This window comes from Nocardioides sp. (assembly GCF_035503875.1).
Classification (GTDB): domain Bacteria; phylum Actinomycetota; class Actinomycetes; order Propionibacteriales; family Nocardioidaceae; genus Nocardioides.
This window is the reverse complement of the sequence record NZ_DATJTA010000008.1, coordinates 1-228,907: the sequence shown is the minus strand read 5'-3', so window position 1 is coordinate 228,907 and position 228,907 is coordinate 1. Positions and strand designations below refer to the sequence as shown.

210 protein-coding genes, 1 tRNA gene, 1 rRNA gene and 4 riboswitches (1 of these 216 cut by a window edge) are annotated in these 228,907 nt (G+C 71.9%); of the genes, 83 read left to right on the top strand and 129 right to left on the bottom strand.

The window, feature by feature from the left end:
• Positions 1-70, top strand: the 3' end of a protein-coding gene (locus VMF51_RS02760; protein WP_325472856.1) for a glutamate decarboxylase. It extends 1,307 nt beyond the left edge of the window; 70 of the gene's 1,377 nt are visible here — the last part of the coding sequence; its start codon lies beyond the left edge, outside the window; the stop codon is at positions 68-70.
• 6 nt (positions 71-76) lie between these two features.
• Here the strand turns inward: VMF51_RS02760 and VMF51_RS02755 are convergent, their stop codons facing one another.
• From VMF51_RS02755 to VMF51_RS02735, 5 genes are all read right to left on the bottom strand, one after another.
• Complete coding sequence (locus VMF51_RS02755) at positions 77-886, bottom strand: SMP-30/gluconolactonase/LRE family protein (protein WP_325472855.1); 810 nt, start codon at positions 884-886, stop codon at positions 77-79.
• A 596-nt stretch (positions 887-1,482) separates the two neighbouring features.
• Positions 1,483-2,778 (bottom strand): HNH endonuclease, encoded by a 1,296-nt coding sequence (locus VMF51_RS02750; RefSeq protein ID WP_325472854.1) that lies wholly within the window; start codon positions 2,776-2,778, stop codon positions 1,483-1,485.
• 383 nt (positions 2,779-3,161) lie between these two features.
• On the bottom strand, positions 3,162-5,438 hold the full coding sequence (locus VMF51_RS02745; protein ID WP_325472853.1) for an acyl-CoA dehydrogenase: 2,277 nt from the start codon (positions 5,436-5,438) through the stop codon (positions 3,162-3,164).
• Positions 5,435-6,586: a steroid 3-ketoacyl-CoA thiolase gene (locus tag VMF51_RS02740; RefSeq protein ID WP_325472852.1), complete on the bottom strand. Its 1,152-nt coding sequence runs from the start codon at positions 6,584-6,586 to the stop codon at positions 5,435-5,437. Before VMF51_RS02740 ends, VMF51_RS02745 begins: the two co-directional genes overlap by 4 nt.
• Positions 6,583-7,467 (bottom strand): SDR family NAD(P)-dependent oxidoreductase, encoded by an 885-nt coding sequence (locus tag VMF51_RS02735; RefSeq protein ID WP_325472851.1) that lies wholly within the window; start codon positions 7,465-7,467, stop codon positions 6,583-6,585. Before VMF51_RS02735 ends, VMF51_RS02740 begins: the two co-directional genes overlap by 4 nt.
• 288 nt (positions 7,468-7,755) lie before the next feature.
• On the opposite strand from VMF51_RS02735, the gene VMF51_RS02730 reads away from it, so the two are divergent.
• Positions 7,756-8,934, top strand: a complete 1,179-nt coding sequence (locus VMF51_RS02730) for an oxygenase MpaB family protein (protein WP_325472850.1) — start codon at positions 7,756-7,758, stop codon at positions 8,932-8,934.
• Between the two features lie 334 nt (positions 8,935-9,268).
• Here VMF51_RS02730 and VMF51_RS02725 read toward each other — a convergent pair whose 3' ends face one another.
• On the bottom strand, positions 9,269-10,468 hold the full coding sequence (locus tag VMF51_RS02725) for a TetR/AcrR family transcriptional regulator (RefSeq protein WP_325472849.1): 1,200 nt from the start codon (positions 10,466-10,468) through the stop codon (positions 9,269-9,271).
• 79 nt (positions 10,469-10,547) lie between these two features.
• Entirely contained in the window at positions 10,548-11,348 is an 801-nt protein-coding gene (locus VMF51_RS02720; RefSeq protein ID WP_325472848.1) for a class I SAM-dependent methyltransferase, read from the bottom strand.
• A 152-nt stretch (positions 11,349-11,500) separates the two neighbouring features.
• On the opposite strand from VMF51_RS02720, the gene VMF51_RS02715 reads away from it, so the two are divergent.
• The 8 genes from VMF51_RS02715 to VMF51_RS02680 all read left to right on the top strand — a co-directional run bounded on the left by VMF51_RS02715 (position 11,501) and on the right by VMF51_RS02680 (position 20,417).
• Complete coding sequence (locus VMF51_RS02715; protein WP_325472847.1) at positions 11,501-11,731, top strand: DUF7218 family protein; 231 nt, start codon at positions 11,501-11,503, stop codon at positions 11,729-11,731.
• 6 nt (positions 11,732-11,737) lie between these two features.
• Entirely contained in the window at positions 11,738-11,947 is a 210-nt protein-coding gene (locus VMF51_RS02710) for a hypothetical protein (protein WP_325472846.1), read from the top strand.
• Complete coding sequence (locus VMF51_RS02705) at positions 11,948-12,346, top strand: flavodoxin family protein (protein WP_325473001.1); 399 nt, start codon at positions 11,948-11,950, stop codon at positions 12,344-12,346.
• Between the two features lie 109 nt (positions 12,347-12,455).
• Entirely contained in the window at positions 12,456-13,706 is a 1,251-nt protein-coding gene (locus tag VMF51_RS02700) for an MFS transporter (RefSeq protein WP_325472845.1), read from the top strand.
• A riboswitch (cobalamin riboswitch) is annotated at positions 13,700-13,819 on the top strand. (Overlaps the previous gene by 7 nt.)
• 37 nt (positions 13,820-13,856) lie before the next feature.
• Positions 13,857-17,468 (top strand): cobaltochelatase subunit CobN, encoded by a 3,612-nt coding sequence (cobN, locus tag VMF51_RS02695; RefSeq protein WP_325472844.1) that lies wholly within the window; start codon positions 13,857-13,859, stop codon positions 17,466-17,468.
• Entirely contained in the window at positions 17,465-18,214 is a 750-nt protein-coding gene (gene cobF, locus VMF51_RS02690) for a precorrin-6A synthase (deacetylating) (RefSeq protein ID WP_325472843.1), read from the top strand. The genes cobN and cobF overlap by 4 nt, the downstream gene beginning before the upstream one ends.
• The gene (locus VMF51_RS02685; RefSeq protein WP_325472842.1) at positions 18,211-19,695 is read left to right on the top strand and encodes a cobyric acid synthase; all 1,485 of its coding nucleotides are present in this window, start codon (positions 18,211-18,213) and stop codon (positions 19,693-19,695) included. The genes cobF and VMF51_RS02685 overlap by 4 nt, the downstream gene beginning before the upstream one ends.
• The gene (locus tag VMF51_RS02680) at positions 19,692-20,417 is read left to right on the top strand and encodes a cobalt-precorrin-6A reductase (RefSeq protein WP_325472841.1); all 726 of its coding nucleotides are present in this window, start codon (positions 19,692-19,694) and stop codon (positions 20,415-20,417) included. Before VMF51_RS02685 ends, VMF51_RS02680 begins: the two co-directional genes overlap by 4 nt.
• A gap of 4 nt (positions 20,418-20,421) precedes the next feature.
• Here VMF51_RS02680 and VMF51_RS02675 read toward each other — a convergent pair whose 3' ends face one another.
• From VMF51_RS02675 to VMF51_RS02645, 7 genes are all read right to left on the bottom strand, one after another.
• On the bottom strand, positions 20,422-21,234 hold the full coding sequence (locus tag VMF51_RS02675) for a CbtA family protein (RefSeq protein WP_325472840.1): 813 nt from the start codon (positions 21,232-21,234) through the stop codon (positions 20,422-20,424).
• 80 nt (positions 21,235-21,314) lie between these two features.
• The gene (locus tag VMF51_RS02670; protein ID WP_325472839.1) at positions 21,315-21,548 is read right to left on the bottom strand and encodes a CbtB domain-containing protein; all 234 of its coding nucleotides are present in this window, start codon (positions 21,546-21,548) and stop codon (positions 21,315-21,317) included.
• A 142-nt stretch (positions 21,549-21,690) separates the two neighbouring features.
• Positions 21,691-22,641: a cobalamin biosynthesis protein gene (locus tag VMF51_RS02665; RefSeq protein WP_325472838.1), complete on the bottom strand. Its 951-nt coding sequence runs from the start codon at positions 22,639-22,641 to the stop codon at positions 21,691-21,693.
• Positions 22,638-25,061: a cobyrinate a,c-diamide synthase gene (locus VMF51_RS02660; RefSeq protein WP_414689430.1), complete on the bottom strand. Its 2,424-nt coding sequence runs from the start codon at positions 25,059-25,061 to the stop codon at positions 22,638-22,640. The genes VMF51_RS02665 and VMF51_RS02660 overlap by 4 nt, the downstream gene beginning before the upstream one ends.
• 7 nt (positions 25,062-25,068) lie before the next feature.
• The gene (gene cobO, locus VMF51_RS02655) at positions 25,069-25,683 is read right to left on the bottom strand and encodes a cob(I)yrinic acid a,c-diamide adenosyltransferase (RefSeq protein ID WP_325472836.1); all 615 of its coding nucleotides are present in this window, start codon (positions 25,681-25,683) and stop codon (positions 25,069-25,071) included.
• Positions 25,683-26,441, bottom strand: coding sequence for a uroporphyrinogen-III C-methyltransferase (gene cobA / locus VMF51_RS02650; protein WP_414689434.1), 759 nt, complete (start codon positions 26,439-26,441; stop codon positions 25,683-25,685). Before cobA ends, cobO begins: the two co-directional genes overlap by 1 nt.
• Before the next feature lie 5 nt (positions 26,442-26,446).
• On the bottom strand, positions 26,447-28,495 hold the full coding sequence (locus VMF51_RS02645) for a VWA domain-containing protein (RefSeq protein WP_325472834.1): 2,049 nt from the start codon (positions 28,493-28,495) through the stop codon (positions 26,447-26,449).
• A gap of 36 nt (positions 28,496-28,531) precedes the next feature.
• A riboswitch (cobalamin riboswitch) is annotated at positions 28,532-28,687 on the bottom strand.
• Positions 28,688-28,713: 26 nt separating this feature from the next.
• Between VMF51_RS02645 and cbiE the strand changes: the two genes are divergently transcribed.
• Together cbiE and VMF51_RS02635 are read left to right on the top strand one after the other, a co-directional pair.
• Positions 28,714-29,949, top strand: coding sequence for a precorrin-6y C5,15-methyltransferase (decarboxylating) subunit CbiE (gene cbiE / locus VMF51_RS02640; RefSeq protein ID WP_325472833.1), 1,236 nt, complete (start codon positions 28,714-28,716; stop codon positions 29,947-29,949).
• A 58-nt stretch (positions 29,950-30,007) separates the two neighbouring features.
• Complete coding sequence (locus tag VMF51_RS02635; protein ID WP_325472832.1) at positions 30,008-30,898, top strand: alpha/beta hydrolase; 891 nt, start codon at positions 30,008-30,010, stop codon at positions 30,896-30,898.
• Here the strand turns inward: VMF51_RS02635 and VMF51_RS02630 are convergent.
• Positions 30,864-32,072: a threonine/serine ThrE exporter family protein gene (locus VMF51_RS02630; RefSeq protein WP_325472831.1), complete on the bottom strand. Its 1,209-nt coding sequence runs from the start codon at positions 32,070-32,072 to the stop codon at positions 30,864-30,866. The genes VMF51_RS02635 and VMF51_RS02630 overlap by 35 nt on opposite strands.
• A 521-nt stretch (positions 32,073-32,593) precedes the next feature.
• Here VMF51_RS02630 and VMF51_RS02625 point away from each other — a divergent pair.
• On the top strand, positions 32,594-32,782 hold the full coding sequence (locus VMF51_RS02625; RefSeq protein WP_325472830.1) for a hypothetical protein: 189 nt from the start codon (positions 32,594-32,596) through the stop codon (positions 32,780-32,782).
• Positions 32,783-32,965: 183 nt separating this feature from the next.
• Entirely contained in the window at positions 32,966-33,265 is a 300-nt protein-coding gene (locus VMF51_RS02620; RefSeq protein ID WP_325472829.1) for a hypothetical protein, read from the top strand.
• Positions 33,266-33,306: 41 nt separating this feature from the next.
• On the opposite strand, the gene VMF51_RS02615 is transcribed toward VMF51_RS02620, so the two are convergent.
• The 7 genes from VMF51_RS02615 to VMF51_RS02585 all read right to left on the bottom strand — a co-directional run bounded on the left by VMF51_RS02615 (position 33,307) and on the right by VMF51_RS02585 (position 39,327).
• Positions 33,307-33,906, bottom strand: a complete 600-nt coding sequence (locus tag VMF51_RS02615; protein WP_325472828.1) for a hypothetical protein — start codon at positions 33,904-33,906, stop codon at positions 33,307-33,309.
• A 126-nt stretch (positions 33,907-34,032) separates the two neighbouring features.
• Positions 34,033-34,938 (bottom strand): DUF1838 family protein, encoded by a 906-nt coding sequence (locus tag VMF51_RS02610; RefSeq protein WP_325472827.1) that lies wholly within the window; start codon positions 34,936-34,938, stop codon positions 34,033-34,035.
• Between the two features lie 52 nt (positions 34,939-34,990).
• Positions 34,991-35,629, bottom strand: a complete 639-nt coding sequence (gene bluB / locus VMF51_RS02605; RefSeq protein ID WP_325472826.1) for a 5,6-dimethylbenzimidazole synthase — start codon at positions 35,627-35,629, stop codon at positions 34,991-34,993.
• Positions 35,630-35,631: 2 nt separating this feature from the next.
• Positions 35,632-36,375 carry a cobalt-precorrin-4/precorrin-4 C(11)-methyltransferase gene (locus VMF51_RS02600; protein ID WP_325472825.1) on the bottom strand — a complete coding sequence of 248 codons (744 nt, stop codon included), beginning with the start codon at positions 36,373-36,375 and terminating at the stop codon, positions 35,632-35,634.
• On the bottom strand, positions 36,372-37,889 hold the full coding sequence (locus VMF51_RS02595) for a precorrin-2 C(20)-methyltransferase (RefSeq protein ID WP_325472824.1): 1,518 nt from the start codon (positions 37,887-37,889) through the stop codon (positions 36,372-36,374). Before VMF51_RS02595 ends, VMF51_RS02600 begins: the two co-directional genes overlap by 4 nt.
• Positions 37,886-38,563 carry a precorrin-8X methylmutase gene (locus VMF51_RS02590; RefSeq protein ID WP_325472823.1) on the bottom strand — a complete coding sequence of 226 codons (678 nt, stop codon included), beginning with the start codon at positions 38,561-38,563 and terminating at the stop codon, positions 37,886-37,888. Before VMF51_RS02590 ends, VMF51_RS02595 begins: the two co-directional genes overlap by 4 nt.
• Positions 38,560-39,327: a nitrite reductase gene (locus VMF51_RS02585; RefSeq protein ID WP_325472822.1), complete on the bottom strand. Its 768-nt coding sequence runs from the start codon at positions 39,325-39,327 to the stop codon at positions 38,560-38,562. Before VMF51_RS02585 ends, VMF51_RS02590 begins: the two co-directional genes overlap by 4 nt.
• 129 nt (positions 39,328-39,456) lie before the next feature.
• Positions 39,457-39,651, bottom strand: a riboswitch (cobalamin riboswitch).
• A gap of 111 nt (positions 39,652-39,762) precedes the next feature.
• Here VMF51_RS02585 and VMF51_RS02580 point away from each other — a divergent pair.
• Genes VMF51_RS02580 through VMF51_RS02565 form a run of 4 tightly spaced genes read left to right on the top strand, consistent with a single transcriptional unit; the run spans position 39,763 to position 43,421 of the window.
• Positions 39,763-40,857: an iron ABC transporter permease gene (locus VMF51_RS02580; RefSeq protein ID WP_325472821.1), complete on the top strand. Its 1,095-nt coding sequence runs from the start codon at positions 39,763-39,765 to the stop codon at positions 40,855-40,857.
• A gap of 49 nt (positions 40,858-40,906) precedes the next feature.
• Complete coding sequence (locus VMF51_RS02575; protein WP_325472820.1) at positions 40,907-41,905, top strand: ABC transporter substrate-binding protein; 999 nt, start codon at positions 40,907-40,909, stop codon at positions 41,903-41,905.
• Positions 41,902-42,705, top strand: coding sequence for an ABC transporter ATP-binding protein (locus tag VMF51_RS02570; RefSeq protein ID WP_325472819.1), 804 nt, complete (start codon positions 41,902-41,904; stop codon positions 42,703-42,705). Before VMF51_RS02575 ends, VMF51_RS02570 begins: the two co-directional genes overlap by 4 nt.
• Positions 42,705-43,421 (top strand): class I SAM-dependent methyltransferase, encoded by a 717-nt coding sequence (locus VMF51_RS02565; RefSeq protein ID WP_325472818.1) that lies wholly within the window; start codon positions 42,705-42,707, stop codon positions 43,419-43,421. Before VMF51_RS02570 ends, VMF51_RS02565 begins: the two co-directional genes overlap by 1 nt.
• A gap of 77 nt (positions 43,422-43,498) precedes the next feature.
• On the opposite strand, the gene VMF51_RS02560 is transcribed toward VMF51_RS02565, so the two are convergent.
• Complete coding sequence (locus VMF51_RS02560) at positions 43,499-43,801, bottom strand: helix-turn-helix domain-containing protein (RefSeq protein WP_325472817.1); 303 nt, start codon at positions 43,799-43,801, stop codon at positions 43,499-43,501.
• A gap of 64 nt (positions 43,802-43,865) precedes the next feature.
• On the opposite strand from VMF51_RS02560, the gene VMF51_RS02555 reads away from it, so the two are divergent.
• Positions 43,866-46,112, top strand: a complete 2,247-nt coding sequence (locus tag VMF51_RS02555) for an LLM class flavin-dependent oxidoreductase (RefSeq protein ID WP_325472816.1) — start codon at positions 43,866-43,868, stop codon at positions 46,110-46,112.
• 13 nt (positions 46,113-46,125) lie between these two features.
• Here the strand turns inward: VMF51_RS02555 and VMF51_RS02550 are convergent, their stop codons facing one another.
• The gene (locus VMF51_RS02550) at positions 46,126-46,917 is read right to left on the bottom strand and encodes an SDR family NAD(P)-dependent oxidoreductase (protein ID WP_325472815.1); all 792 of its coding nucleotides are present in this window, start codon (positions 46,915-46,917) and stop codon (positions 46,126-46,128) included.
• Positions 46,918-47,003: 86 nt separating this feature from the next.
• Positions 47,004-47,420: a nuclear transport factor 2 family protein gene (locus tag VMF51_RS02545; protein WP_325472814.1), complete on the bottom strand. Its 417-nt coding sequence runs from the start codon at positions 47,418-47,420 to the stop codon at positions 47,004-47,006.
• Between the two features lie 208 nt (positions 47,421-47,628).
• Between VMF51_RS02545 and dctP the strand changes: the two genes are divergently transcribed.
• Genes dctP through VMF51_RS02525 form a run of 4 tightly spaced genes read left to right on the top strand, consistent with a single transcriptional unit; the run spans position 47,629 to position 51,632 of the window.
• Complete coding sequence (dctP, locus tag VMF51_RS02540) at positions 47,629-48,798, top strand: TRAP transporter substrate-binding protein DctP (RefSeq protein ID WP_325472813.1); 1,170 nt, start codon at positions 47,629-47,631, stop codon at positions 48,796-48,798.
• A gap of 19 nt (positions 48,799-48,817) precedes the next feature.
• The gene (locus VMF51_RS02535) at positions 48,818-49,450 is read left to right on the top strand and encodes a TRAP transporter small permease (protein WP_325472812.1); all 633 of its coding nucleotides are present in this window, start codon (positions 48,818-48,820) and stop codon (positions 49,448-49,450) included.
• Positions 49,450-50,919 (top strand): TRAP transporter large permease, encoded by a 1,470-nt coding sequence (locus tag VMF51_RS02530; RefSeq protein WP_325472811.1) that lies wholly within the window; start codon positions 49,450-49,452, stop codon positions 50,917-50,919. The genes VMF51_RS02535 and VMF51_RS02530 overlap by 1 nt, the downstream gene beginning before the upstream one ends.
• The gene (locus tag VMF51_RS02525; protein ID WP_325472810.1) at positions 50,916-51,632 is read left to right on the top strand and encodes an SDR family NAD(P)-dependent oxidoreductase; all 717 of its coding nucleotides are present in this window, start codon (positions 50,916-50,918) and stop codon (positions 51,630-51,632) included. The genes VMF51_RS02530 and VMF51_RS02525 overlap by 4 nt, the downstream gene beginning before the upstream one ends.
• Before the next feature lie 27 nt (positions 51,633-51,659).
• Here VMF51_RS02525 and VMF51_RS02520 read toward each other — a convergent pair whose 3' ends face one another.
• From VMF51_RS02520 to VMF51_RS02495, 6 genes are all read right to left on the bottom strand, one after another.
• Positions 51,660-51,980 carry a hypothetical protein gene (locus tag VMF51_RS02520; RefSeq protein ID WP_325472809.1) on the bottom strand — a complete coding sequence of 107 codons (321 nt, stop codon included), beginning with the start codon at positions 51,978-51,980 and terminating at the stop codon, positions 51,660-51,662.
• Positions 51,981-52,021: 41 nt separating this feature from the next.
• Positions 52,022-53,131 (bottom strand): hypothetical protein, encoded by a 1,110-nt coding sequence (locus VMF51_RS02515; RefSeq protein WP_325472808.1) that lies wholly within the window; start codon positions 53,129-53,131, stop codon positions 52,022-52,024.
• A 10-nt stretch (positions 53,132-53,141) separates the two neighbouring features.
• A complete protein-coding gene (locus tag VMF51_RS02510) occupies positions 53,142-54,074 on the bottom strand; it encodes a site-specific DNA-methyltransferase (protein ID WP_325472807.1) in 933 nt (310 codons plus the stop codon).
• Positions 54,075-54,222: 148 nt separating this feature from the next.
• Complete coding sequence (locus VMF51_RS02505; RefSeq protein ID WP_325472806.1) at positions 54,223-54,876, bottom strand: GerMN domain-containing protein; 654 nt, start codon at positions 54,874-54,876, stop codon at positions 54,223-54,225.
• Complete coding sequence (locus VMF51_RS02500) at positions 54,873-56,273, bottom strand: HAMP domain-containing sensor histidine kinase (protein ID WP_325472805.1); 1,401 nt, start codon at positions 56,271-56,273, stop codon at positions 54,873-54,875. Before VMF51_RS02500 ends, VMF51_RS02505 begins: the two co-directional genes overlap by 4 nt.
• Positions 56,270-56,974, bottom strand: a complete 705-nt coding sequence (locus VMF51_RS02495; RefSeq protein ID WP_325472804.1) for a response regulator transcription factor — start codon at positions 56,972-56,974, stop codon at positions 56,270-56,272. The genes VMF51_RS02500 and VMF51_RS02495 overlap by 4 nt, the downstream gene beginning before the upstream one ends.
• A gap of 194 nt (positions 56,975-57,168) precedes the next feature.
• Here VMF51_RS02495 and VMF51_RS02490 point away from each other — a divergent pair, with 194 nt between their 5' ends.
• Together VMF51_RS02490 and VMF51_RS02485 are read left to right on the top strand one after the other, a co-directional pair.
• On the top strand, positions 57,169-58,323 hold the full coding sequence (locus VMF51_RS02490; RefSeq protein ID WP_325472803.1) for a sulfotransferase: 1,155 nt from the start codon (positions 57,169-57,171) through the stop codon (positions 58,321-58,323).
• Positions 58,324-58,327: 4 nt separating this feature from the next.
• Positions 58,328-58,963: a sulfotransferase family 2 domain-containing protein gene (locus VMF51_RS02485; protein WP_325472802.1), complete on the top strand. Its 636-nt coding sequence runs from the start codon at positions 58,328-58,330 to the stop codon at positions 58,961-58,963.
• Positions 58,964-58,999: 36 nt separating this feature from the next.
• On the opposite strand, the gene VMF51_RS02480 is transcribed toward VMF51_RS02485, so the two are convergent.
• Positions 59,000-60,370 carry a phospholipase D-like domain-containing protein gene (locus VMF51_RS02480; protein ID WP_325472801.1) on the bottom strand — a complete coding sequence of 457 codons (1,371 nt, stop codon included), beginning with the start codon at positions 60,368-60,370 and terminating at the stop codon, positions 59,000-59,002.
• A 275-nt stretch (positions 60,371-60,645) separates the two neighbouring features.
• Between VMF51_RS02480 and VMF51_RS02475 the strand changes: the two genes are divergently transcribed.
• Complete coding sequence (locus VMF51_RS02475) at positions 60,646-61,191, top strand: DUF6461 domain-containing protein (RefSeq protein ID WP_325472800.1); 546 nt, start codon at positions 60,646-60,648, stop codon at positions 61,189-61,191.
• A 27-nt stretch (positions 61,192-61,218) separates the two neighbouring features.
• Here VMF51_RS02475 and VMF51_RS02470 read toward each other — a convergent pair whose 3' ends face one another.
• Genes VMF51_RS02470 through VMF51_RS02460 form a run of 3 tightly spaced genes read right to left on the bottom strand, consistent with a single transcriptional unit; the run spans position 61,219 to position 62,920 of the window.
• Positions 61,219-61,671 (bottom strand): isoprenylcysteine carboxylmethyltransferase family protein, encoded by a 453-nt coding sequence (locus VMF51_RS02470; RefSeq protein WP_325472799.1) that lies wholly within the window; start codon positions 61,669-61,671, stop codon positions 61,219-61,221.
• The gene (locus tag VMF51_RS02465) at positions 61,668-62,573 is read right to left on the bottom strand and encodes a cation diffusion facilitator family transporter (RefSeq protein ID WP_325472798.1); all 906 of its coding nucleotides are present in this window, start codon (positions 62,571-62,573) and stop codon (positions 61,668-61,670) included. The genes VMF51_RS02470 and VMF51_RS02465 overlap by 4 nt, the downstream gene beginning before the upstream one ends.
• Complete coding sequence (locus VMF51_RS02460; protein ID WP_414689429.1) at positions 62,573-62,920, bottom strand: ArsR/SmtB family transcription factor; 348 nt, start codon at positions 62,918-62,920, stop codon at positions 62,573-62,575. The genes VMF51_RS02465 and VMF51_RS02460 overlap by 1 nt, the downstream gene beginning before the upstream one ends.
• A 94-nt stretch (positions 62,921-63,014) precedes the next feature.
• Here VMF51_RS02460 and VMF51_RS02455 point away from each other — a divergent pair, with 94 nt between their 5' ends.
• Genes VMF51_RS02455 through VMF51_RS02445 form a run of 3 tightly spaced genes read left to right on the top strand, consistent with a single transcriptional unit; the run spans position 63,015 to position 65,034 of the window.
• Complete coding sequence (locus VMF51_RS02455; RefSeq protein WP_325472797.1) at positions 63,015-63,671, top strand: DsbA family protein; 657 nt, start codon at positions 63,015-63,017, stop codon at positions 63,669-63,671.
• A gap of 7 nt (positions 63,672-63,678) precedes the next feature.
• On the top strand, positions 63,679-64,266 hold the full coding sequence (locus VMF51_RS02450; RefSeq protein WP_325472796.1) for a vitamin K epoxide reductase family protein: 588 nt from the start codon (positions 63,679-63,681) through the stop codon (positions 64,264-64,266).
• 3 nt (positions 64,267-64,269) lie between these two features.
• On the top strand, positions 64,270-65,034 hold the full coding sequence (locus tag VMF51_RS02445; RefSeq protein ID WP_325472795.1) for a DUF3152 domain-containing protein: 765 nt from the start codon (positions 64,270-64,272) through the stop codon (positions 65,032-65,034).
• Between the two features lie 21 nt (positions 65,035-65,055).
• Here the strand turns inward: VMF51_RS02445 and VMF51_RS02440 are convergent, their stop codons facing one another.
• The 4 genes from VMF51_RS02440 to VMF51_RS02425 form a co-directional block, all read right to left on the bottom strand.
• A complete protein-coding gene (locus VMF51_RS02440) occupies positions 65,056-66,015 on the bottom strand; it encodes a M56 family metallopeptidase (RefSeq protein WP_325472794.1) in 960 nt (319 codons plus the stop codon).
• Positions 66,012-66,371, bottom strand: a complete 360-nt coding sequence (locus VMF51_RS02435; RefSeq protein ID WP_325472793.1) for a BlaI/MecI/CopY family transcriptional regulator — start codon at positions 66,369-66,371, stop codon at positions 66,012-66,014. The genes VMF51_RS02440 and VMF51_RS02435 overlap by 4 nt, the downstream gene beginning before the upstream one ends.
• A 66-nt stretch (positions 66,372-66,437) precedes the next feature.
• Complete coding sequence (locus VMF51_RS02430) at positions 66,438-67,064, bottom strand: response regulator transcription factor (RefSeq protein ID WP_325472792.1); 627 nt, start codon at positions 67,062-67,064, stop codon at positions 66,438-66,440.
• Positions 67,061-68,284 carry a sensor histidine kinase gene (locus VMF51_RS02425; protein WP_325472791.1) on the bottom strand — a complete coding sequence of 408 codons (1,224 nt, stop codon included), beginning with the start codon at positions 68,282-68,284 and terminating at the stop codon, positions 67,061-67,063. The genes VMF51_RS02430 and VMF51_RS02425 overlap by 4 nt, the downstream gene beginning before the upstream one ends.
• Positions 68,285-68,395: 111 nt before the next feature.
• Here VMF51_RS02425 and VMF51_RS02420 point away from each other — a divergent pair, with 111 nt between their 5' ends.
• From VMF51_RS02420 to VMF51_RS02410, 3 genes are read left to right on the top strand one after another with little or no spacing between them, the layout of a single operon-like run.
• On the top strand, positions 68,396-69,382 hold the full coding sequence (locus VMF51_RS02420; protein ID WP_325472790.1) for a gluconolaconase: 987 nt from the start codon (positions 68,396-68,398) through the stop codon (positions 69,380-69,382).
• Positions 69,379-70,686: an ankyrin repeat domain-containing protein gene (locus tag VMF51_RS02415; RefSeq protein ID WP_325472789.1), complete on the top strand. Its 1,308-nt coding sequence runs from the start codon at positions 69,379-69,381 to the stop codon at positions 70,684-70,686. The genes VMF51_RS02420 and VMF51_RS02415 overlap by 4 nt, the downstream gene beginning before the upstream one ends.
• A gap of 36 nt (positions 70,687-70,722) precedes the next feature.
• Positions 70,723-71,388, top strand: a complete 666-nt coding sequence (locus tag VMF51_RS02410) for an AIM24 family protein (protein WP_325472788.1) — start codon at positions 70,723-70,725, stop codon at positions 71,386-71,388.
• Positions 71,389-71,406: 18 nt separating this feature from the next.
• Here the strand turns inward: VMF51_RS02410 and VMF51_RS02405 are convergent, their stop codons facing one another.
• From VMF51_RS02405 to VMF51_RS02360, 10 genes are all read right to left on the bottom strand, one after another.
• Positions 71,407-75,327: a DUF7507 domain-containing protein gene (locus VMF51_RS02405; protein WP_325472787.1), complete on the bottom strand. Its 3,921-nt coding sequence runs from the start codon at positions 75,325-75,327 to the stop codon at positions 71,407-71,409.
• A 155-nt stretch (positions 75,328-75,482) separates the two neighbouring features.
• On the bottom strand, positions 75,483-77,804 hold the full coding sequence (locus VMF51_RS02400; RefSeq protein WP_325472786.1) for an arylsulfatase: 2,322 nt from the start codon (positions 77,802-77,804) through the stop codon (positions 75,483-75,485).
• Between the two features lie 83 nt (positions 77,805-77,887).
• The gene (locus VMF51_RS02395) at positions 77,888-79,900 is read right to left on the bottom strand and encodes a cytochrome c oxidase assembly protein (protein ID WP_325472785.1); all 2,013 of its coding nucleotides are present in this window, start codon (positions 79,898-79,900) and stop codon (positions 77,888-77,890) included.
• Positions 79,897-80,442, bottom strand: coding sequence for a copper resistance CopC family protein (locus VMF51_RS02390; protein ID WP_325472784.1), 546 nt, complete (start codon positions 80,440-80,442; stop codon positions 79,897-79,899). Before VMF51_RS02390 ends, VMF51_RS02395 begins: the two co-directional genes overlap by 4 nt.
• The gene (locus VMF51_RS02385) at positions 80,439-81,038 is read right to left on the bottom strand and encodes a vitamin K epoxide reductase family protein (RefSeq protein ID WP_325472783.1); all 600 of its coding nucleotides are present in this window, start codon (positions 81,036-81,038) and stop codon (positions 80,439-80,441) included. The genes VMF51_RS02390 and VMF51_RS02385 overlap by 4 nt, the downstream gene beginning before the upstream one ends.
• The gene (locus tag VMF51_RS02380) at positions 81,035-81,805 is read right to left on the bottom strand and encodes a DsbA family protein (RefSeq protein ID WP_325472782.1); all 771 of its coding nucleotides are present in this window, start codon (positions 81,803-81,805) and stop codon (positions 81,035-81,037) included. The genes VMF51_RS02385 and VMF51_RS02380 overlap by 4 nt, the downstream gene beginning before the upstream one ends.
• 27 nt (positions 81,806-81,832) lie before the next feature.
• Positions 81,833-83,047 (bottom strand): Dyp-type peroxidase, encoded by a 1,215-nt coding sequence (locus VMF51_RS02375; RefSeq protein WP_325472781.1) that lies wholly within the window; start codon positions 83,045-83,047, stop codon positions 81,833-81,835.
• The gene (locus VMF51_RS02370) at positions 83,047-83,613 is read right to left on the bottom strand and encodes a copper chaperone PCu(A)C (protein ID WP_325472780.1); all 567 of its coding nucleotides are present in this window, start codon (positions 83,611-83,613) and stop codon (positions 83,047-83,049) included. The genes VMF51_RS02375 and VMF51_RS02370 overlap by 1 nt, the downstream gene beginning before the upstream one ends.
• A 176-nt stretch (positions 83,614-83,789) precedes the next feature.
• Positions 83,790-84,485: a hypothetical protein gene (locus VMF51_RS02365; protein WP_325472779.1), complete on the bottom strand. Its 696-nt coding sequence runs from the start codon at positions 84,483-84,485 to the stop codon at positions 83,790-83,792.
• A gap of 129 nt (positions 84,486-84,614) precedes the next feature.
• Complete coding sequence (locus tag VMF51_RS02360; RefSeq protein WP_325472778.1) at positions 84,615-85,457, bottom strand: hypothetical protein; 843 nt, start codon at positions 85,455-85,457, stop codon at positions 84,615-84,617.
• A gap of 139 nt (positions 85,458-85,596) precedes the next feature.
• Between VMF51_RS02360 and VMF51_RS02355 the strand changes: the two genes are divergently transcribed.
• Positions 85,597-87,723 (top strand): Ig-like domain-containing protein, encoded by a 2,127-nt coding sequence (locus VMF51_RS02355; RefSeq protein ID WP_325472777.1) that lies wholly within the window; start codon positions 85,597-85,599, stop codon positions 87,721-87,723.
• Positions 87,724-87,745: 22 nt separating this feature from the next.
• Here VMF51_RS02355 and VMF51_RS02350 read toward each other — a convergent pair whose 3' ends face one another.
• From VMF51_RS02350 to VMF51_RS02325, 6 genes are read right to left on the bottom strand one after another with little or no spacing between them, the layout of a single operon-like run.
• Positions 87,746-88,789, bottom strand: coding sequence for an LLM class flavin-dependent oxidoreductase (locus VMF51_RS02350; RefSeq protein WP_325472776.1), 1,044 nt, complete (start codon positions 88,787-88,789; stop codon positions 87,746-87,748).
• The gene (locus tag VMF51_RS02345) at positions 88,786-89,004 is read right to left on the bottom strand and encodes a tautomerase family protein (RefSeq protein WP_325472775.1); all 219 of its coding nucleotides are present in this window, start codon (positions 89,002-89,004) and stop codon (positions 88,786-88,788) included. The genes VMF51_RS02350 and VMF51_RS02345 overlap by 4 nt, the downstream gene beginning before the upstream one ends.
• A 2-nt stretch (positions 89,005-89,006) precedes the next feature.
• The gene (locus VMF51_RS02340) at positions 89,007-90,512 is read right to left on the bottom strand and encodes an aldehyde dehydrogenase (protein ID WP_325472774.1); all 1,506 of its coding nucleotides are present in this window, start codon (positions 90,510-90,512) and stop codon (positions 89,007-89,009) included.
• Entirely contained in the window at positions 90,505-91,236 is a 732-nt protein-coding gene (locus VMF51_RS02335) for an alpha/beta hydrolase (RefSeq protein WP_325472773.1), read from the bottom strand. The genes VMF51_RS02340 and VMF51_RS02335 overlap by 8 nt, the downstream gene beginning before the upstream one ends.
• Before the next feature lie 33 nt (positions 91,237-91,269).
• Positions 91,270-91,821, bottom strand: a complete 552-nt coding sequence (locus VMF51_RS02330) for an amino acid synthesis family protein (RefSeq protein ID WP_325472772.1) — start codon at positions 91,819-91,821, stop codon at positions 91,270-91,272.
• 28 nt (positions 91,822-91,849) lie between these two features.
• Positions 91,850-92,488, bottom strand: a complete 639-nt coding sequence (locus VMF51_RS02325; RefSeq protein WP_325472771.1) for an amino acid synthesis family protein — start codon at positions 92,486-92,488, stop codon at positions 91,850-91,852.
• A gap of 310 nt (positions 92,489-92,798) precedes the next feature.
• On the opposite strand from VMF51_RS02325, the gene VMF51_RS02320 reads away from it, so the two are divergent.
• The 5 genes from VMF51_RS02320 (at position 92,799) to VMF51_RS02300 (ending at position 97,660) form a co-directional block, all read left to right on the top strand.
• Positions 92,799-94,463: a BCCT family transporter gene (locus VMF51_RS02320; protein ID WP_325472770.1), complete on the top strand. Its 1,665-nt coding sequence runs from the start codon at positions 92,799-92,801 to the stop codon at positions 94,461-94,463.
• A complete protein-coding gene (locus VMF51_RS02315) occupies positions 94,460-94,903 on the top strand; it encodes an ester cyclase (RefSeq protein WP_325472769.1) in 444 nt (147 codons plus the stop codon). Before VMF51_RS02320 ends, VMF51_RS02315 begins: the two co-directional genes overlap by 4 nt.
• 29 nt (positions 94,904-94,932) lie before the next feature.
• Entirely contained in the window at positions 94,933-95,448 is a 516-nt protein-coding gene (locus VMF51_RS02310; protein ID WP_325472768.1) for a flavin reductase family protein, read from the top strand.
• 27 nt (positions 95,449-95,475) lie between these two features.
• Positions 95,476-96,144: a GntR family transcriptional regulator gene (locus VMF51_RS02305; RefSeq protein WP_325472767.1), complete on the top strand. Its 669-nt coding sequence runs from the start codon at positions 95,476-95,478 to the stop codon at positions 96,142-96,144.
• Positions 96,145-96,211: 67 nt separating this feature from the next.
• Positions 96,212-97,660, top strand: a complete 1,449-nt coding sequence (locus tag VMF51_RS02300) for an NAD-dependent succinate-semialdehyde dehydrogenase (protein WP_325472766.1) — start codon at positions 96,212-96,214, stop codon at positions 97,658-97,660.
• Positions 97,661-97,714: 54 nt separating this feature from the next.
• On the opposite strand, the gene VMF51_RS02295 is transcribed toward VMF51_RS02300, so the two are convergent.
• Entirely contained in the window at positions 97,715-98,359 is a 645-nt protein-coding gene (locus tag VMF51_RS02295) for a hypothetical protein (RefSeq protein WP_325472765.1), read from the bottom strand.
• 198 nt (positions 98,360-98,557) lie between these two features.
• On the opposite strand from VMF51_RS02295, the gene VMF51_RS02290 reads away from it, so the two are divergent.
• On the top strand, positions 98,558-99,841 hold the full coding sequence (locus tag VMF51_RS02290) for a hypothetical protein (protein WP_325472764.1): 1,284 nt from the start codon (positions 98,558-98,560) through the stop codon (positions 99,839-99,841).
• On the top strand, positions 99,838-100,332 hold the full coding sequence (locus tag VMF51_RS02285) for a hypothetical protein (RefSeq protein ID WP_325472763.1): 495 nt from the start codon (positions 99,838-99,840) through the stop codon (positions 100,330-100,332). Before VMF51_RS02290 ends, VMF51_RS02285 begins: the two co-directional genes overlap by 4 nt.
• A gap of 54 nt (positions 100,333-100,386) precedes the next feature.
• On the opposite strand, the gene VMF51_RS02280 is transcribed toward VMF51_RS02285, so the two are convergent.
• Both VMF51_RS02280 and VMF51_RS02275 read right to left on the bottom strand, forming a co-directional pair.
• Positions 100,387-100,770, bottom strand: a complete 384-nt coding sequence (locus VMF51_RS02280) for an SHOCT domain-containing protein (RefSeq protein WP_325472762.1) — start codon at positions 100,768-100,770, stop codon at positions 100,387-100,389.
• A gap of 94 nt (positions 100,771-100,864) precedes the next feature.
• A complete protein-coding gene (locus tag VMF51_RS02275) occupies positions 100,865-101,296 on the bottom strand; it encodes a DUF6389 family protein (RefSeq protein ID WP_325472761.1) in 432 nt (143 codons plus the stop codon).
• Positions 101,297-101,378: 82 nt separating this feature from the next.
• Here VMF51_RS02275 and VMF51_RS02270 point away from each other — a divergent pair, with 82 nt between their 5' ends.
• From VMF51_RS02270 to VMF51_RS02250, 5 genes are all read left to right on the top strand, one after another.
• The gene (locus VMF51_RS02270; protein ID WP_325472760.1) at positions 101,379-101,534 is read left to right on the top strand and encodes a hypothetical protein; all 156 of its coding nucleotides are present in this window, start codon (positions 101,379-101,381) and stop codon (positions 101,532-101,534) included.
• A gap of 88 nt (positions 101,535-101,622) precedes the next feature.
• Complete coding sequence (locus tag VMF51_RS02265; RefSeq protein ID WP_325472759.1) at positions 101,623-101,946, top strand: hypothetical protein; 324 nt, start codon at positions 101,623-101,625, stop codon at positions 101,944-101,946.
• Between the two features lie 38 nt (positions 101,947-101,984).
• A complete protein-coding gene (locus VMF51_RS02260; protein ID WP_325472758.1) occupies positions 101,985-102,386 on the top strand; it encodes a TraR/DksA C4-type zinc finger protein in 402 nt (133 codons plus the stop codon).
• An 87-nt stretch (positions 102,387-102,473) separates the two neighbouring features.
• Positions 102,474-102,671 (top strand): hypothetical protein, encoded by a 198-nt coding sequence (locus tag VMF51_RS02255; RefSeq protein ID WP_325472757.1) that lies wholly within the window; start codon positions 102,474-102,476, stop codon positions 102,669-102,671.
• A 247-nt stretch (positions 102,672-102,918) separates the two neighbouring features.
• Complete coding sequence (locus VMF51_RS02250; RefSeq protein WP_325472756.1) at positions 102,919-103,296, top strand: DUF1801 domain-containing protein; 378 nt, start codon at positions 102,919-102,921, stop codon at positions 103,294-103,296.
• Positions 103,297-103,449: 153 nt separating this feature from the next.
• On the opposite strand, the gene VMF51_RS02245 is transcribed toward VMF51_RS02250, so the two are convergent.
• Positions 103,450-104,739 (bottom strand): calcium-binding protein, encoded by a 1,290-nt coding sequence (locus VMF51_RS02245; RefSeq protein WP_325472755.1) that lies wholly within the window; start codon positions 104,737-104,739, stop codon positions 103,450-103,452.
• Between the two features lie 205 nt (positions 104,740-104,944).
• On the opposite strand from VMF51_RS02245, the gene VMF51_RS02240 reads away from it, so the two are divergent.
• Positions 104,945-105,553 carry an MSMEG_1061 family FMN-dependent PPOX-type flavoprotein gene (locus tag VMF51_RS02240; RefSeq protein WP_325472754.1) on the top strand — a complete coding sequence of 203 codons (609 nt, stop codon included), beginning with the start codon at positions 104,945-104,947 and terminating at the stop codon, positions 105,551-105,553.
• Between the two features lie 109 nt (positions 105,554-105,662).
• Here the strand turns inward: VMF51_RS02240 and VMF51_RS02235 are convergent, their stop codons facing one another.
• From VMF51_RS02235 to VMF51_RS02215, 5 genes are all read right to left on the bottom strand, one after another.
• On the bottom strand, positions 105,663-106,184 hold the full coding sequence (locus VMF51_RS02235) for a TIGR03086 family protein (protein WP_325472753.1): 522 nt from the start codon (positions 106,182-106,184) through the stop codon (positions 105,663-105,665).
• 307 nt (positions 106,185-106,491) lie between these two features.
• Positions 106,492-114,036 carry an SdrD B-like domain-containing protein gene (locus VMF51_RS02230; RefSeq protein WP_325472752.1) on the bottom strand — a complete coding sequence of 2,515 codons (7,545 nt, stop codon included), beginning with the start codon at positions 114,034-114,036 and terminating at the stop codon, positions 106,492-106,494.
• A gap of 40 nt (positions 114,037-114,076) precedes the next feature.
• Positions 114,077-114,352, bottom strand: a complete 276-nt coding sequence (locus VMF51_RS02225) for a sulfatase-like hydrolase/transferase (protein ID WP_325472751.1) — start codon at positions 114,350-114,352, stop codon at positions 114,077-114,079.
• Positions 114,353-114,492: 140 nt separating this feature from the next.
• Positions 114,493-119,496 (bottom strand): beta strand repeat-containing protein, encoded by a 5,004-nt coding sequence (locus VMF51_RS02220; protein ID WP_325472750.1) that lies wholly within the window; start codon positions 119,494-119,496, stop codon positions 114,493-114,495.
• A gap of 188 nt (positions 119,497-119,684) precedes the next feature.
• Complete coding sequence (locus VMF51_RS02215; protein WP_325472749.1) at positions 119,685-120,617, bottom strand: thermonuclease family protein; 933 nt, start codon at positions 120,615-120,617, stop codon at positions 119,685-119,687.
• Between the two features lie 112 nt (positions 120,618-120,729).
• Positions 120,730-120,963, top strand: a riboswitch (cobalamin riboswitch).
• 173 nt (positions 120,964-121,136) lie between these two features.
• Between VMF51_RS02215 and VMF51_RS02210 the strand changes: the two genes are divergently transcribed.
• The 3 genes from VMF51_RS02210 (at position 121,137) to VMF51_RS02200 (ending at position 126,671) form a co-directional block, all read left to right on the top strand.
• Complete coding sequence (locus VMF51_RS02210; protein ID WP_325472748.1) at positions 121,137-122,135, top strand: ribonucleotide-diphosphate reductase subunit beta; 999 nt, start codon at positions 121,137-121,139, stop codon at positions 122,133-122,135.
• A complete protein-coding gene (locus tag VMF51_RS02205) occupies positions 122,135-123,823 on the top strand; it encodes a ribonucleotide reductase N-terminal alpha domain-containing protein (protein ID WP_325472747.1) in 1,689 nt (562 codons plus the stop codon). The genes VMF51_RS02210 and VMF51_RS02205 overlap by 1 nt, the downstream gene beginning before the upstream one ends.
• Before the next feature lie 652 nt (positions 123,824-124,475).
• Positions 124,476-126,671: a DUF5979 domain-containing protein gene (locus VMF51_RS02200; protein WP_325472746.1), complete on the top strand. Its 2,196-nt coding sequence runs from the start codon at positions 124,476-124,478 to the stop codon at positions 126,669-126,671.
• Between the two features lie 304 nt (positions 126,672-126,975).
• On the opposite strand, the gene VMF51_RS02195 is transcribed toward VMF51_RS02200, so the two are convergent.
• The 4 genes from VMF51_RS02195 to VMF51_RS02180 form a co-directional block, all read right to left on the bottom strand.
• A complete protein-coding gene (locus VMF51_RS02195; RefSeq protein ID WP_325472745.1) occupies positions 126,976-127,623 on the bottom strand; it encodes a nucleotidyl transferase AbiEii/AbiGii toxin family protein in 648 nt (215 codons plus the stop codon).
• The gene (locus VMF51_RS02190) at positions 127,623-128,144 is read right to left on the bottom strand and encodes a helix-turn-helix domain-containing protein (protein ID WP_325472744.1); all 522 of its coding nucleotides are present in this window, start codon (positions 128,142-128,144) and stop codon (positions 127,623-127,625) included. Before VMF51_RS02190 ends, VMF51_RS02195 begins: the two co-directional genes overlap by 1 nt.
• Positions 128,145-128,305: 161 nt before the next feature.
• A complete protein-coding gene (locus tag VMF51_RS02185) occupies positions 128,306-128,662 on the bottom strand; it encodes a VOC family protein (RefSeq protein WP_325472743.1) in 357 nt (118 codons plus the stop codon).
• A 15-nt stretch (positions 128,663-128,677) separates the two neighbouring features.
• Complete coding sequence (locus tag VMF51_RS02180; RefSeq protein WP_325472742.1) at positions 128,678-129,721, bottom strand: aldo/keto reductase; 1,044 nt, start codon at positions 129,719-129,721, stop codon at positions 128,678-128,680.
• A gap of 71 nt (positions 129,722-129,792) precedes the next feature.
• Here VMF51_RS02180 and VMF51_RS02175 point away from each other — a divergent pair, with 71 nt between their 5' ends.
• A complete protein-coding gene (locus tag VMF51_RS02175; RefSeq protein WP_325472741.1) occupies positions 129,793-130,332 on the top strand; it encodes a TetR/AcrR family transcriptional regulator in 540 nt (179 codons plus the stop codon).
• A 180-nt stretch (positions 130,333-130,512) separates the two neighbouring features.
• On the opposite strand, the gene VMF51_RS02170 is transcribed toward VMF51_RS02175, so the two are convergent.
• Entirely contained in the window at positions 130,513-132,063 is a 1,551-nt protein-coding gene (locus tag VMF51_RS02170; protein WP_325472740.1) for an MFS transporter, read from the bottom strand.
• A 511-nt stretch (positions 132,064-132,574) separates the two neighbouring features.
• Here VMF51_RS02170 and VMF51_RS02165 point away from each other — a divergent pair.
• Both VMF51_RS02165 and adhP read left to right on the top strand, forming a co-directional pair.
• Positions 132,575-132,835, top strand: a complete 261-nt coding sequence (locus tag VMF51_RS02165; RefSeq protein WP_325472999.1) for an alcohol dehydrogenase catalytic domain-containing protein — start codon at positions 132,575-132,577, stop codon at positions 132,833-132,835.
• Positions 132,836-133,619: 784 nt separating this feature from the next.
• Complete coding sequence (adhP, locus tag VMF51_RS02160) at positions 133,620-134,636, top strand: alcohol dehydrogenase AdhP (protein ID WP_325472739.1); 1,017 nt, start codon at positions 133,620-133,622, stop codon at positions 134,634-134,636.
• Positions 134,637-134,681: 45 nt separating this feature from the next.
• Here adhP and VMF51_RS02155 read toward each other — a convergent pair whose 3' ends face one another.
• The 9 genes from VMF51_RS02155 to VMF51_RS02115 all read right to left on the bottom strand — a co-directional run bounded on the left by VMF51_RS02155 (position 134,682) and on the right by VMF51_RS02115 (position 142,865).
• Complete coding sequence (locus VMF51_RS02155) at positions 134,682-135,524, bottom strand: universal stress protein (protein WP_325472738.1); 843 nt, start codon at positions 135,522-135,524, stop codon at positions 134,682-134,684.
• Positions 135,525-135,607: 83 nt separating this feature from the next.
• Entirely contained in the window at positions 135,608-136,603 is a 996-nt protein-coding gene (locus VMF51_RS02150; protein WP_325472737.1) for a universal stress protein, read from the bottom strand.
• Positions 136,585-137,169: a hypothetical protein gene (locus tag VMF51_RS02145; RefSeq protein ID WP_325472736.1), complete on the bottom strand. Its 585-nt coding sequence runs from the start codon at positions 137,167-137,169 to the stop codon at positions 136,585-136,587. Before VMF51_RS02145 ends, VMF51_RS02150 begins: the two co-directional genes overlap by 19 nt.
• Positions 137,123-137,812: a GyrI-like domain-containing protein gene (locus VMF51_RS02140; protein ID WP_325472735.1), complete on the bottom strand. Its 690-nt coding sequence runs from the start codon at positions 137,810-137,812 to the stop codon at positions 137,123-137,125. Before VMF51_RS02140 ends, VMF51_RS02145 begins: the two co-directional genes overlap by 47 nt.
• Before the next feature lie 162 nt (positions 137,813-137,974).
• Complete coding sequence (locus VMF51_RS02135; RefSeq protein WP_325472734.1) at positions 137,975-138,877, bottom strand: universal stress protein; 903 nt, start codon at positions 138,875-138,877, stop codon at positions 137,975-137,977.
• Between the two features lie 182 nt (positions 138,878-139,059).
• Positions 139,060-139,962, bottom strand: coding sequence for a universal stress protein (locus tag VMF51_RS02130; protein ID WP_325472733.1), 903 nt, complete (start codon positions 139,960-139,962; stop codon positions 139,060-139,062).
• A gap of 126 nt (positions 139,963-140,088) precedes the next feature.
• Entirely contained in the window at positions 140,089-141,660 is a 1,572-nt protein-coding gene (locus tag VMF51_RS02125) for a hypothetical protein (RefSeq protein WP_325472732.1), read from the bottom strand.
• The gene (locus VMF51_RS02120; protein ID WP_325472731.1) at positions 141,657-142,562 is read right to left on the bottom strand and encodes an ABC transporter ATP-binding protein; all 906 of its coding nucleotides are present in this window, start codon (positions 142,560-142,562) and stop codon (positions 141,657-141,659) included. The genes VMF51_RS02125 and VMF51_RS02120 overlap by 4 nt, the downstream gene beginning before the upstream one ends.
• 126 nt (positions 142,563-142,688) lie before the next feature.
• A complete protein-coding gene (locus tag VMF51_RS02115) occupies positions 142,689-142,865 on the bottom strand; it encodes a hypothetical protein (protein ID WP_325472730.1) in 177 nt (58 codons plus the stop codon).
• 161 nt (positions 142,866-143,026) lie between these two features.
• Here VMF51_RS02115 and VMF51_RS02110 point away from each other — a divergent pair, with 161 nt between their 5' ends.
• Positions 143,027-143,299, top strand: coding sequence for a DUF1876 domain-containing protein (locus tag VMF51_RS02110; RefSeq protein WP_325472729.1), 273 nt, complete (start codon positions 143,027-143,029; stop codon positions 143,297-143,299).
• A gap of 67 nt (positions 143,300-143,366) precedes the next feature.
• Entirely contained in the window at positions 143,367-144,377 is a 1,011-nt protein-coding gene (locus VMF51_RS02105; RefSeq protein ID WP_325472728.1) for a zinc-dependent alcohol dehydrogenase family protein, read from the top strand.
• A gap of 40 nt (positions 144,378-144,417) precedes the next feature.
• Here VMF51_RS02105 and VMF51_RS02100 read toward each other — a convergent pair whose 3' ends face one another.
• The 5 genes from VMF51_RS02100 to VMF51_RS02080 form a co-directional block, all read right to left on the bottom strand.
• Entirely contained in the window at positions 144,418-146,265 is a 1,848-nt protein-coding gene (locus VMF51_RS02100) for a GAF domain-containing sensor histidine kinase (RefSeq protein WP_325472727.1), read from the bottom strand.
• On the bottom strand, positions 146,262-146,945 hold the full coding sequence (locus tag VMF51_RS02095) for a response regulator transcription factor (RefSeq protein ID WP_325472726.1): 684 nt from the start codon (positions 146,943-146,945) through the stop codon (positions 146,262-146,264). The genes VMF51_RS02100 and VMF51_RS02095 overlap by 4 nt, the downstream gene beginning before the upstream one ends.
• Before the next feature lie 82 nt (positions 146,946-147,027).
• Complete coding sequence (locus tag VMF51_RS02090) at positions 147,028-147,933, bottom strand: universal stress protein (RefSeq protein ID WP_325472725.1); 906 nt, start codon at positions 147,931-147,933, stop codon at positions 147,028-147,030.
• A 50-nt stretch (positions 147,934-147,983) separates the two neighbouring features.
• The gene (locus tag VMF51_RS02085) at positions 147,984-149,447 is read right to left on the bottom strand and encodes a DUF4389 domain-containing protein (RefSeq protein WP_325472724.1); all 1,464 of its coding nucleotides are present in this window, start codon (positions 149,445-149,447) and stop codon (positions 147,984-147,986) included.
• 463 nt (positions 149,448-149,910) lie between these two features.
• Positions 149,911-150,900, bottom strand: coding sequence for a universal stress protein (locus VMF51_RS02080; RefSeq protein ID WP_325472723.1), 990 nt, complete (start codon positions 150,898-150,900; stop codon positions 149,911-149,913).
• Between the two features lie 179 nt (positions 150,901-151,079).
• Between VMF51_RS02080 and VMF51_RS02075 the strand changes: the two genes are divergently transcribed.
• Genes VMF51_RS02075 through VMF51_RS02065 form a run of 3 tightly spaced genes read left to right on the top strand, consistent with a single transcriptional unit; the run spans position 151,080 to position 155,735 of the window.
• A complete protein-coding gene (locus VMF51_RS02075) occupies positions 151,080-152,408 on the top strand; it encodes an acyltransferase (protein WP_325472722.1) in 1,329 nt (442 codons plus the stop codon).
• Positions 152,409-152,425: 17 nt separating this feature from the next.
• Positions 152,426-153,199 carry an ABC transporter ATP-binding protein gene (locus VMF51_RS02070; RefSeq protein WP_325472998.1) on the top strand — a complete coding sequence of 258 codons (774 nt, stop codon included), beginning with the start codon at positions 152,426-152,428 and terminating at the stop codon, positions 153,197-153,199.
• A gap of 1 nt (position 153,200) precedes the next feature.
• Positions 153,201-155,735 carry an ABC transporter permease gene (locus tag VMF51_RS02065; RefSeq protein ID WP_325472721.1) on the top strand — a complete coding sequence of 845 codons (2,535 nt, stop codon included), beginning with the start codon at positions 153,201-153,203 and terminating at the stop codon, positions 155,733-155,735.
• Between the two features lie 601 nt (positions 155,736-156,336).
• On the opposite strand, the gene VMF51_RS02060 is transcribed toward VMF51_RS02065, so the two are convergent.
• Both VMF51_RS02060 and VMF51_RS02055 read right to left on the bottom strand, forming a co-directional pair.
• Positions 156,337-158,007: an AAA family ATPase gene (locus VMF51_RS02060; RefSeq protein ID WP_325472720.1), complete on the bottom strand. Its 1,671-nt coding sequence runs from the start codon at positions 158,005-158,007 to the stop codon at positions 156,337-156,339.
• A 27-nt stretch (positions 158,008-158,034) separates the two neighbouring features.
• The gene (locus VMF51_RS02055; protein ID WP_325472719.1) at positions 158,035-158,847 is read right to left on the bottom strand and encodes an SDR family NAD(P)-dependent oxidoreductase; all 813 of its coding nucleotides are present in this window, start codon (positions 158,845-158,847) and stop codon (positions 158,035-158,037) included.
• A 257-nt stretch (positions 158,848-159,104) separates the two neighbouring features.
• Here VMF51_RS02055 and gap point away from each other — a divergent pair, with 257 nt between their 5' ends.
• Positions 159,105-160,109 (top strand): type I glyceraldehyde-3-phosphate dehydrogenase, encoded by a 1,005-nt coding sequence (gene gap, locus VMF51_RS02050; protein WP_325472718.1) that lies wholly within the window; start codon positions 159,105-159,107, stop codon positions 160,107-160,109.
• 28 nt (positions 160,110-160,137) lie between these two features.
• On the opposite strand, the gene VMF51_RS02045 is transcribed toward gap, so the two are convergent.
• Positions 160,138-161,007 carry an SPFH domain-containing protein gene (locus tag VMF51_RS02045; RefSeq protein ID WP_325472997.1) on the bottom strand — a complete coding sequence of 290 codons (870 nt, stop codon included), beginning with the start codon at positions 161,005-161,007 and terminating at the stop codon, positions 160,138-160,140.
• A 184-nt stretch (positions 161,008-161,191) separates the two neighbouring features.
• Positions 161,192-161,401 carry a DUF1918 domain-containing protein gene (locus VMF51_RS02040; protein ID WP_325472717.1) on the bottom strand — a complete coding sequence of 70 codons (210 nt, stop codon included), beginning with the start codon at positions 161,399-161,401 and terminating at the stop codon, positions 161,192-161,194.
• A gap of 337 nt (positions 161,402-161,738) precedes the next feature.
• Here VMF51_RS02040 and VMF51_RS02035 point away from each other — a divergent pair, with 337 nt between their 5' ends.
• Genes VMF51_RS02035 through VMF51_RS02005 form a run of 7 tightly spaced genes read left to right on the top strand, consistent with a single transcriptional unit; the run spans position 161,739 to position 168,375 of the window.
• The gene (locus VMF51_RS02035) at positions 161,739-162,221 is read left to right on the top strand and encodes an Hsp20/alpha crystallin family protein (protein ID WP_325472716.1); all 483 of its coding nucleotides are present in this window, start codon (positions 161,739-161,741) and stop codon (positions 162,219-162,221) included.
• Positions 162,222-162,240: 19 nt separating this feature from the next.
• Positions 162,241-163,980, top strand: coding sequence for an acetate--CoA ligase (gene acsA, locus VMF51_RS02030; RefSeq protein WP_325472715.1), 1,740 nt, complete (start codon positions 162,241-162,243; stop codon positions 163,978-163,980).
• Positions 163,977-164,957, top strand: a complete 981-nt coding sequence (pdhA, locus tag VMF51_RS02025) for a pyruvate dehydrogenase (acetyl-transferring) E1 component subunit alpha (RefSeq protein ID WP_325472714.1) — start codon at positions 163,977-163,979, stop codon at positions 164,955-164,957. Before acsA ends, pdhA begins: the two co-directional genes overlap by 4 nt.
• Positions 164,954-165,949, top strand: coding sequence for an alpha-ketoacid dehydrogenase subunit beta (locus tag VMF51_RS02020; RefSeq protein WP_325472713.1), 996 nt, complete (start codon positions 164,954-164,956; stop codon positions 165,947-165,949). The genes pdhA and VMF51_RS02020 overlap by 4 nt, the downstream gene beginning before the upstream one ends.
• A complete protein-coding gene (locus VMF51_RS02015; RefSeq protein ID WP_325472712.1) occupies positions 165,942-167,261 on the top strand; it encodes a 2-oxo acid dehydrogenase subunit E2 in 1,320 nt (439 codons plus the stop codon). The genes VMF51_RS02020 and VMF51_RS02015 overlap by 8 nt, the downstream gene beginning before the upstream one ends.
• The gene (locus tag VMF51_RS02010; RefSeq protein ID WP_325472711.1) at positions 167,261-167,536 is read left to right on the top strand and encodes a phosphopantetheine-binding protein; all 276 of its coding nucleotides are present in this window, start codon (positions 167,261-167,263) and stop codon (positions 167,534-167,536) included. Before VMF51_RS02015 ends, VMF51_RS02010 begins: the two co-directional genes overlap by 1 nt.
• Positions 167,533-168,375, top strand: a complete 843-nt coding sequence (locus tag VMF51_RS02005) for a universal stress protein (RefSeq protein ID WP_325472710.1) — start codon at positions 167,533-167,535, stop codon at positions 168,373-168,375. The genes VMF51_RS02010 and VMF51_RS02005 overlap by 4 nt, the downstream gene beginning before the upstream one ends.
• Here the strand turns inward: VMF51_RS02005 and VMF51_RS02000 are convergent.
• Positions 168,372-171,296 (bottom strand): cation-transporting P-type ATPase, encoded by a 2,925-nt coding sequence (locus tag VMF51_RS02000; RefSeq protein ID WP_325472709.1) that lies wholly within the window; start codon positions 171,294-171,296, stop codon positions 168,372-168,374. The two genes, VMF51_RS02005 and VMF51_RS02000, sit on opposite strands and share 4 nt — an antisense overlap.
• A gap of 134 nt (positions 171,297-171,430) precedes the next feature.
• Between VMF51_RS02000 and VMF51_RS01995 the strand changes: the two genes are divergently transcribed.
• A complete protein-coding gene (locus tag VMF51_RS01995) occupies positions 171,431-172,204 on the top strand; it encodes a universal stress protein (RefSeq protein ID WP_325472708.1) in 774 nt (257 codons plus the stop codon).
• On the opposite strand, the gene VMF51_RS01990 is transcribed toward VMF51_RS01995, so the two are convergent.
• The gene (locus VMF51_RS01990) at positions 172,197-172,967 is read right to left on the bottom strand and encodes an SDR family NAD(P)-dependent oxidoreductase (RefSeq protein ID WP_325472707.1); all 771 of its coding nucleotides are present in this window, start codon (positions 172,965-172,967) and stop codon (positions 172,197-172,199) included. The two genes, VMF51_RS01995 and VMF51_RS01990, sit on opposite strands and share 8 nt — an antisense overlap.
• 173 nt (positions 172,968-173,140) lie before the next feature.
• On the opposite strand from VMF51_RS01990, the gene ppsA reads away from it, so the two are divergent.
• A complete protein-coding gene (gene ppsA / locus VMF51_RS01985) occupies positions 173,141-175,558 on the top strand; it encodes a phosphoenolpyruvate synthase (protein WP_325472706.1) in 2,418 nt (805 codons plus the stop codon).
• Positions 175,559-175,621: 63 nt separating this feature from the next.
• On the opposite strand, the gene VMF51_RS01980 is transcribed toward ppsA, so the two are convergent.
• A complete protein-coding gene (locus VMF51_RS01980; RefSeq protein ID WP_325472705.1) occupies positions 175,622-176,494 on the bottom strand; it encodes a universal stress protein in 873 nt (290 codons plus the stop codon).
• A gap of 336 nt (positions 176,495-176,830) precedes the next feature.
• Here VMF51_RS01980 and VMF51_RS01975 point away from each other — a divergent pair, with 336 nt between their 5' ends.
• Both VMF51_RS01975 and VMF51_RS01970 read left to right on the top strand, forming a co-directional pair.
• On the top strand, positions 176,831-177,901 hold the full coding sequence (locus tag VMF51_RS01975; RefSeq protein ID WP_325472704.1) for a class I fructose-bisphosphate aldolase: 1,071 nt from the start codon (positions 176,831-176,833) through the stop codon (positions 177,899-177,901).
• Positions 177,898-178,815 carry a hypothetical protein gene (locus tag VMF51_RS01970; RefSeq protein ID WP_325472703.1) on the top strand — a complete coding sequence of 306 codons (918 nt, stop codon included), beginning with the start codon at positions 177,898-177,900 and terminating at the stop codon, positions 178,813-178,815. Before VMF51_RS01975 ends, VMF51_RS01970 begins: the two co-directional genes overlap by 4 nt.
• A 25-nt stretch (positions 178,816-178,840) precedes the next feature.
• On the opposite strand, the gene VMF51_RS01965 is transcribed toward VMF51_RS01970, so the two are convergent.
• The 6 genes from VMF51_RS01965 to VMF51_RS01940 form a co-directional block, all read right to left on the bottom strand.
• Positions 178,841-179,506 carry a glycerophosphodiester phosphodiesterase gene (locus tag VMF51_RS01965; protein ID WP_325472702.1) on the bottom strand — a complete coding sequence of 222 codons (666 nt, stop codon included), beginning with the start codon at positions 179,504-179,506 and terminating at the stop codon, positions 178,841-178,843.
• Positions 179,503-180,192, bottom strand: a complete 690-nt coding sequence (locus VMF51_RS01960) for a phosphatase PAP2 family protein (RefSeq protein WP_325472701.1) — start codon at positions 180,190-180,192, stop codon at positions 179,503-179,505. The genes VMF51_RS01965 and VMF51_RS01960 overlap by 4 nt, the downstream gene beginning before the upstream one ends.
• Before the next feature lie 182 nt (positions 180,193-180,374).
• Entirely contained in the window at positions 180,375-181,247 is an 873-nt protein-coding gene (locus tag VMF51_RS01955; RefSeq protein WP_325472700.1) for a lysylphosphatidylglycerol synthase domain-containing protein, read from the bottom strand.
• A 64-nt stretch (positions 181,248-181,311) separates the two neighbouring features.
• On the bottom strand, positions 181,312-182,403 hold the full coding sequence (locus VMF51_RS01950; RefSeq protein WP_325472699.1) for a carboxylate-amine ligase: 1,092 nt from the start codon (positions 182,401-182,403) through the stop codon (positions 181,312-181,314).
• A complete protein-coding gene (locus VMF51_RS01945) occupies positions 182,400-182,921 on the bottom strand; it encodes a DUF4118 domain-containing protein (RefSeq protein WP_325472698.1) in 522 nt (173 codons plus the stop codon). The genes VMF51_RS01950 and VMF51_RS01945 overlap by 4 nt, the downstream gene beginning before the upstream one ends.
• Before the next feature lie 256 nt (positions 182,922-183,177).
• Positions 183,178-184,008 carry a universal stress protein gene (locus tag VMF51_RS01940; RefSeq protein ID WP_325472697.1) on the bottom strand — a complete coding sequence of 277 codons (831 nt, stop codon included), beginning with the start codon at positions 184,006-184,008 and terminating at the stop codon, positions 183,178-183,180.
• A gap of 251 nt (positions 184,009-184,259) precedes the next feature.
• Between VMF51_RS01940 and VMF51_RS01935 the strand changes: the two genes are divergently transcribed.
• From VMF51_RS01935 to VMF51_RS01925, 3 genes are all read left to right on the top strand, one after another.
• Positions 184,260-185,651, top strand: a complete 1,392-nt coding sequence (locus VMF51_RS01935; protein ID WP_325472696.1) for an MBL fold metallo-hydrolase — start codon at positions 184,260-184,262, stop codon at positions 185,649-185,651.
• Between the two features lie 116 nt (positions 185,652-185,767).
• A complete protein-coding gene (locus tag VMF51_RS01930) occupies positions 185,768-186,451 on the top strand; it encodes a DUF305 domain-containing protein (protein ID WP_325472695.1) in 684 nt (227 codons plus the stop codon).
• 57 nt (positions 186,452-186,508) lie between these two features.
• Positions 186,509-187,219 (top strand): hypothetical protein, encoded by a 711-nt coding sequence (locus tag VMF51_RS01925; protein WP_325472694.1) that lies wholly within the window; start codon positions 186,509-186,511, stop codon positions 187,217-187,219.
• 83 nt (positions 187,220-187,302) lie between these two features.
• Here the strand turns inward: VMF51_RS01925 and VMF51_RS01920 are convergent, their stop codons facing one another.
• Positions 187,303-188,295, bottom strand: coding sequence for a lysylphosphatidylglycerol synthase transmembrane domain-containing protein (locus tag VMF51_RS01920; RefSeq protein ID WP_325472693.1), 993 nt, complete (start codon positions 188,293-188,295; stop codon positions 187,303-187,305).
• Between the two features lie 383 nt (positions 188,296-188,678).
• Here VMF51_RS01920 and VMF51_RS01915 point away from each other — a divergent pair, with 383 nt between their 5' ends.
• The 3 genes from VMF51_RS01915 to VMF51_RS01905 all read left to right on the top strand — a co-directional run bounded on the left by VMF51_RS01915 (position 188,679) and on the right by VMF51_RS01905 (position 192,261).
• On the top strand, positions 188,679-189,689 hold the full coding sequence (locus VMF51_RS01915) for an ATP-binding cassette domain-containing protein (RefSeq protein WP_325472692.1): 1,011 nt from the start codon (positions 188,679-188,681) through the stop codon (positions 189,687-189,689).
• Positions 189,686-190,504 carry an ABC transporter permease gene (locus VMF51_RS01910; protein WP_325472691.1) on the top strand — a complete coding sequence of 273 codons (819 nt, stop codon included), beginning with the start codon at positions 189,686-189,688 and terminating at the stop codon, positions 190,502-190,504. The genes VMF51_RS01915 and VMF51_RS01910 overlap by 4 nt, the downstream gene beginning before the upstream one ends.
• 740 nt (positions 190,505-191,244) lie before the next feature.
• On the top strand, positions 191,245-192,261 hold the full coding sequence (locus VMF51_RS01905; RefSeq protein ID WP_325472690.1) for a DUF2157 domain-containing protein: 1,017 nt from the start codon (positions 191,245-191,247) through the stop codon (positions 192,259-192,261).
• On the opposite strand, the gene VMF51_RS01900 is transcribed toward VMF51_RS01905, so the two are convergent.
• From VMF51_RS01900 to VMF51_RS01890, 3 genes are read right to left on the bottom strand one after another with little or no spacing between them, the layout of a single operon-like run.
• The gene (locus VMF51_RS01900) at positions 192,218-193,492 is read right to left on the bottom strand and encodes a sugar ABC transporter permease (RefSeq protein WP_325472689.1); all 1,275 of its coding nucleotides are present in this window, start codon (positions 193,490-193,492) and stop codon (positions 192,218-192,220) included. The genes VMF51_RS01905 and VMF51_RS01900 overlap by 44 nt on opposite strands.
• Positions 193,489-194,307, bottom strand: coding sequence for an ATP-binding cassette domain-containing protein (locus VMF51_RS01895; protein WP_325472688.1), 819 nt, complete (start codon positions 194,305-194,307; stop codon positions 193,489-193,491). The genes VMF51_RS01900 and VMF51_RS01895 overlap by 4 nt, the downstream gene beginning before the upstream one ends.
• A 30-nt stretch (positions 194,308-194,337) precedes the next feature.
• Complete coding sequence (locus VMF51_RS01890; RefSeq protein WP_325472687.1) at positions 194,338-195,552, bottom strand: sugar ABC transporter substrate-binding protein; 1,215 nt, start codon at positions 195,550-195,552, stop codon at positions 194,338-194,340.
• Positions 195,553-195,834: 282 nt separating this feature from the next.
• Here VMF51_RS01890 and VMF51_RS01885 point away from each other — a divergent pair, with 282 nt between their 5' ends.
• From VMF51_RS01885 to VMF51_RS01865, 5 genes are all read left to right on the top strand, one after another.
• Positions 195,835-196,488, top strand: coding sequence for a PAS domain-containing protein (locus VMF51_RS01885; RefSeq protein WP_325472686.1), 654 nt, complete (start codon positions 195,835-195,837; stop codon positions 196,486-196,488).
• A gap of 109 nt (positions 196,489-196,597) precedes the next feature.
• On the top strand, positions 196,598-197,014 hold the full coding sequence (locus VMF51_RS01880) for a pyridoxamine 5'-phosphate oxidase family protein (protein WP_325472685.1): 417 nt from the start codon (positions 196,598-196,600) through the stop codon (positions 197,012-197,014).
• Positions 197,015-197,052: 38 nt separating this feature from the next.
• Complete coding sequence (locus tag VMF51_RS01875) at positions 197,053-197,454, top strand: hypothetical protein (RefSeq protein WP_325472684.1); 402 nt, start codon at positions 197,053-197,055, stop codon at positions 197,452-197,454.
• Positions 197,451-198,068: a hypothetical protein gene (locus VMF51_RS01870; protein WP_325472683.1), complete on the top strand. Its 618-nt coding sequence runs from the start codon at positions 197,451-197,453 to the stop codon at positions 198,066-198,068. Before VMF51_RS01875 ends, VMF51_RS01870 begins: the two co-directional genes overlap by 4 nt.
• A gap of 240 nt (positions 198,069-198,308) precedes the next feature.
• On the top strand, positions 198,309-198,650 hold the full coding sequence (locus VMF51_RS01865) for a hypothetical protein (protein WP_325472682.1): 342 nt from the start codon (positions 198,309-198,311) through the stop codon (positions 198,648-198,650).
• 147 nt (positions 198,651-198,797) lie between these two features.
• Here the strand turns inward: VMF51_RS01865 and VMF51_RS01860 are convergent.
• The 15 genes from VMF51_RS01860 to VMF51_RS01790 form a co-directional block, all read right to left on the bottom strand.
• A tRNA-Pro gene (locus VMF51_RS01860) sits at positions 198,798-198,871 on the bottom strand.
• 93 nt (positions 198,872-198,964) lie between these two features.
• Entirely contained in the window at positions 198,965-199,507 is a 543-nt protein-coding gene (locus tag VMF51_RS01855) for a DinB family protein (protein WP_325472681.1), read from the bottom strand.
• 59 nt (positions 199,508-199,566) lie between these two features.
• A complete protein-coding gene (gene der / locus VMF51_RS01850; RefSeq protein ID WP_325472680.1) occupies positions 199,567-200,940 on the bottom strand; it encodes a ribosome biogenesis GTPase Der in 1,374 nt (457 codons plus the stop codon).
• Positions 200,937-201,689, bottom strand: coding sequence for a lysophospholipid acyltransferase family protein (locus VMF51_RS01845; RefSeq protein ID WP_325472679.1), 753 nt, complete (start codon positions 201,687-201,689; stop codon positions 200,937-200,939). The genes der and VMF51_RS01845 overlap by 4 nt, the downstream gene beginning before the upstream one ends.
• Positions 201,686-202,378 (bottom strand): (d)CMP kinase, encoded by a 693-nt coding sequence (gene cmk / locus VMF51_RS01840; protein WP_325472678.1) that lies wholly within the window; start codon positions 202,376-202,378, stop codon positions 201,686-201,688. The genes VMF51_RS01845 and cmk overlap by 4 nt, the downstream gene beginning before the upstream one ends.
• Before the next feature lie 11 nt (positions 202,379-202,389).
• Positions 202,390-203,451, bottom strand: coding sequence for a prephenate dehydrogenase (locus tag VMF51_RS01835; RefSeq protein WP_325472677.1), 1,062 nt, complete (start codon positions 203,449-203,451; stop codon positions 202,390-202,392).
• A complete protein-coding gene (gene aroH / locus VMF51_RS01830) occupies positions 203,444-203,836 on the bottom strand; it encodes a chorismate mutase (RefSeq protein WP_325472676.1) in 393 nt (130 codons plus the stop codon). Before aroH ends, VMF51_RS01835 begins: the two co-directional genes overlap by 8 nt.
• 52 nt (positions 203,837-203,888) lie before the next feature.
• Positions 203,889-204,281, bottom strand: coding sequence for a VOC family protein (locus VMF51_RS01825; protein WP_325472675.1), 393 nt, complete (start codon positions 204,279-204,281; stop codon positions 203,889-203,891).
• Positions 204,282-204,285: 4 nt separating this feature from the next.
• Entirely contained in the window at positions 204,286-205,089 is an 804-nt protein-coding gene (locus VMF51_RS01820) for an AraC family transcriptional regulator (RefSeq protein ID WP_325472674.1), read from the bottom strand.
• Between the two features lie 9 nt (positions 205,090-205,098).
• A complete protein-coding gene (locus tag VMF51_RS01815) occupies positions 205,099-205,860 on the bottom strand; it encodes a pseudouridine synthase (RefSeq protein WP_325472673.1) in 762 nt (253 codons plus the stop codon).
• Entirely contained in the window at positions 205,857-206,495 is a 639-nt protein-coding gene (gene scpB, locus VMF51_RS01810; protein ID WP_414689433.1) for an SMC-Scp complex subunit ScpB, read from the bottom strand. The genes VMF51_RS01815 and scpB overlap by 4 nt, the downstream gene beginning before the upstream one ends.
• Positions 206,496-206,569: 74 nt before the next feature.
• Entirely contained in the window at positions 206,570-207,439 is an 870-nt protein-coding gene (locus VMF51_RS01805; RefSeq protein ID WP_325472671.1) for a segregation and condensation protein A, read from the bottom strand.
• A complete protein-coding gene (locus VMF51_RS01800; protein ID WP_325472670.1) occupies positions 207,436-207,795 on the bottom strand; it encodes a hypothetical protein in 360 nt (119 codons plus the stop codon). Before VMF51_RS01800 ends, VMF51_RS01805 begins: the two co-directional genes overlap by 4 nt.
• On the bottom strand, positions 207,780-208,775 hold the full coding sequence (locus VMF51_RS01795; protein ID WP_414689428.1) for a ParA family protein: 996 nt from the start codon (positions 208,773-208,775) through the stop codon (positions 207,780-207,782). Before VMF51_RS01795 ends, VMF51_RS01800 begins: the two co-directional genes overlap by 16 nt.
• Positions 208,776-209,026: 251 nt before the next feature.
• The gene (locus VMF51_RS01790) at positions 209,027-209,317 is read right to left on the bottom strand and encodes a GNAT family N-acetyltransferase (protein ID WP_325472669.1); all 291 of its coding nucleotides are present in this window, start codon (positions 209,315-209,317) and stop codon (positions 209,027-209,029) included.
• Positions 209,318-209,410: 93 nt separating this feature from the next.
• On the opposite strand from VMF51_RS01790, the gene VMF51_RS01785 reads away from it, so the two are divergent.
• Positions 209,411-210,484 carry an acyltransferase gene (locus VMF51_RS01785; protein WP_325472668.1) on the top strand — a complete coding sequence of 358 codons (1,074 nt, stop codon included), beginning with the start codon at positions 209,411-209,413 and terminating at the stop codon, positions 210,482-210,484.
• A gap of 21 nt (positions 210,485-210,505) precedes the next feature.
• Here the strand turns inward: VMF51_RS01785 and VMF51_RS01780 are convergent, their stop codons facing one another.
• The 4 genes from VMF51_RS01780 to VMF51_RS01765 form a co-directional block, all read right to left on the bottom strand.
• A complete protein-coding gene (locus VMF51_RS01780) occupies positions 210,506-213,085 on the bottom strand; it encodes a DEAD/DEAH box helicase (protein ID WP_325472667.1) in 2,580 nt (859 codons plus the stop codon).
• 220 nt (positions 213,086-213,305) lie between these two features.
• Positions 213,306-214,223, bottom strand: a complete 918-nt coding sequence (gene xerD / locus VMF51_RS01775; protein ID WP_325472995.1) for a site-specific tyrosine recombinase XerD — start codon at positions 214,221-214,223, stop codon at positions 213,306-213,308.
• Between the two features lie 13 nt (positions 214,224-214,236).
• Positions 214,237-215,364 (bottom strand): alanine dehydrogenase, encoded by a 1,128-nt coding sequence (ald, locus tag VMF51_RS01770; protein ID WP_325472666.1) that lies wholly within the window; start codon positions 215,362-215,364, stop codon positions 214,237-214,239.
• Positions 215,361-215,987: an NUDIX hydrolase gene (locus tag VMF51_RS01765; RefSeq protein WP_325472665.1), complete on the bottom strand. Its 627-nt coding sequence runs from the start codon at positions 215,985-215,987 to the stop codon at positions 215,361-215,363. The genes ald and VMF51_RS01765 overlap by 4 nt, the downstream gene beginning before the upstream one ends.
• Positions 215,988-216,010: 23 nt before the next feature.
• Between VMF51_RS01765 and pepN the strand changes: the two genes are divergently transcribed.
• Positions 216,011-218,446 (top strand): aminopeptidase N, encoded by a 2,436-nt coding sequence (pepN, locus tag VMF51_RS01760; protein ID WP_325472664.1) that lies wholly within the window; start codon positions 216,011-216,013, stop codon positions 218,444-218,446.
• A 2-nt stretch (positions 218,447-218,448) separates the two neighbouring features.
• Here the strand turns inward: pepN and VMF51_RS01755 are convergent, their stop codons facing one another.
• The 8 genes from VMF51_RS01755 to VMF51_RS01720 all read right to left on the bottom strand — a co-directional run bounded on the left by VMF51_RS01755 (position 218,449) and on the right by VMF51_RS01720 (position 227,106).
• Positions 218,449-220,149: a CTP synthase gene (locus VMF51_RS01755; RefSeq protein WP_325472663.1), complete on the bottom strand. Its 1,701-nt coding sequence runs from the start codon at positions 220,147-220,149 to the stop codon at positions 218,449-218,451.
• Between the two features lie 11 nt (positions 220,150-220,160).
• Positions 220,161-221,048 (bottom strand): copper transporter, encoded by an 888-nt coding sequence (locus tag VMF51_RS01750; protein WP_325472662.1) that lies wholly within the window; start codon positions 221,046-221,048, stop codon positions 220,161-220,163.
• A gap of 11 nt (positions 221,049-221,059) precedes the next feature.
• Complete coding sequence (steA, locus tag VMF51_RS01745; RefSeq protein ID WP_325472661.1) at positions 221,060-222,220, bottom strand: putative cytokinetic ring protein SteA; 1,161 nt, start codon at positions 222,218-222,220, stop codon at positions 221,060-221,062.
• A gap of 105 nt (positions 222,221-222,325) precedes the next feature.
• The gene (gene recN / locus VMF51_RS01740) at positions 222,326-224,080 is read right to left on the bottom strand and encodes a DNA repair protein RecN (protein ID WP_325472660.1); all 1,755 of its coding nucleotides are present in this window, start codon (positions 224,078-224,080) and stop codon (positions 222,326-222,328) included.
• A complete protein-coding gene (locus tag VMF51_RS01735; protein WP_325472659.1) occupies positions 224,073-225,026 on the bottom strand; it encodes an NAD kinase in 954 nt (317 codons plus the stop codon). Before VMF51_RS01735 ends, recN begins: the two co-directional genes overlap by 8 nt.
• Complete coding sequence (locus tag VMF51_RS01730) at positions 225,023-225,862, bottom strand: TlyA family RNA methyltransferase (protein ID WP_325472658.1); 840 nt, start codon at positions 225,860-225,862, stop codon at positions 225,023-225,025. Before VMF51_RS01730 ends, VMF51_RS01735 begins: the two co-directional genes overlap by 4 nt.
• Positions 225,863-225,872: 10 nt before the next feature.
• Complete coding sequence (locus tag VMF51_RS01725) at positions 225,873-226,076, bottom strand: hypothetical protein (protein ID WP_325472657.1); 204 nt, start codon at positions 226,074-226,076, stop codon at positions 225,873-225,875.
• A gap of 10 nt (positions 226,077-226,086) precedes the next feature.
• On the bottom strand, positions 226,087-227,106 hold the full coding sequence (locus VMF51_RS01720) for an HAD-IIA family hydrolase (RefSeq protein WP_325472656.1): 1,020 nt from the start codon (positions 227,104-227,106) through the stop codon (positions 226,087-226,089).
• Between the two features lie 47 nt (positions 227,107-227,153).
• Here VMF51_RS01720 and VMF51_RS01715 point away from each other — a divergent pair, with 47 nt between their 5' ends.
• A complete protein-coding gene (locus VMF51_RS01715; RefSeq protein ID WP_325472655.1) occupies positions 227,154-228,281 on the top strand; it encodes a DUF1015 domain-containing protein in 1,128 nt (375 codons plus the stop codon).
• Here VMF51_RS01715 and VMF51_RS01710 read toward each other — a convergent pair.
• Together VMF51_RS01710 and rrf are read right to left on the bottom strand one after the other, a co-directional pair.
• Entirely contained in the window at positions 228,256-228,609 is a 354-nt protein-coding gene (locus tag VMF51_RS01710; RefSeq protein ID WP_325472654.1) for a single-stranded DNA-binding protein, read from the bottom strand. The genes VMF51_RS01715 and VMF51_RS01710 overlap by 26 nt on opposite strands.
• A 172-nt stretch (positions 228,610-228,781) precedes the next feature.
• Positions 228,782-228,898, bottom strand: a 5S ribosomal RNA gene (rrf, locus tag VMF51_RS01705).
• Positions 228,899-228,907: the final 9 nt, after the last annotated feature.

Sequence of the window (228,907 nt, the reverse complement as noted above, 5' to 3'; positions counted from 1 at the left end):
GACGCTCGACCAGAAGGGTGGCGCGCATCCGTCGGAGCGGGAGCAGGTCAAGATCGGCACCGGCTACTGAGGCCGGTCACGGAGTGACGTGCAGGAGGGCCTGGGCGAAGCCCGCGGTCACGTAGAGCCCGGTTCCGTCGTGGTCGAGGCACACGTTGGTCGGCAGCGAGCCGGCGGGCAGAGCGACGCTGTCGCGCACGTCTCCGTCGAGATCGACCAGGTCGAGGCGGTCGGCGGCCAGGAGCGCCACCCAGAAGTGCTGACCGGAGCGGACCATCCCGTCGGGGTTGGCCCCGCTGCCGAAAGTGTGGACCGTCCGGGCCTCCCCGAGGCCGGAGGCCGTGACGGAGTACGCCACCAGCTGCATGGCGAGCGTGACGGTGACCAGCAGCTCCGAGCCGTCCTCGGAGAACGCCAGACCGTTGACGAAGACCGGCCCCTCGTCGAGCTCCAGCAGCGCGGAACCGCTGGCGACGTCGACGGAATACACCCGGCCCGGCCGAGCGTCCTGGGGTCGCTGCCCGCTGAACTCAGCGACCGGGTCGGTCACCCAGAGCCGCCCGTCGGGGCCGAGCACGAGGTCGTTCGGCGCGCCGAGGTCGTCCACGACGTACTCCACCCGGCCGTCGCGGATGACCTGGACGCCCGCCGGAGCCGGGCCGGAACCGCCCCAGATGCCGCCGTTCTGGGCGACGTACAGCTCGCCCTCGGCCCCGACCGCAAGCCCGTTCGGCCCACCACCCGTGACGATCCGCTCCCGGCTGCCATCGGGAGCGACGACGTACACGCACCCGTGGCTGATCGAGACCAGCGCCACCCGACCGTCCGACAGCGCGACCGGCCCCTCGGTGAACCCCATCCCGTCCGCCACGACCTCGACCCTCATTCCGCCAATCTCGGGTCTCCCCCGATGGCTGTCAACGACGTTGACCGCAGGGCGGGAGCGCCTAGCTGGTCGAGGCGCGAAGCACGAAGTCCGGGCCGCCCCGCTGGTTGAGGTGCGAAGGACGAAGTCCAGGCCGCCCTCGCTGGTTGAGGTGCGAAGGACGAAGTCTGGGCCGCCCTCGCTGGTTGAGGTGCGAAGGACGAAGTCCGGGCCGCCCCACGCTGGTTGAGGTGCGAAGGACGAAGTCCTGAGCCTCGAAACCCGGCGAGCCGAGAAGCAGCCCCGTGGTCGAAGCCGCCGGTCGACTCACCCGATTTCGAGGCTCGCTCCGCTCGCACCTCAACCAGCGTCCGGGAAAGCGTGCCTGGAGCACTGACGGGTGTCGATGGGATGGGTGGTGTCGCGAGGCAGGCGCCCGTGACGGCGCGCTGGTTGAGGTGTGAAGGACGAAGTCCTGAGCCTCGAAACCCGGTGAGCCAAGAGGCAGCCTGCAGTCGACGCCGCCGGTCGGCTCACCGGGTTTCGAGGCTCGCTGCGCTCGCACCTCAACCAGCGTGGGGCAGGGCGTGCCTGTAGCCCTGACGGGCGGGTGCTGGTCAGGGCTGCAGGGTGTCGAGCGGGATGGTGCCGTGGTGGTCGCGTCCGAAGATGAGTCCGTTCGGACTTCGCCAGACGAAACTCGTGTCGTCGACCTTGTCGTAGCGCCATCGCGTGTGGGTCTTCGCCCGGTGATGTCGCCGGCACAGTGGGGCGATGTTGCAGTCGCAGGTGGTTCCGCCGCGGGCGGCGGGGTCGATGTGGTCGCAGTCCGCACGGCGAGCCCGGCGTTGGCACCAGGGGAACACGCACGTGTGTTGGAGCAAGGCCTGCCGTTCGCGGAGCCGGTCGGGTGTCTCGTAGGCGTCGACATGCACGTGATCGGCGAGGTCGATGACCGGCTTCACGATCACCTGCGTGTCGGGGTTCGCACACCAGGTCTTGACCTGCTCGGCGGAGACGAACGAGCGGGTCTCCTCTACCCGGGCGAGATCCAGATCGCTTCCTGACCCGGCGAGGGCGGCTTCGGAAAGGTGGACGTGCAGCAGGACCTGGCGCGGCTTCGTCGCAGGTCTGTCGGCGTACTCGTCGGCGTTCAGGTCGAGCGAGAGCTGGCGTCGGGCGAGGTCGCCGACGGCGATCGATCGGCGGACGTCGAGCGGCGCGTCCAGTCCGAGCGCGCCGAGATCGCGCGCACGCCGAGCGACGGCGTCCTCGAGGTCGAGGGCGTCGGCGAGGTCGAGGGTGCCGTGGACGTCGACGCAGCCGTCGAAGGAGACCTGGCGGGTCTCGATGTCGAAGTGCCGTCCCTCCTGGGCCGCGATCTGGCGGGCGACGGCTTCGTCAGGGTCGAACCGGACCCGGGCCTCCTCCACCGTCCGGTCGAGCTGCGCGATCGACACCTTGTGCGCCACCGCCGCGAGGTGGGCGTCGACGTAGGAGGCACCAGACATCGGGAGGTCGAGGGTGGTCTTGGCGATCCGCCGGGCCTTCCACACCGGCAGCTCCAACGACTGGACCCGGGCGTAGAGGCGCGGGAGGCGGTGGGCCAGCTCGACCGCCTCACCGAGGTACATCCGACCCGCATCGGTGGAGAGCCCAAGCGCCGCGGCGAACTCCAACACGCTGAACTCCGCGACCAGCGGGGCGCCTTCGCCGGCGATCGTCAGCGACTCCTCGGCGCCCGGGATCAGGGTCGCGGCGTCATCCAACGAGTTGGTCGAGTGCATGCCGGCCCACGCGACGGCGGCCGCCAATTGACGCGCGCTCGCCCGGGCTTCGGCCTGGCGCTCGGCGCCCACGTAGGCGAGCAACGCGGATGCGTTGTCGCAGTCGTGGAGTTCCCGAGTGGCCATACAAAGATGGTAGATGCGGGCACCGACAGTCCGGGGTCGTCGTCCACAGCCGCCGGGAGTGCCCGCTCGCCGCTGCTTCTTGGCTCACTGGGTTTCGAGGCTCAGGACTTCGTCCGTCGCACCTCAACCAGCGTCGGTGGGCGGCCGTCGTGCCCGGCGCTGCTTCTCGGGTCACCGGGTTTCGGGGCTCAGGACTTCGTCCGTCGCACCTCAACCGGCGTCGGGGGTGGCCGTCGTACTTGGCGCTGGTTCTCGGGTCACCGGGTTTCGGGGCTCAGGACTTCGTCCTTCGCACCTCAACCGGCGTCGGGGGGTGTCCGTCGTACCCGGCGCTGGTTCTCGGGTCACCGGGTTTCGAGGCCCAGGACTTCGTCCTTCGCACCTCAACCAGCGTTACGTTCGGCGGCCGTGGTGCCTGGCGCTGATTCTCGGGTGGCGGGGTTTCGAGGCTCGCCGGGGAGGCCGAGGACGCGGCGGGCGATGACGTTGAGCTGGATCTCGATGGTGCCGCCGCCGAAGAGTACGGCGGGCACGCCCAGGTGGTCGACGGCGTACGGCGTCGACGCGTCGTCGACGGCGCCGAGCGGTCCGAGCAGCCCGATCAGCGCGCGGGACCCGTCGCGTTGGGCGAGGGCGTTGAACACCTTCTGCACGCTGGCCGTGGCTCGCTGGTCCGCGCCGGCGAGGCGGGCGACGGTGCCGCGGAGGGCGAGCGCGGCGAGCGTCATCTCGCGCGAGACGCAGGTGCCGAGGACCCGGAGCGCCTCGTCGGGGTCGGCGGCGCACGTTCCGTCCGCGACGGCGCGGCGTACCTGGTCCGAGGACCCGTGCCCGAGGACCGCGCCCATGTTGAGCCGCTCGTTGGCCAGGGTCGTCGTGGCCAGCGTCCAGCCCTGACCGGGGCCGCCCACCAGGCAGTCGTCAGGCACGAAGACCTCGTCGAGGAAGACCTCGTTGAACTCCGACCGGCCCGTCGCCTGCCGGATCGGGCGTACGTCGACCCCTGCCGAGCGCATGTCGACGAGGAAGTACGAGATGCCGGCGTGCCGCGCCGTATCGACGTCGGTCCGCGCGAGGCAGACGCCCCAGTCGGCCTCGTGCGCGTAGGAGTTCCACACCTTCTGCCCGGAGAGGACCCAGCCTCCGTCGACCCGGCGCGCCCGGGTCGACAGTCCTGCGAGGTCGGAGCCCGCGCCGGGCTCGCTGAACAGCTGGCACCACACGATCTCGCCGCGCAGCGTCGCCGGGACGAAGCGCTCGCGCTGGGCGTCGTCGCCGTGCTCGAGGAGGGTGGGCAGCACCCACTCGCCGATCACCGTCGTGGGCTGCGGCAGGCCCCGCCGCTCGAACTCCTGCGCGATCACGGCCTGCTGCTCGGCCCCCGCACCACGCCCGTACGGCGCCGGGTAGTGCGGCGCCACGAGCCCGGCCGCGGCGAGGACGGCGCGGCGGCGACCACCACGCACCGGTCCCCAGCCGGTCAGGACGCCGTCGTCGTCGGGCTCCTGCAACGCCCGGTCCAGGACGACCCCGACCTCGGCGCGCAGGTCCGGGAGGGCGTCGTCGGCCACGAGCGCGAAGTCGCGCCGGTGATCGTTCGACAGTTCGCCGAGTCGCTTCGCCCAGCGGGACTCCGGCCCGACCAGCGCGGCGTCCTCGACGGCACGCCGCCAGTACAGGTGGGCGTCGTGCTCCCAGGTGAACCCGATCGCCCCGAGCAGGCTCACGCACTCCACCGCGACGTCGACCGCCGCCGGCGCAGCCACGAGAGCGGCCTGGTGAGCCGCGAGCGCCTGCTGCTCGCGCGCGCCGCCGGCCGCACGTGCGGCGTCCCACGCGGCGGCCGTGGCGCACTCGGAGCGCACCAGCATCATCGCGAGCTTGTGCTGGACGGCCTGGAACGACCCGATCGGCCGGCCGAACTGGTGCCGGCCGCGGGCGTGCTCGACCGCGGTGCCCACCAGCCAGCGACAGACCCCACTCGCCTCGGCGGCGTACAGCGTCTGCGCGACGAGCTCACGCTCCACGGGCGGCGGCACCGGGAGGAGGTCGTCGGCTCCGACCACGTGGTCCTGGAGCCGGAGCACTCCGAGCGAGCGGGTCACGTCGGTGCCCGTCCGGACCACGATCTCGACGGATGGCGCCTCGTGCAGCCGGAACCACACCTCCCGACCGTCGGCCGTCCGAGCCGCCACCAGCACGACCTCGGCGCCCGGCAGTCCCGAGACCGGATGACTGATCCCGGAGACCCGCCAGCCCGCGCCGTCGGCGACGGCCACCAGCGCGTGTCCCCCGACGACCGCTCCCGTGGCGCCGTCGGCGAACTCCCGCAATGCCTGCTCGCGCGCGCCGGCGGGAGGGGCGACAGCCACCGTCGCGCTCGCGATCACCGTCGACAGGAACGGACCGGGGAACAGGGCGTGGGCGAGCTCCTCGGTGACGACCGCCAGCTCGGTGAGGCCCGCGCCCCCGCCGTGCGGCTCGGGCAGATGGACCGCATGCAGCTCCTGGGCGACCAACCGCTCCCACGAGTCGGTACGCCGCCCCGCCGTGAGCTCGGCGAGGGAGTCGCGCGTCGCCGCGATGTCGGCGGCCCGGCTCGCGAAGCCGCGCACGGCGTCCGCCAGGTCGCGCTGGTCCTGCGTGGTCGCGAGGCTCACAGGCGCTCCAGAACGAGACAGGTGGTGGATGCCGACGCGCAGATGGCCACCATGGCCAAGGTCCCGTCACGGCGGACGAGCTCACCGAGCGCCGTCGCGACGAGCCGGATGCCGGTGGCCCCGGCGGGATGCCCGAGCGCGATCGCGCCGCCCTGCGGGTTGAGGCGGTCCTCGTCGACGCCGTGGACGCGGGCGAACGACATCGGCACCGAGGCGAACGCCTCGTTGACCTCCACGACGTCCAGATCGCCGATCTTCATGCCCAACCGGTCGAGCAGGATCTGCCCACCCCGCACCGGCCCGTCGAGCATCAGCTCCAGGTCGCCCCCGATCACGCACTGGGCGAGGATCCGCGCCCGCGGTGTCAGCCCCCATGCCTGTGCGGCCGCCGCGGAGGCGAGCACGGCAGCGCTGGCACCGTCGCTGATCTGGGAGGAGGTCCCGGCCGTGTGCAGCCCGCCGTCCTTCACCGGGCGGAGCCCGGCGAGCGCCTCGAGGCTGGTCTCGCGCAGCCCCTGGTCGCGGCGTACGACGTCCGTCGTACCGTCGGCGCGCGTGACCTCGACCGGCAGGATCTGGTCGTCGAAACGCCCCGCGTCCCAGGCCGCCCGGGCGCGCTGCTGGGAGCGCAGCCCGAAGGCATCGAGGTCGGACCGGCTGAAGCCGCGACGGAGCGCGATCCGGTCGGCGGCGGTGTACTGGTCGGGCGTGTCCAGCGCCCAGTCCGCGGGCCGCGGCGTACCGAGCCCGGTGCCGGACTTCGGGGTGAGCGGCACCCGGGACATCAGCTCCACCCCGCAGGCGACCCCGAGGTCGACAGCGCCCATGGCGATCTGACCCGCGAGCAGCAGCGTCGCCTGGGCCGCCGTCCCGCACTGGGCGTCGATGGTCGTCGCCCCGGTCCCGGCGGGCAGCCCCGCGTGCAGCCAGGCGGTCCGGGTGACGTGCCCGTACTGCTCCCCCACGGGCGTCACGCAGCCGCCGATGACCTGGTCGACCGAGTCTGCGTCGATGCCGAGGCGCTCGATGACGCCGGTCTGCGCGCGTCCGAGCAGCTCGGCGGCATGGACGGGCGCGAGCCAGCCCTCCCGTCTGCCGAACGGGGTGCGCGCGGCATCGAGGATGACGGGCGTGGTCGCCAGGGTCATGCGAGCTCCTCGGTGGAGGTGGATGCGGGACGGCCGTCGAGCGCGCGGACCGGGACCTGCCACTGCTCGAGGAGGTCGAGGCTGACGGTGACGTTGCCGGTGACGTCGGCCGGGCAGCGGCACAGGATGAGCGCGCCCTCGACCATCTCCTCGATCGACTCCATGATCGAGGTGTCGACCTGGTCGCCGACCAGGACGTCGGCCCCCTCGGTGAGGACGCCGAAGCGTGGCTCGACGGTGTTCACCCGTACGCCGGTGCCGTACAGCTCGGTGCCGAGACCGTTCGTGAGCCGGTTCAGCGCAGCCTTCGAGCTCCCGTAGACCGCCATCGCGGTGCCGGGTGGCACGAGTGCGAACGGCGGACCGGTACGGATCTTGGCCGTCGCGCTCGACAGGTTGACGATCCAGCCCTCGCGCCGCTCGACCATGCCGGGGAGCACCGCCTGGGCGAGGTCCAGCGGCGCGTGCACGTTCGCCTCGAAGACCAGCCGGCGCCGATGCAGGGGGAAGTCGGCCAGCGGCTGGTAGATCGCCGCCGCCGCGTTGTTCACCAGGATGTCGATCGGACCACCGAGCAGGCGCTCGGCCTCCGGCACCAGCTCCTGGCGCGCGTCCGCGTCGGTCAGGTCCGCCGCCACCGTCGCGACCCGGCCGCCGTACGACGACAGCCGCCGCGCGACGGACTCCAGCGAGCCCGGGAGCCGCGAGTCGTCGTCGCTGCGCGTGCGGCCGGTCAGGACGACGTCGGCGCCCTCAGCGGCGAGCCGCTCGGCCAACGCCGCCCCGATGCCGCGGGTGGAGCCCGTGACCAGTGCCCGCCGGCCGCGCAGGGTGGAGGCCGGGGGAAGCCCACCCGGTTCCGTCGGAACGCCGGTCCTCATCGTGGCCTCCTGCAACTCGTCGGGCCTCGCACGCTAGGGAGCGGACCCGCCGCCGTCCGGCCGCAGTCCCGCTGGACGAAACATCAGGTCCCTCGACGTCGTCGCGAACACGCTCCGCGGATGCTCTTGCCAGCACGCGCGAGGCTCCGTAAGTTAATGGTGAATCACATCACACGAGGATGTCGCGAGGGAGCCAGGACCGCCGCAGGAACGCGGTCCGCGCCGCCACCGAGGCGTCCGGTCTCTCGGAAAGCGGGCAGTCAGATGAGCACAGTCAGCAGGCGCAACGTGTTGTCCCTCGGAGCCGCCCTCGGGCTCACCGGGGCGCTGGCCCCGTCCGCCGCCTGGTCGTGGGCTCCCTCGGGGTCCATCGCGGGCACCGGCACGGGGATCGACCCCCAGTGGGTGTGGGACGACGAGATCGACCGGATCATGGCGGGCGTCATCGACGCGGGACAGGTCCCCGCGGTGAACGCGGCGTACGGCTCCTGGGTGAACAACGACGACGCCGTACCTGCCGGGCTGCCGCCGGAGCTGCGCGCCTACCTCCAGCGGACCACGCGGCTCCCGGACTGGGCGGACGTCGGCAAGCTCCGCCGGGCGGCCGACTACAACCGCCGCAAGGACACGTACTTCTTCGTGATCTACGGCATCGGCGGCGGGATCATGAGCACCGTCATCCCGCGTGAGGCGAAGTCCGTCTACTGGTCCAAGGGCGGCGCCGACATGCAGGACCGGGCGGCCAAGACGTTCACCTTCGGCTACGACATGGCCGAGCTCGGCGGCTACGAGCCGCGCGGACAGTTCCTGGTCACGGCCAACAAGACCCGCACGGTGCATGCCGCCGTACGCCACCTCCTCCCCCAGTCCCCGCACTGGCGCGCGGTCGCCGACGAGCGCATCCCGATCAGCAACCACGACATCCTGGTCACGTTCCACTCCACGGGCACGTTCGCCCACAAGAAGCTGAAGGAGTGGGGCGCTGCCGGCTCCGCCGCCGACCAGGAGGCGTTCCTGCATTCGTGGCAGGTCGCCCTGCACCTGCTCGGAGTGCACGACGAGTACATCCCCGCCACCTGGAACGACGCGCACGCCCAGTCCGCCCAGATCCTGACCCCGATCCTCAACCCCACCCTCGAGGGACGCGAGCTCGCCGAGGTGCTGCTCGGTCTCACCGCCCAGGTCGACCTCGGGGTCACCCGCGGCTTCCTCAACGAGTTCGTGCGCTACCAGCTGGGCGACCAGGTCGGCGACTGGCTCAACCTCCGACGCGACTACGCCGCCAAGGCCCTCATCCGCACGGCCTGGCCGGCGTACGTCGGGTTCCGCGAGGGGACGGTGCGGATCATGCCGGTGACCTACTACATGTTCGACCAGTTCATCCGCGCCCTGGCCATGGCGTTCCTCAACAAGGGCCAGGACGGCAAGACGACGCCGATCACGGTCCCCGACACGAACCGGCCCTGACGCTGGTCGAGGTGCCGTACGCCGGTCTCGAGGCCGCCGTACGACTCACCGGGTTTCGAGGCTCAGGACTTCGTCCTTCACACCTCAACCAGCGACGCTGGCTGAGGTGCGAGGCGCGCCAGCGCCGAGCCTCGAAACCCGTCTTGCCGAGAAGCGGCGCCGAGCGAGGCCGCCGTACGACTCACCGGGCTTCGAGGCTCAGGACTTCGTCCTTCACACCTCAACCAGCGACGCTGGCTGAGGTGCGAGGCGCGCCAGCGCCGAGCCTCGAAACCCGTCTTGCCGAGAAGCGGCGCCGAGCGAGGCCGCCGTACGGCTTGCGGGGTTTCGAGGCTCAGGACTTCGTCCGTCGCACCTCAACCGGCGTGGGGGTGCCGAGGGCGCCGAGGAGGAGGGCGGTGACGGCGTCGCGGTTGGTGTCGGTGTCCTGCCAGCGCAGGAGGCGGCCGGCCTCGACGACCGCGCCGAAGCCGGCGTGGACGAGGGTGCGGACCTGGCGGGCGTCGAGCTGGGGGCGAGCGGCGGCGAGGCGCTCCTCCCAGCGGGACATGTGGGTGTGCTGGGCCTCGATGACCGGTGCGCGCAGCGCGGGCGGCAGGCCGACGATCTCCGCCTCGGCGACGCTGATCAGCGCGGTGTTCTCGAAACGGTAGGCGACGTACGCCGCCGCGAGTGCCGACAGCTCGTCGGCCGGGTCGTGCACCTCGTTCAGGGCCTGGGTCACGGCCTGCTCCAGCGTGGCCGCCGTCCGCAGGCAGGCCGCGGCCAGGATGTCGGCCTTCGCCGGGTAGTGCCGGTAGATCCCGGACGGACCGAGACCGACGGCGCCGGCGATCTGCTCCATGCTCACGTGGTGGTAGCCGTGCCGGGCGAAGAGCGGGATGGCCGCCCACAGGATCTGTGCCCGCCGGCCGACGGGCTCCGCCTGGGCCGGCAGGCGTACGCCGGAGGCGGTGGGCGCGGCGGCGCCCGGGTCCACCGCGGCCACGCCGAGCGCGGACTCCACCAGGGTGGTCACCGCACGCTGGCGGGCGATCGGCGTGTGGTGCAGGGTGATCGACCCGATCGCGCCGAGCGCCGCCGCCGCGCGCAGCCGTACGTCGCTGCCGCCCAGGTCGCGCTCGAGGGCGACGGCCGTCGAGTCGACCACGGAGGCGAACTTGGCCCGCAGGTCGCGTCGCTCACCGGCCTCCAGGAACCGGGCCTCCCAGCGGTAGACCCCGCCCGAGGCCCGGTGCTCGAACGTCACCTGGGCCAGCGCGCGCAGCAGGTCCGAGAGCGTGGCCGAGCCGGGCAGGTCGTCCAGGACGTCACGCAGCCGGTCCACCATCAGGTTGGTGCACTCGGCGAACAACGCGTACTTGTTCGGGAAGTGCCGGTAGAGAGCCGTCGCGGTGATGCCGACCTTCGCGGCCATCTCCTCCATCGAGGCGCCGTGGTAGCCGCGCTCGCTGAAGATCGGTCCGGCCGCGTCCAGGATCAGCTGGCGGCGGTTGCCCGGGCGCCGGCGTACCGGACTCTCCTCGACCGTCATCCCCGCCTCCGTCCGCCCCGGCGACCTGCGGGCCTTGCTGTGCAGGTCCAGTCAATCACGCTGGACGTAGGCCGCCGCGTCAGGCGATGCCGCAGACCAGCCCCTCGGTCAGGTCGTGCCAGATCAGGTCCACGTCGGCGAAGCCGGCCTCGCGGAGCGCCTCGAGGTGGAACTCGCGGCTCGGCGCCTGGTTCTCGGCGCGCTCCCCGAAGGTCGCGTCGTGGGCGGCGACCTCGGTCGCGAACTCCGGCACCGCCCGGACCCGGTCCCACCAGGTCTCCCAGTCCTGCGCACCCTCGGCGACGGCACGCTCCTCGCGCACCCGCCCGACCGCGCGGACGACGTCGGCGATGGTGTCCCAGGGGCGCTGCGCAGGGAGGTAGTCGCCGTTGAGGAAGACCCCGCCGGGGGTGAGCAGGCGGTGCACCTGGCCGTACAGGTCGCTGAGCTGACCTCCCGTCAGCCAGTGCAGCGCGGTCGTCGAGATCACCGCGTCGAACGTGTCGCGCGGGAGAAGCCGGGTCCAGGCCGGGTCGCGCAGGTCTCCGGTCAGCCAGGTCGGGGGGCGTACGGCGTCTGCCTGGTCGAGACGGCCGAGCTCGACGAGGAGCGGGTCGAGGTCGATCGCCACCACGTCGGCCTGCGGGTGGCGCTTCAGCACCCGCTTGGTGGCCGATCCGGGTCCGCAGGCCAGGTCCAGGACCCGCAACGGTCGCTGGTCACGCGCCACGTGGTCGATCACGTCGAGCATCAGCTCGAAGCGGGTCTCCCGGTGCGCGATGTAGACCTCCTGCTGGCGCTCCCAGGAGGCGACGAGCTCGCGGGCGAGCGTCGTACGGCTGCGCGGGTCGGCCGTGGCGGGCCGGGTGCTGCTGCTCATGGCGGGGGCTGCTCCGTTCGATGACGCGCCGGCGTCGGTTGTTGCGACTAGTTCGCAACAAGAACCCTAGGAGGCGCCCGGGACAGGTCGGCACCCGGGCCGGTGGGTTCGGCGTCGTCGGGTACCGGGGCAGCCGACGAGAGGAGATCGCCATGCCGAGCAAGTCCGCGAACGTCAAGAACGAGAAGCAGTACGAGGCCCTCAAGGACAAGGGCATGTCCAAGGAGCGCGCCGCGAAGATCGCCAACACCGAGGACGCGTCGAAGCACGGCGGGCAGCAGAGCGGCAAGGGCGGCGACAGCTCCCAGGGCGGCACGACCGCGCAGAAGAAGGAGGCCGGCCGCAAGGGCGGCCAGGCCACCGCCAAGAAGAAGAAGGGCTGAGGCGGGGTGGGCGCGCTGAGCGCCGTCGTCCTCGCCTGCACCCTCAAACCCTCCCCCGCCCCGTCGAGTTCGGTGCTCCTGGGCGAGCAGGTGCTGGACGCCCTCGGGTCGTTCGGTGTCGGCGGCGAGCTGGTCCGCGTGGTCGACCACGACGTCCGCTTCGGCGTCACCACCGACGAGGGCGACGGCGATGCCTGGCCGCAGCTCCGGGCTTAGATCCTGGCTGCCGACATCGTCGTCCTGGCCACCCCGATCTGGCTGGGCCAGCCGGCCTCGGTGTGCAAGATGGTGCTCGAGCGCCTGGACGCGGAACTCGGCGAGACCGACGACGAGGGGCGGATGCTCACCTTCGGCACGGTCGCCGGGGTCGCGGTCGTCGGCAACGAGGACGGCGCGCACCACGTCATCGCGGAGTGCCTGCAGGCGCTCAACGACACGGGCTTCACCATCCCCGCGGCGGGGTCGACGTACTGGGTGGGCGAGGCGATGCAGGCCGTGGACTACGCGGACCTGGACGAGACCCCGGAGAAGACCGCCACCACGACGCGGACCCTGGCCGCCAACGCCACGCACCTGGCCCGGCTGTTGCAGGGCGACTCGTACCCGAGCGCCTGAATCGCCGAGGAGCGGTCACGCGCCGTAGGATGGCCTGAGCTCAGGGTTTCACGCGTCTTGGAGGTGGGTTCGGCGCGTCGTTCCGACGCACCCGAAAGGCACCACCCCCGTGTCACCCCTCGCCTCCTACCGACGGCTCTTCGAGCTCGCCGGCCCGACGTACGTCGTCGTCGCCTTCCTCGCCCGGCTGCCCCTGGCCATGAGCCAGCTGGGTGCCCTGCTCCTCGTCTCCGACGCCACCGGCAGCTACGGGCTCGGCGGACTCTCGGCCGGCGCGCTCGCCGTCGCCAACGCCGTCGGCGCACCGTTCGCCGGTGCGCTCGCCGACCGGATCGGTCAGCGCCACGTCGTCCTCGTGCAGTCCCTGGCAGGCGCCGCTGCCCTGACGCTCCTCGTCGCCCTGGTCCACGCGGACGCCGCCGACGTCGCCGTCGTCGGGGCGGCCGCTCTCGCCGGTCTCGCCATGCCGCAGGTTGGCCCCCTCGCGCGCGTGCGCTGGCGACCGATCACAGCGCGGACGGGCGAGCACCAACGCCGCCTGGTCGACGTCGCGTTCTCCTACGAGGGCGCGGCCGACGAGGCGTCCTTCGCCCTCGGCCCTGCCCTGGTCGGCGCCGGCGTCGTCCTGGTGTCGCCGGGTGGCGCGCTGCTCCTGGCGGCCGCGATGCTCGCGGGGTTCGGTACGGCGTTCGCGCTGCACCGCACCGCCCGCTCGACCCGGCGCGACGGAATCGCGCTGCCGACCGGCCGGCTCGTGACCCCGGTGCTGCTCGTCCTGGTCGCTGCCCAGCTGCTGATCGGGACCCTGTTCGGCGCGACCCAGACGGGGACCACCGTGCTGGCGACCCAGGCCGGCATGCCCGGCGTCGCCGGCCTGGTGCACGCGACGCTCGGGGTCGGCAGCGCCGTCGCCGGGGTCGCCACCGCGTTCCTCCCGGAGCGGATCGGGCCGGAGCGACGGATGCTCGGCGCCTCCGCCGCCCTCCTCGTCCTGTCGCTGCCGCTGCTCGTCGTCGACGGGCTCCCCGCACTCGTCGTCACGGTCGCCCTGCTCGGCTGCGCGGTCGCACCCCTGATGATCGCGGTCTTCACCCTCGCCGAGCGCGTCGTCGTCCCGGCCCGGGTCGCGACGGCCATGACCGTGCTCGCCAGTGCCACCGGCCTCGGGTACGCCCTCGGGTCGAGCACCGCCGGCCGGCTCGCCGACGCGCACGGCCACACCGCGGCGTTCGCCGTCACCGTCACCGCGATGTGCCTCGAGGTCCTCCTCGTCCTCGGCGCCCAGCGGCGCCTGCGCGCCGCGCTCGCCGCCGCGCCCCAGCCGGCGCCCGAGCACGTCGCCGTGCCGACCCTCCCGTAGGCTGCGGCTCACGCCCGCTGCGCAGGAACCCGGTGAGACTCCGGGGCGGTTCCGCCACTGTGACGCGACCTCCGGGTCGCCAGCCAGACACTCGCGCGGGTGGAATCCGACCATTTGACGGGGCGAGAACCCCGGAGGAGGAACCCGGCCATGGCCGCGTCCACGCGCATCTGCCTGCTGTCCACGTCCGACACCGACCTGCTCTCCGCACGCGCGAGCGGCGCCGGCTACACCGTGGCCAACCCGGCCCGGACGTCCGATGCCGACCTGGTCGCCGCATCCGACGGGGCGGACCTGGTGCTGGTGCGGCTCCTCGGCTCCCCGCACGACCTGTGGCCCGGCCTCGCGGAGGTACGGCGCGCCGGCACGCCGGTCGTCGTACTCGGGGGTGAGCAGCAGCCCAGCGCCGAGCTGATGGAGCTCTCCACGGTGCCGATCGGAGTGGCCGCCGAGGCGCACCGCTACCTCGCCGAGGGCGGCCCGGCGAACCTGACCCAGCTGCACGCGTTCCTCTCCGACACCGTGCTGCTGACCGGCGAGGGCTTCGAGCCGCCGGCCGCGGTCCCCGCCTGGGGGTACGCCGAGCGGCCCGCCGGGCCGACGGACCTGCCGCGCGTCGGCCTCCTCTACTACCGGGCGCACGAGAGCAGCGGGAACACCGCGTTCGTGCACGCCCTCGCCGACGCCGTCGACGCGACGGGGCAGGCGGTCGGCGTCCCGGTCTTCGCCAGTTCGCTGCGCAGCGCCCCGGACGACCTGTTCGAGGCCCTGGGGACCTTCGACGCGCTCGTCGTCACGGTGCTCGCCGCCGGCGGCAGCGTGCCGGCGTCGGCCAGCGCCGGCGGGGACGACGAGGCCTGGGACGTCGAGCGGATCGCCGCCCTCGACGTACCGGTCCTGCAGGGGCTGTGCCTGACCAGCAGCCGCGCCGAGTGGGAGGCCAACGACGACGGCGTCACCCCGCTCGACTCCGCCAACCAGATCGCGATCCCGGAGTTCGACGGCCGCGTCATCACGGTGCCGTTCTCCTTCAAGGAGATCGACCCCGACGGTCTCCCCCGCTACGTCGCCGATCCCGAGCGCTGCGCCCGGGTGGCGGGCCTGGCGGTCAACCACGCCCGGCTCCGGCACGTGCCGAACGCCGAGAAGAAGGTCGCGCTGGTGCTCTCGGCGTACCCCACCAAGCACTCGCGGATCGGCAACGCCGTCGGGCTCGACACCCCGGTCTCGGCCGTCCGGCTGCTGCGCCGGCTCCGCGACGCCGGGTACGACCTCGGCGCGCCCGGCGCGGTGCCCGGGCTGGACCTGGACGACGACACCGCCGCCGGCGACGCGCTGATCCACGCGCTGATCGCCGCCGGCGGGCAGGATCAGGAGTGGCTGACCGCCGGTCAGCTCACCGACGCCCATGTCCGCATCACCGGCGAGCAGTACGCCCGCTGGACCGCCGACGTGCCCGCCGCGCTGCGCGAGCAGATGACCGAGGCGTGGGGGGCCGCACCCGGTGAGCTGTTCGTCAACGAGGCCGGCGAGATCGTGCTGGCGACGCTGGTCGCGGGCAACGTGGTGCTGCTGATCCAGCCGCCCCGGGGCTTCGGGGAGAATCCGGTGGCGATCTACCACGACCCCGATCTGGCCCCCACCCACCACTACCTGGCGGCGTACCGCTGGCTGGAGGCGGCCGTCCCGGACGGCGGCTTCGGCGCCCACGCCGTCGTGCACCTGGGCAAGCACGGCTCCCTCGAGTGGCTGCCCGGCAAGAACGCCGCCCTCTCCGCCGAGTGCGGCACCGACGCGGTCCTCGGCAACCTCCCGCTGCTCTACCCGTTCCTGGTCAACGACCCGGGCGAGGGCGCGCAGGCCAAGCGCCGCGCCCACGCCACGATCGTCGACCACCTGGTGCCGCCGATGGCGCGGGCGGAGAGCTACGGCGATATCGCGCGGCTGGAGCAGCTGCTCGACGAGTACGGCAACATCGCGGCGATGGACCCGGCGAAGCTGCCGGCGATCCGGGGCGAGATCTGGCAGCTGATGCAGGCCGCCCAACTGCACCGCGACCTCGGCCTGGACGAGCGGCCCGAGGACGACGACTTCGACGACTTCCTGCTGCACGTCGACGGCTGGCTGTGCGAGATCAAGGACGTGCAGATCCGCGACGGGCTGCACGTCCTCGGCCAGGCGCCCACCGGCGAGGCCCGGGTCAACCTGGTGCTCGCGATCCTGCGCGCGGCGCAGGTGTGGGGCGGGGTCGGGCACGCCGTACCCGGCCTGCGCGCCGCGCTGGGCCTGAGCGACGACGCCCCGACCGCGACCGTGGACACCGTCGAGGCAGAGGCCCGGGCGCTGGTCCTGGCGCTCGAGGAGGCGGGCTGGGACCCGACCGCGATCGACGGTCTGCACGACGACCCGACGGTGCGGCAGGTGCTCCGGTTCGCCGCCACCGAGGTGGTTCCCCGGCTCGCCGACACCACCGACGAGCTGGACCGGCTGCTGCACGCGCTCGAGGGCGGGTACGTCCCGGCCGGACCCTCGGGCTCGCCGCTGCGCGGCCTGGTGAACGTGCTGCCGACGGGTCGCAACTTCTACACCGTCGACCCGCGTGCGGTGCCCTCCCGGCTGGCCTGGCAGACCGGGCAGGCGATGGCCGAGTCGCTGGTCCAGCGCTACCTGGACGAGACCGGCGAGCACCCGACGTCGGTCGGCCTGTCGGTGTGGGGCACGAGCGCGATGCGCACGTCCGGCGACGACATCGCGGAGGTTCTCGCCCTGCTCGGCGTCCGGCCCGTCTGGGACGAGATGTCGCGCCGGGTTCGCGACCTGGAGGTGGTCGACCTCGCCGAGCTGGGCCGACCCCGGATCGACGTGACGGTGCGGATCAGCGGGTTCTTCCGCGACGCGTTCCCGCACGTGGTCGCCATGCTCGACGACGCCGTCCAGCTGGTCGCCGGTCTGGACGAGCCCGACGAGCTCAACTACGTGCGGTCGCACGCCCGCGCCGACCTCGCCGAGCACGGTGACGAGCGCCGGGCCACCACCCGGATCTTCGGCTCCAAGCCGGGCTCGTACGGCGCCGGCATCCTGCAGGTGGTCGAGTCCGGCACCTGGCGCGACGACCAGGACCTCGCCGAGGTCTACACCGCGTGGGGCGGGTTCGCCTACGGCCGCGGCCTCGACGGCGCTCCCGCCGCGGACGACATGCGGACGGCGTACCGGCGGATCAAGGTGGCGGCGAAGAACGTCGACAGCACCGAGCACGACATCGCCGACTCCGACGACTACTTCCAGTACCACGGCGGGATGGTGGCCACCGTGCGGGCGCTGACCGGCGCCGATCCGAAGGCGTACGTCGGCGACTCGACCAGCCCGGACCGGGTCCGGACCCGCACCCTGCAGGAGGAGACCAACCGGGTCTTCCGCGCCCGGGTCGTCAACCCGCGGTGGATCGCGGCCATGCAGCGGCACGGCTACAAGGGCGCCTTCGAGCTCGCCGCGACCGTCGACTACCTCTTCGGCTTCGACGCCACCGCCGGCGTGGTGCACGACTGGATGTACGAGCAGCTCGCCGGCTCCTACGTCCTCGACCCGACCAACCAGGACTTCCTGCGGACCTCCAACCCGTGGGCGCTGCGGAGCATCGTCGAGCGCCTGCACGAGGCGGCCGAGCGAGGCCTGTGGGCCGACCCCGACGCGGAGACCCTGGCCGCGCTGCAGAAGGTCTACCTCGAGGTCGAGGGCGACCTGGAGGAGGACGAGCCGCAGTGAGGCGGGTGCGGGTCGTCGGCGTCGGGATGGGGCCGCACCACCTCACCCGCGAGGCCTCGGAGGCCCTCGCCGGGGCCGACTTCGTGCTGGCGGCGCGCAAGGGTCCCGACGACGAGCTGCTCGGGGTGCGCCGCCGGATCTGCGCCGAGCACGACCTCGAGCTGGTCGAGGTGCCCGACCCGCCCCGTGACCGGGACGACCCCGCCGACTACCTCGGAGCGGTCCGCACCTGGCACCAGGCCCGGACGTCGGCGTACGCCGACGCGCTGGGCGCCCGGCGCGGCACGGCCGCGTTCCTGGTGTGGGGCGACCCCTCGCTCTACGACTCCACGCTCCGCGTCGTCGAGGGGCTCGCCGAGCGGATGCCGCTCGACTGGGACGTCGTGCCCGGGATCAGCGCGCCGCAGCTCCTCGCCGCCCGGCACCGGGTCGTCCTGCACGAGGTCGGCCGGCCGGTCCATCTGACGCCGGCCCGCCGGCTCCCCGACGCGCTGGCCGCGGGGCAGCGCAACGTGCTGGTGATGCTCGGCTCCGAGGACTCACTCACCGCCATCGGCGCGACGGCCGGGCTCGAGGACTGGCAGATCTGGTGGGGCGCCAACCTCGGCGCTGCCGGGGAGCGCCTGGTCGCGGGTGCGCTCGCCGACGTACTGCCCGACCTGGTCGACGCGCGGGCGGCCGCGCGGGCCGAGGCGGGCTGGGTAATGGACGCCTTCCTGCTGCGTGCCCCGGACGACGTCTCGTGAGCGGGTTGCTCGTCGCGGGGACCACCTCCGACGCCGGGAAGTCGATCGTCACGACCGGCCTGTGCCGCGCGTTCGCGCGCCGTGGCGTCTCGGTGGCGCCGTACAAGGCGCAGAACATGTCGAACAACTCGATGGTCTGCCACGGCGCGGACGGCAGCACCGCCGAGATCGGCCGGGCGCAGTGGATCCAGGCCCGCGCCGCCCGGGTCGAGCCGGAGCCCGCGATGAACCCGGTGCTGCTCAAGCCCGGCTCGGACCGGCGCAGCCACGTCGTGGTGATGGGGCGGCCGGCGGGCGAGGTCTCGGCCAGCGACTTCGTCGACGGTCGTCGGCACCTGGCCGCGGCCGCGCACGCGGCGTACGACGACCTGGCGAGCCGCTTCGACGTGGTCGTCGCCGAGGGCGCGGGGAGCCCGGCGGAGATCAACCTGCGCTCCAGCGACTACGTGAACCTGGGGCTCGCCCGGCATGCCGACCTCCCCGTCGTGGTCGTCGGCGACATCGACCGGGGCGGCCTGTTCGCCGCGATGTTCGGGACCCTCGCGCTCCTCGAGCCCGACGACCAGCGTCTGGTCGCGGGGTTCGTGGTCAACAAGTTCCGCGGCGACCTGGGCCTGCTCCGACCGGGCCTCGACGAGCTGACCGCGCGCACGGGGCGTGCGGTGCACGGCGTACTCCCCTGGCATCCCGACCTGTGGCTGGACTCCGAGGACGCCCTCGACCTCGAGGGGCGCCGCGGTCGCGGCGACGCCCGCGCGCGGGTCGCCGTGGTCCGGCTCCCCCGGGTCAGCAACTTCACCGATGTCGACGCGCTGGGGCTCGAACCCGATCTGGACGTCGTCTTCGTCAGCGACCCGCGCGACCTGGCCGACGCCGACCTGGTGGTGCTGCCCGGCACCCGCGCGACGATCGCGGACCTCGCCTGGCTGCGCGGGCGCGGACTCGATCGCGCGCTCACCGCCCACGTCGCCGCCGGGAAGCCGGTGCTCGGCCTGTGCGGCGGGTTCCAGATGCTCGGCGAACGCATCGAGGACCCCGACGGCGTGGAGGGGGCGGTCGGTGCCGGAGTCGAGGGGCTCGGCCTGCTGCCGGTGCACACCCGCTTCCAGCCGGAGAAGGTGCTCCGACTGCCCGAGGCGTTGGTCTGGGACGTCCCCGTGGCCGGGTACGAGATCCACCACGGCCGCGTCACCCGGCCGTCCGGCGCCGAGGAGTTCCTGGGCGGCGCGTACGACGGACAGGTGTACGGCACGCTCTGGCACGGCAGCCTGGAGTCCGACGCGTTCCGGGCGGCCTTCCTCGCGCGCACCCTGGGCCTGACCCCGTCGGGGGTCTCCTTCAGCGCTGCCCGCGAGCGGCGCCTGGACCTGCTGGCCGACCTGGTCGAGGAGCACCTCGACGTGCCCGCGCTGCTGGCGCTCGCGCGCGGCGGCGTTCCCGACGATCTGCCCTTGCTGCACACGCAGGTGCGTCCCGGATGAGGGTGCTGCTGCTCGGTGGGACCGCGGAGGCGCGTGAGCTCGCCGCTCTCCTCGTCGCCGATGGCGTCGACGTCGTCTCGTCGTTGGCGGGCCGGGTCGCGCGTCCCCGGCTGCCGGTCGGCCCGGTCCGGATCGGCGGCTTCGGCGGCGTCCCCGGCCTCCGCTCCGCGCTCGCGGAGTACGACGTGGTCGTCGACGCCACCCATCCGTTCGCGCGAGGCATGTCCGCGAACGCGGTCCGCGCCTGTGCTGCCGAGAACATGCCGTTGCTGCGGCTCGAGCGGCCCGGGTGGCCGCTCGACCCCGACTGGCACCGGGCGGCCGACCACGACGAGGCCGCACGCCTGGCCGCCGCGCTGGGCCGACGACCGTTCCTCACCGTCGGTCGCCAGGAGCTGGCCCGCTTCGTCCCGGCACTCGGCGACCGGGCAGTGCTGGCGCGCGTGGTCGACGCCCCGGACCTGGTGCTCCCGCCCGCCTGGGAGCTGGTCACCAGCCGGGGTCCGTACACGCACGAGGGCGACCTGGCGCTGATGGCCGGCCACCGGGCCGACGTACTCGTGACCAAGAACTCGGGCGGGACCTACACCTGGCCGAAGCTGACGGCCGCCGCCGAGCTGGGACTGCCGGTCGTGGTCGTCGACCGACCCGCCCCCGAGCCGGGGGTGGAGGTCGTCAGCGACGCGACGGCGGCGCGGGCCTGGGTGCAGGCCCGCGCCTGACCCGTCAGGCCGGCTGCGCGACCGGTACCGCCGCAGCGACCTGCGGGCTCGGTAGCGCGAGCGGGCGGAGCAGCGCGGTGAGCACGACCCCGAGGCTCACCCACATCGTCGCCAGCGTCAGCAGCGAGCCCACGCGGAACTCCCACAGCACGTCGGCCGGGAAGTCGCCCAGCTCGTTGACCGCGGGCAGCAGCGCAGCTGCGACGGCGACCACGACGACGTACCCGGCCCCAGCGGCGACGGTGGCCCAGTAGCCACCGATGCGTGCGGTGAGCACGCGGGCTGCCGCGACCGTGAGGACGACCGCGATCACCGAGACGAGGACGAAGGCGAAGTAGTAGCCGGTCCGCTCGCCGATGGTGTCGCCGCTGCCGACGGCAGGCGGGGCGGCGGGGTACTTCAGGAACGGCACCAGCGAGAAGGCCAGGAAGCCGAGCGCGGTCACCAGCGCCGTGGAGCCGACGACGGACAGCCGGCCGAGGCGGCCGGCGACGCCTGCCGCCGCCAGGGCGACGATCCCGCCGAGGGCGACGCCGACGGCGACGGTGGCGGTGGCGAGACCCCAGGTCTTCTGGGTGGTGCGGGAGATGCCGCCCTCCTCGTCGCCGTGGGAGTGCCCGCCGGCTTCCTGATGGGCGTGGTCGTGCTCGTGGTCGGGAGCCGTGGCGGGAGGTGCCGGCTCCGCGGAGCCGGCCTCCTCCAGGGCGATGGCGGCGTCCACCGGCGGCTCGCCGACGGCGTACGCGACGAAGAAGGTCAGGAGTCCGGCGACGAGGCCTGCGAGCAGGCCCCGCACCAGGAAGGTACGAGCGGTCATGGATGTGGTCCTCGGGTTCGAAGGGTCGTCACGGTGCCCCCGGGTCGCCCGGGGGTGTGGGAAGCGGCTCGGCTGGGGCCCTAGTGGCAGGGGTAGCCGAGCAGGTGACGCCCGTCGTGGACCCACTCGTGGATCGCGGTTCCGGCGGGGATCGAGACAGCGCCCTGGTCGGCGCTGACGAAGAAGATGACCAGCAGGCCTAGCAGACCGGCGAAGAGCGCCCAGGGGGCGAGCTCACGCAGGTCGACGGTCGGAAGGTCGACGGTGGGCAGGTCGGGTGCGCCGGCGTACGGCGCCGCAGCAGACTGCGACATGGAGGGTCCTCCTCAGGGTGATGCGCCCTGGTCGATGGGGATCTGACGAGCACCTGGGTCTGACTTCACCGCCCGAGGCGGTGTCACAGCAGCGCGACTGTGCCGGATTCCCACCGGCTTCCATGGTGCTCGCGCTCGGATCCTATGCCCTCCGCGCCCGCTGCGGGCGGGTGTCTCGTCGTACGACGGCGACGATCGCGCCGGCTACCGCCACCACGCCCACCCGCCGGGCGAGGGCCGTCGCGGCGGGGACGTGGTGGGGTCGCACCGGGACGCCGTCGCCGAGGACGGCGCGCTCCTCGACGCGGGTGCCGTAGCGGTTGGTGCCGCCGAGTCGTACGCCGAGGGCTCCGGCGAAGGCGGCCTCGACCACGCCGGCGTTCGGGCTGGGGTGGCGGCGGGCGTCGCGTCGCCAGGTCCGCCACGCCTGCCCGGCGGTCGACGGGGACGCGAGCAGGACCGCGAGCCCGCCGTACCGCGCACCGGGCAGCCCGAGCACGTCGTCCAGCCGGGCGGAGGCCCAGCCGAAGCGGAGGTAGCGGGGGATGCGGTGACCGACCATCGCGTCGAGCGTGTTGGCCGCGCGGTGTCCCACCAGGCCGGGGATCCCGGCGACCGCTCCCCACCACAGCGGCGTCGTGACGGCGTCCGAGGTGTTCTCCGCGACCGACTCGACCACGGCGCGCGCGACCTCGTCGGCCGAGAGTTCCGAGGTGTCGCGGCCGACCAGGTGGGTCAACCGCTGCCGGGCGCCCGGGAGGTCGTCCCGCTCCAGCAGGTCGTGGACGGCCAGGGCCTCGCGCTCCAGGCTGCGACCGCCGAGCACCGCCCAGGTCGCGACGGCGGTCGCGGCGGTGTGGGCCACCGGGTGCGCCCGGGTGACCCGCTCCGCGGCCACGCCGAGGCCCGCGCAGCCGCCCACCAGCGCCGCGCAGTACGCCGTGCCGCGCGCGCGCGAGTCGGCGTACGCCGCGCGCTCGACGCGGGTGGCGAGCATCCCGAACCCGGCGACCGGGTGACGGCGGACGGGGTCGCCCCAGCGCCGGTCGGCCCAGTATCCGAGCGCGAGTCCGAGCCCGCGGGAGAACCTCATCCGGCGCCGATCCGGTCGAGCGCCTCGAACAGCAGGGCCGCCGTCTCGGGCGGGCGAACCGCGATCCGGACCCAGTCGCCGTCGAGGCCCGGGAACGTGTCGGCCCGGCGTACGGCGACGCCCTCCGCGCGCAGCGCCTCGCGGGTGCCGGACCCGAGCCGGGCCAGCACGAACGACGTACGCGACGCGAGCACCTCGGTCCCGCGGTCCGCCAACCCCGCGACCATCGCCTGCCGCCATCGGGCGATCCGGGCGGCGCGGGCGACCGACTCGGCGGCGGCCTCGGGCGTCGTGCAGGCCAGCACCGCGTGCACCGTCGGGGTCGACACCGACCACGGCACCTGCTTGGCCGCGAGGCCGGCGATGCTGCGGTCGTTGCCGAGCAGGTAGCCGGCGCGGATGCCGGGGATCGACCAGTGCTTGGTGAGGCTCCGCACGACCAGCAGACCACGCCGACGGTCGCCGGCCAGCGACTCCGGCTCCCCGGCCACGGTGTCCATGAACGCCTCGTCGACCACCACGACCCGCTTGGGCCGACGGAGTCGCAGCAGGTCCTCCGCCGGGTGCAGCACGCCCGTCGGGTTGGTGGGGTTGCCCACCACGACGAGGTCGGCGTCCTCGGGGACGAGCGACGGGTCGAGGCGGTAGCCGTCGGCGGCCCGGCACTCCACCACCGTCACCTCGTGCCCGGCGCGCTCGAGCGCGGCGTGCGGCTCGGTGAACTGGGGGTGCACGACGACGGGTCGGCGCCACTGCTTGAGCCGGGCGACCAGCTCGAAGGCCTCGGCGGCGCCCGCGGTCACGAGGACCTCCTCCGGACGGCGACCGTGCCGTCGGGCCAGCGCCTCCCGTGCGGGGGTGGGATCGGGATAGCCGATGGCGGTCCGCACGCCCTCGACGAGCGCCTCCTCCAGCCAGTCCGGCCGGGGCTCCGGGTGGACGTTGACGGCGAAGTCCACCAGTCCGGCGCCCAGCTCCCGGTCGCCGTGGTGCAGCAGCGGCTGGGGCGCCGGCTCGTCCAGGACCCGCACGCGCGGCGCGGTCGGGACGGCGGGAGGGGGCGTGTCGACGGGCTCAGCCGCGGCCGCCGCGGCGGCAAACCGCTGGGCGAGCTGCGGGTGCCCGGTCCAGTGCAGATGGAGGTACGACGCGTGCAGGGTCGCCGACGCGACGCCGACCTGCTCCCCCTCGACCTCCCACGCCGGATCCCAGCCCCGCGGCGGCCGGGTGAGCGCGGTCCGGTGGAACTCGTGCGCGCGGACCCGCTCGCCGGTCCGGGTCAGCAGGCTGTCGCCGACCGACCGCGCGACCGGGTAGCGCAGCGTCAGCCGGGGGTGCATCGCCGCGGACGCGTCCACCACGCCGGTCATGGCGACACCGTCGAGCGACTCCAGGAGGTAGAGCAGACCGGCACACTCCGCGACCGTCGGCAGCCCGGCACCGACGGCCTCCCGGACCTGCCGCATCAGGGGCCGGTTGGCGGCCAGCCGGGCGGCGTACACCTCGGGGAACCCGCCGCCGAGGTAGAGGGCTCGCGTGCCGGCCGGGAGCTCGGGATCGCGCATCGGGTCGAACGGGACGACCCGACAACCGGCCGCGGCCAGCAGCTCGGCGGTCTCGGCGTAGCCGAAGGTGAAGGCCGGTCCCGCCGCGAGCGCGACCACCGGCGCCTCGTCGCCGGGGCGCACCACCGGCAGGACCTCACTGCCGGGGTCCCACGGCTCCGCCTGGAGGTCCGGGGCGGTCGCCGCGACCTCGAGGACGGCCGCCAGGTCGACGTGGCGGGCGACGTGCTCGCCGAGCCGGGCGACGAGTCCCGCGGCACCGTCCCGCTCACCCGCGGGCACCAGGCCGAGATGGCGCGACGGCGTGCTGAGGCCGTCGTCCGCGGGCACCACCCCGAGCACCGGGATCCGCACGGCGCGCTCGATCTCCGCGATGTTGCGGGCCGATCCGGCGCGGTTCAGCACCACGCCGACGACCTCGATCGTGGGGTCGTAGCCGGCCATCCCGGCGACCACCGCGCCGATCGAGCGCGAGCTGCGGGCGACGTCGACCACGAGGACGACCGGGGTGCGGGTCAGCCGGGCGACGTGGGCGGTCGAGGCGAAGCCGTCGGTGCCGAGGCGGCCGTCGTACAGGCCCATGACGCCCTCGACGACGGCGACGTCCGCGCCCCGCGCACCGTGCAGCAGGAGCGGCGCGACGCGCTCCTCCCCGACGAGGTGGGGGTCCAGGTTGCGGCCGGACCGGCCGGTGGCGACGGCGTGGTAGCCCGGATCGATGTAGTCGGGACCGACCTTGTGGCCGGAGACCGCGAGTCCGCGGTCGCGCAGGGCCGCCATCAGGCCCGTGGCGATCGTGGTCTTGCCCTGGCCGGTCGACGGCGCGGCCACGACGAGCCGCGGCAGCCTCACCACGGGCGGCCTACCACTCGATCCCCCGCTGGCCCTTCTGACCGGTGTCCATCGGGTGCTTCACCTTGGTCATGTCCGTGACCAGGTCGGCGACGTCCAGGAGCGCCGGCGCGGCGCGGCGCCCGGTCACCACGACGTGCTGGCGACCGGGCCGGTTGCTCAGCGTCTCGGCCACGTCGTCGGCGTCCACCCAGCCCCACGCGATCGGGTAGGTGAACTCGTCGAGGACGTAGAGGTCGTGGGTCTCCGCGGCCAGCCGGCGCTTGATCTCCTTCCACCCCTCGGCGGCCGCACGGGCGTGGTCCTCCTCGTCGCCCTGCTTCTTCGACCAGGACCAGCCCGAGCCCATCTTGTGCCACTCGACGGGACCGCCCTCGCCGGTCTGCTCGTGCAGCTCGCCGAGGCGCTCGAGGACGGTCTGCTCGCCGATGCGCCACTTGGCCGACTTCACGAACTGGAACACCCCGATGCTCCAGCCCTGGTTCCAGCTCCGCAGGGCGAGGCCGAAGGCGGCGGTGGACTTCCCTTTGCCGTCGCCGGTGTGGACCATCAGCAGCGGACGGTTGCGGCGCTGGCGGGTGGTGAGCCCGTCCTCGGGTACGGCGAGCGGCTGGCCCTGGGGCATCAGTGGACCTCCTGGAGCAGGGTGGGGACGGCGTACCGGGCGACCTCGCCGATGACCGTGACCGCGGGCGGGGCGATCCCGACCGCGGCGGAGGCGATGCCCGCCAGGTCGGCGACGCGGACCTCCTGGTCGGGATGTCCGCCGCGCGCGATGACGGCGGCCGGAGTGTCCGCGGACAGTCCGTGCCGGATCAGCTCGTCGGTGACGGCGCGCAGGTTGGCGACGCCCATGAGGACGACGAGGCTGGTGCCGGCGCGCGCGAGAGCGGCGTAGTCGAGCGTGCAGGTGGGGTGGCCGGGTGGGACGTGCCCGGAGATGACGCTGAAGCCGTGGACGACCCCTCGGTGGGTGACCGGGATGCCCGCCAGGGCCGGGACCGCGACGGCCGAGCTCACCCCGGGCAGCACCCGGGTCGGTACGCCGGCCTCGGCGCAGGCCAGGACCTCCTCCATGCCGCGGCCGAACACGAAGCCGTCCCCGCCCTTGAGCCGGACGACGCGCCGTCCGGCCCGGGCGTGCTCGACCAGCAGCGCGTTGATCCGCTCCTGGGAGGTGCTGGCGCCGCGGGGCAGCTTGGCGACGTCGACGACCTCGGCGTCGATCCGCGCCCAGGCCAGTGCACCCGCGGGTGCGAGGTGGTCGACGAGCAGGACGTCGGCCTGCTCGACGGCGGCGCGGCCGGCCACCGTCATCAGGCCGGGGTCGCCGGGACCGCCGCTGACGAGGGTCACGGTGCCGGGACACAGCGGGGCGAGCAGCGAGCTCACGCGACGTGTCCCGTGACGACGTCGACCAGTCCGTCGGCGCTGACCTGCGCCATCGGCACGTGCTCGGCACGCAGGTGCGCGGCGAGGGTCGCGGCGAGGCCGAGCCGCAGCGGCCCCTGCTCGCAGTCGACGACCACCCCCGGTACGCCGAGCGATCCGAGGCGTCCGGCCACGCGCTGGGAGCGGGCCACGGCGTCGGGGCCGGCGGTGGCCCGCCCGTCGGTGACCACGATCAGCAGTGGGCGGATCCGCGGGTCGCGCAGCCGCTCGCGCCGCACCAGGTCGTGGGCGGACTCCAGGCCCTCGGCCAGCGGGGTGCGCCCGCCGGTCGCGAGGTCGTCCAAGCGGGTCGCCGCGACCTCGACCGAGCCGGTCGGGGGCAGGACCACCTTGGCGCCGGCACCGCGGAAGGCGATCATCGCCACCCGGTCCCGGCGGCGGTACGCATCGGTCAGCAGGGAGAGGACCGCGGTCTTGACCTGGCCCATCCGCCGCCGAGCGGCCATCGACCCGGAGGCGTCGACGCAGAACAGCAGCAGGTTGGCCTCGCGGCCCTCGCGGACAGCGGTGCGCAGGTCGGCCGGGTCCAGCCGGAGCCGATCGCCCCGGAGGCCGGTGCCCCGGGCGGCGTGCCGCTCGGCGGCGGCCCGCAGCGTCTCGACGAGGTGCAGGGCGCCCCGGCCGGTGCCGCTGCCGATCCGGCGGCCGGTCGTCCCGAGCGCCCGGCTGCGACGTCCAGGAGCGCCCTCCCCCAGCCCGTCCACGGCGAAGAGCCGCGGTCGGTACGCCGCGCCCGCGCGGGCCGGCTCGGCGCTGGGCGCGCCGGGGGCACCGGGCGGCGGCGCCGGTGTCTCGGTGTCGGAGTCGTCGGCGGCCTGGGGTGCCTCGTCCGAGGTCGGTCCCTGGGCGGGTTCCGTCGACTCGGGAGCGTCGTTCGGTGAGCCTGGCTCAGGCTGCCCGTCGGACGTGCCATCGGACGGCTCGGTGGGGTCCTGCGGCGGGTCGGTCGGCTCCGGCGGGTCCGGGAGCTCCTCGTCGCCGAGGATCCGGTCGAGCAGGTCCTCGTCGAGCCCGGGGGCGTCGAACGGGTTGCGCCGGCGCCGGTGCGGCAGGGCGAGCAGCGCGGCGACGCGGATGTCGGCGCGGGTGATCCGGTCGCGACCGACCCAGGCGGCGTGGGCGACCGCGGTCCGGGTGGTGACGATGTCGGCACGCAGGCCGTCGACCTCGAAGGCCGCGCAGACCTCGGCCACCTTGAGCAGGGCCGCGTCGCTCACCTCGACGTCGTCGATCCGGTCCCGGGCCGCGGCGATCCGCCGCGACAGGTCGGCCTGCTCGCCGGCGTACCCGGCGGCGAAGGACTCGGGATCGCGGTCGAACGCGAGCCTGCGCCGTACGACCTCCACGCGCAGGGCGGGGTCGCGGGGCGCGGCCACCTCGACCGTCAGGCCGAACCGGTCGAGCAGCTGCGGGCGCAGCTCGCCCTCCTCGGGGTTCATGGTGCCGATCAGCACGAAGCGCGCGGCGTGGCTGAGCGAGATGCCGTCGCGCTCGACGGTCACGCCGCCGGTGGCCGCCGCGTCGAGCAGCAGGTCGACCAGGTGGTCGTGCAGCAGGTTGACCTCGTCGACGTACAGGACGCCGCGGTGCGCGCGGGCGAGCAGACCGGGCTCGAACTCGACCGCGCCCGCGGTCAGCGCCTTCTCCAGGTGCAGCGAGCCGAGCAGCCGGTCCTCGGTCGCACCGACCGGCAGCTCGACGAGCCGGACGGGACGGCTGACGGTCGTCGCCGTCGTTGCGACAGTGCCGTCGGGCGAGGTCGCGGAGGGGTCGCGGGGATCGATCGAGTACCGATCGCCGTCGTACACCTCGATCCACGGGAGGACCTCGGCGAGACCGCGCACGGTGGTCGACTTGGCGGTGCCCTTCTCGCCGCGCACGAGGACGCCGCCGATCTGGGGGCTGATCGCCGTCAGCACCAGCGCGAGACCGAGGTGGTCGTCACCGGAGGCGACGACGGCAGAGAAGGGGTAGGTCGTTGGCACGTGAGGCTCCCGCTCGCAAGGCCGTTGGATGTGGCGACGCGAGGCCGGTCTTCGGACTTGGCCGGGTCACTCCTGGCGGAGTGCTCGGTTCACCGCAGCGGGCCTGTGCCGGAATCTCACCGGCTTCCCAGATTCTCCCCGTTGTCCTTCCCCACCGCCGGGCGATGGTTGGGCCGCAGGGGCACCTCACGTAGGCCAGGACGATAGCCTCCCGTCCCGTGCCCGTCCCGACAGACCCCCCTCCCGGCGTGTGGATGACCGTCGTCGGAGTCGGCGCCGACGGCCTCCTCGACGATGCTGCCCTCGCGCTGGTGCAGGATGCCGAGGTGCTGCTCGGCGGTCGCCGACATCTCGCGGCGGCCCCCGAGGCGGATGGGCAGGAGCGGTTGACCTGGCCCTCGCCGCTCGCCGACGGACTGCCCGCGCTGCTCGATCGGCTGCGCGGCCGTCGTACCGTCGCGCTGGCGTCCGGCGACCCGATGGTCTCCGGCATCGGCAGCACGCTGGTGCGGGAGCTCGGGGCGGACGCCGTACGGGTGCTGCCCGCGGTGTCCTCCGTCGCGCTCGCCCGGGCGCGGCTGGGCTGGCCGGCCGAGGAGTCCGCGGTCGTCACGCTCGTCGGGCGTCACGAGGAGCGCCTGCTGCGGGAGGTCGCGCCCGGCCGGCGACTGCTGCTGCTCACCTCCGGCCCGGGCACGCCGGCCGTCGTGGGCCGGCTGCTCACCGACGCCGGGTGCGGCGCCGCCGTACTCACCCTGCTGGCCGACCTCGGCTCCGGGCAGGAGTCCCGGATCCGCCGTACGGCGCTCGACTGGGTCGTCGACCCGCTCAACGAGGTGCCCGCCCTGCACGTGCTCGCCGTCGAGATCCCGTCCGACGTCGCCGGCTGGCGCTCCTCGTGGGTGGCGGGGCTGCCCGACGACGCCTTCGAGCACGACGGTCAGCTGACCCGGCGCGACCTGCGCGCCTCCGCCCTCGCGCGGCTCGCGCCCTCCCCAGGCCAGCACCTGTGGGACGTCGGTGCCGGTGCGGGCTCGATCGGCGTCGAGTGGATGCGCGCGCACCCCACCTGCCGCACCACCTCGGTCGAGTCGCACCCCGATCGCGCGGCCCGGATCGCCCGCAACGCCCGGCGACTCGGCGTACCCGACCTCACGGTCGTCGAGGGTCGCGCTCCCGACGCCCTGGCCGGCCTGGCTCCTCCGGACGCCGTCTTCATCGGTGGCGGGGCCACCCGGCCCGGCGTCCTCGACGCCTGCCTGAAGGCCCTGTCCCCCGGCGGCCGGCTGGTGGTGCACGGCGTGACCCTCGAGACCGAGGGCCTCCTGGCCGATGCCCACCGCACCCGCGGCGGCGAGCTGACCCGGATCGCCGTCGAGACCACCGCGCCGGTCGGCACGTTCACGGGCTGGACGCCGGCCCGCACCGTCACCCAGTGGTCCTGGACCCGCTGAGCAGCCCAGCGCCCGAACGTCGTTCGCACCTCGTCGTCCGCACCCGCAGAATGCCCGCGTGGAGTGCTACGTGGACGTGTCCGGCGATGTCCGCCTGTGGGTCGAGCAGTCCGGCCGCCGTGAGGGGTCGCCACTGCTGCTGGTGATGGGCGCCAACTCCTCCGGCGTCGCGTGGCCCGACGAGCTCGTGGCCCGGCTCGGTGAGCACCATCGCGTGGTCCGCTACGACCATCGGGACACCGGCCGGTCGACGTGGGCCTTCGACCAGCAGCCGTACGCCGTCGCCGACCTGGCGCGCGACGCCGTCGCCGTCCTCGACGGGCTCGGCATCGACCGCGCCCACGTCGTCGGCATGTCGATGGGCGGCACCCTCGCGCAGCTCCTCCTCCTCGACCATCCGGACCGACTGCTCTCGGCCACGATCCTCGCGACCGCCGTGCTCGAGGGCGCCGGCCCCGACGGCGCCCCGGCACCGTTCGGAGACATCGACCCCCGCCTGCTCGCCCTGTGGGAGCGACTCGCCGACCCGCGCAGCCGCGAGGAGGAGATCGCCTTCCGCGTCGAGCACTGGCGCCTGCTCAACGGCGACGAGGTGCCCTTCGACGCCGACGAGTTCCACCGGCTCGAGGAGCACGTCGTCGACCACACCGGGCGGCACGACAACCCCGCGGCGCACGCCCGCGCGGACCAGAGCGGCCTGGACCGGGGAGCGGAGCTGGCGTCGGTCGCCGTACCCACCCTCGTGGTCGAGGCGCCGGCCGACCCGATCAACCCGCCGCCGTCGGCCGCGCGGATCGCCGACGCCATCCCGGGCGCCGACCTGGTGACCATCCCCGGGATGGGGCACGCACTCGGCTCCCCGGTCGTCGTACCGCTCGCCGAGGCGATCCTCGAGCACACCCGGCGCGTCGACGTCACGGACGGAAGCGCGGACGCCACCGGTCGCTGAGCAGCACGCCGAGCGCGATCGCGAGAGCGACGGTCGGGACCTGGAGGCCGAAGTCGACCAGATCCGTGAGGCCGTCGACCGGGTCCTCTCCCAACACGGCGGTGACGCCGCGAACGCCCAGCCCGCCGACGGTCAGGACGAAGAAGCCCCCGAGCACGAGGACCAGCCGCGGCGGGCGATGGGGGTGCGCGTCGAGGAGGTTCGCGAAGGCCCCGAGGACGGCTCCCGCCACGAGCGTGCCGAGCACGGCGCCGGCGACCCGGGTCACGCCCTGCTGGAGCAGGAACGTGGCGATCACGCTCGGGACCAACCACCAGAACACCGTGGGCGGCGCGTTGAAGGCGAGGACCAGTCCGGCGGAGAAGACGACCCACCCGGCGAGGACCACCAGCAGGGGGAGGTCCGGCGCCGGCAGGGTTTCGGAGAGTGCGTCGACGTCGCCGGTCAGGTTCGCCCCCGCCACGATCCCGATCACGATCAGGCCGAGGACGAAGAGGCCGAGAGCGAGACGGATCGCGCCGGCCGTGAACCGCCCGCTGAGGAGCTCCCCCGCTGCCGCCGAGAGCGTGTCGCCCGGGACGGTGATGAAGAGCGCCGGCAGCACCATCAGCGTCACCCCGGTCGTGGACGCGAGGTCGGAGAGCAGCGTCAGGCCGAGGACCGTGACGACGAACGCGCCGAGGAACGGGACGATCCCCTCCAGCCGCGTGCCACCGGCCGCGACGACCAGCACGCCCATGAGCAGTCCGAGCATCGCCGCCGCCGCCACCTCGCCCCAGGACGCCACGACGCTGGGGGCGAAGCCGGCCGCGAAGAGCGCGACGCCGACGACCCGAGCCCACCACGGCCACGGAGCCGTGCGTCCGGCGATCGCGTCGAGCCGCCGGCACGCCTCGTCGGGAGGCGCACCGGCCTCGATGTCGACCAGGCTTCGCTTGAGGTCGGCCACCTGGTCGAGCCGGAAGATGCCCGGAGCGGCGCGGACGAGCGCCGTACGCGGCTGGTCGGTCCCCAGCTCCTGGACCAGGATCTGCTCCGGCAGGACCACCAGCCCGACCTCCAGCCCGTACGACGCACCCGCGCGCCGTACGTAGTCCTCCAGCAGCCCGACACCCTCCGCGCTCGACTCCAGCGCCAGCCGCGCCACCCGGACCACCACGTCGAAGCCGTCCACGAGCGCGATGCTCGGTCATCCCGGACCCCGCCACCTCACCCGAATCGGGTCGGGGCACCTCGACCTGTGAGGGCTGGCACTCCGCTACCCGCCGGCACATCGCCGAGTCGGCAGAAGTTGCGCCTCGAGTCGGCACAAGTTGTCGCCTTCACCAAGCACTCTCCGAGGCGGCCCTCCCTGTGAGACCCGTTTCGGGAGCGCTGGTCGCTTTGGCGCTGATGTCGGTCCTCGGCGTCGGCTCCGCGGGAGCGCTCGTCGTCCCTGACGTCCGCCCGCTCGAGCGCCCATGACCGCTGGATGGTCCACAGGCGTTGACCACACAACAGACGACGAGCACGGCGACCGAGACGGGAAGGTACGACTTCACGCGCGGCCTTGCTCGTGGGACGCCACAACGCGCGGTTTCGTTGCTCGGCTCACCTCTCACGTGCCGGACCTGGTCGCCCAATCACTCGAAGTCCCGGCGAACCTAGGGTGGCGCAACCTACCCTGAGCCCACATCCCGCCGACGAAGGGTCACCGTGGAACTGGCTCGCACGCTGCTCGGTGCCTACGTCGCACTCGCGCTCGGGATCGCTGTCGTCTTCGTCGCGGGACGGATCACCGGGCTCGGGCTGGAGATCCGGACCGCTGCACTGCTCTTCGGGGCGGGCGCGATCGGCGCGACCTACGGCAACGTCCGCCGGCACCGCGCCGCGAAGGTCGACTGACCCGCTCGCCGCGCCCTCGCGCGCACCGAACACTCAGCCGCGCAGAGCGCGACGGCCGATGGGTCGTGTGCCCGAAGACGCGCGCCGGCGCGGCCGGCCGCACACAACCTGAGGAAAGGCGACCGCGCATCCCTGCTCTCGACCCGCCAGGACCAGAAACGCGCCTCTTGCTTGAATGCGCCCATGGACCGAGACGCCGACGCCCCATCTGCGGACAACCTCCACGTGACCGTGGACGGCTTCGACTTCGCCATCACCTATGACGCTTCGCAGCCGGGCACCTACCACTACACCCGCCTCCCAGGCGGGTGTAGTGGTTGTAGTGGTCCTGCGGTCGGCTACGGGTTCTCGGGCGGCCGCTCCGACGGCCAGAGGTTGCCTCGCGCCGCACACGTCGACTCCATCCGCGACTTCCTCGCGATGGTCGATCCCGTGAGCGGCTACATCGAGGACACCAACGAGGAGGACGATTCCGGCGAGTAGTCACCGAACGGTCTCGATGTCGCGTCCGGGACCAGCCGTCGCTACGCACCGGAGCGGCCCAGGAGTTCGACGAGGAGGTTCGCGTACCCCAGGGTGTCGTCGATCGCCCGGTGCGAGTGCGCGATCTCGCCGAACCACGCGCTCGGCAATGTGTCGGGCTGCACGTCCGCGACCGGCATCCCGCTGATGGCTGCGGCATAGCTCTTGATGCACAGGCCGCCGCCGGCGAACACCGTGTCCTGCTCGTGGTGACCCTGCCGGACGCCGTACCGGGTGAACCGGCGCAGGTAGTAGTCGATCCACAACCCGTCCAGTGACATCGGGAAGGCGGCGAACGTCCGCGGCCAGGGCAGAGTCCGCAGCCAATCGACGTACCTCACCATCACGTCGACGACCGGCTCCGGGTCTGTGGTGGCCGCCTCCCAGGCACCGGGCTGCGTCCCGAACCATGCCAGGGTCTTTTCGTCGGGCGCCGTCCCGGGCAGCGGCTCCAGCACCGCCTCGAAGCGTCCGTGCTCGGTCCCGTCGCGCGAGACCGCGACCGAGGCGAACGATCGCATCGAGTTCACCCCGGGCCACGGTCCGTCGAGCTCGACGTCGGTGACGACGTAGATCCACTCATCCGTCGGCTTCTCTCCCACGCGCGACATCGTGCCGGGTCGGCAGCGGCTTCTGCCGACTCGGCGCGCAAGTTCTGCCGACTCGGCGCGCAAGTTCTGCCGACTCGGCGCGCAAGTTCTGCCGACTCGGCGGGGTGACGGGGTGGGTCAGGCCTCGGGCGGGGTGGCGCGGGCGAAGGCCTCCCAGGAGGACAGGATGGGGCCGGAGACGTCCCAGTCGGCCGGGGGCTCGAAGTACTGCGGGTGGTGCTTCTCGGTGTACGCCCGGATCTTCGGAGGTACGTCGTCGAGGCCGCGGATCGTCTTGCGGCTGTGCAGCCGGCCGGTCATCACGCCGCCCTCGAGTCCCGAGCCGCCCATCCGCATCCACGGCCAGAACGGCGAGACGCGGGAGAAGCCGGCGCGGAAGTGGGCGGAGGCGAGGTCGCGGTCCTCGAGCTCGCGCTTCGAGGTGTAGATGACGAAGTGCTCCGAGGGGTTGATCGTCGCGCCGGTCGAGGCCTTCGGCCAGCCGGTCGGGGTGACCGGGTTGGGGTACTCGTGCGCGTAGTCCCACTCGAGCAGCACCTCGTCGCCGTAGACCGCCCACGGCAGGATGAACGGCAGCGAGCCGTCCTCGGTGGCGTCGACGTTCTCGTTCATCGCGACGCCGTGCTCCTCGGCGTCGCCGACGTACAGCCTCGGCATCTCGAGGGTGAGTTCGCCGCCGATCTTGTCGTTGAGGAAGGGGAAGACCTCCACGGTCTCCGCGGTGAACGGGTTGTCCCAGGTCTCGATGACGTCGCCGGTGCGCAGGTCGTAGAAGAACCCCGTCTCCTTGCCGCGCATCTGGAGGCGCTCGGCGGGACCGTCGCCGACGAAGCGGACCTTGGTGATGCCGGTGCCGGCGTACCCGAACAGCGGCTGCAGCCGCGAGGTCCCGACGGAGGCGTACATCGCGCCGTGGAACGTCGAGACCAGGGGGTCCTCGCCGAACGTCCCCCACGTCTTCCCGAAGGCGTAGAGGTTGTCGCGCGGCGACGCGGCGAGGTCCAGTGGAACGGAACGGGTCACGGAGGCTTCCTTCTCACCCGGGCGGCAGGTGGACGGAGGCTAGCAGCGGCGCTCAGTCGACGGAGACGGTTCGCGCGACTCCGTCGTACGACTCCTCGCGCACGACCAGCGGCCGCCGTCCGCGCCAGCCGAACCGCTCGAGATCGGGCACGGTCGGCAGCTCGGCGACCTCGCCGACGCACAGCCAGGCCACCGGCCGGACGTGCGCGGGGAAGCCGACCAGGTCGGCGAGGAACGCCTCGCGGTAGAAGCTCACCCACCCCACTCCGACGCCCTCGGCCGTCGCGACCAGCCAGAGGTTCTGGATCGCCAGGCAGACCGAGTACAGACCGGCATCGGCGATGGCATGCCGCCCGAGCACCTGCGCACCCGCGGTCGTCGAGTCGTAGCCGACCACGATGCCGAGGCCGGACTCGACGATCCCCTCGACCTTGATGCCGGAGAAGGTCGCGGCCCGCTCCCCGTCGAGCGAGGAGGCGAAGACCTCCGGCTCCGTGTGGACGTGCTCGCGGAAGACCCGACGCGTCGCGAGGTCGCGCACCGTCACGAACACCCACGGCTGGGACATCCCGACGCTGGGCGCCCGGTGCGCCGCGGCGAGCATCCGCTGCAGCGCCTCGTCGGACGGCGGTACGCCGGTGAACTCGGCCCGGGTGTCCCGCCGGAGGGCGAGCGCGTCGTACAGGTCCACGGTCAGCTCCGCCGCTCGCGGTCCGCGCTGTAGAGGTACGACTCCCCGCCGTCCCCGGCGAGCGCCGGCCCGACGAGGATCACCGCGGCCTGCCGCAGGCCGATCGCCTCGACCTCGTCGGCGATCCCTCCGACGGTGCCGCGCAGGACCTGCTCCCCCGGCTGGCTAGCGCGGTGTACGACGACCACCGGGCAGTCGTCTCCGAGGACCGGGGACAGCTCCGCCATCAGCTCGCGAGTCCGGGTGATCGCGAGGTGGAGCACCAGGGTGGCGCCGGTGGCGGCGAAGTCCGCCAGCCGCTCGCCCTCGCCCATCGGCGTCGACCGGGCGCGGGTGCGCGTGAGCACCACCGACTGCGCGACCCGCGGGACGGTCAGCTCCCGGCCGACCAGGGCCGCCGCGGCGGCGTACGCCGGGACGCCGGGGGTGACCTCCCAGGGAACGCCGGCCGCGTCGAGGCGCCGGGTCTGCTCGTGCAGCGCGGAGTACAGCGACGGGTCGCCAGAGGTCAGCCGGACGACAGGCAGACCGGCGCGGACCGCGTCGACCAGATGCTCGGTGATCCGGTCCAGGTCGAGGTCCTGGGTGTCGACCAGCCGCGCGTCCGGCCCGCAGTGCGCCAGCACCTCGGGATCGAGGTAGGTGCCCGGGTAGAGCACGACCCGGGCCGCGGCGAGCAGCCGGGTGGCGCGCACGGTCAGCAGGTCGGCCGCTCCCGGACCGGCGCCCACGAAGTGCACGGTCACCGCACGTACCTCGGCGTCCAGACCCCGGCCGGTGACACCCGGGTCGAGGACGCGCCCACGATCAGCAGGCACTTCATGTCAATGCTCCCGGGGTCGAGCTCGCCCAGCGTGGTGACCGTCAGCGACTCCTCGGCTCGGCCCACGTCGCGGCCGACGACGACCACAGTGGCGGGGTCGCGGTGCTCGAGCAGTACGGCGCGCGTGGTCGCGATCTGCTCGGTGCGCGAGCGCGACGCGGGGTTGTAGACGGCCAGCACCAGGTCCGCTTCGGCCACGGCGCGCAGCCGCCGCTCGACCACGGCCCAGGGCTTGAGCCGGTCGGAGAGGCTGAGCACCGCGAAGTCGGCGCCGATCGGCGCCCCGGCGCGGGCGGCCACGGCCTGCACGGCACTGACGCCGGGCAGCACCCGCACCCGCACGTCGGCGTACGCCGGGTCCTCGGCGGCCTCGAACACCGCGGCCGCCATCCCGAAGACCCCCGCGTCCCCGCCGGAGACCACGGCGACCCGTTCCCCGCCGCGCGCGAGGTCGAGCGCGGCGCGCGCCCGGTCGACCTCCACGGTGTTGCCCGAGGCGTGCCGGGTCAGCCCCTCGCGCTGCGGGACCCGGGCGACGTACGGCGCGTAGCCGACCACGTGGTCGACCTCCGCGAGGGCGGACGCGACCTCCGGGGTCAACCAACCGTCCGGGCCCGGTCCGAGCCCGACGACCAGCAGCTCGGCGGGGCTCGCGTCCGCCGGAGGGGCGGCGGGCTCCGCGCCCCCGGCGTCCCGGGACCGCGCGCCGTTCAGGCTGTCCCCCGGCACCACGATGAGCGAGAAGTACGGCACGTCGCGCTCGTCCACCTCGGCCACGTGCCGCCAGTGCTCCTCCGGCATCGACGCGCGCTCGACGTACAGCGCGTGCTCCAGGCGGCCAGCAGCGGCGAGCGCCCGTCGTACGGCGGGGAAGGTCCGTCCGAGCTTCATGATCACGGCACCGTCGGTGTCGGCCAGCCGCCGGGCCAGCTCCGGCTCGGGCAGCGTCCCAGGCAGCACGGTCAGCACGTCGGTCTGGCGCACCAGCGGGCTGGCGGTCGTCGCCGCGGCCGCGAGGAACGCGGGGACGCCCGCCACGATCTCGGTGGAGTACGACGCCGAGAGCCGGTCGTGCATGTACATGTACGAGCCGTAGAACAGCGGGTCGCCCTCGGCCAGCAGCACGACGTCCCGGCCGGCGTCGAGGTGGGCGGCGAGCCGGGCGGCCGCCTCCTCGTAGAACTCGGCGAGCGCGCCGGTGTAGCCGCCGGGGTGGTCGGTGCTGCCGGTCGTGACGGGGTAGGTCAGCTCCTCCTCGACGACACCGGGCGGCAGCAGGCCGGCGGCGATCCGGCGGGCGTTGGACTGCTTGCCGGCGGCAGCGTGGTACGCGACCACGCCGGCCGCGCCGATCAGCCGGGCGGCCTTGAGCGTGATCAGCTCGGGATCGCCGGGGCCGACCCCGACGCCGAAGAACCGACCCGGTCCGCTGCTCATTCGACCTCCTGGGCGATCGCGTTGAGAGCCGACGACGTCATGGCGGACCCGCCGCGCCGGCCACGGACGGTGACGAACGGGATGTCGATGCCGTGGTCGCGCGCCAGGTCGGCCAGGGCCTGCTTCGACTCGGCCGCACCGATGAAGCCGACCGGGCAGCCGACGATCGCGGCGGGCCGGGGAGCACCGTCGATCAGCATCTCGAGCAGGTGGAACAGCGCGGTCGGGGCGTTGCCGATGGCGACCACCGCGCCCTCCAGCCGCGGCTCCCACAGGGAGACCGCGGCCGCCGTGCGCGTGGTCCCCCACTCCTCCGCCAGGCCGGGCACGCGCGGGTCCTCGAGCAGGCAGACGACGTCGTTGTCGGCGGGCAGCCGGCTCCGGGTCACGCCCCGGACCACCATGGTGGCGTCGCAGAGCATCGGCGCGCCGGCCTCCAGCGCGGCGCGGGCCGCCGGGACCAGGCGCGGGTCGACGACCAGGTCCTCGGCCAGGTCGACCTGCCCACTGCCGTGGATCATCCGTACGGCGAGCTGCTCGGCGCTCGCCGGCACCCCGGACAGGTCCGCCTCCCGGCGGATCGTCGCGAACGAGTCGTGGTAGATCGCGGGCCCGCGGTCGACGTACGGGTAGTGCCGGCGGGGGCGGCGCGGGCCGGTGTCCGGCGTGTTCATCGGTTCTCCTCGGGGATCAGGACGCCACGCCACGGCGTGACGACGAGCTCGGGGGCGGCGGCGCAGAGCCGCTCGACGGCGGACCGGTCGAGCCCGTCGCTCGGCACGGGCACGTGCCGGCCGCCGGGGACGGCGCCGTACGGCAGCGGTGGCGCCGGAGACGGCACCCGCGGGTCCGGGGACCGGGCGGGCACCAACGGGGACGGGAGCTCGCGCACGTGCCAGGCGGCCGACGGTCCGCCTCCGCGCGCGCGGAGGAAGGCGCGGGCCAGGACGACCAGCTCCTCGTGCGCACTCGACACCGGTACGACGTCCCCCCACCCGTCCCCGACCCGCAGCTGGCCGTGCGCGTCGTCGAGCGCGACGAGCCCGAGGTCGCAGGTCGCGCCGAGCAGGTCGCCGGTGCCGTCGTCGAGGACGAACAGGAACCGACCGGGGAGCCCGCCCAGCACGGGGTCGCCGCAGATCGCGGCGTCCAGGGCACGCAGCACCGGCCGCAGGTCGGCGGGCGCGGAGGCGAGTCCGGTCCGCGGCGAGGCCATCACGTTGCGGGCCAGGTCGTGGGTCCGGCTGGGCAGCAGCCCGGTGGCCTCCAGCTCGGCCAGGACGTCCGCGGGGAGGTCGGAGGCTCCCGGAAGTCCCCGCACCTGGAGGTTGCTGCGCGACGTCACGTGCACGTGGCCGTCGCCGTACCGCTCGGCGAAGCGCCCGAGGGCGTCGAGCGCCGTGGCCCCCACCCGGCCGCCGGGCAGACGCAGGCGCACCAGCAAGCCGTCGTCGGCGGGCCAGGGGCGCAGCGCACCAGGACAGCGATCTGGTCGGTACCGGTCCACCGGGGCGTTCACCTTGCTCGGAGTCGGGGTCCGTTCGCGAGACCCACCATGACCCGACGACGGGTGTCGTCAGGGCCAGCAGGTCTTCGGACTCGGATCACCCGGGAGAGGACGCCTTCCCAGGGCGTGTGCCCCAGTGGCTGCCGTTGCCGGCGTGTCCCACCCGTCCCCTCACCGCTGCGCGTCAGTTCCGGAGTCACACCGGATTCCCTGACTCCTGGCATCAGGAGCACGACTGGCTGCCAGGAGCGTACCGCCCGGTGATCGTGGCCCGACACGCAGTCGTCGGCACCCGGTCGCCGCGTCGTCACCCGACGCCGCTACGCTTACCTCGCTATTGCATATCGGTCGCAACAAGGAGCCCGGGTGCCGCACGCCATCACGCTGTCCGTCCCACCAGAGGTCGGGTCGGACCCCCTCGGGCGGGGACGTCGGCGGCGACGCAACACCGTGGTCGTGACGGCACTGGTCGTCGCCCTGCTGGTCTCCGCCGTCCTCGGCATCGGGATCGGCCCGATCGTGATCGCGCCGACCGAGGTGCTCGAGGTGCTGCGGGCCAGGCTGCTGTCCACGGTCCCCGACGGCGTCAACGCGACCTCGGAGGTCATCGTCTGGGACGTCCGCTTCCCCCGGGTCGTCATGGCGATCGCCGTCGGCGCCGGTCTCGCCGTGTGCGGCGCGGCGCTGCAGGCGATGGTGCGCAACATGCTCGCGGACCCCTACCTGCTCGGCATCAACTCCGGGGCGTCCAGCGGAGCCGCGGCCACGATCCTCTTCGGCGTGACGCTCGGCGTCGGCGAGCACGCCCTGTCGGTCAGCGCTTTCCTCGGCGCTCTGGCGGCCTCGCTGCTGGTCTTCGTCGTCGCCCGGGCGGCCGGGCGCATCACCTCGGTCCGACTGCTGCTCGCCGGGGTCGCCGTCGGCTACGCGCTCTCGGCACTCACCAGCTTCCTGATCTTCGCGTCGGGATCCGCCGAGGGCGCCCGCTCGGTGATGTTCTGGCTGCTCGGCTCGCTGGCGCTGGCCCAGTGGGGAGCGCCCCTCCTGGCGCTCACCCTCGTCGTCCTCGGTACGGCGATCGTGCTGGCCCTGTGGGGGCGCAAGCTGGACGCATTGGCGATCGGCGACGACACCGCGCTGGTGCTGGGCGTCTCGCCGACCCGCTTCCGGACGCAGCTGCTGATCCTGGTCTCGCTGTGCATCGGCTTCGTCGTCGCCGCCTCCGGCTCGATCGGGTTCGTCGGGCTGGTCGTCCCCCACCTGGCACGGCGCCTCGTGGGGGCGGCGCACGCGTGGTCGATCCCCACCGCCGCCCTGCTCGGCGCGATCTTCCTGCTCTGGGCCGACCTGCTCTCCCGGATGCTCCTCCAGCCGCGCGAGCTGCCCATCGGCATCGTCACCGCCATGGTCGGAGCCCCGTTCCTGCTCTACCTGATCCGCAGGCTGCACTCACCTGCCTGAGAAGCCCGTGCCGCCTGAAGTGCCCATCACCCCTCCACGAAGGAACCACGTGTCCGTCTCCCGCCCCATCGCCCTCGTCTCCGGCGTCGTCCTGATCGCCTCGCTCTCCGCCTGCGGCTCCGACTCCGAGTCCGGCGAGGAGAGCACCGCCGGGTCCACCGGGGGCGCCTTCCCCGTCACCGTCGAGAACTGCGGCACCGACGTCGTCTTCGACCAGGCGCCCGAGAAGGGCGTGCTGCTGAAGTCGGCCGCTGTCCCGTACCTGCACGAGCTCGGCGTCCTCGGCGACGTGGTGACGGCGCGCGCCGGCGCCTACGCCCGCGACTACTACGACGACGAGACCTGGGCGGAGCTGGAGTCGATCCCGACGCTCTCGGACGAGATCGACTCCTCCGGCCACCTGCAGATCTCGAAGGAGGTCGTGCTCGCCGAGCAGCCCGACATCGTCTTCGGCGAGGCGGACAATCTCAACCGCGAGACCCTCGGCGCCGCCGGCATCCCGCTGATGGAGGAGCCGGGCCTGTGTCCCGAGCCGCCGGCGGACCCGTCGTTCGACGACATCTACGAGCAGATGCGCACCTACGGCTCGATCTTCGACAAGGCCGAGGAGGCCGAGGCGGCCGTCGGCCGGCTGGAGACCCGCCTGGCCGAGGTCCTGGACCGGGTCGACCCGGACGAGCAGCGCACCGCCGCGGTCCTCTACCCCACGGTGGGCGGCGGTACGCCGTACGCGTACGGCACCTCGTCGATGGCGCAGCCGCAGCTGGAGGCCGCCGGCTTCACCAACGTCTTCGACGACACCAGCGAGCGCGTCTTCGAGGTGACCCTGGAGGAGCTCGTCGGGCGCGACCCCGACGTCCTGATCCTGCTGCACTCCGACGGCGACCCCGCGGACGTCGAGGCGGCCATCACCGAGATGAACGGCGCCGAGGCGCTGACGGCGGTGCAGGACGACGCGATCCTGACCCAGCTGTTCAACTTCTCCGAGCCGCCCTCGCCGCTGGCGATCGACGGCCTGGAGAACATCGTGGAGCACTTCCAGCGATGATCTCCGCCAGCGGGATCAGGTTCTCCTACGGCCAGCGCGAGGTCCTCGACGCGGTCGACCTCGACGCGCCGCACGGTCAGGTGCTGGGCCTCGTCGGACCGAACGGGTCGGGCAAGACCACGCTGCTGCGCACCCTGTACGCATCGCTGCGCCCCCGGACGGGCGCCGTGCTCATCGACGGCGAGCAGCTCGGCGGGCTCTCGGCCCGCGAGGTCGCCCGCCGGGTGGCGGTCGTCGTCCAGGAGACCTCGGGAGACCTGCCCCTGCTGGTGTCCGACATGGTGCTGCTGGGCCGTACGCCGCACCGCTCCGGGTTCGCCCGGCGCGGGGCCGACGACGAGCGCGTCGCCGCCGCGGCCCTGGCCCAGGTGGGGGCGCTGCACCTGGCCGACAAACCGTTCGACGGCCTCTCGGGCGGCGAGCGCCAGCGGGTGCTCATCGCCCGGGCGCTGGCCCAGGAGACCAGCCACCTGTTGCTCGACGAGCCGACCAACCACCTCGACGTGCGCTACCAGCACGAGGTCCTGGACCTGGCCCGCCAGCTCGCCGTCGACGGCGGGCACACCGTGATCGTCATCCTGCACGACCTCAACCTGGCCGCGTCCTACTGCGACCGGGTGCTGCTGCTGCACCACGGCTCGGTGGTGGCCAGCGGCACCCCCGACCACGTCCTCACCGCCGAGCACCTCGAGCCGGTCTACGAGGTGGCGGTCCGCCGCCTCGACCTCGACGACGGCTTCCAGCTCGCCTTCCGTCCCCGGCGCCTCGCCACGCACCGCACCTTCGAGAGGATCCACTGATGACCCAGACCTCCCCCGACGTCCAGTCGGCCATGAACGACTACTGGACCGAGCGCTCGGCGCCGTACGACGAGTACCAGCAGCGTCCGGAGCGCAAGGAGCTCGACCTCGCGGCCTGGCGGGAGGTCTTCACCGACGCGCTCGGCGGCGGCCCCCTCGACGTCCTCGACGTGGGCACCGGGTCGGGGTACGTCGCGTGCACCCTCGCCGGCCTGGGTCACCGCGTCACGGGGGTCGACCTGGCCGACGGGATGCTGGAGCGGGCACAGCTGCACGCCGACGCCATGACGAACGCCCCCACCTTCCTGCGTGGCGACGCGGTGGCCCCCGACTTCCCGCCCGCGTCCTTCGACGCCCTCGTCAACCGCTACGTGACCTGGACGCTGCGCGAGCCCGACACCGCGCTGGCGAACTGGTTCGAGCTGCTGCGCCCCGGCGGCACCCTCGCCGTCGTCGACGCCACCTGGTTCGCCCGGGGCCTGTACGACGGGGCCAGCGACCAGTTCCGGACGTCGTACGGCGAGGACGTGCGGCAGGCCATCCCGCTCGCGGAGTCGACCTCCATCGAGCCGTTCGTCGAGCGCATCCGCGCCGCCGGGTTCGTCGACGTCGAGGCGGTCGAGCTGACCCGCCTGCACGAGCTCGACGTCGAGTACGGCGTCGCCCCCAACCACGAGGTGCTCATGCAGTACCTCATCCGCGGCACCCGCCCCTGAGACCGACGCCTGTCACCTGCGCCGGGGTCGTCAGTCGCCCCAGCGCAGGTGGTAGGCCACCAGCGGCTGCATCGCGGTCAGCAGGTCGCGACCCCGGTCTCGGTGAGCCGGTACCTCACCGAGACCGGGGTCGTCGGGATCACCTCGCGCTCGACGACGTCGTGGGCCTCCAGCTCCCGCAGCCGAGCGGTGAGCAGGCGCGCGGACAGCCCGTCGACGGCGGCCTCGATCTCGCCGAACCGGGTGGCGCCGCGGCCGAGCGCGAGCATGATCGCGCCGGTCCAGCGGCGGCCGACGAACTCCAGGCCCGCGGTGGCCTCGCGGCAGGTGGCGTCGTCGATCAGGTCCTGCCCGGCGCGTGTGCTGCTCCTCGTGGTCACTTACCCAGAGTAACCCGGTTACGTGCAGTTGGACCGACCCCGTCGTACGACGGATGCTGGAGGCATGCCCGACTACGGCCACCCCCTCCGCTTCGGATCCTTCATCACCCCCGCGGCCGCCTCGCCCGGACGGCCGGTCGAGCTCGCGGTCCTCAGCGAAGAGCTCGGCTACGACCTCGCGACGTTCCAGGACCATCCCTACCAGGGCTCGTTCCTCGACACCTGGACGCTGATCTCGTACGCCGCCGCCCGCACCGAGCGCATCCACCTCGCCGGCAACGTGCTCAACCTGCCCCTGCGTCCGCCCGCCGTGCTCGCGAAGTCGGTCGCCAGCCTCGACCTACTCTCCGGCGGCCGCGTCGCGCTGGGGCTGGGTGCCGGAGGCTTCTGGGACGCGATCGAGGCGTACGGCGGCACCCGCCTCAACCCCGGCGAGTCGGTCGACGCCCTGGCCGAGGCGATCACGATCATCCGCGGGATCTGGGACACCGCCGACCGGTCGGTCCTCGCCGTCGACGGCGCCCACCACCGGGTCCGCGGCGCCAAGCGCGGCCCGGCGCCCGCGCACGACGTCCCGATCTGGCTCGGGGCGCTCAAGCCCCGCATGCAGCGCCTGATCGGCCGCGCGGCCGACGGCTGGCTGCCCTCGCTGCCCTACCTGCAGCCCGGCGACCTCCAGCGCGGCATGCAGGTCATCGACGAGGCGGCCCGCGGCGCCGGCCGCGACCCCGCGGAGGTCGTCCGGCTCCTCAACGTCACGCCCGACACCACCGCCGACGACCTGGTGCGCCTGGCCGTCGAGGACGGCGTCAGCACCTTCATCGTGATGGGCGACGACGAGGGCGGGCTGCGTCGCTTCGCCGCGATGACCGGCGAGGTGCGCGACCGGGTCGCCGAGGCGCGCGAGGGCTCCGGGGTGCGGGAGCGCGGCCGGGTCCGCGGCACCTCGGCGCTGGCGAAACGCCTCCCCGGCATCGGGTACGACGACCTGCCGCCCGAGCTCGCCGAGCGCGCGGTCGAGCCGGGCGACCCGGCGTACGCGCGCTACACGTCGAGCTACCTGCGCGGCGGTGCCCCCGGCCTCGTCCTCCGGCCGCGGAGCGTCGCCGAGGTGCGGGCCGCGGTCGCCGTGGCGCGCGAGCACCGCGAGCTTCCGCTCGGCATCCTCAGCGCCGGACACGGCATCTCCGGCCGGTCCCTCAACCGCGGCGGTCTCGTCATCGACGTCAGCGCCCTCGACGGCGTCGAGGTGCTCGACCCGGAGACCGGCCGCGTCCGGCTCGGCCCGGGCGCCCGGTGGGCGGACGTGGCGCGCACGCTGGCGCCGTACGGGCTCGCGGTCAGCAGCGGCGACTACGGCGGTGTGGGCGTCGGCGGGCTCGCGACGGCCGGCGGGATCGGCTGGTTCGCGCGCAGCCACGGCCTGACCATCGACCACCTGACCGCGGTCGAGATGGTGCTGGCCGACGGGCGGGCCGTACGCACCAGCGCCGACGAGGAGCCGGACCTGTTCTGGGGCATCCGCGGCGCCGGGGCCAACTTCGGCATCGCCACCTCCTTCGAGCTCACCGCCTCGCGCGTCGGCACGATCGCCTTCGCCCAGCTCGCCTTCGACGCCAGCGACACCGCGACCTTCCTCGAGCGGTGGGGCCGGGAGATCGAGTCCGCCGACCGCAGCGTCACCGGCCAGGTGATCCTCGGCGCGCGGCGGGGCGGGCAGCGGATCGCCCAGGCGATGCTGGTCGTCGACGCCGACGACCCCGACACCGTCGTCGCGCGCCTGCAGCCGATCGCGGAGATCGCGCCGCTGGTGCAGCAGCAGGTCGTGCTCACGACCTACGACCAGGTGATCGGCCTGTTCAGCAGCGACGAGCCGCAGCAGGGCCGCGGCGAGCCGCACACCCACTCCGGGCTGGCCGACCACCTCTCCCCCGCGCTCGCGGCCGAGGTCGCAGAGCTGCTCGACGCAGGGACGTCGTACTTCTTCTCGATCCGGGCGGTCGGCGGCGCCGTCGCCGACGTACCGAGCGGCGCCACGGCGTACGCCGGCCGCAGCGCGGCGTTCTCGCTCTCCGGCTTCGGCACCGGCCCGTCGTTCGACTCCGCCTGGGAGCGGCTCGTGCCCCACCTGTCCGGCAGCTACCTCAGCTTCGAGACCGGCACCGGCCCGCTCTGGCTCGAGCGCGCCTTCCCGCCGGCCCACCTCGCCCGGCTGCGCGACCTGAAGCGTCGCTACGACCCCACGGGCCTGTTCCGCGACAACTTCTTCATCGACCCGGCGACCGACGCCGTCGAGGGCCCGGCCGCCTGAGCAGCGGACTTCGTCAGGCGGTGGCGGGCATGCCGCCTCCGGCCCAGCCCCCGTCCACCGGCAGGACCACGCCGGTGACGTAGTCGGCCAGCGGCGAGACGAGGAAGCGGACCGCGTTGCCGATGTCGTGCGCGCGGCCGATCCGGCCGAGCGGCACGCGCTCGAGCGCCGCATCGGTCGATAGCCGGCCCGCCTCGACCATCCGCCGCTGCATCTCGGTCTCGATGGTGCCGGGGGCGACCGCGTTGACCCGGATGCCGGCCGGTCCCCACTCCATGGCCAACGAGCGGACGAGCCCCTCGACCCCGGCCTTCGAGGCGCAGTACGACGCCCGCGCCGCGAAGCCCTGGGCCGCGGCGATCGACGAGATCATGACCATGCTGCCGCCGGGAACGAGATGGGGCCGGGCGGCCTGCGCGCCGAGGAACACGCCGCGGAGGTTGACGCCCACGACCCGGTCCCAGTCGGCGACCGGGTAGTCGACGGTGTCGCCGGGCGCGGTCACACCGGCGTTGAAGACGACGGCACCCAGCCCGTCGCCGAGCTGAGCGGCACGCTCGCACGCCGCCCCGATGACGACCCCGTCGGTCACGTCGCCGACGACGGCGCGGTGGCCGGACCCGAGCCCGTCCATCGCCGCCTCGACCTCCGGGAGCAGGTCCACCCCGACGACCGCGTGTCCCGCAGCGGCGAGGCACTCCGCGATCCCGAGCCCGAGCCCGCGGGCGGCGCCGGTCACGACCACCCCGCGTGCCCCGGTCCCTCGGTCGATGGTCTGCGCGTCGGTGTGCTGCGCGATGGTCACCGGGCCTCCTCGAGAGCGACGTCCTCGGCCTGCGGTCGAGGTGCGGGGACGCTAGCACCGATCCGCAGTTCCTGACAATGATGCGCCTAGATGCTGGATGCCGGGAGCGCGACGACCCTCTCGACGAGGTTCCGCTTGTGCGCGAACCGCAGGTGGCCGTCGACCTCCACGAGGTCGTCGTCGTACCGACCGACGACGAGGCGGGTCCCGGTCGCGTCGAAGAAGAGGGCGCGGAAGTAGGCCCGCACCCGGAGCCCGCCGCCGGGAGTGGCGTCGACCAGCAGGCCGGTGACGGCGTGCTGGCACGGGACACCCGCGTCGACCACGCCCTGGTAGACCGCCATGAACTCCTCGACCCCCGGGAACGTCTCGCCTCCCCGGGTGATCACCACGTCGTCGGCGACCATCGCCCGCAGGGCGACCAGGTCCCCGTCGTCCACGGCGCGCGCGTACTCCGCATAGAGGCGCGCCACCCGCCGCTCGATCTCCGCCTGCTGACCCATGTCGTCACGCTCCTCAGCTCGTTCGTCCGCGTCTTGCGGACAGCCCCTACCGAAACTAGGGCAATCATGCATATGGTTACCAGTGACCGCCATCACGAGGGATGGGTTCACGCAGAGAGGCACCACGATGAGGCGCGACACGACGACCATTCTCCCGAGCACCCGACGCCGGCGGCGCGCGAGCGTCCTCGGCGCCACCCTGGCCTCGATGGCTCTCGTCACCGCCTGCGCTGGCGGCGGCGGGACCGCGAGCGACGGCGGCACCACCACGCTGAAGTTCCAGGACATCTACGCGCCCGGCAACGCCTTCGCCGACGCGAGCCAGGCCTACGCCGACGCCGTGACCGAGGCGACCGACGGGGACGTCAAGTTCGAGATGTTCTGGTCCAACAGCGTCGCTGCGACCGACGAGCTCGCCGCGGCGATGAACGACGGGCTCCTGGACATGGGCCGGGTGCAGCCGCCGGCCACCCCCGCCGACTTCCCGACCGTCGACTGGCTCAGCTCGGCCTCCTTCCTCAACACGGGCGCCTTCCCGGCCGGCCTGCTGCAGAAGATCGGGGCGCACCTGGAGTTCGCGAAGGACACCGGCGCGCTCGACGGGGACCTGGAGAAGCTCGGCATCCGCTACATCGCCCCGATGGCGCTCGTCCAGCAGTACGACCTGCTGTGCAAGAAGCCCATCACGTCGGTCGACGACTTCAAGGGGCGCAAGATCCGCATCGCCGGCGAGGCATGGGCGGACGAGGTCGAGAATCTCGGCGCCAACCCGGTCACGCTGCTGCCCGAGGAGATCTACGAGGGCTACCAGCGCGGCATCGTCGACTGCGTCATGACCTACCCCGCCCACTACGTCCTCTCCGGCCTGTGGGAACTCGGCGGCCACTACGTGCCGCTGCAGTTCAACGGCTGGAACCAGGACGGCGTCACCATCAGCAACTCCGCCTGGGACGACCTCGACGAGGCCAGCCAGGACGAGATGTACGCCGGCGTCCGCGCCTGGCTGAAGTCCTTCGTCGAGGCCCAGATCCAGGTCTACTGGGAGTTCGCGACGCAGGCGGGCGAGCACGGCGTGACCTTCGACAAGCCCGACGCGGCCGTGCAGGAGAAGATCTCCGGCTTCCACGACACGGTGCTCGACGACATGGCCGCGAACGCCCCGGAGGGCGTCGAGGACCCGGAGGCTCTGCTCGACGACTACGAGGCCGCCCACGAGAAGTGGCTCGGCATCGTCGAGGACCTCGGGTTCGCGACGGACTACACCACCCTGGACGACTTCGTCGCGAGCCTCGACGACCCGACCCAGGCACCCGAGATCGACCTCGACCCGTGGCTGGACACGGTGATGTCCGAGGTCTTCGACATCGACCCGTCCTGACCCGACAGGAGAGCAAGCTGTGAGCACCGTCAGCCCGCCGGAGTCACCGGCACCCACGCGCAGCGAGGCCGCCGACGAACCGCGCAGCGGCGTACGCCGCGTGGCGGACGCCCTGTGGACCCTCTACGCCGTCCTCGGCGGGTTGGCGGTGCTCGCCCTCCTCGGGGTCGTCCTCGTCGACGTGGCCCTGCGCTACATCGCCAGCTCGGGCGTCAAGGGCGCCAACGACATGGTCGCGTCGTGGTTCATGACCGCCATCGCCTTCACGGGCATCGCCCTCGCCCAGCGGTACGACGGCCGCATCCAGGTCGACTTCCTGATGGACACCGTGCCCGGTCGCCTGCGCCAGGTCGTCGACGTGGTCGTCGTCCTCGCGGTCGCGGTCGTCGGCGCCCTGTTCGCCTGGTACGGCTGGCAGGAGGCGCTCGAGCAGATGGAGGCCGGCGAGTACGCCCCCATCGGGCACCTGCCGATCTGGCCGTTCCGGTTCCTGGTCCCCCTCGGCTTCGCCGGCTTCACGATCGCCTGCGTGCTGACCGCCGTCGACCTGGTCCGCGGCGGGCCCACGGAGGTCTCGGCCGCCGACCTCGAGCACGAGCGCGCGCACCGCGAGCACACCCCCGATCCCCAGACCGACCTGAGGAGCATGTGATGACCCTCGTGGCCGAGCCCACCACCGACGCGACCGAGGAGCCCCGCCGGCCCCGCCGCGGATCCCGACGTCTCGCGTCGATCTTCGTCCTGACCAGTCCCCTGGTCATGGCCTACTGCGTCTTCGTCCTCTTCAGCGGCGCGACCCCGATGAACATCGCCGGCGCCGCCATGATCCTGCTGCTGTGGCTGATGTTCCTGCGCGTGGCGGTCGGCATCGCGCTGGCCGTCGTGGGGCTCCTGGGCCTGTGGGCGATGACGGGCGAGACGGCGGGCGCGATCAACAGCCTGCACGACGTCGCCTGGTCGAGCACGAGCAGCTGGACGCTGAGCGTCATCCCGATGTTCGTGCTCATGGGCATCCTGCTGGAGAAGAGCGGCATCGGCGCGGACATCTTCACCGCGGTCCGCGCCATCGTCGGCCGCGCTCCGGCCGGTCTCGCGATCAGCACGAACTTCGCGGGCGCGGCGATGGGTGCCGCCAGCGGCTCCACGACCGGCATCGTCTACTCGCTCGGCCGCACCGGCATCCCCGAGATGGTCAAGGCGGGCTACGACCGACGCTTCGCGGCCGGCGCCGTGCTGATGGCCGGCACCGGTGGCCAGCTCATCCCGCCCAGCATCCTGCTCGTCGTGTACGCCGGGATGGCGGAGGTGCCGGTCGGCCAGCAGCTGATGGCCGGCATGCTCCCCGGCGTCCTGCTGCACGTGGCGTACGCCGTCATGATGGTCGCGCTCGTGCTCATGGTCCCGCGCCTGGCTCCCCGCACCGACGGCGACCGGCTCCCGATCGGGCAGCGGGCGCGGGCCGCCGCGGGCCTGTGGCCGGTCGTGGTGCTGGTCGGCGTCGTGCTGGGCGGTCTCTACCTGGGGATCTTCACGCCGACCGAGGCGGGCGCCTTCGGTGCCTTCGCCGCCGCGATCATGGTGGTGTTCGTGAAGGGACCCGCGACCCTCGTCAGCTCCATCGGTCCGGCGCTGCGCACCACGGTGATCGCGTCCGGCAGCATCTTCCTGATCATCATCGGCGGCAACATCTTCGCCCGCTTCATGGCGGTCAGCGGAGTGCCGAGCGCCTTCACCGACTTCCTCGAGGGCGCCGACACCGGCCCCGTCGGCTTCATGCTGATGGTGCTGGTCATCTACCTGCTGCTGGGCACGTTCATGGACCCGGTGCCGATGATGCTGGTGACCGTGCCGGTGCTGCTGCCGATCGGCATGTCGCTCGGCGTCGACCCGATCGTCTTCGGCGTCTTCGCCGTGCTGATGGGCGAGCTCGCCGTGCTCACGCCTCCGGTCGGCATCCTGATGTACATCGTCCACCGCATCGCCCGGGACGCCGGAGTGAAGATGACGCTCGGCGAGGTGATCCAGGGGATCTCGTGGTTCTACCCGATCACCATCGCCTTCGCGCTGACGCTGGTCTTCTTCCCGGACTACGTGCTCTGGCTCCCCGGGTTGATGAAGTGACGGAGGCCGGGCTCGGCCTGGCCCTCGTGACCGGCGGGGCAAGCGGCATCGGGGCCGCCTGCGCCCGCCGGCTCGCGGAGGACGGGTTCGAGGTGCTCAGCCTGGACCTCCGTGACCCGGACCCGGGTACGACGGCCGCCGGGGTCGGCTCGAGGCACCTCGACGTGACCGACGAGGACGACTGGACCTCGCTCGTCGCCGACCTCCGCGCCGACGGTGCCCCGGTCACCGCCCTGGTCACGTCGGCCGGCATCGTCCGCTTCGGCGGGATCGAGGACTGCACCCTGGAGGACTTCCGCGTCGTCCAGGACGTCAACCTGGTGGGCACCTTCCTCGCCTTCCGGCACGTGCTCCCGCTGATGCGGGAGCACGGTGCCGGATCGGCCGTGGCGGTCTCGTCGGTCGCCGGACTGATCCCCAAGCCGAACCAGGTCGCGTACGTCGTGAGCAAGTGGGGCGTGCGCGGCATGGTCAAGGCCGCCGCCCAGGACCTGGCCGGCACCGGAGTCCGGGTGAACTCCGTGCATCCCGGACCGGTGCGGACGCCGATGACCGACGGGCTCTCGGACGCCGTCTTCGCCCGCCAGCCGATGGCGCGCCGGGCCGAGCCCGAGGAGGTCGCGAGCGCGGTGTCGTTCCTGACCGGACCCGGGTCGTCGTACTGCACCGGGTCGGAGCTCGCCGTCGACGGGGGTCACGTCCTGCAGGGGTGAGCGCTCGAGCGCGCCCCTACGGCGTGCTCAGAGCCGGTCGATCCAGGTGTCCTCGTCGCGGTCGTCCCAGCTCGAGCCCGTGCTGCGTGGGGCGGGCCGGCGAGCCGCCAGCGCCTCGACCAGCGCACGGGCCTCGGCCGAGGTGAGAGCACGCAAGGACGCGACGGGGCGGCCGGTGACCTCCTCGACGAGGCGCTGACGATCCTCCATGGACTCCAGCCCCTGACGGTCGAGCGCCTCGCGCAGCTGTCTCACCTGCCAGTCGGGCACGCCGGGCTGCTCCGTCGGAGCGGCCGCCGGAACTTCGGTCGGGTCGTCGTCACCGAAGAGCGAGCTGTCCACCGTCACCGCCGCATCGTAGGACGGAGGTGGTGCGCCCCCGCGGGCGGTCAGGGGGTCGCCAGGCCCCGGAGCTGGGGGAACGGCGCCACGTCGAGCATCTCCTCGAGGTTGCCCAGGGTGAAGACCCGGCCCTCGGTGTCGCGCACGACCGGTCCGAGGGTGTCGTTGACGCGCGCCCAGCCGATGCCGCCGAGCACGGCGATCAGCGGAATGCCGCCCAGACGCTGGGCCTCGTCGCGGAGCGTCTTGAAGCGCAGCGCCTTGTCGCGGGCGGTGCCGCCGTCGTTGGCCCCCTTGCACTCCATCATCGCGCGCACCGTGCCGGTGTCGTCGAAGAAGACGAAGTCGGGAGCCGGGGTCACGACGATGCCGAACCGGTCACGCGGCTCGTACTGGTTGTGCGAGCCGGTGCGGATGTGGGGAATGCCCTCGCGCACCGCCAGCTCCTCGACGGCGTCCTCGATGAGGTTGCCACGCTCGCTGCTCGTCGCGTCCAGGACCTGCCGGAACGACCCGCCGTAGTGGCGCTGGTGCAGGAACGTGGCGTACGGCACGCCCTGGGACGCGAACCCGGCGGCGGACGCCCAGCCTCCTGCGGAGTCGGGCTTCTGCTGCTTCAGCTTCACCTCGGGCACGGGCGGTGCCCCGAACAGGGTGCCGTCCATCAGCGCGCCCAGCGTCCGGGCGATCAGGCGGGCCTGCTGCTGGGAGGTCGTCGAGCCGGACTTCTCCATCGAGTCGACCTTGGCGCTCGAGACGGCCCCGCCGGCGCCGTCGCGCTCGGCGACGATCTTGGTGGCGTGCGCGAGCTCGTTCTTCAGCAGGCCGGTGATCGACCTGAACACGAGGAGCGTCTGCGGGTGGTCCGCGATGACGGACGTGAGGTGGTCCTCGTCGACCTGGGTGAATCTGCCGGTCGCCCTCTCGGCCACGTCGTACACCCGCTGGAAGTGGTCGTGGGTGTAGAAGTCCGGCTCGAAGTAGTACGCGAAGTCCGGCGCCAGGTGCGGGAGGTAGAGCTCGCGCGCGATGCTGGCGTAGACCTCCTGGTGCTCCCCCGTGCCGTGGTGCTGAGGCACGAGACGGATGGCGGCCACCCGCGCGTCCCACGTCGTCCTGTCCGTGACGGCGGCGACGGTCTGGTCCGGTGTGGGCATGCGCGGGACCCTAGCCGAGGACGACGGCCTCGCCCGGCAGGTCGTCGGCGACGTCCGCGGCGATGCGGCGCCGGGCCTCCCGGGCGTACTCGTCGTGGAGCTCGAAGCCGGCGGCGCGGCGCCCGAGACGTCGCCCGACCGTCACCGTGGTGCCCGAGCCGGCGAACGGGTCGATGACGAGGCCGTTCTCGGGGCTCATGCAGCGGATGAAGAACTCCGCCAGACCTTCGGGCATGGCGGCGGTGTGCGCGACGCCCTTGTGCTGGTTGTAGGTCTGCGGGACGGAGACGACGTTGCCGGGGTCGGCGCCGCCCTTCAGGTACGTCTTGGTGCGGTCGCGGCCGAACCCTGCCTCGGTCGAGCGTCGGCCGAGCGAGTCCTTCTTGCGCCGGTCGATCTCGGCCTGGTCGGCCTTGTAGGGGACGCGCACGGCGTCGAGGTCGAAGTGCGGGGTGCCCTTCGCGAAGTGGTAGACGTACTCGAACGCATCCTTCGTGCGCGTGCCGAACCTGCCGGGCATGGCGTTCGGCTTGGCCCAGATGTAGGTCTCGATCCAGCGCCAGCCCAGGTGCTGGAGGGCCAGGACGAGCTCGTAGACGTAGGGGTGGCGCTGGCCCCGGAGGCTGCCGGATGCCGCGACCCGGTTCTTGATGTTGATGACCATCGAGCCGGTCTCGGTGGACGCCTCGAGCATCGCGCGAGCGTGCGGGAGGAACCAGTCGACGTAGCGGTCGGGGTTGATGCGCGAGTAGGCGCGCTGGTCGGCGTACGGCGGCGACGTGAAGAAGAGGTCCACCGAGTCGGGCCGGAGCCGCGGGAGGAGGTTGGCCGCGTCGCCCTGCATGACCCCCTGCGCGAGCAGCTCGTCGAGGTCCAACGGCGGGTGCGCCTTGCCGACCGGCGTCCGCGGCTCGGCTGTCGGCAGTGGCCGGACGTTGCTCACTCCTGGTCCTCCTTCTTCCCGCACGAGACATGTCTACCGTCGTACGACGCGCTGACGGTGACACCGTGCCGTACGGCACCGACAGTGACCTTCGTCCCGTCGGTGCACGCAGCCGGATCCTGCCGATATCCGACGTACGGGGACCCCGTCACCGCTCGGAGCAGCCCGGCTCCCGGAAGTGCTGGAACCAGGCCGGCAGGAGCTCCTTGTAGTCGGCGGCGGTGACCGGTCGGTCGACCAGAGCGCCGCCCGGCAACGGCACCCGGACGGGTGTGCCGCCGTTGACGAAGAGCACGGCCCGGACGCCGCTGGTCGAGATCGCCGTCAGGACGACCTGGCCCACGGCCGCAGGGAGTCGGTCCGCGCTGATCGCCGTCTCCGGGTCGACCTCGACCTCGGCGACGCCGTCCCGGACCCGGCGCAGCACGAGCGTCGACTCCGGCGGCAGGGCGGTCGAGCGACCCGCGGCGCGCGCGTCGTCCCGCGGGCCGGCGGCCAGCTCGCGCAGGAGACGCGTGACCACGGCGGACGGCCGCTCCTCGCACGTGGCCGGGACGACGGCCGGCACGAGGCGGCTGTCCGGGAGCAGCCAGAAGATCAGCGGCTGCCGCCGTGGTCGCCCGCGGCGGTCACCCACTCCTGGTTGCGACGACGCCGGCTCCAGGAGCCGGTACGGGACGACGTCGTCGTCCACGCGGCGCACGTTCCCCTCCCCCGGCAATCCGCACGAGGACAGGAGCACGGCGGCGATCACTCCCAGGACGCCGGCCGCGCGGCGCCGCCTCCGCGGGGTCCCGGTCATCGGGGCTCCTCCCCGGTGCTGTCGGAGGGCACGCCCCTGACGGCCGGCAGCCGCAGCACGAAGACCGCGCCGCCGCCCGGGCGGTCGGTGCACCAGACGTCCCCGTGGTGGTTGCGCATCGTCTCCTCGACGATGCTGAGGCCGAGTCCGCTCCCGGTTCCCGCCTTCTGTCCTCCGGCCCGGGCGAAGCGCTCGAAGATCCGTCGTCGCTCCGCCGTCGGCACACCGGGGCCGCGGTCCTCCACCTGTACCTCGACGTACGCCGCCGTCTCGACCACCCGGACGCCGGTCAGGCCGCCGCCGTGGAGGTCGGCGTTCTGGAAGAGGTTCGCGAGGGCGCGCAGCACCTGCGGGCGATCGACGAGGACCACCGCGCCCGGCGCCGGCGGCTCATCGGACAGCAGGTCGACCGACCGGCCCGTGGCGCGCAGCGCCTGGCCCACGAGGTCGCGGGCGTCGATCGCGGACGGCGGGGCGTCGTGGGCACCCGCGTTCAGCCTCCCGAGCGCGAGGAGGTCCTCCAGCGCGCGGCGGAACCGGGTCAGCTCGTCGGCCATCAGCTGGACGGCGCTCGCGGACCGGGGCGAGAGGTCCGGTGCGTGCTGGAGCAGGCTGAGGCTCGTCGTCAACGTCGTCACCGGCGTCCGGAGCTCGTGACTGACGTCGGCCGCGAACCGGGCATCCCGCTCGATCCGGTCCTGCACGGCGTCGACCATGTTGTTGAACGCCCCGACGAGGGCCGCGAGATCCGGGTCGTCGGTGTCGCGCAGCCGCGTGGTCACGTCGCCGTCCGAGACGCGGACCGCCGCGGTGGTCACCTCGTGGAGCGGTGCCAGCACCCGGCGACTCGCGGCACGTCCGAGCAGCGCCCCGCCCACCGTCGTGAGCGCGGCGCCGATGCCCAGCGCGAGCCTCAGCGCCCACAGGGTCCGCTCGAGCTCCTCCGCCGCTGCGACCTCGTAGTACTCCGCGTCGACGGCCGGCAGCGGGATCCCGACCACCACGGCGTGGGGGCTCGTCGCCTCGGTCCACGCGACGCCCACTCCCCCGTCGGACACGATGTCCTGCACCTCGGCCGTCGTCTCCGGTCCGCCGCTGTCCAGCGACGACGAGTACCAGGTGCCGTGGCGGCGTACGTAGATGGAGGCACCCGCCGGTGGCGAGATCGACCCGAGGACGTCGCTGACGCGCGCACCCGAGGTCAGCAGGCTGTCGCGGACCAGCGCGGCGTCGGCGAACGCCTGGCGCGTGGCCGTCCGCTCGCGGTACTCGACGAGCTGGTGACGGGCGGCGAAGTACGTGCCCAGCGCCAGCGCGACGGAGAGGACGAGCGCGCCGAGGGCGAACGCCAGGGTGACCGTGGACCGCAGCCCGCGGGCTCGTTCGAGGCGTCTCACCGCACGACGAGGCGATAGCCGAGTCCACGGACCGTGACGAGGGTCGCCGGCCTGCTCGGTTCGGACTCGAGCTTCTTGCGGAGCCGCCGTACGTGCACGTCGACGATGCGCTCGTCCCCGAAGAAGCCCCCTTCCCACACGTGCTCGAGCAGCGAGCTCCGACTGAGGACCCGGCCGGCGTTCTCGGCGAGCACGCTCAACAGCCGGTACTCGGTGTGCGTCAGGTGGATCTCCGAGTCCCCGCGCGTCAGGACGGCGGCACCACGATCGAAGACCAGCGGCCCGTCCACGCTGTCGAGGACGAACGCGTCCTCCGTGCCTCGTCCGTCGGTCCCGCCCAGGGACGGCCTCCTCAGCAGGGCCTTGAGCCGCGCCTTGACCTCCTCCACCAGGAAGGGCTTGGTGACGTAGTCGTCCGCGCCCGCCTCCAGGGCGGCGACGATGTCGGCGACGCCGTCCCTGGCGCTGATGACGACGATCGGGGCCTCGGTCCGCGGGCGGGCCCGCTGGATGAACGAGAACCCGTCCATCCCGCCGAGCATGAGGTCGACCAGCATCAGATCGACACCGGGCGCCTCGATCAGGGTCAGCGCGGTCTCGGCCTTCGCGGCCTCGACGACGTCGTAGCCCTCGTCCTCCAGCACCAGACGAAGGGACGAACGGAGACCGTCGTCGTCCTCCAGGACCAGGAGCCTCGTCATCCCGATCGACGATAGCCGACCCCCGCACGAGGCCACCCCGCGCGCCGTCGGCCGACCGGGATTGTCATGCAACTGCAAAGTTCTCGACGGGCCGACCGTCACGCGTCGCCGCCAGAATCGACCGCCGAGCGTTCCCCGGCCCGCCGGCACGTGAGCGCTCGTGTACAGCCCGCGAGACGTCCCACGAGAGACCGATGCCCTCCAGCACCCCGACCGCTCTGCCCGACGGATCGAGGATCGTCCATATCGGCATGCCCAAGACCGGCACCACCGCACTGCAGGCGGCGTTGCACGAGGCCCGCCCACGGCTGGCGGACCACGGGGTCCGGATGATGGGCCGGGGACGACACGAGATGCGCACCGCCCTCGCGGCGGCGGGCACGCTCCCGCCCTTCTGGCCCGACCGCCGCGAGGAGCGGTGGCAACAGTTGGCCGAGGCATTCCGGACCTCCGAGGCCCGCGCGACGCTCTGGTCGAGCGAGACGCTCTCCCAGGCCCGGCCCGAACGGATCGAGCTGCTCGCCGAGCGACTCGGCGCGGACACCTACGTCGTCCTGACGCTGCGCCCACTCGCACCGCTGCTGTCGTCCCAGTGGCAGGAGACCCTGCGTCGCCGCGGCACCGAGTCCCTGGACACGTGGCTGAACCGGCAGTTCGGTGCCGTCTCCGCGGACGGGGTCGTGCAGGTCAGGCGGAAGCGCCGCATGCCCGACCTCCACCGGTTCAGCCTGCGCCGGGTCGTCGAGGAGTGGGGCTCGGTCTTCGGCGAGGACCGCCTCATCTTCGTCGTACCCCGGCCCGGCGACCGGTCCTTCCACCTCCGCGCCTTCGAACGCCTGCTCGGCGTACCCGACCGCACGTTGGTCGAGCAGGAGGAGCTCACGAACGCCTCGACGCCGTACCCGGAGGCGGAGATGCTGCGCGCCTTCAACCTGGCCTACACCCGGGCCGGCGGCGACCACGCGACCTGGATGTTCACCGCCGGCTCCAGCGGCAAGCACGCCCTGCGCGAGCTCAGGGGCCTGAGCCCACATCCCATCCGCACCCCCCGGTGGGCGGCCGAGCGAGCCGACGAGTACACCCGGGACTGGATCGCCGCCGTCGAGGACTCCGCGGCGAGCGTCGTCGGAGATCTTCGCGACCTCTACTCCGACCCCGCCCACCACCCCGAGGACGTCGCCCCGCCCCACCAGGTCAGCGTCGACTCGGCGGGGCGGATCGCCGATGCCCTGTTCCGCTCGGCCCTGACGCACGGACCCGCACAGCCGCCGGCGGGACTCGACTCCTACACCGCCCGCCAGCTGATCGACGAGCTCGCCCGACGACTCCGCCGCCGACCCAGAGAGTGACCCTGTGCCGATCTTCCTTCGTGAGGGACGCGCCGTCCTGTTCGCCCACGTCCCCAAGACCGGTGGCACCAGCATCGAGCGGCTCTTCCGCCGGGCCGGCTGGGAGACGCACTTCCGGGCGACGCGCCGCAGCGACCCCACGCTGTTCCCGGTGCTGCGCTGCTCACCGCAGCACTACCACGCCACGATCCTGCAGGAGCTCGTGGCCGTCGAGCGCCTCGACGTGGCGTTCCTGGTCACCCGCCACCCTCTCGACCGGTTCCGGTCCGAGTACGTCATGCGGAACATCGGCGACCCCCGGACGGATGCGACCTCGGTCGAGCGCTGGGCCTTCCAGGCCTTCGGCGCGTATCGCGCCAACCCCTTCGTGTACGACAACCACCTGCGGCCGCAGTGGGAGTTCGAGCTCCCGGGTGCCCGGATCTATCGGTTGGAGGAGGGGCTGGGCGCCGTCGTGGCCGACCTGAACGAGCGGTACGGCCTCGGCCTCGACACCGCCATCCCGCACTCCTCGCACAGCAAGAAGCGATCGGGGCCGCCGAGCTCCTCGGTGGAGATCTCCCCCGCCGTCGCCGAGCTCGTCGCCGACCTCTACGAGGAGGACTTCACGCGGTTCGGGTACTCGCTGCCCGAGGCCTGAACCGCGCGAAGCGTCTCCCGACGAGACCGGCCCCGGTCACTCGTCGCGCCACTCCTCGCTGTCGATGCCCAGGTCGTCGGCGTACAGGCGCGGCATCATCCACCGGCCGGCGATCGCACTGCGCGACGTCATCCCGGAGCCGCCCCACGAGAAGCCGTGCGTGTGCGAGCGCCACACCATGCCCCAGTTGTCGGCGTACTTGCGGTAGAGCTTGTTGTCGAAGACCCGCAGGATCAGCTCGTCGCCGTACTGGCCGCCGTTCTGGAAGTTGCTGGACCCCGTCACGACCACCTTCCGGCCGCGCCGGCCGTCGTAGTTGCCGTTGATCAGCAGGATCTTGGTGTGGCTGTAGAGGTCGATCTCGCCGTCGTCGTCGGTGTCGAAGCCGGTGCTGCGCGTGGGCATCAGGCCGCGCTTGGTGGGTTTGGCGAAGACGTCGCGGACCCGGCCGCCGGCGTACCCCACCATGATCTTGACGTCGCAGCCCTTCGCGTAGAGGTTGCGCAGCCGGTTGGCGATCATCACCCCCCGGTCCTTGTCCCAGGCATGCATGTTGACCCGGATGATCGTGCGCCCGGTGTTCGTCCTCGCACCGGTGCACTTCACCCGGCCGAGCAGCCGCGAGATCGGGTCGCGCGACGGGGTCCACCGGGTGCGCTTGGTCGCCGCCTTGTCCCGCGGGAACGGCAGGACGATCAGCTTGTACTTGCCCATCACCTTGACGACGTAGGGGCGCTTCGCGAGCCGGTCGCGCTTCATCTCGCGGAAGATCTTGTCGAGCGTCGCGTGCATCCGGCGCTTGTTGTTCAGGGTCAGCAGGTCGTTCCACTGGTTGAGCGCGCCGTTGAGCTTCATGTTCAGCGAGCCGAGCATGACGACGTTCTTGGCCGTGCCAGTGTGCGAGAACAGCACGAACTTGCTGTGCTGGACGTCGCCCTGACCCCGACAGCTGGCCTTGCACTGGTAGAAGAAGCTCCTCTTGCTCCGCTTGCTGCCGAGGGCCTTGCGGAGCTTCCGCTGCGCCGCCGGGAACTCGTGCCCGTTGACGATCACCTGCACGTGCACCTTGCGCTTGCGCTTGGCATAGATCAGGGCGTCCGCGACCGGCATCCGGTCGAAGGAGAACATCACCATCTTGATCGTCGAGCCCGGCTTGGCCCGCCGGACCGCCGCGATCACCTGCCGCTCCAGCCGGAACTGGCGCTCTCCCCCGACCCGCGGGACGTTGAACTTCACTCCCGGCGTCGGACGCCACCCACCCTTGCGCGCGGCCTCGGCGGGCGGGGCGACGGGAACCAGGACGACGGCGGCGACGGCCGCCGCGACGACGAGCACGAGACGGCTTCGGAAGGTCGCCGCACGCGGGGAGCGCGGGCGCGAGAGCAGGGGGGAGATCGGCTGTGGCACCCGCTCGAAACTACCCGGCGGGACCGGAGATCCTGCGGCCACACCGCCAATGTCACGGAAATGACACACGGCCCGATGCCCGGTCGCGAGCGTTCCGGACTGGGAGCGGTGGTCTGGGAGGTGATGGTGACGCGAGCGGAGTACGACGACCCCGACGTCGGGTCGGCACTCTTCGAAGCAGTTGCGGCGCAGCCTCCACGGCGGTCTGGACATGGAGCCGGTATCTTCTGGCCCTCGCCCGCCCACCGGCACCGCCGACGAGGAGTCCCCACCAGATGCCTGATCCCACCGCCTACCAGTGGATCGACGACGCGCTTTCGGATGCCGCGTGTGTCACCGCAGTCGCGGGAGCGACGGGTCAGGAGGTCCTCGCCGCCTTCGGCGCGGACACGTCGATCAGCCTGGGCCGGGACGACGCCTACGGGTACGACAAGTACACCGCGACGGTCGCCGTGCACGACGTACCCGGCGGAGTCGTCGCCCTCGAGCTCAACGGCTTCCAGGGCTCGCTCGAGCCCGTGCTGGGACGGTTGTCCCGATTGGGACCGGCTGCCAGCATCTTCTGGAACGTGAACGACGACAATGCGTTCACCTGCGCCCGCGACGGAGCGCTCGTCGCCACCGTCGACATGTACGACGCGGAAGACCCCGACGACGTCGACCTTCCCGACGACCTGATGTCGCTGTTCGTGCAGGCCGACGACGAGGACGCCAGCATGTGGGCCGTGGGCATGGCGATGGTCGAGGCCTTCACTGCCGTCCGCATCGGCGAGAAGGCAGTGGCGGCGGCCGGCCCGTTCCATCCCATCCCCGGCGTCTAGAGCGTTCGGCCATTCCCACTGCCGCCTTCACCGACGACCGAGCCAGCGCGGCACGCTTCGGCGATAGGAGTCGTACGACGGCCCGAAGGTCGCGGCGAGCTCGCGCTCCTCGGCCTCGATCTGGACGCGGTCGATCCAGCCGACGAACGCGACGACGGGCAGAAGGGCAGCGACCCGGCCGCGCGCCACGGCCTGCGCGGTCAGCAGCCCGGCCATCCCGACGTACATGGGGTTGCGCGTGATCGCGTTGACGCCACCGGTGACGAGCGCGGCGGGCCGAGCGCCGGCACGCGGGTCGACGGTGGTGCCGTGCCGGCGGAAGGCGACCACTGGAGCGACGAGGACGCCGGCCGACGCTGCAGCCAGAGCGGAGGCCGCGATCGGGTGCGGCCGACCGCCGCGGCCGAAAGCGCGCTGGGCCACCCCGGCGGCCACGCACACCGCGACCGGCGGAACCCGGACGGGTCGACGCGGCGTCACCAGGTCGCCTCGTGGCACTCGCGGGCGGGGTTGGCCTCGACCTGGAGCGTGGCGTGGTCCATGCCGTGCCGCCCCCGCAGCGTGGCCTGGGCCTGGTTGAGCACGACCTGCGAGTCGGCTCCGACGCGCAGCACGAGGTGGGCGGTGGCGACGTTCATGCCCGAGGTCAGCGTCCAGGCGTGCAGGTCGTGGACCTCCGCGACGCCCGGCACGGCCTCCAGGTCGCGGACGACGGCGTCGAGGTCGACGTCCTGCGGGACGTGCTGGCCCAGTACGGCGAGGACCTCGCGGCCCAGCAGCACCGCCCGGACCGCGACGAAGGCGCCGATCGCGACCGCGACGACGGTGTCCCACGCACCCGCGCCGGTGACCGCGACGAGCACGCCGGCCACGATCACCCCCACGCTGCCGGCCGCATCGGCGACGACCTCGAGGTAGGCGCCCTTGACGTTGATCGACTCGCGGGCGCCGGCCCGGAGCAACACCAGGCAGAGCACGTTGACCAGCAGTCCGAGCGCACCCACGACGAGCATCGGCCCGACGTGCACCTCGACGGACTCCCCGATCCGCCCGATCGCCTCGACCACGACGTAGACCGCGACCCCGAGCATCAGCAGCACCGTGAACCCGGAGGCGAACACCTCCGCCCGGTAGGAGCCATAGGTACGCCGACCCGAGCGGTCGGGCCGCGTCGCCACCTTCGTCGCCACCAGGGCGGCGCCGAGCGCCACCACGTCGGCGGCCATGTGCCCCGCGTCGGAGAGCAGGGCCAGCGAACCCGCGAGCAGACCGGCGACCAGCTCGATGACGAAGAACGAGCCCACCAGGACGAAGGCGAGGAGCAGCCGCCACCGGTGGCGCCCGCCGGCGCCGGGGTGCCCGTGGCCGTGACCCGCGCCCATCAGTGCCCCTCGGTCCGGTCGGCCACCGCGGTGACGGCACCCGCGGCGACGAGCAGCGCGTCGATGGGGACGCCGGGCACCAGCGAGTGGAACGATGCCCGCCCCTGCGGACGCGACTCCACCAGCCCGCAGTCGCGCAGGCAGGCGAGATGCTGCGACACCGTCGACTGCGCCAGACCGAGGTGTGCCACCAGGTCGGTCACCCGGTGCGGGCCGAGGTGGAGGTGCACGAGGATCTGCAGTCGTGCGGGCTCGCCGAGCGCCCGGAAGAGCGCCGAGGACACCTCGAGGTCGTCAGCATGGACCGGCTCCGGCGACTCATCGGCACGGAGCGTCTTCATCGTCATGCACCGATACTAGGTGCCGACGGGACGACTGGTCCAGCGAGGCACGGCCCGTTGCTACTATTCGTCGTAGTACATCAGTGGCGAAGGAGCGAGGGTGCGGACGCAGACGAAGGCCGCGTTGGCGGTGCTGGTCGTGATCGTGGTGGCGCTGGGATCGGTGCTCCTGACCAGCCAACTGCGCGACGACGAGGGTCCGGTCGTGGTCGACACCCCCGAGGCGTCGAGCCTGGTCCGGGACGACAGCCGCATCCTCGGCGAGGAGGGCGACAGCGGCGTCACCCTCGTGGAGTTCCTCGACTTCGAGTGCGAGGGCTGCCGCGCGGCGTACCCCGTCGTCGAGGACCTGCGCGAGAAGTACGCCGGCCGCGTGACGTTCGTGATCCGCTACTTCCCGATGCCCGGCCATCACAACTCCGAGCGCGCCGCCCGCGCGGTGGAGTCGGCGGCGCGGCAGGGACAGCTGGAGGCGATGTACGCGCGGATGTACGAGACCCAGGCCGAGTGGGGCGAGGGTCGCGAGCCGCTCGACGACCTGTTCCGCTCGTTCGCCGACGACCTCGGTCTCGACCTGGCGCAGTACGACGCGGACTACGGGTCCGCGGAGGTGGCCGCCCGAGTACAGCGCGACCTCGAGGACGGGATCGACCTGGGCGTGTCCGGCACCCCGACCTTCTTCCTCGACGGTCGGCCGTTCCACCCGCAGACGGTGGGCGACTTCGACACCGCCCTCGACGAAGCGCTGGGGAGGTGACCGTGCGATGACCACCGAGCGTCCACTGGCCTGGGGCCTCGTCGTCGGCGGCGCGGTGGGCCTGCTCGCGTCCGCCGTCCTGCTCGTCGAGCGGATCCGCCTCGCGCAGGACGCGGCGTACGTGCCGACGTGCAGCCTGAACCCGGTGCTCAGCTGCGGCTCGGTGATGGAGTCGGCCCAGGCCTCCATCTTCGGGTTCCCGAACCCGCTCCTCGGCGTCGCCGCGTTCCCGGTCGTCCTGGCCACGGGCGCCGGACTGCTGGCCGGCGCCCGCTACGCCCGCTGGTACTGGCTCGGGCTGCAGGCGGGCGTCAGCCTGGCCCTGGTGCTGATCGGCTGGCTGGTCTTCCAGAGCCTGTACCGGATCGGCGCGCTGTGCCCGTACTGCATGGTCGTCTGGGCGGTCGTCGTCCCCCTGTTCCTCTACGTCACCCTCCGCAACCTGGAGCACGGCGCCTTCGGTACTCGCGCCGCGGCCGGTCCGGTCACGCGGGTGCTGCGCGACTGGCACGCGTCGGTCGTCCTGGTCGTCCTCCTCGTCGTGCTCGCGCTGATCGGCGAGCGCTTCTGGTCCTACTGGTCGACCCTGGTGTGACCGGTGGCCGCCGGTAGACACCGGGCCGGCCCCGGCCGGCGCCGCCGTACGACGCGGCGCGGGTCGGCGGTCCTCGCCGCTGCCGCGCTGGCAGCGGCCGTGACGGTCCTGGGCGTCGGTGCCCACCAGCCCTCCCCCGGACCTGCGGACGTCGGAGACCCGCCGACGCCCGGCCCGCCGGGCGCTCAGCGGATCCTGGGCGGCGCGGTCCTCGACCGGCTTCCTCCGCCGCGCCGACCGGTCGCGACCCGCGGACCCGGGACGTTCGCCGTCGCGCCGGCCCCGCCCGGCGCGGACCCCGGCGCCGCGGTGCGCTTCACCGTCGAGGTCGAACACGGCCTGCCCTTCCGGCCCGCCGAGGCGGCCCGGGTCGTCGAGGCGACCCTCGCGGACGACCGCGGCTGGACGGGACGGCTCGGGACGACGTTCGCCCGCGTCGGGGCGGACGCCGAGCGCGACCTCCGGGTCCTGCTCACCACCCCGGCCACCACCGACGGGCTGTGCGCCCCTCTCGAGACGCGAGGACGTGTGTCGTGCCGCAACGGCGACCTGGTGGTGCTCAACGCCGTGCGGTGGGCCGAGGGCATCCCGGACTACGCCGGCGCGGTGGCCGACTATCGCCGCTACGTCGTCAACCACGAGGTGGGGCACGCCCTGGGCCAGGCCCATGTCGAGTGCCCCGAACCCGGTGCCCCGGCCCCCGTCATGCAGCAGCAGACCTACGGCCTCGACGGCTGCCGTCGCAACGTGTGGCCGACCGTGGCGTGACCCGCCACGTCGGAGACTCGCTCAGTGGCGGGCCACGAACACCCGGCTGCAGCAGTCGCGGGCGGCGGCCTCGATCGCCGGCGCGAGCGCGACGCTGACCGGCACCGAGAGGGCGACCGCGCCCACCAGCGCCACCAGCCCGGTGTGCCCCCACCGCGGTCCGCCGGCCGGACCGGTCAGCCGGCGTACCCGCTCGGCGGCGGCGGTGTCGCCGGCGCCGAGCGCGACCTCCGGGCGCGACCCGGTGCCGAGCGCCACCAGCGCGGTCGCCAGGGTCCGGCGGTCGGTGCGGCCGTGGGCCGCGTCGTCGGCCGTCATCTCGACCAGCGTCACCACCTCGCGGTGCGCGTGCGCGAACAGCCGCACCCGTCCGAACGAGCGGGCGAGCGCGTCGGACCAGGCCAGCGCGAGATGGTGCCGGCCGCGCAGGTGGCGCAGCTCGTGCCCGAGGACCAGCCGGCGCTCGCGGGCCGTGAGCAGGGCGAGCGCCCCGGAGGTGACCACGACGGTGCGCTCGCGGCCGGGCAGGCAGTACACGGCCGGCTCGTCGTGGTCGACGACCGTGAAGCCCTCGGGATGGGGACGGCCGACCAGACGAAGGAGATCGCGCTGCTCGGCACGGGTACGGCGGACACGGCGCAGGCTGCCGACCAGGGTGGCGACGAGCACCGTGGTCGCGCCCGCGGCGGCGGCCAGTGCCGCGATGCCGGGCCACACCCCCAGCGGCGTCTCGTAGTGCGCGACGACGGCCGGCGGGTGCGAGCCGAGCAGGTCGGCTAGCGGGAACCGCAGCGGCAGGAACGGCAGGGCGAGCGCCACCGCCGACAGCAGGGACGCGAGCAGCACCGACGCCGTGAGTGCCTGCCAGGCCAGGACGCCGGCGCGCGGCGAGCGGCGTACCCACGGGGCGGCGGTCAGGACCCGGGCGCCGAGGGTGGCCGCCAGGACGGCGTACCCGGCCAGGACCAGCGGGGCGATCATGCGTCGTCGCGGCCGGTGAGGGCGGCACGCAGCTCGGCCACCTCCTCCGGCGCCATCCTGCCCACGAAGTGCATCAGCGCCGCGCCCCGGTCGCCGCTGCTCGCCAGCGCCTGTCCGAGGAGATCGGCGGCGTGCTCGTCGCGGGAGGTCGCCGACGAGTACCGGTACGCCTTGCCCTGCTTCTCCCGGGTGACGTAGCCCTTGCGGTGCAGGTGGTCGAGGACCGTCATCACCGTGGTGTAGGCGAGCGGACGGTCGGGCGCCAGGACGGCCTGAACCTCGCGGACCGACAGCGGGCCGTCAGCGGCCCAGAGACGCTCCATGACCACGGCCTCCAGCTCGCCCAGCGGCTTCACGATGCGTCCTCCTCGATGGCGCGACTCCCACTACGCGACATCGTAGGTCGTCCCGGAAGCCGTGCCTCAGGGGCGGATGATGCGCCGCTCGATCGCGACGGCGACCGCGCCCGCCCGGGTGTCGACACCGAGCTTGGTGTAGATGTGCGACAGGTGGGACTTCACCGTCGCCTCGGAGACGAACAGCTCACGCGCCATCTCCTTGTTGCCGAGCCCGCGCGAGAGCAGCTCGAGGACCTCGACCTCACGGTCGGTGACGGTGCTCGCGCCCGGCGTCGTACGGCGCACCAGCGTCGCGGCCACCGACGGCGCGAGCACGGTCTCGCCGCGGGCGGTCGCCCGGATGCCGCCGAAGAGGTCGTCGGGCGGCGCGTCCTTGAGCAGGTAGCCGCGTGCTCCCGCCTCGAGCGCCCGCAGGATGTCGGACTCGGTGTCGTAGGTCGTCAGCACCAGCACCTCGGGCGGTACGTCGAGGGCCCGGAGTGCAGCCGTCGCCTCGGCTCCTCCGGGGCGTCCCGCTCCGAGGCTGAGGTCCATCAGCACGACGTCCGGCGGATCTCCGGCCACCACCTCCAGGGCCTGCTCCAGCCCGTCGGCCTCGCCGACGACGACCAGGTCGTCCTGGCCCTCGACCAGGGCGCGGAGCCCGGCGCGCACGACGGGATGGTCGTCGACCAGCACGATCCGGATCACGACGTGCCCGCCTCGGTCCCGAGCGGGAAGCGCACCGAGACCGTGGTGCCCTCCCCCGGCGCGCTCTCGACGTCGGCGCGCCCACCGAGCGCCTCCGCGCGGTCGCGGATACCCGCGAGGCCGCGACCCCGCGCGCCTCGCGGCCGGACCTCGCCGGGCTCGAACCCGCACCCGTCGTCACGCACGTCCAGCACCACCTCGTCGTCCTGGTAGGTCAGCGTCATCACCACCCGTCGCGCGCCCGCGTGCTCGACCACGTTGGCCAGCGCCCCGCGCGCGGTCCGGACCAGGGCGGCGGCGACCACCTCCGGCACCGCGACGGTGTCGCCGTCGACGCGCACCTCGACCCGGATGCCCGGCGCCGCCTGCTCGGCCACCCGGCGCAGGGCGACGGGGAGCGCGGATCCCGAGTTGTCGGACGCCAGGTCGGCGGGCGCCAGGTCGCGCACCACGCGGCGTACCTCGTCGAGGCCGTCGCGGGCGGTCGCCGCCGCGGTGCGGACGTGCGCGCGGGCCGCGTCCGGCTGGGTCTCCCACCCCTGCTCGGCGGCCTGGAGGAGCAGGTTGATGCTCGAGAGCCCCTGCCCGACGGAGTCGTGGATCTCGCGCGACAGCCGCGTCCGCTCGGCGAGGGCGCCCGTGCGTCGCTGCTCCTCGGCCAGGTCGGCCTGCGCCTCGACCAGCCGGTCGAGGAGGTCCTGGCGCGCCCGCGACTCCAGGTCGAGCGCGCGGTAGGCGAGCACCGTCACCAGCGCGACCGCGATCGGACCGGCCACCTGAGCCGGGTCGACCCCGTCGGAGATCCGGAGCCACGCCGCGGTCACCACGGCGGTCATCGCGGTCACCGTCGCCACCGCCCACCCGAACGGGAGCACCCGCAGCACGGCGAAGGCGACGGGTACGGCGCACCACGCGAACGACGGGGCGACCAGGGTGAGCGACGCCCACAGCACGACCATCACCGTCACCCAGACCGTGGGCCACCAGGACCGGCCGGTCAGGAGCCCCCGGGTCGCGAAGGCGAGTCCGAGCACCAGGGCTCCGGTGAGGACGGCGACGCCCGTCGCGTGGATGCCGTGGCGGTCGACGTACCGAGCCGCGCAAGTGACGAGCAGTACGACGAGGACGGCGAGCAGCCACCGGTCGAGACGAGCCGCGGGGGCGAGGATCCCGTGGACGCCGGCGCGCTCCCCGTCGGGCTGCGTCGCGAGTGTGGTCATGGTCGGTCCAGCGTAGGGACACGGCGGTTCGACGGCATCAGCCGATCGGCTATCCAGACGTGGCCGAACGCCCGACGTGCGGAGACCCTCCGCGCACGAAGGATGGCTCCCATGAACCGCATCGCACCGATCACCAGCACCCTGCTCACCGCGGCCGTCCTCGGCTCGACGCTCGGCGCCGGGGCCGCCCACGGCCACGGGCATGGGCACGGCCGTCCGCACGCGTACCAGCTCACCGGCGACCCGGTCAGCGCCACGAACCCGGCCGGGTCGAAGTTCGAGGGCATCGGCGCCGACGAGCGCCGCGGGGTGTTCTATGTCAGCGAGGTCACCGGCGGCGAGATCCACCGCGGACGGGTCGGCTCGGCCGCCACCACCGAGTGGCTCGCGGGCGACGGCACCGACGGACGCTTCACCGCGCGCGGCATCACCGTCGACCGCGCGGGCCGCGTCTACGTCGCGGGCGGCCCCAACGGCATCGGGAACGACCGCCCCGACCTGTGGGTCTACCGCGCGGACGGCACCCTGCTCGCCGCGCTGCGGGCTCCCGGCACCGACGTCTTCCTCAACGACGTCGCGATCGGGCCGGACGGCGCGGCGTACTTCACGAACTCCAACGACGCCCAGGTGTTCCGGGTCGCCCCGGGCCGGGCCGGCTGGCGGGCGACGCTGTGGGCGGACGCGACCGGGACCATCGAGCGCGAGGAGGGCTTCAACCTCGGCGGCATCGTGCTCACCGCCGACCGGCGCTCCTTCGTCGTCGCGCAGGGCAACACCGGTCGCCTCTGGCGCTTCTCGACGCGCACCGGTGCGGCCAGTGCGGTCGACACCGGGGACGCCGACCTGGTGAACGCGGACGGCCTGGTCCGCCAGGGCCAGCGGCTCACGGTGGTGCGCAACTTCAGCCGGATGGTGGCGACGCTGCGCCTGAGCCACGACGGCCGCCGGGCCGTGCTCGTCCGTCAGGAGGCGACCTCGCCCGATCGCGTCCTCACCACCGCCAAGGTCCTGCGCGGCCGGATCCTGTACGTCGACAGCAAGTTCGACGAGGCGGTCGCGACCGGTCCCTACGAGGTCGTCACCGACCCGACCCGATGAGACGCCTGACTCTCGCGGCGCTCCCGCTCGTGCTCGTCCTGTCGGCGTGCACGGGCGGGAGCGACCAGCCCGTCGACCAGCCCCCCGAACACAGCACGGAGCCGCCCGCGGCGACCGAAGCGGCCCCCTCCCCGTCGAGCGCGCCGCCGCGGCCGACGAGGACCCGGCCGCCGGTCGACCAGGCGACGCTCGACCGGCGGCTGCGGGACGCCGCGTGGGCGAACGACGTCGACCGCGCGCGGCGGCTCGTCCGGCACGGAGCCGACGTCAACGCCAAGGACGAGACCGAGCAGTCAGCGTACCTCATCGCCACGAGCGAGGGCTACCTGGATCTGCTGCGGCTCACCCTGCGAGCCGGCGCCAGGATCGACGACAAGGACAGCTGGAACGGCACCGGCCTGATCCGAGCCGCCGAGCGGGGTCACGGGACCGTCGTGGGCGAGCTCCTTCGGACGGGCATCGACCGCGACCACGTCAACCGGATCGGCTACCAGGCGATCCACGAGGCGGTGTGGCTCGGCGAGGACACGGCGTCGTACGCCACCACCGTCCGGGTGCTCGCCGCCGGCGGCGTCCGGTTGCGGGACCGGTCGCCCTCGACGGGCCTGACCCCGCTGGAGATGGCCCGCCAGCGCGGGTATGAACGACTGGAGAGGATCCTGACCCACATGACGACCACCGACCGGCCCGCGGACCCCGACGCCGCCCTGTTGCGGGCGGCCTCCGACGGCGACGCCGACGCGGTCGCCGCCGCGATCCGTGCGGGTGCCGACCTCGAGGCCCGCGACGAGCACGACCGGACGGCGCTGCTGCTGGCCGCGACGTACGACCACGTCCCGGCCGCCGAGGTGCTGGTCGCGATGGGCGCGGACCCCGATGCCCTCGACGACCGTCACGACACCCCGTGGCTGGTCACCGGCGTCACCGGCAGCGTCGCGATGCTCGAGGCCCTGCTCCCCGCGCGCCCGGACCTGACCATCCGCAACCGGTTCGGCGGCCTCTCCCCCATCCCCGCCAGCGAGCGCGGCCACGTCGCGTACGTCCGCCGGGTCGTGAAGACCGACGTCGATATCGACCACGTCAACGACCTCGGCTGGACGGCGCTGCTCGAAGCGATCATCCTCGGCGACGGCGGACCGGACCACCAGGAGATCGTCCGGATCCTCCTCGCCGCCGGCGCCGATCGGCGCATCGCCGACCACGACGGCGTCACCCCGGTGAGGCACGCCGAGCAGCGCGGGTACGACGAGATCGCGGGTCTGCTTCGTCAGCAGGGTGAGCCGCTCGGCTCACCCCCCGCGTAGCCTTCGAGCGACCGCACGAAGCCCCGGAGGAGACCCATGCGCAGCGAGCTGTTCGGCACCAACCTCGAGTCGACGAGCGGGGACCGGTTCACGTTGCAGAACTCCCGGATGCTGCGGGTCGCACTCGACGGGGAGGTGATGGCGCGACAGGGCGCGATGATCGCGTACCAGGGTCAGGTCGACTTCGCCTACCAGGGCTCCGGCGGCATGGGGAAGTTCCTGAAGAAGGCCTTCACCGGCGAGGGCATGCCCCTGATGAAGGTCACCGGCCGCGGGGACGTCTTCTTCGCCGACGACGCGATGGAGATCCACCTGGTCAACCTCGACAACGACGCCCTCACGGTCAACGGCAGCAACGTCCTGGCCTTCGACACCTCGCTCGCCTGGGACATCAAGCGGGTCGAGGGCGCGTCGATGATGGCCGGCGGCGTCTTCAACACGACCTTCACCGGGACCGGGACCGTCGCGATCACCACGCACGGCGCTCCCGTCGTCCTTAACGTCGACGCCCCGACGTACGCCGACATCCAGGCGGCGGTGGCCTGGTCCTCCTCCCTCACCACGGCGGTCCGGCGCACCGCGGGCGCCGGCGCCCTCATCGGCCGCGGCTCCGGCGAGGCGTTCCAGCTGGCCTTCAGCGGTCAGGGCTTCGTGGTCGTCCAGGCCAGTGAGGGCCGGACCGTGCCGACCCACAGCCACTGAGGTGCGTGGGGTGCGCCGTTATCGCAGTGCCCGGGCGACGACGACCTGGTAGCGCGTGTAGTGGAACCGGCCGTTCGGGTGGACGACCCGATCGGTGCAGCTGATCAGCACCAGGCGGGGTCGGCCCGTCGTGGCGAAGTAGCGCTGCGGGAGCCTGCCGGTGCGGGGGTAGCTCGCGGTGTCGGTGATGCGGTACCTGTGCAGGCGCTTGCCGACCTTGACGCTGACGATCTGGCCGCGTTCAGCGCGCTGGAGATTCCACAACGCCCCCGGGTTGTCGTGCCGGTCCGAGACGTGTCCGCCGACGACGACCGTTCCGATCCTCTCGCCGAAGTCGGCCGACCTGCCCAGCCGGGCGACGGTGGCGACCGAGGACGGTAGGACCATCCGGCCTCCCCTCACCACCGTCGAGACGACCGGTGCCCGCAGGCCGATCCCCGGCGCGGTGATGAACGGGACGACCGTTCGAGCCCACCGGCCGGTCGGGTCCTGCGGGAGGAACCCGGAGTACCCGCCGTTCACGACCGGAGCCGAGTACGCCGCGCGCGCGACGGTGGTCGCGTTCACCCTCAGCCCGCAGCGCTGACCGGCAGACGCCTGCGACGCGGTGGCCCTGGTCGAGACCCGCCAGACGTAGACGCCGGGGGCCGGGACGCGCACCGCGGGCGACCTGCTGGCGCCGTTGCGCACCCGCCAGCTCACCTGACGGGCCAGCGTCCCGGCGCGGCAGCCGGCGTCGGCCATCGACGTGAACGGCCCGTAGAGCCGCGCGACGGCCGTGGTCCGCGCGCCGGCGTCGAGGCGGGAGACGCGCACGCGGACCCGGAACGACTCGCCGGGCTCGACCCGGCGATCGGAGGTCCGCGTCCTGAGCCGAGGCGGGTCGGGTGCGGGTCGGTTGGCGCTCACCGTCGCGCTGTCCGGTGCCGACACCACCGCCGCTCCGCCGGGTCCGGTGGCCGTCACGACCGCCGTGTTCGAGATGGACCTCCCGAGGTCCCCGGCGTCGACCCGGTAGGTCGCCGTACAGGTCAGCGCGGCGCCCGGTGCGACCGAGGCCCCCGCCGGGCACGTCGGGACGGGCGGTCGGCCGACCCCGTTGAACGACCGCTCGACGATCGTGAGGCCCGTGGCCGTGCCTGTGCCTACGTTCCGCACCCGGAACGAGTAGGTGACGACCTCGCCCGCGGCGTCGACCGTCGTGGGACTCGCCGACTTGTCGAGCACGAGCGTCGCCGGGGGCGGGAGCACGGCGACGCTCGCCGCCGACTCGTCCGACGTCACGATGCTGCCGCCGGGTCCGTTCCCCACGGCCCGCGCCGTGTTGTCGATGGTGGCGAGGCCGAAGTCCTCGACGCCGACGACGTACGTGCTGGTGCACGTGGTCGAGTCCGTCGGGGCGAGCGTCGTCTCGTCGCACGACGCGTCGGGGAGGGTGCCGGTGCCCGTGAAGTCGACCTCGTCGATGGCGAGGTTCGCGATGGTCGCGGTGCCGTTGTTGGTCACGGCATAGGTGTAGGTGACCGCGTCACCCGCGTCGCCGACCGACGTCGGGGCGGCACTCTTGCCGAGCACCAGGTCATGGCGGGGCACAACCGCGACGATCGCGCTGTCGGTCGTCGACTCGACCGCGCTCCCGTCCGGGTCGGTGGCCCGGGCGTGCGCCACGTTGGTGATCGCGCCGGAGTCGATGTCGGCCAGGTCGACGGTGTACGCCGCCGTACAGGTCGCCGTGTCGGAGGGGGCGAGCGTCGTGGGAGCGCAGCTGGGCGTCGGGAGCGTTCCGCTTCCCGAGAACGAGTCCTCGAGGATCGACGGGGCGCTGACCGTGACGTTGCCACTGTTGGTCACCGTGTACTCGTAGCTCACCGAGTCACCTGCCGCCTGGACGACGGCCGGGGTGACCTCCTTGTCCAGGGACACCTCCGGCGTGCCGACGATGAGGACGACGGCGTCGTCCGACGCCGAGTCCACGACGCCGCCGCCGGGGGCCGTGCCCGTGGCGTGGGCGACGTTGGCGACCGGGTCTCCGGCGTCCATGTCGGCCTGGGTGGTCGTGTACGTCGCCGTGCAGGTGGCCTCCTCGCCGGGGAGCAGCGTGGTGGGCGCGCACGCCGCCGCACCCAGCGTCCCGGAGCCGCTGAAGGTCTCCTCGACGACGCCCACGTCGGTGATCGCCACGTTGCCGGAGTTCGTGACGGTGTACGTGAAGTCGATCTCACTTCCGGTCGCGAGGGCGTACTGGGGTGATGCCTCCTTGACGAGAGCGAGCGCAGGTTGCGGATCGTCCGGCACCTCGGCGTCGTCGGATTCCGAGGTCACGGCCCCTCCACCAGGTGCGGTGCCCGTGGCCTCCGCGACGTTGGTGATTCGCCCCGCGCTCACGTCGGCCGGGAGGAGGGTGTAGGCGCTGGTGCAGGTCGTCTCCTCGCCCGGTGGCAGCGTGGTCCGACCGCAGGCCGGCGTCGGCAGAGCGCCTGCGCCGGAGAACGCCAGCTCCTCGACGCCCACGCCGTCGATCGCGACGTTGCCGGTGTTCGTCACGACGAAGGAGTAGGTGAGCGTGTTCCCGACGGTGAAGTCGGCCGCGCCGGAGGGCGACACGGACTTGACCAGGGACAGCTCGGGGTTCGCCGCGTCGGCGGTGTTCTCGACCGTGCACACGTAGCTGTTCGCGGTGCCGATCGTGAGCTCCCAGACCCCGATGGGTGGTCGCGGCGGCGAGGCGATGAACCCGGAGTCGGTGAGGCAGGCGAGGGTGCCGGTGTAGTCCGAGGGCCTGGAGGGTGACGCGTCGGTGAGCCGGTCGGTGATGAGGTAGGTCCTCCCCCGCACGACCGGCAGGGCGGCCGTCGACGCGGTCGTCTGAGAACCGGTGGTCGTGACGCTCCCGGTCGTCGTACCGGAGGAGTCCGTGAGGGTGACGGTGAACTGGTCGTCCGGCACGAGCCGTCCGTTGACCCGTTTGACGAGGGTGACCGTGGCCTGCTGCTCCCACGAGAGGGTCACCTGTCCGTGACCGGCACGGGTGCCGGAGGCCGAGCTCGCGAGTGTGCCGGTGGCGATCAGGTACCCGCGGCCACCACCACCGGCTCCCTCGTACTTCGGGAAGGTGGTTCCTCCGTCGGTTCCGCCGCCGCCACCACCGCGGTAGCCCCCACCACCGGCGCCGGACCACTCGGCGGCGCCGCCGTTGCCACCCCTGCCCAGCGCGGCGGGCGCCGTGGCCGGGCCGGTGCCGGCGGCGCCGGCGTTCCCGTTCGTGCCTGCCCCTCCGCCGGCGCCGACCGCGGTGAGGGTCGCGGCACCACCACCCCGTGCGTTGCGGGTGCCGTTGGCACCGGCCGTGGCCGCGGTCGTCGCGCCGCCGCCCACGCCACCTGCGGTTCCGGAGCCCGCGCCGCCGCCACCGCCGGCGGCGATGAGCAGGTTGCCCGTCCCCGGACCGAACACGAAGGAGCCTCCGCCGCCCGACCCTCCCGAGCCGGACACCGGCGTCGTCGTCTGACCGGGTACGCCGCCACCGCCGAACGTCCCCACCGTCGTCTTGTCGGCGGCCTGCCCGCCGCTGCCCTGCTGGCCCACCACGATCCGCAGCGTCTGTCCCGGGGTGACCGGCACGTCGGCCGTCGTACGTCCACCCAGGCCTCCGAGGCTCGGGTCGACCCCCGAGTCGACGCCCTTGCTCTTGCCGCCCTGGGCACCGAGCACGACCGCGCGGATCGTGGTCACCCCGACCGGCACGACGAAGTTCTCCACGGCTCCGGTGTAGCTGAACGTCGCCGTGCACCGGGTCGGCGAGGTCGTGCAGTCGGTGGTGACGGCGGCGGCCGGCGCCGTCGTCGACCCGACCAGCGTGGCGACCGTCAGGCTCGCGCCGACGAGCACCAGGACCGTCTGCGTCGCGATCCTGCGCCGTGCCGTGGTGTGCGTGCTCACGTGTGCCTCTCGGTGATCCTCGGATCTCCCGCGCCCCGGGAAGAGCACCACGAGTCCAGCCACCTGCCGACCGTCGCGAACCACCCGAAGCGGGTGAAAGGGTGCGATGGACCCCCGCTCCCGTCGGCGCGCCGGGAGGGAGCGCGTTGCCCGCGTCAGCTCAGGTAGCGGACGCTGACGGTGTCGATGGAGCCGTTGAACGGGAACGGCGCGCGATCGTAGTAGTCCAGCGAGACCGGGCTGCCCAGGCAGGTGCCGATGTCGAGGCAGTCGTTCGCGGTGAACAGCAGCGGTGCGCTGACCGGGACCTGTCCCGACGCGACCTGCTCGTCACCCACGCTGAGCGTGATGTCCAGCGGACCGCCCGGGCGCGCCTCGGCGTACGTCGTCGTGATCTCGATCCGCGCGCGACCGGGCGCCAGCGGTCGCGCGGACCGGATCTTGGTGCGCATCAGGATGAAGCAGTTGTACTCGTAGCAGAGGTGTCCCTGGTCCAGGTAGCAGGTCAGTCCCCCGCCGGACCCGCCCAGCGCGTACAGCACCCCGCTGGCGTCCTCGGGGAGGTCGGCGTCGATGACGACCGTGTTGGCCCGGTTGCCGAGGCCCGGCGCGCAGAACTCCGGCATGCGGGTGATGTCGCCGGTGAACGTCCATTCGCGGTACGGCGTCGAGATGCGGAGCTCGGGGTGGTAGACGGGCACCCAGAGGCCCCCGCCGACGGGGTAGACGCTGTTGCGGGCCGCCTCGATCGCGAAGACCTCCTTCAGCTGGGCGAGCTTCTCCGGATGGTCGTCGGCGAGGTCGCGCGCCTGGGTCCAGTCCTCGTCCAGGTGGTAGAGCTCCCACACGTCCTGGTCGGGCGACCACTCCAGGATGCCCTCCGGGATGCCCGGCACCCACGGGGCCCGCGGCCCGAAAGCCGACGCCATCCACCCGTCGTGGTAGATCGACCGGCTGCCCATGATCTCGAAGTACTGGGTCCGCAGCCGACCCTCAGCGTGGGCGTCGTCGAAGGTGTAGGCGAGGCTCACCCCGTCCAGCGGTTGCTGCTCGACGCCCCGGACCACCCGCGGCGGAGTGATCCCGATGACCTCGTAGATGGTCGGCGCGAGGTCGTTGCAGTGGTGGAACTGGCTGCGTGGCTCGGGGTCGGGAGCGATGTGCCGCGGCCAGCGGACGACCATCGGGTTCCGCGTCCCGCCCAGGTGCGAGGCGAGGAGCTTCATGCCCCGGTACGGCGTGCTCCCGGCCCAGGCCCACCCGGCGTGGTACTGGTTGTCCGTCTTCGGCGAGCCGAGCACGTCGAGGCCGCCGAGCTCCTCCAGCGCCCGGATGTGCATGTCCACGGTCGTCGGGATGCCGTTCTGGGCGAGCAGCTCGCTGATCGTGCCGTTCTGCCCCTCCCCCGAGGATCCGTTGTCGCCCCAGATGTAGAACACGAGGGTGTTGTCGGCGTAGCCGAGCCGCTCGACCTCGTCGACGAGGCGCCCGACCTGGACGTCGACGTGCTCGGCGAACCCGGCGGCGACCTCCATCAGGCGCCGCTGGAACGGGCGCTCGTCCTCGGGAAGGTCGTCCCAGGCGGGGAGGCGCGGATCCCGCGGGGTCAGGGCGGCGTCCTCGGGGATCCAGCCGGACTCCTTGGCCCGCGCGAAGACGCGCTCGCGGTAGGCGTCCCACCCGTCGTCGAACGCGCCGGCGTACTTGTCGGCCCAGTCCTTCATGATGTGGTGCGGGCCGTGCAGGCAGCCGCTGGCCCAGTACATGAAGAACGGCTTGTCCGGTTCGAACGACCGGTGCCGGCGCAGCCACCCGATCGCGTCGTCGGCGAGGTCCTCGCTCAGGTGGTAGCCCTCCTCCGGCCGTCGGGGTGGCAGGACGCTGGTGGTGTTGCGGACGAGGTTCGGCTCGTACTGCGATGCCTCTCCGGCCAGGAACCCGTAGAAGTACTCGAACCCCTTGCCCGTCGGCCAGTTGTGGAACGGACCCGCCGGCGTGGTCTCCTCCGCCGGGGTGTTGTGCCACTTGCCGAAGGCCGCCGTCGAGTAGCCGTAGTCGGTCAGCACCTCCGCGACCAGGGCAGTGCTCGACGGGATGTGTCCCGAGTAGCCGTCCCAGTCGTTCGCGAGCTCGGCGATCTGGCCGTTGCCGATGCGGTGGTGGTTGCGACCGGTGAGCAGGGACGCCCGCGTCGGCGAGCACATGGCCGTCGTGTGGAAGCGGTTGTAGCCGATGCCCTCCTCGCGCAGGCGCGTCAACGTGTCGGTGCGTACGTCGCCGCCGAAGGTGCTCGGCAGTCCCGGACCGGCGTCGTCGATCAGCACCACGAGGATGTTCGGCGCATCGGGCGAGAGCCGCGGCTCGTCGACCCGGCGCTCGTACGTCGACTCCTGCATGGTGCGGCCGGCCGTCGACGCCGAGGGCGTCGGCGGGAACGGCAACACGTCCTGTCGGGGAAGAACCGGGAAGCCGGCCATCGATGCCTCGTCTCTCTGCGCGCCGGCTCCGGCCGCCGACGTCGGGCCTGGCACGCGCGCCCGTGCCAGGCGATGCCGGGACGCTAGTGACGGCGACGGGGAACGCCCTCACCCGTCGCGGGTGAACGCGGTGTCCGGTCGGCGTGAGCGAGACCGGCGAGCATGGCGTTGTAGGCGTCGAGCTGGTCGTCGTCCCCGCGCGCCGCGTCGCGGTCCAGCCGCGCGGCGGCCCGCCGGTCGCTGCGCACCCACTGGGCGAGGAGCACCACGAGGACGAGCACCATGGGCAGCTCGCCGAGCGCCCACGTCATCGACCCGCCCAGGTACTGGTCGCCGAGCAGGTCGGTGGCGAAGCCGCGGTCCAGGAGCGCGTAGTACTCGCCGCCGAGCACGGTGCTCGAGCTCATCACGGAGATCGCGAAGAACGCGTGGAACGGCATCACCACGAGCAGCAGCCCCAACCGCGCCAGGTGCGAGAGCCGACGGGGAACCGGCGCGTCGCCGACCAGCACCTCGAAGAACAGGCACCCCGCGACCAGGAAGTGCAGCTCCATCGCCGCGTGGCCGAGGTGGCTGCCCATCAGCGCGTCGAAGAGCCCGGAGAAGTAGACGACGTACAGGCTCGCGACGGACACCACGGCTGCCGAGACGGGGTGCGCGACGAGCCGGGCGGGTCTCGAGCGCAGGGCGGCCGCGAGCCACTGGCGCGGCCCGTGACCGCCGGGGACGTCGGCCCCGGGAAGGGCTCGCAGGGCGAGGGTGATCGGCGCACCGAGCACGAGGAAGATCGGCGCGATCATCGACAGGACCATGTGGGCCGCCATGTGGGCGCTGAACATCACGTGGGAGTACGTCCCGAGGCCACCCGCGGTCGCGTACCCGACCAGCAGCAGCCCGACGAACCAGGAGACGGACCGGAGCACCGGCCAGCTCTGGCCGCGCCGCCGCAGCGCCAGGATGCCGACGAGGTAGGCGGCCGAACCGAGCCCGACGACGAGCAGCGCGACGCCCGAGAGTTGGAACGAGGTCAGCAGCCGGCCCAGGGTCGGTGCCGGCGGCACGGGGCCTCCGAGCAGGTTCTCGGCGACACTCGTGTAGGGCTCGCCGGCGGGCGGTGGGGTGCGCCCCAGACCGACGCCGAGCGCGATCGCGAGGCTCATCAGCGTGAGCTCGGTCGTCACCAGGGCGGTCAGGACGCGGCCCGTCGGCGGACGCTCCGCCAGTGCCCGACGCAGGCGGACGGCGACGAGGCCGAGTGCGACGACGACCACCAGCTTGGCCAGGACGCCGCGCCCGTACCCGGTCGTGAGCAACGGCGACGGGGAGCCCAGCCGGACCAGCGCGTTGAGTGCACCGGAGACGACCACGACGCCCAGGCACCAGGCGGCCACTCCCGAGAAGCGTCGGGTCGCCCGGGCGTGGCCGGGCGTCGGTCCCGAGCCCCGAAACAGGTGCCAGACGAGGGCGATCACGCCACCGACCCACACCGAGGCCGCCGCGACGTGCAGCAGCAGGCTGATGATGGCCGTGTCGTGGCTGCCCGCGGCCGCCGAGTGCCCGGTGAGGACGGGCGGGAGCTGGGCCGTGATCCCGAGCGCGAGCAGCGCCGCGGTCTCGCGGGCGGTGAGGAGCCACCGCGACAGGAGGGCCACGGCGAGCACGAGGAGTGCCTGGACGAGGAGCGAGCGCCCCTGGTCCGTCTGACGGGCGAACCCGGTCAGCTCGGACCATCGGATCTGGGTGAGCGGCTGGGCGAACTGGTCCGAGAACGTCAGGACCAGCTCGCCGAGGACCGTCAGCAGCCAGGCCAGCGCCAGGGGACGCACGGTCCTGACGGCCGCTACGCCCCGACCGCCGATCTCCTCGCTCATCCGTTCGCTGGTCAGGAGGGGCACCAGGAGCCCCGCCACGACCAGCACCCCGAGGACGCGACCCGCATAGCCCAAGACGGGCAGGCCCCAGCCGGTGAGTGCTCCGGGATCGGGCAGCCCGGCGGGCACCGGCTGCGGCGCCCCGCCGGCGAGCTGGAGCAGGAGCACCAGGCCGGCGAGTCCGACCAGGACGACTGCCGCGACGGCGTACCGACGCCGCGTCATCGGGGTGACCGCCGGGCCAGCACGAGGAGGAGTCCAGCAAGCAGGAAGAGACCCGCCCCGACCGCGACGTCGGTCCGGGTTCGCGACCACCCGCCCGCGTCGCGGCCGGTGGCCGGGCCATCGGCTCGGGCCGGTTCCGCCGTTGTGGCGGGCCCGTCACCGTCCGCACCCACGCTGAACGTGATCTGGGACGTCACCGGGTGACCGTCCTGGGAGACGGCCCGGACGGCGGTCGTCCAGGTGCCTTCCGACCCTCCCGTTCGGACCTGCTGGCGTACGACGTTGCCGTCGACCTCGGGCTCGCCGACCAGGAGGTCCTCGTCGTCGGGCGGCGTGACCACGACGTACGCCGGAGCGCTCATCTCCTCGCTGAACTCGAACGAGACGGTCGTGGGCGCGATGGCGAGCCGCTCACCCTCGCTCGGCGACGACGAGACCAGGGACGCGTGCGCGTACGCCGGCATCGGGTGCCAGGCCAGCACCAGCACGACCAGGACACCGACGACGGCGCCACCGCGTGCCCGATCGATCCCGCGGATCACAGGAGGGTCCTCCAGTAGTCCCAGAACCGGACCAGCGCCAGCACGACGACCACCAGGTACCAGCCCAGCACGACCAGGTAGCGGACGGACCACACGGCCTCGACCACCCGTCGGGCGGTGCCCTCCGGCAGGGCGGCGCGCAGCGCAACCAGGACGGACCAGACCGCGATGGGGATCGTCACCGACCACACCACGAGGCACCACGGGCAGAGCGCGTTGATCCGGTAGAGGCTCTGGAAGGCCAGCCAGTGCACGAACGCCAGCCCGAGGCCGGCGCCGGTCGCGAGACCGGTCAGCACCCAGGTCGGGACCCGGACGCCGCCGGCCAGCAGGACACCGACGGTCAGGACGACGCTGAAGCCCACGAGTCCCAGGAGCGGGTTCGGGAAGCCGAAGGCCGAGGCCTGGTCGGTCCGCATGATCGAGCCGCAGGACAGCACCGGGTTGACGTTGCACATCGGCGTGTACGACGGATCCTCGAGGATCCGGAACTTGTCGACGGTCAGGGCGAACGCGGCCAGCAGCCCGAGGCCTGCCAGCACGACCAGACCGCGCCCGAACGGACGGAGCGGGACCTCCTGCTCGGTGGCGGTCACGACCGGGCCGCGTCCACCGCGGCGACGAGATCACCGGGCTGGGTCGGCTCGTCGTTGACGAACACCGTCGGGGTGCTCCCGACGCCGGACGACATGACCTCGTCGGTGTGCTCCTGGACCCAGTCGTCGTAGCGCCGCTCCGTGATGCACGGCCCGACGGCGTCGATGTCCGCCCCCGCGTCGACCGCCATCGAGGCCAGCGTCCGGTCGTCGAGGCCGGCACCGCCCTCGGAGGGCTGCTGGGCGTAGAGGGACTCGTGCATCGCCATCCAGGCATCCGCGCCGGCGTCGGCCAGGACGCACATCGAGGCGTTCAGTGCCCGGCTCGCGTACTCCGTGGTCGACGCCCGGTCGAGGAACGCGATCGGGACGTACTCGACGGCGACGTCGTCGCTGGCGCGGTACTCGGCGAGAGTGGCGCCCAACGCGGATTCGAACTGCCGGCAGGCGGGGCACTGGAAGTCCTCGACGGCACGCACCGTGACCGCGGCGTCGTCCGGGCCGAAGCGGACCGCGCCCGACTCCGTCAGGCCGGCGGGTACGGCGGCCGGCTCGTCCTCGCCACCGGTCGAAAGCACGCCGACGGTGATCCCGACGACGAGGGCGACGACGAGAGCGCCGATCCCGGCCTGGATCCGGATCGCACGGCGCCGCTCGTCGCGCTTGCGGTCGACGAGCAGCTGGGCCATCTCCTCCCGGCGGGTGCGCTGAGACTGCTTGCCCTCCGGGGTGACGGCGGGCAGGCGGGGGGTCTTCTTCTTGGACATGGGGTTCTCCTGGTTCGGGGTTGCTCGTCAGGCGAGCAGGGACTGGGCGACGTGCTCGCCGTCGGCGGTTCCCGGCGGGATCGCGTAGACGGCGGAGCCGATGGTCGTGACCCACTCGTTGAGCCGGTCGAGATCGGCGAGTCGCCGCTGGACGGGGACGAACTGACGCTCCAGGTCGGCCGCGAAGGCGATGAAGACCAGGCCTGAGTCCTCACCGGACGCCTGGGTCGCATCGGGGACGGTGTAGTTGTAGGCCCGGCGGTGGAACCGCTCGACCGGGTCGGCGCTGCGGGCTCGGGCGACGTGGCTGGCCGGGTCGATGACGGGCAGTCCGAACCGGTCCGTGGCCTCGAAGTCGGGCTCGTCGTGCTCGCGGACGCCCGTGATCGGCGCACCGTTGTCGAGCCGTCGGCCGACGCTGGCCTCGCGCCCGGCGCGGTCGACCCGGTCCCAGGACTCCATGCGCGCGCGGATGCGTCGTACGACCATGAAGGTGCCGCCGACGAACCCCTCCTCCCCCGACCAGACGAGGTCGGCGAAGTCGGGGTCGGCCTCGACGGGGTTGACCGTCCCGTCGACCTGCCCCATGACGTTGCGCATCGTGGTGCCGTCGGGCTCAGTACCCCGGGCGCGCCGGTAGCCGTCCTGGATCCAGCGCAGCTCGGCGAGTCCGCGCACGTCCTTGACCAGCATCCGGCGCGTGTGCGCCAGGGTGAGCGGGTCGTCGGCGCACAGCTGGATCGCCAGGTCGGTCTGGCCCCAGGCGTCGTCGAGCCGGTCGGTCGAGAAGTCCGGCAGCGGCGCCACCCGAGCACCGCGAGGAAGACCGCCGGTGAGTGCCGGGCCGAGCCCGAAGGTCACCGTCAGGCGGGCCGGCGCGGCTGACAGCTCGGGCTCGGTGTCCGCCAGCGCGGCCCGACCCGCGGTCAGCCGGCTCGCGTCGTCGCTGAGCAGGACCAGGAGCCGACGCAACGCGTCCCGGTCGTCGCGGTCCAGCAGGTCGAGTCCGAGCAGGCTGAGATGCGCCTGGGGAGGGGTCGCGACTCCTGCCTGGTGGGCACCGTGGAAGCCCACCAGCTGGTTGCCCGTCACTGCCGCCTCGACCGTGGGAGGTCCAGGGGCGACCGGGGCGGCCTGGGCGCGACCGAGCGCCGAGGCGGACCAGCCGGCGCCGGCGCCCCCGAGGGCGACGGCACCGGTCTGCAGGAGCTGTCGACGCCCCCACCGGGGCGCCGACGTCATCACTCGCTCCCGTCGGACTCGCTCGTGTCCGTCGCGCCGCCCTGGTACTCCTCCTCGGCACCGGTGAACGTCTTGACGGTGGCGTCGAGCTCCTTGGTGGAGTCGTCGGCGAAGGTCAGCGTGATCCGGACCGTCTCCCCCGGCTTCAGCGCCCGGTTGAGGTCCATGACCATCAGGTGGTCGCCCCCCGGGGTGAGCTCGTGGGTGCCGCCGGCCGGTACGACGAATCCGCCGTCCTTGGCCTGCATGCCCATGCCGCCGTCGTCGTTCTGGACGGTCTCGTGCAGCTCCATCTCCGCGGTGATGTCGCTGGTCGCGGAGACGACGGTGACGTCCTGGGGGCTGTCGTTCACCAGGGTGCCGAAGACCGCGGTCATGCCCTCGTCGGCCGCCCTGACCCAGGGGTCGGTGACCGTGAAGAAGTCGGCCTGCGCGGTGGCGGCGGAGGAGTCGCCGGACACCACGGCGTTGCCGCCGGTGCCGGACGCGGAGTCGTCGCCGCACGCGGCGAGGGACAGGGTGAGCGCGGCAGCGCCGAGGGCGGCCGCGAAGGTGCGGTGGTGCATGGGTTCCTCTTCGTTCGACAGGGAGCCCGGTCAGCGCGCGTCGACGGGTCTCGCCACGGACGGCAGGACGAGGAGCGCAGGTGCTGCGGGCAGGTTCAGGAGCCGGAGCGGGACTCCGGAGAGACGGTGCGACGACCGTGCGCCCCTGATCTCGTCGAGGAGGCGTGCGCGGTCGGTCAGGCGGGGACCGGTGGCCCGCGGCGGGAGAGCGGCTGGGACAGCCAGCGCGAGCGCAGCAGCGGGAGGTCGGCCTCGGCGGCCGGGACACGCCGCGACCGGGTCAGGACGGGCGGGGCGAGGACGGTCGTGAGGACGAGGACCAGCCGTCGCCCGGTCAGGGCCAGGACGGTCCACAGGCACCGCTCGCCGCGGGCCAGCCACAGTCCGACGACGGCGGCGACGACCAGGTGCGCGAGCATCATCGGCGCGTGCGCGGTCAGATCGTTCAGGACGTGCCCGACGGGCAGGGCCGGGGCGGGCGCGGACGACGTCCCGGCGCCGGCGGCGTACGCGTCCAGCAGCGAGCCGTGCCGCTGACCGTTGACGACCGGCAGATCGGAGAGGGTCGTCGTCCGAGGCGCGACCACTGCTCCCCCGCTCCGCTCACCCACGTGGCCACCCGAGACCGAGAGCGCGAGGTGCAGCAGCGCCTGCCCGCCGACGGTCATCACCACGAGCCGCAGCCGGGACGCCGGCCTGTTCAACAAGGGTGCGCTGAGCAGCACCGCGAAGACGAAGAAGAAGAGCAGGGCCACCGGTCCGGGGAGCAGGCCCTCGGCCGTCACGTGGCCGGCGATGCCGATGAAGAAGGCGACACCGGCGACCAGGAGGGCGCGCAGCCACAAGACGTAGCTGTCGATGCGGCCCTCCATCCCCTCATTCTCTCATCGGGTGGGAGCTGCGGTCGGGGACCCCGCGGGGAGGACGGCCCGGTGGTGACGGCCCCCACAGGGCGAGGAGTCTCGTCGTCACCGCTGGTGGCGGCGCTCACCCGAACGGCGTCAGCGCACCCAGGCGGGAACGATCGCGAGCCCTTGCACCGGTGCGGTCGGCGGGTCCCACCGGGCGTGGACGCGGACCGGTCCGTGCCGGCCCTGCCGCTTACTGCACCTGTCGCGGCGGCGGTAGTCGGGATTCTTCTCCGACCAACCGCCGAAGGGGCCACTGCACAGGCGACGTGGGCCACGATCGCCGACGCCGGTCACCGTACCGGTCCCACTCGTCGCCCAGTCGCGTTCTTCGGCCCAGAGGACGACGACCCGACTGCCCTGCGGCACCGACCGAAGGACGAGCGAGCCGCCCCCTCCGATCCGCGCACCCGCACCACCCCAGTACCGGTCGTCCCTCACCCGCCGCACGTCACCGTGATGGATGAGCCGACGTTCGTGGAGGAATCGAGTGACGCACGAGTCGTTGGACCACGCTCCGACGTTGCCGAGCGTGTCGGTCGCACGTGCGGAGACGCACAGCACGCGCCCACGGGCGACACCGAGCCGTAGCTGCCTGCGTTCTCCGTCGCCCCCGCCCGCTCGGACCTCGTGTATCTGCAGTCGGGCGGGATAGCGCCATGCAGCCCGCCGCGAGGAGCTCATCGGGGTTCGAGCGACCCGCACGTCGTACGACGCGATCTCGGCCTCGGGCGTCTCGGGACCGGTCGTAGCATCGAGGGTGAACCTGACAGTCCGCTCCACGGTCGTGTCGAACTCCGCCCTGGCGGACACCCAGACCGCCGGCCCAGCGACCGCCACCGGATCGGCCGCGACCGGAGCGGCAACTGCGACCAGCGTCGTGGTTGCCGCGAACGACGAGACGGTGACGCACAGCCGCTGCCAGAAACGAGTCACCGACGGACCGTACCGGCTGAGGTCGCCACCGGCACTCGAATCCCGGAGACGGCGGGCACCGGACCCGCGCCTCCTCCATTGTGGGGTGCAGGGCGAGCAGGCCGGCGACGTACCCGGCGTGCTCGCCTAGGCTCGTCAGATGGGCAGGAGCGCCCTGCTTGTCGCGGTGGTGGCTGCCGCGGTGGTCACCGCGGGGGTGGCCGTGTGGAAAGTCGCGGGGACCGATCCACGGCCCGACCCGATCGAGTGGTTCCCCGCCGCGGGGGCCACCGACGTACCCGCCGGGGTGACCGTCGACGTGGCCTTCGACGGCGGGGTGGACGTCGATCCCGCGGCGCTGGAGTTCACTCTGCGCGACCGGACCGGGGCTCTGGTTCCCGCGCGGGTCCGGTGGGAGGACGACCGGAGCTCGGCGTCCCTCGATCCCGCGGCGGGGCTCGCACCGGGGCGCTACCAGGCGCGGATCGAGATCCGCCAGATGGACGCGCCGTACACCTGGACCTTCGTGGTGTCGCCCACCCCGAGGCTCTCCCGTGGTCCCGGGGGGCCGGTGCTCCTGGTCACCGACGACCGCAACCCGTATGACGACTTCCTCGCCGAGATCCTCCGGGCCGAGGGCATGCCGGCGTTCGAGACCATCGCGCTGCGCGACCTGGCGACCGCGACGCTCGCCGACCATGCGGTGGCCGTGGTCTCCGGTACGCCGCGGCCCACGGCCCGCCTGCAGCTGGGTCGATGGCTCGACGCGGGAGGCCGGCTCGTGCTCAACGACGCGGGCGACGAGCTGGCCGGACTGGCGGGGCTCCGCCGGGTGCCCGGTGCCGTCGCGGAGGGCGAGCTCCGGGTCGACACCGGCAGCGAGGCGGGACGAGGTCTGCCCGCCGCGCCGCTGCGTCTCCACGCCGACGCGGGAGGCGTCGAGGCCACCGACGGGACCGACGTCGTCGCGACCGTCCAGGGCGACGGCCGCTCGTTCCCCGCGGTCACCCTGCGGGAGGTCGGACCGGCCGGTGGCAGCGTCGCCGCGTTCACCTTCGACCTGGCCGAGTCCGTCGTCCTCACCCGCCAGGGCAATCCGCGGTGGGCCGGCCAGGAGCGCGACGGCACACCGCCGGTGCGGCCCAACGACCTGTTCTTCGGCGACTCCGCCGACGACCCCGCCGACGACTGGGTGGACCTCGAGCAGGTGCAGGTCCCGCAGGCCGACGAGCAGATGCGCCTGCTGTCGCGGCTGCTCCAGGAGATGACCGCGACGGCCACGCCGCTGCCGCGGTTCTGGTACTTCCCGGACGACGAGGACGCCGTCCTGGTGATGGCCGCGGACGACCACGGGACCGAGGACGGGACGGCAGACCTGTTCGCCGCGATGCAGGCCTCGGACCCGCCCGGCTGCGACGTCGACCGCTGGGAGTGCGCGCGGGCGACGGCATGGCTGGATCCTGGGAGCGGCCTGAGGTCCGAGGACGCCACGGACCTCCACGACGCCGGGTTCGACCTCGGCGCCCATGTCACGACCGGCTGCCAGGACTGGACGGAGACCTCGCTGCGCCTGGCCTACCTCCGGGGCCTGCGCGCGTTCCGGGTGAGGTATCCCGACCTGCCCGCCCAGACCGGGCACCGGCTGCACTGCATCGCGTGGACCGAGCTGGTGACCCAGCCGGAGGTCGAGCGGGACTGGGGCATCCGGATCGACATGAACTACTACTACTGGCCCGTCGACTGGGTGGCGTCGCGGGCCGGGTTCATGACCGGCTCCGGCCTACCGCTGCGGTTCAGCGACCTGGACGGCGGACTCATCGACGTCTACCAGCAGGAGACCCACCTCGTCGACGAGGTCTTCGCCGGCGACCCGGACGCACTGCGCGGGCTGGTCGAGCGGGCACGCGGCCCCGAGGGGTACGTCGCGGCGTTCGGCACCCACCACGACTTCAGCACGGACTTCGGGGCGGAGGTGATGGAGGTCGCCCGCGACCTCGACGTACCGATCATCTCCGCGCAGCAGCTGCTGGACTGGACCGACGGCCGCTCCGCCTCCACCGTCGACCGCCTGCGCTGGTCGTCCGACAGCGTCACCTTCACCGTCACGGTCGACGAGCGGGCCGAGGGCAGGCTGCGCGCCCTGCTGCCGACCGAGGCGCTGGGCGGGCGCCTCGCGACCGTCGAGCGCGACGGCGAGCCGCTCGAGCTCACCTCCCGGGAGATCAGAGGGGTCCAGTACGCCTTCTTCGACGCCCGCAGCGGGGCGTACGCCGCGTCGTACCGGTAGCCGTCGCGCCGAGTACGTTCGGTCAGCGGAACGACGGGACAACGTCCGCGATGAACCGCGCGAGGGAGGCCTTCTTCTCGGCGTGGGACATGCTGTTGTCGATCCAGAAGCTGTACTCGTCGACGCCGAGCGACTCGTAGTGCTTCAGTCGCTCGACGACCTCCTCGGGCGTGCCGATCATGGCGGTGCGGTGCAGGGAGTCGAGCTCGAACTCGGGGCGCTCGGCGAACTTCTCCTCGGGGCTGGGCTCGAGGAAGCCGTCGACGGGGGTCGTCTTGTTGCCGAACCAGGCGTCGAAGGTGCGGTAGAACCGAGCGATCGCCGCGGCGGCGGGACGCCAGCCCTCGGGGTCGTTCTCGTCGTGGACGTGGGTGTGCCGCAGGACCATCAGCCGCGGGCGCTCGACCTCCGGGTGGTTGCCGACGGCCGTCTCGAACTTGTCGACCAGCGCCTGCACCTCCTCGTCACCCTTCATGAGCGGCGTGACCATGACGTTGCATCCCGAGCGGACGGCGAAGTCGTGGGAGTCGGGGTCGCGGGCCGCGATCCACATCGGCGGAGTGGGCTGCTGGATCGGCTTGGGCACCGAGGTGGAGGTCGGGAACTGCCAGATCTCGCCGTCGTGGGCGTAGTCGCCCTGCCAGAGCGCCCGTACGGCGGGGACGAGCTCGCGCAGGTGCTTGCCCCCGTCGGTGGCCGGGAGACCGCCGGCCATCCGGTCGAACTCGAACTGGTAGGCCCCCCGAGCGAGGCCCACCTCCATCCGGCCGTTGCTGATGACGTCGAGCAGGGCGCACTCGCCCGCCGCGCGGATCGGGTTCCAGAACGGCGCGATGATGGTCCCGGCGCCGAGCCGGATGGTCTCCGTGCGTGCCGCCACGTAGGCCAGGATCGGCATCGGGCTGGGTGAGATGGTGTACTCCATCGAGTGGTGCTCGCCGACCCAGACGGTGCTGAACCCGCCTGCTTCGGCCATGAGCGTCAGCTCGGTCAGGTTCTCGAAGAGCTCTCGGTGCGACACCTCCTCGTCCCAGCGCTCCATGTGCACGAACAGCGAGAACTTCACGACGGCTCCTCCGGGGATGGTGCGGACAGGTTCATCTCGGCGACGGTGACGTCGCCGCTGGCGTAGTGGGTGCGAGGTACCTCGCGCACGACCACACGGACGTGCTCGGGGCGGGCGGCCGCCGCGGTGACGACGGCCTGGTGCACGGCGTGGATCAGGGCGCGTACCTGGTCGGGGTCGCGGCCCTCGGTCAGGGTGACGTCGACGAACGGCACGCTCAGCTCCTCATCACGAACGGGTCGCCGAGGGGCTCCGGGCTCGTGTTGATCCAGACGCTCTTGAGCTGGGTGTACTCCTTGATCGTCTCCTGGCCGTGCTCGACGCCGACGCCGCTGTTCTTGTAGCCCTGGCGTGGGGACATCGGGGACATCGCCCGGTAGGTGTTGACCCAGATGGTGCCGGCCTGGAGCCGGCCGGCCATCCGGTGCGCGCGGCCGAGGTCGTTGGTCCAGACGCCGGCCGCCAGGCCGTACTCGGTGTCGTTGGCGAGGCCGACGACCTCGTCCTCGGTGTCGAAGGGCATCACGGCGGCGACCGGGCCGAAGATCTCCTCCTGGACGACCCGCATGTCGTTGTCGACGTCGACCAGGACGGTCGGCTCGTAGAAGTAGCCGCCCAGTCCCCCGCCGTCGGTGGGCGTGCCGCCGGTGAGGACGCGGGCGCCCTCGCTGCGGCCGATGTCGACGTATCCCGCGACCTTGTCGCGCTGGTCGGCGAAGGCGAGCGGGCCGAGCTCGGTGTCGTCGCGGAGAGGGTCGCCGATGCGGATGGTCGCGGCGCGCTCGGCGACTCGTTCGAGGAGCTCGTCGTAGACGCTGCGGTGGGCGAAGACCCGGCTGCCCGCGATGCAGGTCTGGCCGGCGGCGGCGAAGACCCCGGCGACCACCCCCATCGCGGCGTTCGCGACGTCGGCGTCCTCGAAGACGATGTTCGGCGACTTGCCGCCGAGCTCGAGGGTGGAGCCGAGGAAGCGGGCGGCGACCGACGACGCGATCCGCGAGCCGGTGCCGGTGCTGCCGGTGAAGGAGATCTTGGCGATGTCGGGGTGGTCGACGAGCGCCTGGCCGGCCTCTGCCCCGAAGCCCGTCACGACGTTGACGACCCCGGGCGGGAAGCCGGCCTCCTCGACGAGCTCGGCGAGGCGGAGCACGGACGCCGAGGTGTACTCCGACGGCTTGATGACCATGGTGTTGCCCGAGCACAGCGCGGGAGCGAGCTTGCTCGTGGTCAGGGTGAGCGGGGAGTTCCACGGCGTGATCGCGCCGACGACGCCGAGCGGCTCGCGCATCGTGTAGTTGAGGACGGAGCGGTCCGACGTGGGGATGACGTCGCCCTGGATCTTGTCGGCGAGGCCGGCGTAGTAGTGGTAGTACTCCGGCAGTGTCGCCAGCTGCCCGCGCATCTCGCGCAACAGCTTGCCGTTGTCGAGGCTCTCGGTGTGGGCCAGCTCCTCGGCGTTCTCCGCGACCAGGTCGGCGAGCCGGCGGAGCAGGCGGCCACGTCGGGTCTGGCTGAGATCGCGCCAGCGGGGGTCCTCGAAGGCGCGCCGGGCCGAGGTCACGGCGCGGTCGACGTCGGTCGCGTCGCCGCGCGCCGCGGCGTACAGGGTGCCGCGGGTCGCGGGGTTGTGGCTGTCGAACCACGCGCCCGAGTGGGGCTCCACCTGCTCGCCCCCGATGTGGTGCCGTCGACGCTCGACGGTGGATGCGGTGGTCTCAGACATGGACGGCTCCTCGGATGAGCTGGTCGACGAGGTCCGCCAGGACGGACGGAGCCTCGAGGGGAAGCATGTGGCGGACGCCGGGCACCACGACGGCGCGGCACTCGGGTACGGCGGCCGCGAGGCGCTCGGTCATCTCGGGCGTGGAGCCGGGGTCCTCGCCTCCGGTCACGGCCAGGCTCGGGACCTGGATCCGGCCGAGGTCGGGGCCGACCACGGCGTCGCCGGTGGCGAACACGCGGTAGCAGGCGAGGAACTGACCGGGGTCGTTCGCGGCCAGCACCCTGCGGGTTCGCTCGACCGCGTCGGCGCCGACGTCGGACCCGTCGAACCAGCGGCGCAGCGAGGCCTCGTTGCTCGCGGCCGGGTCGGTCGTCGCGCGGTCGAGCCGCTCGAGGACGGCGGCGCGCTCGTCCGTCGTCCGGCGGCACACGGAGCTGACACTGGTCAGGGACGACACGAGGTCGGGCCGGTGGACGGCGAGGTGCTGCGCGACGAGCGCGCCGAGAGAGAAGCCGACGAGGTGGGACGCCGGCGGGACCTGGTCGGCGACGAGCGCGGCCAGGCCGGCGAGGTCGACGTCGGCAGGCACGCGGGGACCGTCGCCGTGCCCGGGCAGGTCGGGAGTGCGGACGTCGTACCGCTCCGCCAGCCGGGTGCGCACCTCGTCCCAGACCGAGTGGTCCAGGCCGACGCCGTGGAGGAGCACGGCCACCGGTCGCGTCATCGTCCGCTCCTCCTCACCCTCGCCACGCTGTGCTCACTGCTCCGTGGACAGGGCGGCCAGCCGCTGCTGGGGACGTCCCTGCGCGGCGGCCGCGAGTGCCACGACGATCTCGCCGGGATGGGGAGCGTCGGGGACGCGCACCTCGAAGGACTGGTGGTGCGACCGGATGGTGGCGTCCGTGACGTGCTTGAGCGGGATGTCGAAGACGACCCCGGCCGGTCCGCGCTTCTCGACGGCGGGCAGGAGGGTGGTCGCGGACGCGGCCGAGCGGAAGTGATCGCCGAACTGCAGGGTGTGGATCAGGCCGGAACCGTGCTCGATCTCGCCGTCGAGTCCGACGATCGCAGCCTTGCCGTACGCCTCGACCGGCTCGCCGAGGGCCGCGATCACGCGTGGCGCCAGGAGGGCGCCCAGGTCGGACGCGTGCGCGGCGATGCCGGGCGCGAGGTCCTCGACGAACCCCTCCCCCGACCACGGGTTCTCGATGACGGCCGCCACGACCGCGACGCGCGCGGCCGGCTCGACCGGGCGACCGCCCTCGGTACGGATCTCGTCGACGACGGTGACGATCTTGCGGACGTTCATGGGGTTCCTTCCGGAGGTTCTCAACAAGTCAGTGGGTCGTGGCCGACACGGCCGGGTCGGTGCTGCGGTCGCCGATGCGCGCGTGCGGGCGGGGGCCGGTCGAGGCGGCGGCGACGACGACGATCTCGTCGGCGCGCGGTGCATCGGCGACGCGCGCGCTGACGGTCTGGTAGTGGCTGCGGGTCGCGGCGTGCGTCTTGTGCCACATCGGGACGACCAGCGCCTCCCCCGCGTCGGCCCGGGTGTCGGCGAAGCAGATGATCGACTCGCCGGCCAGGAAGTCGCGCATGAGGTTGCCGAAGTACGGCGTGTGGATGAGCGCGCCCGCGTGCTCGACCTCGCCGCCGGTGCCGACGATCGCGGCCTTCCCGAACGCCTCCACCGCGTCGACGCCGCCGAGCGCGGCCAGGAGCCGGTCGGTCAGCTCGCGAGCGAGCACCGGGGCCATCGCGGCCACCTCCGGCGCCAGGTCGCGGACCGCCGACGTGCCGACCCACGGGTTGCGGATCACGGCGGCGACGCTGGCGCGGACGGCCGGGACGGCGGGGGCGCTGCCGTTCTCCAACAGCGTCTCCTCCCGGAACAGGCAGATCCTCCGCAGCCACGGATGCGCGGCGCCGCCGGTCGGGTCCGCTGCGGCGGGTCGGGCCTCGAGGTCGAGCGTCATGACATCTCCTAGCGCTGTTGTATGCAACAGAACGTACGTCGGAGGCGATTCGCTGTCAACAGCCGACCGCGACCTCCCGGCTCGCGGCGTGGGCCGCGATCGACGTCACCACGGCGGTAGATACCGCATAACCGCACGTCTTAGGCTGTCTTTCGGCCTCCTGGGACGCGTGCCGGCCCGCATGTCTGGACTAGGCGCGCGGCCTCTGCTGCGGGATCGATGGTGACCGTTGACACAGCTGCACGGCGTACGTATCGTCCTGATGTATGCAAGACCGCCAGCCAGGCGGCTCAGGGGCCAGGGAGGCCGCATGTCCCAGAAGTTCAGCGAGAAGCTCGACCTCGACGCACTCGAAGCCGCGGTGACCGGCACGCCGGCCGGTCCCCAGCCCAGTCAGCACCGCGACGACGGCGACGCGCCGGGGCGCCTGGGCAGCGTGTTCGTCGCGTCGGTGACCGTCTGCACGCTGTTCGTGGCGTGGGGCGTCCTGTTCACCGACAACCTCAACGAGGTGACGACCGACTCCCTGAACTGGCTGACCGCCAGCTTCGGGTGGAGCTACCTCGTCGTGACGATGGCGATCCTCATCTTCCTCGTCTTCCTGGCGTTCAGCCCGTACGGCGAGATCCGCCTCGGAGCGGACGACGACCGTCCCGAGTTCTCGACCGTGTCCTGGTTCGCGATGATCCTCTGCGCGGTCATGGGCATCGGCCTGGTGTCCTACGGCGTCGCCGAGCCGATCTCGCACTTCGCGTCGCCGCCCCACGGGCTGGCCGAACCGGGCACGCCCGACGCCGCCGTACGAGCGCTGCAGTACAGCTACTTCGACTGGGGCCTGCACGCGTGGGCGATCTTCGCCGTCTTCGGACTGGCGATCGCCTACTCGACCCATCGCAAGGGACGGCCCACGCTCGTCAGCCAGCTGTTCCGTCCACTGCTCGGCGACCGGGTCAACGGCCCGATCGGCAAGGCGATCGACGTGCTGGCGGTGTTCGCGACGCTGTTCGGCACGACCACGTCGCTCGGCCTCGGCGCGCTCCAGGTCAACAACGGCCTGGGCTCCCTCTTCGGGATCCCCGTGAACTCCGTCAGCCAGGTGCTCATCATCGCGGCGGTCACCGCCGTGTTCACGCTCTCGGCCGTGACCGGCGTGAGCAAGGGCATCAAGTACCTCAGCCAGGGCAGCGCCGGCCTGGCCGCCGCCCTGTTCGTCTTCATGCTGGTGGTCGGCCCCACGGTGTTCATCGCCAACCTCTACATTGAGTCCCTCGGCACGTGGGCGAGCGACTTCTTCCGCATGAGCCTCCAGGGCACCGCCTTCGGTGACCTGCAGTGGATGCAATGGTGGACCTACTTCATGATGGCCTGGTGGGTCGCCTGGGGCGCCTTCGTCGGCGTCTTCCTGGCCCGCATCTCGAAGGGCCGCACGATCCGCGGCTTCATCATGGGGGTCCTCGCCGTCCCCACCCTCGTCTTCTTCACCTGGTTCACCGTCTTCGGCGGCACCGCGATCCACGTCGACATGTTCCAGGGCGGAACCATCGCCGACCAGACCGCGGCCGACATCAACAACGCCTTCTTCGCGACCCTGGACGCCTTCCCGCTCGCGAACGTGACGTCGTTCGTGGCCATCATCCTGGTCGTCATGTTCTTCGTCTCGGGTGCCGACGCCAACACCTACGTCCTGGCCATGATGACCTCCGGCGGCTCGCTCAACCCGCGCCGCTCGATCCTGGTCCTGTGGGGCGTGCTCACCGGAGTCACCGCGATCGTGCTGATGCTCGCCGGCGGCCTGACCGCCCTCCAGAACACGGTGATCGTCACCTCGGCGCCCTTCCTGCTCATCATCGCCGGGCTGGCGGTGTCGTTCTGGCGCGAGCTGCTCCAGGACCGCCGGGCCGCCGCCCTCACCCCGCCTGCCGTCCCTGCCGCCCACGCTGCGCCCGCCCAGCCCGACGAGGAGGAGCTCGCATGACCGATCCGCAGACCACCGACGAACGACGCCGCCTGGTGACCGAGTCCTGGGCAGCCGCCTGGGACGGCGGCGAGGTCGACGCGCTCGACGCGCTGCTCGCGCCCGACTACCGGCGGCGTACCTCCCAGGACGACGACGGCCTGGACCGCGAGGCGTTCAAAGCCACGATCGTCACCACCCGGGCCTCGTTCCCGGACCTGCGCACCGTCATCGACGACATCGTCGTCGAGGGCGACCAGGTCGCGGTGCGCTGGCACAGCACCGGCACCCACACCCACCCGTTCCTCGGCGTACCTGCCACCCGGAGCGCCGTGCAGGTGTCGGGCGCGACGTTCGCCACCTTCGGCACCGACGGCCTCGTCCACGAGGAGCACGTGACCTGGGACCCCCGCGGCCTGCTGACCGCCCTGGGCATCATCACCGTCGGCCAAGACCAGTGACATCCCATCCCACTCCCGAGGAGGACCCCATGACCGTCTCCGCCGGCGTCGACCGGACCGCTCCCGACGTCGACCTGCTCAAGCAGGTCAACCGCCGCTTCGTCACCGGCGTCACGATCGTGACGACGATGGACGAGGACACGCCGCGCGGCCTCGCGGTCAACGCGTTCGCCAACATCTCGCTCGACCCGCCCACCGTGATGGTGTGCGTCCAGCGCACGTCGTCCACGCACGACTGCCTGTTCCGCGCCACGCACCTGGCCATCAACATCGCGTCGACCGAGCAGATGGACGTCCTGGGCACCTTCGCCTCGAAGGCACCGGACAAGTTCGCCGACGTCGCGTGGAGCCGCGGCCGCTTCGGCAGCCCCGTCCTCGCCGGCAGCAGTGCCCACCTCGAGGTGGAGATCCGCGAGCGTCTCCAGGCCAGCACGCACACGGTGTTCATCTGCCGCGTCGTCGACGCCGACGTCACCGACCTCCCCCCGGTCGTCTACAGCGCCGGTAGGTTCTACGACTCCGAGGGCCTCACTCCCCTCGGTTGACCGACGAGCGAGAAGCGCAGGGACCACATGGAGAGCATCGCCACCGGCAGCCGGCAGGCACGCGTCATCGCGGAGATGCGGCGACGGATCATCACCGGCGAGGCCGCGTCCGGTGCGTTGCTCTCCGAGATCGCCCTGGCCGAGGAGTTCGGCGTCAGCCGTACGCCCGTGCGCGAGGCTCTCAAGCAGCTCCAGACCGAGGGCCTGGTCGAGATCAGGCCGCGGGTCGGCACCTTCGTCGCGGCGCCGTCCCGCCGGGACATCACCGAGCTGTTCGAGATGAAGGAGCTGCTGGAGGGCGCGGCCGCTCGTCTTCTCGCGCAACGCGGCCGGGTGCCCGAGGTCGAGCTGCTGGAGGAGAACGTCCGGCAGGCCGACCTGGCCGTCCACGCCGACGACCGCGCCCGCTACGCCGAGCTCGTCGAGGAGTTCCACGGCCTGCTGATCACGGGTGCCGACAACTCCAAGCTCGAGGCGCACTACCGCACGCTGATGAACCAGCTCGCCTACTCCCGTCTCGTCGTCACGTCCCTCGGGCAGCCCGGGCGCGCGCTCCAGTCCGAGCGCGAGCACCACGTCGTCCTCGACCTCATCGTCGCCAAGGACGGCGACAGCGCCGAGCGCGTGATGCGCGAGCACGTACGCGCCAGCCGGCGCGCCCTGCTCGCCGGGCTCGACGTCCCGGCCCAGCCGTAGCCCCGACCTCCCCCACCGCGCACCGGCCACGCCCGGGCGCGGCCGCACCCATGCCCGAAGGACTCCCATGACCGTCACTGCTCCCCCTCCCCTGGCCGACCTCGATCTCGTCGGCGGCGCGACCCACACGTTCGAGGTCGAGGACCCGGCCACCACCGAGGTCCTCGCCCACGTCGGCGACGGCGGGGTCGACGAGGCTCGAGCAGCCGTCGCCGCGGCGTACGGCGCCGGCCCGGACTGGCGCGCCGCTGCCCCGCGGGTGCGCTCCGAGGTGCTGCGCCGGGCCTACGAGCTCGTGCTGCGCGACGCGGACCGACTCGCGCTGCTCCTGATGGCCGAGAACGGCAAGCCCGAGGCCGACGCCCGCGCCGAGGTGGGGTACGCCGCCGAGTTCTTCCGGTGGTACGCCGAGGAGGCGGTCCGTCCGGGTGGCAGCTGGGGCGAGGCGCCCGCGGGCGGGAGCCGCGCGATCGTCACCCAGCAGCCGGTCGGCGTCGCCGCGCTCGTCACGCCGTGGAACTTCCCGGCGGCGATGATCACCCGCAAGGTCGCACCCGCCCTCGCCGCCGGCTGCACGGTCGTGGTCAAGCCGGCGGCCGAGACTCCCCTGACCGCACTGGCGCTCGGGGCGCTCCTGCGCGAGGCGGGCGTCCCCGACGGCGTGGTCAACCTGGTGCCGACCACGGATCCCGGGACGGTGGTCTCGACCTGGCTCGACGACCCGCGGGTGCGCAAGATCTCGTTCACCGGATCGACCCGGGTCGGCCAGGTGCTGCTGCGCCAGGCCGCCGACCGGGTCGTGGTCTCGTCGATGGAGCTCGGCGGCAACGCGCCGTTCGTGGTGACCGAGGACGCCGACATCGAGGCGGCGGTCGCCGGCGCCCTGGTCGCGAAGTTCCGCAACGGCGGCCAGGCCTGCACGGCCGCCAACCGCTTCCTCGTCCACGAGGCCGTGGCGCCGGCGTTCACCGCCGCGCTGGGCGCCGCGGTCACGCGCTTCCGGGTGGGTCCCGCCGGCACGACCGGTGGCGTCGACATCGGCCCCATGATCACCGCCGCCCAGGCCGAGCGCCTCGAACGCACCGTCCAGCGCGCCCTCGACGACGGCGCCCGCCTCGCCCATCGCGCCACGGTCCCCGACGGCCTCCGCGGCCACTTCGTCGCCCCCGTCGTACTCGACCGTGTCGCACCCGACGCCGCCGTCGTCTCCGACGAGATCTTCGGGCCGGTCGCCCCGATCGTCACCTGGACCGACACCGACGACGTCGTCGCCCTGGCCAACGCCAGCGAGTACGGCCTCGCCGCCTACGTGTACGCCGGCGACCTCCGTCGGGCACTGCGGATCGGCGAGGCGCTCGAAGCGGGCATGGTCGGCGTCAACCGGGGCAGCGTCTCCGATCCCTCGGCACCGTTCGGCGGCGTCAAGCAGAGCGGGCTCGGACGCGAGGGTGCGCGTCAGGGGCTCGAGGAGTTCACCGAGACCAAGCTGTTGAGCCTCGATTGGCCCGAGGCCTGACCTGCCCCAACCTCGCCAGGACGCCCGGATGGCACGCGTTGCTCGGGTCGCGCCTCACAACTGCTTCGGGAACAGGACCAGGAGGACGACCGAGGTGAGGAAGCCGAGCCACCCGAGGACCAGGAACGCCCACTGCGCGCGGGGACTGCGCATCCGGCCCGAGAGCGCACCGAAGAAGAGCACGGTCGCGAACGCGACGGTCAGGATCGTGTAGTTGTCGCCCCGCTGGTTGTCGCGGAGCGCCTCGTCGTACTTGTCGTCGGCGCGCGCGTCCGCCGCGCGTGCCTCGGTCAGCTCGGGGATGACGTACTCGGGCAGGTCGAAGGGCGTCGCCGCGGCGTCCGGGTTCGTCAGCGGCCTCGACGCCAACCAGTCGGGGAAGGCCGAGGCTAGCGGCTCCGGGAAGCGAGCGGAGAGGAACTCGGTGAGCTCCTGGTCGCCGTCCTGGTAGGCCTGCAGCCACTGCGTGAACAGGGAGGTTTGGACGGTCAGCTTGCGGTTCGCGACACCTTCGAGACGCGTCGCCTCGATCCTGGCGGTCGAGGCCTGCGAGAACGAGATCGACATGGCTCCGCCCCACTTGCTCGCCTGGAACCCCGTCCACGCCGTCACGATCGCCGTGACCGCCAGCAGCACCACCGCCACGAGCTCACGCCAGTCCACCGCCGTGCTCTCGTCCACGTCCTCCCGGGCGTTCACGACTCCCCCTCTGACCGCATCTGTCGAGGCTCGCCTCCAGCGCCCGGCGAAGCGTTCACCCGTAGCGGGTGACGCCGCCTCTCACCCGGCCACGCAGGCAGTCGGCGTCCGAGGCGGCCGCCCGCTCGGATGCTCGTCCCGGGAAGTCGGGACGCCCGTCTCTGGAACCCAGGTCGTCGGGCCGATGAGGGTCGGCGCATGCGAGTCTCCCGATCCCCCCGCCTCCTCGTCTCGGCCGTGCTCGCGCTCGTGGCCGGCGTCCTCGGCCCGCCCGTCGTGGCCGCGACGGGCGCCGCGGCGGCTCCGTCGAACGCGGGCACGATCGTCTACCTCAAGGGCCACGACGTCTACGTCGCGCGCCCCGACGGCACCGGCGAACGCCGCCTGACCCGCAACGGGACCGCGGCCAGCCCGTGGCGCTCGCCGAGCGGTGCCGACGACGGCACGGTGGTCGCCGCCCGCGGCACGGTGGTGGTCCGGATGGACCAGTGGGGCACGATCCTGAACAGCTTCGATCCGCCGGATCTGTGGGACTCGGCCGGCCAGACCATCGGCGGCCAGGTCGTGCACGCCGTCGTGTCTCCGGACGCCTCGAAGATCGCCTACACGTACCAGCACTACTCATGCCCTCGGGGGGTGTGCCGAACGAGATGGACGACGGCCGTCAGCGCCTCCACCAGGCTCACGCCGCCCCAGCAGTACGGCTTCGCCTTCTACCCGGACCCGTCCTGGGTCACCGGGTCGCGATTGATCCTCGGCGGCGACACCGACGACCTCAACGTCTTCGATCTGGCGACCAGCACGAGGATGTGGTTCTACGACGCCCAGCCCAACGTGACCGACCCGCACGACCTCTTCGAGCCGGCCGTCTCCCGCGACGGCTCGACGCTGGCGACCGTCCGCGGAGTGGGGGCCGAGCAGCACCTCATGGCGTGGACCGTCAGCGGGAACATCCTCAGCGGTCCCATGCCCGGCTGGCCGACCTGGACGTGCAGGTTCACCGGAGCCGAGAGCTTCTCGAGCCCGACGTTCGCACCCGACAGCACCTCCCTCGCGTGGACCGAGCCCGACGGCGTGTGGGTGATGGAGGACCCGCTCGCCTGCGAGACGGACCCCGCACTCGCCATCCCCGGCGGCCGCGCCCCCCAGTGGACCGGAGCCGCCCTGCAATCGGTCCGGCCGACGTATCCGGACCCGCCGGCCTCCGCCTTCGCGCTGACCTCGGCGCCGACCCTGAAGTCGAAGGGGGCGGTTCGCCCCGGCAAGCGGGTGCGAGCCACGGCGGGCTCGTGGACTCCGGCGCCCACGGCGGTGCGGTTCCAGTGGCTGCGCGACGGCAAGCCCATCAAGAAGGCCACCCAGGCCGCCTACAGGATCAAGAGAGCCGACCGGAGACATCGGTTGAGCGTGCGGGTCACCGTACGCCGCGCCGGCTACGTCGACGCGGTCGCAGTGAGCAAGAAGGTGAAGGTGAAGCGATGAAGACGACACGCAGGTCCCACTACCTCCGCGCAGCGGTGGCGGCACCCCTCGTGGTGGCCGCCCTGGCCGGTTGCGGCGGTGATGCCGGGGAGACCGAGGACGGCTCGGGTGGCACCGTGGCGGAGGACGCCGCTGCCGGAGACGGGGCACCCGGTGTGCCCGACGCCTGCCGCGATGCCTTCCCGCAGGCGCTCGGACCGGCCGACCTCAGCGAGCTGGCACTCCTCCCGGAGGGGTTCCCCTCGCCTCCGGTCGACGCCACCCTGTGCATCACCGCCGAGACGATCGGCGGCGCTCAGGAGACCGCGTCCTACGCCAGCCAGGCCACCGAGGACGAGATCCTCGCGGGCTACGAGTCGGCGCTGGCGGCGTACGGCGCGGCACGCGAGCAGGACGGCATCGGCCGGCCCATCGTCACCGCCACGAGCGGCGACGTCGTCATCCAGGTGACGCCACAGGACGGGGGCTTCGCCCTGGCGTTCGCGCGCTGAGCGTGCGCAGCGGATCACGCGACGATCCCGGGCAGACCGGGATCGTCGTACCGATCACGCGAGCGCCTTGGCCTTCAGGCCTTCGTACTCGCGCTGGTCGATGACACCGCCGTCGTAGAGCTCCTTGGCTCGCGCGATCTCCTCCGCGGGCGACCGGGACCCGGCAGCCACCGTGCGGATGTAGCTGTCGGTCTCGGCCTGAGCCGTACGGGCCGCGTTCATGCTGCGCTCGGCCATCCCGCGTCCGCGGGCGATCAGGTAGATCAGCGACGTCAGCAGCGGCAGCACGATCAGGAAGAACACCCACACCGCCTTGACGATCCCGCTGGTCTCCCGGTCACGGAACAGGTCGCCGATGATCTGGAAGAGCACGACCAGATAGGCCATCAGGAGGAAGAAGGAGAGGCTGAACCAGAAGAAGTCCCAGAACGAGTCCATGGCCGGAAACTACGGCCTCGTCAGGCGTGGTGGACCCACCCGAACCGGGTGAACGACGGCCCTCGCCGGGCCGGACGTCCACCCGCTCACGTGGTCAGGCCGCGCCCGGCGCCAGTCGCCGCGGGCCGCGCGTGCCGCCAGGGTCGCCGAGTTCCCAGCACAACATGGGATGGGAGGGGATCACGCCCGACAGCCAGATCGCCACGAGCTCGACGAGCTCCGTCTCGAGGTCATCGCGCGACCACTCACGCGGTCGGGCGGGCACGTCCGGATCCCATCCCTCCTCACCCCACTCCACGCCGAAGAGACGCCGTTCGTCGTCGAAGCGGCGGTCGAGCACGAACCCGTCGGATCCGTCGAAGCGCGCCCAGACGTCGAACGGCCCCTCCCCGTCCTGGTCGACGAACACGTCGATGACGATGCCGTCGGTCGCCACGTCCGCGAAGCGGCGAAGTCGTTCCGCGACCTCCGCGGAGGCGGCATCGAGGATCCGTGTGAGGTCCGAGCGGTACCGGGCGGCGTTCACGCGGCCAGCCTAGGCAGAGCGCGCCTCCGGGCCGGCCACCGGGAGGTTTGAGAAAGCCTGCGCGGTCGCCTATGGTCCGGCCATGGCACCCGACCTGGAGGTACGACGCACGACGGCCGAGCCGTCGCACGTGCCGACCGGTGCTGCCCTCCTCGCCATCGAGCTGAGCGAGATCGCCCGCGGAATCCGCGGGCTCGACGTGCTGCGACGCAGCGTCGACAGAGCCCCGCCCGCCTGACCTGCCTTCGCCTTCACCCCCTCGTGGGCCGGCGGCCTCGTCCCGGACGAGCCCGCCGCTTCGGCCTACCCGGAGACAGGACATCCTCATGCGGGTACACCCCCGGACCGAGACCCTGGCCGCCAGGAGCGGCCCCTTCCCGAGCCACGTGCTCGAACGTGCCGCGGCCGATCTCGAAGCCGCCGCCACCGCACGCGAGAGCCAGCTGAACAACCTCCCGAACGCCACCACACCGGTCGCCGTCGCCCACCGCGACAGCGTCCGACGGATCCTCGACGCGATCCGCCGCGCCCAGGCCCAGCTGGCAGCCGGGACCTACGGGTCCTGCATCCGCTGCGGGAGGCGAGCCGACCCCGCGACCGCCCTGGCGCGGCCCTGGGCGCCCCAGTGCGCCACGTGCAGCCTCGGCTAGCTCGCTCCTCTCCACCCACCTTCCCGAGGAGGAAAGACATGACGTCCGAACTCGCTAACGAGACGGCCCGGAGCGCACCCGGCGACGACCGGGGCGACCTTGTCGGGCTCGAGCTGTTCCCGCCGACGACGACCCGCGCCGGGTCACGCTTCGACGACACCGTCGCCCACCCCGTCGACACACCCAGGCGCCTCGACGCCATCATCCGCACCGCCGGACGGAGGCTCCGCGCACTGCCCGACCCGAGGGACCTCGACCTCCGTCCCGTCGCCCAGCGAGCGCGTCTCCGACAGATCATGCGCGAGGCAGCGCAGGCACGATCACGACTGGCCGCCGGCACGTACGGCGCCTGCCTCACGTGCTCTGGACCGATCTCGCTCGCCCGCCTCACCGAACGGCCCAGTGCCCGCCGGTGCGTCTACTGCGAGCTCGACATCTGACCGCCACGCATCGATCTCGCGGCGACCGTCCGACCCGGACGACGTCCACGCCGCCCTGCATCCATCCACCGACACCGAGGAGCCATCATGTCGAACGCCACCCACATCATCGCGCTGATCGCAGCCGCCGTCGTCATCACCACGATCCTGACCCTGGGGACACTGGCCGCGGCCGACCTGCTCCCGACCCGATCTCGCAAGAAGCCCGTCACCCGGACGCAGGGCCGTCGGGCAGGAGCATCGAGCTCCGACGTCGAACCGGCCGACGCCACGCGTCCCAGGTGATGCCGAACCAGATGCTCGCGGTTCGCCGATGCGCGCTGTCGGTTCACCGGTCAGGGACCTCGGTCAACGAGCCTTCCTCCTCCTTCCGGTCGCCACTGCAACGCGGCGTCCCCCTCAGATGAAGGAGTCCTGATCGGGCCGCGACCTCGGCGTCACCAGATGGGCCTAGTGTCGTGGTCGCGCAGCGAGGACCTTCGCTCGTCGGGCGCGTTCGACCTGGAACACATCGAGATCAACGGAGGGGCCAGTGGCAGCCAAGGCGACGACCGGCGACGAGTACGTCGACCAGTTCGAGGATCCCGCGGCGCGGGAGCGGCTGGCAGCTCTGAGGGAGCTCGTCACGTCGACCGCGCCTGAGCTGCTCGAGCAGATCAAGTGGAGCTCGCTGGCCTACGTGCACCCTGACGGCGTGATCATGCTGATGGTGTCCGGCCACAAGGCGCACGCCAATGTCGCGTTCACCCCCAGCACGCGGGAGCACTTCGATGGCGAGCTCGGTGACTTCCACACCGGAAAGGGCTCGGTGAAACTCCCCTACGACGCTGCTGTCCCTACGGCGACGCTCGCGCGCATGATCGAGCACCGGGTCCGCGAGTACGAGCGTGACGGCGTGAAGTGGATGTGAGCCAGGGTCGGTCGTCGGGCACGGGACAGACCGGCTGATCTCGCGTCCGCCAGCAGCGACGGTCTCCGGCACAGGCTGGTGCCACCTTCAGCGCCGAACGAGATGTCAGTCCGTGATGCCTGCCTGGTCTCATGACGGCCCAGGTACGGCGAGTCAGCACGACCTGCGGATCTCGACCTGCCGGCACCGATCCCGGCCGGCGCCGCCGTCGGCGCGGTCACGGCTGCTCTTGCCCCCGATCAGGATGTCGTCGCCACCGCGACCGATCAGGACGTCGCGACCTCCGCCGCCGCCGAGCACGTCGTCGCGCTCGCTGCCGCGCACGATGTCGGCGTAGTTGCTGCCGATCACGCGCTCCAGGGACCGCAACTGCCCCCGGCCGCTGCGGCTCCTGCCGGTGCCGGCCGCCAGGTCGACGACCGACTGTGACGTCGTCAGGCGGAGCCTGTCGATACCGGAGCCGCCGTTGACCGAGCCCCGTCCGCAGACCTTCGGGCACGAGGGGTCGCCCTCGGCGACGACGCCGGGCAGGACCATGAGATCGGCCCCCGGCCCGCCGTACATGCGCACCCAGGTGCGCTTCGGCCGGTAGTTCTCCTCGTAGTCGGAGTTGCCCCGGACGGTGTCGTTCTCGCCGCCGCCTCGGGCGAAGCCCTTGATGCTGATGTTGAGGACGTCGTCGCCTGCCTCGCCCCAGATCCGGGAGAAGTCCAGATCGGCCTCGTCGTCACCCGCGCCAAGGCGCACCGATCCCCGGATACCTTCGACGACGTCGTCGCCGGCTCCGGTTCTCACGTCGTCCAGCAGGATCGTCGCGTCGTCAGGGTCGTTGCCGGTGTCGTAGTAGTCGTCGCCGGGCGACCCGATGAACGTGTCCGCGTAGGTGCTGCCGCTGGCGGCCGTGGTGCTCACCAGCTCATCGCGCCCCACGCCGCTGCCGGTCGCGGTGCCGGTGTCGAGGCGAATGGTGACCGCAGCGGTGGCATCGCCGAAGTCGACGATCGTCGCGTCGACACCGACGTAGCCGGGGATGCCCGGGATGCCGACGATCCGATCGTCTCCTGCACCGCCTGAGAGGTAGGTGGAGTCGCCGGACAGGTTCGGGTTCAGCGGACCCCGGGAGTCGGCCAAGGTGTCCTCCCCCGCACCCCCGTGCGCCTCGGCACTGGTGCCGGCCCGCGTGCAGACCAGGTCATCGCCGCCCCGCGCGTCGACGCGGACCTGATAGAAGCCCGCGGTGCTGATGACGTCCGGCCCCTCGGTACCTCTGATCTCCTGGTCGTGCTCGGTGGCGACGATCGTGGCGACCTGCCCCTCGCACGTCTCGACGGCCGCCGCCGCAGGGACCGCCGTCACGACGAGTCCCGCGGCGACGACGACGCCGGCCACCGCGAGAGCCGTCGGTCCACCGGATCGGGCGCTGCGAGGGATGGATCTGGTCACTGGGAATGTCCTCATGACAGGTCCGATGCGCCGGAGCGCCACGTGGTTCGCGGCTTCTTTTGCAGGGCAAGCACCGCTCACCTGCTGGCGGCCCCGACGGGCTCTCCTCGCGGGAGGGCTGGGCCGTGACCCGGGCCGCAACCCTGATCATAAATTGGGATGTAGTGCACAGGCGGCACCGCATACCGGGCGGTAGGTTCGCGCCATGGCCACGATCACCTCGCTCGACGAACTGCGCACGCTCGTCGGCGACCCGCACCCGCAGGTCGCGACCAAGGAGCGCAACCGGCTCGACGAGGTCGACCGCGAGTGGCTCGCCGCCTCGCCGCTGTGCTTCATCGCGACCTCGAACCTGGAGGGAGACTCCGACGTCTCACCCCGAGGTGACCCTCCCGGGTTCGTGCGAGTGCTCGACGACCGGACCATCGTCGTACCGGACCGACCAGGCAACCGGCGTGTCGACAGCTTCCGGAACATCCTGGAGAACCCGCGGGTCGCGCTGATCCACGTGATCCCCGGCCGCGGCGACACCCTGCGGGTCGCCGGAGCCGCGCGGCTGGTCACGGAGCCGGCGTACGGCGGCGAGTTCGTGGTCAAGGGACGCTCCCCCAGCGTCTTCGTCGAGGTCGCTGTCGAGCGGGTGTTCTACCACTGCTCGAGGGCGTTCCTGCGCGGTCGACTGTGGAAACCCGACAGCTGGCCGCTCCCGGACGAGCTGCGTTCGCGCGAGGCCATCGCGCAGGCGGTGCACCAGCCGTACCTCCCTCTCTCGACCGACGAAGGGCGCACCGACGAGGACGCTGCGCTCTACTGACGTGTCGTCCGGTTGTCGCGACCGACAGCCATCGCTGCGTGGCGACCTCGGGACGCCCACCTGATGAACGGCCCCGGCGGTCGAGGGCGCCCGCTCGGGATCGAGATGGTCAGACCTGGCGGCCGGCGAAGGCCGCGAGACGCTCGTAGGAGCCGGCATCGGAAGGTGCCTCGACCTCCGGGCCGAACGCCGGCGCGCGGTTGTCGTCGGTGAGGTTCGCGCGCAGGAACGCCAGCGCGCGCTCCGCGATCTCGGGGTCCAGCCGGTCGAGCGGGTAGCCGATCGTCGACGCGACGTCCCAGGTGTGCAGCGCGAGCTCGGCGACCTGGAACTCCGCAGGCACCGGCGCCTCGCCCTCGAGCTGGTGCCAGGCGTGCATGAGGTCGTCGCCCGCGATCCGAAAGGTCGGCCCCCAGCCCTCTGCGACATGCGGGTCCGAGGACCAGTCCGCCTGGCCGCCCTGCAGGTTCGTGAGGAACCGGACGGGCGCCGCGACCAGATGGTCCACCAGCTCGGCCAGCGTCCAGTCACCGCACGGCGTACGCATGCCGGTCCAGTCGACGTGCACGTGGTCGAGTACGTCGCCCGCCTGGTCGACCGCACGAGAGAGGACCCGAACCTCATCGCCCATGCCGCCACCGTAGGCGGGCTCCACGACTGAGTCGAGGTCTGGCGGGCTAGTGCCGGGTGTCGACGTGGCCGGACTACTTCTTGGAGCACTGGCGGCTGACTCTCGCGAGGCAGTGCACGACGTCTGGGCGAACTTCGCGGTCGGGATGAACGACGAGTTCGGAGGGCTCTTCGGCCGCCAGTCGATGGGCAGTGGGTACTACGGCGGCGCGTTCCTCTGCCCGGACGAGAAGCACCACCACGGCATCGGCACGCCCCGACAGGCGTCGCCCCCGGGTCATCCCGATCCAGGCCCTCTTCGTGCCCGTTCAGCTCCGTCGGCGTACCGCCGTGAGGGTCAGTGCCGAACCGACGAGGACGAGACCGAGGCCGAGCCACAGCAGCCAGGGCGGGATCTCGGCTCCGGTCGCGGGCAGCGGGATGCCTCCGTCGTCGTCGCACGACGTGCTCACCGAGACGGGCAGCTCGACCTGCACCTCGCCACCGCGGCCGTCCGCGACCCGGTAGCGCACGGTGAAGTCGTCGTCGGTCTCGGCGGTGATCCGCAGCCTGCCGTCGTCGGTGCGCTCGACGACGACATCGTCGGGCACCTCGATCGACCCGGGGACGATCTGCAACCGGTCGCCGTTGGCGTCGTCGACGGACGCGAACGGGTCGACGGTGATGCTGTCGCCACACCCGGTCGTGAGGTCCGAGTCGCCGCCGTCGAACTCCGGGTCGTCGTTCCGGAATACCGCGAAGTCCGCGTCCAGCCGCGGCGAGGCGGTGAGCGTCAGCCGCGTGATCGTGGGGTCGCCGCCGTCGAGGTCGGAGGACGGTGCGTCGGGCGCCGTGATGCTCGTCCCGTCCAGGGTCACGACGTACGACCCGGGCGCCAGGCCGCCGACCAGGTACGACGGCTCGCCCGCCGCCGGCGCGCCACCGCGAGCAGCGGCGCGGCGCTCGGTCCGCGGCGGGCTGCCGGTGCGCTGGGTGATGACGACGTCGTCCCCGCCGCCCTCGACGCCGTCCGGCCCGAGGTAGCGGACGCTCACCCGAGCGCCGGAGATCGCGGGCTCGTCGGCCTGGCGGGTGCCGTCGTCGTTCATGTCGCGCCAGACCAGGTCGCCGATCGCGGCGTCGCCGACGTAGCCGAAGTCCTGGTCGAGGTCGCTGGCACCGCCCGCCAGGGTCAGCTCGGACGTCGAGTCCGCGCCGCCGTCGGGGTCGGCGGTCGCACGCAAGCCCCGGGGCAGGTCGGCCCGGGTGATCGTGTCGCGGTAGGCACCCGCCGGCAGACCCGGGAACAGGTAGCCGCCCTCGGCGTCGGTCCTCGTCGTCAGCCGGCGGTCGTCGGCGTTGCCGAACGTCCCGTCGAAGCCTGCCCAGTCCAGCGTCACCCCGACGTCGGGCAGTCCGGGCTCGGTGGGGTCCTGGACGGCGTCACCGTCGAGGTCCCACCACACGTAGTCGCCGATCGTCCCGGTGCCGGCGTACCCGAAGTCGACGTCCCGAGCGTTCTCGGCCTGGGTGAGGTCGCGCCGGGCGGTGTTGTCGTCGCCTCCGTCGAGGTCGTAGACCGGCCGGACCCCAGACGGCAGGGACGCCGCGACGACGTCGACGCGGTACCGCCCCGGAGCCAGACCGTCGACGAGGTACTCCCCCTGGGCGTCGGTCACCACGGTGCCGAGGTCCAGGTCGTCGGCGGTCCCGAAGCTGCCGTCGAAGCCCGCCCAGAAGATGCTCACCTCGACGTTCGGGATGCGCGGCTCACCGGCGTCGACCTGGCCGTTCTCGTCGACGTCGAGCCAGACGGTGTCGCCCAGGGAGCCCTCGCCCGCGAGACCGAAGTCGTAGTCCACGTCGTCGTCCCCGCTGGTGACGAGCGCGGTGCCGACCCCGTCCCGGGCACCCTCGCGGTCGTAGCTGACCCGCATCGTCGTGTACGGCGCACCCTCCAGCGTCGCGCGGACGTTGCCGGTCGGTACGCCGTCGACCGTCCACCGCCCGGTGTCGTCGGTCGTCACGGCCGCCGCGATCACGACGTTGTCGGCGGACGTGGCGAAGTCGCCGTCCCGGCCGGCCCACACGACGAGGATCGCCTGGCCCTCGATGCCGGGCTCGCTCGGGTCGGCGTCCGGTCCCGGAGTGTCCGGTCCGTTGCCGTCACCGTCGACGTCGTGCCAGACGAGGTCGCCGATGCTCTGGGCGCCGCGGTAGCCGAAGTCGACGTCGCGGGCGTCCTCGCCGGCCGCGAGCTGGCGCTCCGCGACGTGGGGCGTGCCGATGCCGTCGAGGTCGAAGGTCGGTACGACGTCGCCGGGCAGCGTCGCGTCGTCGACGGTGACCCGGACCCGGCCGGCCGGGAGTCCGTCGACGAGGTAGCCGCCGGCGGCATCCGTCGTCCGGGTCACGGTGACCTCGTTGCCGTCGCCGAAGGTGTCGTCGCCGAACCCCGACCAGGTGACCTCGACCTCGACCTGGGAGATGCCCTTCTCGCTCGCGTCCCGGACACCGTCGCCGTCGGTGTCGAACCACACGTCGTCGCCGACGCTGCCGGTGCCGGTGTAGCCGAAGTCGACATCGGTGGCGTCCTCCCCCGCCGTCAGCGTCCGCTGCGCGACGCCGTCGGCCGGCGGGGTGAGGTCGTACGTCGGCTCCAGACCACTGGGCAGGCCCGCGGTCACCGTCGCCCGGAACGGCCCGGCCGGGAGGTCGGTGAAGGTGTAGGTGCCGTCGGCAGCGGTGACCTCGGTGCCGTAGTCGACGTTGTCGGCGATGGTCGCGAGGTCACCGTCGAAGCCGGCCCACACCAGCGCGACCGTGACACCGGCGATGCCGATCTCGCCGGCGTCCTGGTTGCCGTCGCCGTCCAGGTCGAACCAGACCCGGTCGCCGAGCGAGCCGGTGCCGGCGTACCCGAAGTCCTGGTCGAGGTTCGACGCGTTCTCCGCCAGCGACACGCGGGAGGTGTCGTCGTTGCCCCCGTCGGGGTCGCCGGTGTTCGTCAGGCCCGGCGGCAGGGTCGAGGTGTCGACGTCGACGCGGTACTCGCCCGCGGGGAGCAGCGTCGGTGGGGGTGCGGTCGCGTCGTCGGTCAACCAGATCCCGTTCGCGTCGGTCGTCCGGTCGTAGGCGACGTCGTCGCCACCGCCCGGGACGCCGTCGGGGCCGAACCAGGTGGCGGTGACGTCGACCCCGGGGATCCCCGGCTCGCCCGGGTCCTGCACCCCGTCGGCGTCGAGGTCGAGCCACACCGTGTCACCGAGCTCGCCGCCGTCGAGGTCGACGTGGGCGAGGACCGTCGGGATCGTGTCGGGGTAGGTGCGGACGTAGTCGGGGTCGTCGCGGTCGGGGCCGGGGATCGTGAAGTACTCCTGCACCGACGCCTCGTTGACGATCTCCGGTCCCGTCACGAGCTCGGCGACCGGGAAGTCGTCGGGGACGGCGAGGGTGTAGGTGATGAGGACCGCGCCACCGGGCAGGATCGACGGCACCGTGAAGCCGAGGCAGTTGTCGCCGTCCCCGACGACCGCGTCGGTGACGTCGTACGACGGGCCGTCGCTGACATCGTCGACCTCGAGGCGGGCGTCGTCCGTGCACGTGGACGGGGCGGACCGGGTGTCCACGAGGTCCTGGACCGCGACGTCGTAGGCGACCCAGTCGCCGGTGTTGCGCACGGTGAGCTGGTAGGTGACGGTGTCGCCGATGGCGCCGCGCTTGGGGTCGCCGGACGTCGTGGTCGCCAGGCCCGGGTCGGTGTCGGTCGCCACGCGCTTCTCGATCGTCACGACGGGCTCGGCGATGTCGATGGCAGCCGTGTCGGTCAGGCTGCCGGTGTCGTAGGTGAGGGTCGCGGTGTTGGTCAGCGTGTCGCCCGCACCCGTCGCAGGCAGGTCCAGGATCCGCACGGTGTAGGTGATCGTGTAGGTCCGGGTGGTGGTGGTCGACGGGAGTGCCCCGAGCTCCCACGTGGGGTCGCCGGCCGTGCCGGGCGGCGGCGCGGTGAAGGCGCTCTGCTCCCCGACGCTGCAACCCGTGCAGTCCCAGTTGACGGTCTCGACGTAGGACGTCGTGCCGTTGGAGAGGTCGTCGGTGACGGTGACGTCGCTGCCGAAGTCGAGGCCGGAGGGGAACACCGCCTGCACGGTGTACTGCGCCTCGCCGCCGACGGGGTGCAGGCGCGTCGCGCGGTCCTTGGTGAGCAGCGGGCCGGCGACGCGCAGGGTGACGGCGTCCTCGTCGGCGTACCCGGGGCACTGGGGTGGGCCGGTGGTCGCACACGGCGAGGTGCTGGTGCGCTCGTCGGGGTCGGCACCGTCGAGGGAGGTGGTCGTCACGGACGCGTCGTTGGTGAAGGTCGAGTTGGCGACCAGGTTCTCCTGGAGCCGCACGGTGTAGCGCAGCGTCACCGACGCGCCGGGAGCGAGCTCGTCGATCGTCCAGCTGATCCGGTCGGTCACGCTCGTGTCACCCCCGTCGGGGTTGGCGACGACCGAGGCGACCGGCACGCCCGAGAAGTCGTCGACGACCACGACGTCGTGCGCGGTCGTGACGGCATCGGCCGAGGCGTTGGTGACGACCAGCGAGTAGGCGATGTCGTCGCCCGGCAGGACGGTCGCGGTGGCGTCGGCCGACTTGCTGATCGTGATGTTCGGCTCGACCACCTGGGTCGAGATCGTCGCCGTCGCGCGACGGTCGTCGGTGCCGCCGTTGATGTGGTAGACGAGATCGGCTCGGTTGGTCACGTTGTTGGGGCGCCGGTTCAGGCTGTCGCCGCCAGCGGGGACGTCACGTACGACCGCGTCGAACCGGAGCACGAAGCAGGCGGTCTCTCCCACCGCCGGGGTGATCGGACCGTCCAGCCGGGCGCGCACCTGGTTGGTCGTCGGGTAGTCGATCGTCGCGTTCTGGCCGGTCGTCTCGTCGCACCCTCCCCCGGCGTCCACCAGGCCCGAGGAGGCGGTGGCCGACAGCGGGACCAGCAGCTGACCGCGGTCGGCGAGGTCGTCGGTCAGCTCGTAACTCTCCGCGGAGGTGCCACCGGACTGGCGGCTCTCGATCTCGTAGTGGATGACCTCGCCGATGGTCGCCTGGTTCGCGAGCGCGTTCCCGGGCTCCTCGATGGCGGTGGTGCGTCGCTTCGCGAGCGTGATGCCCGGGCTGTAGACGTTCGCGGTGTCGTCGGCCCGGTCGGTGTTCGCGTCGGGCTCGCGGGTCGGGTCGATGTTGTCGCGCGGGACGTAGGTGAAGGTCGTGCCCGAGTTGGTCTCCGAGCGGTACTCCACCACGCCGGCGTGGTTGGTCCACTGGGAGCCCACCGGGATCGTCCCCGGCGGCTCCCACGTGTAGCTGAGCAGGACGGTCTCCCCCGCCGGGATGTCGACGCCGGTCCAGGTGATTCGATCGTCGCCGGCGGAGCAGGCGCCGGCCGGGTCGATGGCGGTGATGTCGGCGCACACCGCGTCGTCCACGTCCGGTCCGACCCCGCGGGGCAGCAGGTCCCAGATGACGGCGTCGACCGCGTCGCGAGTGCCGTCGTTGGTGACCGCGATCCGGTAGGTGATCGTGTCCCCGGCGACGACGTCGCGCAGCGGGTCGATCGCGGGGTCGAAGGTGTCGGCGTTGTGGCCGCTGATCGCCTTGGTCAGGCCGAGGTGCGCCTCGGCGAACGTCACGCTCGCATCGTCCGGGACGACGAACACCTCGCCGTTGCTGTTGCGGAACGAGAAGCGGGCGGTGTTCGTGAACCTGTCGCCGCTCGCACCGAGATCGGGCGTCACGCCGCCGTCGAGGACGGTCGAGACGACGGCCTGGACGGTCTGCGCCGGCTCGACGGTCGAGTTCGGCGTCAACGTCCAGTCCAGGCGCACGCCGGTGGCCGGCGACCCGGACGGCGTGGCGCCGAGGACGATGTCGGGGTCGATCTCGCTGTCGGGTCCCGGGATCGAGGGCGCCTCGTAGCGGAAGCCGGGCGGCAGGAAGTCCACCAGGTTGTCGTCGCTGGAGTCGAGGTAGTCGGGCGCGCGTGCGGTGAGCCGCCAGCAGACCCGGTCACCGGGTCCGACCGCGTCGACCACGTCCGGGTTCCAGGTGACGCCGACCCCGTCGCCGCACTCCCCGCCGGGGCCGGGCAGTCCGACGTCCTTGGCGAAGACGACCGAGCTGCCGGACTGCTCGCGGCTCGTGTCGTCGGTGATCGCGTTCTCCTCGCGCCCGTCGGGGTCGTCGGGGCCGAGCTCGTCGTACGTCTCCACATCGGCGGCGAGGGTCGCCGTGTTGGTCCACGAGTCGTTGGCGGAGACCGGTGCGCCGGAGGAGACGTAGTTCTGCAGGGCGACGGTGCTGAACGTGATCTCGTCGACCACGTTCGGCCCGAACGTCTCGGCGAGGTCCCACGTCAACGTGGTCTCGCCGCTGCCCCCGTCGAAGGACGTGCCGGAGTACGCCGGGCTCGGTGGCGGCGCCGTCGTCGAGGCGCACCTCGGGTGCACGCTGCCGATGGGGCAGGTGCCGTCGGGCGTCGTGTCGACGACGGTGACGCCCGAGATGCCTCCGTCGGTGACGTACTCCGAGCTGCGCAGGTGCAGGGTCCAGGTCGAGACCGCGCCCTGCTCGATCGTCGGGGTGTCGACGGTCTTGTACACGGCGAGGTCGACGGCCTGGACCGTCTCCCTCGCGGTCACGACCGTGTCCGTGCCGCCGAAGGAGGTGTTGACCTGGGCCTGGTTGGTCCAGGTCGTCCCGTCGCCGACCTGCGTCGTCAGCGGACCGGTGTTGTTGTCGAGGTTGGACGCCTGGAGACCCGAGCCGGCGGGCGGGGTGGGGCCGGCCCAGTCCATCGTGTTCTCGCGCTGCGGGATGCCGGCGACGTACTGCAGCACGGAGGTCTGCGACGCCGGCAGGCCGGCGCCGATGTTCCAGACGACGTGGGTGTACACGCCCGGAGCGAGACCGGCGGGCAGGCCGCTGTCGACGGTCTCGACGACGTCCGGCGCGATGCATTCGGGCGCGGCCGGCGCGTTGCCGGGGTTGAGCGGCCCCGAGCCGGGATACTCCTCCGCGCTCGAGTTGTCGGCCGTACCGCAGCCGAGGAACTCGATGCCGGCGGGCAGCCAGTCCTCGACCGCCCCGAGGCCGACGCCGCCGGCCTCCCCGGTCTCCAACGTGAGCGTGTAGACGGTCTGGTGGTCGTGTACGCCACGCAGCAGCTCGGCCTCGGGCGAGGGCTCGGACTTGGTGAGGAGGACCGGAACGAGCGTGGTCGCTCCGGCCGCGCTGCCGGTGTCGGTGAAGTCGGCCGCCTCGGCGGTGACGGGATCGCCCCCGGTGCTGGGCTCGATGACCGGCCGCTCGGAGGCGAGATCGTTCACGTACGCGTTCACCGGGACGGAGGCCTGGTCACCGACCTCCCACTGGTCGGTGCCCGAGCCGACGTCGTACTGCAGGGAGTAGTGGAAGCGGTACGTCCCGCCCGGCACGATGTCGACCAGGTTCTCCCACACCACGACCGTCCGCACGGGGTTGCCCGACGCGTCCGTCTCGACGATCGTCCGGGTCGGCGGCTGGTCCGAGGAGGAGACCGAGACACCGAGCGGCAGCGTCACCGTGAAGGCCAGGTTGTACGCCGTCGTGTCGCCCGGGTTGGTGAAGGTGACCTCCACCGGCGTCTCGCGGCCGATGAGGGTGTTGCCCGGGATGCTCTGCGACACCTCGACCTCCGCGACCGCGTTGGCCGCGGGCGTGAGCGCCACCGGCAGCGGCACGATCGCGAGGAACGCCGCCAGGACGGCGAGTCCCGCCCAGGCGGCGATCCGAGATCGACGCGAGGTGTTCCGAGATCGACGGTGGGGCCGGGGGTCGTCGCCCGTCATGAACCGACCCTAGGGTGGCTGGCCGTTCCAGTCACCCCTCTCACAGGTGAGCGGTCCATGAACCCGGGACGCCGGCTCCCCCACCGAACTGACCGGTCGCATCGCCGAGGTCCGTGCGGGCGGTCGCGATCGTCGGGTCCTCGGCGCGCAGGCCGATGTCGGCGCCCGGGAATCCGACCCTGGTCAGACCGGTGCGGTAGGGGTTCTGGCCCGTGATGAACGCCGCGCGCCCCGCCGTACAGCTCTGCTCGCCGTAGTAGTCGGTGGACCGCACACCCTCGGCAGCGACCCGGTCGATGTTCGGCCGGTCCGACACGCGTGCCTCCACTCGTCGCGGGTTGGCGTCCGCGCACGACGTACGCGGCTACACCCGATCACCGTCGCGGCGGTCGCCCGGCGGCGGCTCCCCCGAGTCGGGTGATCCGCGGCCGGGCGAACCCCGTGGCGAGAGTGAGGTCACCGGACCACGACGACCGCGCTCCCCTTCCTGCTGTCGGTCCGGCCGAAGGCGACGATCCGAAGACGGTCCCGACGGGACGCTCGTGCGGGCACGACGAGCCGGCGGACGACGACCCCGTCGCGCGTGGCTCGTCCGGTGATCGTGGGCGAGCCGGTCAGGCGGATCATGAACTGCTCGCCGCGCCCCAACCCTTGGACCCTGACGCGGATCCGAGCGCCCGGCTCGGCGTTCCTCGGCGCCTGGACCTTCAGCCGGGCCGGCGGGCGGACGACCGTGACCGCCGCAGTCGTCCGGGTGGTGCCGGAGGCGCCGGTGGCGTGCAGCCGGAAGCGGTGCAGCCCGAAGCGGGTGAGCCGGACCGCGATCCGTCCGCGCGCCGGGACGGGCGACTTCCCGAACCGCTTCCGGAGAAGCTCACCCATCACACCGGTGCCGCGCAGGTCGAGATCGTCGCCGTGACCGCTGGCGCTCCAGACGACGGTGAACCGCGTCCCGGACAGGACGGTGGGCGTGCCGTCCGGGACCTTCCCCGCCGACCGCGGAACGCTCACGCGCAGGCTCAGCCGGGGTGCCGCGTACGAGGCCACGGCGACCGTGGCCCCCGACCGCGCGACCGCATCGACGAAGCCAGCCCTGGACGCGGTCACCTCGACGCTCACCCGCCGGCCGACCTGAGCCGCGGTGAGGGTCAGTCGCTGCCCGACGGCGCCGGCGATGACGGCGTCGCCGGCGTACCAGCGGTAGCTGAGCGAGTCCGGCGCCGGGTCGGGCGTGCCCGCCGACGCGGTCAGGACCTGACCGACGCGGGCGGTGCCGACGATGCTCGCGACCGGCTCGGTCGCGAAGGTGGCGCGCTCGACCGGTGCGGTGGGGTCCGACTCGTCGGTGACGTCGACGTATCCGTCTCGCCGGGCGGTCACGGTGACGGTGACCGTCCTGCCGACCATCGCCGGGGTCACGGTGAGGCTGTCGGTGCCGTCGCCGACCGGGTCGCCGCCGGCCTGCCAGGCGTAGCCGAACGACGTCGCCGCCGGGCTGGTCGTCCCTGTGGTCGCGGTCAGCGTGGCGCCCACGACCGGGGTCCCGGTGATGCCTGGGGTGGGTCCGGTGACGAACACGGCGCGGGCGACCTCGTCGGTGGGATCGGACTCGTCGGAGGCGTCGACGTAGCCGTCGAGCTCGGCGGTCACGGTGACGGTGATGGTCTTCCCGACCATGCCGGGGGTCACGACGAGAGTGTCGGTGTCGGTGCCGACCGGGTCGCCGTCGGCCCGCCAGGCGTAGCCGAAGGACGTCGCCACCGGGTCGGTGGCTCCGGTGGTGGCCGTGAGGGTCTCGCCGACCCGCGCGGTGCCGGTGATCGACGCGGCCGGGCCGGTGGAGAACGTCGCGCGGTCGACCTCGGCGGTCGGGGCCGACTCGTCGGCGGCGTCGACGTACCCGTCACGCACGGCGGTCACGGTCACGGTCACGGTCCTGCCGACCATGCCGGGGGTCACGACGAGGGTGTCGGCGTTGGTGCCGACGGGGTCCTCGCCCGCCTTCCAGGCGAAGTCGTACGACGTGGCCGTGGGGCTGGTGGTCCCCGTGGTCGCGGTCAGCGTGGCGCCCACGACCGGGGTGCCGGTGATGCCCGCGGTGGGACCGGTGACGAACGCCGCGCGCGCGACCTCGGCAGTGGCGTCCGACTCGTCGGCGGCGTCGACGTACCCGTCACGCTGCGCGGTCACGGTCACGGTGATCGTCTTGCCCACCATCGCCGGCGTGACGGCCAACATGCCGGCGTTGGTGCCGACGGTCGCTCCGTCGGCCTCCCACGCGTAGCCGAACGACGTGGCCGCGGGGCTGGTGATGCCCGTGCTCGCAGTCAGCGTGGCGCCCACGACCGGGGTTCCGGTGATCGACGCGGTCGGACCCGTGCCGAACGTGCCGCGCGCGACCTCGGCAGTGGCGTCCGACTCGTCGGAGGCGTCGACGTACCCGTCACGCTGCGCTGTCACGGTCACGGTCACCGACTTGCCCACCATCGCCGGCGTGACAGCCAGCGTGGCGGCGTTGGTGCCGACCGCGTCGCCATCGGCCTCCCACGCGTAGCCGAACGACGTCGCCGCGGGACTGGTCGTCCCAGTAGCCGCCGTCAGCGTCTCGCCCACCCGGGCGGTACCCGTGATCGACGCGACCGGGCCGGTGGAGAACGTGCCGCGCGCGACCTCAGCGGTCGGGTCGGACTCGTCGGTCGCGTCGACGTACCCGTCACGCACGGCGGTCACGGTGACCGTCACCGTCTTGCCGACCATCGCCGGCGTGACGGCCAGCGTGGAGGTGTCGCCGCCGACGGCCTCGCCGTCGGCCTCCCACGCGTAGCCGAAGGAGTTCGCTGCCGGAACGGTCGTCCCGGTAGCGGCCGTCAGGGTCTCGCCGACGCGGGCGGTGCCGGTGATCGACGCGGTCGGGCCGGTGGAGAACGTGCCGCGCGCGACCTCGGCAGTCGGGTCCGACTCGTCGATCGCGTCGACGTACCCGTCACGCTGCGCGGTCACGGTCACGGTGATCGCCTTGCCGACCATCGCCGGAGTGACGGCGAGGGTGGCGGCGTCGGTGCCGACGGCGTCTCCGTCAGCGGCCCAGGCGTAGCTGAACGACGTCGCCGCAGGACTGGTCGTCCCGGTCGCAGCGGTCAGGGTCTCACCGACCCGGGCGGTACCGGTGATCGACGCGACCGGCCCGGTGCTGAACGTGCCGCGCGCGACCTCAGCCGTGGGGTCGGACTCGTCGCTGGCGTCGACGTAGCCGTCACGCTCGGCGGTGACGGTCACGGTGATGGTCTTGCCGACCATCGCCGAAGTGACGTCCAGGGTGGAGGTGTCGCCGCCGACCGCGTCACCGTCGGCTCGCCAGGCGTAGCCGTACGAGGTCGCCGCGGGACTGGTATTCCCGGTCACGGCGGTCAGCGTCTCACCGACCCGGGCGGTGCCGGTGATCGACGCGGCCGGGCCGGTGGAGAACGTGCCGCGCGCGACCTCGGCGGTCGGGTCGGACTCGTCGGTCGCGTCGACATGCCCGTCACGCTGCGCGGTCACCGTGACGGTGATCGACTTGCCCACCATGCCCGGGGTCACGGCCAGCGAGGCGGCGTTGGTGCCGACCGCGTCGCCATCGGCCGCCCACGCATAGCCGAACGACGTCGCCGCGGGACTGGTCGTCCCGGTCGTGGCAGTCAGCGTGGCGCCCACGGCCGGCGTGCCGACGATGGCGGCCGTGGGGCCGGTGAGGAAGGTCCCGGCGACCACGGGGCCGCGAGCGGGCGAGATCTCGCTCCCGTCGGCGTACTCCGCGTTGGAGGCAGTCACGGTGACCGAGATGTCGGCGTCGAGGTCGTCGGCGACGAGGACGTACGTCGCGGCGGTCGCGCCGTCGATCGGTGCGCCGTCACGGCGCCACTGGTAGGAGAGCTCCTCGGCGACCGGCACCGTGGTGCCGGGGTCGGCGGTCAGGGTCTGCCCGACGGCGAGGGTGCCACCGATGGACGGCGCCGTCGTGAAGGCGACCGGGCTCGCGACGACGGCGGCCGTGTCCGCCGAGTCGACCGACGTGGTCTGGTACTCCGCCCGGCTGCCGGTGACCCGGACCGCGAGGACCGCATCGACCAGGTCAGGGGTGACGGTGAGGGTCGCGTCGGTCGCACCGTCGATCACGGTGCCGTCGGCCAGCCACTGGTAGGCCAGCTGCACCGGCGCCGGGCCCCAGGCACCGGCCGAGGCGGTCAGCACGTCGCCGACCGCCGGCGTGGTGTCGTCGATGGTGGGGATCGCCGTGGTCAGGGTGCCGCGGGCGGCCTGGACCGAGAACGTCGTCGAGTCGCTGTCGGCCGCGGAGTCGATCACTGTCACGGTGACGTCGGCGGCGGCACGCGCGGCGGACGGCGTGCCGCTGATCAGACCGCTCGGGCTGAGCGACACGCCTCCCGGCAGTTGCCCGCCGGTGACCGAGAAGGTGTACGGCGCCACGCCGCCGCTCGCCGTCAGGGCAAACGGGGTGATCGGCGACCCGACGGTGAAGCCGAGCGCCGACACGTCGACGAGCGTGAGCGGGCTGGCCCCGCCGGTGACCTCGACCGAGAAGGTCGAGTAGACCGGGTCGCCGTTGCCGTCGGTGGCGCGGACGGTGACGTCCTCGGCGGCCCGCGCGACGGTCGGCGTACCGCTGATCTGGCCGCTCGACGCCCCGAGCGTGAGGCCGTCCGGGAGCGAGCCGGAGCTGACCGCGTAGGTGTACGGCGCCAGGCCGCCCGCGGCGGTCAGCGTGAAGGGCGCGATGGCGGTGTCGACCGGGAACGACTTCGCGCCCGGCTCGGTCAGGGTGATCGCGCCGTTGGTGCTGGACCCGCGGGGCGAGCGGGTGCCCACCACGAAGTCGAGGCTGTTGTTGTCGGTGTCGATGCCGTTGGTGCGGCGCAGCGATCCACCGGCCGCCGGGTGGTACGGCGCGGCCGCCGTCTCGGGCTTGTTGCCGGTGCCCCACGCGACCAGGTCGACCTTCAGCGGGTCGAGGTACGGATCGGTCACCGTCCCGGTCGTGCCGGTGAGGAGGACGTGGCCGCCGGCCGTCGTGGAGGCCGAGATGTCGAAGCTGTAGGAGGAGTCGCGCGGCGCGGTGCCGCTGTAGTTCTGACCGGCGGCGAGCCAGTAGCCGTGCGGCTCGACCACGAAGGTCGTGATCGGCCCCTGCCCGCTGAACTGGGTGCCCGTGGCCGACTTGTACAAGATCCGGCCGGTGAACTCGATCCGCTCCGACGTGGGGTTGTAGAGCTCGACGTACTCGTCGGTGGCAGCGACGCCCGTGCCGTTGCCGCCCGAGACCTCGTTGATGACCAGGTGCGTCCCCTCGTCGGCGGCGAGCGCCGGCGCGGGAGCGGCGGCGAACTGCAGACCGGTGACGACCAGCGTGAGGCCGAGGACGGCCAGCACGTGGACGCGCACGATGACGAGGGCGCGAGACATCAAGGTGACTCCTGGTGGTCGGGAACGAGCGACGGAGTTAAAGAGGGCATCCGAACGCTGGTGTTATCGGCCTTCGCCTGCGGCACCTTGGCGAAATCTGTGAACGGGACGCCCGCCCATCCGGGCTCGGACCCAGGCGCTGCGACGTCACGGAGGTCCGAAACGTCACAACTGAGCGTTGGCGCGCATCAGCACGGATGCCAGACCTTGCCGCCCGGTTCGTAGCATCGCGGTCCGTTGTACCCGCCCCCCGAGCCACTCGAGCCGGACGACGAGCTGGACGAAGGGCCGGAGCGCGACGAGTGGTACCCACTCCAGAACTCCGCAGCCTCCTCTCGCAGTCGGACGCGCTCCGCCCGCTCCTTGCGGCGCATCTTGCCCTTCAGCTCGCGCATTCGGCGTGACTCGGTGACGGCCGATCTGGTGCTCGTCGCGAGGCGACTCATCATCGCGGACAGCGTCTGCGAGGAGTACGCCAGCAGCCGGAGGTCCTGGTGCGCCTGCTGAGCGAACCTCTCGGTCGCCCTCGCGGTCTGGACGGCCGCGACGAGAGCGGCGAGAAGATACCCGGCTCCCTCGGACGTGGTGGGTTCGCCGTGATCGGTTGCCTCTGCCAGTTCTTCCGCAGCCTTGGCGTACATGGCCGCGAACGTGCAGTCCTCAGAGTCCTCGAACAGTCCCCGCCCACGCTCCATCGCGTCGTTCCGCGCCGCGAGCATCTCGGGCGGGATGTCCGAATCTTCGGCGTCGGGAACCGCGAGGCCCTCGGCGACGAGGTCGGTCGCGAGGTCCTTCTCGTACATCCAGTCGACGGCGACGACGTCCCCGTGGCTGTCGTCGCGGCCCACGACGGCGAACGTCATACGTTGGCCTCCGGCGCGGGCCTCGGTCGCCTCCTGTGCGTCCTGAGCAAGACACTCGTCTCCGGTGGGGACGACGACCCCACCGAGCCGTACGGTTCTCTCTTCGCCATCGACGTCCAGCACGAGCGTGTCGGCCGCCACGACATCCAGGACGGTGGCGTCGAATTCCCCTCGACCGCCGTCACCGTCCGCGGTGGAGCAGCCACTCAAGAGCAGGGCGACTGTCAGAACGGGGACCAGGCGACGAGCAGCAGACACGGTGCGCATGGTGCCCGATCCCGACGACGGCACCTCTACCGGGCTGTGCCGCGCTGCGCCGCCCCCTGATCGAGCACTACATCTGGGTAGTTACATCCACGTCATTCCCGTATATAGTGGTACCTGCAACTGGTTCGGCGGCTCATCCAGGGTCGTCGTCGCAAGAGGGAACCCGGTGAGATTCCGGGACTGCCCCGCAGCGGTAAGTGGGAACGACCTCCGTCTCCTGGATCGACAGGAAGCACTGGGACCACCGATCAAGGTCCTGGGAAGCGACGGACAGTAGGACCGGAGCAGCGCTCCACCGCCCACGAGTCCGAAGACCTGCCAGTGCTCACCTTGACGGGTGGGTTCCGCGACCTCGAGGGAAGGTCAGGGGATCAGGTGCTCTGCCGACCGCACACAGGTCCAGGCAGCGTCAGCGTCCTCACCGTTCCTCGTCCGCGGAAGCGTCCGCTTCCCAGATCGACACCTCCGAACGGACGGGCCGGGTCGGCCCGCAGACGAAGGACTGACGCCATGATCGACACCACGGGTCTGCCGATCCGAACAGAGAAGTCCGCCTACGTCTTCGACTACCCGATGGCCGAGGACCTGGCGAAGAAGCAGCGCAGCATCTTCTGGACCGCCGAGGAGATCCCGGTCGAGAACGACAAGCAGGACTTCCTCGTCAACATGACCACCGCCGAGCAGTCGGCGGTGAAGACCACCTTGAAGCTGTTCACGATCTACGAGCTGATCCTCGGCGGCGAGGTCTGGGGCGACCGCCTCTTCCATGCCTTCCCCCGCCCCGAGATCCAGATGATGACCAACGCGTTCTCGTTCGCCGAGCTCAACATGCACGCGCCGTTCTACGCCAAGCTCAACCAGGCGCTGATGATCGACACCGAGGAGTTCTACGACTCCTACAAGAACGACCCCGTGCTGGCCGAGCGCATCCAGTTCGTGTGGGACGCCATCGCCGAGGACGACCTGCTGTACGCGCTGAGCGTGTTCACGCTCATGGAGAACTGCGTCCTCTACTCCAGCTTCGCCTTCCTCAAGCACTTCCAGTCCGGGGGGAAGAACCTGCTGCAGAACGTCATCAGCGGGATCAACTTCTCCGCACGCGACGAGAACCTGCACGCGACCGGCGGCGCGTGGTTGTTCAACACCTCCTTGGAGGAGTACCGGGCGACCGTTCCCGCGGACAAGTACGAGGCCGAGCGCGACGACCTGTTCGCGCGGGTCCGGGCGGTGGCCGAGTACGTCTATACCCACGAGGAACGCATCGTGGAGTTGCTGTTCGCCGACGGGCCGATCCCGGGCATCGCGCAGGGCGACCTCGAGACGTTCGTGAAGTCCCGGGTCGACATGACGCTCGACAACATGGGGATCGAGCCCCTCTTCGAGGTCGGTGACAACCCGATCGCCGAGTGGTTCTACAGCGGCATCAACGGCACCCAGTTCCACGACTTCTTCCAGGTCACCGGCAACGAGTACAACCGCACCATCGGCGAGACGGAGTTCGAGTTCTGATGACGAACAGCAACTGGGAGGCACTCTCCGCCGAGCGCAAGACCCTCCAGGCCGAGGGCACCGTCCCGGGCTTCATGACCACCGCCGGCTACGCGATGTTCAAGGCGAAGTACACCGTCGCCGAGCAGAGCGTCCGCGAGCGCTACGCGACCATCGCCTCCACCGCTGGAGTGCTGGCCGACGAGATGTACCCCCGCGAGGACGGGGTCGGATGGTCCGCCCACTTCTTCGACGCCATCTGGAACGGCTGGCTGTCGCCGTCCACCCCGGTCCTGGCCAACCTCGGCACCGATCGCGGTCTCCCGGTCTCCTGCGAAGGGTCCTACGTCGAGGACTCGGTCTGGGGCTTCTACGAGACGCTGAAGGAAGCCGCGATCCTGTCCCAGAACGGCTTCGGCACCTCCGCCTACCTCGGCGACATCCGCCCGCGGGGCTCGCGGTTCTCCGACAACGGCAAGGCCAACGGCGTCGTCCCGGTCTTCGGCAACTTCGTCGAGATGACCAACCAGATCAGCCAGGGCGCCACCCGCCGCGGCTCGTGGGCCGGTTACCTCCCGGTGGATCACCCGGACTTCTTCGAGCTCGCCGACCTGATCTACCGCGAACCTGCCAACAAGAACGTCGGCTGGATCTTCACCCAGGCCTTCATCGACCGGATGCTCGCGGGCGACAAGGACGCCCTCGAGCGCTACCAACGAGTGCTGAAGATCCGCGTCGTCCTGGGCAAGGGCTACATCTGGAAGGTGGACACGGTCAACGAGGCCCAGACCGAGTCGTACCGGGCCAACGGCCTGCGGAACAAGGCATCCAACCTGTGCTCCGAGATCACGCTGTTCAGCGACGAGGAGCACTCCTACACCTGCGTGCTGTCCTCGCTGAACCTGTCGACCTACGACGACTGGAAGGACCAGGACGTCCCCTACGTCGCCACGGTCTTCCTCGACTCGGTCGCCGAGGCGTTCCTCCGGAAGGCCCGCTCGATCCGCGGTCTCGAACGCACCGTCCGCTACACCGAGAAGGCCCGCAGCCTCGGGCTCGGCGTCATGGGCTACCACGATTACCTGCAGAAGCAGCGGGTGCCGTTCGAGTCCGACAAGGCCGCCGCGCTCAACAAGGACATCTTCGAGCACATCTCCACCCGCGCCGACGCAGCCTCCCGCTGGATGGCGGAGCAGGCCGGGACTCCGGAGTGGTGCGTCGGACGCCGCAACTCCCACCTGATGGCGATCGCTCCCACGATGAGCACGGCCGTAATCGTCGGCGGTACGAGCCAGGGCATCGAGCCGTACGTCGCGAACGTGTGGAACCAGACCACCTCGGCCGGCGAGATGCCCCGCGCCAACCAGAATCTCGTCGAGCTCATGAAGGAGCGCGGCGTCTACGACCAGGCCCACATCGACGACATCGTCGACCACGGCGGCTCGGTGCAGCATGTCGCCTGGCTCGACGACCACGAGAAGGACGTCTTCAAGACCGGCTACGAGATCGACCAGGAGATCCTGCTCGACCGAGCGGCGGACCGACAGGTCTTCATCGACCAGTCGCAGTCGTTGAACCTGTTCTTCCCCGCAGATGCTTCCCCGCAGTACATCAGCAAGATCCACAAGAAGGCTCTGCTCGATCCGAACATCAAGAGCCTCTACTACCTCCGCTCGCGCGCCGGCATCCAGGCAAGCAAGCAGAAGTAGCGGATCGTCACGTCCACATCACGGCAAGGAGAAACGACAGTGCACGAGTCCACCATCACCGCCGACATCGACAACCTCACCTGGGACGACTGGAGTCCCGCAGACGTCTGCGCCATCGAGAACGGCCCCGACTGCGCAGCCTGCGAGGGCTAGCTCGCTACCAGCCCGCACGGGAGCCCCGTGGCCACAACGCCACGGGGCTCCTGCCGTCACCACCGTGTAGCCGCGAAGAATCAGACGGTCAATGACCTGCTGGCGCTCAGGCCACCGTGGACCGAGTCTTCCTCCCGAAAGGCCCCGAGACGAGGAGGACGCACTATCTGTCTCTCATCGCTAGCGACAGTGACGAGTGGAGCGTGCGTCTCAGGTTCAAGAACGCGCTTCGAGCGAACCCGGCTGCCGTTATCTCGTCGTCCGTCAGCCCGGCATCGCGCCGCGATTCCCGCGTCTTGGGCACTTCGCCGGAGTGGCCGATGTCTGCCGCCAGCAGGCGAGCCCAGGACATGCAGAGAGAACGCCACCAGAACTGAAGCAGCGATATCGGCGCGATTGTCCAACGACCCACAGCGAGCCAAACATCACCTGCTTCGGGGGAAGTCGTCTCATCGCCCGCGTCCGACCGTGAAGGCATCCGTGTACTCGGGGAGGCGGTATGCGCAAGGGTGACTCGGGCCGGCGTGCCAGTCGCGTCAGCGGTGGCATCGTGCTCGCGATGGTGCTGCTGGCATCGCTGATCGGCCCTGCGGGGGCGATCTACATCCCGGGACCCGGACCCGGCGGGCCGGGAGACATCCTGACCGATGTGGTGATCAGCGGCGGGACGAACGTCTCGACGGTCTCCGGTGCGCTCGGCCCCGTCGGCAACCCGCCCGGCCCCTATCCGGCAACCGGTGCGTCGGTCGAGACGGTGTCCCCGCAGCTGATCACCATCGTCGACACCGCCACCGGGACGTCCGGCCAGGCCTACTGCATCGACTTCAGCACCGAGACCAGCAATGGGGTGGGGTATCGCAGCGGCGCGTGGGATGAGGCGAACGTCCCGAACATCGCCTACATCAACTACATCCTGACCAACTACTTCCCGTTCGACACCAGCAACCCGATCAGTGGGCTCACGACGACCCAGCAGGTCGCAGCGGTGCAGACGGCGATCTGGTACTTCAGCGACGGCTTCGTCCTGGCGACAGCCACGAATGCGGTGGTCCGCAACGCCACGACCGCGGTGGTCGCGGATGCCTTGGCGAACAGCGGCATCCCCGAGCCGGACGCTCCGACCCTCACCGTGACACCGGACACCCTCGAAGCGCCCGCCACCGGAGAGCTCGTGGGGCCGTTCACCGTCGGCGGCAACGTCACCGGTCGCATCGACCTCACTCCGGGGACCGATGTCTTCTTCGACCCGGCAGGAACGCAGCCCGTGACGGTCACCGACCCGATTCCACCCGGGACCCGGCTCTGGGCACGACATGTGAGCTCGCCCCTCCCTGTTCTCGGGTTCCGGGTCACCGCCATCGCGACGGTCCCGCACGGAACGGTCTACCTGTTCGACCCACGAAGCGACCCGACCCGTACGGCGGCGCAGAAGCTCGTCCTCGCCCAGAACGCGAGCCTCCCGATCCGTGCCGGCGCCTACATCACGCCGTACCCGGCTGGTGAGATCCAGCTGACGAAGACCATCGCCGGGCCGGGCGCCGGGCGCCAGGGCGTCGTCACGCTCTCGGTCGCCTGCGACCCTGCGCCCGCACCGGGCATCGCAACCACCCTGACCCTGCCCGCCGGCAGCCCTCCGGGCGACCACGTGCTCACTCTGGCCGGGCTACGCGCCGGCTCCGTCTGCAACGTCACCGAGACCACCGACGGCGCCAACGGCGCCGTGGACCTCACCTCGACCGCGATCACCCCCGCCTCGGTCACCGTCGCCGAGAACCAGGTGGCGCAGGTACGGGCCACCAACTCCTATGACCTGGCCGACACCGCCGCGCCCCTCGGTACGCCGCGCCTGCGCAGCATCGTCTCGGACCGCCGCGTGACGCCGGGCCGGGCGTTCCATGACCGGATCCGCGTCCGCGGGCTCCGAGGTCCCGGCGGCACCACCGCCGTCGCACGGCTCTATGGGCCGTTCCGCTCCAGAGCAGCCGCGACCTGCGACCGCGCCTCGCAGGCGCGTCGCGTGACGATGCGGGTCCGCAACGGCTGGAGCCGGACCCCCTCGGTCGAGGTCCATGCACCGGGCGTGTACACGTGGCGCGTCACGCTGCGCGCCAACGCCGCCAACCACGCGGCGACCCATCCCTGCGGCCAGGCCAGCGAGACCGTCGTGGTCGCCAAGCAGCCCTACCTCGCACCGATCATCAGCGGCGGGTTCTCGGGGGTGCTCGGATCGCTCGAGCGAGAGCGCCGCGCCACGGTCAACGTCACGATGCCCGCGATCGGCCTGGACGCGCAGGTCCGCGAGGAAGGCATCCGGCACGGCAGGATGACCCTCCCCAGCGACGTGGGTGAGGTCGGCTGGTTGCGGAGATCAGCCGCGCCGGGCGACAAGATCGGCACGGCTGTCATCGGTGGGCACGTCTCGGACTGGCACGACAACCCTGGCGCACTCCATCGCCTGAACCGCGCTCGCGTCGGGCAGATCCTCTCCGTCACCAGAGGCGGAGCGCGCTACCGCTTCAAGGTCGTCGACACCCAGACCTACGACCGCGAGCGCCGCCTGCCCCAGCGCCACTTCGCCACGACCGGCAAGCACCGGCTGGTGCTGATCAGCTGCACCGACCGGGTCGTCTACCCCAACGGACGCTTCCACTACACGCGCTACCTCGTGGTCACGGCCACGCGGGTACGTCGATGACGACACCCCCGCCGGCGCTGCCGCACTCACCAGGGTGACCGCCCAGGTGACTTGAGCGATCAAGGCCGGTCTCCGTGAACGGAGACCGGCCTCTGAACTGCTGCTTCTCGGTCGGGCTGACAGGATTTGAACCTGCGACCCCTTGGAGGAACTTGGGGGGTTATCAGCGACTACCGAAAAGCACGGTGAAGAACGGATCTTCCTTATTTAGAGCGGGTCTGACGTTCACCCGCTCTGCGAGTGTATCCGACTGGATCGGAGAGATCACGATCGTTTGTGGACACTAAATGGACGCATTCTGAAGCTACGCCTGTCGCTGGCGGAGCTCGTCGGACCACTCGGCGAAGAACGTCCTGGCGAGCGGCCGCCGGTGTTGGTCGAGCGGGATCTCGTCGTCGTCGAACCTGCCGAGCGTGCCGATCATCTGGGCGAGCACCTCCAGGTCGAACCCGGCATCCAGGGTCTGCGCCTCCTCGATGAGTGCCTGCCTGCCGAAGCGGTCGGCCAGGACGTAGACGTCGGCGAAGTCGCGCGCCTCGGCGCGACCGAAGAGCGCCAGCAGCTTGCGCCCCGCCAGTTCGAGGGGCGCCATGGTGGGTCCGAGCACCGTCATTGTCGGTCGTTCGTGGGGTGGCGAGTCCACGGCCAGGTCCACCAACGTCTCCTCCCCCTCCCGGGAGACGACCAGCCGACAGAACGTCGGCGCCTCCTGGACGACGAGCACCTCGTGGCCCTGCTCCCCCAGCGCGGCTTGCAGTGCCCGCGAAGCAGCCGAGACCGATGTCGTCGGCGCCGCTGCGAACAAGTCGATGTCCTCGGTCGGGCGCGCGATCAGGTCCGACGCCACGAGCGCAGCACCGCCCGCCACGAGGAAGCCGGCTGCCTCCTCGAGCCCGAAGAAGATCGCTGCCACCGCGACCTGCAGCGCCGACAGCCCTCCCGAGCGCTCCATCAGGCCACCCGCGACCCGGACGCCCCGGTGACCACGCCCTGCCAGGCTGAGCGAATCGCCCGCGGCAGCACGAGCTCATCCCACAGGTCTACCAGCAACACCCCGTCGATGTACGACGCAACGTCGTCCGACCCACCCTCGCGCAGGACGATCTCGTACACCCGCGCCCGCTGCCGACGATTGCGCAGGTCGAAACGCCGACCGCGATCGGACCAGTTCAGGTGCAGCGGCAACTCCACCACCGCGAGCGCACGCTCCACCGGCAACCTCGGCAAGACCGTCGGCACGAGGATCGGACGTCCGCGGTCCACTGCCACCTCACGAAACTCGATCCGCGGTGTCACGGTCAGCTCGAAGCCCGCCGCCGCCACGATCCGTGCCGCCGTCTGTAGCGTCGGCGACTTGCGCCCATGCTCGTAAGCCGACAACGTCGGACGCGACGTCCCGGCGGCCGCCGCGAGGGCGGCCTGCGACAAGCCCGCCGCTCGACGGGCCTGCTGGAGAATCGTCGCGGCATCCATGCCACCAAGGTATTCGATCAGATACCTACCGGCCAACCCGCCGCTGCCCCTCCCTCGGCGCCGACATGGTGCCTCAAATTCTGCGCTGGGAACCGGCCGCTTGTTGGCGCGGGTCCAAGTTCGACTCTTCTACAGTCGATGGCCCAGTTCGCCGGGTTGGGCTATACCCGCAGGCAGAACGGGTGGCCGGCTGGATCGCGGAGAACCCGGGATTGGTCCGGGCTCGGCTGCTCGACCTCCTTGGACGCGCCGAGACGCAACGCATCCTTCTCAGCGTCGTCGAGGCTCGCGACGGAGAGGTCGAGGTGGAGCTGCTGCGAGCGTTCGGCGGACGGCCAGGTGGGCGGCTGGTAGCCCTCGACGCGGACGGCGCCGAGGAAGAGCGAGTCGACTCTGATGGCACAGAAGTCGGGTGTCTCGACGACGACCTCGCCGCCCAGGAGGGAGGCCCAGAAGCCGGCCAGGGCGGCGGGGTCGGAGCACTCGAGGTTGATCGAGGCGATGCGGGCGACCGGCATGATTCTCCTGGTGTCTTAGATGGCGTGGGCGTGGGTGTCGAGGAGGCTGCGGTCGCCGTCGAAGCCGTGGTCGAGAGCGGCGGCCACGTCTTCGTGCGGGGCGCCGAGGCGGACCGCACTGACCTCATCGAGGCGCTGGTACTGCTCCTCGCCCAGGTCCAGGTCGAGGGACCGGAGGTAGGCCTCGAGATGCTCCGGGGTCCGGGGGCCGACGATCGGAATCATCGGAGTGGACGCCAGGGTGGCGCGGCGGCGCAGCCAGGCCAGGGACACCTGAACTGGGCTGGTACCGAGGTCCTCGGCGACAGCCAAGACGGCGTCGAGCACCGCGGTTCGTCGGGCGTCGCCCTCGACGTCCGTTCTCCGTGCGCTGAGTCGGCCCTGCTCGCCGTGGCGGTACTTGCCGGTCAGCAGGCCACCGGCGAGTGGCGAGTAAAGCAGCACTCCCAGCCCGTGCGCCTGGGCCATGGGCAGCAGTTCCCGCTCGGCGGACCGCTCGACCAGGCTGTACTCGGTCTGGATGCCGACCACAGGTGCGAGGCCGCGCAGGTCGGCCCGGGTGGCGGCGCTGGCCACGCGCCAGGCCGGAAAGTTCGACAGGCCGCCGTGCAGGATCTTGCCGGCACGGATCAGGTCGTCGAAGCCGGCCAGGATCTCGGCGACGGGGGTGGTGCCGTCGGGGAAGTGCGGCATGAACACGTCGACGTAGTCGGTGCCGAGCCGGCGCAGGCTCTGCTCCAGGGACCAGATCATGGTCTTGCGGCTGTTGCCGGTCGTGCCCGGCCGAGGGTCGGCGTCCCGGGTCCCGCTGTACTTGGTGATCACTACGAAGTCATCGCGCTGCGGGCCGAGCAGTCCGCCGAGGACGGTCTCGGCCTCGCCGCCCTGGTAGATGTTCGAGACGTCGAATGTGGTGCCACCGGCCGCGACGTACGCCTCGAAGATTTGGCGTGATCCCTCCAGTCGGGCACTGGAGCCTGCGAAGCCGAAGTTGGCGGTGCCGAGGACGTACTCGGAGACCCGGAGGCCGGTACGCGTTCCGAAGGTCTGATAGCGCATGAGGAGCTCCTGACGATCCGTGACGGGTAGAGTCACGACGGTACATTTAAAACGAAGGGTCGTTCTATTTTATGCCGAAGGTCACCCAGGAGCACCTCGACGCGCGACGGCAGCAGATCGTGGACGCCGCGCGCGCCCGCTTCGCCAGCCACGGGTTCGCTCGAACGTCCATGTCCGATTTGGTGACCGCGTCAGGGCTCTCGACCGGGGCGATCTACCGCTACTTCTCGAGCAAGGACGAGATCGTTACCGCCATCTGCGAGGAGTCGTCCGGCGACGTGTTCCCGACCGAGCTGACGTTCGAGTCCGTCCAGGCCATGCTGGAACGCATCCGAACCAGAGCCCGCAAGCACGACCACGCTCGGCTGGTCGCCCAGGTATACGCCGAGGCCGCACTCACGCCCCCGCTCGCGGCCATCGTCGAGCGGCAGCTAGCCGGCCTACGATCCGCCGTAGCCAGCCTGCTGGACGAGCGCACGGACGATGATGCCGCGCGGATCGCCGAGGCCTTCGTCGCGGTCTGTGTGGGCTACAGCCAGCAGCTCGCCGTTCGAGGCGACCTCGACCCCTCACCTTTCACCACGGGACTCATGGCGATCCTGGAGCAGTAGGTCGACCCGCCACAAGCAGCTCCTGCTGTCCCAGCACTTCCAACGAACCGGCCTACCGTCCTTGTCCACCGCCGAGCATCGGGGATGGGAAGCGAACAGCCCGATAGGTGTGCACTCCCCCACGCCCGACGCCCAGGTAGGGCGTTGCTGCATCCCGCCGCACAATCTCCGGGCCTGCTTCTACTGATGCACCTCGCGGGGCAGGTCCCTGGTGGAGGCCAAGGAGAACAGGGCGAGGAATGCCGCGGCAAGAAGTCCGGACTTGAGCGCCAGGAGCTGTGCGGACTCGTAATCGTCGACGAGCGCCTCGGTGGTCGGCTCGTCCAGGCCTGCCTCCTGTGCAGCGGCGCCGATCTGGTCGGCGGAGACGAAATCGATGCCGGACCCGACAGCCACACCGACCTGTTCGGAGACTGCACTGCTGACCCGCTCGTCGGCGGAGATGTTGTTGACGAACTGGGTGGTGAGGCTCGACAGCACGATCGCCCCGAGCAGGGCGACACCCAACGATGAGCCCAGCTGCTGGCCGGTGAACTGCAGTCCCCCGGCTTCGCCACGGCCCGAGGCGTCGACCGAGGACTGCACGACGTTGCCGAGTTGCGAGGCGATCAACCCCATCCCCACGCCGAGGACCGCCATCGACCAGGCGAAGCTCGAGTTGTCCAGCTCCGGCTCGATGGTGGCCAGGAGCATGACGGCTGCGATCAAGCTGGTCGCCAGTCCGGCCCGGACGATCGAGCGGATCGGGTAGCGGCTCGACAGCCGTGACCCGGCGGCCGAGGCGAGGAACATGGTGATGGAGACGGGGAGCATCTTGAGGCCGGTCTCCAGGGCATCGAGTCCGATCACCAGCTGCAGGTACAGCGGAATCGTGAAGAAGACGCCCATCAGGATCAGGTTCTGGCTGAACAGGCCGAACAGGCCGGAGCGCAGCGGAGCGATCTTCAGCAGTGCCAGGTGCACCAACGGGTCGCGTCGACTGCTCTCGCGGCGGTTCTGCCACCTCGTGAACGCCCACAGCAGGAGCGCCCCGGTTCCGATGACGAAGACGGTCGGCGAGAACCCGAACGGGTCGACCGGGGAGTTGTCCTTGGGCCTGACCCAGCCCCAGGTGCTCGACTGGAGGACTCCGAGCACGATGAGGCCCAGTCCCGAGGCCGAGAGCAGGGTGCCTCCGATGTCGAGCCTCGGTGCCGGGCCGGTCGACACGGCGTCGACGACCTTCGGGGTCATGACCAGGATCACGGCCACCAACGCCACCTCGCCGGCGAAGATGATCCGCCACGAGTACTCCGTCGTCGCCCAACCGCCCAAGATCGGTCCGACGGCGATGCCTGCCCCGGCGACCCCGCCGATCACGGCGTACGCCACCTTGCGCGAGGCGCCTTCGAAGTTGCCCGCGATGAGCGCCACCATCGCCGGCAGGACGAGCGCGGCGCCGAGCCCTTCCAGGATCGACCAGCCCAGGGTCAGGAGCGCCACGGACGGCGCCAGCGCGGTCATCGCCGATCCGCAGGCGTAGACGACCAGGCCGATGACGAACGTCCTTCGCCGGCCGATGATGTCGCCGATCTTGCCGCCGGTGAGCATGAACATCGCCATCACCAGGCAGTACAGCGTGATCACCGCCTGGATCGTGGTCACGGTCGTGTCGAAGTCGGCGACCAGTGCACTGATCGAGACATTCATCGCCGACTGGTCCAGCACCATGACGAACTGGGCGATAGCCAAGGCGACCAGTGGCAACCAGTTCGTCCTGGGTGCTGCGCCGGACTGTGTCTCCTGTGAATCGCCCATGGTCACGGTTGCTCACCTTCACGATGCGTTCGGCTCCTTCGGACGTCGCCTCGCCCTAGGTGACCTCGGCGCGCCCCCTGCGCCGACGCTGAGGCGACCGGCCCAGTCCTGCAGGGCGGGGCGCCGCCTCGTAGGTCAATCCGCAGCATCGGCCGCGCGGCGAGGCGCCCGTCCGATCGAGAGTGAGCGCATCTTCCAGCCGCTCTTGTGGCGCCGGGTCGGTCATCGCCTCTTCGGCGGGTCCATGCAGCGAGAGGCACGTAGGCGGCCCTGGCGTCCGCCCGCCTCGGCGCGCAGCACGTCGAGTACGACGTCACTCGCTGGCCGACAACATGGACCGCGAACGTCAGACTTGTCATGGGCACCGCCTGGCTGAGGCATCTGTCTCACTGCACCGTTGCAGGATCAGGCCGCCGCCGCGTCACCCATTGCGGGCAGTCTGCCGGTGAGTGGCTCGGGCCTGCCAAGAGTCCCGCGGTCTCGTTGGCCCACGGGAACAGGAGGGCGCTTGTCAGCGAGGTGCTGGACGGGCCAGGTGTTGGTGCACATTGAGGCCAGCCACCTCTGCCATACCGACATCCACGCCGCGCACGGAGACTGGCCGGTCAAACCGACCCCGCCGTTCGTTCCCGGCCACGAGGGCGTCGGCATTGTCGAGGCGCTCGGGGGCGGCGTCACCCATCGTGGTCAACGACGCCGTCGATGACGTGCTGGCAGGTCGAGCTCAGGCGCGGTAGTCCGCCGCGCCCCTGGCGCCGGATGGACTGGTGAAGTCGTCGGCCCGAGGGAGAGGGGGTGGACGGGACATTGACGCAATGACATCGACCACCTAGCGCATGACGCTCGAGTCTGCGCGCGATGCGGGCAAGCGGGTACTAGGCGCCTGCCGACACTCGCCACGGGTGATGGTCACTCGCCACTGGTGACGGCTGCGTCCCGATCCCTACCCAGGGGTCGGGGCGTCACCGTCCAACCGGGCAGTGGTTCGCCAGCCAACCCCGGGTTACGTGCACCCGTCTCTGCGTCGGTCACCGACATCGCGCCAACACGACTGGCGACAACCCCACCAGCGTCGGACTCTCTAGAGCGCGGCCAGAACGACCAGTGGCCCCCGCGGTGGTTCCGTGGGGGCCACAGTCGTCCCTTCCTCCGCGCCACACTCGACCGCGGCGTCCCGGTGCGTGACGGGGACGGTCGGTGCACCCTGCGTCGGAAGAGACGTCCCGAGACGTCTCCCGGGCGCCCGGACGACGCCTTGCTCCTGCAAGCGTCCGGTGTTCCTGACCACATCGAAGCTCGCCGAGGGTCGGGGTGATTAGAGGCGAAAGACCCCCATCGGCGTACCGGATGCCCTCGGACCGCGACCTGAGGATCAGTCCGCCCCCGTCGCCTCGGGGCCGAAAGTCCCGCTCGGCGAACGACTCGCGACCCTGCCGACACCACCTCCTTGTCGGCAGATTGGAGGTTCAACCGAACGAGGGAGCGCAGTCATGAAGGCAGCCGTCGTCACCAGCTTCGCCGAGCCGCTGCAGATCCAGGATCGTCCTGTCCCCGAACCGGGGACAGGACAGTTGCTGGTGCGCATCGAGGCGAGCGGACTGTGCCACACCGACATCCATGCGGCCCACGGTGACTGGCCCGTCAAGCCCACCCCACCCTTCGTTCCGGGCCATGAGGGTGTCGGCGTGGTCGAGGCCGTCGGAGCCGGGGTCAACCATCGCCTCGTCGGCGATCGCGTCGCCCTGCCGTGGCTCGGCCGCGCCTGTGGCCACTGCGAGTACTGCGTGCGCGGCTGGGAGACACTCTGCGGCGAGCAACAGAACACGGGCTACTCCATCGACGGAGGCTTCGCGGAGTACGCCGTGGCCGACGCGACGTACGCCGTCCCGGTTCCGGCCGGCGTCAGTCCCGTGGACGCCGCACCGCTGACGTGCGCGGGCCTGACGACGTACAAGGCGGTCAAGGTGGCCGGGATCCGCCCGACCGAGCGAGTGGCCGTCTTCGGCATCGGCGGCTTGGGCCACCTGGCCGTGCAGTACGCCAAGATCGTCGGGGGCACGGTAATCGCCGTGGACGTCGAGGACTCGAAGCTCGAGATGGCGAGCGATCTCGGAGCGGACCACGTCATCAACGCCGGGAAGGTCGACCCGTTGCAGGCCGTCGAAGCGCTCGGCGGCGCAGACGTTGCCATCGTCCTGGCCGTCGTGCCCCACGTCTTCGAGACCGCCTTCGCGGCGCTCCGCCGCGGTGGCCGGCTGGTCTGCGTCGGTCTCCCCCCGGAGTCCGACGGACCGATGGCTCTCCCGATCTTTCCCACCGTCTTGAAGGGGATCTCGGTGATCGGCTCGATCGTGGGAACCAGGCAGGACCTCGCCGAGGTGTTCGAGCTCCATGCACGCGGTCGTACCCGGGTGATCGCGGAGACCCGCAAACTGGACGAGGTCAACGACGCCATCGGCGACGTCCTGGCCGGGCGAACGCCGGCCCGGATCGTCTTCGAGATCTGACGTCGCCGATTCCTTCCCGACGCCTCCGTTGGCGTCGCCGTGACGTCATCGGCAGGACGTACCAGCGCTATGCACCCGGCCCACGTCGCACCTCGGTCCCATGTGCCCGATGGGTCGGCGTGCCGTGACGTCCGGAGGGAGGGCATGACGGGCGGGCAGACCGACCCGGACGCGCGACGGGATGAACTCGACCGGACACCGAGAGCCCGCCAGGACGGCCCGCGCCGTGGCGCCCAGGTCGCCACTCGACGGTCCGATGATCAGCACCGACGCGAGGCGACTCGCCGCCACCAGTGCCTCGGCCGATCCGGCGTCGACGACGGCCAGCTCGACGCTGACGTGCGGATGGCAGGCCCGCAACGGCGCGACCATGCGTGTCAAGGCCGAGTACGTCGTCCTCACCCAGTCCCCGGCCCGTAGACGAGTTCGCGCCGCCGGATCGTGCTCCGGGTCTCGGGTGTGCAGCAGGCGGATCGGCACCCGAAGATGGTCCGCCTCGTCGAAGGCTCGGCTCAGAGCGTCCGCGCAGCGACCCAGGTCGCTGACGCCCACGACGACCGGTCCCGGGTCCGCAGGGACACCCCAGCGATTAGGCACGATCGCCACGGTGCAGCGGGCTCTTGCCGGCAACGCCGCGATGAGAGAGTCGTCGAGCACGCGTCGTGCCCCGCCTCCCGATCCCTGGCCGACGACGAGCAACTGTGCCGAGGCCGACACTTCGGCCAGGGCCGCCAGCAGCGACTCGCGATGGAGTCGGGCGCCCGGCGGGGTGGCTGCCTGCGGGGTGACGTACACGAGACGGACTGGTGCTGCGCATCTCGTCGCCCGCGACGCCGCGAAGTGGAGCGCTCCGGCGCCGAACGGGCTGTCGTCGACGGCGACGGTCACGGGACGGACGGCCGAGTGGGCGGCGCTCTCCCCTCCTGTCAGGTGGGACGGCCGGTCGTTCGGGCCGTGCCCGTCACACGCCGTCATCCGACTCGACCGCCCGACGCGACGCGGTGCCGGCCTGCTCGAGCGCCGTCGGCGTTCCGGGTCTGGCGGAACTCCCAGAGCGGTCGGGAGGGCACCACGATCACGGGGCAGCAGGCTCGTTCGACGAGTGCACGGGTCAGGCCGTGGGGGCGCCCCCAGAAGGCCGGCCCCTTCCCGCGCGTGGTGACGACCAGGTCGCTCGGTTGAAGACTGCTCAGGACCTCGTGGGCGGTGGGGCCGGGGATGACGACGACATCGCATCGCAGATCTGGGTGGTTGCTGAGCCACGGTCCGAGTGCCGACTCCAGCTGTCGGGTGAGGCTCTCCTCCCCGGCCTCCCCCATCGGCGCGGGCACACCGGACCTGTCACTGCACGTCTCCCAGAACACGAGTCGGGCATCGCAGCAAGCGGCCGCGGAGATGGCGATCTCGGCCAGCTCGGGAAGTTGCGCCACGTCCGTGATCACCACGAGAACCCGGGTTCTCGGCCGCGACCGCTCGACCTTCGGTCCGGGGACCGGGACCACCTCGACCGCGCTCCAGGCTCGTGCCGCCACGTTGGCGGTGACGGCCCCTCTCACCATCTTCGTCGGGGCCGAGTCCTCACTGCCCAGCAGGACGAGATCCGCCGACCGCGAGGCACGGACGAGCGTCGTCACCACCGGCCCCTGCTCCATCGTGGTCAGCACCCTGGTCTCCGGATGGAGCGAGAGCGCCAGGTTGTAGGCCTTCCGCAGGGGCGAGTGGTCGAACGCGTGGTCGTCCTGGGCCGCCCGACGGGCATTGCTGTGCTCAGGGTCGTCGACGTGCAGCAACGTCGTCGAGACACTGCGGCACATCGACTCCTGGACGGCGTGGCGGACGATGACGGCGTCTCGCGGCCACTCGCCGATGGCGGCGACGACACCAGCCGATCGCGTGGATTCTTCGCGTAGGCCGAGCCGACCGGTCGATGGCTCCGTGGCGGCACCCCCTACCGCAGGGCCGGCCATTGTCGTACCCACGTGGTGCCGGACCACCAGCGGCCGAAGCCCCAGGTGTCACCGGAGTAGGTCAGCATGAGGACGACCATGCTGATGGCGCCGAGGAGGTGCTCATCCAGGACCGGATTGTTGTAGGGAGGCAGGAAGACCGACCACATGAGGACGTAGAGGACCGCGCCGGCCACGCCGGCGATGCGCATCCCGACTCCCAGGGTCAGGGCGAGTCCGATCCCCAGCAGTCCCAGCATGAACAGCCAGTCGGCCCAGGCGTCGCCGGCGATCGAGTGGTAGAAGTCCTCGAAGGGTCCGTCGGAGCCGTAGCGGAGGAACCCCTCCGTCGGGCTGCCGCCGTTGATCCATGCGGCGTCGCCGAAGCGGTCAAGGTTCCCCTGCTGGTCGTAGCCCGTGTGGTAACCGAGTGCCAGCAGCTTGTCGAAGAACGCCCAGAGGAAGGTCAGGCCGAAGGCGATCCGCAGGACGGCGAGGGCGCGTACTGCCGCGCGTGTCAGGATGCGCTCCGGGACGGCGTCAGCCGCCGTTGGTCCCGGTGCTCCTCGGTGAGGGATGGTGGTCATGGGACTCGTCTCCTCTCGCTAGCGGTCCATGGTCATCGGCTTCAGTCCACACGTCATCGCGTTCGAGCGGCAGCAACCAAAGGCCCGACCTGCCGGGGCCATGTGACCCCCGCGGCTCAGGCTCGACGACGACCTGCTCGTGGGAGGTAGGTCCCGCGGCGGGCGCCGAGTGTTCCTGCGGGCGGCACGGGACGTAGACGACGGAGTGCGACGACGATGCTCCACGACCCAAGTGCAGGTAGCACTCCCACGAGCGCCCGTTCTCCTCGAGGTGCCGGGTCGCCAACCACCGGCGAACTGCGCTGCGGGCCTCAGCCATCTCGTCGTAGCCGCCGACGACCAGGAACGCGGCCGCGAGTCCCCCCGGCAGCCGCCCCCGGGCGTACCGGGCGGTGAGACTCAGGGGTGCGTCGATCGGGAAGCCGACCTCGACGTCGAACCCGTCGCCGGTGGGGACGTACCGGCCGAACGGCAGCCCGACGATCTTCCGTCCGTAGCCGCCCAGGTCGTCAGCCATGGTGGCGAGTGCCCGCTCTACGTATGACGTTAGGCCGTCACGGGACACGCGAGCCCGGACGACCGCGGTGACCTGTGGCGCCAGCTCGATCAAGGTCGGCGTGACACTCTGCGCGGACTGAGTCATGTCGCCCACCTCCGTCGTCGGGAATCCACCGGTCGCCGCGGTATTCCTCACTCTGGACTGTCGAACGTGGTGGGTGCAGAGCCACAAGGCATCACCGAGCGGGGACCTTCGACCTCCGTCCAGGCCCCCTGGTTCACCCCGGGCCGACGCATCGGTGATCGGTCACGAGGTCGGGAGCGCGCTGCCGGCGCCCGGTGGGACGATGCGGACGGGTGCAACAGACTCGCGCAGGACGGCACGCGCGGTGGCGCCGAGGTGGGTCGCGGCCGGGATGCCGTGGGCGCGGCGCACGAGGATGACCTCATCGGCCTTCGAGGACGCTTCGACGAGCGCGTGGGCGGCTTGGTCGTGCACCACGTGGAGGGTGACCTCGATCCCGGGTCGGGTGGCGGAGCCAGCGGCCACGAGCGCCCCGAGCTCACTCCGCGCGCGTTCGTCCCACGCTTCGTCGGCGACGCGGCCGACGATGACGTCGTCGTACCCGGACGGCAGCTTCCACGCATGGAGGATCACGAGTCGTGCCTCCTGCTCCTGCGCGACGTCGAACGCAGCAGCGATGACCGCGTCGGCATGGGCTCGTCCCTTCACCCCGGCGAGCACGACCCCGTGTCGGTCGGTGCCTCGCCAGCTCTCGGGGACCACGACCACCGGTGCTGCCGAGCTGGCCGCGACATTGGTGGAGACGTTGCCCGTCAGGATGCGCGCCGCCACGTTCCGCCGGTCGGCACCCACCACCAAGAGCCGAGCGGCCCGCGCGTACGAGACGAGCGCGGCGCCGATCGGGCCACGGCGCATCGCGGTGGTCACCGTGATGCTCTCGTCGATCGGCCCCGCCTCCTCCAGCACCGTTCGGAGGACGGCATCGCCGGGCCCGGTGACCTCCGCGACGGCGATCGGATACCCGAATTCGACGTACTCAGGCAGCACGTGCAGGACCCGCAGACGGCCGCCGAAGCGAGCCGCTGCGGCAGCGGCGTACCTCAGTGCCGTGACGCTGGCTGCGGATCCGTCGACCCCGACGACTACATCGTCGGTCCCGGCCGCGGATCGGTCGATGTCCGTCATCGCCACCGTCCTTTCGACTGCGCGGCCCTCACCACGAGTACGTCCCGGGCGGCGCCACCCCGTGCAGGGCCGGGATGGGCAGCGGCCCATCCCGGCCCGCCGGTCCCCCGGCCCTGATCCAGTCTGCGCCTCGCCGCGGTCCCGCGCATCCCCTGGGACCGACCTGACACGCCGGCGGCACCTCAGGTCGGCCGGACGGGCGCGACCAACACGGGGCACGGCGCCTCCCGGAGCACGGCACGCGTGATCGGGCCGACGTGCGATCCCCCGGGGTACGACGGGTGATGTCGTCCGACGACGAGGCACGACGCCTTCCCTGCCGAGCTCACGAGCAGCTGCGCCGCCCGGGCGTGCTCCACCACGGCTTCCACGTCCACGTCGTCGTACTCCGCCAGGAGGCCGGCGAAGGTCTTCATCAGGCGGGTCCGTCGATCGCGGGACTCTGCGCCCGCTCCGCCGTTCGCGAACACCAGATCGTCGTAGGCCTCGGTGAACGACCAGCCGTGGACGAGCTCCACGGAGGTACCGGTACGTCGCGCCATCTCCAGTCCCAGGCGTACCGCCTCTTCTCCGACGCCCGGGTCGTGCGGGTCCTCGATGCCGACGAGCACCGGGCCTCGCTGCGGTTCGACCAGGTCCCAGGTCGCAGGTACCGAGACGACGGGCGCGAGTGATCGTGCCGCGAGGCCGTTGGTCGTGGACATGGTGACGATCCGAGCCAGCCGTCCGTGATGCCTGCGCTGCATCACGACCAAGCGGGCGTCAGCACTGAGCTCGACCAGCTCGGAGGTCAGCGGGCCGTGCCGGAGCTCGGTCGAGACAGGGAGGTCCTGGCCGGCCAGCAGCCCCCGAAGGTCATGACAGACCTGCGTCAGGATCTCCGTGCCCGCCTTGCGGAGCTCTCCTTCGACGAGGACGAGCTCTTCGACGCCGGGCTCGCTCCGGTGGAGCGGGTGCAGCACGGTCACGACATGGATGCCGCACCCCAGCAGCGTGGCTTGGTCTGCGGCGTACCGCGTGGCTCCCTCGAACGAGTGGCCGGTCGCCACGGGGAGCAGGATCTTGCGATGGTCTGGGTTCGGCACGTCACCCACCTCCTGGGACGACCATCTGCTGGGAGCCGGCTCCGGAGGTAGAGGCGGACGTCCCAACACCCGGGCCACCTGGCCCCCGGTGGGGAGGGCCGTCCCGGTGCGCGATCGGACACCGGATCAGTCGAGGTCACGTGCGTTGAAGGCCCACAGACCCCCGACAGCCAGCAGCAGTGCGAGCACCGAAGTGCCGAGGAGAGGCAGCCAGGCGAAGCTCTCGCTCGGGACCTGGGCGAGATGCTCATAGGGCGATAGGGCCTGCAGCCAGGTGGGGAGGTCGAGGAGGTCGCCGAAGTAGCCGACGCCCACAGCCACGGCGGGCCCGGTCCAGGCAAGGACCGCCCAGCGGGTCCCGAGCCCGTAGAGCACCCACGACCATGCAGCCAGCACCATGGCCGGCGCCAGGTAGGCCAGCTGAGCCGGGACGAGAACCGCGAGCCGACCCCAGTGACCGGTCGTCGTGCCGTACCCGAGACCGAAACCGATCCCCGCGGCACCCAGGACCACGGCGCTGCCCGCGAGGTTCACGAGGGCGTGCCCGGCCCACCACCGACCGCGGGAGAGACTCGCCGCCACCAGTGGGTCGACGCGATGCCCGATCTCCTCCGACTTCATCCGGAGCGCGGCGGAGACGGTGAAGCCGCTGGCGATCAGGGCCAGCATGAGCAACGACGTGGCCTGGAACGCAGCCACCAGGTCCACCCCTTCTCCTGCGAGAAGGGTGCGGCCCATCTCGGAGTCCCCGAGGAGGTCCTCCACGTCGTCACCGATCGATCCGTAGGCAAGTCCGGCAGCGAAGAGAGATCCCGCCCACCCGGCCACGCTTCCCCGGTGCAGGCGCCAGGCCAGGCCGCCACCACCGCTCAGACACCGGCCGGCACGCGAGGGCCCAGGCCGGTCGGCCAGCAGTCCCGCCCCGTGGTCACGGTGGCGCAGGAGCACGTAGGCCCCGACGAGGCCGCCTGCCGTCGCCGCGGCCGGAGCGACCAGCGGCCACCACCTGACACCGGAGAACGCGTGCATCGCCTGGTACCAGCCGATGGGAGACGCCCAGGACACCCAGGACCCGGTGGTGTCCCCGACCGCCCGCAGCAGGTACGCCGCCGCCAGCAAGGCCCCCACGAGGCCGTACGTGGCTCGCACACCCGCGGTCAGCTGCGCAGCCACCAGAGTCACGGCGGTGAAGCACCAACCGACCAACGCGAGGCCCAGGCCCAGGGCGAGTGAGTCCGCCACTGCCAAGGGATAGGCGATGAGGGAAGCCGCCACGGCCGTCCCGACGACCACCGACGCCGTCATCGCCTCCAGCACGGAGGCCGTGACGACCGAGTAGCGACCCACCGGGGAGGCGCGGACCAGTTCGTCGCGACCGCTCTCCTCCGCGCCACGGGTGTTCCGTCCGGTCAGGACCATCACCATCAGGGCGACCAGGACCGAACCGAGGGCTGCGGACTGCCAGGTCACCTGACCGCCGACCGTGTCGAGCGCCCGCGCCGGTCCGGTCATCGCCACGAAGGCGGCGTTGCCCTCCATCGACGCCGCGGCCTCCTCGAACTCCTGGGGGGTCCCGTAGAGGGACTCCACGCTCACCGCCTGGCTCCAGTAGAGGACGGCGATGCCGAGGCTCCACAGCAGGATCTGGCCCAGGTCGCGCCGCAGCTGAACCCAGAACAGCATGCCGGCGCCCGTCACGGCGCACCCTCCGGTCCACGGGCGTAGTGCCGCAAGAACAGTTCCTCCAGCGTCGGTGGCCGGCACTCGAGCGAGCGGATCCCGAGCGGCACCAGCTGCCCGATCACGGGCCCCAGCCGTCCGGTGTCCACGTCGAACCGCAGGTGTCCACCCGTGATCACGAGGTTGTGGACCTCCGGCAGATCCAGGAATGACACGGCCGGATGGTCGAGGAGCACGCTCACCGACGTCCGAGCGAGATGCTGGAGGTCGACGATGCTGCCGGACTCGACGGTGCGGCCATCGCGGATGATGGTGACGCGATCGCACAGGTGCTCGACCTCGGCGAGCACGTGGCTGGAGAGGAGCACGGTTCCCCCGCGCGAGCGGAACTCCTGCATGCACGCGCGAAACTGCGCTTCCATCAGCGGGTCAAGTCCGGACGTGGGCTCGTCGAGCAGCAGGAGCTCGACGTCCGCAGCGAGCGCCGCCACGAGCGCCACCTTCTGCCGGTTCCCCTTGGAGTACGTCCGGCACCGGCGCGACTCGTCGAGGGCGAACCGGTCAACCAACTCTCGACGCCGACCGACGTCCAGCCCACCGCGCAGCCGGCCAAGGAGGTCGATGACCTCTCCCCCCGTCAGTCGGGGCCACAGCGCCACGTCTCCAGGCACGTACGCGAGCCGTCGGTGCAGGACGGTCGCGTCCCGCCACGGGTCCCCGCCCAGGACGCGGGAGTTGCCGGCGTCGGGTCGCAGCAGGCCCAGCAGCACCCGGATCGTGGTCGACTTCCCGGCGCCGTTCGGTCCGAGGAAGCCGTGCGCCTCGCCTGCGTGCACCTGCAGGTCCAGGCCGTCGAGGGCGCGAACGCGCCCGAACGTCTTGACGAGGCCCTCGATCTCGATGACGTCTGTACTGGTCACGTCCTCGACCGTAGAGCCACCCAGTCCCCGCGGGAGGGGCCGAAGGTCCCGCGGTCCGGCAGTCCAGTGACCCGACCCGGAACATCGCAGCGCCCGCGGCTGGCGCCGTGACCCGACGTCCTCGGGTCAGAGAGCACCGAGTCCGCGGTAGACCAGGAACGCGGGCCAGACCAGGCCTTCGAGAATGGCGAGCACGTGCCACCAGAAGCCGTCCGCCTCCTGCCAGAAATACACCCAGGCTCCGAGTACGCCGAAGCCGTAGAGCGGTGACGGGTCCGGATAGCTTCGCCTCTGCTCGCTCATCGCTTCACGGTTCACCGCCGGCGCGTCCGTGACCAGGGCCGCTCGGCGCAGGCCCGTGCTGCCGAAGGTCCCTGTCGTCGAGGGTCCCGAGCCCGTTCTGTCGTGCTTGCTCAACGGCGCACGATCGCTCAGTGGACGCCACGACATCGAAGGAGCGCGACATGCACACGAGGAGTTGGCACCTGCAGATCGACATCTTCGAGGACGACGGTCGTACCCGAGCCGAGACCATCCTCCGCACGGACGTCGGCACCGAGCTGCGACACGCGGGTACGGCGCGGCGCCGTCCCGGAGACGCCGAGGTGCCGGAGATCGGCGACGAGCTCGCGGTCTGCCGCGCCCTGAACGGCCTGGTGCATGACCTGTTCGACGCCACCCTCGCCGACCTCGACGCGAACGATCCGGACGGCACCGCGACCGTCCGCCTGGACTGATGGTCATGATGCCCTCCTCAGTGACCGAACGGCGACTCGGGCAGCGAGACCCGCGGGGAACGGAGTCATGACCACGATGCGCGCCTGGGCGGTCGAGCGCCCGGGCCCGGCCGCGGGGCGGCCATTGCGGCTGGTGGAGCGCGACGTCCCCGCTGTCTTGGTCGACGGGTTGCTCGTCCAGGTCGAGGCATGCGGCGTGTGTCGAACCGACCTCCACCTGGTCGAGGGCGACCTTCCACCACGCGGGTCCGGGGTCGTGCCGGGCCACCAGGTCGTGGGCACGGTGGTCGAGCACGGATCCGCGACGACCCGGTTCGCCGTCGGCGACCGAGTAGGCATCGCCTGGCTGCGCTCGACCTGCGGCGAGTGTCGCTGGTGCCGCTCGGGGGCCGAGAACCTCTGCACGCGGGCGTCGTTCACCGGGTGGGACGCGGACGGCGGGTTCGCCCAGTACGCCGCCGTCCCCGCCGCCTACGCCTACCCGCTTCCTGCTGCTCTCTCCGCCGAGCAGGCAGCACCGCTGCTCTGCGCCGGCATCATCGGCTATCGGGCACTGCGACGCGCCAACCTCCCTCCGGGCGGTCGCCTGGGGATCTACGGATTCGGATCCAGCGCACACCTGACGGGCCAACTGGCGCTAGCCGAGGGCGCTGAGCTCCACGTGATGACGCGCGACGAGAACGACCGCGCGCTGGCGCGGACCCTCGGCGCGACCTGGGTGGGGACAGGCGACGCCGTCGCCCCAGTGCCTCTGGACGCAGCCATCGTGTTCGCTCCCGCCGGTGAGTTGGTGCCGGTCGCCCTCTCCGCGGTCGACCGTGGAGGCACCGTGGTCCTCGCCGGGATCCACATGTCCGACGTTCCTCCCCTGACCTACCGCGACCACCTCTTCATGGAACGCGACCTGCGCTCGGTCGCAGCGAACACCCGTCGGGACGGCGAGGAGCTGCTCGTTCTCGCCGCACGGCTCGGGCTTCGCGCGCACGTGACGTCGTACCCCTTCGATCACGCCGACGAAGCGCTCCGCGACCTCGCCGGTGGTCGCATCAGCGGCTCAGCAGTGCTGACCGTCGGCTGAGCGTGGATCCCGGGCGCCGACCACGTCTACGGCAATGCTTCTACCGTGCCGAGTCCTCCGGGTGATCCGGGAGCGGAACCGACCAGGTCAGTCTGGTGCCCGCATCGGGCGCCGTGTCGAGCCGGCAGACGCCGCCGCGCGCCGCCGCGCGCCGCCGCATGTTCTGCAGACCGCTCTCCACCACGTCGTCGCGAAAGCCCCGCCCGTCGTCGGCGATCGTCAGGGTCACATCCTCGGCGGCCGAGAGCACGACGGACACCGACGTCGCCCGAGCGTGCTTGGAGACGTTGGAGAGCGCCTCATGCAGGACTGCCAGCAGGTCGCCGGTCAGGTCGGCGTCGATCAGGGTCCGGACCGGACCGTCGAAGACGACCTCAGGGCGGAACTTCAGCATCTCCGCAGCACGGTCCACGACCCGAGTAACCTCCGACTGCACATCCCTGCTCCCCTCGGCGACACCGAGCGCGAAGATCGTCCGGCGGATGTCGCGGATCGTCTCGTCGAGGTCGTCGACCGCCTGGTCCACCCGCGCGATCACCTCCTCCGGACGGTCGGTCATCGGACCCAACCCTTGGAGGCGCAGCCCAACGGCGAAGAGTCGCTGGATGACGAGATCGTGCAGGTCACGAGCGATGCGATCCCGATCCTCGTAGAGTGCCAGGCGCTGACGGTCGTCGCGTGCCCGGGCGAGCTGCAGTGCCAGGGAGGCCTGCTCCGCGAACGTCGCCGGGAGAGCCGCGTCCAGGTCGACATACCGCGATGCGCTCGAGCGCAGCCACGCCAGTGCCAGCACACCATTCACCCCCTCCGACGGGCGCAGGGGCACGACCACCGCCGGACCGAGAACCGGTGAGCGGGACGACTCGTCGGCGCGGACGCCGAACTCGTCCGTCCCGACGTCCTCGATGATGACCGGGACCCCGCTGACCATGACCTGCCGAGCCATCGACACCCCACGGCCGAGCAGGATCTCGCTGCCATCGGCGTCCAGCCCCGACGCCGCCCGAACCCGCAGCGGTCCGCCCCTGTCGCTCGTGAGAACCACCGACAGGTCGGCGCCGGCGACGACTCGCGACTCGTCGACGATGAGCTGGAGTGGGTTCACGGCCTCGTCCGGGGCCGCGAGCGAGGCCGAGATCTGAGCGGTGGCCGCGAGCCATCCCTCCCGCCTCACTCCTTCCTGGTGGAGACGGGCGTTCTCGATCGCGACCCCGGCCGCGGCCGCGAGGGCCACGACGATCTCCTCGTCGTGCTCGGTGAACTCGCTTCCCCCGACCTTCTGGGTCAAGTAGAGGTTGCCGAACACCTTCTCGCGGATCCGGATCGGCACGCCCAGGAAGGACTGCATCGGGGGGTGGTGCTCCGGGAACCCGTACGACTCCGGATGGGCCGCGATGTCGCGCAGCCGTAGCGGCTCGGGCCGGTCGATGATCAGACCGAGCAGGCCGTGTCCGGTGGGAAGGTCGCCGATCCTCCGAGCCTGGTCAGGACCGATCCCGTGCGTGATGAAGGTCTCCAGGCGCCGGTCCTGTCCCGTCCCCAGCACCCCGAGGGCGGCGTACTCGGCACCGGCGAGGTCGGCGGCGATCTCGACGATCCGCGCCAGCAGCGAGTCGATCGTCAAGTCGCCGGCCATGCTGATCACGGCATCGAGCAGCAGCTGCCACCGCGTCCGGTCCTCCTGGACATCCCTGATCCGCGCCAAGACCTCCCGAAGGAGCGCGTCCAGTCCCGCATCTTCCAGCCCTGGCGACGCATCCGTCGTCATTTCATGATCTGCAAGCTCAGCGGGGCGCATTCGGCACATTGCTCCTGGGGGTTCCGGAAGTTGGCACCACTTCCCTTCTACTCCGGAACCCTGGGAACCACCACCAAAAGGCGGTATCAATACCGATTCTTGGGGTCGCCGCTGTAGGGATGCTTCGTCGCGTAGACGGCCGCCTGGGTCCGGGTCTGCACACCGAGCTTGGCCAGCATGGCGGAGACGTAGTTCTTGACCGTCTTCTCTGCCAGGTACATCTGGGAGGCGATCTGGCGGTTGGTCAGGCCGTCGCCGATCAACTCCAGGATGCGCAGCTCCTGCGCGGTGAGGGTGCCGATCGGTCCCAGTTCCTCGGGTCCCTTCCGCAGGCGGTCGAGCACGCGCGTGGTGACGGCGGGGTCGAGCAGGGACTGACCGGCCGCGATCCTGCGCACCGCCGCGACCAGGTCGGAGCCCTTGACCTGTTTGAGGAGGTAGCCGGAGGCCCCGGCCAGGATGGCCGCGAAGATCGCCTCGTCGTCGTCGAAGGAGGTCAGGATGAGTACGGCGACGCCGGGGTCCTGGGACCGGACCTCGCGGCAGACGTCGATGCCGGAGCCGTCGGTCAGGCGGTTGTCGATGATGGCGACGTCCGGACTCAGCCTGGGAATCTCGTTGACGGCCTCCTGGGCGGTAGCCGCCTCGGCCACCACGACGATGTCGTCCTCTGCCTCGAGGAGCTCACGGAGCCCGAGTCGCACGACCTCGTGGTCGTCGAGGATGAACACCTCGATCGCCTCGTCCCGCGGAACCACCTGCTCGGCCATAGTCAAGAGTAGGCGTCCTGGCTGCCGGCTGGCGTCGGTCGCGGGTCACCGGTCCGGAGGACCTTGGTCCCGACATTCGTGCTCAGGCCGGGTCGGTGTGATCCTCCGCGTCACCGAACACGTCGCGGTCGACGTACGAGTCGGGGATCACCTCCACTGGGCCGAGGGCCGAGTGCAGAATCCCTCGCGCCGTGCTCCCGAGGTGGGCGCCGAGAAGCCGATGCCTGGGGCGCCCGACGATCAGCAGCGACGTGGCGGAGCTGGCTCGACGGAGGGCAGCGACGGGGTGGTCGTGGACGACGTGGATCTCGGCCTCGATATCAGGGTGTGCGGCACGAAGCGGAGCCGCGACGTCGGCCATCGCCGTGCGGGAGAGCCGTTCCCACTCGGCGGCGTGGGTGCGGATCTCGATGCGGTCGTCGTACTCGGAGGGAAGCTTCCAGGCGTGCAGGAGGTGTACGGGGACGTGTCGCCGCGCCGCTTCGATGAAGGCGCAGCCGAGCAGCTCGCTGGAGCGTCCCGGATCCCGGATGCCGACCACGACCGGACCGGATATGGCGCCGGGATCCCAGGCGGAGGGAACCGCCACCACGATGCAATGCGCGCGTGCCGCGACCGCCGCGGGGACCGATCCGTTCAGCACGCGTTGAAGTCCGGTGCGCGACTCTCGGCCGAGGACGAGGAGCCCCGCTGCGGTCGACTCCTGGACGAGTGCCGCCACCAGTGATCCGTGCCGGAGCCGCGTCTCGACCTCGATGCCGGGGGCATCGGTTGCCACTCTCCGGGCGGCATGGCGGACGATCCGGCGGCCATGCGCGACCAGGTGGTCCGTCAAGGAGTGACCCTGTAGGTAGAGCGGCACCAGATCGGGCAGGACGTGCACGATGCGGATCGCGCCGGTCCGGCGCTCCGCCTCGCGGGCGGCGTAGTCGATCGCGCCACGGCTTGCGGGGCCACCGTCGACGGCGAGGACGACCGGAAGGGGCACAGCCGCGTCCGGTCGACGTGGCTCTCCTGAGTCGTGCGGACTGTCGTGGGTCACGGCACGATCTCCTCTCGCGGTCCGCGAGGGCGCGCCAGGGCAACCGACGCGGTCAGGCCTCCGATGCCGAGCAGGACCAGCCCGCCGAGGGCGAGCGCGGTGGCCGTCTCGTCGAGCCCCGGAACCGTGGCTCCGACGGCGACCTGGGCGACCACGGGGCTCGACCCGTCCGCGGTCATCACCACCAGGGTCCAGTCTCCCTCGCCTGGCTTCCAGTCCAGGGTCTGCCGACCGTCCCCCTCGATCTTCGCGGCCCAGAACGACTGTTGTCCCGGCGGCGTTGCCGGGGCACCGCCCGCGGACTCCTCGTACTGCGGTCCCTCGCCATCGTCTCCCGGCTCCGTGATCGTGGAACGCGCCACGGAGCCGAGGTAGTCGTCCACGTCGTCGCTGTCGCCGACGCCGACGAAGGTCGGGTTGCCCCCCAGGTCGATCGACGTCACCCGCACGGTCCCGAGGAACCGGTGCGGCAGGTCGGTAGCCAGGCCCTCGCCGTCGATTCCGAGGTGCTCGGTCTGCACCGCGTAGCCCGCGGACCGCACCGTCACCGAGCCGGTCATCAGGTAGTCGTCCCCATCGCGAGCGGCCCGATCCACGACGGCGAGTCCCGCACCGGCGACCAACGCCAGGAGCCCGAGTATGCCGACGAGCATTGCTGCGACGAGCACGGCGATCCTGCCGGGATTCCGACGCTCCCGACCGGGGTGAGTAGGTGGGGCCGTGGTGTCGTCCGGGACCGGACCCGGTTGATGGGTGGCGGGCGCACCGGATGCCGCGACGCTGCGGAGGGCGATAGTCCCCGGATCCTCTCCGCCCTGGTCGAGCCGGAACGGCGGATACTCGTCGGTCATCAGGGCGGCGTACGCCGCCACCCGCAAGACCCAGCGGTCCAGTCCCAACACCAGGTCGAACACCGGTTGGGGATAGCGGCCGGTCACGAGAAGGACGACCGCGGCGATCACGGCGAGGAGGGAGACCAGGCCGCCGCTCCATCCTGCCCAGTCGTCCGCGGTGCTGCCGACGACGATCGCTCCTCCTCCCACCAGGAACCCCAGGACGAGATAGTGCGGGATGGCGAGCAGCCACCACTTGACGAGGGCGAGCCCGCGCGAGAGCGCTTCCGGGTAGACGATGTCGAGGTGGGCCGGATAGTCGGAGCGGTCGTGCAGGCTGAAGGGCGGGTATCGATCCGTCGCGAACCCTCCGGCAGCGTAGAAGGCGACCCGCCAGGTCCAGCGCAAGACCCCCACGTTGAAGTCGAAGATGCTGCGGGGGTAGCGGCCGGTCGCCACGATGGCGACAAGGGCGACCACGCTGAGGATGGCGAAGACCAGCCAGAGGGCGACCAGCACGAAGGCGTGCGGGATCACCAGCACCCATTTCACCAGCCATAGCCACCGGCTCAGCCGGGACTCGTCCAACGTCGCGTCCACCCGGACGGGATAGGAATGTGCGGACATCACGGCACCCCCAGATCAGGCCAATCACTTGGTTCCACCTTCGGGGGACCGCCCGGCCGTCGTCAGAGGCCAAGGTCATCGTTCGCCCCGCCAAGGTCACTGGTCCGGGCAACCGATCGACGTCGACCAAGCGCAGCGACCCCGGAGACGACGGCCGCCGGCACCACCGCGAGCAATGAGGTGACCACGGCCGCCTCCCACGAGAGCGGCGTGGTCCGGACGACCCCGCTGACGGGTCCGAAGGCGGCCGCGGCGAGCAGAACGGTCGCGACGACCACCGCTCCCTCGACCACACGACCCCGCCACGGCACCCCTGCTCGGGGTGCGCGCAGGGCCGGGGCGAGCCCGAGCCGGCTGAGGGGCGGGAGGTTCGGTCCGTGCTCAGCGAGTCGGCGCGCCGCCTCGGACGGATCGGGTCCCCCGTCCGGCGCGGCCACGCCCGGGCCACCTCGCCGAGCACCGCTCACGGACCGTCGACCCTCGTCCCGGTCCGCGTTCTCCCGAGATCCCGTGCCTCATTCACCACTGCGGGTGTCACGACCTCTTCCCGCAGGCACCCTCCACGAGCAGGGGCCACGAGGACCGGGCAGGTCGCCCGGCGCAGCACTGCTCGGCATACGGGGCCGGGGTGCGATCCCACCGGATAGCTGGAGTGGTGGCGACCGAGGACCAGGCACGACGCGGTCGCCGACGACCGGACGAGGAGGTCGGCGGGTCGGGCGTGCTCGACCACGGCCTTCACACAGACGTCGTCGAACTCGCGCAGCAGGGGGCCGAGCGCCGACAGCAGCCGCATCTCGCGGCCGGCGGACTGGCGTGCCACGCCCGCTGCTCCGAACACGAGGTCGTCGTACGCGTCGCTGAACCACCAGCCGTGCACCAGCTCGACCGGCGTCCCGGTCAGTCGTGCCGACTGCAGGCCCAGGCGTACGACGTGCTCCGAGACCTGGCGGTCCGCCGGGTCCTCGACGCCCACCACCACCGGGCTTCCGGCCGACCCTGGGACCCACCCGGAGGGCACGGACACGACCGGCGACCGAGCGCGTGCCACGATCCCGTCAGTGGTCGACATGGTCACCACGTCCGTGGCCGGAGCGTCCTGACGTCGTTCGAGCACGACCAGTCGGGCCCCGGTGGTCAGGGCCGCCAGATCCGCGATGACCGGCCCGTGCAGGAGCTCGGTCCAGACGGGCAGACCGAGACCGGTCAGGTGGCTCCGAACCTGGTGGGCGACCAGGATCAGAATCTCGTCGGCCGCACCACGTGCCCGCGCGTGCGTCGAGGCGAGATCCGGCATGGCCGGAGGATCGAGGTTCACGGGCGGCAGCACCGTGACGATGTGGACCCCGCACCGGTGCAGGCGCGCTTGCGCCGCGGCGTAGCGGACAGCGCCGTCGTACGCGCGTCCCGCTACCACCGGGATGAGAATCGACCTACGGTCCGCCCCTTCCACGATGTCCACCTCCGGGCTCGACGCTCCCCCTGCGAAGGCTCGACGGGTAGGGGCAGACGTCCCCGTCCGCCAGGGCAGGCCGGCCCCGCGAGCACAGGGCGGACGCCCGTGGGCGGTGCCACCTCACCAGGCCGAACCTGGGGGTATGAATCCCGCACTCCGACGTCCCGGGTGACCCGATGACAGCGCCGCGCGATCGGGTCGTCGATCTCGTGCGAGCCGTCGCGATCGTGATGGTCGTTCTGGGGCACTGGCTCAAGCAGGGTCTCTACGTGGACGACGCCGGCGTCCTGCATCGAGCCGGCCTCCTCGGGCGTGCCGAGTGGACCCACCCTGTGACCTGGGTCTTCCAGGTCATGCCCCTGATCTTCCTGGTCGGCGGGTACGTGAACGCGCTGTCGTGGCGGCACTCGTCAGCTCGGGGCATCGGCTACGGGGGTTGGCTGAGGTCCCGGGTCAACCGGTTGCTGGCTCCGCTGCTCCCCCTGCTCGCCTTCTGGGCGGTCGCCGGCATCGGCGCCGGATCGGTCGGACTCGGCAGGGACTGGCTCCATGTCGGATCCGACACCGCGCTGCTGGCGACCTGGTTCCTCGCCGTCTACGCACCCGTGGTGGCACTCGTCCCTCTCACCCTTCGAGCCTGGGAGCGGTGGCGCTGGCAGAGCTTCCTGACGTGCGTCGCGGCAGCCGGCGTGGTGGACGCGCTCACGATCGCGACGGGCGACCGGCTCCTGGTCGGCGCCGTCAACGTCCTGCTCGTGTGGGGCGCCCTGCACCAACTCGGCTACGCCTGGCTCGACCGGGCTGCCCCGCGCCGCTCCGTGCTGATCCTGGTCGCGGCGTGCGCCCTGGCCGTCAACGTCCTGCTCGTCTGGCCCGGCCCGTACGGCGTCTCCCTGGTGGGCGTCTCCGGCCACGGGCTCAACAACACCTACCCGACGCGGGTCACCGTGCTGCTCCTGGGTGTCGCCCAGGCCGCGATCCTGGCCCTGCTGGCGCCCGCCTGTGCCCGCCTCGCCTCCCACCCCGCGGTCTGGCGCGCGGTGGTCGTCGTCGACCGTCACGCGATGACGATCTACCTGTGGCACCTCACGGTGCTCGCCGTCCTGGCCGGCGTCTGCCGGCACCTCGACGGGCTCGGGCTACGCGTCGATCCCGCGAGCGGATCCTGGTGGCTCTTGCGCCCGGCGTGGCTCACCGCTCTGGCGATCTCGACCGCGGTCGTCGTTCTCCTGCTGGGTCGCGTCGAGCGGCACGCCGCCGCCCCGGCGCCCGGCCCCGGGCCGCTCGTTCCGCTGCTCGAGGTACTCGTCCTGACCGGCTGCCTCGCGGCGTTGGCTGCGGACGGACTCGTCGTGGGAGACGACAACCGGTGGTGGGTGCCCGCGACCGGCGTCGTCGTACTGGTGGCGCTGCGTCGGTGGGACGAGCTCCGGAGCCTCGCGCCCGCCAAGCGACCGCTCCCCCGAGGACCTTCGGCCCTTCCGTCCCGTCGGCGCCCGACCTGACCCTGGAGAACATGTCCATGCCCGTGCCACCACCCGAGAGCTCTGTCGGAGTCGCCCTGCCTGCGACCCGCTACGCCGCTCGGGCCATCCACGCACGCCGGGTGTACGGCGAAGGGGACACCGCCGTGGTGGCGCTCGCGGACCTGAGCCTCGACCTGCCCGCCGGCGAGTTCACGGCGATCATGGGCCCATCGGGCTCCGGCAAGTCGACGCTGCTGCACTGCCTGGCCGGCCTGGACGTGCTCACCTCGGGGAGCGTGAGGATCGGAGACACCGATCTTGCGGATCTGTCGGACCGGGAGCGCACCCTCCTGCGTCGCGACCGCCTCGGGTTCGTCTTCCAGTCCTTCAATCTCCTGCCGACGCTGACCGCGGTCGAGAACATCACGCTTCCGGCGGACCTGGCCTCCCGGACGCCCGATCGGCCCTGGCTCGACTCCGTCATCGACAAGCTGGCGCTGCGACCTCGGCTGCGACACCGGCCGTCCGAGCTCTCGGGTGGCCAGCAGCAGCGGGTTGCGGTCGCGCGGGCACTGGTGAACCGCCCCGAGGTGCTGTTCGCCGACGAGCCGACCGGCGCCCTCGACACTCGGTCGGGCGCCGAGCTGCTCACCTTCCTGCGGGCGGTGGTCGACGACCTGGGCCAGACCGTCGTGATGGTCACGCACGACCCCGGGGCCGCGGCGTACGCCGACCGGGTGGTCTTCCTCGTGGACGGCACGATCGTCGAGGAGGTCAACGAACCGACCCGGGAGCGGGTCCTCGAGGTCATGGGTCGGCTGGAGACCTGAGATGCTCCGCGTCTCGTGGCGCAACCTGCTGGCGGCCAAGCTCCGCCTGCTCCTGACGGTCACGGCCGCCACCCTGGGCGTGGCCTTCGTGTGCGGCACGTTCGTGCTCTCGGACACGATGGTGAAGGCGTTCGACGAGCTGTACGGCGGACTCACCTCGGGCACCGACGTCGTCGTGCACGCCGCGAGCGCCTACGACGCCGACGTCACCACGACCGGTGGGCAGCCGCGTCCCCTGGATGACCAGGTCGTCGACACCGTAGCGGCCGTCCCCGGCGTCCGTGCCGCCGAAGGCGCAGTGAGCGGCTATGCCCTCATCCTCGACCCCGCTGGCGAGCCGATCCAGCCGGGCGGGGCGCCCACCTTCGCCACGACCATCCACGCCACGCGGGAGATGAGCGGAGCCGCGCGGATCCGGGACGGCCGCCCGCCCGAAGGTCCCGAGGAGATGGTGATCGACGCCCGGACCGTGGATTCGGCGGGATTCCGCCTCGGCGATGACGTCGAGGTCATCTTCGAGAGCGGACGACGGTCGTTCACGCTCGTCGGTGTGGTCGGCTTCGGGGAGAACGACAGCATCCTCGGCGCGACCCTGGCCGGTTTCGACCTCGCCACGTCGCAGCGGGTGCTCGACCGGGTCGGGCTGGTCGACGAGGTGGATGTTCTCGCCGAGCCTGGCGTGAGCGTCGATGAGCTGCGGGACCGGGTTGACGCCGCCGTACCGGCCGGCGTCGAGGTCGTCACCGGCGAGCAGGTCGCCAGCGACGGGACCGCTGCCGTCGAGGACGCACTCGGCATCTTCACGACCGTCCTCCTCGTCTTCGCCGGCGTCGCCGTGCTCGTCGGGTCCTTCGTCATCTGGAACACGTTCAACGTCCTGGTCGCGCAACGGCGTCGTCAGGTCGCGCTCCTGCGCGCGGTGGGCGCGACCCGCCGGCAGGTCCTGGCCGGAGTGCTCATCGAGGCCTCCGCCATCGGCGCGCTCGCCGGCGCGCTGGGCATCGCGGGCGGGGTGGGGCTCGCCGTCGGCATCCGCCAGCTCCTGACGCTGATCGGGGTGGAGATCCCGACGACCACGCCCGCCGTCGAGACCCGCACGGTCCTGGCAGGGCTGGGCGTCGGCCTGGGCGTCACCGTCGTCGCCGCGCTGCTGCCTGCCTGGTCCGCAGCCCGGGTCGCTCCCATGGAGGCACTGCGGGTCGCGGCGCCCGTCAGACAGGCTTCGGCGCGCGCACGTCACCTCGCCGGTGCCCTGGTCCTGGCGGCCGGTGCCGCCGGCATGGCCGCATGCGCGATCGTCGCCGACGAGCCGCGGTGGAGCCTCCTCGCCACGGGAACGGCCTTCCTGGGCCTGGTGTTCGTCGGCCCACTCCTGGCCCGGGCCGTGGGACGGCTCGCCTCTCACGGACGGACGGGCGGCGGGTGGCGGCTCGCGGGAGGCTATCTGGTTCGCAGCTCCAGGAGAGCCGCGGCCACGGCTCTTGCCCTCACGATCGGACTGGCAGTCGTCGCCGCCGTGTCGGTGACGGCCGCTTCGTTGAAGGACTCGGTCACCGAGGCGGTCAGCGGGGGCAACAGGTCGGACCTGATCCTCGCCCCGGCCGGGGCGGGTCTGGGGATCAGCCCCGCGATAGCCGATCTGGTGCGCACCCGACCCGAGGTCGCCGACGTCGTCGAGGTGCGGCGGTCCGTCGCCCAGGTCGACAAGCAGGAGGAGTTCGTGGACGGCGTCGACTCGGCCGCGCTCGACCGCGTGCTCGACCTGGGCCTGGCCGAAGGCAATGCCAGAGACCTCGCCCCCGGTCGCATCCTGGTCGGCTCCGACGAGGCCGACGACCAGGGGATCGCCGTCGGCGACGTCATCACCCTGACGTTTCCCGAGACGGGTGCCCGCACCTTCGAGGTCGCCGGCACCTTCGACAAGGGCAGCCTCATCAACACGGCGTACGTCCTGGCCATGGCGGACTTCGAGGCCAACGTGACCGCGAGGTTGGACACCTCGATCCTCCTGACCGCCGCTCCCGGTGTCACTCCCGAGAAGATCCAGACAGCGATCGAGGAGGCCCTCGTCGAATACCCGAACGTGAACGTGAACACGCCCGCCGAACAGACCGCCCAGGCGCGGGAGTCGATCGACCAGCTGCTCGGGATCGTCACCGCACTGCTGCTCCTCGCGGTCGTCATCGCCGTTCTCGGCATCGTCAACACGCTCGCCCTGTCGGTGGTCGAGCGCACTCGCGAGCTCGGGCTGCTCCGGGCCGTGGGCGGGACCCAGGGCCAGGTGCGCAGCCTCATCCGTCACGAGTCGGTGCTCATGTCCCTGCTCGGCGCCGTCTGCGGCCTCATCTTCGGTACGGCGGCGGGGGTCGCACTCTCCCGTGCGTTCGTCGACGAGGGCATCACCAGTGTGACGATCCCGGCCCAGCAGCTGCTGATCTACCTCGGAGTCGCCCTGGGGGTCGGCGTCCTCGCCGCGATCGGCCCGGCCCGGCGGGCCAGCCGGGTCGACGTCCTGCAGGCGCTCTCCGCGGATTGAGTCACACCGATCCGTCCTCGCTCTCGGCCAGGCAGTGCAGCACCCCCGTGGCGGCGTTGGCGAAGCCAGCAGTGCCTTCGTGATTGCCGCGAGCCGGGTCAGCACCTTCGCCTCCGACGAGCAACTGGGTCAGTGCGCCTCCGGTGCGCTTCTCCGATTCCGAGGGACGAGCCTTCTCCGCGAGACGGGCCGTCGCACGGTCCGGGTGTTCCGGCGGCTGCCAGGACCGCTCTGGTGAACTGCGACGTAGACGAGGACGACGGTCGCCAGCGCGAGCGTCAGGACCAGCGCGCTGGTCGCCACCAGATAGACCCGGATCACGGCTCGGCCCCTTTCGACGACGTACCGGGAGTTCGCCTGCTCCCCGACTGGTCGCCCATGGTGTCGCCTGGCGTGCCGTGATCCCAGGGCCGATCGGCCCGGTTCGCAGCGGGACCTGTAGCCCCGGACCGACCGGTCTCCCCCACGGAGAGTCGGTGATCGCAGCGCGAGGTCGGCGTGCTCACGCACGTCAGGGCCGACCGGCCCGGGCCGTGGGACCTTCGGCTCTGGGCCACCGAGCGTCCGCGGGGGACGATGGTGCTCTCGGTGGGGCACGACCTCAGAGATCCGGATGGCTCCGGTCCCGAAGGGGCCGACTCGACTCGGTCCTCTGGTGGTCCCCGACACCGAGGATCCCGGCCCCGGGCGCCTCGTCGTCCGGGGCTGTGGGGTGCCTGGAACCGGCGGGGCCGCGACTCCCCGGAAGGTCGAACGCGATGGCTATTCGACCGCCGTTCCCGTCTGCAGAGTCAGTGTGGCGTCCGGACTCCTGGACGGCCCAGAGGGCGATCTCGGCGCACGTCTCGCGCGTCGACGACGTATCGATCACGATGCTGTGCGGCCAGGGGTCCGCCTTGGCGCGTAGTGCCGCGGCGACGCGTTCGTCCGCATCCGAGATGCTGCCGCCGACGGCGGCGCGTGCGGCGACCCGCTGTGCGGCGAGCTCGGAGTCGCACTGGCAGAACAGGGCGACCAGTCGCGAGCGTGTCGATCGCGCGGAGTTGCGGGCCGCACGGCGTTGGCCGGCGTCGGTCCACGAGGCGTCGAGGACGACCGACTCGCCGCGGGCCACCAACATCTCGGCTCGTCGCAGCATCTCCTGGTAGGTGGCGGCCGTGTGCTCGGCGTCGTAGATACCCGACCACAGGTCGGCCGATGCCGGTGTCTCGGCCGCGACGCCCGCGAGCTCCTTGCGCACCCGGTCACTGCTGATGACGACGAAGCCGAGCCGGTCGGCGACATCACCCGCCAGGGTGGTCTTCCCCGTTCCCGGGGGGCCTCCGACGAGCACGATGCGCACCTCGCCTGCCCGGAGGTGCCGCACCGCGAGATCCGCGTAGCCGGCCGCCTGGACCGACGCCGTGGCCCGCACAGCCGCCCCCTGGAGGCAGCTCACCTTGGCCCTGACGAAGGCGCGGTAGGCGATGAGGTGGTGGCGGAGGGCCACCGGGCCGGGGTCACCGGTCAGCTCGAGGTACCGCTCGATCAGGTGCCGCGACAGCACGGGCGCGCCCAGCCATTCCAGCTCCATCGCGAGGAAGGCCAGGTCGTCGAGGACGTCCACGTAGCGCAAGCGGTCGTCGAACTCCAGGCAGTCGAGGAACCGAGCGCCGTCGTCGAGACAGAAGATGTCGTCCGCGGTCAGGTCGCCGTGTCCGTCCACGACCAGTCCGTCGGCCACGCGACGCGCGAACAGGTCGGCCCGACCAGCGAGGAACCTGTGGACGCGTTCCTCGATCTCGGCGAGGAGCGGCCGGCCGATCAGCTGCGCGCCGTCGTCGTGCAGCTGCGCGAAGCTCGCGTCCCAACGGCTCGCGATCGCATCCCGCGTGCCCTCGTCGTCGATCCGCGCCGACCGCGGTGCCGCGCCGTGCAGGGCGGCGATCCGCCGCGCCACGTCATCGACCATCTCGAGGAGTCGCGGGTTCTCGGGGTCGGACCGGACGAGGTGCGCCAGTCTCCGAGCGTCCGGCATTCGTCGCATGACGACCGCCGGCTCCTCGACGCCGTCCGGCCGGCGAAGCGCGCCGACACCGAGGTAGACGTCCGGGGAGAACCGGCGGTTCAGTTCGACCTCGCGCGCACACACCGCACGTCGAGCCTCCAGCGTCGAGAAGTCCAGGAAGCCCAACCGCACCGGACGTTTGACCTTGTAGGCCAGGTCGCCGAGGAGCATGACCACGCCCGAGTGGGTCTGCCGCAGGTCGGCATAGGGCTCGTCGCCAGTCATCAGACCTCCCGACGCAGTTCGTGACACTCAGGTCAGCAGGACTCCGCCGTCGACGACGACCTGACTGCCGGTCATGTACGACGCCATGTCGCTGGCGAGGAAGAGAGCCACGCTGCCGATCTCGTCCGGATCAGCCATCCGCCTCATGGGGATGCGAGCGGAGAACCGCGCTACGAGGTCCGAGGTGTCGGCCCCAGCGGAAGACTGCAGGTGGCTGGTGCCCGGGGTCGACACGCCGCCGGGTGCGATGGCATTCACCCAGATGTCATGGGGCGCCAGCTCCAGCGCGAGGTTCTTGGTGAAGCCCCAGACCCCGTGCTTGCTCGCGTCGTAGTGCGCAAGACCCACGGAGGACGGATGGAGTGCGTCGATCGACGTGACGTTGATGATTCGACCGCCGCGGCCCTGGGCGACGAGCTGACGGCCGAAGATCCGGCAGGTCAAGAAGACGCCGTTCAGGTTCACGGCGATCACGTGGTTGAAGTCCGCCAGGGTCATCTCGAGGACCGGCACCGTCGGGAAGATCCCGGCGTTGTTGACCAGGATGTCGATGCCACCCCGCCAGTCCAGGGTCGCCTCGAGCATCCGATCGACGTCGGCTTCGGCGGACACGTCCGCCTGCACCGGCAGCACCTCGTGGTCGTTGCGCCCGAGTGCCTTCGCGGCCAGCTCCACCGCATCGCCGTCGACGTCCGCGAGGACGACCGCGGCACCGGCCGCAGCCAGATGGTGGGCGATCGATCTGCCGATCCCCATCGCGGCTCCGGTGACCACGGCCGTACGCCCCGTGAGCGAGAGCATTTCCTCCACCCGCAGGCGGTTGTTCGTCTCGTCGTTCATCGTGATCTCCCTTCCGTCCCCACCGTCGGCCCTCGGCCGCGAGTCCGGCAGGGGCCAACGTCCCGATCTCGAGGGGCCGCACGGCAGCACTCGTCGTCGTACGCGAAGCAGGCCGAGGGACGATCCGGGACTCTCACGTGGCAGGGCCACCTGGCGCCGCACTTCGATGACCTTGTGCCCTGCCTTCCGGGGCTTGCCGCTCCGACAGTGGAGGGGCGGACGACCTGCGCCGCGCCGAACACGAGAGGAGGACCGTCATGACGGTCAGGGTGGGCATCAACGGCATGGGCCGGATCGGACGGGCGCTGGTGCGCCGCTGCGAGCAGGACGAGGCGCTGGAGGTCGTCGCCGTCAACGACGTCGCGGATCCGCATCAGGTGGCACGGCTGCTGACCCGGGATAGCACCTTCGGTCGGTTCGGCGGCGATATCCAGTGCGAGGGTGACCTGCTCATGGTCGACGGTCGGAAGATCGCGATCAGCACCGAGCGCGAGCCGCGGCTGCTCCCGTGGGCCAAGCACGATGTCGAGGTGGTCGTGGACGCGACGGGTCGGTTCCGGACGAGGGGGGAGCTCGCGCCGCATCTCGACGCCGGGGCTCGGTCAGTGGTGCTGTCGGCCCCGGGAAAGGACGTCGACGCCACGATCGTCATGGGCGTCAACGACGAGACGTACGACCCGGCACGTCACCGGGTCGTCTCGAACGCGTCCTGCACGACGAACTGCGTCGCACCCATGGTGAAGGTGCTGGACGACGCCTTCGGTCTCGAGCACGGATTCATGACGACGGTCCACGCCTACACCGGCGACCAGAACCTCCTCGACGCCCCGCACCGCGACGCGCGCCGGGCGCGCGCGGCCGCGGTCAACATCGTGCCGACCACCACCGGGGCAGCGCGGGCCGTCGGCGCGGTGCTACCCGCGCTCGCGGGCCGTCTGGACGGCGTCGCCCTGCGCGTCCCTGTGCTCGACGGGTCGCTCGTGGACCTGGCCGCCGTGCTGGCGAGGGAGGTCACGACGACCTCGGTGAACGCCGCTTTCGCCGAAGCAGCAGCGTCCGGCTCGCTGGCGGGCCGACTCCGCTGCGAGTCCGAGCCGATGGTCTCCGCCGACGTGATCGGCGACCCGGCCTCGTGTGTCTTCGATCCGGAGCTCACCCAGGCCGCGGGACGGCTGGTCAAGGTCTTCGGTTGGCACGACAACGAATGGGGCTACACATGCCGGCTCGCGGACCTGGTGCTCCTGATGGGAGCGCGCCCCTGACCACGACCTCGGGCTGGCGCCCGGAACGTCATGCCGTTCGTCGTCCGGCGGTCCCGCCGACATCGGGCCGCCCGGGCGCCGGTGAGCCGTCGCCCCTCGCTTCCGCGGTGGGCGCCTTGGCACGCGCCGCGAGGGCCTCGCGCTGCAGGAAGGCGCCGAGGTCGCCGATGGTGCTCATGAGCGGGGCGGGAAACACGACGGTGGTGTTCTTGTCCACGCCGATCTCGACGAGGCTGTGCAGGTTGCGCAGCTGCAGCGCGATCGGATGAGCCATCATCGTGTCCGAGGCATCCCCGAGCGCGGCGGCGGCTGCGGCCTCGCCCTCCGCGGCGATGATCTTGGCCCGCTTCTCCCGCTCCGCCTCGGCCTCGCGGGCCATCGCGCGCTTCATGCTCTCCGGCAGCTGGATGTCCTTCAGCTCGACCAACGTGACCATGACGCCCCACTCCGTGGTGGTTCGGTCGAGGATCTCGCGGATGTTCGCGTTGATGGAGTCGGTCTCGGCCAGCGCCTGGTCCAGCGTGTGCTGCCCCACGACGTTGCGCAGCGTTGTCTGAGCGATCTGGTTGACCGCGGTTGCCACGCTCTCGATCGCCAGCACCGACCGCTGCGCATCGGTCACGTGGTAGTAGGCGACCCCGGCGACGTCGATGCTGACGTTGTCCCGCGTGATGATGCCTTGCGACTGGATCGGCATCGTGACCGTGCGCAGCGAGACCCGCCGCAGCACGTCCACCGCCGGGATGATGAACCGGAGTCCCGGCTCACGAACACCCTGGAGGCGCCCGAAGCGGAGCAGCACCCCTCGCTCGTACTGCTTCACCACCCGGATGGACATCGCGAGCAGGACCACCACGACGATCACGACGACGATCGCGACCACGATCTCGACCAGCATGGTTCGCCTCCAGTAATGAACGGTAGGCCTGGGTAGACCCCAGCACACCGCGCCGCCCCGCCCCGGCACAGGGCCGCACGACCTGAGAGTCAGGGGCCGAGTGTCCGGCCCAGTGGGATCTCGGGCAGGCGTCCGGCCGGGCCGCAGGTGGCGACCGCGGCCGGGTACGAGATTCGTGGCAGTCTCAGGTCTGCCGTCCTGGCTCGTGCTCGAAGTGCTGCACGGTGGCGTCCGGCCCCGGGAAGACCAACGACTCGCGGCCGGTGTCCTCCCACCGCACGACGTAGGGCGGGGTGCCATCGGTGTGCCGCACCTCGAGGATCTCTCCGTCCCGGTCGGGACCACCGACCGTGGAACTGTGGACGACCAACCGGTCGCCGACCGTTGCATACATGTCATGTCCCTCTGCTCGGCGCTGTTTCCCTCCAACAAAGCACCAGGGTTGGGGTTGCGGACCGGCCCATGGACCCCGCCTCGCAGGGACCTTAGGCACCCGGCGGTCCCGGATCTCGCGGCGCTTCCGGGCGACCGCACGCATCGGCGATCACGATCTCCTCCACGCTCCGCGCAGCGCCTGGGCCGACGTTCTCCGGTCATCTTCTCCGAGGGACGGGAGGGCCAGAAGCGGAGGCCGGGCCGCCGCCTTTCGGGGCCGAAAGACCCTGGGCGCGGACGGTCACCGCCGCGGAGCATGGCAGTCCACCTGTCCGAGACGACCGATTGGAAGCACCATGAGCCTCATCCACCGCGAGCCCGCCGCGACGTGGCCGCAGGAGTCCCTGTGGGGACAGGACCTGGTCGACGGGCTGTTCCGCGACCTGGTCCGCAACGTCACCGGCGATCACCTTCTCGATCGCATGATGGGAAACGGTGCGCACCTCATGCGCGTCGAGGAGTTCATCGAGGACGGATCCTGCGTGATCCGGGCGGAACTCCCCGGCATCGATCCTGAACGAGACGTGGAGATCACCCTGGCCGAAGGTGTCATGACCATGCGAGCCGAGCGCCGCGAGCGCACCGAGGAGGAGCGTCCCGACGGATTCCACTCCGAGTTCCACTACGGGGCCCTGGTGCGCCGGATCCGGCTCCCGGAGGGCACGACCGAACAGGACGTGAAGGCGACCTACCGGGACGGGATCCTGGAGGTCCGGGTGCCCGCTCCGCAACCGGCCGCTCCCACGCCCGCCGCCACCATCCCGGTCAGCCGCTCCTGACGCCACCGGACGTGACGAGATGGCCGACCTGCGCCCTCCCGACGACGGGGCGGTCCGTGCCGCCGCGGCGTGGACACGCGCGCGGGCCGAGCTCGACGGACTACCCGGTGGCGGGCTGAACATCGCCTCCGTGGCGGTCGATCGTCATGTGGTCGCGGGTCGCGGCCATGCGGTCGCGATCCGCCGGGTCGGTGAGGACGGCGCGGTCACCGAGATGACGTACGACGACCTGCGTCGCGCGAGCAACCGGTTCGCCGGTGCGCTGGCCGCGCTCGGTGTCGCACGAGGCGAGCGCGTCATGACGCTGCTCGGTCGGTGCCCGGAGCTCTACGTGACGGCACTCGGCACCTGGAAGCGTGCCGCCGTCCTGAGCCCGCTGTTCTCCTCGTTCGGTCCCGAGCCGGTACGCGACCGGCTCCGTCTGGGCTCGGCTCGCGTTCTCGTCACCACTCCTGCCCTCTACCAGCGTCGCGTCGCACCGATCCGCGACCAGCTGCCGGCCCTGCGCCACGTCCTGCTCGTGGGCCACGACGCAGGCGACGTCACCGCCCCGGCGACGTCCGCCTGGGACGTCGCCGTCGCGGCCGCGTCTCCCGAGCACCCCCCGGAGCCGACCGGCCCCGACGACATGGCGCTGCTCCATTTCACCAGCGGCACCACCGGCCGGCCGAAGGGCGCCGTCCACGTCCACGAGGCGGTGGTCGCCCACCACGCGACCGCGGCGTACGCCCTCGACCTGCGGGCAGGCGACGTCTTCTGGTGCACGGCCGACCCTGGGTGGGTGACCGGGACGTCGTACGGGATCATCGCGCCCCTCACCCGCGGCGCCACCCTGGTGAGCTATGCGGGCGAGTTCGACCCCCGCGGGTGGTACCGCGTACTCGAGCAGCAGCGCGTCCAGGTCTGGTACACCGCGCCGACCGCGCTGCGGATGCTCATGCGGGCGGGCGCGGACCTGGCCAAGGCGCACGATCTCAGCGCCCTGCGGCACATCGCGAGCGTGGGCGAGGCACTCAACCCCGAGGTCGTGGACTGGGGCCGGCGCGCCTATGGGATGCCGGTCCACGACAACTGGTGGCAGACGGAGACGGGCGCCATCATGATCTGCAACCGTCCCGGCGGCGAGGTCCGGGCCGGGTCCATGGGACGGCCGGTGCCGGGCGTCGTCGCGACCGTCCTGGAACGTGGACCGAGCGGCCGGGCTCGCATCGACGCCGGCGAGGCGACCCTCGCCCGCCCGGGCGAGGTCGGCGAGCTGGCCCTGCGGCCGGGCTGGCCCTCGATGTTCCGTGCCTACCTCGACGACCCGGACCGGTACGACGCCTGCTTCGGGGGCGGGTGGTACCTCAGCGGGGACCTGGCCCGGATCGACGACGAGGGCTACTACTGGTTCGTCGGTCGGGCCGACGACGTCATCAAGAGCGCCGGGCACCTGGTCGGTCCGTTCGAGGTCGAGTCCGCCCTCCTGGAGCACCCGGCCGTGGCCGAGGCGGGCGTGATCGGCGTGCCCGACCCCGTCGCGGGAGAGATCGTGCAGGCTTTCGTGACCCTCAACGAGGGCTTCGAGCCGTCGCAGGACCTGCGTGTCGAGCTCCTCGCGTTCGCCCGGCGCCGGCTGGGAGGGCTGGCTCCCCGGGACCTCGGGTTCGACCAGCACCTGCCCCACACGAGCAGCGGGAAGGTGATGCGCCGGCTGCTGCGAGCCCGGACGCTCGGCCTCCCCGAGGGCGACACCTCGACGCTGGAGGTGTCGTCATGACCCGGCCGTCCGCGGCCGTGCGCCACCGGATGGACCTGCTGCGCACCATGATGCTGATCCGCCGGTTCGAGGAGACCTGCGCCGAGCTGTACAGCGCCGGCCGGATCCGTGGCTTCCTGCACCTGTACGTCGGTGAGGAGGCGGTGGCCGCCGGGGTCCTCCCGACCATCGAGGCCGAGGACGCGGTCGTCTCGACCTACCGTGAGCACGGGCACGCGCTGGCCCGGGGCGTGCCACTGGAGTCGCTGTTCGCCGAGATGTTCGGTCGCGTGACCGGATGCTCGCGTGGGCGCGGCGGGTCGATGCACCTCTTCGATGCCGGGACCCGCTTCATGGGAGGCAACGCCATCGTGGGCGGAGGCATCGCGCTGGCCGTCGGCCTGGCCCTCGCGGACCGGCTTCAGGGTCGTCGCCGGGTGACCGTGTGCTTCCTCGGCGAGGGCGCGGTCGCCGAGGGCGCATTCCACGAGTCGCTCAACCTGGCCGCGCTGTGGCACCTGCCGGTGCTGCTGTGCTGTGAGAACAACGGCTATGCGATGGGCACGGCCCTGGCCACGGAGCACGCCCAGACCGATCTGGCGCTGCGCGCGTCGTCGTACGGCGTGGCCGCGTGGCCGGTCGACGGCATGGACGTCCTCGCCGTCGAGGAGGCCGCGCACCGAGCGGTGGAGTCCATCCGCGGCGGCGGCGGTCCGCACTTCCTGGAGCTGCGCACCTACCGCTACCGCGCGCACTCGATGTACGACCCGGAACGTTACCGGGACAAGGCGGAGGTCGCGCAGTGGAAGGAGCGCGATCCGATCCGGCTGCTGACCGAGACGCTTCAGGCTGCCGGTCAGCTCCGACAGGAGGACCTCGACGCGCTCGGTCGCGAGATCGACGAGGCGATCGCCGCGGCCGTGGCGGCGGCCGAGGAGGCGCCGCTGGAGCCGGTCGACGACCTGACCCACTTCGTGGTGTCGGAGCGACGGTCATGAGCAAGCCGATCGAGACGACGTACCGCGAGGCCCTCCGCGAGGCGCTCCGCGAGGCCCTGCGGAAAGACGAACGGGTGTTCCTGATGGGTGAGGACGTCGGACGGTACGGCGGGTGCTTCGCCGTCAGCCTCGGGCTGCTGGAGGAGTTCGGACCCGAGCGCGTGCGGGACACCCCGCTCTCGGAGCTCGCCTTCGTCGGGGCCGGCATCGGGGCCGCGCTGGGCGGGATGCGGCCCGTCGTCGAGATCATGACCGTCAACTTCAGCCTGCTCGCCCTCGACCCGATCGTGAACACCGCGGCGGCCCTGCTGCACATGTCGGGCGGACAGTTCGCCGTCCCGATCGTCATCCGGATGACCACGGGCGCCGGCCGACAGCTGGCCGCCCAGCACTCGCACAGCCTCGAAGGGTGGTACGCCCACATCCCGGGGCTCCGTGTGCTTGCACCGGCCACGCTCGAGGACGCACGCGGCATGCTGTGGTCGGCGCTGGAGGATCCGGACCCGGTGCTGCTCTTCGAGCACTCATCGCTCTACGGGACTTCGGGGACGCTGCCGGCGGGCGCCGGAGCCGTCGACATCGACCACGCGGCGGTGCGCCGGCCGGGCACCGACGTCACCCTCGTTACGTACGGCGGCACGCTGTCGACCACTCTCGCGGCCGCCGACCGGCTCGCGGAGGACGGGGTCGACGCCGAGGTCGTCGACCTGCGCACCTTGCGCCCCCTCGACCAGGACACCGTGCTGGACTCGGTGCGCCGCACCCACCGTGCCGTGGTGATCGACGAGGGCTGGCGCAGCGGAAGCCTCTCGGCAGAGGTCAGCGCTCGCATCACCGAGAACGCGTTCTTCGACCTCGACGCGCCCGTGGAAAGGGTCTGCACCACCGAGACCCCGATCCCCTACGCACGCCACCTGGAGCTCGCCGCCCTGCCCAGCCCGGAGGCCGTGGCGAACGCCGCCCTCCGCACGATGGGGAAGACCGATGGCTGAGTTCACCATGCCGTCCCTGGGGGCCGACATGGACGAGGGCACGCTGCTGGAGTGGTGCGTCTCCCCCGGTGACACGGTGCGACGCGGAGACATCATGGCCGTCGTCGACACTTCCAAGGCGGCCGTCGAGGTGGAGTCCTTCCGAGACGGCGTCGTCGACACCCTGCTGGTCGAACCCGGGACCTGCGTCGCCGTCGGCGCACCGATGGCCACCCTCACCGAACCCGACGACACGGCTCCGCCCGCGCCTTCTCCCGCAGGTTCCCCGAAGCCTCGGACGGTCGATCCGCTTCCCCCGGAAGAGCACCCCCGTCCGGCGCCTCCCGTTCGCCACCTCGCCCACGAGCTCGGGGTCGATCTCGCCACGATCACCGGGAGCGGACCCGGCGGCCGCGTCACCCGCGACGACGTCGTCCAGGCCGGCCGGCCGGCCGCGCAGCCGGAACCGACTCGAGCCGCGCCTGCCGGCGGGACACGGATCACGCCGTACGCCCGTCGACTCGCCGCGGAGCTCGGGGTCGACCTGGTCGGCATCACCGCGCCAGCCGACGGCGTCGTCCGCGCGGCGGACGTCCGATCAGCCGCCGGCGTCCGGAGGTCGCAGGCTCCGAGCGAGGCTCCGGGCCCGTCGAAGGCAGCGACCGAGCGGCACGCGCGGATGCGCGCCACGATCGCGTCCGTGATGACGCGGTCCGCCCGCGAGATCCCGCACTACCACCTGACCTGGACGGTCGACCTGCACGCGGTCCACGACGCGATGACCCGACGCAACCGCGACCTGCCGGTGGATCGACGACTGGTTCCTGCGGCGTACCTGCTCAGAGCCACAGCGCTCGCCGCCGCGGAGGTTCCCGGACTCAACGGGTTCTGGAGCGAGGGCCGCCTCGATCAGCAGTCGACCGTCCACCTGGGTATCGCGGTGTCCCTGCGGGGCGGTGGACTGGTCGCGCCGGCGATCCACGATGCCGCGACGCTCACCACCGACCAGCTGATGAGCGCCCTGCGCGATGTCGTCGAACGTGCCCGCCGGGGCCGCCTGCGGGACGCCGAGCTCCGGGATCCGACGATCACCGTCACCAACCTCGGCGATCTCGGAGCGGAGTCCGTGCACGGAGTGATCTATCCCCCGCAGGTAGCCCTGGTCGGCTTCGGACGCATCGTCGAACGCCCCTGGGCCGTCGACGGCCTGATCGGCGTCAGACCCGTCACGACCATGACCCTCGCGGCGGACCACCGCGCCACCGACGGATTCGTCGGAAGCCGCTTCCTCGCCGCCATCGACCACCACCTGCAACGACCGGAGGACCTGTGATGAACGCACCACCCTCGACGTCCGAGGACCGGCAGCTCACCGTCGACGCCCTGCGTCGCGCCGTGCCCGGCCTCGTGCCCGAGGACCTGGACGACCTCGCGGACGCCGACCCGCTGCGCGAGCGGCTCGAGCTCGACTCGCTCGACTTCCTCGCGTTCGCCGAGACACTCGCCGCCACGGCGCGGGTACGCATCGACGAGACCGACTACCCCGACCTGGCGACCCTCGGGTCGTGTGTGGCATTCCTCCACCGACGCCGGGCGAGCACGCCATGACCGAGCCGACGCGTCTGGTCGCCGCCGACGCGATCCCGGCGGGCACCATCGTCGTGGGCCTCGACCAGACCGAGCACTGGCGTGACGCCCTCGACTGGGCCGTCGACCAAGCCGCACGCGAGCACCGGGCGATCAGTCTCGTGCATGCCCTGACTCCGTCCCGGTCCGGCGACTCGGCGGCGCGCTCGCTGGCCGGCGCGCGGCTGCTCGACGATGCCCGCGAGCGGGTGGGCCATCGAGCGCCCGAGATGACGGTGCACACGGTCCTCCGCACCGGCCGAGCCGTTCGTATCCTCCACGAGACGGCTACGCGGGCCCGGCTGCTCGTCGTGGGGGCGCGAGCGCACCCGACCCTGTGGGACCGCGTGACCGGGGCGACGGGTGGGCAGGTCGCCCGTCATCCCTCCTGCGCGGTGGTGGTCGTGCATCGCCACACCCGCCGGGCGGCCGCCCGAGGCGTCCTGGTCGCCGTCGGTGACTCTCCACTCTCGCGTGAGGCGGTGGCGTTCGCGGCCGATCAGGCGGCTCAGCGAGGCTCGCCCCTCACCGTGCTCCACGTCGTACCGCTTCCCAGCGTCTCGAGGGCCGCTGACGACGACGTCGGCGCCCGGCGCCGGCTGGCCGCGACGATCTCCAGCGTCCGCAGCTCCTTTCCGAGCGTCGCCGTACGGACCGCGGTCGTCCGGGGCGACCCGGTCGGCTGCATCCTGCAGGCCGGTCGCGGAATGGCGCTCATCGTCCTGGGCGCCCATCATCCGTCGCCCGCCGACCTCGTTCTCGGGTCGACGGTGACCCCGGTCCTGCAGCGGGCCGCCTGCCCTGTCGCTGTGGTCCCTTAGCCGGCCCGACGTCGGCCGAGCCACCGCGCGGCCTCGTCGGTTCCCCAGACCACGAACGGCACCGGCAGCAGCGCGACCAGCAGCCAGATCTCCGGCACCGCCGTCCCGAACACCTCCTGCAGCACCGGTACGACGACGACGGCTGCGGCGAACGCGATCTCGAAGGCGATCCCGTACAGCAGCAGTCGGTTGGAGGTGACCCCGACCTGGAAGAGCGAGGCGCGTTCGGTCCGAGCGGCCATCGCCGTACCGATCTGGCACGCGACGATGCCCAGGAAGGTCATGGTCGTGGCCTGCTGCCAGACGTCGTGGAGAGAGCCGGTACCGACGTCGTCCCCCGGAGTCCAGCCCCCGTCGAGCAGGGTCGCGAGGAAGAGGCCGAGCACCAGGACGGCGGAGACCCCGCCGAGCAGACCCCAGGCACGCCCCAGCATCCGAGCGTCGATCACGGACTCGCTCCGCCGGCGAGGAGGGCGCTCCATCACCCCCGGCTCGGCCACCTCCCGGCCGAGGGCCAGCGCCGGCAGCGTCTCCGTGCCCAGGTCGATCGCCAGGATCTGCATGACGGTCAACGGGAGCGGGACCTGTCCCCCGGACAGGGCATAGACGAGGAAGGGCACCACCTCGGGCGTCGCGTGCGCGAAGATATAGACGATGAACTTGCGCACGTTGTCGTAGACGCGCCGCCCGGACTCGATCGCCTCGACGATGGTGGCGAAGTTGTCGTCGGTGAGCACCATCGTGGCCGCCTCGCGCGCCACATCCGTGCCGGACCGCCCCATCGCGACGCCGATGTCGGCGCGCCGCAGGGCGGGCGCGTCGTTCACGCCGTCTCCGGTCATCGCGACGACGTTGCCCTGTGCCTGCAGCACGTCGGCGATCCTCATCTTCGTCTCCGGCGAACTGCGGGAGAAGACGATCTCCTCGCCTCCGGCCAGCAGAATCTCCAGATCCCGTTCCGGCATCTGCTCGACCTCGGCGCCCTCGACCACCCGCAGGCCCGCCTGTCCGATGCCCACCTGCTCCGCGATGTGACGCGCGGTGAGCCCGTGGTCCCCGGTCACCACCAGAAGACGCACGCCCGCGTCGTGGCACCGTGCGACCGCGGCCGGGACCTCCGCCCGTGGTGGGTCGATCAGGGCCACGAAACCGAGAAGGGTGAGGTCCCGCTCGGCGTCGTCGCGTGCGATCTCGGTGTCCTCGGCCTCACCCAGGTTCCGCGACGCGATGGCGAGGACTCGCAGCCCGTCGCTCGCCCAGTCTCGAACGATCGCCAACTCTCGGGCAGGCTCGTCGTCGCCGAAGGGACGATCACCACCCTCGACCGCCACCGCCGTGCATCGAGGCACCACCGCCTCGGGTGCACCCTTGACGCTGACGCGGAGACCTGCGGTGGTGGAGTCGATGGTCGACATCCGTCGCAGCACCGGATCGAAGTGGAACTGTGCGACACGACTGCTGCCCGTCGTCGGATGCTCGGCCCCGAGATCGCGCGCCAGGTGCAGCAGAGCGAGCTCCGTCGGATCCCCGCGTTCGGTGCCGTCCGTGGCGATCTCGGCGTTGTTGCAGGACGTCACCACCGACGCGAGACGGGCTACGGGACCGTGGGGCGGACCGAGGCGCCCGGGCAGACCGTCTCCCACCAGAACCGCAGGCTCGGTCCACACCCGGGCCGCGCGCATCCGGTTCAGGGTCAACGTCCCGGTCTTGTCCGTGCAGATGACCGTCGTCGACCCCAGCGTCTCTGCCGCCGAGATGCGCTTGACCAGCGCTCCCTGCCTGGCGAGGACGCGCACCCCCACCGCAAGGGCGAGCGTGATCGTCGGCAGCAGGCCCTCGGGAACGTTGGCGACGATGAGTCCGATGGTGAAGGTCACCGTGTCGGTCAGCGAGAGGCCGGCGACGAACATGCCGAGCGGCACGAACGCCACGCCCGTTCCCACGGCGACGAAGGCGATCAACCGGGCGACGCGTCGGACCTGGCCCTCCAGGGGGCTCTCCTCCCGTTCGGTCCGCTGGGAGAGCGAGGCGATCCGGCCGAGCTCGGTGTTCATCCCGGTGGCGTACACGACGGCCGTCGCCTCGCCGCCGGTGCAGCTGGTGCCGCTGAACAGGAGGTCGGGAGCCTGCAGCAGAGGAACTCGCGCGTGACCGGGTACGACGTGGCGGACCACCGGGAGCGACTCACCCGTCAGGGCCGCGATGTCCATCTCGACGGAGCCGTCGAGCAGGCGAGCGTCGGCCGACACCCGGTCGCCCTCACCGATCACCACGACGTCTCCCGGGACGAGGGTGCGGGCGTCGACATCGCGCGTCACGCCGTCACGCACGACCCGGGCCTGCTGCGGGAGATAGCCGGAGAGCGCCTCGACGGCCTGCTCAGCGTGTCGCTCCTGGACGAAGGCGAACAGTGCATTGATCCAGATGACCACCACGATCGCGATGGCGAGGGGCAGGGAGCTCCCCAGGGCAGCCAGGAGGGCCGCCACCCAGAGCAGCAGTGCCAGCGGATGCACGAGCTGCGCGGCGAGGTCGTGCACCCAGGACCTGCCACGTAGTCGAACCAACTCGTTCGGACCGGAGCTGACGAGGCGGCGCGCCGCTTCGCGATCGGTCAACCCCCGTCGGCTGCTCCTCAGGTCACGCAACAGGCGGTCGAGTGCCTCCTCGGGATCCGCGGTGCGGATGTTCTCCGCCTCGACGTCCCGGCTGGTCGCGGCACGGCTCACGGGACGGTCCCCCGTCGACCTCCGCGGGGTCGCCCCCGGCGCTCTGATGAGGCACCGTGCGTCACGCGTCCGTCCAGGGAGCGTCGACGCACGCCAGACGACCGGTCCGCTCCCCCACGAGCCGGTTGCTCCGCCGTGTCCACGCACCGCGGACCCTGGACCAGCACATCCATGCCTCCAGCGTGCGCTCATCACCAACGGGCTCCTACGCCCGAAGGACCCCTTCGACCCGGGGCTTTCAGCGACCCCCGCCTCGGACCTTCGCCTCTGGGCCTGCGGCGGGCGAGGGCTGAGGCTGGAACCGACGGATTCCACGGAGGTGACCGATGTCCAGCACCCCCGTCATCGTCGGCGTCGACGACTCCCTCACGTCTCGAGTCGCGCTCGCGTGGGCCGCGGATCGAGCGGCCGGCACGGGTGCCCCGCTGACCCTTCTCCACCTGTCAGGGGTCGGCGCGGAAGCCGTCCCGGTTAAGTCGACAGCCATCCTCGCCGGCGCCGAACGATGGGTGCACGCGCACCATCCCGGGTTGGCGACCCAGCCGATGACCATCCGCGGAGATGCCCTTTGGGAGCTGCTGATCGCCTCGCGGACGGCAGGGTTGCTCGTCGTCGGTCGCCCCGGCTCCCACCGGGCGTCGCTGGTGGCGGCCCTGGTCCGCCGAGCCTCGTGCCCGCTGGTCGTGGTCCGCCCAGACCGAACAGGCGAACGCCGGGGCGTGGTCGCCGGCGTTCGCGGACCGGTCGACGAGCAGGTGCTCCGCCAAGCCGTCCGGCTCGCCGGCACCGAGGAACCACTGACCGTGCTGCGGTGCACCGACGACCCGGACGCGACCAGGACCGTGGTCGACCTCAGTCCCCTGCTGAGCAACCCCGGTCACACCCGGGTGATGTTCCGGTCGGATGCCCAGCCCGCGGCCGCCCGCCTCGTCGCCGCCTCAGGAGAGGCGACCGCCGTCGTCGTCGGTCACCGTCGACGCCGGGGGCCGGCGGCACGCGGCCTGCACTCGTGTGCCGAGCGGGTCGTGCAGCGTGCCACCTGCACCGTCGTCGTCGTTCCGGTGGACAGCGCGCCGGATGAACCCGCCGGCGTCACATGAGCAGCGCGCCCCCGTCGACGACGACCTGGCTGCCCGTCAGGTACGACGCCAGATCGCTCGCGATGAAGTGGGTGACGGCCGCGATCTCCCCGGGAGCGGCCAGTCTCCGCATTGGGACGTGATCGTGCAGCCCGCCTGACCAGCCCCGGTGCGACCTTCCAGGGGTGGCGACCGCTCCGGGAGCGATCGCGTCGACAATGATGCCGTGGGGTGCGAGCTCCAGCGCGAGGCTGCGGGTGAATCCCCAGGACCCGTGCTTGGCGGCGTCGTGGTGTGCCATCCCGACCGCCGTGGGGTGGAGCGCACCGGTCGACGTGACGTTGACGATCCGACCGCCGCGCCCCCTCTCGACCATGTGCCGCGCCACGGACCGGCTGCACAGGAACACGCCCGTGAGGTCGACCTCGAGTACCCGCTGGAAGTCCTCCTCGGTCATGTCGAGCACCGGCACTGCCGAGGAGTCGCCGGCGTTGTTCACCAGCAGGTCGATCCCGCCCCTCCAGGCCACGACCGCGTCCACCAGCGCCAGGACCTCGATCTCGTCGGCGACGTCGACCACAAGCGCTCGGGCCTCCCACCCCCGGTCCACGAGCTCCTCCGCGCAGTCCCATGCCGCACCGCCGTTCCGGTCTGCGACCGCGACGGCCGCGCCGGCGGCAGCCAGGCACCGGGCGATCGACCGACCGATCCCCATCCCGGCACCGGTCACGATCGCCGTCTGGCCGGTCAGCGCAAGTGCTCCCGAGGAGATGGACTCGACCATGGGCACTCCTCGTCTGGATTCGTACCGACGACGGCGCACGACGGCACCTGCCGATCGTCCGTGCCCCGGCCGACCGCCAGGTAGGGGCGAACGTCACTGGTGCGGGGTGCCGGGTGGCCCTGCACGTACACCGCACCGCGGACGCAGGATCGGGGCGAGGAACGGAGGACGACATGTCCCTACTCGACGGAGAACCGACCACGTCCAGCACCGTCACGCGCTATGTCCGCGACTTCGGCCGGATCGGCCGCGACGACGTGGCCCTGGTCGGCGGGAAGAATGCCTCGCTGGGCGAAATGTACCGCCGGTTGGCGGGGGCCGGAGTGCGCGTGCCCGGCGGATTCGCGATCGTGGCTGACGGCTATCGGCACGTGCTCGACCAGGCCGACGCGTGGCCTGCGCTCGCGGCGGCGTTCGACGGCCTCGACCCGGAGAACCTCTCGGACCTCTCGGAGCGTGCCGCGCGGGCCCGGCAGGTCGTGTACGACGCAGGGCTGCCCCGCGATCTGCGCGACGAGGTGGTCGCCGCCTACCGGGGGCTCCTCGAACGCTACGGCCCGGATCTCCGGGTGGTCGTTCGCAGCAGCGCCACCGCCGAGGACCTCCCTGAGGCGAGCTTCGCCGGCCAGCACGAGAGCTATCTCGACGTGACCGGTGAGACCGAGCTGCTCGACGCGGTCCGACGGTGCCTCGCCAGCGTGTTCACCGACCGCGGGGTCCACTACCGCCACCGTCACGGCTACGACCAGCTCCAGGTCGCTCTCTCGGTCGGCGTCATGAAGATGGTGCGCTCCGACCTTGCGAGCTCGGGCGTCGTCTTCACCCTCGACACGGAGTCGGGGTTCCGCGACGTCGTCTTCCTCACCGCCGCCTTCGGGCTCGGGGAGAGCGTCGTCCAGGGCACCGTCGAGCCCGACGAGTTCTACGTCCACAAGCCCACGTTCACGAGCGGCCACCAGGTCGTGCTGCGGCGACGCCTCGGTGCCAAGGCGGCGCGCACGGTCACGGCGCCCGGCGGTCACGGTGTGGTGGAGCGCCCGACCCCCGATGCCGACCGCCGCAGGTTCTGCCTGACCGACCGCGAGGTGCTGGAGCTCACGGCCACCGCGCTGGCGATCGAGGACCACTTCGGCCACGCCATGGACATCGAGTGGGCGAAGGACGGGGTCGACGGAGACCTCTACATCGTGCAGGCCCGCCCGGAGACGGCCGTCTCCCGGCCGCGGTCGTCGATGAGGCGCTGGGTCCTGCGCTCGCACGGAGAACTGCTCGTGGACGGTCGCGCAGTGGGAGAGCAGGTCGCGACGGGGCGGGCGCGGGTCGTCCGGGACGGCGCAGATCTCCAGGACTTCCGGTCCGGGGAGGTGTTGGTCTCCGGCACCACCACACCGGACTGGGAGCCGGTCCTGAAGACGGCGGCGGCGATCGTCACCGACCACGGTGGTCGAGCCTGTCACGCCGCGATCGTGGCTCGCGAGCTCGGGCTGCCGGCCGTGGTCGGAACCGGATCGGCGACGACGGTCCTCCGCACCGGTGACCTCGTCACCGTGTCGTGTGCCGAGGGCGACACGGGACGTGTGTACCGAGGCCCGGCGAGTGTCGACGTGGAGGACATCGACGTCACCGATCTCCCGCGGCCACGCACCCGGATCATGGTGAATCTCGGCAATCCGGGTCTCGCCTTCCGGACCGCCCTCCTGCCGAACGACGGCGTCGGTCTTGCCCGCTTGGAGTTCGTCATGACCGAGTCGGTCCAGGTCCACCCGATGGCCGCGCTACACCCCGAGCGCGTCAGCGACGCTGCCGCCCGCTCGCGGATCGAGGCCCTCGTGGCCGGCTACCCCGACGGAGCGTCGTACGTGGTCGAGCGGCTGTCGGAGGGAGTGGGCACCATCGCGGCCGCGTTCTACCCATCGCCGGTGGTCGTGCGGCTGTCCGACTTCAAGACCAACGAGTACGCCGGGCTGCTCGGCGGGACCGACTTCGAGCCGACCGAGAGCAACCCGATGATCGGGTTCCGAGGAGCCGCCCGGTACGCCCATCCCGCCTACGAGGAGGGCTTCGCGCTCGAGTGCCGAGCGATGCGCCGGGTGCGCGAGGAGATGGGTCTCGACAACGTCATCCTGATGCTGCCGTTCGTACGACGCCTCGAGGAGGCCGACCGGGTCCTGGAGAGGATGGCCACGCTCGGACTCGCGCGCGGACAGCACGGCCTGAAGATCTACGCGATGTGCGAGATCCCGAACAACGTCGTCCTCGTGGACGACTTCGCCGCTCGATTCGACGGCCTGTCCATCGGGTCCAACGACCTCACCCAGCTCGTCCTCGGGGTCGACCGCGACAGCGACCTGGTCGCCTTCGACTTCGACGAACGCGACCCTGGGGTGCTGCGCATGATCGAGCAGGCCGTCGCCGGATGCCGCCGGGCCGGGATCCACTCGGGTATCTGCGGGCAGGCGCCCTCGGACTATCCCGAGCTGGCCCGCTTCCTGGTCGAGCTCGGCATCGACTCGATCAGTCTGAATCCGGACAGCGTCCTTCGGGGGACGCGCTCCGTCCTCGCAGCCGAGAGGGCACTCGGAACCTCCTGACGAGGTGGCCCAGCGGACACGTGGGTCAGCCGGTGGCCCGGTCGAGCCTCCGAGTCCTTCTGTTCACGCGGTCGTCCGGTCGTGCTCGCGCATCGGAAGCACGAGCACCCGGCACACGTGCTCGTCGAGAAGCGCCCGGGTGTCACGGTCGGGGCGCCCCCAGAACGTCGCGGACTGGCGGCGTACCAGCGCCACGATGTCGCCGCGTCCCAGCAGCCCGCTGATGGCGACGGGGGCGTGGCCCGGCACCACCACGACATCCGTCGGCACCGTCGGGAACCGCCGTCGCCACCGGGCGATGTCGCTACGCAGCTGTTCACGCAGGTTCTCGCGCTCGGCCGGCGCCGTGTCTCCCGCCGAGTGCAGGATCGCCAGCGGGAGTTCGCAGCGTGCCGCCTCTGCCAAGGCGGTGGGGACGAGGTCTTCGAGCTCCGCGTGCTCCCGGACCAGCGCGACGACGCGCGTCGGTGGGCGCACCGGGAGGTCCTCGTCGGTGTTTCGGGGAACCACCTCGACCGGACAGTGGGAGCGCGCGGCGACGTCCGAGGTGACCGCACCCCGCGCGAGCTTGACCAGGGGCGACGCACCCTCGCTGCCGAGGACGACCAGTCTCGCTGTGCGGGACATGCCGATGATGCCCATCGCGATCGGTCCGGCCAGCACCGCCGTCCGGCAGTGGACGTCGGGCACCGCGCGTCGAGCCCACGTCGAGGCGTCGACCAGCGCCTGCGACGACTCGTCGACGTGCGCGCCGGCATGACCCGCCGCCGGACCCTCGAGCCCCTCGTCGACGTGGAGGAGGGTGAGCTGGACTCCGCGGGAACCTGCTTCCGCCGCTGCGCGCTCGACCACGACCTGGTCGTCCGGCCAGCGCCCCACGGCAGCCACGACGTGGCCCACGGCAGTCGGTTCACCCGGGTTCGCGACCTCGTCCATGGTCGGTCCCTCCCCTCTCGTTCCCGCGGCGCCCCCGGCTTCCGCCCTTCAGGCGCTACCGGCGGACCTCACTACGGAAGCACAGCGCCCGCGACATCGGACCGTCCGATCGGCCCCTCGTCGCCGGGGCTTTCGGCCCGTCGTGCCGACACCCCCGACGGTGTGCTCCGCCGCCCTGACCCTGTTCCGGACCCGTATCGACCAGCCCGCCGGACGTGCAACCGGACCTGCCGGCCGCCGATGGTCCCGGCATCTGCGTGACGTCCGGCCGTACCCCGTCGAGGACGGCAGCGGTGAGGTGGACGCAACGGACCAACGAGACCACGGGAGGATCCGATGCCGTCGCGGACCTTGACCCACCTGATCGCCACCGCCGCAGCCCTGGTCGCGCCGGGACACGGCCTGCTCGCTGCCGACGAGAGCCTCCCGACCATGTCGCGCCGTCTGGCTTCCGTAGGAGTGGACTCCACCGAGGCACTGCGGCGTGAGTACCGGGAGATTCTCTTCACCACACCCGGCCTGGCCAACTACATCAGCGGGGTGATCCTGTTCGACGAGTCGATCCGGCACCGGCTGAGCGACGGTACGCCCGTGCCGGAGGCCCTCGACAGCGCTGGCCTGCTCCCGGGGATCAAGGTCGACCGTGGCACCCGCCTCTTGGCCAACTTCGGCGACGAGGTGATCACCGAAGGTCTCGACGGGCTGCGCGAGCGGCTGCAGGAGTACGCGGACCTGGGCGCCCGCTTCGCGAAGTGGCGGGCGGTCCTGCGCATCGGTCCCTCGATGCCCTCGCCCGCCTGCGTCGACGCCCATGCCCAAGGCCTGGCGCGGTACGCCGCCTTGGCCCAGGAGACGGGTCTCGTGCCGGTCGTCGAGCCCGAGGTCCTCATGGACGGACCGCACTCGATCGACCGCTGCGCGTCGGTGACACGCACGGTTCTCCGGGCGACGTACGAGCAGCTCCTCAGGCACGACGTCGTCCTTCCCGCCACCGTCCTGAAGCCGAACATGGTGCTGCCCGGGACCCAGTCCCCCGACCAGGTCGAGGACGACACGATCGCCGCGCGGACGCTGGAGGTCCTGCGTGACTGTGTGCCGGCGTCGGTGCCCGGCATCGCCTTCCTCTCGGGTGGTCAGACGCCCCAGCAGGCGACCGCCCGGCTCGACCGGCTCAATCGCCGGGAACCCCAGCCGTGGCAGCTCACGTTCTCCTTCGGTCGGGCTCTCCAGGCCCCGGTGCTGCGTGCCTGGAGTGGTGACCGGAACAATCGTGACGCCGCGCAAGCGGCTCTCATCCGTCGCGCAGCGCTCACCGCTGCCGCACGCCGCGGCGCCTATCAACCATCGATGGAGCTCGGCTCCGGCGTCGCGGCGGCACCGGGCGACGACCCGCGAGGTGCGGCATGACGGTTCGCGTCGCCATCAACGGTCTGGGGCGGGTCGGCCAGGCCCTGCTCTCGGTGGCCGCGGAGCAACCCGGGCTCGAGGTGGTGGCGGTGAACGACATCGCCGGCCCGGCACGGGCCGCCGTGGACCCACGCCAGATCCGGGTCTCGGCCCTGGCCGACCCCATCGACCTCCCCTGGGCCGACGGACAGGTCGATGTCGCTGTGGAGTGCACCGGCCGCTTCACGAGCCGTGAGGGTGCCGCGGGACACCTGGTGGCGGGCGCACATCACGTGGTGGTCGCCGGACGAGGACGACGGCTCGACGCGACCGTGGCGACGGGAGTCAACGAGCGCACCTTCGATCCCCGGCGCCACCGTCTGGTGTCCGCCGGGTCCTGCAGCGGCCACGCCGCCGCGATCCTCACCCTCGTACTGGCCGGCCGGCTCGGTATCCGGCACGCGTTCGTCATCGAGGTGGGACCTTCGGGCCCCGTTGTCCGACCGAAGCCGCGCCGAGCCGGGCCGCCCGGCACGGCGCGCAGCGAGCTGCTGGAGATGCTGCCGGCACTCGAGGCCCGGGTGGACTGCTCGGAGGTCCGGCTCGCGGTGGACGGTGGCGTCGTGCTCGTGCTGGTCGCCCGGGTCGGTGAGGAGACCTCGGTTCGCGAGGTCAACCGGGACCTGGCGAGGGCGGCGACCCACGGGCCAATGGCTGGTCTGCTGCGATGCGTCCACGATCCCCTCGATGCGACGGACCTCGCCCGCGAGACCGCGTCCTGCGTCGTGAGCACGGCCTCGACCAGGGTCGACGGTTGCCTGGTGCAGCTGGTCGCGCAGGCGGGCGGCGTGTGGTCCTACGCTCATCGACTTGCGGAGCTCAGCCATCTGGTCGGGGATCGGACTCGCGCCACCTTGACCGCGACGGGGCCCTGATCACGGCGCTCGGATGGGCCGGGGCTCAACCCCGGTCCCTGCCGGCCAGCACCCTCTGCAGCACCTCCGGCTCATCGCTGATGATCCCGGTCGCGCCGAGACCCACCACCTGCTCCAACGTGTCGTCGTCGTTGACGGGCCAGGTCATCAGCACCTCCACCGCGCGACGTATCGCCGCCACCTCGGGACGGGCGAGCAGGGACACGTGGAGGGAAACGCCGTAGGGCGTCGGTCCGTCACCATCGACCCGGTGCTCCAGCGCAACCAGCTCGCCTCGGCTGCGCGCCGAGAGGATGGGGCGGACGTACGGCAGCTGCGCCGCGACGTGGTCGACGCTCGGCCAGAACCGCCCGCACACCAGCACCGGCCCGACCGGCACCCGAGCGTGCAGCAGCTCGGCGACCGCATGTCCTACGCCGACCCGGCGGCTCTTCAGGTCGAGCATGAACAGGGCACCGCGGCGCCCGGATCGGAGCACCTCCTCCAGGCCCAGGCGGGGCACCCACGCCGGTGTGAGCTCCCAGCGGTCCCACAGGAACGGCAGCGGTCCCGCCGTCTTCAGATGGCGCACTTCGAGCCGCCCTCGCAGGGCGTGGACATCGCACTCGACGATGTCGACGCCGAGCTCGTTCGCCGCGTGGAGACCGGCCAGCGAGTTCCCGGCCCGGTGCGCGACCGCCAGGAGGGTCACGGTGAGGACCCGGCCCGATCGATACGGCGCTCGCGCCAGAGTGCGATGGCGTACCCGGCCAGGGCGAGCAGCATCCCCGCCACCACGTCCAGGACGTAGTGGTTGGCAGTCGCAACCACGGCGTAGGCCATCAGCACGGGTAGCAGGCCCGCGAGGAGCCGGAGGGCGGTCCAGCTCGTCGCGGTCGCGATCGCGATGCCGACCAGCAGGTCCCATCCGGCGTGCAGGCTCGGGAGCGCGGCGTACTGGTTGGTGAAGTTGGGCGGCTGCAGGACCCGATAGGACCGGGACTGCAGGGTGATCGTGTCCACGAGTCCGCTGTGGACCAGGCGCGGCGGGGCGACGGGAAAGGTGACGAACACGACCAGCCCGACCGCACCGGAGACGAGCATCGCGTCGCGCAGTCGGAGGAACTCCCGCCGGTGTCGCCAGGCGAGCCACACCATCGTGGCGATGATGACCGGCCAGTGTCCCCAGATGTAGATCCAGTTGGCCGCGGTGGCCAACCACGGACGGACCAAAAGCGGTCCTTGCGCGGTCGCCTCGACATCCACACCGAGCCACCGTTCCAGCCCCACCACGTCCCAGGCATGGGCGTGGGCGGCGACGGGATCACTGCTGGTGAGCCCCCGGATCTGGAAGTAGATGAACACCCCCGCCGTCACGATCGCCGTCTGGATCGCCACCCATCGAACACGCCGATGCCGACGCGGCATCTCGTGGAGCATCCGTCCTCCCCGGCCCGGCCACGAGGTCCACCGCAGACCCGGGCGAGGCTCTCACCAGCCTGACCGGACGACGACGGTGCGCGCCGGAGTCGAAGGTCCACAGAACACCACGACGTTCGACCCTGCCCCGCGCCCGCGGGTCAGGCAGCGGCCAGCGCGGCCCGGCGCCGCAGGAGCAGGCTGGAGCCGCCGAGCGCCAAGGCCGGAAGCCAGGCGACCGCGGCCTGCACCGCCACCGCCGCGACGGCGGCAGCCACCGGTACGCCCGCAGCCACGAGGCCGAGCACCAACGCGCCGTCGCGGGGACTCGCGCCGTGCGGGCCCGGGATCGCCCCAGCGAGCTGGCTCGCACCGAACGCCCCCACGATCGCCCACAGCGGCAGCGAGTGTCCCGTCGAGGCCAACGATCCGAGCAGGAGCCCCGCGATGGTCAGCTGGTAGCCGGCAGAGAGTGCGAGGCCCTGCGCCAACGCCCGCGGCGGCGGCAGCGGCCCGATCGGCAGCAGTCCCGGCCGCAGCCTGCGGAGGACGACCACGATCACCACCACGACCACCGACACCCCGATCGCGGCCACCACGGTGGACAGCGGCAGCGACGTACCCGCCACGACGGCGAAGACGCCCAAGCCGAGCGCACCGACCAGCCGGTCCGTGCCCACGCTGAGGACGGCGTCACCCCGGCCAAGCCCAGCCCGGGTGAGCCTGGTGATACGCCACAGGTCCGCACCGACGTGACCGGGCGTGAGCAGACCGAGGAGCTCCGACTCCGCATAGGCCCTCAGGTGCCACCGACGGGTGAGACCCGCCGGCGTCAGTGCCCGCCACCTCAGCGGGCAGAGCAGGTACTTCCCGACCACCCATGGAACGATTCCCAAGAGGACGGGCCAGGGGCTGACGGCCGGGAGCCGCGGCAGGGTCACCACCGGGACGACCAGGCTCACCAGCACGCCGAGCGCCAGCAGCATCCGCGACCGCAGGACGGCACCGAGGAAGGCGCGGATGCGGACGAGCACAGGCGTGGCCGATCGGTGGGGCAGGAGGTCCCGTCCAGTCTCGCACCCGCCGCCAACCAGGACCTCAGACCGGCGCGGCGAGTGCCCGGGCGTACGCCGCGATCGATCCCGTCGATCGCAGAACGCGACGATGCGTCTCGGCCCCTCCCCCCGCATCGAGCAGTCGCGTGAGCGTCGGCAGCACGACTGCCTCGTCACCCCAGGAGCACAACGTCGGGCGCGCGAGGTCGAGCAACCCGTCGACCACGTCCCGTGCGGACCGGCTCCGCCCCGTCCGGGGGTCAGGGAGGTCACCCGAGAGGCCACGGCGCGCCGCTGACCAGCAGGCTCGCATCAGATCGGGATCCCGAACGGGCACGATCGGCTCTCCCTGCATGGATGCGTCAATCTCCAGCGCCACCAGCGCACGCACCAGACCGACGTAGGCCACCGCATCCGCAACTGAGGCACACACGTCCGCCACCCGCACCTCGACGGTCGGGTACCGCGGCGAGAGCCGGGCGAGGAAGTAGACGCTGCGCTCGTCGAACGCCTCACCGGCCGTCACGGCCGCGTGCACGCGGTCGTCGTACTCCTGGACGGAGGTGACGTACGGCGGTGCGCGCACCGTCCGCCACCGCGCCACCAGAGGGAACCGGCGACTCGCCCATCCCGAGTCGTCCCCGTTCCAGATCGGTGACGCGGCCGTCAGGGCGACCAGGGATGGAAGCCAGGGCCGCAGCCGGAGCAGCACCTGGAGACCCAGCCGACGATCCGGCACGCCGATGTGGACGTGACAGGCGCACGTTCCACTGGTGCGCACCAGGTCCGGGAACCGATGCAGCATGTCGACGTACCGTGGCTCCTCGGTCACCGCCGCCTCGCGGGGGTATCCCGAAGGCGGGACGCCGACCGGAACGCTGAGCGCATGCTGGTCGGCGGCGGCCCGGGCAAGACGGCGGCGGGCGTCGTCGATGCTGGTACGCACCTGCTCCAGGGTGACGCAGACCGGAGTCCTCGCCTCGACCATGTAGCGCATGATCTCGGTGGTGACCAGGCCGGGAGACGCGACGGAAGCGACCACGGTCGGTCCCGCATCCAGGACACGACCCGTCTGCGGGTCCAGCGTCAGATGCTCCTCCTCGACCCCGACGGTGGGGGGATCGTTGCAGGTCACGGCACTTCCTCCCGCCCCGTGCCGGAGGGCTGTAGACCTGCGTCGACGATGAGCTCTGACACGAGTCTCTGGCCCGTCGCGATGGTCTCGTCGAGGATGCGCAGTCCCTCGTCGATGCGCCCGGCCTCGACCGACCATTTCGCCACGGCGATGCCCTGCACCAGGAGGTCGTTGACCTCCACTGCCTGGTGGTGGCGGAGTGCGGCCGCCTCGTGCTCCAACTGATCGAGGTGTGAACGTCGAATGCGATCCATCGCGTCGCCCAAGAGGAATCCGACCAGGATCAGCGGCAGCACTCGGGCGGCGTACCCGAGTGGGTGGACGTCGACCTGGTGCAGGACGAGCCACAGCACGACCACGCCCGCGGACAGTCCGCCCGCCAGCACCCCGACAGTGCGTCCGCCCGTTTGAGCTGCCAGACACACCGGCAGGACGTACAGCATCGTGATGCCCGACGTGAGATCGTCGCCGCGCCCGAACCGGACGGCGGTGACCACGACGAAGATCGCGGCGGCCATCAGGAGCGATCGGCCGGGCCACCGGACGAACCACGGATCGAGCGCACCTGCCCTCAGCGCCACTCCGGACAACGCCCACCTCCCGACCGGCCGCGGGAGCGCGGCTCGTCCGCCATCCAGCGTGCACTCGCACGGCTTGCGGTGGCAGGGGCTCCAGTCGCCGCTTGACCGGGACCATCGTCCCGGCTCTCTCGTGCTCCGCCGAGGGACGTCTGGCGCTCGGAGCGAAGACCGCCGGTCCTGGGACCGGGGTAGATCACGCCATCCAGTCCGTCTCGTCCGGGCTGAGAAGGACTGGGCAGACGGCATCGCGCAGCACCGGCCGGACGTCGGGATCGACGCGCATGCCCGTGGGTCGCCAGGCACTACGTCTGGCCATGACGACCAAGTTCGCGTCGTACGAGGCCGCGACCAGCGCCCCCACCGCCGAACCAGGACTCTTGATCACCTCGACCGGAACGTCGTCGTACCACGCGCGCATCGCGCGAGCCACCTCGTCGACACGGCCGGCCGGCTGCGGACGGTCAGTAGCTGACGGCGGCCAGGTTCCGACGATCAGTACCAACCGGGCGTCCCGGGAGCAGGCGGCTCGAAATCCCTCCGACAGCGCTTCCAGCGACACATCGGCCGGATCGACACCGACTACGACGAGTCGCTCAGTGCGCACCTGCGGCCAAGTGTCGGGAACGCTGACCACCGGTCCGGTCACGTGCACCGGAATGCGCTCGGTGACGGATCGGAGCTGGTGATGACCCCGCAGCCCCCGTGCTCGCCTGCCCAGGACCACCAGCGACGCACCCGCAGATGCCCGCCTGACCGCCTCGGCAGGGCTGGCTACGACTGCCTCGGCGCTGACCGGCACGATATCGGCGACCTGCTGCCGGGCGAGTCGTCCGACCGCGCTCAGGAGCCATGCGGCGTCCTCGTCGCGGCGGCGCGACGTCTGCTCGTCAGCGGCCGCATCCACGGCATGGACGAGATGGAGCCCCCGTCCGCACCGGACGGCCTCGTCGATCCCGAAACTGACCGCGGCCGGTGACCCGTCCGGACCGACGGCGACCACGATCAGGCCGCACGTGTCGACCATGGCGACACCCCCGTTCTCGGACCTACGCTGCGCGCTAACACCGGGCGGGGCCAGAGGCGAAGGACCCCGATGACCGAGACACGGGCCCCTCGACGGGTCCCGGTCGCGAGCCGACCATCGCGGACCGGTCAGCCCTCGACCCGCAGAGTCCAAGGCCTAGGAGCCCAGGACCCTTGGCCCCTGGTGCGCGCGCGTCCGGTCCGGTCTTCTGGGAATCCTCGGACCCGCGTCATGCCCGATCGGAGCGGACCATGTCCCCACCCACCACGAGTGCCCTCACCTTCCACGGCGGCGCGGGCTCCGTCACGGGCAGCAAGTTCCTCATCGAGACCCCGCGGGCTCGCGTACTGGTCGAAGCAGGTCTGTACCAGGGTCTCGCCCAGCTACGGCGCCGGAACTGGTCGGCGTCGGACTTCGAGCCGAGCACGATCGACGCGATCGTCCTCACCCACGCCCATCTCGACCACTGCGGATATGTCCCACGGCTCGTGCGCGACGGTTTCACCGGGCCGATCCACTGCACCCCTGAAACGGCGTCGCTGGCCGCGATCGTGCTGCGTGACAGCGCTCATCTGCAGGAGGAGGACGCGCGCCAGGCCAACGAGGGCGGCTGGTCGAAGCACCGACCCGCCCTTCCCTTGTACGACGGCGAGGACGTCGAGCGCGCGCTCGCACAGTTCGAGTCCACCGACTACGGCAAGGTCGCCGCGGTCGCGCAGGGACTCGACCTGGAGCTCGAACCCGCGGGCCACATCCTCGGCTCAGCGATCGCCACCATCGACCTCGGTGACACGGCCGTCACCTTCAGCGGCGATCTCGGACGCCCGGGTCACCCGCTGCTGACCGACGCCGCTCCCCCGGGTCCCGCCGACACCATCGTGATCGAGTCCACGTACGGCGACCGCGCCCATCCACCGTCCGGGGCCCACGCGCTGGCCGAAGTGGTGCGCCGCACCGCCGAGCGTGGCGGCACGGTCCTGATCCCGGCCTTCGCCGTCGACCGCACCGAGCTGGTGGTGCTGTCCCTCGCCGAGCTCACGAGCTCCGGCGAGATCCCACGCCTCCCTGTCTACGTGGACAGCCCGATGGCGCTCGCGACCCTGGAGGTCTACCGCCACGCGCTCGCCGAACGCCGACCGGGCACCCGCCAGGGCATCGACCAGCTCACGGCGGCCTTCCGAACCCTCGATCTGCGACCGGTCCACGACGCGGGCGACTCGCAACAGCTGAACAACCCCTCGTACCCCTGCATCGTCATCTCGGCCTCCGGCATGGCGACGGGGGGCCGCGTGGTTCACCACCTGGCTCACCAGCTGCCGAGCCCGCGCAACTCGGTGGTGCTGACCGGCTACCAGGCGGTCGGCACCCGAGGCCGACTCCTGGCCGAGGGAGCGCGGCAGGTCAAGATCCACGGTCGCTACGTCCCCGTCCACGCCGACGTGGTGGCACTCGAGACGATGACGGTCCACGCCGACGCCGACGACCTCATCGCGTGGCTGCAGCGCGCTCCCCGAGCGCCCCGCACGGTCTACGTCGTCCACGGCGAACCTCGATCCTCCGACGCCCTGGCCAGCCGTATCCGCGACGAGCTCGGGTGGACGGCCGTCCCGCCGCGACTCGGGGAACGCGTCCGGCTCCGTTGACCACACGAGGACGGCCGACGGTCTCTCACGGGCGGGCCCTTCGACTCTGGGCCACCACGGATCCCCGGTCACAGGATGAACGGATCCGAGAGCGGGAGGTTGCAATGAAGCGAGCTGTGGCCGGTGCCCTGGCTCTCGGAGTCCTGCTCACGGTCGGCATCGTCGCCGTGGTGCTGGCCACCGCCGGAGAAGACCTTCCCGGGATGAGCCGATCCGGCCGCGGGACCTCCATGCCGCGCCACCTCCCGATCGCAGGAGCGGACGAGAAGGCATATCTCGTCGAGATGATCGCGCACCATCAGGAGGCCGTCGAGGCCGCTCGACAGCTACGACGATCGTCTCGAGCAGAGATGCGGGATCTGGGTACGTCCATCGTTACCTCCCAGTCCGAGCAGATCGGCCGGATGGAGCGTTGGCTGGCGAGTTGGTACCCCGACGAGCCCGGCGGAGCCGACTACCAGCCGATGATGCGGGACCTGTCCGGCCTCGCTGGCGATCGGTTGGACCTGGCGTTCCTGCAAGACATGATTCCCCATCACATGGCGGCGATCATGATGTCGCAGCGGTTACTCATGCGCGGTCTCGCAGAACACCCGGAAGTCACGGCGCTGGCCCGGTCGATCCGCGACGAGCAGGGTGCGGAGATCCTCCGGATGCGGCACTGGTTGCTCGCGTGGTCCGGCGAGCGAGGTCGCGGGCGCGAGACCCGCGCCCAAGTTCACTGGCCCGTCGGGAACCGAACGGCCGTCGGGCGCGGCCGGACCGCTCGCTCGGTCGGGACGAACGGCTCTCGTGCCTGAATGTCGCGGCGACGACGCTGGAGGTAGGCAGACGCAACCGAGGGGAGGCGTGAGCGCGTGGCGATCCAGGCACCGGGTCAGGCGCCGTCCGTGCTACGGCGCCCGACTCTCCCTGAGGCGTCCAGGTCGATCACCGCCGCGGCCGACATCACCCTCAAGGTCCTCCTGGTCATGGCCATGATTCAGGTACTGATCGAGCCGGAGTGGGCCCATCTCGACGGGAAGGCACCCGTCGCGCGAGCCATCGTGTTCCCACTCTGGGCACTCGGCCTGCCGATTCTCTGGACCCTGACCAGGCGCGCGTCGGCCTTCCCCTGGCTGCCCGACCTGCTCATCACGCTCACCTGCCTCGTGGACGTCATCGGAAACAAGCTCGACCTCTATGACTCGCTGCCCCACTTCGATGACGGGGTCCACCTCCTCAACTCGGTGGCGGTGAGCGTCGCGTACGTCGTCCTCACCGTGCCGCCGCGCGCGTCGTCCGTGGCGGTCGCCAACGCCGCCCTCGCAGCCGGTCTCACGGCGTCGCTCGCCTGGGAACTGTTCGAGTACGTCGCCTTCCTCGCCCGAACCACGGAGTGGACGACGGTCTACGCCGACACGATCGGGGACCTCTTCCTCGGCCTCCTGGGATCCCTGGTGGCCGTCATCGTGACGACGACCATCCGCCGTTCGAGCCCGGCTCGGTCTGCGCGACTGCGCCGTATGTCCTCCGCACCGCCGGACGGGCGGGACTGGTCGCACCGTCGGGCACCGTCGGACGGCTGACGGACCCTCGAGGGCACCGGCCACCTGCTCCGGATCGTCGACACGCCGCGCGCGGTCGCCGTGTCTGGCGCCGTCGACCCCGACTACCGGTCGTCTCCGACGTCCTCGTGAACGGGGCCACCGGACACACTCCCGCCCCGATGCCGGTGGGCAACCAGCGTCGTCCAGCACAACGCGCCGGCGGGGATCGGGAGCCAGAACTGCAGGAGCCGCCAGGTGAGCACGCCCGCCAGTGCTGCGCCCGCAGGGGCACCGGCTGCGGCCATCGCCGGAATGAGCAGCCCCTCGACGATCCCGATCCCGCCCGGGGTGAGGGGAAGCATCGCCACCATGTTCACCAAGCCGTACGTGGCCAGGACCAGCTCGACGGGAACGGCGGCGCCGAAAGCGCGCAGGCACAGCCACAGGCACACGGCGTCGAGCAGCCAGTTGGCCCCTCCCCAGGCCACCCCGCGGCGGGTCACTCGCGGCTCCCGCAGCCACCTCGCCCCGCTGACGAGAGCATCGTGCACCGCCTCACGCCAGCGCCGAGGCACGAGCGCATGGACGGTGGTCGAGCCCAGCCGGCGCAGCGCGGGCGGGACACCCGCCTGGTGCGGCGCCGCTTCCAGCGCCGCCAGGACGACGCTGGTCGTGAGGAGCAAGGCCACGGTCGTGGCCGTGAACCCGGTGTGCGGCACGACCATCAGCAGTCCGAGAAGCCACACCATCATCAGGCCGATCACCGACAGGGCCAGCTGGACAACCGTGAGCGCGAGTGCGGTCGACGCGGCGATGTCGCGGTCCACCATGAGTCCGACGCGGAGCCCGGCGGCGGTAGCGCCACCGCCCGGTACAGCGTGACTGAGTCCGTAGCCCGTCACGTCGATCCGCCATTGGATGGCGAACCGGAGGCGGTCGGATGGATCGAGGAGGGTCTGGGTGAGCCGGGTGTACGCCGCGAGCGAAGCGATCTCCGCGAGAACAGCCACCACCAGCAGCGGCCAGGCGACCTGGTCCAGCACCGAGATCTCGCTCCGGGTTCGGACGACGAACGGGATCACGCCGTACTCGACCGCCGCGACCGCGATGACCACGACCCCGGCCCCCCGCAACCACCTCCAGAGGACTCGTGCTCCCGCTCGGTCGCCGGCGCCGGAGGCGGACCCGGGTTCCGGCGCGGGAGCGGCCGGGGACCGGCGTTCCGACCGTGCCGCATCCGGCAGGGTCGTGTCGCGCCGGAGCGACCACGCTCCCCGGTGACGCGGACGAATGAAGGCCACCGCTCGAGCCTGCGATCAATGTGGCCCGAGCGGTAGTGGAGAACGTCCCGTCCCTGGTCGTCTGTCCCGGTCGCGACATGTCGCGTCGCCGAGGCTGCCGAAGGTCTCCCGACACGTCGAGATGGTGAACGTTGGACCCACACCTGGGGCCGCTGGTCCCTACCGCCCCGCCCCGAGATCGTGCTCCCGTGAGGAGCATGACGGATGCGGTGGTGGCCGAGGGGCTGGTGAAGCGCTACCCGGGCGTGACCGCCCTGGACGGGCTCGACCTTCACGTCCGCCAGGGCTCCGTGTCGGCGGTTCTCGGACCCAACGGCGCAGGCAAGACGACCGCCCTGCGGATCCTGACCACGCTGCTGCGGGCTGATGCCGGACACGCGAGCGTGGCCGGATTCGACGTGGCTTCTCGCCCCCAGGCCGTCCGGCAGGTCATCGGCGTGTCGGGCCAGTACGCCGCCGTCGACGAGTACCTGACGGGGTTCGAGAACCTGGACATGGTCGGCCGTCTCTACCACCTGGGCCGCGGTCGAAGCCGAGAACGAGCCCGGGAGCTTCTCGCTCGTTTCCGGCTCGACGAAGGCGGCGACCGAGTCACGCGAACCTACTCGGGCGGGATGAGGCGGAGACTCGACCTGGCCGCTGCACTCATGGCCCATCCCCCCGTGCTCTTTCTCGACGAGCCGACGACGGGCTTGGACCCGCGCAGTCGCGCGGACATGTGGGAGATCATCCGCGACCTCGTCGGTCATGGCTGCTCGCTCCTGCTCACGACGCAGAATCTCGAGGAGGCGGATCTCCTCGCGGACGAGATCGTCGTCATCGACCGGGGCAGCACGATCGCCGCGGGCACCGCCGACGAGCTGAAGGATCAGATCGGCGGCGATCGTCTGGAGATCGTGCTCCACGAGGCGTCCGACCTCCCCCGCGCTGCCGAGGTCCTGCGGCCGATGGGAATCGGCGAACCGGCCCTCGACGATCGCCGGCGACGTCTGCAGCTCGCTGTCGGTCGTCGCCAGGTGTTGGTCGACGCCGTACGCCGGCTCGACTCCGAGCAGATCGCGCTCACCGACGCCGGCGTACGACGGCCCACGCTCGACGACGTCTTCCTCGCGTTGACGGGTCGATCGGCACCGCCGGAGGCGGCTCGCTCGAGCGTCGGCCCCGAGCGCCCTGATCGCACCCCGACCCCGGACCGAGCCGAGCGATGAGCGCCCGCACCGTCCTCTCGGACTGCCTCGTCGTGGCCCAGCGCAACCTGATCAAGGTCAAGCGGGTCCCCGACCTGCTCGTGTTCACCACGCTCTCCCCGATCATGTTCGTGCTGCTGTTCGCCTACGTGTTCGCCGGCGCGATCGGCGGGAGTGCGGGCGGCGGCGCATACCGGGAGTTCCTCATCGCGGGCATCTTCGCGCAGACCGTCGTCTTCGGCGCCACCATCACCGGTGCGGCGCTGGCGACCGACATCCGGACCGGGATCATCGACCGGTTCCGTTCCCTGCCGATGGCACCGGGCGCCGTCCTGGCCGGTCGCACGCTGTCGGACGTGCTGAACAACGTGCTCGTCCTGGGTGTCATGAGCCTCACCGGACTCGTGGTCGGCTGGAGGATCCACACGTCGCCGGGATCAGCGCTCCGGGGCTACCTGCTGCTGCTCGTCTTCGCCTATGCCATCTCCTGGATCATGGCATGGATCGGAATGCTCGTCCCGAGCCCCGAAGTCGTCAACAACGCGGCCTTCATCGTGATCTTCCCGCTGACGTTTATCGCCAACACCTTCGTCCCGCTCCAGACCCTTCCGGCTCCCCTGCGGACCTTCGCCGAGTGGAACCCGGTGTCCACCGCCACCCAGGCGGCCCGCGAGCTCTTCGGCAACCTCAACCCTCTCGCTCCCGCGCAGGACCAGCCGTCCTGGGCGCTCGCTCACGCCGCGACGTACACGCTCGTCTGGTCGGTCGCCATCCTGGCGGTCTTCGTGCCACTGGCGAACTGGCAGTACGGCCGTGCCACCACCCGAAGCGGATGACCAGGAGTCGCGCCGGCCCCATGCCCACCCCATCCAACGACCGCCTTTCCCACCGACAGCCCGGAGACCGACATGGACATCGCCGACGGCCGACACCCCGTCTCGTCGCGGATTCGCTTCGACTTCCGTGGATCCTTCGACGACATTCCCCCGCCGACCGCCGCCGCCATGGCCCGGATCGCACGCGCGCTGCTCCAGCATGCTGACGTGCATGGAGGCCGGCAGGCCGTCATGCGGCTGGAGGACCGAGCCGCCGGACTGAGCCTGCTCCTCTCGGATCCTGAGTGCTCGCCCGAGTGTCTGGCGCGAGGGGAGGCCCCCGGGCCTCCAGGGGATCGCATCTCGGTCGGCTCGACGCCGGACGGCGGCCTCCAGGTCAGGTGGACACCGCCACCGACAAGGAGTGCCCCCTCGGGCCGTCGACGGACCCCGACCCGATGGCGTCGCCGTCGTCGACTTCCCAGGTGGAGGCGACGAGGTCCCATCCGCTGACCCCGACCGCCCCGGCGCCCGCCAGGTGGGACGCCTGTCCGCGGAAGGCGGGTCCTTCTCCTCTGCCGCTTACCCCGGCGACCGACGATGCTGGTGCATATCGGCAGAGGGGAGGCCGGACGCGTGCACGAGATGATCCACTCGGCCGTCCGCGCCGAGCACGGCGCGATCGACGCACTCGGAGTCTTCGCGCGGCCGGCCGCACACACTCCTTCTCGTCGTCGGCGGCAGGAGGCGGGCGGGCTGAGGTGGAGGTCCCGATGACTTTCGCCACGCGTCACCACCACAGAGGCGAGGTCCCGGAACCGGACCTCGCCCGCTTGATCGACGGCTGGCTCTCGGCCGGGGTGATCTCACCCGACCAGGCGGGACGGATGCTCTCCGAGCACCATCCGGCGGACCACGGTGCCGCCCGGTCGACATCGGTCGCACTCGAGGCGGTCGGCTACCTCGGTGGTGCGCTGGTCGTGGTCGCGGCCCTGCTGATCGGCGCCAGCTACTGGGGCGACCTAAGCACGGGCATTCGCCTGGCGACCGTCGGCGCCATCGCGGCCGGACTCCTCGGAGCTGCCGTCCTCGTGTCCGGCCTCGGCCCTGCCGGCTCACGCCTTGCCTCGGTCCTCTGTCTCGCCTCCACCGCCGCCGTCTCCGGGTTCCTCGCAATCTCGATCGACACCATCGCGCTCGCTCCGTCCCGCGCCGTGCTGATCGTCAGCGGCGGCACGGCCTGCTACGCGGCGCTGCTGTGGGCGTGGCGCCGCGGCCTGCTCCAACAGGTGACGGTGGCGGTCGCCCTGATGTCCACGGCAGCCGGGGCCATCGCCGACCGGACTTCGTCGGACGCGCTTCCCGGGCTCGGCATCTGGGGCGTCGCGGGCGTGTGGCTAGTGCTGGGATGGCGCGGCTCGCTGGTTCCGCGCCGGGTGGTGATGACCATGGCGGCGGCCGCGATGGTGATCGGCGTGCTGGGTACGCTGCCCGCCCGCTGGGGGTTCGCAATCGCGTTCCTCACCATCGCCCTGCTGGTCGCCCTGGCGGTTCGTCTACGCGAGCTGCCCCTGCTCGTGGTCGCGGCCATCGGGGCGCTTCAGGTGCTTCCCGCCGCTGTGGTCGAGTGGTACTCGGGCTCCGCGCTCGCGGCCTTCGTCCTGCTCGCCGCCGGTGTCGTGATGATCGGGTGCGCGGTCTGGGCGGCCCGGCGGGGTGCCCGGCGGGCCGGCGTCACGTCCGTTGCCCCCCGCGACGAGCCAGCGAGTCGATCGTGACGGCGAGCACGAGGACCACGGCCGTCACCGTGTACTTCGCGGGAGCACTGTAACCCTGGAGGCCCATGCCATTGTCGATGGCCGCGATGACCAGGCCGCCGAGGATGGCGCTTAGCGGCCGACCCCGTCCGCCGAAGAGGCTCGTGCCTCCGATGACCGCCGCGGCGACCGCGTAGAGGACCAGGGTCCCGCCGTCGTACGACGTCGAGACCGACCGCAGGCGAGAGGCGTAGACGATCCCGCCGATGCCGGCCGTCAGCGAGGCGAGTCCGAACGCGAGCGTACGGATTCGCGTCAGATTCACACCGGCCCGTCGTGCGGCCTCCGCGCCGCCACCGATCGCGTACACGTAGCGGCCGAAACTGGTGCGGCTCAGGAGTGCCGTCCAGAGGATCAGCACCGCGAGGACGACCAGCACCACCCAGGGCAGCCCTCGAATGGGGATCACGACTCCCCGGTCGACGTTGCAGACCAGGACGACCGCTGTCCCGGCAGCCAGCGCCACGCCGATCTTGAGCACCGAGACGCTCCGGGGAGGTGCGACCAGGCCACTCCTGCGACGCCTCTCGTCCCGGAGCCACATCCAGACGGCGAACAGTGCGACGCCGACGACCATCACGATCCAGCTGGCGGTCGCGCTGAGGGTTCCGCTCGCGATGTTGTTGATCTGCTCGTTGTTGATGGGGACGACGCCCCCGTCGCCCAGGATCATGAGCATCACCCCGAACCAGCCGAGCTGGCCGCCCAGGGTCACCACGAACGAGGGCAGCCGCAGGCGCGTGATGATGGTGCCTTGACCGAGTCCGATGAGGAAGCAGGTAGCCAGCCCGGTGAGGATCGCGAGCCACCATGGCCAGCCTCGGGCCTCGGCCACCAGCTCGGCCGTGATGACACCGCCGATGCCTCCCACGTAGCCGATCGACAGGTCGATCTCGCCCAGGAGGAGCACGAAGATCTGCCCCATCGCGAGAAGCATGAAAACCGACCCCTGGATGAGGAGGTTCACGATGTTCCCGGCAGTCAGGAAGTTCGGGTTCAGCGTCTGGAAGATGACGCTGATCAGGAGCAGCCCACCCACCACGGGTAAGGCGCCGCTCTCCCCCGAGCGAATCTTGGCCCATACTGCACGCCAGTAGTCCGCGAAGGACTCCGCGACGACAGGCTCGACTGCGGCGGGCGCTCGCGCTGGTCGCGACACCGCAGCGGCTGCGTCGGGGTCGCGGCCGCTCACGGCGGCGACCCGGGGTGGCGGATCGAGCCGGGAGTGAGACGGTCGGACTCCCCGCTGGTCATCAGGTCCACGACCGTCCTTCGGTCAAGCTCTTCGACGGGGCTGAGGCCCACCAGCCGGCCCAGGCGGAGCACCGCGATCCTGTCTGCGACCTCGAAGACGTCGTTCATGTTGTGCGAGATGACGATGACCGCGACGCCTCGTTCGGCCAAGCGCCGGATGAGCTGGAGGACCACGGCCGTCTGCGCGACGCCCAGCGCCGCGGTCGGCTCGTCCATGATCACGAGCTTGGAGTTCCACAGCACGGACTTCGCGATCGCCACCGACTGGCGCTGTCCGCCCGAGAGGGACGCGACGGGCTGACGGATCGACTGCACCGTAGTCACCGCCAGGCTCGCCAGGGTGTCACGAGCCGCCAGCTCCATGCTCTCCTCATCGAGGAGCCGGTGCCGGCGACGCTCCCGACCGAGGAACATGTTCTGGACGATGTCGAGGTTGTCGCACAGGGCGAGGTCCTGATAGACCGTCTCGATCCCCAGGGCAGCGGCATCCTTCGGACTGTGGAGCACGACCTCCCGGCCCTCCCAGAGGAGGCGCCCGCGATCGGGCCGGTGAATCCCTGCGATGCACTTGATCAGCACCGACTTGCCGGCCCCGTTGTCGCCGGTCAGCGCGGTGACCAGACCGCGCGGCACGTCCATGGAGACGTCGGTGAGTGCCTGGACCGGTCCGAAGGACTTGTCGATGTGCTCGAGTCGCAGCAACGGCGCCGTGGCCTGCGGTCCCGCCTCGGGCGGATTCACTGATGCGGTCATCTCGACCCCTCCGTCTCGGGTGTCGACGCCCTAGTCGATGCCTGCCTCCGTGCAGGCCTGCTCCAAGGCGGCGATGCAGAGTTCGTCGACGTCGACCGCACCGTCCGCGACGACGGTGTCGGCCATGTTCTCGGCCGTGACCCACACCGGGGTCAGCAGGCTGGAGGCCACGTCGTCGCCGGTCTGGTCATCGGCGGTCGTCCCGTTGACCAACCCGTCGGGAACATCGAGACCGGCGCGCAGGTACAGCGCGATCGCCGCCGCCGCCTGCGCCTCCAGGTAGATCGGCTTGTACACCGTGCCGGCCTGGTAGCCCTTCAAGATGTTCTGCAGACCCGACAGCGAGGCGTCCTGCCCGGTCGTCGGGAAGGTTCGGGCGGGGACCTTCTTGCTCTGCAGATAGGAGATCACCGCGTTGGCGTTGTCGTCGTTGGGAGTGACGACCGCGTTCATCTGGGGGTGCGCGGTGTACTGCTGCGCGAAGGTCGTCTGCGCGACGTCCGGATCCCACGTCCCCGCCGGCGCGCCGACCTTGGTGTAGTCGCCGGCCTTGAACAGCGGGTCGAGAACGCTGTTGTAGCCCTCGGCGAACAGCTTGGCGTTGTTGTCCGTCGGGTCCCCGCTCATGACCAGCACGTTCGGGTCCTTGACGTTCCAGGCGTCCACGGCATCGACCAGACCCTGGCCGATGAGCTGGCCGACCTTGACGTTGTCGAAGCTGACGTAGACCCGGTCCGGGCTCCCGCCCTGGGTCAACCGGTCGTAGTCGACGACCTTGACGCCACGGTCGCGTGCCGCCGATTCGATCGCCGCACCGGAGCCGGAGTCGAGGGGATCGACCAGGAGGACCGACGCCCCCGAGGTCATGGCCGCCTCCGCCTGTGTCTGCATCGTGGCCGCGCTCCCCTGGGCGTTGTCGATCTTGAACTGGGAGGAGTCCAGCCCGGCCGACTCGAACGCCTGCTTCAGGTACGGCGCGTCGAAGGTGACGTATCGAGCGGAGGTGGTCGTGTCGGGCAGCAGCACCGCGACCATCCCGTCTCCCTGCTCGGCCACCGGTTGGAGGGCCTCCATGGCCGAGAAGTCCGAGGTGAAGTCATCGGCGGAGACCGCGGGCGCGGACGCGGACCCGCTCGGTTCGGCGCTTGCGCCCGATCCGCTGTCGTCACCCCCGCACGCGACGAGACCGGTGAGGCTGAGCGCGACGATCGAGCCTGCCGCTGCGATACGACGTGAGGTCCGCATGGAGATGTCCTGTCATCCGTCCGGCCGCCGCCGGGGCCACCACCCGGTGCGGCGCCGTTTCGAGCGTGCGCCGGAGCTCAGGCCTCCGCGCAGAGGCGAACGGCCCACGTTCGGGAGGACTCCCGGCCCCGCCCGATGCCCCGGTCGGCGTCCTGGACCGCGCCGACGGTCAGCAGTACCGGTCGCTGCCCTTCCCTTCTGCCCGGTCACGGTGGAAGGTGGGAGAGCGCGAGTCGGGGACGGGCGGAGTTCGCGCACCCATGTCCCATCGAGGAGGCCCTCGTGGTCTCGGACCGACTTGTCGCCGGCATCTCGTCAGCGCTCTGGTTCCAGGCGCGCCGGTCGCCGTTCGCGTTGCTCGGTTCGGACCTGCGATTCCGCGCCGTCAACGCTGCCTTCGAGCACGTGACCCAGCAGCGGCGGGATCGCCTCATCGGCGCGTTCGCGTTCGAGGCCTTCCCCGACAACCCGGAGGCCCCGTCCGCGCGCGGCGTCGCCACGGTGGCCTCGTCGATGGAGCAGGTCCTGCGGACCGCGACCGCGTCCTGGCTGGGCGTGCAGCGCTACGACCTACCTCATCCTTCTCGACCGGGCAGCTTCCTTCCGCGCATGTGGATGCCGATCAATCTGCCCGTCCTGGAAGACGGCCGCGTCGCCGCGATCCTGCACCACTCCCAAGACATCTCGCCGTGCCCCGGCTCGCATGCTCGGGCGACTCATCCCGCGGACGACGCCACCGGCATGGAGGCAGCCTTCCGTCAACTCCTGATGGGGTTCCCCGACATCGCCACCCCGACCGTCATGGGTTTCCTGACCGACTCCTACCGAGTCGTGACACACGCCCTCCACCGAGCGGACGTCGACCAAGCGCTCAGCCTCGCTCGGCTGCGCCTCGAGATCCATGTCCGACATCCGGCCCGTCGGGCACCGGGCTGAGCTCCAGGGTCAGTGGGCTGGCGTGGGACGGAGACCCCGCGGTACCCGCGGGAGCCCGGTGGGACTTTCGCCTCTACCAGCGCTCCGGCCCTGGGCTGACGCTGCTGCCATGAGCACCGGTTCCGGAAGCTATCCCCCTCTCGCCGACCTGCCGGCCTTCGAGTGCTGGTCCCTGCTGGAGTCCGCCGAGATCGCCCGGGTGGCGTGGACCGGGCCGCGGGGAGTGCTCGTCGTCCCGGTGAACTACACGATCTCCGACGGGGCGCTGTGGTTCCGTACCACGCCCACCGCGGAGATCATCCGGGACACGTCCGAGCAGTGGGTGGCCGTCGAGGTGGACGACCTCGATCCCGGGACGAGATCGGGCTGGAGCGTGGTGGTGCGGGGGCCGATCGAGCTGGTCGACGCCGAGGACGCACCCGACCGGCTCGCGGAGCTCCGGGTGTGGCCCCCGGGCCTGCGCATCGCGTACGTCCGGGTCGAGCCGGGCGAGGTCACCGGCCGTCGCCTGCTCCCGGGCGCCTGAGCCGGCCCACGTCGGCCGCCCTGGTCGGAGGCTGGAGCATGAGCGCGACGGCGAGCCTCGGTCGCCGGATCGTCGGCGGACTCTTCCTAGTCACCGGGGGCGTCCACCTCGGCCTGGTCGCGGCGGACCCGCAGGTCTACGCGCCCTTCGCCGACCACGGGCTCTTCGGGATCGTGCGGTCGGGCTGGGCCGACATCGTGATGGCCCACCCGGCGGCGTGGGGCCTGCTGGCCGCGGCCGGCGAGATCCTGCTCGGCGTGCTGCTGCTCACCGGCGGTCGTGCCGCGCGCTGGGGATGGGCGGGGGCGATCCTGTTCCACGTCCTGCTCATGCTCTTCGGGTGGGGCTTCTGGGCGTGGTCGGTGCCCGTCCTGGTCGTCCTGGTCGTGCTGGCCCGTCCGGACTTCGCCGGACTCGTCGAGGCGGCGCACGAGCCGTGACCGGCCCCGCTGTCCCGGCCGCCGGGGGCGTCGAGCTCCTCTGGCTGCCGCTCGGTGCCGGCGGTCGGTCGGTCCGTTGGAACGGACGGGTCTTCGAGGCCGTCGTCGCCCGGCTCGAGGGCCGTCCGGTAAGCGAGCTCTACCACTCCGCGCTGGTCGTCACCATGGACGGCGTACCGCACGTGATCGAGATGGGTCCCGTCTGGCAACGCGGGATCTCCGGGCACGGCACGGTGCTCGAGGGGCCCGTGGGCGCGCGCTGGCTGGGCCGGTCGGTGCTCTTCCGCTACGAGGTCCGCTGCTGGCCCCACGGGGTGATCCCGGATGTCGACGAGGCGGTGGCGAGCCCCCAGCCGCTCAGCGGCGACGTCCGGCTGGCGCGGCGACTGCTGAGCCTGGTGCCGGACGTCCCGCCGCTGACCTGGGGGCGGGACGAGTCGCGGGTCGGCGAGATGTGGAACTCGAACTCCCTGATCTCCTGGCTGCTGACCGTCAGCGGCGTCGGTCTCGACGGCGTACGGCTGCCTGCGGGCGGGCGTGCTCCGGGCTGGGACGCCGGCGCCCGGGTCGCCCGGCACGGCCGGTGCCCCACCTCTCCGGATGAATTGGCTTAGGTCGCCAATCGAGGCCGGACTGCGGGGCCTTCGCGCGCCAGTTCCATCCGTTCGAAACCCTCCCGCCCTGCAACCAGTTGCGCACGTCTCCCGCCGGACCGTGCGAGTGGTCGCCGCAGTGCGTGCCGCCTGTCCGCGGAGTTGGGCCCTTCTCCCCTGTCCCCGCGCGTGGGAGCCGGGGAGGCTCGTGGCTATCAGTTCTCCGGAGAAGGGGGCCGGGCGATGTGGAGAGCGTGGTGGGTGCACGGCTGGCAGGACGATGACGCGTGGGGAGACAACCCCGCGCCGGAAGGCCGAGCCGGCCATACGTCGCAACGCGGTCGCGTCTCGCCGGGACGGAGCCTCGTGCTCCGGGCCGAGAGCTGCGACCTCTCACCTGCGATCGCGGCTCAGCTGGTCTACGGCCAATCCTGGAAGGATCTCGCCAGCGCTTGGAAGCAGAGCAGCGTCGCGCTCAAGTCCGCCGGTTCGCACCGGCACAGACTGGCGCTCGTGATGTTGCGGGCCGCCATCCTCGACGAGATGGAGGCGATGGCCCCGCGGGCGTTCTCCGATTGGCTGGCCACGCAGTCCTGCGCCTGACGGAGTCGACGTGGATCGAGACGGCCGATGACAAGGCTGGACCGTCCCCGCCCGATCAAATCCCTGACACCTTTCAGGCCCGGAGATCCGTAGATCACCGGGCCTGAAACTGCAGGTCAGGAGCCCATTTCGGCTCCTGCTCTTCGGTCGGGCTGACAGGATTTGAACCTGCGACCCCTTGACCCCCAGTCAAGTGCGCTACCAAGCTGCGCTACAGCCCGAACGGCCCCGGCAACGTGCACCGGAAACCGCGTGAACACTACCGCAGGCTCAGCCGAAGGCTGGAATCGGCCCGCCGGTCGGGCGGTTCGGCGTCAGCCCATCGACTTCTGGCCGTCGATCGTCTCGCGCAGGATGTCGGCGTGGCCGGCGTGCTGGGCGATCTCGGCGACGAGGTGCACGAACACGCGGCGGGCCGACCAGGTGACACCGGGCGGGTTCCAGGGCGCCTCCGGGAGCGGCTGGCGGGCGTCGAGGTCGACGTGGGCGAGGAGCGTGTCGGTGTCCGTCGCCGCCTCGTCGTACGACGCCAGCAGGCCCGCGAGCGTCTCCCCGTCGAGCATGCGGAAGCCGTTCTGGTACTCGATCACCTCGGCCGGCGGGTTGCTCCAGTCGATGTTGGCCCAGTCGACGTCGGGCTGCTCGGCCGGGCCGTCGGTGATGAAGTCGCACCACTGCCGCTCGGTGGCCGTGACGTGCTTGATGAGTCCGCCGAGGCAGAGCTCGCTGGCGGTCGGCCGGGAGGCGGCCTGCTCGTCGCTGAGCCCGCGGACGGTGAAGCGGAACAGCTCGCGGTGCTTGTGCAGCGCGTCCAGGAGGTCGGCGCGCTCGGAGGTCAGGATCTGGTCGGTGGTCATGGGACCAGGCTAGGAAGCCCTCCGGTCAGATCCTGACCGCAATCAAACGACGAGGAGACTCAGCGCTTGCGCTTCTCGCGCGGCCGCTGCTGCAGGATGATCGGCGTCCCGACGAAGCCGAACTCCTCGCGCAGCCGGCGCTCGATGAACCGCTCGTACGACGCGTCCAGCTTGCCGCTCGTGAACAGGATGAACGTCGGCGGGGCCGTCGTCGCCTGGGTGCCGAAGAGCACCTTCGGCTGCTTGCCGCTGCGCACCGGGTGCGGGTGCTCGGCGACCAGCCGGCCGAGGAAGTTGTTGAGCGCGCCGGTGCCGACCCGGGTCTCCCAGCCGGTCAGCGCCTTCTCGAGCGCCGGGACCAGCCGGTCGACGTGCCAGCCGGTGCGCGCGGTGATGTTGATGCGCGGCGCCCACTGCACCTGGACGAGGTCGCGCTCGATCTCGCGCTCCAGGTAGTAGCGGCGCTCCTCGTCGACCAGGTCCCACTTGTTGAACGCGATCACCAGGGCGCGACCGGCGTCGCGGACAGTCTGGACGATCCGCATGTCCTGCTCGGACAGCGACTCGCCGCCGTCGACGACCAGGACCGCGACCTCGGCACGGTCGATGGCGGTCGAGGTGCGCAGCGAGGCGTAGTACTCGTGACCGGACGCGGTCTTGACCCGCTTCCGGATGCCGGCGGTGTCGATGAAGCGCCAGGTCTTGCCGCCCAGCTCGATCAGCTCGTCGACCGGGTCGACGGTGGTGCCGGCGGCGTTGTCGACGACGACGCGCTCCTCCCCCGCCAGCTTGTTCAGCAGCGAGGACTTGCCGACGTTGGGCCGCCCGACGATCGCGATCCGGCGCGGACCGCCGACCTCCTCGCCGATCTTCTCGGGCGGCGTCTCCGGCAGCGCCGCGAGTACGGCGTCCAGCATGTCGCCCGAGCCGCGCCCGTGCAGCGCGGAGACGGGGAACGGCTCGCCGAGGCCGAGATTCCACAGGCCGTAGGCCTCGGCCTCGGTGCGCTGGTCGTCGACCTTGTTGGCCGCCAGCACGACGGGCTTGCCCGACTGCCGGAGGATCTTCACCACGGCCGCGTCGCCGTCGGTGATGCCGACGGTCGCGTCGACCACGAAGAGCACGGCGTCGGCCAGCGAGACGGCGAGCTCGGCCTGGGTCGAGATCATGTGCGCCAGGCCGCGCGCGTCGGGGTCCCAGCCGCCGGTGTCCACGACGGTGAAGGCCCGGCCGTTCCAGTTGGCGTCGTACGACACCCGGTCGCGGGTCACGCCGGGGACGTCCTCCACGACGGCCTCGCGGCGGCCGATGATCCGGTTGACCAGCGTCGACTTCCCGACGTTGGGACGCCCCACCACGGCGAGGACCGGCACCGGCCCCAGCGGCTCGTCGGCGGACGAGTCGTCGATGGGCAGGTCGGGTCCGGCGGTCATGGTGCTCCTTGGTCGGTGACCCCGGTCGCGGGGTCGGGGTCGTGATCGCCGGGCGGCAGATCGCCGGGCAGCTCACGGCCGGTCAGTGCCTTGGCATGGTCGAGGTGCACCAGGAGGTGCTCCCTCAGCAACATCGAGGTGTGCTCGACTTGTTCCTTCGTGCGCGGCCACTCCACCGCGGGGACGGTGTACGGCGCGCCGAAGACGATGTCGATGGTCGCACCCTTGCGGGGCAATGAGCCACTCCTGCCGCCTGGCTCGCGGGTGCCGAACATCACCACGGGCACGACGGGTACCCCCGCCGCGAGCGCGAAGTACGCCGCTCCCCGGTGGAACCGGTCCAGCTCGCCATTGCCCCGGCTCCCCTCGGGGAAGATCCCGCCGGCCGCGCCGTCGCGCAGCACCCGGAGCATCTGGCGCACCGCGCGCGGATCGGTGTTGAACCGGTCGAGCGGGATCTGGCCGGAGAAGGTGAGGAAGCGCCCGAGCGCCCCGCGGAACATCTCCACCTTGGTGAACACGTGCACCGGCCGCGGCGCGAAGATCGCCAGGAGCGGACCGTCGATCACCCCGACGTGGTTGGCCGCGAACAGCACCGGACCCTCGGCGGGCACCAGATCGGTGCCGTGCACGCGGACGACGTAGCGACGCCGGAGCAGCCAGGACGAGATCGGGCGCAGCCCGTGCAGCATGAACCGCCACGGGAACCGGGTGTCGGAGCTGCGGGGCAGCGACTCGTGTGCGCTCACGCGACCGCGTTCACGAGGTCGACGACCTGGCCGATCACCTCGTCCAGGGTGTGGTGCGTGGTGTCGAGGTGCGCGGCGCCGTCGGCCATCACCAGCGGAGCCGTCGCCCGCCCGGAGTCGATGGCGTCGCGGGCGAGCAGCGACTGCTCGGTGGCGGCGACGTCCGACCCGCCCTCCTCCGCCGCACGCCGCGCGGCCCGCGCCGCCGGGTCGGCGGAGAGGTAGACCTTGACCTGGGCGTCGGGCACGACGACGGAGCCGATGTCGCGACCCTCGACCACGATCCCGCCGAGCGCGGCCTCCTCGGCGATCACGGCGCGTTGGAGGTCGAGCAGCCAGGCCCGGACCTCCGGTACGGCGCTGACCGGCGACACCGCGTTGTTGACCTCGTCGGAGCGGATGGCGACCGCGACGTCCTCGCCGGCGACCTCGATCGTCGGCGCGAGGGGGTCGGTGCCGGACTTGATCGCGAGCTCCGGGACCCGGGCCGCGACGGCCGCGGGGTCGTGGACGTCGACGCCCGAGCGGAGCATCCACCAGGTGACGGCGCGGAACATCGCGCCGGTGTCGAGGTAGCGCAGTCCGAGCCGGGCGGCGACGCCGCGCGAGGTACTGGACTTGCCCGATCCCGACGGACCGTCGATCGCGACGACGAGACCGGTCTGTGGACGTCCGGAGGGGGTGCTCACGGGCCCGCAGCCTACCGGTGCGTCGCCCACCCGCGGGACTCGAGGGACGAGAGCAGGTGCTCGGCGCGCCGCTCCTCGACGACCAGCTCGACCAGGCCGACCGGGCGGCCCGGGTCGTGGTCGATCCGGATGTCCTCGATGTTGACCTCGCTGGCCACGGAGTCGGCCAGCAGCCGGGCCAGCTCGCCCGGATGGTCGGGGACCGACACCCAGACCGAGCGCATCGGCCGGACGGGTCCACCGTGCTTGCCGGGGATGGCCTGCGTGCCCGCGACGCCCTGCTCCAGGATCGACTGCAGCGCGCCGCGATCGCCACGCTCGACCGCGTCGATGACCCGGTCGAGCTCCGCGCGGACCTCGCCCAGCAGGTCCAGGACGGCGTCGGAGTTGGCGCTGACGATCTGCCCGTACAGGCGCGGGTCGCCGGCCGCCACCCGGGTGACGTCGCGGACGCCCTGGCCGGAGAGCGCAAGGTGGTTCTCGGGACCGTCGGCCAGCCGGGCGGCCACGAGGCTGGAGAGCAGGTGCGGCACGTGGGACGTGCGAGCCACGGCGCGGTCGTGCTCGTCCGGCGTCAGCCAGACGGGTACGGCGCCGCACACCCGGACCAGCTCCTCCACGAGCTCGACGGCGTCCGGGTCGGAGAACGAGTGCGGCGTGATCGCCCACGGGCGGCCGTCGAAGAGCGACGCCGAGGCGGCCAGCGGTCCCGACCGCTCGCTGCCGGCCATCGGGTGGCTGCCGACGTACCGGCGCACGCGCGGCTGACCCTCCACGAAGGTCACGGGACCGGACTTGACCGACCCGACGTCGGTCACCACGGCGTCCGTGGCCCGCAGCGCCTCCGCGATGACCTCGCCCAGGTGGTCCGGGGGTACGGCGACCACGACCACCTCCGGCCGGTCGTCCTCCTGACGCGGTCGGCCCGCGCCCAGGCCGGACGCGATCCGGACGTGCTCGGCGGAGGTGTCGGTGAGCAGCACCTCGATCCCGGCCCGCCGGCAGGCGAGCCCGATCGAGGTGCCGAGAAGACCGGTCCCGACGATCTCGACGGGTCCCCGGAGCTCAGGCACCGGACTCGTCGGGGACCGACCGGGTCCGGGTCAGGTCGGAGCGCAGCGCCGCGGCGCCGTGCAGGTAGACGTGGGTGATGTCCGCGCGCGGCAGGTCGGTCTCGACGTGCGCCATCATCCGCACCACGCGCGGCATCGAGCCGGCGATCTCCAGCTCGCGGGCGCAGATCAGCGGCACCTCGCCGAAGCCGAGCTGGCGGGCGGCGTACGCCGGGAACTCCGAGTGCAGGTCCGAGGTCGCCGTGAAGACCACCGAGATGAAGTCGTCGATCTCGAGGCCGTTGGAGGTCATCACGTCGGTGACCATCTCCGCGACCCGATCGAGCATGTGCTCGCGCACGTCCTCCTCGAGCTGGGTCGCTCCCCGGATGGCCCGCACCGCCACGTCAGTTCCTCCTGGTCCGCCTCCCGCACGGTGCCGGAGGACGGTGGGGAGACTACCCGGGCTGGTAGCTGCCGAACGACCAGTGGTTGCCTTCCGGGTCGGCGACACTTCCGCCGCGGCCGCCGTAGTCCTGGTCGACCATCGGACGCTGGACGGTCGCGCCCGCGGCCACGGCGCGGTCGAAGACGGCGTCCGGGTCGCCCGTGACGAGGTACGCCGCGGACCCGCCGACGTTGTCGACCGCGGCGTCGGGCCGCTGGGAGCCGAACATGATCCCGCCGCCGTCGGGCCACAGCCACTCGGCGTGCACGACGACGGACGGGTCCGAGTCGTCGCGGTACGTCGCGTGCTCGATGAACCCGACCGCGGTGAGCCAGGCGATCATCGCGTCGGCGTCGCGGACGGACATGGTGTGCCAGAGACGGACATCTGCTGCTGAGGTCATGGGCTCAGCCTTCCGCGCCGGCCACCGACAGGTCTTGAAGGAACGGGAACTCCTCGCGCAGCCAGGTCGTGGGCGGGCACCCGGCCAGGACGCCCCACTCGCGGGTGAGGTGGGCCTGGTCGGCGTACCCGCACCGGGACGCGACCTCGGCCAGCGGACGACGTCCCAGCAGCACGCGGGACCGCTCGAAGCGAGCCACGCGCTGCAGCTCCTTGGGCGCGAGCCCGCACTCCGCGCGCACCAGCGTGGTCAGGTGACGGCGGCTGTAGCCGACCTCGGCGGCCACCTCCTGCACCCCCGCGCCGCGGGTCAGCCGGGCCAGCGCCCGGCCCACGGCCGCCGGCACGGACGGGTCGCCGTGGTGGACCAGCGCCCGCAGCAGCTCGCGCTCCACCAGGTCGGTCCAGCGGGTCGGGTCGGACTCCCCCGCCAACCGCTCCGGCAGGTTCCGCAACCCCGGGGTGAGGTCGCTCAGCTCGCCGAGCTCGAGCAGCTCGCCCGCGAGCGCGCTCGCGGGGACCCCGAACAGCGCCCGCGCACCTGCGGGCGTCAGGGCCAGCTGAACGCCCCGCTGGGTGCCGTCGTGACGGATCTCGGCCGGCGCTGCATGCAGCCCCGACACGCTCGACCAGCCGCGGGTCCGGCTGGCCGGCCGCCCGGCCCACGACACCTCCAGCGGCGCGTCGACCGGCAGCACGAAGGTCAGCGACGTGGACGGCAGTCCCCGGTGGATCCCCGGCTCGCCCAGATCGACGTCGTACGCCGCCACGGAGGCGACGTACGGCGCGAGCGGTGTGGGCACGGCCACGTCGCCACGCTACAGCTTCGCACTGTCCAACAGCTCGCCCAGCTCGTCGAGGGTCAGCTCGCGCAGCTCGCCGGACTTCAGGCCCTTCAGCGCCACCGGGCCGATCCGGGTGCGGGTGAGCCGACGGACCGGGTGCCCGAGGTGGTCGAGCAGCCGGCGGACGATCCGGTTGCGTCCCTCGTGGATGACCAGCTCCACGATCGACTTCGCCGCACCCGCCTCCACGATCCGCGCCTGCGTGACGGTCACCGGGCCGTCGTCGAGCGTGACGCCCTCGAGGAGCTGCTTGATGGTTCGCCGATAGACCTCGCCCTCGACCTCCGCGACGTATGTCTTGTCCACCTCGTACGACGGATGCGCCAGCCGCTGCGCGAAGTCCCCGTCGTTGGTGAGGATGATCAGCCCGGAGGTGTCGGTGTCGAGCCGCCCGACGTGGAAGAGCCGCTCCGGCCGGTCGTCGACCAGGTCCTGCAGGGTGCGCCGCCCCTCGGGGTCCGACATCGTCGAGACCACGCCGCGGGGCTTGTTGAGCACCAGGTAGACCTTCTCCGAGACGGGCGGGAGCCGCTTGCCCGAGACCCGGATCACCGCGGTGCGCGGGTCGACCTTGGTGCCGAGCCGGGTGACGATCTCGCCGTCGACCTCGACCTGGCCGTCGAGCATCAGCTCCTCGCACTTGCGGCGGGAGGCGACGTTGGACATCGCCAGCAGCTTCTGCAGGCGGATCAGGCCGTCGTCGTCGGTCTCGACGCTGCCGCTGCCGCTGCTCATGAGATTTCCGTTCCGCCGTCGGGCTCGGTGCCCTGGCCGCTGTGGGGTGAGGGATGGTGCGCGGGCCCGGAGTCCGGCTCGGAGTCCGGCTCGGAGTCCGGCTCGGGGGGCGCCGCGGCGGGTGCGACCGCCTCCGCCAGCTCCTCCTCGAGGTCGTCCATGTCGGGGAGGTACGGCGCCAGCTCCGGCAGGTCGTCGAGCGAGGTCACGCCGATCCGCTCCAGGAAGTAGCGCGTGGTGCGGTAGAGGTTGGCGCCGGTCTCGGCGTCCTGACCGGCCTCCTCGACCAGCCCGCGGGTCAGCAGCGTCCGCATCACGCCGTCGACGTTGACGCCGCGGACCGCGGAGACCCGGGCGCGCGAGATCGGCTGCTTGTAGGCCACCACCGCGAGCGTCTCGAGCGCGGCCTGCGTGAGCCGCGCCTGCTGGCCCTCGAGGACGAAGCCCTCCACGACGGCGGCGTACTCCTCGCGGGTGTAGTAGCGCCAGCCCCCGGCGACGTTGCGCAGCTCGAAGCCACGCCCCTGCTCGTCGTACTCCCCCGCCAGCGCGAGCAGCGCCTCGGTGACGGCGTCCACGGGGTAGCCGACCGCAGTCGCCAGGCTGGCCACGTCGAGGGGCTGGTCGGCGACCATCAGCACCGCCTCCAGCGACGGGCGCAGCTCGGTCACCGGTACCGCGAGCTGCTCGTCGTTCTCGGTGGGGTCGTTCACGGTGCCTCTTCTCCTGGTGCGTCGGGTACGGCGGCCTCCGGGTCGGGCGGGGCGCCCTCGAACTCGTCCGTCACGAGATCCTCCGCCTCGACGTCGTCGGCGCCGGTCCACCGCACGGTCAGCTCCCCGAGCGGGGTGACCTGGTCGAAGGAGACCGCGCCCTCGCGGAACAGCTCCAGCAGCGAGAGGAAGCGGGCGACGGTGGTGAGCGTGTCGGGCGAGTCGCCGCACAGCGCCCGGAAGGTCATGGTGCCGGCGCGGCGCAGCCGGTCGACGACGATGCCGGCCTGCTCGCGGACGCTGACCTTCGCGGCGTGGATATGGTGGAGGGTGAGCTCGAGGACCGGCTTGGGCTCCATGGCCTTGGCGGCGAGGGCGGCGAACTGCTCCAGCCCGATGCCGATCAGCACCTCCGGCAGCAGCCCCGCGAACCGCTCCTCCAGCCCGACGGCACGCGGGTGGCGCCGCGACTCCCCCGCCAGCCGGGTCTCCAGGACCGAGGCGACCTGCTTGAACGCCTTGTACTGCAGCAGCCGCGCGAAGAGCAGGTCGCGCGCCTCGAGCAGCGCGAGGTCCTCCTCGTCCTCGACGTCGCCCTGCGGCAGCAGTCGCGCGGCCTTGAGGTCGAGCAGCGTCGACGCGACCAGCAGGAACGACGTCGTCTGCTCCAGGTCCCAGACGGCACCGCCGGCCTTCACGTGCGCGATGAACTCGTCGGTGACCTTCGACAGGGCCACCTCGGTGACGTCGAGCTTGTGCTTGGCGATCAGGTTCAGCAGTAGGTCGAACGGACCCTCGAAGTTGTCCAGGTGCAGCTCGAAGCCCGGCGTCTGCTCCGCCGCTTGCTCGACGACGGGACCGCTCATCCCTCGGTCAGCCGCCGGACCAGCGCGCTGTCGTCGCCGTTCTCCTCGTAGTCGGCGAGCACCAGGGCGAGCGCCTCGCGCACCAGCCGTCCCCGGTCGACCGCGAGGCCCTGTCCGCGGCGCAGGGCGAGCCGGGCGTGCTCGATCTCCAGCAGCTCGTCGGAGGTGATGTAGACCGTCATCTTCTCGTCGTGGCGGACCCGGCCACTGGGCCGCTTGCGACCTCCGCGGGCCGGCGCGGGGTCCTCGACCGGCTCGGGCGGGTCGGGTACGGCGCGCACCGACGCGGACTGCTCGGCCTCGGCGGTGGGCCGGAACAGGTCGTCCGCAGTCGGGAGGCTCACGCGTCGTGGCACCGCGCGAGCACCTCCTTCGCGAGCTGGCGGTACGACTCGGCGCCGGCCGAGGTGGAGGCGTACGACGTGATCGGCTCGCCGGCGACGGTCGAGTCGGAGAACTTCACGGTGCGCCGGATCACGGTGTGGAAGACCTTGTCGCCCCAGGCCTGGACGAGCCGGTCCATGACCTCGCGGCTGTGCAGGGTGCGGCCGTCGAACATCGTGCCGAGCACGCCGTCGATCTCCAGGCGCGGGTTGAGCCGCTCGCGCACCTTGTCGATCGTGGTCTTCAGCAGCGCGACGCCGCGCAGCGCGAAGTACTCGCACTCCAGCGGCACGATGACGCCGTCGGACGCGGTGAGCGCGTTGACGGTCAGCAGGCCGAGCGAGGGCTGGCAGTCGATGAGGATGATGTCGTACTCGGCGACCGCCGGGGCGAGCACCCGCTGCAGGGTCTGCTCGCGGGCGACCTCGTGGACCAGCTGCACCTCGGCGGCGGAGAGGTCGATGTTCGACGGCAGCAGGTCCATGCCCGGCACGCCCGTCGGCACGATGACGTCGTGGACGTCGACGTCGCGGTCCATGAGCAGGTTGTAGATCGAGAGGTCCATCTCGTGCGGGTTGAGCCCCAGCCCGACCGAGAGCGAGCCCTGTGGGTCGAAGTCGACCAGCAGCACCTTGCGGCCCAGCTCGGCCAGCGAGGCACCCAGGTTGATCGTCGTCGTGGTCTTGCCGACGCCGCCCTTCTGGTTGCACATCGACACCACCCGCGCGTTGCCGTGCTCGGTGAGCGGCTTCGGCTCGGGGAGCACGGGCATCGGTCGCCCGGTCGGGCCGAGCGTGACGTCGGCCGGTTCGGGGCGAGCGAACGGCAGGGGGTCGGTCAAGGTGGGCTCTTCTCGGGTGTCGCGGGTGGGTGGTGCGGGCGGACGGACCAGGGGCGGCATCGGGGCGGCTTCGCTGCCGGGCGCTCCGGAGAACATCTGCCTGTCTCCCATGCGACCCGCTCCCTCGCTCGTCGGACCACCGCCGTGGTCGCTTCAGTCTGCCTCGCCGGCGCCCGGGAGTTTTGTCGACACGGCGACACGGGGCGGCTTCCGCGCGAGCCTAGGACCGGGGTCCGACGGCCCACAACCCGGGTACCGGCCCGGGACCCTGAGTACACCGGTCGGACGGCCCGCCTGTGCACTTTCCCCCGGTCAGGTGCACAGGCAACGGCGTACCTGTGCAGCAATCTGTGGAGAACCGATCACGCCCGGACGAGGTCGGCGTACTCCGGGTGCTTCTCGATCCAGCCGCGGATGAAGGGGCAGCGCGGGAGCACCGACCGGGTGCCGTCGCGGCGTACGTCGTCCAGCGCGAAGCGCGCGATCGCGGAGCCGACGCCCTTGCCCTCGAACTGGTCGTCGACCTCGGTGTGGGTGAAGACGATCAGGTGGTCACCGCGCAGCGTGTACTCGGCGAAGCCGGCCAGCTCCCCGTCCAGGTGCGCCTCGTAGCGCGACTTCTCCGGGTTGTGCGTCGTCTCCACCTGGCTCATGCGTCGACCCTACCGACCGCCCCGATCCCCACCTTTGGGTAGCTGACGGCGGCGGACACCCGCGAGCCGCAGCGGCAGGCGAGCGTGAGGGCCATGACCCCCTCGGGAGCAGCCGTCGCGTCGGACCGTCGCGCTCCGGACCGTCCGGCGGAGGGCTACGCGCCCTGCCTGGACGGCGTGCGCGCGGTCGCCGTCCTGGCCATCGTCGCCTTCCACGCCCGCTCCGACCTGCTGCCCGGCGCCTACATCGGCGTCGACCTGTTCTTCGTGATGAGCGGGTTCCTGATCACCGGCATCCTGCTGCGCGAGATCGAGCGCACCGGCCGCGTCGGGCTGGGCCGGTTCTACCTGCGTCGCGCCCTGCGCCTGGGGCCCGCGCTCGTGGTGATGTGTGCGATCGCCGGGGTCGGGTTCTGGCTCCTCCCGGTGACCGACCGCGAGGCGTCGCTGGTGGGCACGGCCGCGGCGCTGACCTACACGTCCTCCCCGCTCGCGGCGGCCGGGGTCGACCTGGGCTGGATGGTGCACACCTGGTCGCTCTCGGTCGAGGAGTACTTCTACCTGGTCTGGCCGATCGCCCTGGTCTACCTGGCCCGGCGCCGACGCCCGCTGCTGGCCGTCGCGACGGTCACCGCGGTCGCGATCGCCTACCGGTTCGCGAGCGCGCACGCCACCGACTGGAGCCTGGCCCGGATCGCCTACGCGCCCGACACCCGCGCCGAGCAGCTGCTGATCGGCTGCCTGCTGGCGCTCGTCCTGCGCGACGGGCTGCTCCGGGTCCGGTCCTGGCACGCGGCCGTCGCCGCGCTCGCCTTCGTGGCGTTCACGCTGCTGCCCGGCGAGATCGGCGCTCCGCTCTACCGCGACGGCGCATCGACCCTGATCGCGCTGGCCTCCGCGGTCCTGATCGCGGGCCTGCTGCAGGACCCCGACAAGCCGCTGTCCCAGCTCGCGGCCACCCCGGTCCTGGTCTGGATCGGCCGGCGCTCGTACGGCATCTACCTGTGGAACCTGCCCATCGTCGCGCTGGTCGCCGCCACGCCCCTGCCCGGACCCGCCTCGACCGCGGTCAAGCTGGTCCTGAGCTTCGCCATCCCGGCGGTCAGCTTCGTCCTCGTCGAACAGCCGTTCCTCCGCCTCAAGGACCGGTACGCCGCCCGCCGCTGACCCCCTCGCTACTCGAGACCCCTACAACCGGTGGAACGCCGTCGTCGCCAGCACCAGCTCACCCGCCGCGTCGGTGGCGTCCAGGTCGGCGATCGCGTCGATCACCCAGTCGTGGTGCCCCTCCGGGTCGTGCAGCGTCTGCCGCAGACGCCACAGGCGTACGGCGAGCGGCCCGTCCGCGTCGTCGACCCCGGCCGGCGTACCCGTGTCCGGCTCGATCGCCAGCAGCCCCGGGCTCCGGGCGTCGGCGTCGGTCAGCACCCGGTCGTGCTCGGCGTAGTACTCCTCGATCGCGCCGTCCCACGCCGAGCGCGTCATCACCACCTCGCGAGCCGGCTCCGTGCGGTCGGCGGCCGCCCGCTCCAGCGCCATCAACCCGTCGAGGTTGTCCCGGGCGACCAGCTCCACGCGGCGCCACATGGCGTTGCGCACCATGACCGTGAACGCCCGCTCCTGCTTCGACAGCGGCCGCGGCGGGGGCGGCGGTTCGTGGTGCGCCAGCTCGCCCGAACGCCGAGCCAGCGCGGCCTCGGGGTCGGTCAGCGCCTCCCACTCGTCGAGCAGCGACGAGTCGGTCTGGCGGATGGTCTCTCCCAGCCACTCCTGCAGCTCCTCGAGCTCGGGCGTGCGGTGCGACTCCGGCACGGTCTGGCGCAGCGTGCGATAGGCGTCGGTCAGGTAGCGCAGGACCAGCCCCTCCGAACGCGCCAGCTGGTAGCGCGACACGAAGTCGGTGAACGACATCCCCTGCTCGTACATCTCGCGGACCACGGACTTCGGCCCGAGCGCGTCCTCCGGCAGCCACGGGTGCCGCTCGCGGTAGATCTCGTACGTCGCGCCCAGCAGCTCGGCCAGCGGCTGCGGCCAGGTGATCTCCTCGAGCAGCCGCATCCGCTCCTCGTACTCGATCCCGTCGGCCTTCATCTCGTTCACCGCCTCGCCCCGGGCGGCATGCTGCTGGGCGAACAGGATCTGGCGGGGCGCCTCCAGAACCGCCTCGATCACCGAGACGATGTCGAGCGTGTGGTCCTCCGCCTCGCGATCGAGTACGTCGAGCGCCGCGAGCGCGAAGTGCGCCAGCGGCTGGTTGAGCGCGAAGTCGACGGGCAAGTCCTCGGTGACCACGTAGCGGCGACCGAACTCGTCGGGCTCCTCGAGTCGAGTCAGCACCCCGGAGTGGACCAGGGAGCGGGTCAGGCGCAGCGCCCGCCGCGACAGCCGGAGCTGGTTGCGCCGCTCCTCGTGGTTGTCGGTGAGCAGCCGGCGCAGGACGGGGAACGCGTCCTCCTCGCGCACCAGCACGTTGAGCAGCATCGAGTTGTCGACCCGCATCCGGGAGACCAGCGGCTCCGGAGAGCCGTCGACCAGCTTGTCGAAGGTCTGCTCGGTCCACACCACCGTGCCCTCGGGGGCCTTCTTCAGCTGGGCCTTGCTCTTCCGCTTGGCCTGCTTCTCCGCGCTCATCGCGGCGTTCTTGGCGTCGGCCTTGGCCTTGGCCTTCTCGTTCTCGATGACGTGCTCGGGCGCCTGGACGACGACGTAACCGGCGGTGTCGAAGCCCGCCCGGCCGGCCCGACCCGCGATCTGCAGGAACTCCCGCGAGCGCAGCACCCGCTGCCGGTTGCCGTCGAACTTCGCCAGCCCGGTGAACAGCACGGTGCGGATCGGCACGTTGATGCCGACGCCGAGGGTGTCGGTGCCGCAGATGACCGACAGCAGCCCCTGCTGGGCGAGCTGCTCCACCAGCCGCCGGTAGCGGGGCAGCATCCCCGCGTGGTGCACCCCGATCCCCTTGCGCAGCAGCTTGTTCAGCGTCTTGCCGAAGCCGGCCCCGAAGCGCACCTCGTCGAGTCGGTCGCCGAGCTCGGGCTTCGGGATCCACTTCACCGTGGCCAGACCGGTGGCGTGCTCGACGGCTGCCGCCTGCGTGAAGTGGACGACGTACACCGGCGCCTGGCCGGTCGTGACCAGCTCCTCGAGCCGCTCGGGCATCGGGTCCAGCGACCACGAGAACGACAGCGGCACCGGACGCTCGGCCTGGTCGACCACCGACGTGTCGCGGCCGTTGCGCCGGGTCAGGTCGGCGGCCAGCTCGGTCACGTCGCCGAGGGTCGCCGACATCAGCAGGAACTGGGCCTGCGGCAGCTCCAGCAGCGGCACCTGCCAGGCCCAGCCGCGGTCGGGCTCGCCGTAGAAGTGGAACTCGTCCATGATGACCAGCCCCACGTCGGCGTCCGCCCCTTCGCGCAGCGCGATGTTGGCGAGGATCTCGGCGGTGCAGCAGATGATCGGGGCGTCGGGGTTCACGGCCGCGTCGCCGGTGAGCATCCCGACGTCGGCGGCCCCGAAGACCTCGCAGAGCGCGAAGAACTTCTCGCTCACCAGCGCCTTGATCGGCGCCGTGTAGAACGACACCCGGTCATCGGCCAGCGCCGCCCGGTGCGCCGCCTCGGCCACCAGTGACTTCCCCGACCCGGTCGGCGTCGCGAGCACCACGTTGTCCCCCGACAGCAGCGCGAGGATCGCCTCCTCCTGGTGCGGGTAGAGCTCCAGGCCGCGGTCGGCGGTCGCCGCGTAGATCTCGTCGAGGACGTCGGTCACCCGCTCATCCTCCCCCGACCCGACCGCCGCTGGCCGAACAGCCCAACCCTCGTTGGTCGAGTAGCCCTCCACGGCTGAGGAACGAAGCCGGGGAGGGCGTATCGAGACCCCTCATCCCGGTCTCGATACGCCGGTCGCGAGCTCCTCCGTCGCTCGCGCGGCTACTCGACCTGACGCCTGCGCTCTGCCCGAGCTCGTGCCTCACTCGCGCAGAGGGCGTTCAATCCCGCGCGCGCGGGTGGGCGGACGCGAAGACCTCCCGCAGGCTGTCCACGGTGACCAGCGTGTAGACCTGCGTGGTGGTGACCGACGCGTGCCCGAGCAGCTCCTGGACGACGCGTACGTCGGCGCCGCCGTCGAGCAGGTGCGTGGCGAAGGAGTGCCGCAGCGTGTGCGGGGAGACGTCGCGGGTCACCCCCGCCCGGTCGGCGGCGCGCTGCAGCACCGCCCACGCCGACTGCCGCGAGAGGCGACCGCCGCGCGCGTTGAGGAAGAGCGCTCCCCCGTTGGTCGACCCCGTCGCGGCCAGCTCCGGACGACCTCGCACCAGATAGGCGTCGACCGCCTCACGGGCGTACGACCCGACGGGCACGATCCGCTCCTTGCTGCCCTTGCCCCGCAGCAGCACGGTGCCGACCTCCTCGGTCGCGCCGACGTCCAGGTCGTCGACGTCCAGCCCCACGGCCTCCGAGATCCGGGCACCCGTGCCGTACAGCACCTCCAGCAAGGCCCGGTCCCGCAACGCCAGCGTGGTGCCCGGCGAGCCCGCGGCCTCCAGGATCGCCTCCACGTCCGACAGCGGCAGCGCCTTCGGCAGCCGCTTCGCCGGGGTCGGCGGCTTCACCGCCCCGGCGGGGTCGAGCTCAGCCAGCCCGTCGGCGACCGCGAACTTGTGGAACCCGCGCACCGCCACGACCGTCCGCGCGGCCGAGGTCGAGCTCAGCGGCGGGTGGTCGGCGTCGCCCTCCCGCAGCCGGACCAGGAACGACGCCACGGTCGCCTCGGAGATCGCCGCGAGCTCCTCGATGCCGACCTCCGCCAGGTACTCCTGGTAGCGCCGCAGGTCGCGTCGGTACGACGTCAGCGTGTTGGCGGCCAGCCCACGTTCGACCGTGAGGTGGTCGAGATAGGTGCGCACGGCGCGCACCAGCTCAGGCAAGAGCCCCCGCCACGACGGAGTCCAGGTCGGCGGCGTGGATGCCGACTGCGTCGCCGACCGGGTCGTTGGTCAGCTGCCCGGCGTGCGTGTTCAGCCCCAGCGCGAGCGCGGGGTCGTCGGCGCACGCGGCGGCCCACCCCTTGTCGGCCAGCGCGACGGCGTACGGCAGCGTCGCGTTGGTCAGGGCGTACGTCGAGGTGTTGGGCACCGCACCCGGCATGTTGGCCACGCAGTAGAAGGTCGAGCCGTGCACCTGGTACGTCGGGTCCGCGTGCGTCGTCGCGTGCGTGTCCTCGAAGCAGCCACCCTGGTCGACTGCGATGTCGACCAGCACCGAGCCCGGCTTCATCGCCGCGACCAGCTCGTTGGAGACGAGCTTGGGCGCCGCCGCACCCGGGATCAGCACCGCGCCGATCACCATGTCGGCCTGCGTGACGTGCTGCTCGATGGCCAGCCTCGACGAGGCGAGGCCGTGGACCTGGTTGTTGTAGCGCCAGAACGACATCCGCAGCTTGTCGAGGTCGGTGTCGAGCAGCGTCACGTCGGCGCCCATCCCGAGCGCGATGTTCGCGGCGTTCTGCCCGGAGACACCGGCCCCGATGATGACGACCTTGGCGTTCGCGACCCCACCGACGCCACCCATCAGGACGCCGCGACCGCCCTGGGCCTTGAGCATCGAGTAGGCGCCGACCTGCGGCGCCAGGCAGCCCGCGACCTCGGACATCGGGTAGAGCAGCGGCAGCCCGCCCGACGGCAGCTGGACGGTCTCGTAGGCGATGCCGGTGACCTTGCGGGCCAGCAGCTCCTCGGTCAGCGGCTTGTCGGCCGCCAGGTGCAGGTAGGTGAAGAGCACCAGGCCCTCGCGCAGCCGGTGGTACTCCTCGGCCACGGGCTCCTTCACCTTCAGCACCATCTCGGCCGCGCCCCAGGTCTCGTCCGCGTCGCCGACGATCCGCGCGCCGGCCGCGACGTACTCCTCGTCGCTGATGGAGGACCCGACCCCGGCACCGGCCTGGACGTGGACCTCGTGGCCGTGCGCCACCAGCTCGTGCACCCCGATGGGCGTGATCGCCACCCGGTACTCGTGGTTCTTGACTTCCTTCGGGATGCCGATCTTCATCGCGCGTCTCCTCTGTTGGTCGAACGGCCGACGCCAGCGAGACCGCGCGCCTGCGCGACCAATACTGCGCTCACCAGCGGGGCGTCGGCCACACGACCCGCCAGGATCGCCTCCACCAGATCGTCGAACGGGACCCAGCCGGTGTCCATGTCCGCCTCCTCGTGCCGCAGCACGAAGTCGCCGCGGTCGACGGCGCGCAGCCCCCGGGCCAGGTAGAGGTGCTGGACCTCCTGCAGGATCCCGGGCGAGGGCCACACCGACGTCAGGTGCACCCATTCGTCGGCCTCCAGCAGCGCCTCCTCGCGCAGCTCCCGGCGGGCCACCTCCAGCGGCTCCTCGTCCGGGTGCCCGTCCAGGAGCCCGGCGGGCAGCTCGACGAACCGGCGGCCGGCCGGGTGGCGGTACTGCCACAGGCAGAACACGCGCTCCTCGTCGTCGACGGCCAGGATGATCGCCGCGCCGGGGTGCTCGAGGACCAGGCGGGTGAACGGCTCCTCGTCCGGAGTACGCCGTACCGTGTCGGCGCGCAGGGCCATCACCCAGCCGTCGCGGTGCAGGTCGGTGCTCTCCTCCACCGGCCAGCTCATGGGTACGTCGCGGAGTTCGGGGCGCTCCTCAGCCATGTCCGGACGCTACCGTGACGCTCGTGACCGAGCTCAGTCTGACCCGCGCAGAGGCCGAGGAGCGGGCCGCGCTCCTGACCGTCGACCGCTACGACCTCGAGGTGGACCTGCGGGGCCTGCTCGACGGGGAGGTGTGCTCCTCGGTCGCGACCATCGCCTTCGAGTGCCACTCCCCCGGCGCCACCACGTTCGTCGACGCCGTCGGCGACGTGCGCAGCGCGACCCTGAACGGCGTCCCGCTCGACCCGGGCACGGTCGTCGACGGGCGGATCCCGCTCCCCGACCTGGCCGCGCGGAACGTGCTGGTGGTCGCCATGGACCAGCCCGACACCGCCAGCGGCCAGGGCATCCTGCGCACCGTCGACACCGACGGTCTGGTCTACGTGTGGACGTCCTTCGAGCCCGACGAGGCACGCCGGCTGTGGGCCTGCTTCGACCAGCCCGACCTGAAGGCGCCGCACGCGTTCACCGTCCACGCGCCGGAGTCCTGGACGGTCACCAGCTGCGGCGCCCCGGACTCGATCGTCGACGCGGGTTCCGGCGCCCGCACCTGGCGCTTCCCGGACACGCCACCGCTGTCGACGTACGTCGTGGTCGTGAACGCCGGGCCGTTCCACGAGATCCGCGAGCAGCACGGCGGCTACGACCTCGGCCTGTACTGCCGCCAGTCGATCCGCCCGGTCCTGGAGCGCGACGCCAGGGACCTGTTCACGTTCACCGCGCAGGGACTCGCGTTCTTCGGCGACCGCTTCGGATCGCCCTTTCCCCAGACCCGCTACGACCAGGTCTTCGTACCCAACCTCGGCGGCGCGATGGAGAACTGGGGCTGCGTCACGTACGGCGACGGCATCCTCCCGCGCTCGGAGCCGACCCCCGACGACCGCTACTGGGTCGCGGCGTTCGTGCTGCACGAGATGGCCCACATGTGGTTCGGGGACCTGGTCACGATGCGCTGGTGGGACGACCTGTGGCTCAACGAGGCGTTCGCGTCGTTCGCCTCCACCTGGGCGATGGCGAACGCCACGGAGTTCACCGACGCCTGGGCGACGTTCCTCATCTCGGAGAAGCTGGTCGCCTACGACGAGGACATGACCCCGGCGACGCACCCCATCCGCAGCGAGGTCCCCGACGTCGCCCACGCGATGGCGAACTTCGACGGCATCACCTACTACAAGGGCCAGGCGGTGCTCCGCCAGCTCGTCGAGTACGTCGGCGAGCCCGCCTTCACGCGGGGCCTGCAGGCCTACTTCGACCGGCACGCCTGGGGCAACACCCGCCTCGCCGACCTCGTCTCCGCCGTCGCCGAGGCCTCCGGGCGCGACCTGGACGGCTGGACCGTCGACTGGCTGGACCGCTCCGGCGCGGACACGCTGACCCTGGCCGACGGGGCGCTGACCGGCACCGCGCCCGACGGCGACCGTCCCCGTCCCCACCGCGTCGACATCGGCTGCTTCCGCCGGGCCGGCGACCGGCTGGAGCGGTTCGCCTCGGTCCCCGTGGAGCTGACCGGCGACCGGGTGGCGGTCGAGGTGCCGGACGCCGACCTGCTCCTGCTGAACGACGGTGACCTGACCTACGCGGCGACCCGGCTCGACCCGGGCGCGACCCGCACGCTCCTCGCCTCGGCGGGGGCGCTGCCGGATGCTCTGTCGCGGGCCGTCGCCGTCGCCGCCGCCTGGGACCTGCTCGTCCAGGGCGAGGCACCCGCCCGCGAGGTCGCCAGCTGCCTCCTCGACGTCCTCGAGCACGAGGACTCGCCCTCGGTCGTCGAGCCGTTCCTCGACCGCACCTCCGCCCTGGTCGAGCGCTGGCTCCCGGCCGCCGAGCAGCCCGACCTGCAGGCGCGGCTCGCCGACGTGGCGGCCCGGATCGCCGAGCGGCCGGGGCTGCGGGTCTCGGCCCTGCGCACGCTGGCCGGCAGCGCCGCGGGGACGGCGTACCGGGACCTACTGGACGCGGCCGCCGCGGACGACACCGATCTGGCCTGGCGGCTGCTGGCCCGGCGCGCGGAGCTGGGCGAGACGGTCGACGAGCCGGTCGCGGCGCTGCTGGAGCGCGACCCCGACCCCGAGGCGCGCTTCCGTGCCCTCGCGGTCCGGGCCTCCCAGCCCGCCGACGCCGGCAAGGCCGAGGCCTGGACGGCGCTGCTGGACGAGCGCAGCGTCCCGGCCGGCGGCCCGATCCGCGAGGTCGCGAGCCGGTTCTGGCGGCCCGGACAGACCGAGCTGCTGCTGCCCTGGGCGCACCGCTGGTTCGACCAGATCGCCGAGCTGCCGCCGGGCGGCCTGCTCGCGACCATGTCCCTGGTGCGGATGACCTACCCGCCGGTGGGCGACGAGGCCGTCCTGGAACGTGCCCGCACGGCGGCCGGGGCCGACGACGTGCCGGCCCCGGTCCGCTCGATGCTGCTCATGGGTGCCGACCGGCTCGCCCGGATGCTGCGAGCCCGGTCGGCCTGACCTCAGTCCTCCGGGTCCGGCTCGCGCCGCAGGCCGCTCTCGTCGATCGGGAACCGCAGCTCGCGCTGCCGCTCGATCGCCGCCTTGACCAGGCCCGCGAAGAGCGGGTGCGGGCGGGTCGGCCGCGAGCGCAGCTCCGGGTGCGCCTGGGTCGAGACGTAGTACGGGTGCACGTCGCGCGGCAGCTCGACGAACTCGACCAGGTTGTTGTCCGGCGAGGTGCCCGAGAAGACCAAACCGGCCTTCTCCAGGCGCTCGCGGTAGGCGTTGTTCACCTCGTAGCGGTGCCGGTGGCGCTCCTCGATCCGCGCGGCGCCGTACGTCGCCCGCACGATCGAGCCCTCCTTGAGGACGGCCGGGTAGAGGCCCAGCCGCATGGTGCCGCCGAGATCTCCGGCCCCGTCGACGATGGCGACCTGCTCGGCCATCGTCGCGATGACCGGCTCCGGGGTCTCCGGGTCGAACTCGGTGGAGCCGGCCGCGCTCAGGCCGAGCTCGGTGCGGGCGTACTCGATCACCATCGACTGCAGGCCCAGGCACAGGCCCAGGGTCGGGATCTTGTTGTGCCGCGCGTACGTCAGGGCGCCGAGCTTGCCCTCGAGGCCGCGGATGCCGAACCCACCGGGCACGCAGACCGCGTCGACGTCGTGCAGGTTGCGGTGCGCCCCCTCGTGGGTCGCGCAGTCGTCGGACGGGATCCACCGGATGTGGACCTTCGCCTCGTTCGCGAAGCCGCCGGCACGCAGCGCCTCGCCGACGGAGAGGTAGGCGTCGGGCAGGTCGATGTACTTGCCGACCAGCGCGACCGTGACCTCCTCCTTGGGGTGGTGCACGCGCCGCAGCAGGTCGTCCCAGAGGGTCCAGTCGACGTCGCGGAACGGCAGGTCGAGGCGGCGTACGACGTAGGCGTCCAGACCCTCGCGGTGCAGCACCTTCGGGATGTCGTAGATCGACGGCGCGTCGGCGCAGGTTATGACGGCCTCGGTGTCGACGTCGCACATCAGCGCGATCTTGCCCTTGATGCTCTCCGGGAGGTCCCGGTCGGCGCGGCACACGATCGCGTCGGGCTGGATGCCGACCTGGCGCAGCGCGGCGACGGAGTGCTGGGTGGGCTTGGTCTTCAGCTCGCCCGAGGGGCCGATGTAGGGCACCAGCGACACGTGGATGAAGAAGCAGTTGTCGCGGCCCACGTCGTGGCGGACCTGGCGGGCGGCCTCCAGGAACGGCAGCGACTCGATGTCGCCGACCGTGCCGCCGACCTCGGTGATCACGACGTCCACGCGGTCGTCGCCGTCGCCGGCCATCGCGCGGACCCGGTCCTTGATCTCGTTGGTGATGTGCGGGATGACCTGCACGGTGTCACCGAGGTAGTCGCCGCGGCGCTCCTTGGCGATCACGCTGGAGTAGACCTGCCCCGTGGTGACGTTGGCGATCTGGTTGAGGTCGGTGTCGAGGAACCGCTCGTAGTGACCGATGTCGAGGTCGGTCTCGGCCCCGTCGTTGGTCACGAAGACCTCGCCGTGCTGGAACGGGTTCATCGTCCCAGGGTCGACGTTCAGGTACGGGTCGAGCTTCTGCATGGTCACCTGCAGGCCGCGCGAGCGCAGCAGGCGACCCAGGCTCGAGGCCGTGAGTCCCTTTCCGAGAGAGGAGGCAACGCCTCCGGTGACGAAGATGTGCTTGGTGGGGGCGCCGGGCTTCACGGAACTCCATCCTATCCGAGAGGGACGGCACCTTCTGCACCCCACGCCCCGAAGGCGCCTCCGGTGCCCGCCAGCTGGCGGATCAGGGCCAGGACGACGGTCGCCCGGCCGAGGTCTGTGTCGGCCCCGTCCACGCTCGCCAGCTCCTCGCCGACGGCCTCGGAGCGCAGCAGGGCCAGGCTCCCGCCCGGTCGCCCGGTGTCCCCGTCGCCCGCGACCACCACGCCGGCGGAGGTCTTGACGAGTCCGGTCAGCAGCCCCGAGACGATGTCGGGGTCGGCGTCCTCCCCGAGCAGCACGAGCACCAGGGGTGCCTTGCCGGCCTTGTCGTCCACGGTGGTGAGCAGCTCGCCCGCGGCGAGGCTCTGACGCACCGCACTCGCGTCGGCGTCGGCCGGAGCGCCGGCCTCGGCGGTGGTGGCCGCGGCGACGCCGAGCAGCTGCCCGGCCCGTACGTACGTCGGCGCCTCGAGGTCGACCGAGCCCTGGGGCAGCTGCGTCATCAGCTGGCTGCCCAGCGAGTCGACCAGGCTGCGCTCGCTGGGATCGATCAGCGACTCGCGGACGTCGTACCTCCCCGCCACGGCTCCGCCGGCTGCGGCGACCTGCGCGGTCAGGGCCTCCACGTCGTCCTCGTCGACGCCGGGCATCGTCAGCAGCGCGGTCGGGTGTCCTCGCAGGCGTGCGCCGTACAGGCTCGCCGCGCTCTTGGCCGCGAAGTCGTCGCCGAACGCCGCGGCGCGAGTCGCCGCGGCGAGCTGCTGCTCGGAGGCGGGCGTCTGCGCGTCGGCGTGCCTGCGGCCGAGCTCGCTGAGCGGGCCGCCGCCCAGGGCGACCCCGATCGCGAGGGCGAGGAAGACGGCGACGAGCGAGGCGATGTGGTGGCGGTAGGTGATCACAGGGAGAAGTCCTAGAAGAGGGGCCAGAGGTCGGCGAGCTGGTCGAGCCAGTCCTGTCCGACGGGGGTGACGGAGATGGACGCGGCCAGGGCGACGAAGCCGGCCAGCATCACGAGGAGCAGGTGGTGGGGGCGGACCCGTCCGGAGTACAGCCGGGGTACGGCGGCCGCGTCGACGAGCCGCGACCCGAGACGCAGCCGGGTGAGGTAGGTGCTCGCGAGACCGCCGCGCTGGCGGTCGAGGAACTCCTCGAGCGTGGCGTGCAGGCCCACGCCGATCACGACCTTCGCGTCCCCGGCATCAGCGAGGAGCAGGGCGGCGTCCTCGGCGGTCGCGGAGGTCTCGAAGACCAGCGGGCGCACGCCCATCCGCTCCAGGCCCTCCACGCCGGAGGGCCGGCCGGGGCCGCAGCGGACGACGACGTCCCGGGCGGCCTTGAGCACCACGGCGCTCGGGCGGTCGGTCTCGTCGTCGGCGTCCAGGACGACGATGTCGGTGCGGTAGCCGCGGGAGCGCAGCTCGTCGGCGACCCTCCCCACCGCCACCACGACGGGCTCCTGCTCCTTCAGGTACGGCCGGATCGCGGCCAGCTCGGCCTCGTGCTCCGGACCGCCGACGACCACGACCGCCGATCGGTCCGCGAACCGCGTGACCGGCTTCGGCAGCCCCTGACCGTGCAGCAGCAGGTCCTGCTCGCGGCGCAGGAACTCCGAGCTGGTCCGGGTCAGCGACTCCAGCTGGGTGACCAGCCCGGTGCGCGCCGCTGCCATCTCGCTCTCGACGGTCGCGAGGTCGACCTCGCGACCGGACGCCAGCTCGACCTCCTCGACCAGGACCCGCCCCTCGTGCACCCGAGCCTGGCGGCCCTCGGAGAGCGCGGCGAACGCGTCGGCGCCGATGCCGTCGACCAGCGGAACGCCGGCGCGCGCGAGCACCTCCGGGCCGAGGTTCGGGAACCGGCCCGAGATCATCGGCTGCGCGTTGACGACCAGCGACGCACCGGCGTCGACCAGCGCCTGGGCGCTGACCCGGTCGAGGTCGACGTGGTCGATGACGGCGATGTCGCCGGGTCGCAGCCGGGGGGCGAGGGTGTCGGCGCGGCGGCCGACCCGGACCGTCCCGACCACCCCGGGGAGGTCGGTCGGGGCAACGTGTCGGGAGGTGAGTCTCATGGCCCGACCAGTGTCACAAACCGTCCGGGCGCCTCCGGGCACCCGCCGCCGTCGGGCGCGTCGGCGTGGGACAGGTCACGTCCGCCCCGGGGCAGCCCCGCCGGGTCAGCTCAGCGCGCGCGCCGGCCCCGCGACCTCGAGCAGCTCGCGGGCGTGCGCCAGCGCGGTGTCGGAGTCGGCCAGGCCCGCCATCATCCGGGACAGCTCACTGACCCGCTGGGCGTCGTCGAGGACCGTGAGCCCGGAGCTGGTGATCGAGCCGTCGCTCGACTTCTCCACGACGACGTGCCGGTCGGCGTACGCCGCGACCTGCGGCAGGTGGGTGACGACGAGCACCTGGGCGGTCCGGGCGAGCTGCGCCAGCCGGCGCCCGATCTCGACCGCGGCCGCACCGCCGACCCCCGCGTCGACCTCGTCGAAGACGAAGGTCGGCACCGGGCTGGTCCCGGCGAGCGCGACCTCGAGCGCCAGCATCACCCGGGACAGCTCACCCCCGGACGCGCCCTTGTGCAACGGGCGCGGGTCCGACCCGGTGTTCGCCGCGAGCAGCAGCTCGACCTCGTCGACACCGGACGCGGTGAAGCGCAGCCAGCGCTTCTCGACCTGCAAGGGCGCTCCCCGGGTGATGCCGTCCGGGGCGGGCACCTCGTGCTGGCGGACCTCGATGGTCAGTCGCGCGTGCGGCATGGCCAGCAGGGCGAGCTCGGCGGTGACCGCGTCCGCGAGCCGTCCGGCCGCCTCGGTGCGCGCGGCCGACAGTGCGGCCGCCGCCGCGGCGAGCTCGTCGCGGAGCTGTTGCTGCTGGGCCTGGAGCTCGAGGATCCGGTCGTCGGTGCCGTCGAGCTCGAAGAGCCGCTGGGCGGACTGGGCCGCCCAGGCGAGCACCTCGTCGATGGTGTCGCCGTACTTGCGGGTCAGCGCGGTCAGCGCCGCCCGGCGCTCCGAGACGGTGGCCAGGCGCGCCGGGTCGGTGTCGACCCGCGCGGCGTACGACGCGACGTCGGCCGCGACGTCGGAGAGCAGGTAGGTGACCTCGGCGAGCCGGTCCGCGAGATCTCCCGCCTCGGGATCGTGCTCGCGCACACCGTCGAGCAGTCCGCGGGCGGCCGAGGTCGTCGCGAGTGCGTCGGGCGCTCCCTGCTCGCTGGACAGCGCCTCCCGGGCCTGCTCGGCGGCGGTTCGGAGCGTGTCGGCGAAGCCCAGCCGGGCCTCCTCGAGGGCGAGCGATGCGTCCTCGCCCGGCTCGGGCTCGACGGCCTCGATCTCCCCCAGGCCGAACCGCAGCAGGTCGGCCTCCCGGGCGCGGTCACGCGCGGAGGCGACGACGTCCTCCAGCTCGCGCTCGGTCGCGTCGAGCCGCTCGTGCAGATCGGCGTAGGCGGTCGCAAGGGCGGCCAGGGCCTCTCCGCCGAAGCGGTCCAGCGCCTCACGCTGGGCCCGCGCCTGGAGCAGGCGGTGCTGATCGGACTGGCCGTGCACGGCCACCAGCGGTTCGGCGATCCCGGCGAGCGTCGAGACCGGCACTGTCGCGCCGCCCACGAACGCGCGCGAGCGTCCCTCGGCCGACACGTTGCGGGCCAGCACGACGCGGTCGTCCTCGACCTCGCCGCCGGCATCCTCGACCGCGGCGGTGAACGCCGGCAGCGGCGCCGCGTGCACGACGCCCTCGACCCGTGCGGTCCGGGCACCCGAGCGCACGGCCCCGGAGTCGGACCGGCCGCCGAGCAGCAGCCCGAGCGCCGTCACGATCATCGTCTTGCCTGCGCCGGTCTCACCGGTGATCACGGTCAGGCCCGGACCGAGCTCCAGCGTGGACGCCTCGATCACGCCCAGCGAGCCGATGCGGATCTCCTCAAGCATCCCGCGCCTCCCGTGCCTCGGCGCGCCGCCGGCGCTCGGCGGATCCGCGCCAGCCCTCGACCGGCAGCCCGAACTTGGCGACCAGACGGTCCGTGAACGGCGCCTCGTGCAGGCGCACCAGCCGGATGGGGACCTCGCCCCGGCGCACCTCGATCCGGGCACCCGGGGGCAGGTCGACGGCGCGCCGGCCGTCGCACCAGAGCACCCCGGCCCCGTCGGTGCGCGCGAGGAGCTCGACGGCCAGCACCGAGGTGGGCGCCACGACCATCGGCCGGGCGAAGAGCGCGTGCGCGCTGATCGGCACCATCAGCAGCGCCGACACCTCGGGCCAGACGATCGGCCCCCCGGCACTGAAGTTGTACGCCGTGGAGCCGGTCGGCGTCGCGCACACGACGCCGTCGCAGCCCCAGCGCGACAGCGGGCGCCCATCGACCTCGACGACCACCTCCAGCATCCGCTCACGGGCCGCCTTCTCGACGCTGGCCTCGTTGACGGCGAAGGTCCGGAAGACCCGCTCGCCGTCGTGGAAGACCTGCACGTCGAGGGTCATCCGGTCCTCGGCGGTGTAGCGGCGGTGGACGATCGCGTCGATGGTGGACTCGACGTCGTCGTACTCCGCCTCCGCGAGGAAGCCCACGTGTCCCAGGTTGACGCCGAGCACCGGCGTCCCGGATCCGTGCGTCACCTCCGCCGCCCGCAGGATCGTGCCGTCGCCCCCGATCACGAGCGTGAGCTCACAGCCCTCGCTGGCTTCGGCCTCGGCCTCGGTGAGCTCGATCGTCGGCTCGTACGCGGACGGGTCCAGCCCCAGGTCACGCGCCTCGGACTCGATCAGCCGGACGACGATGCCGTGCCCGGTGAGTGCCTTGCAGAAGGCCAGCGCGACGTCACGAGCCTCGTCGCGACCCGTGTGGGTCAGCATCAGCACGCGTCTGTGGCCGGTCATGGATCCACCCTCTCACCCGCCACCCCCAGGGACGCCGCAGCACGCACCGTGCTGTGGATGTCCTCCTCGGTCACCGACGCGGGACCGTGGCGCAGCCACAGGAAGAACTCGACGTTCCCCGACGGACCGGGCAACGGACTCACGGTCACGGCACGCGCACCCCAGCCCCGGCGGGCAGCGCCGTCGGCGACGCTGGTCACGGCCTCGGCGCGCAGCGCCGAGTCACGGACGACCCCTCCCTTGCCGACCCGTTCCTTGCCCACCTCGAACTGGGGCTTGACCATCAGCACGAGGTCGCCGTCGGTGGCGGTGACACCCACCAGCGCGTCGAGCACGAGCTGCAGGGAGATGAAGGACAGGTCCCCCACCACCACGTCGACCTGGCCGCCGACCTGCTCGGGCGTGAGCTCCCGGACGTTCATCCGGTCGAACACCTCGACCCGCTCGTCCTGCTGGAGCCGCCAGGCGAGCTGGCCGTACCCGACGTCGACCGCCACCACCTGGGCGGCTCCGTGGCGGAGCAGGACGTCGGTGAAGCCACCGGTCGACGCACCGGCGTCCAGACACCGCCGGCCCTCGACCGACAGACCGAGCGGGGCGAAGGCCGTCAGCGCGCCCGCCAGCTTGTGCCCGCCCCGGGAGACGTAGTCGGGCCGGTCCGGGTCGTCGGCGACGACGATCGCGACGTCCGTGGTGACACCGGTCGCGGGCTTGGTCGCGATCGCGCCCTGCACCTTGACCCGCTTGGCCGCGATCAGCTCGCTGGCGTGCTCGCGCGACCGAGCCAGTCCCCGGCGGACCAGCTCGGCGTCGAGTCGGAGACGACGCGGTGGCACGTCCCCGCCCTCAGGAGGGCTCGACGGAGTCGTCGTCGGGCTGGGCCTCGAGGGCGCGTCGCAGCTCCTCGTGCGCCGTTTCGAACACTCCGACGTGCTCCTCGATCGGACGCTCCTCGAGGTGCTCGACCGCCTCGATGACGGCGTCGACCCGCGACACTCCGGTGCGCACCGGATCGGTGGTCTCGGGACCGGGGTCGACGTCCTCGTTCATACGACCGAGGCTACCCGGCAGCGGGCTCGTCCGACGCCGTGGGCGGGACCAGACCCGCGGTGTCGACCGGCGCCCCGGTCTCGTCGAGGTGCGTCCAGCCCGCGACCGCGACAAGCCGCCACCAGTCCGCCGCGGACCCGTGGCCGGTGAGGGACAACCGCCCGCCCTCGACCCGCGCCACCCGGCTACCGAGGCGAAGCCCGCCGTCGACCGGCTCCGGCGCTCCGCACGCCTCCGTCAGCCCGCCGAGGTCCGGCGACACGTACGTCGGACGCTCCTCGGGCCGGGCGGCCACCAGCTCGGCCAGCCCGGTCACGCCGGTGAGCACCAGCAGCGAGTCCACCCCCGCGCGCCGGGCGCCCTCGATGTCGGTGTCGAGCCGGTCGCCGACCATCAGCGGCCGCCGGCCACCCACCCGGCGCACGGTCTCGTCCAGGAGCGGACGCTCCGGCTTCCCCGCCGTGGTCGGCGTGACGCCCGTGAACCGCCTCAGAGTCTCGACCAGCACGCCGTGCCCGGGAGCGACGCCGTACGCGGTCGGGATCGTGTAGTCGCCGTTCGACGCCACCCAGGGCAGACCGTCCCGTACCCGGACCGCCACCCGCATGATGTCGCGCCACAGGACGTCGGGGCCGTACCCGGTCGCCACGGCCACCGCCTCGTCGTCCACGCCGACCGGAACCAGGCCCGCGTCGCGCAGCGCGGAGATCAGCCCGTCCGACCCGAGCGCGACCACGCGGGCATCCGCGCCGAATCGCTCCGCCAGCAGACGAGCCGCCGCCTGGGCCGAGGTCACCACGTCGCCGGTGGTCGCCTCGACGCCCAGCTCGACCAGGTGCGCAGCGACCCGCTCCGGCGGACGTGCGGCGTTGTTGGTGATGAAGGCCAACCGCATCCCGGCGTGACGTGCTCGCTCCAGATGCGCGGGGGCGCCCGGGACCGCGTCACCGCCCACGTAGACGACGCCGTCGAGATCGAGCATTCCCAGGTCGTAGCGCTCCGAGAGCGGGACGTCCGACGACCCGAGCATGCAGCCTCCTTCGCGGCGGTGTTGTCGCCGCAGCCTACGATGCGACGATGGAATCCAGCACGGTGGTCACGCCTCCCTACGTGGCGGGACCCCTGCGACTGGAGCCCTTCCGCGCGCTGAGGCTCGCGCCGTCCCGGATCGCCAACCCCGCCTCGGGCCGCGCGTTCGCCCGCCCGTACACCGACGTCGCCGCCCGCCTCGCGCAGTGGCAGGCGGACGGGCAGATGCACCACGACGACCAGCCGGCGCTCTACCTGCACGAGTACACGGCCGGCGGCATGACCATCCGGGGACTGGTCGGTCTCCTGGACATCTCGCACCGGGCCGCCCGGATCGAGGACGCCGTGGTGCTGCCCCATGAAGGCATCCACCCCGCCCAGGCCGACGAGCTGGCCGACAGGATGGCCGAGATGGGGCTCAACCCCGCGCCGATCCTGCTCGTCCATCGCTCCGCGCCCGACGCACGAGCCGTGCTCGACGAGCTCCGCGCCGGCCGCCCCGACCACGTCTTCACCGACCGCGCCGAGCAACGGCACCGGATCTGGGCACTGCAGGATCCTGCCCGGCTCGCGATCGTCCAGGCCGCCCTCGCCGGTACCCGCACCCTGATCGCCGACGGACACCACCGCTACGCGGCGTACCTCCGGCTGCAGCAGCGTCGACCCGGCGGGGCTGAGGACCGAGGGCTGGCCATGCTGGTCGATCACGACGACACCCCGCTCTTCCTGGGCGCGATCCATCGCGTCCTTGCAGGAGTGAGCCTGGACGACCTGGAGCGCGCCGCCCTGCTCGTGGGCGCGCGCTTCGCCTCCGCACGACCCGATCGGGCGGTCGCCGCGCTGCGCCGCGACACCATGGTCGTGACAGACGGAGACCGCTGGGCCACCATCACCTTCGACACCGTCGACGGCGACCGTACGGCGGTCGAGGTCCTCCACGACGTCATCGTGCCTGCCCTGCCCCGGGGTCCTCGGGCGATCAGCCACCACCACTCCGCGGAGGAGACTCTCGGACTCGCGAGCGCGGACGCCGATCTGGCCGTCCTGCTCCCCGCCCCGGACGTCGACCAGGTCCTGCGGATCGTCGCGGGCGGCCGTCTCCTGCCGGAGAAGGCCACCTCGTTCCAGCCGAAGGCGAGCGTGGGAGTGCTCATCCGTTCGCTGAACGACGGATGAGTCGGCCGCTGCTCACCTCGATCTCGACCCTCGACGCCGCGCCTCCCCCACCTCGGAAGAAGCGACGCCGGACCGCCCCGGTCAGCTCGACCACGTCGCCGGCACTCCATCCCGGCACCGACCGCAGGACACGCCCGCCCCACACCGCGCAGTCGAGCACGTCGACGCTCTGACGAGACGTCGCGCGGTCACCCGTCCGCCCCACCACCAGGCGGAAGGTCCAGAGCGAGTCACCACTCGGCAGCTCGCGGTGCTCGGGGTCCTGGGAGATCCGGCCGACCAGCCTGATCTCGTTGACCGACTCTTCCAGTTTCGTCTGCGCGGGCATCGCACATCACCTCCGACGCCCACGCTCCCGGTCCTCGCCGACGTCCCCGGCGTCCTGACACGAGAGCTGTGGAATCGGGCGCAGGACATGGGGCTGTGGACGAGAACTGGCGCCGACCCCGGAAAGGTAATCAGGGCCGACCCCGAAGGGTCGGCCCTGATTGTGAAAAGTTGTCCGGCGGCGTCCTACTCTCCCACAGCCTCTCGGTTGCAGTACCATCGGCGCTGAAAGGCTTAACTTCCGGGTTCGGGATGGGACCGGGTGTTTCCCTTTCGCTATGGCCGCCGTAACTCTAGCG

Excerpts from the sequence above, each read along its gene's own strand:
- der (WP_325472680.1), bottom strand. The coding sequence starts at position 200,940 with ATGACCGCCGGACCCGACCTGCCCATCGACGACTCGTCCGCCGACGAG.
- VMF51_RS02065 (WP_325472721.1), top strand. The coding sequence starts at position 153,201 with ATGCTCCGCGTCTCGTGGCGCAACCTGCTGGCGGCCAAGCTCCGCCTG.
- steA (WP_325472661.1), bottom strand. The coding sequence starts at position 222,220 with ATGAGACTCACCTCCCGACACGTTGCCCCGACCGACCTCCCCGGGGTG.
- VMF51_RS01795 (WP_414689428.1), bottom strand. The coding sequence starts at position 208,775 with ATGGGAGACAGGCAGATGTTCTCCGGAGCGCCCGGCAGCGAAGCCGCC.
- VMF51_RS02620 (WP_325472829.1), top strand. The coding sequence starts at position 32,966 with ATGGACCGAGACGCCGACGCCCCATCTGCGGACAACCTCCACGTGACC.
- VMF51_RS02085 (WP_325472724.1), bottom strand. The coding sequence starts at position 149,447 with ATGTCCGCACATTCCTATCCCGTCCGGGTGGACGCGACGTTGGACGAG.
- VMF51_RS02190 (WP_325472744.1), bottom strand. The coding sequence starts at position 128,144 with ATGGATGCCGCGACGATTCTCCAGCAGGCCCGTCGAGCGGCGGGCTTG.
- VMF51_RS01970 (WP_325472703.1), top strand. The coding sequence starts at position 177,898 with ATGACGGTTCGCGTCGCCATCAACGGTCTGGGGCGGGTCGGCCAGGCC.
- VMF51_RS02230 (WP_325472752.1), bottom strand. The coding sequence starts at position 114,036 with ATGACGGGCGACGACCCCCGGCCCCACCGTCGATCTCGGAACACCTCG.
- VMF51_RS02495 (WP_325472804.1), bottom strand. The coding sequence starts at position 56,974 with ATGACGAGGCTCCTGGTCCTGGAGGACGACGACGGTCTCCGTTCGTCC.
- VMF51_RS02255 (WP_325472757.1), top strand. The coding sequence starts at position 102,474 with ATGTCGAACGCCACCCACATCATCGCGCTGATCGCAGCCGCCGTCGTC.
- VMF51_RS02680 (WP_325472841.1), top strand. The coding sequence starts at position 19,692 with ATGAGGGTGCTGCTGCTCGGTGGGACCGCGGAGGCGCGTGAGCTCGCC.
- VMF51_RS01940 (WP_325472697.1), bottom strand. The coding sequence starts at position 184,008 with ATGGTCGACACGTGCGGCCTGATCGTGGTCGCCGTCGGTCCGGACGGG.
- VMF51_RS02450 (WP_325472796.1), top strand. The coding sequence starts at position 63,679 with ATGACCACCGAGCGTCCACTGGCCTGGGGCCTCGTCGTCGGCGGCGCG.
- VMF51_RS02595 (WP_325472824.1), bottom strand. The coding sequence starts at position 37,889 with ATGAGCAGCGGACCGGGTCGGTTCTTCGGCGTCGGGGTCGGCCCCGGC.
- VMF51_RS02545 (WP_325472814.1), bottom strand. The coding sequence starts at position 47,420 with ATGGGTCAGCAGGCGGAGATCGAGCGGCGGGTGGCGCGCCTCTATGCG.
- VMF51_RS02475 (WP_325472800.1), top strand. The coding sequence starts at position 60,646 with ATGCCTGATCCCACCGCCTACCAGTGGATCGACGACGCGCTTTCGGAT.
- VMF51_RS02300 (WP_325472766.1), top strand. The coding sequence starts at position 96,212 with ATGACCGTCACTGCTCCCCCTCCCCTGGCCGACCTCGATCTCGTCGGC.
- VMF51_RS01815 (WP_325472673.1), bottom strand. The coding sequence starts at position 205,860 with ATGAGCAGCGGCAGCGGCAGCGTCGAGACCGACGACGACGGCCTGATC.
- VMF51_RS01790 (WP_325472669.1), bottom strand. The coding sequence starts at position 209,317 with ATGAGCCAGGTGGAGACGACGCACAACCCGGAGAAGTCGCGCTACGAG.
- VMF51_RS02370 (WP_325472780.1), bottom strand. The coding sequence starts at position 83,613 with ATGCACCACCGCACCTTCGCGGCCGCCCTCGGCGCTGCCGCGCTCACC.
- VMF51_RS02355 (WP_325472777.1), top strand. The coding sequence starts at position 85,597 with ATGGGCAGGAGCGCCCTGCTTGTCGCGGTGGTGGCTGCCGCGGTGGTC.
- VMF51_RS02375 (WP_325472781.1), bottom strand. The coding sequence starts at position 83,047 with ATGACGTCGGCGCCCCGGTGGGGGCGTCGACAGCTCCTGCAGACCGGT.
- VMF51_RS02005 (WP_325472710.1), top strand. The coding sequence starts at position 167,533 with ATGACCGAGCCGACGCGTCTGGTCGCCGCCGACGCGATCCCGGCGGGC.
- VMF51_RS02115 (WP_325472730.1), bottom strand. The coding sequence starts at position 142,865 with ATGAGCGAGCAGAGGCGAAGCTATCCGGACCCGTCACCGCTCTACGGC.
- VMF51_RS01910 (WP_325472691.1), top strand. The coding sequence starts at position 189,686 with ATGAGCGCCCGCACCGTCCTCTCGGACTGCCTCGTCGTGGCCCAGCGC.
- VMF51_RS02675 (WP_325472840.1), bottom strand. The coding sequence starts at position 21,234 with ATGACCGCTCGTACCTTCCTGGTGCGGGGCCTGCTCGCAGGCCTCGTC.
- VMF51_RS02570 (WP_325472819.1), top strand. The coding sequence starts at position 41,902 with ATGATCTCCGCCAGCGGGATCAGGTTCTCCTACGGCCAGCGCGAGGTC.
- VMF51_RS01935 (WP_325472696.1), top strand. The coding sequence starts at position 184,260 with ATGTCCCCACCCACCACGAGTGCCCTCACCTTCCACGGCGGCGCGGGC.
- VMF51_RS01710 (WP_325472654.1), bottom strand. The coding sequence starts at position 228,609 with ATGCCCGCGCAGACGAAACTGGAAGAGTCGGTCAACGAGATCAGGCTG.
- VMF51_RS02200 (WP_325472746.1), top strand. The coding sequence starts at position 124,476 with ATGCGCAAGGGTGACTCGGGCCGGCGTGCCAGTCGCGTCAGCGGTGGC.
- VMF51_RS02175 (WP_325472741.1), top strand. The coding sequence starts at position 129,793 with ATGCCGAAGGTCACCCAGGAGCACCTCGACGCGCGACGGCAGCAGATC.
- VMF51_RS02490 (WP_325472803.1), top strand. The coding sequence starts at position 57,169 with ATGCCCTCCAGCACCCCGACCGCTCTGCCCGACGGATCGAGGATCGTC.
- VMF51_RS02400 (WP_325472786.1), bottom strand. The coding sequence starts at position 77,804 with ATGGCCGGCTTCCCGGTTCTTCCCCGACAGGACGTGTTGCCGTTCCCG.
- VMF51_RS02315 (WP_325472769.1), top strand. The coding sequence starts at position 94,460 with ATGACCGATCCGCAGACCACCGACGAACGACGCCGCCTGGTGACCGAG.
- ald (WP_325472666.1), bottom strand. The coding sequence starts at position 215,364 with ATGAAGATCGGCATCCCGAAGGAAGTCAAGAACCACGAGTACCGGGTG.
- VMF51_RS02755 (WP_325472855.1), bottom strand. The coding sequence starts at position 886 with ATGAGGGTCGAGGTCGTGGCGGACGGGATGGGGTTCACCGAGGGGCCG.
- pdhA (WP_325472714.1), top strand. The coding sequence starts at position 163,977 with ATGACCCGGCCGTCCGCGGCCGTGCGCCACCGGATGGACCTGCTGCGC.
- VMF51_RS02410 (WP_325472788.1), top strand. The coding sequence starts at position 70,723 with ATGCGCAGCGAGCTGTTCGGCACCAACCTCGAGTCGACGAGCGGGGAC.
- cobO (WP_325472836.1), bottom strand. The coding sequence starts at position 25,683 with ATGCCCCAGGGCCAGCCGCTCGCCGTACCCGAGGACGGGCTCACCACC.
- VMF51_RS02425 (WP_325472791.1), bottom strand. The coding sequence starts at position 68,284 with ATGACCACACTCGCGACGCAGCCCGACGGGGAGCGCGCCGGCGTCCAC.
- VMF51_RS01980 (WP_325472705.1), bottom strand. The coding sequence starts at position 176,494 with ATGGACGAGGTCGCGAACCCGGGTGAACCGACTGCCGTGGGCCACGTC.
- VMF51_RS02505 (WP_325472806.1), bottom strand. The coding sequence starts at position 54,876 with ATGACCGGGACCCCGCGGAGGCGGCGCCGCGCGGCCGGCGTCCTGGGA.
- VMF51_RS02150 (WP_325472737.1), bottom strand. The coding sequence starts at position 136,603 with ATGGCCGGCCCTGCGGTAGGGGGTGCCGCCACGGAGCCATCGACCGGT.
- VMF51_RS02670 (WP_325472839.1), bottom strand. The coding sequence starts at position 21,548 with ATGTCGCAGTCTGCTGCGGCGCCGTACGCCGGCGCACCCGACCTGCCC.
- VMF51_RS02735 (WP_325472851.1), bottom strand. The coding sequence starts at position 7,467 with ATGAGGACCGGCGTTCCGACGGAACCGGGTGGGCTTCCCCCGGCCTCC.
- VMF51_RS02075 (WP_325472722.1), top strand. The coding sequence starts at position 151,080 with ATGACAGCGCCGCGCGATCGGGTCGTCGATCTCGTGCGAGCCGTCGCG.
- VMF51_RS02325 (WP_325472771.1), bottom strand. The coding sequence starts at position 92,488 with ATGACGCTCGACCTCGAGGCCCGACCCGCCGCAGCGGACCCGACCGGC.
- VMF51_RS02095 (WP_325472726.1), bottom strand. The coding sequence starts at position 146,945 with ATGGCCGAGCAGGTGGTTCCGCGGGACGAGGCGATCGAGGTGTTCATC.
- VMF51_RS02180 (WP_325472742.1), bottom strand. The coding sequence starts at position 129,721 with ATGCGCTATCAGACCTTCGGAACGCGTACCGGCCTCCGGGTCTCCGAG.
- adhP (WP_325472739.1), top strand. The coding sequence starts at position 133,620 with ATGAAGGCAGCCGTCGTCACCAGCTTCGCCGAGCCGCTGCAGATCCAG.
- VMF51_RS02110 (WP_325472729.1), top strand. The coding sequence starts at position 143,027 with ATGCACACGAGGAGTTGGCACCTGCAGATCGACATCTTCGAGGACGAC.
- VMF51_RS02290 (WP_325472764.1), top strand. The coding sequence starts at position 98,558 with ATGCGAGTCTCCCGATCCCCCCGCCTCCTCGTCTCGGCCGTGCTCGCG.
- VMF51_RS02365 (WP_325472779.1), bottom strand. The coding sequence starts at position 84,485 with ATGGAGGGCCGCATCGACAGCTACGTCTTGTGGCTGCGCGCCCTCCTG.
- VMF51_RS02260 (WP_325472758.1), top strand. The coding sequence starts at position 101,985 with ATGACGTCCGAACTCGCTAACGAGACGGCCCGGAGCGCACCCGGCGAC.
- VMF51_RS01895 (WP_325472688.1), bottom strand. The coding sequence starts at position 194,307 with ATGACCGCATCAGTGAATCCGCCCGAGGCGGGACCGCAGGCCACGGCG.
- VMF51_RS01880 (WP_325472685.1), top strand. The coding sequence starts at position 196,598 with ATGAGCACCGGTTCCGGAAGCTATCCCCCTCTCGCCGACCTGCCGGCC.
- VMF51_RS01805 (WP_325472671.1), bottom strand. The coding sequence starts at position 207,439 with ATGAGCGGTCCCGTCGTCGAGCAAGCGGCGGAGCAGACGCCGGGCTTC.
- VMF51_RS02145 (WP_325472736.1), bottom strand. The coding sequence starts at position 137,169 with ATGACCACCATCCCTCACCGAGGAGCACCGGGACCAACGGCGGCTGAC.
- dctP (WP_325472813.1), top strand. The coding sequence starts at position 47,629 with ATGGCTCTCGTCACCGCCTGCGCTGGCGGCGGCGGGACCGCGAGCGAC.
- VMF51_RS01765 (WP_325472665.1), bottom strand. The coding sequence starts at position 215,987 with ATGGCTGAGGAGCGCCCCGAACTCCGCGACGTACCCATGAGCTGGCCG.
- VMF51_RS02000 (WP_325472709.1), bottom strand. The coding sequence starts at position 171,296 with ATGAGCGCACGCTGGAGGCATGGATGTGCTGGTCCAGGGTCCGCGGTG.
- VMF51_RS02330 (WP_325472772.1), bottom strand. The coding sequence starts at position 91,821 with ATGAACGTCCGCAAGATCGTCACCGTCGTCGACGAGATCCGTACCGAG.
- VMF51_RS02515 (WP_325472808.1), bottom strand. The coding sequence starts at position 53,131 with ATGCCCACACCGGACCAGACCGTCGCCGCCGTCACGGACAGGACGACG.
- VMF51_RS02420 (WP_325472790.1), top strand. The coding sequence starts at position 68,396 with ATGAACCGCATCGCACCGATCACCAGCACCCTGCTCACCGCGGCCGTC.
- VMF51_RS02565 (WP_325472818.1), top strand. The coding sequence starts at position 42,705 with ATGACCCAGACCTCCCCCGACGTCCAGTCGGCCATGAACGACTACTGG.
- VMF51_RS01995 (WP_325472708.1), top strand. The coding sequence starts at position 171,431 with ATGTCCAGCACCCCCGTCATCGTCGGCGTCGACGACTCCCTCACGTCT.
- VMF51_RS02265 (WP_325472759.1), top strand. The coding sequence starts at position 101,623 with ATGCGGGTACACCCCCGGACCGAGACCCTGGCCGCCAGGAGCGGCCCC.
- VMF51_RS02070 (WP_325472998.1), top strand. The coding sequence starts at position 152,426 with ATGCCCGTGCCACCACCCGAGAGCTCTGTCGGAGTCGCCCTGCCTGCG.
- VMF51_RS02740 (WP_325472852.1), bottom strand. The coding sequence starts at position 6,586 with ATGACCCTGGCGACCACGCCCGTCATCCTCGATGCCGCGCGCACCCCG.
- VMF51_RS02590 (WP_325472823.1), bottom strand. The coding sequence starts at position 38,563 with ATGAACACGCCGGACACCGGCCCGCGCCGCCCCCGCCGGCACTACCCG.
- VMF51_RS02285 (WP_325472763.1), top strand. The coding sequence starts at position 99,838 with ATGAAGACGACACGCAGGTCCCACTACCTCCGCGCAGCGGTGGCGGCA.
- VMF51_RS02270 (WP_325472760.1), top strand. The coding sequence starts at position 101,379 with ATGGCACCCGACCTGGAGGTACGACGCACGACGGCCGAGCCGTCGCAC.
- VMF51_RS02135 (WP_325472734.1), bottom strand. The coding sequence starts at position 138,877 with ATGACGGACATCGACCGATCCGCGGCCGGGACCGACGATGTAGTCGTC.
- VMF51_RS02395 (WP_325472785.1), bottom strand. The coding sequence starts at position 79,900 with ATGACGCGGCGTCGGTACGCCGTCGCGGCAGTCGTCCTGGTCGGACTC.
- VMF51_RS02380 (WP_325472782.1), bottom strand. The coding sequence starts at position 81,805 with ATGTCCAAGAAGAAGACCCCCCGCCTGCCCGCCGTCACCCCGGAGGGC.
- VMF51_RS02280 (WP_325472762.1), bottom strand. The coding sequence starts at position 100,770 with ATGGACTCGTTCTGGGACTTCTTCTGGTTCAGCCTCTCCTTCTTCCTC.
- VMF51_RS02465 (WP_325472798.1), bottom strand. The coding sequence starts at position 62,573 with ATGGGCGCGGGTCACGGCCACGGGCACCCCGGCGCCGGCGGGCGCCAC.
- VMF51_RS02555 (WP_325472816.1), top strand. The coding sequence starts at position 43,866 with ATGCCCGACTACGGCCACCCCCTCCGCTTCGGATCCTTCATCACCCCC.
- VMF51_RS02340 (WP_325472774.1), bottom strand. The coding sequence starts at position 90,512 with ATGTCTGAGACCACCGCATCCACCGTCGAGCGTCGACGGCACCACATC.
- VMF51_RS01875 (WP_325472684.1), top strand. The coding sequence starts at position 197,053 with ATGAGCGCGACGGCGAGCCTCGGTCGCCGGATCGTCGGCGGACTCTTC.
- VMF51_RS02725 (WP_325472849.1), bottom strand. The coding sequence starts at position 10,468 with ATGACGGTCGAGGAGAGTCCGGTACGCCGGCGCCCGGGCAACCGCCGC.
- VMF51_RS02715 (WP_325472847.1), top strand. The coding sequence starts at position 11,501 with ATGCCGAGCAAGTCCGCGAACGTCAAGAACGAGAAGCAGTACGAGGCC.
- cobN (WP_325472844.1), top strand. The coding sequence starts at position 13,857 with ATGGCCGCGTCCACGCGCATCTGCCTGCTGTCCACGTCCGACACCGAC.
- VMF51_RS02320 (WP_325472770.1), top strand. The coding sequence starts at position 92,799 with ATGTCCCAGAAGTTCAGCGAGAAGCTCGACCTCGACGCACTCGAAGCC.
- VMF51_RS02035 (WP_325472716.1), top strand. The coding sequence starts at position 161,739 with ATGAGCCTCATCCACCGCGAGCCCGCCGCGACGTGGCCGCAGGAGTCC.
- VMF51_RS02210 (WP_325472748.1), top strand. The coding sequence starts at position 121,137 with ATGATCGACACCACGGGTCTGCCGATCCGAACAGAGAAGTCCGCCTAC.
- gap (WP_325472718.1), top strand. The coding sequence starts at position 159,105 with ATGACGGTCAGGGTGGGCATCAACGGCATGGGCCGGATCGGACGGGCG.
- VMF51_RS02665 (WP_325472838.1), bottom strand. The coding sequence starts at position 22,641 with ATGAGGTTCTCCCGCGGGCTCGGACTCGCGCTCGGATACTGGGCCGAC.
- VMF51_RS02415 (WP_325472789.1), top strand. The coding sequence starts at position 69,379 with ATGAGACGCCTGACTCTCGCGGCGCTCCCGCTCGTGCTCGTCCTGTCG.
- VMF51_RS02240 (WP_325472754.1), top strand. The coding sequence starts at position 104,945 with ATGGCCACGATCACCTCGCTCGACGAACTGCGCACGCTCGTCGGCGAC.
- VMF51_RS02055 (WP_325472719.1), bottom strand. The coding sequence starts at position 158,847 with ATGAACGACGAGACGAACAACCGCCTGCGGGTGGAGGAAATGCTCTCG.
- scpB (WP_414689433.1), bottom strand. The coding sequence starts at position 206,495 with ATGGTCGCCGACCAGCCCCTCGACGTGGCCAGCCTGGCGACTGCGGTC.
- VMF51_RS02105 (WP_325472728.1), top strand. The coding sequence starts at position 143,367 with ATGACCACGATGCGCGCCTGGGCGGTCGAGCGCCCGGGCCCGGCCGCG.
- VMF51_RS02185 (WP_325472743.1), bottom strand. The coding sequence starts at position 128,662 with ATGCCGGTCGCCCGCATCGCCTCGATCAACCTCGAGTGCTCCGACCCC.
- VMF51_RS02015 (WP_325472712.1), top strand. The coding sequence starts at position 165,942 with ATGGCTGAGTTCACCATGCCGTCCCTGGGGGCCGACATGGACGAGGGC.
- VMF51_RS01735 (WP_325472659.1), bottom strand. The coding sequence starts at position 225,026 with ATGACCGGCCACAGACGCGTGCTGATGCTGACCCACACGGGTCGCGAC.
- VMF51_RS01855 (WP_325472681.1), bottom strand. The coding sequence starts at position 199,507 with ATGACCACCGACCAGATCCTGACCTCCGAGCGCGCCGACCTCCTGGAC.
- VMF51_RS02220 (WP_325472750.1), bottom strand. The coding sequence starts at position 119,496 with ATGTCTCGCGCCCTCGTCATCGTGCGCGTCCACGTGCTGGCCGTCCTC.
- VMF51_RS01720 (WP_325472656.1), bottom strand. The coding sequence starts at position 227,106 with ATGCTCGGGTCGTCGGACGTCCCGCTCTCGGAGCGCTACGACCTGGGA.
- VMF51_RS01975 (WP_325472704.1), top strand. The coding sequence starts at position 176,831 with ATGCCGTCGCGGACCTTGACCCACCTGATCGCCACCGCCGCAGCCCTG.
- VMF51_RS02195 (WP_325472745.1), bottom strand. The coding sequence starts at position 127,623 with ATGGAGCGCTCGGGAGGGCTGTCGGCGCTGCAGGTCGCGGTGGCAGCG.
- VMF51_RS02235 (WP_325472753.1), bottom strand. The coding sequence starts at position 106,184 with ATGGGCGATGAGGTTCGGGTCCTCTCTCGTGCGGTCGACCAGGCGGGC.
- VMF51_RS02040 (WP_325472717.1), bottom strand. The coding sequence starts at position 161,401 with ATGTATGCAACGGTCGGCGACCGGTTGGTCGTCCACAGTTCCACGGTC.
- VMF51_RS01715 (WP_325472655.1), top strand. The coding sequence starts at position 227,154 with ATGGAATCCAGCACGGTGGTCACGCCTCCCTACGTGGCGGGACCCCTG.
- VMF51_RS01785 (WP_325472668.1), top strand. The coding sequence starts at position 209,411 with ATGACCCCCTCGGGAGCAGCCGTCGCGTCGGACCGTCGCGCTCCGGAC.
- VMF51_RS01915 (WP_325472692.1), top strand. The coding sequence starts at position 188,679 with ATGACGGATGCGGTGGTGGCCGAGGGGCTGGTGAAGCGCTACCCGGGC.
- VMF51_RS02720 (WP_325472848.1), bottom strand. The coding sequence starts at position 11,348 with ATGAGCAGCAGCACCCGGCCCGCCACGGCCGACCCGCGCAGCCGTACG.
- ppsA (WP_325472706.1), top strand. The coding sequence starts at position 173,141 with ATGTCCCTACTCGACGGAGAACCGACCACGTCCAGCACCGTCACGCGC.
- acsA (WP_325472715.1), top strand. The coding sequence starts at position 162,241 with ATGGCCGACCTGCGCCCTCCCGACGACGGGGCGGTCCGTGCCGCCGCG.
- VMF51_RS02530 (WP_325472811.1), top strand. The coding sequence starts at position 49,450 with ATGACCCTCGTGGCCGAGCCCACCACCGACGCGACCGAGGAGCCCCGC.
- VMF51_RS02010 (WP_325472711.1), top strand. The coding sequence starts at position 167,261 with ATGAACGCACCACCCTCGACGTCCGAGGACCGGCAGCTCACCGTCGAC.
- VMF51_RS02045 (WP_325472997.1), bottom strand. The coding sequence starts at position 161,007 with ATGCTGGTCGAGATCGTGGTCGCGATCGTCGTCGTGATCGTCGTGGTG.
- VMF51_RS02310 (WP_325472768.1), top strand. The coding sequence starts at position 94,933 with ATGACCGTCTCCGCCGGCGTCGACCGGACCGCTCCCGACGTCGACCTG.
- VMF51_RS01825 (WP_325472675.1), bottom strand. The coding sequence starts at position 204,281 with ATGACCTCAGCAGCAGATGTCCGTCTCTGGCACACCATGTCCGTCCGC.
- VMF51_RS01945 (WP_325472698.1), bottom strand. The coding sequence starts at position 182,921 with ATGGCCGCCGCGATCTTCGTCGTGGTCACCGCCGTCCGGTTCGGGCGC.
- VMF51_RS01725 (WP_325472657.1), bottom strand. The coding sequence starts at position 226,076 with ATGAACGAGGACGTCGACCCCGGTCCCGAGACCACCGATCCGGTGCGC.
- VMF51_RS02440 (WP_325472794.1), bottom strand. The coding sequence starts at position 66,015 with ATGATCGCCCCGCTGGTCCTGGCCGGGTACGCCGTCCTGGCGGCCACC.
- VMF51_RS02140 (WP_325472735.1), bottom strand. The coding sequence starts at position 137,812 with ATGACTCAGTCCGCGCAGAGTGTCACGCCGACCTTGATCGAGCTGGCG.
- VMF51_RS02205 (WP_325472747.1), top strand. The coding sequence starts at position 122,135 with ATGACGAACAGCAACTGGGAGGCACTCTCCGCCGAGCGCAAGACCCTC.
- VMF51_RS01990 (WP_325472707.1), bottom strand. The coding sequence starts at position 172,967 with ATGGTCGAGTCCATCTCCTCGGGAGCACTTGCGCTGACCGGCCAGACG.
- VMF51_RS02460 (WP_414689429.1), bottom strand. The coding sequence starts at position 62,920 with ATGACGATGAAGACGCTCCGTGCCGATGAGTCGCCGGAGCCGGTCCAT.
- VMF51_RS02750 (WP_325472854.1), bottom strand. The coding sequence starts at position 2,778 with ATGGCCACTCGGGAACTCCACGACTGCGACAACGCATCCGCGTTGCTC.
- VMF51_RS02020 (WP_325472713.1), top strand. The coding sequence starts at position 164,954 with ATGAGCAAGCCGATCGAGACGACGTACCGCGAGGCCCTCCGCGAGGCG.
- recN (WP_325472660.1), bottom strand. The coding sequence starts at position 224,080 with ATGCTTGAGGAGATCCGCATCGGCTCGCTGGGCGTGATCGAGGCGTCC.
- VMF51_RS01890 (WP_325472687.1), bottom strand. The coding sequence starts at position 195,552 with ATGCGGACCTCACGTCGTATCGCAGCGGCAGGCTCGATCGTCGCGCTC.
- VMF51_RS02305 (WP_325472767.1), top strand. The coding sequence starts at position 95,476 with ATGGAGAGCATCGCCACCGGCAGCCGGCAGGCACGCGTCATCGCGGAG.
- VMF51_RS02060 (WP_325472720.1), bottom strand. The coding sequence starts at position 158,007 with ATGACTGGCGACGAGCCCTATGCCGACCTGCGGCAGACCCACTCGGGC.
- VMF51_RS02335 (WP_325472773.1), bottom strand. The coding sequence starts at position 91,236 with ATGACGCGACCGGTGGCCGTGCTCCTCCACGGCGTCGGCCTGGACCAC.